Genomic DNA, 230686 nt, shown 5'->3' with positions numbered 1-230686 from the left:
GTAATAGGCGTGCTCCCACACGTCGAGCATGAGAACTGGAACCGTACCGGCAGCGAAGTTGGACTGCTGGTCGAAAAACTGCTGGATGATCAGACGCTGACCGATGGAGTCCCACGCGAGCACGGCCCAGCCGGAGCCCTGCACACCGAGCGCGGCAGCGGTGAAGTGCGCCTGGAACTTGTCGAATGATCCAAAGTTGTCATCGATTGCGGCCGCGAGCTCGCCAACGGGCTTGTCGCCGCCGTTCGGGGACAGGTTGGTCCAAAAAATGGAATGGTTGACGTGACCGCCGAGGTTGAAGGCGAGGTCTTTCTGGAGCTTGTTCACGTTGGCGAGGCTTCCGCTGTCTCGGGCCTCCGCGAGCTGGGCAAGTGCCGTGTTGGCGCCGGTGACGTAAGCCTGGTGGTGCTTGCCATGGTGAAGTTCCATGATGGTGCCGCTGATGCTGGGCTCGAGAGCCGCGTAATCATAATCAAGGGTGGGCAGGGTGTATTCAGCCATTACTTTTCTCCTTGTGAGTTATGCCACCGTACCGGGTGCGGCGGCGTTGAAAGCGACAATTCAGTCTAACCGCGCGCGTTCGAAGTCACAGAATTCATGACCTCGCGCACCGTCACGGTTCGATTCAGACGGGCGCTACGTCATCGGGATGAATCGGATAGCCGACGTCGGTGCCTTCGACGCCGAGTTCGACCGCTTTTTTGTCTGCCATAGCGAGCAGGCGTCGAATTCGGCCGGCGACGGCGTCCTTGGTCATGGGCGGATCGGCGTGGTGGCCGAGCTCGTCGAGGCTGGAGTCACGAAAGTTCAGACGCAGGTCTCCCGCGTAGCGCAGGTGCTCGGGGATATCCTCGCCGAGGATATCCATCGCTCGCTGCACCCGGGTGCAGGCCGCAACCGCTGCTTCGGCGGAACGACGCAGGTTGGCGTCATCAAAGTTGACTAATCGGTTTGCTGTGGCCCGCACTTCGCGGCGTTGGCGCAAGGTTTCCCAGTTGAGCACCGTGTTGGTGGCACCCATGTGAACGAGCATCGCCCCTATGGCGTCGCCATCGCGGATGACGACGCGGTGCACCCCCCGGACTTCGCGCGCCTTGGCCGCGACGCCGAGGCGTCCGGCCGCTCCGACGAGTGCCATGGCTGCCTCGTTGCCGGGACAGACGACCTCAAGCGCCGCCGATCGGCCCGGATCGGTCAGGGTGCCATGGGCGAGGAAAGCGCCGCGCCAGACGGCGGCGATTTCTTCCTTCGAGCCCGTGGTCAGACGGTTGGGCAGACCGCGAATCGGGCGGCGGCGGGCATCCAGCAGGCCGGTTTGTCGCGCCAGTGTCTCGCCTCCCTCGATCACCTGGACGAGGTAATGGCTGGACTGACGGATGCCGGTGGCCGCGATGACCTGCAGAGCGCTGCGTACCCCATAGAGTTCAGCGAGATCTTTGCGCACCCTTCGAGCCAAGATGGCAGTGTCGAGTTCGGACTCGATCGCGATGCGGCTGCTGATCATGTGTAATCCGCCGGAGAACCGGAGAATCGTGGCCAGTTCGGCCGCGCGCACGGTGGTCTTGGAGACCTCCACGCGCGAAAGTTCATCTTTAACGTCGGCGGTGAGTGCCAATCGCTTTTCCATTCTGTTGATCAGTTGCGTTACGTCTGAGTGGTGAAAGCCTGGGGAGCTGGATGCTGCGCCCGGGATCGCTTATTCGCGTCCGAGGTCGCGGTCCTTGATATTGACCGCGACACCGGGAAGTTTTTCAAGCCGCGAGGCCAGTTCCCTGGCCATGGCGACAGAGCGGTGCTTGCCTCCGGTGCAGCCGATGCCGATGGTGGCGTGGTGTTTATTTTCCCGCTGATACCCGGCCAGCACCGTCGCCATGGCGGCGGCGTAGTGGTCGATAAAATCAAGAGCACCCGTTTGGGCAAGTACAAAGTCTCTCACCTCCGGCTCGACACCGGTGTGTGCGCGCAACTCGGGAATCCAGAACGGGTTCGGTAAAAAGCGAACATCCGCGATCAGATCGACATCCGTCGGCAGACCGTACTTGAAGCCGAAGCTCATAATGGTCAGCTGAACCCCCGCTCGCCCCTCGGCCGCGAACCGCTCGGTGATCGTCGTCGCGAGCTGGTGCACGTTGAGGTCAGAGGTGTCAACGACGAGATCACTCGATTCCCGAACGGCGAGCAACCGAGAACGTTCCGCCGAAATGCCGTCGAGAAGGGTACCGTCGCCCTGCAGCGGATGCGGCCGACGTACGGATTCAAACCTGCGCACGAGCGCGTCGTCCCGGGCTTCAAGAAAGATAACCTGCACCTGGGTGTTGCTGCGAAGTTGCTGCACGGTTTCGAGAAAATCACCGAACAGATCGCGGCCACGAATGTCCACGACAGCCGCGATCTTGGGCAAATTCGTGCCGGCCCGTTCGACCAGATCGACCAGGGGCCGCAGCATTTGCGGCGGAAGATTGTCGACGACGTACCAGTCCAGGTCTTCCAATGCGTTGGCTACGGTGGAGCGTCCCGCCCCGGACATTCCCGTGACGATCAGCACTTCCTGCTTGTCGGGGTCCGTAGTCATTCTTGGAAATCGCCTTAATGAGAAGTTGATGGACTAGCAAGCCTACCGAGCGCTGGCCGGTTTCGGGTGTCGTTCAGGCGCGCAGGTGGGCGTAGATAGACTCCGCCAGCACCGAGCCGATGCCACGGACATCCGCAATTTCCGCCACCGAAGCCACCTTGAGGCGCGCCACCGAACCGAAATGTTGCAACAAAACTTTCACCCGAGCCGGCCCGAGCCCCGCGACTTCACCCAGAATCGAGGAGATGTCCTTTTTACGGCGAATGCGCTGATGCGTGATGGCGAACCGATGAGCTTCGTCGCGGATGCGCTGGATCAGAAACAACGCGTCGCTGTTGCGGGGCAGAATAACCGGGTAGTCGGAGTCGGGCAGCCAGATTTCCTCGAGCCGCTTGGCGATCCCGCACAACTGGATTCCGGTCACGCCCGATTCGGCCAGGGCGCGTTTGGCGGCGGCGACCTGCGGCTGGCCGCCGTCGACGATAAGCAGGTTGGGCAGGTACTTGAATTTGGCGCGCTTCTGCTCCACCTGGGCGATGTCGCTTAAATCAACAGCGCCCGGCGCGGGAGGTGATGCATCCGCAGCACCGGCCTCTGGCTTCAGGTAAGCAAGGCGTCGAGTGAGAATCTGATAAATCGAGTCGGTGTCGTCGGTTGATTCGGGAATGTTGAAGCGGCGGTATTCATCTTTGCGGGGTAACCCGTCTTCGAAGACGACCATGGACGCGACGATGTTCGTGCCACTCAGGTGCGACACGTCGTAGCACTCCATGCGCAGAGGAGCGTCCGGCATCTCGAGGGCATCCTGAATGTCTTCCAGGGCCTTGGAGCGTGCGACGAAGTCCGAGCTGCGACGGGTTTTGTAGAGCATCAGCGCCTGCTTGGCGTTGTTGCTCGCTGTCACGAGCAGAGCAGCCTTCTCTCCGCGTTGGGCGGCAACGAGCCGCACCTTGCGACCGGCCAGCTCAGCCAGCGACGCCTCGAGAGCCTCCGCGTCGTCTGGCAGCTCGGGGAGCACGATTTCGCGCGGCGGCACTGCGTCGTGGTTGTACGCCGTCTGCATCATGGAGTCGATGAGTTCGCTCATGGTGACGTCGAGTTCCTTGTCGACCATCCACCCGCGCACGCCGCGGATACGCCCACCGCGCACGATGAACAACTGCACGGCCGCCGCCAACTCGTCTTGTTCGATGGCGAACAGATCAATATCGACGTTGTCGCGCAGCACAACGGCGCTTTTCTCGAGTACAGCATTGAGTGCACGCACCTGGTCACGGCGTTTGCCGGCGATTTCATATTGCTGCGCGGCCGCGGCGTCTTTCATCTCCTGGGTGAGGAGGTTGATGAGTTTCTTGTCGTGACTGCCCATGAAGCTCACGAACTCGTTGACGATCTTTCGGTGGTCTTCCATCGAAACCAGACCGGAACAGGGACCGAAGCAGCGTCCGATCTGGCCGGCGAAACAGGGCTTGCCGCTCTGCATCGCCCGCTTGTAGTTGGCATTGTTGCAGGTGCGGATGGGGAAGGCCTTGAGCATGAGCTCAATGGTTTCGTGCACCGCCCACACCTTGGGGTATGGACCGAAATAGCGAGCACCCTTGATGCCTTCGGTGCGGGTGACCAGGGCGCGCGGCGCCTCGTCACCCAGCGTGACGGCGAGATACGGGTAAGACTTATCGTCTTTGAACTGCACGTTGAAGGGCGGATCGAACTCGTTGATCCACATCCACTCGAGCTGCAGGGCCTCGACCTCGGTGCCGACGACCGTCCACTCGACCCCGGCCGCAGACGTCACCATGCGCCGGGTACGTTCGTGCAGGCTATGCAGCGGCGCGAAATAATTGCTCAGCCGCGCACGCAGGTTTTTAGCTTTGCCGACATAGAGGATGCGCCCGGTCGCGTCGCGGAACCGGTACACCCCGGGGGTCGTAGGAATCTCGCCCGTTTTTGGGCGATAGCTCAGGGCATCAGACATGGATATTTGCCGCCTAGTCGGCAGCCAGGACCTCTTTCAGGAAGGTACCAGTGAAGCTCTTCTTGACCGTGGCGAGATGTTCGGGCGTGCCGGTCGCGAGCACTTTGCCGCCGCCGGAGCCGCCTTCTGGTCCGAGGTCGATCACCCAGTCAGCGGACTTGATGACGTCAAGGTTGTGCTCGATGACAATGACGGTGTTGCCCTTGTCGACAAGGCTGTTGAGCACGAGCAGCAGTTTGCGCACGTCTTCGAAGTGCAGGCCCGTCGTGGGCTCGTCGAGCACGTACACGCTGCGACCGTTGGAGCGTCGCTGCAATTCGGTGGCGAGCTTCACCCGCTGCGCCTCGCCGCCGGAGAGGGTGGTGGCGCTTTGGCCGAGCCGAACATAGCCGAGGCCGACCTCGACCAGCGTCTTGAGAAAACGGTGGATCGACGAGATCGGTTCGAAGAAATCGGCCGCCTCGCTGATCGGCATGTCGAGCACCTCGGCGATGTTCTTGCCCTTGTAGTGCACGGTCAGGGTGTCGCGGTTGTACCGGTCTCCCCCACACACCTCACAAGCGACATACACGTCGGGCAGGAAGTTCATTTCGATCTTGATCGTGCCGTCGCCCGAGCAGGCTTCGCAGCGCCCGCCCTTGACGTTGAAGCTGAACCGGCCGGGCAGGTAGCCGCGAGTCTTGGATTCGATGGTTTCCGAGAACAAAGTGCGGATCTTGTCGAATACGCCGGTGTAGGTGGCCGGGTTGGAGCGCGGCGTGCGGCCGATCGGTGCCTGGTCGACATGGATTACCTTGTCCAGCTGCTCCAGCCCGGTAACCCTGGTGTGCTTACCTGGCAGCTTGCGGGCACCGTTGAGCCGGTTGGCGAGCACCCGGTAGAGGATGTCGTTGACGAGCGAGGACTTGCCGGAGCCGCTCACCCCGGTGACAGCGGTGAATGTGCCGAGGGGGAAAGTCACCGAGACCTTCTGCAGGTTGTTCGCCTCCGCACCGGTGACGCCGATGAGTCGTTCCGGGTCGATCGGGCGGCGAGTTTTCGGCGTGGCGATGGACTTGCGCCCGGACAGGTAGTCTCCGGTGAGCGATTTGGTATTGGCCAGCAGACCCTCATAAGACCCGGAGTGCACGACGTGCCCGCCGTTGATCCCGGCGCCCGGCCCGATGTCAACGACCCAGTCGGCGGTTTTGATGGTGTCTTCGTCGTGCTCGACCACGATGAGCGTATTACCGAGGTCACGCAGGGTGACGAGCGTCTCGATCAGGCGGCGATTGTCACGCTGGTGCAGGCCGATGCTCGGCTCATCGAGCACATAGAGCACCCCGGTGAGGCCGGAGCCGATCTGCGTCGCCAAGCGGATGCGCTGCGCCTCGCCACCGGAGAGGGTCGCCGCAGCACGAGCAAGGTTGAGATAGTTCAGCCCGACTCGAATAAGAAAGTCGAGGCGTGCCCGGATCTCGCGCAAGACCTGGGCGGCAATGGCCGCCTCGCGGTCGGTGAGCGTGAGCCGGTCCATGAATTCGCGTGCATCGCTCAAGCTGAGCGCGCAGACATCCGCAATGCTCGCCTCGTGCACGAGTACGGCGAGCACTTCGGGCTTGAGCCGGGTGCCTTTGCAGACGTGGCAGTCAACCTCGCGCAGGTACTCGGACCAGCGCTGACGCTGGGTGTCGCTCTCGGCCTGCAGGTACTGGCGTTCGATGTAGGGAACGACGCCCTCAAAGCCCGAGGTGTAGCTCATCTCCCGGCCATAGCGGTTCTTCCACTTGACGCGCACCTCGAAGTTGTCACCGCGCATGACGGCGTTCTGTACCTCACTGGTCAGTTCACCCCAGGGGGTGTCGAGGGAGAAGTCGAGGTCACGGGCGAGGCCGTCGAGCAGTTTCTCGTAGTACTGGAACAGTCCCTTGCCCTGGGTGGTCCACGGCAGCACAACACCCTCGGCGATACTCAAGTCGGGATCGCCGAGCAGCAGGTCTTCGTCGACCGACATGCGGGTGCCGAGACCGGAGCACTCGGGGCAGGCACCGAACGGAGCATTGAACGAGAAAGTGCGCGGCTCGATTTCGGTCAGCTGCACCGGGTGGTTGTTCGGGCAGGAGAGCTTTTCGGAATAGTTCTGCCAGGCCTTATCGCCTTCCTCGTCGAGGAAGTTGATCTGTACGAGTCCGTCGGTGAGCTTGAGCGCTGTTTCGAGCGAGTCGGTGAGGCGGGAAAGAAGCTCAGGGCCGGCGACGAGGCGGTCGACGATGACCGCGATATCGTGCTTCTGCTGTTTCTTGAGCGTGGGCGGTTCACTCAGCTGAATCTGCGTACCGTCGACGATCGCGCGGGAATATCCACCGCCGGCGAGTTCCTGGAACAGGTCGACGAACTCGCCCTTCTTTTGCGAGATGATCGGGCTGACCACTTGATAGCGGATGCCCGACTTCAGCTCCATGAGCTGGTCGGCGATCTGCTGTACGGTCTGGGACCGGATGATCTCACCACAAACGGCGCAGTGCGGCACACCGATGCGGGCCCAGAGCAGGCGCATGTAGTCGTAGATTTCCGTGATGGTCCCCACCGTGGAACGCGGGTTGCGGTTAGTCGATTTCTGATCGATCGAGACCGCCGGGCTCAGGCCCTCGATGAAGTCCACATCGGGACGGTCAACCTGCCCGAGGAACTGCCGGGCATACGCTGAAAGCGACTCGACGTAGCGGCGCTGACCCTCGGCGAAAATGGTGTCAAAGGCCAGCGATGACTTGCCCGAACCCGAAAGCCCGGTGAAAACTACGAGCGAATCGCGCGGAATCTCCAGATCAACGTTGTGGAGGTTGTGTACGCGGGCTCCGCGCACACTGAGTTTCGGACCTGTTTCTACCTTGGTAATCGACACTTATCGATTCTATGCAACGCCGCTGACAGTGACGTCCAACGACCGCCGCCGAGAGCGAACACGCGGCCGCCTATATATTGATACGGTGTATGTATATACACGGTAATAATTAGCAGACCGATCCATCGGAGGTTGTATGTCTGTTCGCCAAAGCCTGCTCGCCATCCTGAACCAAGGGCCGTGCTACGGCTACCAGTTGCGGGCCGAATTCGACCGTCGCACCGGATCGACCTGGCCGCTCAACGTGGGTCAAATCTACAACACCCTCGACCGCCTCGAGCGGGACGGCCTGGTGCAGAAGGCAGACATCGACGCCGATGGCCAGAACTACGTCGAGATAACGGATGCCGGCAGCGCGGAAGTCGCTGACTGGCTCGGCTCCCCCGTGGTGCGCACCATGGCCACCCGCGACGAGCTCGCCATCAAGCTCGCGATCGCCGTGACGCTACCGGGCGTCGACATCGCCCAGGTGATTCAGGTGCAGCGCACCGCCACCATGCGCACCTTGCAGGAGCTGACTCGCACCAAGAACGCGACCGCCGACCCGGAATCCTCCGAGCAGTTGGCCTGGCTGCTCGTAATCGACTCGCTCATCTTCGCGGCTGAGGCCGAAGCACGCTGGCTGGACCACTCGGAGCACCGGCTGGCCAGGGCGCGGGCCGCCGGCCTGGCTGAACCGTTGCCGCTGAACACCGAGGTACCCAAGCGTGGCCGCCCGGCCAAGACGGCGGCGGCCAGCGCATGACCGGCTCCGATCTACTCTTGCAACTCGACGGCGTCTCGATGCAGTACGGCCGCGGCGAGACCGCGATCACGGCGCTTGCTGGGGTCGACTTGTCGGTGAGCCGCGGCGAACTCGTGGCGGTGATGGGGGCATCCGGTTCGGGGAAATCGACCCTGCTCACCGTGGCCGGTGGGCTGACCCCGCCGACGGCCGGCGAGGTCATCGTTGAAGGGCACTGGCTCAGTCAGCTTCCGGCCCGGCAACTCGCGACCCTGCGCCGGCGCAGCCTCGGCTTCGTCTTTCAAGACTTTAACCTGATCCCCTCACTGACCGCGCTCGAAAACGTGAGCCTGCCGCTCGAACTCGAATCGCGTTTCGAATCGCCCGGCGGATGGCCGGACAGTCCCCGGGTCGCAGCGCACTGATCGCCCTGCTCGTTGCGATTCCCGTGCTCGGGATGGTGGGGATCACGACCGTGACCGCGAGCAATGTCGCGACACCCGCTGAGCGCGTTGAACTGGAACTCGGGTCGACTGAGGCGCGGGTACAGATTGTCGCCGCGCCACACCCGAAACTCACGCAGGACCCGCTGAACCAGGGGAACTGGGGTTACAGCGACGAGGCGGGCCGTGTCGACGCCGTGCAGTCGATCGAACCGATGCCGGTCGCCGCCGCGTCGCTGTTTGCCGACGGTACACGTTTGCTCTCCATCCGGTCAACGCCTGTCGTGGTGGAGACGAAAGACGGGCTCGCGTCGTTTCCGGCGGTGCAGGGACAGCCGTGGGACCCGGCATTCGCCGGAAAGTACGACGTGACGGCGGGATCGGCCCCGACCAGTGACGACGAGATCATGGTGACCGCTGCCGCCCTCGATCGTCTGGGAGCCCAGATCGGGTCGACGGCTGCCTTCACCGCGCCACAAGCGCGCTCGTTCACCATAGTTGGCACAATTCAAAGCGCAACCCTCGACGACTCCGCGGTCGGGTTCTACGGGCTGCCAGGAGTCTTTGACGGCGTACTGCCCGACGACACCGACCTGATGACCGAGTGGTACCTGCCCGACACCCCGCTCACCTGGAGCCAGATCGGGGACCTCAACCCGCGCGGTGCGACCGTGCTGTCGCGCACCGTGCTGCTGGACCCGCCGCCGGTGGGCAGCTACACCTTTGACGGTGGGTTTTCCCGCAGTACGACCAATCTGTTCGTCGCCCTGCTCGGCGGATTCGCCCTGTTCGAGGTCGCGCTGCTCGCGGGCGCCGCATTCACAGTTGGCGCGCGCACCCAGCAGCGCACCCTAGCGACACTGGCGAGCGTCGGCGGCGACAAACGGATGCTGTTTCGCGTCATGTCGTTCGGCGGAGTCATTCTCGGCGCGGTCGGTGCCGCCCTGGGATCCGTGCTCGGCCTCGCCGGCGCCTGGATCTTCATGCAGATTTCGGCGAACGGAAGCGCCGCCCGGTATCCGGGATTTCACCTCGACGTGGTGTCCCTCAGCGTCATCGCCGCCTTCGCCGTGCTCGCCGGCTGGTGCGCAGCCGCGGTTCCAGCCCGAGCGGCCGGCCGCATCGATGTCTTGGCTGAGCTGCGCGGTGCCCAGCGTCCGCCGCGAGTGACACGCCGCCGCCCGGTGGCCGGGATCGTTCTGTTGGCAATCGGCGCGGTCATCGCCCTCACCGGTGGCGTGGTCGAACTCGCCGCATACGCACCGGTGTATCAGGTGGGTCTGGCCAATTTCGGCATCGCCCTTATTGTCGCCGGTCCGGTGATCATGCAGATCGGGGCGGTTTTCGTCGCTCCCCTGATTCTGCGGTGGGCTGCCCGCGTCGCCTCCCGGTTCGGACCCGGCGCGAGGCTCGCAGCCCGCGATGTAGCGCGAAACCCCGGGCGCAGCGTTCCAGCCCTCGCGGCTATTATGAGCTGCGTTTTCGTGGCGACCGTCGCGATGAGTCTCATTTCAACCATGCAGCTGAATTCGACCAAGGGCTACACCTACGGTGCCCCGCTGGACACGGCATCGGTGAGTCTGACGACCTCTCTCAATGAGCCGCCGTACGGCCAGGTGTTGCAAACCACCGGGCCCGAAGTCGTTGCCGCCGTCGACAGCAGCTTTCCGAGCGCACGGGCCAGGCTGCTGAGCAGTGCAGAGGATCCGCCGACAGGATTCGGAGAAGCGGATACCGACGGCACCACCGCGGATGCACCCACCTTCGCCCTCCCCCGGATCGATGCCGACACGGTATGCCCGAGTGATGTCACTCGAATGGACGCCGATCATGAGGACACACCCACCGACATCCGCTGCCCCACTCCGCACTATCTCGACACGATGATGAACTCGAGTATGAACGACCACATCTGGGTGGGCGATCTGGCGGATTTCGCCGCGATTCTCGGCGAACCCGTCTCCGAGAAGTCTCAGAAGATGCTCGCCGTCGGCGGGGCCGTGGCGACTTACCCGCAGTACGTCGTCAACGGAGAGATACGCATTGACTGGATCACGGAGCTCAACTCCGTGCTTGAACCCGCGCGTAGCGTGTCGCTGGCCGGGAGCGTGCAGGAGCCCGAGCATCCGCTGCCGTACGCCGTGTTCATGCTGACTTCCACAGCCGACAATGCTGGCCTCGACTACCGGCCGTCGGTGGTCGTCAGCAGTATCGGCAAAGACCCGACCCAGGCAGAATATGACCATGCGCAGGGTGCACTCGCCGCCATCTCGCCGGGGATCTACCTGCAAACCGAGACGGGCCCACAGACTTATGGAGCGTCGTGGACCTGGGCCCTGCTCGGTCTCACGGCGATCATCGCCCTGGTCACGGCGTCGATCACCATCGGGCTCGCCCGCGCTGACGGGCACCGGGACAACGCCGTGCTCACCTCGCTCGGGGCCTCCCCGCGAGTGCGCCGGGCCTTCGGCTTCTGGCAGGCGGTGGTGATCGTTGGCCTCGGCAGCGTCATCGGGGTGCTGCTCGGGCGGGTTCCCTCGCTCGCGCTGTCGCTGACCCGCGACACCGCTGGGCTCTCTTTGCTACCGTTCACTCCCCCGTGGCTGCAGCTCGCGCTGATCGTGGTGGCGCTCCCGGCGGTCGTCGCGGTCGGTGGTGCCCTCGCTGCTGGGGGAAACCGCACTCGGTTCAGCAATCGGGCCGCGTTCGACTGAATCGGACGACCGAGATCGGGCATCCGCTCTCGCGGCACTCGTTTAGGATCGCCGCACTCGTTGCAACGAAAACCGCGAGACCAAACGAGTGCCACGACGCTCTGGCCCGCGCCGCCTCGGGACGGACACCGGCTCGCGGCACCTGTTCAGGATCGCGGCCCCCCTAAGAACGCGTGCTGCGATCCTCAACAGGTGCCGCGAGAACAGGGCTCGGCGTAGGCACCCCGTTCGGAGGCACGCTTGCACGGTTACTGCAGGTGGCCAGCCTTCTCCATCTGGCGCAGCTCACGCTTGAGCTCGGAGAGCTCGTCACGCAGGCGCGCGGCAAGTTCGAACTTCAGCTCCCCGGCAGCCTCGAGCATCTGCGAGTTGAGGTCGGCGATGATCGATTCGAGGTCGTTGGCGCCGTTCGCGGCGAGGCCGACCCGCCGGTTGGGACTGGAACTCTTGCGCCGGGCATCTCGGCCGGCGAGAAGTTCGGCGGTGTCCGCCTCCTCTCGGGCGAGGGCCTCGGTGATGTCGCCGATGCGTTTGCGCAGCGGCGTCGGGTCGATGCCGTGCAGGGTGTTGTATGCGACCTGCTTCTCCCGGCGGCGGTCGGTCTCGTCGATCGCTTTCGCCATGGATGCCGTCAGTCGGTCGGCGTACATGTGCACTTCGCCGGAAACGTTGCGGGCGGCTCGCCCGATGGTCTGGATAAGGGACGTGGCCGAGCGCAGAAACCCTTCTTTGTCGGCATCGAGGATAGCGACGAGGGATACCTCGGGCAGGTCGAGCCCCTCGCGCAGCAGGTTGATGCCGACCAGCACATCGTAAATGCCCGCACGGAGCTCGGTGAGGAGCTCGACTCGACGCAGGGTGTCGACGTCGGAATGGAGGTAGCGCACGCGCACCCCCGCTTCGGTGAGAAAGTCGGTGAGGTTCTCGGCCATTTTCTTGGTGAGCGTTGTGACCAGCACGCGCTCATTGCGTTCGGTGCGCTTTTTGATTTCTTCAAGCAAGTCGTCGATCTGCCCGGCGCTCGGCTTGACGATGATCTGGGGGTCGATCAAGCCGGTCGGGCGGATGATCTGTTCGACGATGCCATCGGCGATACCCATCTCGTACTTGCCCGGCGTGGCCGACAGGTACACGGTCTGACCTACTCGGTTCTTGAACTCGTTGAACTTGAGCGGTCGATTGTCCAGCGCGCTCGGTAGCCGAAAGCCGTGGTCGACCAGGGTGCGCTTTCGAGAGGAGTCCCCCTCGTACATGGCACCGATCTGCGGCACGGTCACGTGCGACTCATCGATGACCATGAGAAAATCGTCGGGAAAGTAGTCGAGCAGGCAGTGCGGAGCCTCTCCCGGCTCACGCGCATCGATGTGCCGAGAGTAGTTCTCGATGCCGGAGCAGAACCCGATTTGCTCCATCATCTCGAGGTCGAAGGTGGTGCGCATGCGCAGACGCTGGGCTTCGAGTAGCTTGCCCTCACGTTCGAGCACCTCGAGGCGCTCAGCAAGCTCGATCTCGATGGTGCCGATGGCACGGCGCATCACGTCGTCGCTTGCGACATAGTGCGAGCCGGGAAAAACGGATACCGAATCGAGTTTTTTGACGATGTCACCGGTGAGCGGATGCAGGCTGTAGAGCCCCTCAATCTCATCGCCGAACATCTCGATGCGAATAGCGAGCTCTTCGTACATTGGGATGATCTCGATGGTGTCGCCACGCACTCGAAAATTGCCTCGCGAAAAATCGACATCGTTTCGTTTGTATTGCATCGCCACGAATTTGCGTACCAACCAGTCTCGGCTGACTTTCTGGCCTATCTGCAGCGCGATCATGGCGTCGAGATAGCCTTGCGGCGTGCCGAGCCCGTAGATGCACGACACGGTGGACACCACGATGACGTCGCGGCGGCTCAGCAGCGAATTGGTGGTGGAGTGCCGCAGCCGTTCAACCTCCTCATTGATCGAGGAGTCCTTTTCGATAAACGTGTCGGTCTGCGGAACGTAGGCCTCGGGCTGGTAATAGTCGTAGTACGAAACGAAGTACTCGACCGCGTTGTTGGGCATGAGGTCGCGAAATTCATTGACCAGCTGGGCCGCGAGAGTCTTGTTGTGGGCGAGCACGAGCGTCGGGCGTTGCACCTGCTCGATCAGCCAGGCAGTCGTGGCTGACTTGCCGGTACCGGTGGCTCCAAGCAGAACGATGTCGGTTTCTCCGGCATTGATGCGGGCGGTCAGGTCGGCGATGGCGGACGGCTGGTCGCCGCTCGGGGTGTACTCACTGACCACTTCAAACGGGTTCACAGAGCGCGTGGGTTCCATGCCCTCATTGTACAAAGGGGGTCTGACAGTCAACCTCTGCAGGTGGACTCCGGCGTGGGGGCGTCGTCGGTCTCTTCGCCCGCGCCAGCTTCGCCTGCTCCAGCTTCGGCCGCTCCAGCTCCGCCTGCTCCAGCTTCGCCTGCTCCAGCTCCGCCTGCTCCAGCTTCGCCCGCGCCAGCTTCGCCTACTCCAGCTTCGGCCGCTCCAGCTTCGGCCGCCCGTACGCGAGTCCACAGTGCGTCGACCTGGGACAGAGTCGCTTCGACAGTGCCGTTGTTGTCGATGACGACATCAGCCAGGGCGAGGCGGTCCGCATCACTCGCCTGCGCGGCAATGCGGTGGGTAGCTTCCTCACGCGACAGCCCACGTAACGCCACCATGCGCTCGATTCGGGTCTCGGCATCTGCATGCACGACAACGATCAGATCGAACGTGACCAGGCCGCCGGCGATGGCCTCGGCCAGGAGCGGAACGTCGTACACGACGATGACGTGCGGGTCGGCGGCCACCGCGGCGGCGACCCGATCGCGAGTGAGCCGCCGTACCGCCGGATGCGTGATGGCGTTCAGCCGCTCCCTCTGGCGCGCGTCGGTAAAAATGATGGCGCCCAGCGCTGGTCGATTTAGCGTGCCATCGTTCAGCAGGATCGTGTCGCCGAACTCGGCGACGATTGCGGCGAGGCCGGGCGTTCCGGGTTCGACCACTTGACGGGCCAGCTGGTCGGCGTCGATTCCGATGGCACCCCAGGAAGCCAGGCGCTTTGCCACGGTGCTCTTGCCCGACGCGATTCCGCCGGTCAGTCCAATCAGATACATTCCGCCATGCTATCCGCTGCGCCGCCGAGCGGATGCGACCGCCTGCATCAATACCGAACGGCGGGCGTCGCCCTACCCGAGGGCCCGCTGAATCTCCGCCAGGAGTGCCGCACGGTCGATGTCAGGCCCATTCACCTCGACCACAACCTTGTTTGGGGCCGCCGTCCAGCGTGTCCTGGTTGACGGTTTCTTCATCCTCAACGACGAGGATGGTGCGTGTCTGCGGCCGATCCGCACGAAGACCCAGCAGGGCGAGTGAGGTTTGCAGCTCGGCTGGCTGGAGCGGTTTCTCCAGGACGGCAGCAGCCCCCCGGCTCAGCGCCATGCCCATGTCCGTCAGGCCATCGATGATGATGACCGGTGCGGATGCCAGCCCCAGCGAATCTTGCAGTTTCAGCAGGAATTTCCAACCGTCCATTCCAGGAAGGTTCACGTCGAGGGTGATCAGGCTCAGCGGGATGCGCCGAGCGATCTCGAGAGCTTCCTCGCCGCTCGCGACCGTGATCACCCGAAATCCTTCCGTCTCCAGGAGCAGCCGCAGGATCTCGGCCGATTTAGGATCGTTTTCGACGACAAGCGCCGTCGAGTCACTCTGGATGGTGATGCTGCTGCTGACGATGGCTTCAGTGAGGCTGGGCGACGCTGCGTCGAAAGCAGCGGGGCCTCCCGTGCCGCCGTTGTCTGAGGGATGAAAACTATTCATGAAATTCTCCGATGGGGCTGTGGTTCGTGGAACTGGTGTGCACGGGCGAATTCATCCAGAAAACAGGTTCTCGTGGGGAAGTTGGAGGTGCGCGGCAATCCTGAAGATATCGGGACGCGCCAAGGAGGAGAAGATATCCTCACTATCAGGTATAGCACGAAGTTTCAGAGTTCCACGGTCAGCCCGACCGCGACGGATGCCCATCGGCCTATGGCATCCGGCTCAACCACAGGCGTTACGTGAACCGTGGGTATCAGATCCGTCGGTTCCACGACACAGCGGGCCGCATCCCGAAGGATGCAGCCCGCTGTGGGGGTGTAGCTGTGGTGCTAGTTGCCGCCGGAGAGCTTCTCGCGGAGAGCCGCGAGTGCTTCGTCGTCGGCGAGCGTGCCGGCGCCAGCCGACTCGCTCGAGAAGGCCGATCCAGCCGGTGCAACGTCGCTGGGGGCAGCGATCTCGTCGTTCGCGGTCGAAACCTGCTTCTTGTGGGCTTCCCAGCGAGCCTGGGCAGCAGCGTAGTCCTGCTCCCACTTTTCGCGCTGCTCGTCAAAGCCTTCGCGCCACTCGTTGGTCTCGGAGTCGAAGCCTTCGGGGTACTTGTACTGGCCCTTGTCGTCGTACTCGGTGAGCATTCCGTAGAGCGCCGGGTCGAACTCGGTGCCGTCGGGGTCGACGCCATCGTTGGCCTGCTTGAGGCTCAGCGAGATGCGGCGACGCTCGAGGTCGATGTCGATGACCTTGACGAAGACCTCGTCGCCGACCGAGACAACCTGCTCGGCGAGCTCGACGTGCTTGCCGGAGAGCTCGCTGATGTGTACGAGGCCCTCGATGCCCTCGGCCACGCGAACGAACGCGCCGAACGGGACGAGCTTGGTGACCTTACCCGGTGCAACCTGGCCGATGGCGTGGGTGCGGGCGAATACCTGCCACGGGTCTTCCTGCGTTGCCTTGAGGGACAGCGAGACACGCTCGCGCTCGAGGTCAACTTCGAGAATCTCGACGGTGACTTCCTGGCCAACTTCAACGACCTCGCTGGCGTGCTCAATGTGCTTCCAGCTGAGCTCGGAAACGTGAACCAGACCATCGACGCCGCCGAGGTCGACGAACGCACCGAAGTTGACGATCGAGGAGACGACGCCCTTGCGGACCTGTCCCTTCTGGAGGTTGTTGAGGAACGTGGTGCGGCTTTCGCTCTGCGTCTGCTCGAGCAGGGCGCGGCGTGACAGCACAACGTTGTTGCGGTTCTTGTCGAGTTCGAGGATCTTCGCTTCGATCTCCTGGCCCAGGTACGGGGTCAGGTCGCGAACGCGGCGAAGTTCGATGAGCGATGCCGGCAGGAAGCCGCGCAGGCCGATGTCAACGATGAGTCCACCCTTGACGACCTCGATGACCGAACCGGTGACAACACCGTCGGACTCCTTGATCTTCTCGACGTCGCCCCATGCACGCTCGTACTGAGCCCGCTTCTTGGACAGGATGAGGCGGCCTTCTTTGTCTTCTTTCTGAAGAACGAGGGCCTCGACCAGGTCGCCGACCTTGACGACCTCAGACGGGTCGACGTCGTGCTTGATGGAGAGTTCGCGGGAGGGAATGACACCCTCAGTCTTGTACCCAACGTCGAGCAGAACCTCGTCGCGGTCGATCTTCACAACGGTGCCTTCAATGAGGTCTCCATCGTTGAAGAATTTCAGAGTCTTTTCGACCGCGGCAAGAAAGTCTTCAGCAGATCCAATGTCGTTGATGGCGACCTGCTTGGGTGCCCGTTCGGTCGTTGCGATTGTCATGTAGTAGTTGCTCCAGGATGGACAAAATCGGGCCATACGCGAAAAAATCGTACAAGTATTGAGGATGCTCAGCGGCAAAAAAACCCGGGGAACACTCCGCGCATGGCAGCGGGTAGGCGTCACGATTGTGACACTTCAGTTTAGCCACCCTGAGCGGCAAGGAGCAACTCGGTGTCCAACGCGGGTGCCCTGCCGCCAAACGGTGACTACGGGACGACCATGATCTGCCCGGCGGCGCCGCGTTCAGCGTCTGTCAGGGCGTGCGTCACGAACGGATAGGTACCTGCCTGGGAAAAACTCAGCTCCACAAACCCGCCCTGCGCCGGCGCGAGCGCCAGCGTCTGACTGCCGCCGGTGCCGGTGCTGCCGCCGTCACGCAGCAGATATTCACCCTCCGCGTAGACCGTGTCGAACTGGCCCCCGACGATGTGGAAGGAACTCGCCCGGTTGGGTCCGGCGTCGATTACCCAGAAGCGGATGCGCTCGCCCACCTTCGCACGGAGCGGCTGATCCTGATATTGGTCGGCATACCCGTTGAAGACAACGAGATCGGGGGCGGCAGCGGCGATCTTGTCGGAATCGGCCACGCCTCCCTGCGGCCCGAGGTAGAACTCAGACTGGACCAGCAGGTATTCCCGGTCGACCGGGTCGAGTCCGGCGGGATCGATGACGACCGCCCCGAACATGCCGTTGGCGATGTGCAGCGACATCGGCATCGTGGAGCAGTGATACAGCCAGGCACCGGACCGCGTGGCGGTGAAGGAATACTCGAGGGTTTCGCCCGGATCGATCGTGCGCATGGGACCGTCGGGGGCGAGCGCGCCGGCGTGGAAGTCGAGGGAGTGGCCGATCGAGGCCTCGTTGATCAGGGTGATCGTGAAGGTGTCGCCGACTTTTCCGCGCAGGGTCGGACCTGGCGCAGTGCCGTTGAACGGCCACAGTGTCTGGGTCACTCCTGGGGCGACCTCGATCTCGGTGTCGCCGACCCGGAAGGTGTAATCGTGGTGGGTTTCGGCGGATGCGGGCAGCAGGGCGGCATCGCGCGCCACGAATCCCGGCGAGGGCTCAGACTGGGATCCGAGGTCGTCGGCGGCGGATGCTTCGGATACGGCGGATGCTTCGGATGCTTCGGAGCCCGTCGCGCCGAGACCGGCGTGGTCGGCCGCAGCATCCGTCGCTGCGGACCCCGTGACGACGATCTGCAGCACCATGCCCATCTGGCGGTGGCCGGCAATGGAACACCAGCCTTCACTGCTGGCGGCCATGATTCCGGCGTCGACGATGACGGTCTCCTCCGGCGCGACCCGGCCCGAAGTCAACCCATTCACGAGGGTGAGGTCATGCACGGCGGTGTCACCGTTGGTGACGGTGAGTTCGAGCCGGTTGCCGGCGGGTATCGTCAGGATTGACGGTGAGAACCGCATATCCAGCATGGTCACGGTCGCGTCGGTGACCTCGCCCGAGGCGATGCTCGCGTTGGCGCCCTGAGCGGTGAGCGACGCCGTACCGACCCCGGCCGTGACCGGGTCGAGTGCGACACCCGCGGTGGCGGCCAGGACGAGCGCACCGACCGCGGCGGCGGCCATCCCACTGCGCGTGCGGCGCGGGCCCACCGCACCGGCCGGGACCGCTGCAAGCCCGGCGACCGGAGCGGACCCGGCACGGGAGCGGATGCGCCCGCCCGCCGCGACCGCGCGCACCAACAGCACCAGAAAGCTCAGCAGCACCCCGAACACCAACAGGGACAGCACGACCTTGACCAGGCTCGGTACCGGCAGGAGGTACAGCACGATGCCGCCGTTGGCGACGAGCAGGCGAAACAGCGGCGCCCGGTTGAGTTCGAGGGCGGCAGCCTTACCGGCTTGCGGTCCGCCGCCGGAAACCATCGGAACCAGGTAGCTGAGGGCGCCGAGCAGCAGTTGCGCACTGAAGCCGGCCAGCAACGGAATCACCAGCCAGCCGAGGCGGGTGACGGCGTCGGCCGGGGTGGCCGCGGTCACGACCACGACACCGAGCGCCGCAACACTGAACGCGAGCCAGGCCATCGAGGCGGCGAGGCTCCAGCCGGCGAAAGTCATCGGTGGCGCGTGTCGGGCCTGCCGCACTGCCTCCCGCACGACGGGCACGAGTCCGAGCAGGTAGAGCACGCCGCCCGCCCCGACACCGAGCGGCACTCCGGCCAGGCTGGCGCCGGCGACGACCGTTACGCCGGCGGTGAGTAAGGGAAGGGCGGTGCGGGCGGCGGCATCCGTTCCATCACCGAGCCGGGTGCGCAGCACCGTAGGCCAGAGCAACAGCAAGGTCCCGACCGCGGTCAGACCGACCCAGCCGAGCACGTTAAGGGCGATGTGCGCCACATAGAGGCGAGCGTGCAGGTCGTCGCCCGTCCCCGGGTTGGCCATCCAGATGCCGAGGCCTACCCCACCGAAGAGACTCACCGCGGCGACGACGTAGTAACGCACGAGCGAGCCGAAGCGGGTGGGTTTCGCCCGGTGGAGTTCGCCGCCCAGAAGGACCGTATGCAGCACCGCCACCGCGCCGACCAGCACGCCGCCCACGAGCACCACGACGAACAGGTTCAAGATCATGCCGGTCATCACGAGAATGGCCCCAAGCGTATGCCCGACCAGGCGTACGATCAGCGACCGGCGCCCGTCGAGTGCCGGCCGTCGCACCAGGGTGTCGGCGAAATGCTGGCTCCAGATGATGATGGCAGTACTGATTGCACCGAGCAGCAAAAGATGCACCATGAGCCAGTCGGCAACCGGAATGCCCTGATGGGCCAGAACAACGACGCCGAGTACGGCGAGCCAGGCGGCGACGACGGCGTTGGTCTGCAGATACCAGGTGCGGCGGGCATGCACGCGGGCCGTGACGGAACTCATCGTCGGTCTTTCCGAACGGGTCTCGCGGGCTTGCCCTGGTGTAACGGGCCGAGCGCCGCTGAGACCACAGCGATGACGATGAACAGCAGCAGGGCTGTGATGTTGAGTGATCCGCCCAGCTGCAGCAGGTGGGGCAAGCCGCGCGCATCGCCGAACAGCACCCGCAGCACGAGCGAGGCGTGCAGCAGAGCTACGGGTAGGTACATGATCGGCCGGTACGGTAGCGGGCGGCGCAGCACCGCCGGCAGAATGACGGGCGCGTGAGCCATGATCATCGAGAGCGTGAACCCCAGCAGTACCGCATGGATGACTGCGTCGTAGGTTGGGCCGCTCGTCGCGGCGCCTCCGACGAGCCAGATTCCGCCGGCGACGACCAGCCAGGCATACCCGCTGAGCAAGCAGGCTGCCATGTATCTCGGAAGCCCGAACGACCCCAGCGTGCGGCGCGCGACGTCGTGCAGAAACAGCCAGCAGACCACCCAGAGGAGAGCCAGGCCAAACAACGGATAGCCCAATGCGGGCACGCACAGGGCGAGCGAGACGCATCCGGTCAACGACAGCGACGCCCACAGCAGACCTCGTCCGGGATGGGTGCCGCGCAGGGTCAACCGCGCGAGTTCGAGGCGTTCGCCGGCGATGGTGAGAACGAGGAAGGCACTGAACGCCGGGATCAGGTGGGCAACGGGAACGTTGGCGAGCCAGAGAATTGCGGCCACTTGGAGGTTGACGCCGCCGAGGAACTGGATCGCGACGGCTGTCATCGCCTGTCGTCGCCAGATGCTGCGGTAGATCAGCAGCAGGCCGAGCGCCCCGATCGCGATCGCGGTACGTCCGAGCCAGGACGGCAGCGGCGCCAGCACGAGCAGGCTGCCGAGGCCGAGCAAGGCCGGGGCGCTGAAGGCCCACCACCTCTTGATGGCGACGGCCCGTTCGAGCACAATCAGGGTACCCACGAAACCGAAAACCATCAACGCACCGTGGGACGCGGCGACGCGGTCGGCGAGCGGCGGAACGTCGAAGCCGAGCAGGGCCGTCGCCGCGTATAGCCCAAGCAGCAGCGACACCCCGGCTGGAGCCAAAAACAAAAAGCGGATGCCCGTTCGATCAATAACTGCCCGGCGGGACTTCGGCCGAAGCTGCAATGGAGCGGTGACGCCCTCTACTTGTTCCGGCCTAGATACAGAGCAGGTATCGAACGAGGACGACTCGGGGGGACGCACCCGTCTAGTTTACCGAGCCTTATATGCTCACTGAGGACTGCGTCGCTCCTGCCCGTTACGCCAGGGCCGACCGCAGGGTGTCAAGGCCAACGCCGCCGAGGTCCAGGGCACGACGATGAAATTCCTTGACCCTGAAGTTCGCTCCCTCGCGAGCGGCACACTCGTCGCGCAGCTGCTCCCAGATGCGCTGGCCGACCTTGTACGATGGCGCCTGGCCCGGCCAGCCCAGGTAGCGGTTCACCTCGAACTTCACGAAACTCTCATTCATGTTGACGTTCTGACCGAGAAATTGAAAGGCATACTCTGAAGTCCACTTACCCGAACCGTCTGGCAGGGTCTTGCCGAGGTGCACGCCGATGTCAAGAACCACACGAGCGGCGCGCATTCGCTGCCCGTCGAGCATGCCGAAACGGTCTGCCGGGTCGTCGAGGTAGCCGAGCTGTTCCATCAATCGTTCGGCGTAGAGCGCCCAGCCCTCGGCGTGCCCCGACGTGCCGGCCAGTTGGCGGCGCCAGGTATTGAGCTTGGCCCGGTTGTAGACGGCCTGACCGATCTGCAGGTGGTGGCCGGGCACACCCTCGTGATAGACGGTGGTCAGTTCACGCCAGGTGTCGAATTCGGTCACTCCGACGGGTACTGACCACCACATGCGTCCGGGGCGGGAGAAGTCGTCGGTGGGTCCGGTGTAGTAGATGCCGCCCTCCTGGGTCGGCGCGATCATGCACTCGATGGTCTTGATCTCGTCGGGAATGTCGAATTGGGTTTCGGCGAGGTCGGCGACGGCTTTATCGCTGGTTTTCTGCATCCACTCCTGCAAGGCCTGCGTGCCGTGCAGTTTGCGTTTCGGGTCCGTGTCGAGGTAGGCGATGGCTTCGAGTACGCTCGCACCTGGTTTGATCTGGTCGGCGATCTTTTCTTGCTCTTCCACCATGCGAGCGAGTTCTTCGATGCCCCATTCGTAGGTTTCGTCGAGGTCGACAGTCGCGCCCAAAAAGCGACGGGAGGCGAGGGAGTAGAGATCACGACCGATCGCGTCGTTTTCGGTGGCTCTGCCCTCGAGTTCTGTGGTGAAGAAAGTGGCCAGTTTGTCGTAGGCGGTCGCTGAGCGGCGTGCGCCCACACCGAGGTCTGTGACCAGGGACGCCGGCAGTGTGCCATCGTCCACAGCGGCGTTCGCGGTGAACTCGGCGAAGAACCCGTCGCTGGCCGAGTGGCGTTGCGCCTGGGCGAGCACCTCCCGCACCTGCCGAAGAGCCGGCGTCACTCCGCGTTCGATGCCGAGGCGCAGCGTGTCGATGTACCCGTCGATGGCTGCGGGCAGATTGCCGAGCCGGGACGAGATGTTGGCCCAGTCGTCAACGGTCTTGGTTGGCATGAGGTCGAAGATCTCACGAATCTCCTGCGCCGGTGATGCGATGACGTTGAGGTCGCGTAGCTGTAACTCGGCGTCGGAGCTTTCCACGGTGAGGGCCAACTCGCTGCGCAGGTCGGTCTGGGTGACGTCATCGACGCTGTCGACCGGGTGGGCGGCATCCAGCTGGGCAATGGTCTTCTTCGCCTCGGCGATGAATCGTTCGTGGCCGGCCGGGGAATAGTCGCCGTAGCGACCATCCCCCTCGGTGCGGCCGATGTAGGTACCCACCGTTGGGTCGAGGTCGACGAGGGTGTCCACCCACTCTTCAGCGATCTGGTCGATGGCCGTTGGCGTGCGCTGGATGTCGTGTGTCATGCCCCGAGCCTAGGACACCAGAGTTTCGGCCGAACCCCCCAATCGGGGAGAGTGGCCGGTCAACCCGCATGGAACTAGTGGGCGGCTGCGTCCCAGTTGGGTCCGCGACCGACCTGCACCGTCAGCGGAACGAGCAGGTCGGCGGCGGACTCCATGTTGTGGGTGACGACCTGGCGCAGGGCGTCCCACTCCCCCGGTGCGACGTCGAAAATCAACTCGTCGTGAACCTGCAGCAGCATGCTCGACTCCATCGAGGCATCCGCCAGGTCGGCGGCGATACCGTTCATGGCGATCTTCATGATGTCGGCCGCCGAACCTTGGATCGGAGCGTTGAGGGCTGCGCGTTCGGCGTTGTCGCGCAGCACTCGTTTGGGGCTGGCCAGGTCAGGGAACGGCCGGCGACGCCCGTAGATCGTCTCGGTGTAGCCGTCGACCTTGGCTTGCTCAACGACGTTGCGCAGGTAATCGCGCACAGCTCCGAACCGCTCGAAGTAGTCGGTCATGAGCTGCTTGGCTTCTTTGGTGTCGATGCGCAGCTGCTTGGATAAACCGAAGGCGCTGAGGCCGTAGGCGAGCCCGTAGCTCATCGCCTTGACCTTGCTGCGCATCTCACCGGATACGTCAACGGGGTCGACACCGAAAATACGCGAACCGACGAAACGGTGCAGGTCCTCGCCGGCATTGAAAGCTTCGATCAGTCCCGCGTCCTCGGAAAGATGCGCCATGATGCGCATCTCGATCTGTGAGTAGTCTGCCGTGAGCAGGCTCTCGCTTCCCGCACCGGCTTGGAAAGCGGCACGGATGCGCCGACCCTCCTCGGTGCGAACGGGGATGTTCTGCAGGTTTGGGTCGTTCGAGGAGATGCGGCCGGTCGTGGTACCGATCTGCACATACGTAGTGTGGATGCGTCCGGTGCTGTCGATGGCTTTATCGAGGGTCTCAACAATTTGGCGCAGCTTGGTGGCATCACGGTGCTTCAGCAGCAGGTCGAGGAACGGATGCGGATTGCTCGCCTGCAGGTCGGCCAGGGCGCCGGCATCCGTTGAAAAACCGGTCTTGTTGGCCCGGGTCTTGGGCATCTCAAGCTGCTCGAACAACACGTCTTGTAGTTGCTTGGGTGAGCCGAGGTTCACCTCACGGCCGATTTCGGCGTAGGCCGCCGCCGCGAGACTCGCGGTGCTGGCGCCGAGCTCAGCTGAGAGTTCGGCGAGTTGCTCGTGCGAGACGCTGACGCCGGCAAGCTCCATGTCGGCAAGAGCCAGCAGGGTGGGCAGTTCGATCTCCAGCAGCAGCTTGAGAGAGCCGGGGTCGAGCGCGGTCTCGACGGCGGCGAACACCCGCAGGGTGTACCAGGCCTGGGCGGGGGCGCCGGCCTGCTGGGTCTCGTCGGGTACGAGCTGGTTGGGGTCGGCCACCGGCAGTGCTTCGTCGAGGTACCGTGACACGAGGTCAGCCAAAGACTTGTCTGGGCCACCCGGGCGAAAGAGCCAGGCGCCGACCAGCGTGTCGAAGGCGAGGCCGGCGAAGGGCAGACCGCTGCGGCGCAGAGCCTTCACCTGGTGTTTGGCGTCGTTCATGATCTTCAGAGCGTCGCTCGCGAGCCAAGCTTCGAACGGAGCGTAGTCTTTGCGGCCCTGCTGCCACGGCAGGTTGATGGTTTCGGTCGGGCTGGCCAGTCCGAAACCGATGGCCTTGCCGTCTTGCACTTCCACCGTGAGGCCGAGTCCGGCCGGGTGCGCCGCCGTTGCCCGGTCGAGCCAGGACTGCAATTCTTCGTCGAGCAGGTCCTGCGCGATGGGCGACTGCACGGCTGGAACCTCGTCGATGGCGGCGACGAGAGCGGATGCTGCGGCCGCCGGGTCTTCTCCGGCGAGCTTGAGCACCCGGTCGAGCAACGTCTTGAATTCGAGGCGGGTGAAGATGTCACGCACAGCGTCGGTGTTCATGGCCCCGCGTTCGAGGCCGGCAACGGCCACAGGCAGCTCCAGGTCGGTGACCAGACGGTTGAGACGGCGGTTGCGAATCGCGTTCTCCCGCTGCTCGCGCAGGTTGTTGCCGACGACGCCCTTGATCTCGTCGGCGTGTTCAAGGATGCCATCGAGGCTGCCGTAGAGGCCGAGCCATTTGACGGCGGTCTTCTCGCCGACCTTGCTGATGCCGATCAGGTTGTCACTGGTTTCACCGACGAGGGCGGCGACGTCGGGATACTGCTCCGGTTCGACGCCGTAGCGCTCGCGCACCCGGGCCGGGTCGTAGCGAGTGAGGGCGGACACGCCCTGGCTGGATGGGTAGAGCAGCGTGACGGTCTCGTTGACGAGCTGGATCGCATCCCGGTCGCCAGAGACGACGAGTACGTTGTAGCCGGCCACGGTGCCTTGCACCGAGAGGGTCGCCAGAATATCGTCGGCCTCGAAGTCTTCCTTGGTGATGGTCGTGATGTTCATCGCGGCGAGGGCTTCTTGCAGCAGTGGAATCTGGCCGAGGAACTCCGGCGGTGTCGCATTGCGCGTGCCTTTGTACTCCGGGTATTCCCTGGTGCGAAAGGATGCGCGCGAAATATCGAAGGCGACGGCGAGGTGGGTCGGCTTCTCGTTGCGCAGCAGGCTGAGCAGCATCGACAGAAAGCCGTGGATGGCGTTTGTATGCTGACCGGCATGGGTCTGGAAGCTGTCCACCGGCAAGGCGTAGAACGCCCTGAATGCCAGGGAGTGGCCGTCGATGATCATCAGGGTAGGCTTTTCGGTGTCCAACACTCCCCTAGCCTACAAGTGTCTCCCCGGCAAGGCTCCCCGACCAAAGGTGATCATGTTCAATACGACTGACGACGCACTCGCCTGGGTTCAGCAGCGTGGCTGCGGAGATCTCGCCGACAAGATGGGACTGGAGTTCACCGAGTTCACCATTGACCGGGCCGTGGCACGGATGCCCGTGGCGGGCAACACGCAACCGGCCATGCTCATGCACGGCGGCGCCTATGTCGTGCTCGGTGAGTCGCTCGGCTCGATGGCCGCGAATCTGCATGCCGGACCGGGAAAACTCGCAGTCGGTATCGAAATCAACGCCTCGCACAATCGCTCGGCAACGTCCGGCTACGTCACGGGGGTGTGTACCCCGATTCATCTTGGCCGCACGCTCACCACCCACGAGATCATCGTCACCGATGATGCCGGCCGGCGCTGCTCGACGATTCGCATCACGAACATCATCAAGGACTTGCCGCCGCAAGCCTAGATCTCGGCCGGGTCTGGCTCCACCAGGCTGATGAACGCGCTGAGTTCGGCGAGGCCGGCGGGCGTTACCGGCAGGTATGCGGTCAGGGCAGGTGAGTAGACCAGATACGCGGCCCATTTGGCTCGCGAGATGGCGACGTTCAGGCGGTTCTTCATAATGAGGAACGCCAGGCCGCGCGGTACGTCGTCCGCCGAGCTGGCGGCGAGCGTGACGATCGCGACGGCCGCCTCCTGACCCTGGAATTTATCGACCGTGCCCACTCTCACGTTGGAGTAGCCGGCAGCAGCCAGTGCCGCGTGTACGAGGGCCAGCTGGGCATTGTATGGGGTCACGACGATCACGTCGGCTTCGCTGAGTGGATTCTCGCTGCGGCGGTCGGTCGGGTCGGTCCAGAGCCGGCCGAGGACGTTCTGCACGAGTGCCACGACGGCTTCCGCTTCTTCAGCCGATGAAATGGCGTTGCCGGTGTGCACCACCGGAACAACGTGCAGCCCAGGCGTGACACCGGCGAGCAACCGGGTCGAGGTGATCGGATTGGCGCGCAGGAGTCCACCGTAGGAGAGGCGGGAGACCGGGGCTGTCACCGCCGGATGCATGCGGCGACTCTCGGCCAGAAAATAGCCTCGCGTCCCTGACAGCACGTCGTGGCCGGCCGCGACCCAGCCGAGCGCTGACTGGTCGATCGGCTCGGGGTGCATGCCCTGGCTCACCTGCGGCAGTTGCTGCGGGTCACCCAGCAATAACAGGTTCTTCGCGCCGACGCTCGCCGCGATGGTCGAGGCGAGCGAAAACTGCCCCGCCTCGTCGACGACGAGCAGGTCCAGGCTGTGCCGCGGCACACGGGCAGGATTACTGAAGTCCCAGGCAGTGCCGCCGATGACGAATCCGGAGTTGGCGTGGTCGAGTGCAAAGAGCAGCTGGCCGTCTTTGGGCAGCACCGTGTACGCGGCCTGTGCCGGGTCAGCCCCGGTTTTGGCCACCTTTCCGACCAGTGCAGGGTCGAGCCCGGCCGTGACGATGGCGCCGAGCAGATTCTCAACGACGGCGTGGGATTGGGCGACGACGCCAATCTTCCAGCCGTGCTGCTGCACGAGCGCCGTGATGACGTGGGCGCCGAGGTAGGTTTTGCCGGTGCCGGGTGGCCCCTGGATCGCAAGATATGACCTGTCGAGGTCACGCAGACTTGTCAGGACAGCGTCTATGGTCTCTCCATCAACTGTGACGGCCGCTAGGTGTCCGGCATGGGTGCGCGGCGCGGTGCGGCGCAAAATATCGACCATAGGGTCGCGTGGCCAGTCCGGCTGGGCGTCAACGAGCGCTTGAGCCCACTCATCGATGGCGGGCTTCTGCTGCAACGGTCGGGGTGGTGCGGCCGGTGCGAGTGCGCTCGGTCGGTGGTCGTAGCGGGCGACATCTTTCAGCAGGGTCTCTTCGACCAGGATTGCGCCGTCGTCGTCGACCGCGAGCACTTTTACGGCGCGGTGGGTGCGGGCACCCTCCGATGTGTCGGGGTTGGTGAAAGGCCCGGGGTATTCGTAGAGCAGGTATGGCCCGGCCTGGTCACCCGGTTTGATGCTGCTGCCCGGTGCCAGACGCCCCCGAAGCCATAGGTGGCGACGATCGACGCGCTGCTGGCCCTCGCGAAACCAGTCACGGTCCACGTCGACGCGGTCGACTACGAGCACGTCGCGGGTGTCTTGCCAGTCGTCGATGGGGTATTCGAGCCGAGAATAGTGTCCCCACCAGAAACTCTTCTGCTCCCGGCGGTGGTAGTCGATCGCGGCGGCGGCGAAGGCCGCCGCCGCCTGGTCTGCGGTGCGCGACGTGCGGCCAGCCGTGGCCGCGATGGCGAGCAGGCCGTCGCGCACCGGCGACGGCTCGAGCGTGTCGGTATCCGCTCTACGCTGGGTGCCGACGGAGCGGATACCCGCCCCGCGCGCAAGCGCGAGCAGCCAGTCACGCAGCCGCAACGTTGACACACAGTCGTAGCGGTTGTAGTCGGCGATGGATTCCAGCATGCGCTGGGCTTCGGCCGTGTCGCCGTGCGCGTGCAGGTCTCGAGCGCCGGCATATTCGGTGATGGAATCCGCTGCGTTAGTGACCTCGCCGCCGCGCAGTTCGGAGCCCATGTAGAGCGGCTCGAGCTTCTTGATCGAGTAGGAGCGGGACCCGACACGCATGCTCTTGCGCACGAGTGGATAGAGGTCGACCAGCACGTTCTCACGCAGCAACTGGTCGACCTGATCTTCGCCGACGCCGTGCCGGGCAGCGAGGCTGAGCAGATGGGTGCGCTCGTATGCGGCGTAATGGTAGACGTGCATGCCCGGGTATCGAGCGCGACGCTCGACCAGGTACGCCAGAAAGTCCGTGAGTGCCTGCTTCTCCTCGGCCCAGGTGTGCGCCCAGAAGGCGCGAAAGGATTCATCGACGTCGACCAGACCGAACAGGTAGTCCAGGCCCCACTGCGCGGTCGCACCCTCGGTCGCAGTGTCTTCTGTATAAAGCGGGTCACCCTCGAAGTCGAAGAAGATATCGCCGGGATTTGGCTCGGGCAGCACCGCCAGCGCCCCCGGATTGCACAGGTCTACCGGCGGCGCTGTCCCCGCAACCGCCTGAAGCTGGAGCCGCGCCTGTATGCGCAGGGCGGCGAGCGTGGAATCGGCCATGCCGTCGATAGCGCCACCGGATGCAGCGAGTTCATCGATGGTGCAGAGGCCGGCGGCCGCAAGCCGGGCGCGCTGGGTCAGCCGCAGACCGGCTACGAGGAGCAGGTCGCGGTGCTTCTGCGCCTCTAGTTCACACGTGACACAGCGCCCACAGACGGTGTAGCGCGGGTCACCCCACCTGACGAAGGCACTGTCGCCGAGTCGTTCCGTGATGATCTGCACGAGACGCTGTTTGCGCTTGCGGTATACCGGGCGAATATCTGCCAGCTGGTGCACGCTGACGGAGCCATCGCCGAGCAACAGCTCGACGGTCGCAGCCGGGTCAACCCCGATGCGTTCGAGTTGTTCGGCGTACGCGGCCAGCTGCAGCAGGGCGGTAACCCGGGCGTGCCGGGCAAGTTTCGTGTCTTGTACCAGCCAGGTGTGATCACTCTGCCGCACGATGAAGTCGGCGAATCCGAGGAAGACGATGGGGCCGGCTATGTTGGGCGGGCCATAATCGGAATCGAAGAAGGTGGCCTGAAAAATAACGTCGGCGTGCTCCGCGAAGGCCAGCCGCGTGTTCTCGGCTGCTACCTCGAAGGCGGGGCGCGATATCCGCTCTGGCCGGGCGATCTCAACGACTGCATAGTCCTGCCGATAGCGTTCGAGCACCCGATGTTCGTGCTCGTCGCCGAGCCGGGACGTGCGTGCTCGCATGGCGTCGACGGGTTCAGGAACCCCGTCAATGCGGCCGAGTTTCTCGTCGATACGGCGCAGGAACGCAAACTCGCAGACGGATGCGGCGCTCAGGTCACTCGCACTGGTCACCACCTGGCCATCCAGTAAGAACATGCGCCCGCCCTTCGTCGATTTCGAGCGTAGCGGGCACCACTGACACACAGCCCGCCAGGCCCTCGGCTGGACCGCCAGACAGTAAAAACGGCCTGGCAGAAGCTGCCGGGCCGTTCTACTTTTAAACCACGACTACTTCTTGGCGCTGAGCTGTTCGATGATCGCCTGCGACACGTCGTGCATGGTGAGGCGCCGGTCCATCGAGGCTTTCTGGATCCAGCGGAAGGCTTCCGGCTCGGTCAGGCCCATTTTCTCGTTGAGCAGGCCCTTGGCCCGGTCGACGAGCTTACGGGTCTCGAACCGCTCGACCAGGTCGGCGACCTCAGCCTCGAGGGTGATGATCTGGCTGTAGCGCGAGAGGGCGATCTCGATTGCAGGCAGCAGGTCGTTCGGAGTGAAGGGCTTGACAACGTAGGCGAGGGCGCCGGCTTCGGTGGCGCGTTCGACCAGTTCTTTCTGACTGAACGCCGTCAGCAGCACGACCGGTGCAATGTGCTCCTTGGAGAGGCGTTCAGCTGCGCTGATGCCATCCAGTTGGGGCATCTTGACGTCCATGATGACCAGGTCGGGGCGGAGTTCCCGTGCCAAGGCGACCGCAGTTTCTCCGTCACCGGCTTCGCCGACGACTTCAAAGCCGTTGTCGCGCAGAATCTCAACGATGTCGAGGCGGATGAGGGATTCATCCTCAGCGACGACAACGCGGCGCGGAGGGGTGGGGGTGCTGTCTTGGTCGGTCACGTGCAAAAGCCTACGGTATTCTGAACGAGTAGTTGTAAGCCGGTGTGGCGGAATGGCAGACGCGGAGCACTCAAAATGCTTTGTTCGCAAGGACGTGTGGGTTCGAGTCCCACCACCGGTACAATTTTTTACAAGTAAATGACCAGATCACAAGCTTTTTCTGGTGCTGTTTGCCCTCATCTGCACGGATGTGCGAATGAGGTTTTTCACACGGTCACCGAGGTAGGCCAGTTCGTATCGGCGAAAGCGAGTGCGTTGGCGGCGCCGTAAATGAGTCGTCGATATCGACGAAAACCCCGCTCCGTAAAAAATCACGGAGCGGGGCTGTTCGCTCTTTACGCTATTTCTTGACGTACGCCGGCGCGACCCCGTTATGAGCGTCGCCCACGCGGTGCACGCGAATGTCATTGGTCGAACCGACGATTCCGGGAGGGGAACCAGAGATGACGACGACCTTGTCACCGATTTGCGCGAGGCCCTGACCGATGAGGATGTCATCCACCTGACCGAACATTGCGTCGGTGTGAGTGACCGGGTCCACCAGGTAGGTCTGGATGCCCCAGGTGAGGGCCAGACGACGACGGATGCCCGCCTCCGGGGTGAAGGCCAGCATCGGGATTTTCGACCGCAGACGCGACATCCGTCGGGCAGAGTCTCCCGATTCGGTGAAAATACAGAGGAACTTTGCGTCGACGAACTCGGCGACCTCGATGGCGGCCAGGGTGATGGCACCGCCCTGCGTGCGCGGCTTATTGGTCAGCTTGCCGATGCGCTCGAGTCCGTGCACCTCGGTGGACTCCACTATGCGGGCCATGGTCTGTACCGTGACAACGGGGTATTCTCCGACGCTGGTCTCACCGCTGAGCATGACGGCATCCGCGCCGTCGAGCACGGCGTTGGCGACGTCGCTGGTCTCCGCCCGGGTGGGCACCGGACTCAAAATCATGGATTCGAGCATCTGCGTGGCTACGATGACCGGCTTGGCCATGCGGCGTGCGATTTCAACGGCCTGCTTTTGCACAATCGGCACGGCCTCCAGCGGTAGCTCGACGCCGAGGTCGCCACGGGCGACCATGATCGCGTCGAAGGCATGAACAATCTCTTCGAGGTTGTCGACGGCCTGCGGCTTCTCGATCTTGGCGATCACCGGAACGCGGCGACCTTCTTCGGCCATGATCTCGTGTACGCGGGTGATGTCATCGGCGCTGCGCACGAACGACAACGCGATGAGGTCGGCTCCGAGGCGCAGGCCCCAGCGCAGGTCTGCTTCGTCCTTCTCCGACAGGGCGGGAACGTTGACGGCCACGCCGGGCAGGTTGATGCCCTTGTTATTGGAGACCGGGCCGGCGACGATCACCCTGGTCGTGACGACGACGCCATCCGTTTCAACGACCTGCACCTTGACCTTGCCATCGTCGATGAGCAGAAAATCGCCGGGGTGCACGTCGTGCGGCAGTCCTTTGAAGGTCGTGCCGGAGAGTTCTTTAGTGCCGAGTACGTCTTCGGTGGTGATCTTGAAGATGTCGCCGACGGCAAGGTCGTACGGGCCGCCTTCGAATTTACCCAGACGAATCTTCGGACCCTGCAGGTCAACCATGACGGCGATGGCACGGCCGGAATCGTTGGCGGCCTTGCGCACATTGGCATAGACGCTCTCGTGCACTTGGTAGTTGCCGTGGCTCAGGTTCATGCGACATACGTCGACGCCCGCATCGATGAGGGCCCGGATCTGCTCGTAACTGGCAGCTGCCGGCCCAAGGGTGGCGACGATTTTTGCGCGTCTCATTCTGGTGAATCTCCGATTTCCGCGCTCTTCAGGCGCATGTGAACGTGGTGCAGGAAGGCTGGTGAATTAGAGGGCAAACGAGCGGTCTGTGGGCTTGACGGGAGACGGCAGCTGCGTCTGCCCTTCCAGAAACTCATCGACCGCAGCGGCGGCGGCGCGACCCTCGGCGATGGCCCAGACGATCAGCGACTGGCCACGACCGGCGTCACCGGCGACGAAGACACCCTCCTGGCTGGTCTGGTAGTTGCCGTCACGCTCAACGTTGCCGCGCCCATCGAAGGGAACCTTCAGCTGGTGGCTGAGGTCGCCTTGTTCCGGACCGGTGAATCCCATGGCGAGCAACACCAGGTCGGCCGGAATCTCCCGTTCCGAACCGGCCTTGGGAACGCGGCGTCCGTCAAGGTATTCGGTCTCGGCGATGCGAATGGCGCGCACCTCGCCGAATTCGTTGGAGAGAAATTCGACCGTTGACGCGAGGTACTGGCGGGTACCGCCCTCTTCGTGTGCGCTGGACACCTCGAACAGGGTCGGCGATATCGGCCAAGGCTGGCTTTCCGGGCGGGTAGTGCCCGGCTGCTTGCCGATCGCCAGGTTGGTGACGGATGCTGCCAGCTGGCGATGCGCGGTGCCGATGCAGTCGGCACCGGTGTCACCACCGCCGAGCACAACGACGTGCTTACCCTCGGCGGTGATCAACGCTTCGATGCTTCCACCGGCGCCGATCTTGTTCTGCTGAACGAGGAATTCCATGGCGAAGTGCACTCCGGGCAGATCGCGCCCCGGAATGGGCAGATCGCGGGGAACCATCGCGCCGGTCGCCACCACGACAGCGTCATAGCGGGCCCGCAGGTCGTCCCAGGTGATGTCCACACCGATATTGACGTTCGCGCGAAACCGGGTGCCCTCGGCGGTCATCTGGGCGAGGCGCAGTTCGAGGTGCTTCTTCTCCATTTTGAAGTCCGGAATGCCGTAGCGCAGCAGCCCGCCAATGCGATCGTCGCGTTCGAACACGGCGACGGTGTGACCGGCGCGGGTGAGTTGCTGGGCTGCGGCCAGCCCGGCCGGGCCGGAACCGACGACCGCGACGGTCTTACCGGTCAGGCGGCCGGGCGGCTGCGGCTGCACCCAGCCCTTCGCGAAAGCCTGGTCGATAATCGACACCTCGACCTGCTTGATGGTCACGGCCGGCTGGTTGATGCCGAGCACGCACGACGATTCACACGGCGCCGGGCAGAGGCGACCGGTGAATTCGGGAAAGTTGTTCGTCGCGTGCAGGCGTTCGATGGCCGCTCGACCCTCGTCGCGCCAGACCAGGTCGTTCCACTCGGGAATGAGGTTGCCGAGCGGGCAACCCTGGTGGCAGAACGGCACACCGCAGTCCATGCAGCGGCCGGCCTGCCGTTTGAGCACGGCACTATCACCCTGCTCGTAGACCTCTTTCCAGTCCATCAAGCGGATGGCCACCGGCCGACGAGCCGGCAGCTCACGTTCCGTGGTCTTCAGAAATCCCTTCGGATCAGCCATTGGTTACCTCCAGAATTCGATTCCAGACAACGAGTCCGTCGGGATCGAGTCCCTCATCGAGCGCCGTTTGTCTGGTCTCCAGTACCGCCGCATAGTCGCGCGGCAGCACCTTGACAAATGTGTCCATGGTTTCTTCCAGGTTGTCGAGCATTCGCTTGGCCAGCGCGGAGTCGGTTTGGTCCCGATGCTGTTCGAGCAGGTCGCGCACGATCTCACGGTCGACACTTTCGAGTGCCAGCAGGCGCAATTCCCCCGAGGTCAACGCATCACGGTTGACCCGTTCGGCGGTGAGCCCGTAGACGTAGGCCGTGCCGCCGCTCATCCCGGCTCCGAGGTTGCGTCCGGTCTCGCCGAGGATGACCGCGAGACCCCCGGTCATGTACTCCAGGGCGTGGTCGCCCACACCCTCCACGACGGCGATCGCGCCGGAGTTACGCACCAGGAATCGTTCGCCGACGATGCCGCGAATGAACATGCTGCCCTGGGTAGCCCCGTAACCGATGACGTTCCCGGCGATGACGTTGTCTTCGGCGGGAAATTGGCTGGCCCGGTCGGGGCGCACGACGATCTGCCCGCCCGACAGTCCCTTGCCGACATAGTCGTTGGAATCGCCTTCGAGCCGCAGGGTGATGCCGCTCGGCAGGAACGCTCCGAATGATTGCCCGGCGGACCCGGTGAGAGTGACCTCGATGGACCCGGCCGGCAGGCCGTTTTCGCCATGCCGCAGGGTGACCTGGTTACCGAGCATGGTTCCGACGGCGCGCTCGGTGTTGCGGATCGGCAGGTCGATGCTGATCGTGCCGCCGTGCTCGAGCACGTTCTGGCTCCGGCGAATCAGCTCGTTGTCAAAGTGCTTGTCGAGTTCGTGTTCCTGGGAGCGGGCCCACTTGCGCGGTTCGCTCTCGGAGAAGTCCGGGCCGCTCAGAATGGGTGAGAGGTCCAGCCCCTGCGCCTTCCAGTGGGTCAGGGCACGGTTGACGTTCAGCACCTCACGGTGACCGATGGCTTCGTCCAGACTGCGGAATCCGAGCTCGGCGAGGTACTCACGAACCTCTTGGGCGATGAACTCGAAGAAGTTCACGACGTGGTCAGCCTGACCGTTGAAGCGTTTGCGCAACTCCGGGTTCTGCGTGGCGACGCCGACCGGGCAGGTGTCGAGGTGACAGACGCGCATCATGATGCAGCCCGAGACGACGAGCGGCGCGGTGGCGAAACCAAATTCCTCGGCGCCGAGCAGGGCACCGACGAGCACGTCACGCCCGGTCTTCAGCTGGCCGTCTACCTGCACGACCACGCGGTCACGCATGCCGTTGAGCATGAGGGTCTGCTGGGTCTCGGCGAGGCCGAGTTCCCACGGTGTGCCGGCGTGCTTGAGCGAGTTGACCGGGCTGGCGCCCGTTCCGCCGTCGTGCCCGCTGATCAGGATCACGTCGGAGAGTGCCTTGGCGACACCGGCCGCTACGGCTCCGATACCCGACTGGCTGACCAGTTTGGTGTGAATGCGAGCCTTCGGGTTGGCCCGTTTCAGGTCGAAGATGAGCTGCTTGAGGTCTTCGATCGAGTAGATATCGTGGTGCGGTGGCGGCGAGATGAGGCCGACGCCGGCCGTGGCGTGCCTGGTGCGAGCGATCCACGGGTACACCTTGGTGGGCGGCAGCTGGCCGCCCTCGCCGGGCTTGGCACCCTGGGCAAGTTTGATCTGGATGTCGTCGGCGTGGGTCAGGTACATGCTCGTGACACCGAATCGACCGGACGCAACCTGCTTCACCGCGCTACGCCGGGTCGGGTCAAGTAGACGGTCGAGGTCTTCGCCGCCTTCGCCGGTGTTGGACTTACCGCCCAGGCGGTTCATGGCAATCGCGAGGGTCTCGTGCGCTTCCTGCGAAATGGAGCCGTAGCTCATCGCGCCGGTAGAGAACCGTTTGACGATCTGGGAGACCGATTCGACCTCGTCAAGGGGTACCGGGGGGCGCTGGCCGGGGTTGAGCGTGAACATGCCACGCAGCGTCATCAGCGATTCGGCCTGGTCGTCGACCATCTTCGTGTATTCGCGGAAGATGTCGTAGCGCCGGGTGCGGGTGGCGTGCTGCAGTCGGAAAATGGTCTCCGGGTTGAACAGGTGCGGGGCGCCGTCCCGACGCCACTGGTATTCGCCGCCGGTTGCGAGGCGTTCGTGGGCGGTCACGGCGGCATCCATCGGATAGGCGGATGCGTGCCGCGCCAGGTTTTCCACGCCGATCACGTCGATGTCGACGCCGCCGAGCTTGCTCGTCGTTCCAGTGAAGTACTGGTCGACGAAGGACTGGGCGAGGCCAACGGCTTCAAAGGTTTGCGCGCCGGCGTAGGACGACACGGTGGAGATGCCCATCTTGGACATGATTTTGAGCACGCCCTTACCGAGGGCTTTGATGACGTTGCGCACCGCCTTTTCGGGCGTGACGTTGGTGATAATTCCGCTGCGCACGAGGTCTTCGCAGGTTTCCATTGCCAGGTACGGGTTGACGGCGGACGCACCGTAGCCGATCAGCAGCGCCACGTGGTGCACCTCGCGCACGTCGCCGGCCTCGACGACGATGCCGACCTTCATACGGTGTTCGGTGCGAATCAGGTGGTGGTGCACGGCCGCGATCATGAGCAGCGATGGGATGGGTGCGAGGTCTTTGTTGGAGTCGCGGTCACTCAGCACGATGAACAGCGCGCCGGCCTCTATGGCCTCGTCGACCTCAACGCAGATGGCAGCGAGGCGCTTTGACAGCGCGTCGGTGCCTTCTTCGACACGGTAGAGGCCACGAATGGTCGTGGTGGTGCGGCTGCCGACGACCGGGTCGATGTGCTGGATCTTGGCCAGTTCGTCGTTATCGATGACCGGGAAATCCAAAATGACCTGGCGGGCGTGCTCCGGACCGGCGGAGAGCAGGTTGCGTTCCGGCCCGAGAGCGAGCTTGAGGCTCGTGACGACCTCTTCGCGAATCGAGTCGAGCGGGGGGTTGGTGACCTGCGCGAACTGTTGGGTGAAGTAGTCGAACATAAGGCGTGGGCGGTCGCTGAGTACGGCAATAGGGGTGTCGCTACCCATGGCGCCCAGCGGTTCAGCGCCGGTTTTGGCCATCGGGGCGAGCAGAATGCGCACCTCTTCTTCGGTGTAGCCGAAGGTGCGCTGACGACGCACAACGGATGCCGGTGGGTGCACGATGTGCTCTCGCTCCGGGAGGTCCTTGAGGTTGATGCGCCCCTTCTCGAGCCAGTCTCCCCACGGTTCGCTCGCGGAGAGTTCTGCTTTGATCTCCCGATCGTCGATGATGCGGCCGGCCTTGGTGTCGACCAGGAACATCTGTCCGGGGCGCAAGCGGCCCTTACGCACGACCCGGGCCGGGTCGATGCCGAGCACGCCGATTTCGCTCGCGAGCACGACGAGGCCGTCGTCGGTGACGAGGTAGCGTCCGGGGCGCAGGCCGTTGCGGTCGAGCGTTGCCCCTACCAGGGAACCATCGGTGAAAACGATCGCGGCTGGGCCGTCCCACGGCTCCATGAGCATGGAATGATATTCGTAGAAGTCACGACGTTCGTCGTCGAGGTCGGTCTGGTTCTCCCACGCCTCCGGCACCATCATCATGATGGCGTGTGGCAGCGAACGACCGGACAGGCTGAGCAGTTCGACGACCTCATCGAAGGAGGCCGAGTCGCTTGCGCCCGGGGTGACGATCGGCAGCAGTGGCGCGACGTCGCCGAGCATCTCGGATTCGAGTTGGGACTGGCGCGCACGCATCCAGTTGCGGTTGCCCTGCACCGTGTTGATCTCGCCGTTGTGGGCGATCATGCGGAACGGCTGGGCCAGGGGCCAGGACGGGAACGTGTTTGTGGAGTAGCGGGAGTGTACGAGGGCGAGTGTCGAGACGAAGCGTTCGTCGGACAGGTCGGGGTAGAACGGTTCGAGCTGCAGGGTGGTGACCATGCCCTTGTAGACCAGGGTGCGACTGGACAGCGAGACGAAGTAGATCTCAAGTTCGCGTTCGGCACGCTTGCGCAGCCGAAACGTCTGCCGATCCAGCGCGATATCCGAAAACGGGTCGCCAAATTCGGTGGTGCGGGTGCTCTGCACGAACAGCTGCTGAATGGCGGGCATATTGGCGCGGGCCTGGATGCCGAGGTCTTCCGGGTGCACCGGAACCTCGCGCCAGCCGAGGATGGTGAGGCTTTCCTCCTCAGCGATCAGGCTGATCGCGCGCTTGATCCTGGTGCGCGCGGTCGGGTCGGTCGGGAGGAACACGTTGCCAACGGCGTACTGACCCATCGGGGGGAGCGCGAAATCGGTCACGGCGCGCAGGAACGCATCCGGTACCTGCGTGATGATGCCGGCGCCGTCGCCGGTTCCGGCGTCGGAGCCGACCGCGCCGCGGTGCTCGAGGTTGCGCAGGGCATCGAGGGCCTGGGTGATGATGTCGTGTCCGGCGGTTCCCCGCAGGGTCGCCACCATGGCCAGGCCACACGCGTCGCGCTCGGCCGACGGGTCGTACAGACCGGATGCTTCGGGCATGCTGCTGAAGCGGGAATAGAGAGGTTTCTGCGCCATGGAGACCGTCCTCACGAAATGATTGGCTGTAAGGGACGACGTTGGCCCGATGGTGAAGTGTGCAGGAGACCGTAGCGGCGCCCTGTTCGGGACGGGCCCGTAACCGGACGCCACTACGGGTATGTCAGCTGGGATTGCGCAGACGTGAGACTACAGACGCGGAGCGCTCGTGCTTGTGGCTGCGGTCGCGGGTGATTCGGGGTGATCGGCATCATCGCTCTGATCCGCGGTGGTGTTGTCTTCTGGTTCCGAATCGCTGTCCTCGAATTCTACCCCAGCGTCAGGGGCAATCCATTCCCGCCCGGAAACATACGGACTGGACTCAAGGCCCGGGTGGCGGTGACGCTGCACGAGAATGATGACCAGACCGAGCGCGATGGCAGCCAGGGCAGCCCAGACGTTGGTTCGGATACCGAAGTAGATCTCGCTCGGGTCGATGCGAATCGACTCAAAAAAGCTGCGTCCCAGTCCGTACCAGATGAGGTAGGCACCCAGGGTCTGACCGAACCGCAGACGGAATTTGCGTTCGAGGTAGAGGATGACGGCCACACCGAGCAGGTTCCAGATGATTTCATAGAGAAAAGTCGGGTGGAACAGCGTGCCGGACGGCAGCCCGACCGGGAAGGCAACATTGCTCGGTTCGATTTCGAGGCCCCAGGGCAGGGTCGTCGGCAGACCGAACAGTTCGTGGTTGAACCAGTTGCCGAGCCGGCCGGTGGCCTGCGCGACGAGCAGCGCTGGCGCGACGGCATCGGCGAACGTCCAAAAGCGGATGCCCGTCAGCCGGCAGCCGATATAGGCGCCGACGGCGCCACCGATCAATGATCCGAAGATGGCGTTGCCGCCCTCCCAGATGTACAGGGTGCGCAGCAGGTCGGCGCCCTCAAAGAAGTAGTCCCCCGGGTGGGTGAGTACGTGGTAGATGCGCGCCCCGACGATGCCGAGCGGGACCGCCCAAAGAATGATGTCCAGTACGACACCCGGCTCTGCCCCGCGCTTGGTGAGGCGGCGTGAGGTGATAACCGTCGCAAGAATGATTCCAGCGAGGATGCATAACGCGTACGCGTGGATGCGGAACGGACCGAGGTCGAAGAAGCTCCACTCAGGGCTCGGGATACTCGCGCTCAGAAGATTCAAAGACACCGGGGTACTACCTTTCATCGTGACTTACGTCACCTGGGGCGAATTGATCGCCGCGAACAATTGAGTGTGGAGCGCGCCTGGATTTACTGGGGGGTTGCAGCCGGGCGAATATTGTTAGCGCCGGCGGCCAGGTCGAGAGCCAGACGGGCGGCGGCTGGCACTCCCCCGTCGGTGAGCGCCTTCACGAGGGCTGACCCGACAATGGCGCCGTCGGCGTAGCCGAGAATTTCCCGCACTTGCTCGGGGGTGGAAATGCCGAGGCCGACGCAGGCGCTCGTGCAGCCGACCGCGCGCAAGCGCTCCACCAGAATACGAGCGGCCGCGTCCACGCCGGCGCGAGCGCCGGTGGTTCCCATCGTCGAGACGGTGTACACGAAGCCGCGGCTCGCCTCGATCGCCTGCACCAGGCGTGCGTCAGACGACGACGGTGCGGCCAAAAAGACGCGGTCGAGGTCGCTGCGTTCGCTTGCAGCCATCCAGTCGTCGGCTTCGTCGGGAATGAGATCTGGTGTGATCAAACCGGCACCGCCAGCGGCGCGCAGGTCGTCGGCGAATCGATCAACACCGTACTGCAGGACGGGGTTCCAGTAGGTCATGACCAGAACGGGGGCATCAACCTGCGCAGTGATGGCCCGGATCGCCTCGAACCCGTGGCGCAGCTTGAATCCGTTGGCCAGTGCCTGTTGGGTGGCCGCCTGGATGACGGGGCCGTCCATCACCGGGTCGGAGTAGGGCAGGCCCAGTTCGATAATGTCGACGCCGTTGGCCACGAGCGCCACCGCAGCGTCGATGCTGTCGGTCAGCGTGGGGAAACCAACCGGAAGGTAGCCGATGAGGGCTCCCCCGCCCTCGGAGCGCCTCCGGGCGATGGTGTGTTCGACCGTGCTCACAGCGCCGCTGGTGATGGGGGTCGTCATGACTGTTCCGCGCCTTCGTCAAGCAGGTCGAAGTACCGACCGGCTGTTTCCATGTCCTTGTCGCCGCGACCGCTGAGGTTGACTAGGATGGTTGCCTCCGGACCGAGTGCGCGACCAAGCTCGAGGGTGCCGGCGAGGGCATGGGACGACTCGATCGCCGGAATGATGCCCTCGGTGCGACTCAGCAGCCGCAGGGCGCTCATTGCCTCGTCGTCGGTGATCGGTAGATAGGTGGCCCGGCCGATGCTGGCAAGCCAGGCGTGCTCCGGCCCGACGCCCGGGTAATCGAGGCCCGCCGAAATGGAGTGCGAATCAACGGTTTGACCGTCTTCGTCCTGCAGCAGCATGCTGCGGGCGCCGTGCAGCACACCGGGGCGGCCCTTCGTGATGGTCGCCGCATGCCTGGGCGTTTCGACGCCGTCGCCAGCCGCTTCATAGCCGAACAGGGCGACATCGGGGTCGTCGAGGAAGGCGTCGAAGATCCCCATGGCGTTGGAGCCGCCGCCAACACAGGCGGTGACCGCGTCCGGCAGGCCCCCGGTCAGATCGAGAACCTGCTTCCGGGCCTCCTCACCGATGATTTTCTGAAAGTCACGCACCATGGCCGGGAACGGATGCGGTCCGGCCACGGTCCCGAAAATGTAGTTGGTGGTGTCGACGTTGCTGACCCAGTCGCGCATGGCGTCGTTGATGGCGTCCTTCAGGGTGCGCGAGCCAGTTTTCACCGGGACGACCTCGGCGCCGAGCAGGCGCATTCGGGCGACGTTGAGCGCTTGACGTTCGGTGTCGACCTCGCCCATGTAGACGACGCACTCCAGCCCGAACAGGGCCGCGACGGTGGCCGTGGCCACACCGTGCTGGCCCGCCCCGGTTTCAGCGATCACACGGGTCTTGCCGATGCGCTGGGTGAGCAGGGCCTGGCCGAGGGCATTGTTGATCTTGTGCGAACCGGTGTGGTTGAGGTCTTCACGCTTGAGGATGATACGGGCGCCACCGGCATACTCGGCGAAGCGCGGCACCTCGGTGATGATGGAGGGACGACCGCTGTAGTTCATGTGCAACTTCGTCAAGGCCGCAGCGAAAGCCGGATCATTCTTGGCGAGTTCATATTCCGCCGTCAGTTCATCGAGCGCCGCCACGAGGGATTCGGGCACGAACCTGCCGCCGAAGTCACCGAAATAGGGGCCGGGCTGGGTACGTAGAGACATTTAAACCGCCAAAAACTCAGAGAGGGTTCGGATGGGATCGCTCGTGACGAGCGCTTCGCCGACCAGGACGACATCGGCGCCGGCACCACGGTAGTGCGCGACGTCGGCGGCAGTCTTGACGGCGGATTCGGCGACACGGATGACGCCGGACGGAATTGTACCTGCAAGAGTGCCGAAGAGGTTCGGATCGAGCTCAAAGGTGGACAAGTCGCGCGCGTTGACCCCGATCAGGCTCGCTCCGATATCGAGAGCGCGACTGACTTCGTCGCCACTGTGCGTTTCTACCAAGGCGGTCATGCCAAGCTCGTGGATGAGCTCATGCAACGAGAGCAGCGTGGCTTGATCGAGGGCGGCGACGATGAGCAACACCAGATCGGCGCCCGCAGCGCGGGCCTCGAACACCTGGTACGGCGTGCCGATGAAGTCCTTGCGCAGGATGGGAATGCCCACCGCAGCCCGCACCTGCTCGAGGTCGGTCATCGAACCGTGAAAACGGCGACCCTCGGTGAGTACGCTGATAGCACTGGCGCCCCCGGTCTCATAGGAGACTGCCAGGGCTGCCGGATCGGTGATGGACGCCAGGGCGCCACGGCTCGGGCTGGCCCGCTTGATTTCTGCGAGAATCTTGACCCGGTCAGTGGGGGCCAGGGCCACCAAGGCATCGAGGGCGGGCGCGTGGGCGCGCGCCGCAGCCTCCACGCCCGCCAGCGGGCGAGTGAGGAGGCGCTGTTCGGCGTCAAAGAGCGCGCCAGCGAGAAGTTCTTGGAGCACCAGGTCTCAGCGCCGACGGCTAGTGGCCGGTCGACGTGGCGCTGACGCCGTAGCCGACTTTGCCGAGTACGTAGCCGACGATGAGTCCGGCAATGAGCAATCCGAATGAGGCCCAGACGAGCCAGACCAGGTTGAAGAAGAATGCTGTGGTGCCGATGGTGAAGGCAGCCAGCATAATGATGACCGCGATCCAAGCCGCCGGGGAGTGGCCGTGTCCGGGATCTGACAGATCGATGCTCATGGTTCTCCTCGTGAATGCGTAAGCCTGTGTGCGTTGACAAGCAGTTCAAGTCTAGCGGAGCGGCAACGCGTCCCTAGCGAGCGGTCGGGTCCTCGCCGCGACTGAGATCGTCCCAGTCGCCGACGGAGTCCGCCGGTGTGGGCTCGGTCGACGCATCTACGGTCGCGGGCGAAGCTGGCAGGGAACCGTCGGGAGCTGCTACCGGTTCAAAACGCACGCCCTGGTATTTGCGGGTCGGCCCGGGCCACCGTGCGCTCGTCAGGATGACGGTCACACCGGTCGCCGCCATAATGACTGCGGCGCCCATTGCGACGAACGGCCACGCGGTGACCACCGTGCCGAGGACGCTCAGCTGAATGGACTCATGCCCGGCAACTCCGGTCGCAGCGGTGACCGCAGCGGCACTGGCTTGGGAGGGGTCCTCGACCGCGAGGTATGCGGCGAGAAACACCGAGAATCCGAGAAGAACTTCGAGCGCACCGAGCACGACTCGAATGAGCCGACCCGCGATGGTGAGGGCCGCGGCGAGGGCGAACCCGGAGAGCGCCAGCGCCGTCAGTGCCGGCGCGGCGATGGCGCCGTCGATTTGGAGCACCTGGGTACCGGCGTCGGGCAGCCCCACTTCAGCGTGCACCCAGACCTGCGTCCAGGCCAGCATTGCCAGGGCACTCGCGCCCAAAATGGCGAGAATGAGCACGAGTTTGAGGCGACGCGGAGACATCCGTTCCCTCATTAGAACACTCGCCGCATCGCGTTGGCGATAGCGACGGCGCGCAGGGGTGCTGCCGCTTTGTTCTGCGACTCCTGATACTCGGAGGCCGGATCGGAATCGGTGACGACGCCGCCGCCGGCCTGCACCCGGGCGACGCCGTCCTTGATAGTGGCGGTACGGATGGCGATAGCCAGGTCGGCGTCGCCGGCGAAGCCGAAGTAGCCCACCACTCCCCCGTACACGCCACGCTGGGCTGGTTCGAGGGCGTCGATGATCTCGAGCGCCCGCGGTTTCGGCGCGCCCGACAGGGTGCCTGCCGGGAACGTGGCACGGAAGACGTCGATCGCGGTCTTGCCGGGAACCAGGTTGCCCTCGACCGAGGACACCAGGTGCATGATGTGACTGAACCGTTCGATGCGCATGAATTCGGTCACTTCGACCGACCCGGCCGCGCAGACCTTGAGCAGGTCGTTGCGGGCGAGATCGACGAGCATGAGGTGCTCGGCACGTTCCTTGGGGTCTTCGGCGAGCTCGATCGCGTAGTCGGCGTCGGCATCCGGTGTGGTGCCACGGGGTTTCGAGCCGGCGATCGGGTGGGTGAAGACGCGTTGGTCTTGCACCTTGACGAGCGCTTCGGGCGAGGACCCGACAATCCAGTACGGGTCGCCCCCCGGCGTTTCCAGGCTGAGCAGGTACATGTATGGGCTCGGGTTGAGGCTGCGCAGCACCCGGTAGACGTCGATGGGGTGTGCGGTGCAGACCTGGTCGAAACGCTGGGAGATGACGACCTGAAACACGTCGCCGTCGACGATGTGCTGTTTGCCGATATTGACAGCGGCGAGAAAATCGTCTCGCGTGGTGCGGTGGAGCGGCGCGCTCGGCGCCTCGAGGTCAACCTCGGCCAGCCAGGCTTCTCCGGGCGCGGCGAGACGGGTTTGCAGTGAATCCAGTCGTGTGCTCGCGTCAGCCCAGAGCTTTTCAGGGGTGTCGGCACCGTCGTTGAGCACGTTGGCGATGAGCTGCACGGTTCCGTACTTGTGGTCGAGGACAACGAGGTCGGCGACGAAGCTGAAGGACTGGCCTGGCACGTCGTAGTCGGCTGGCGGCTGGTGCGGCAAGCGTTCGATCTGGCGAATTGCCTCCCAGCCGATGAAGCCGACCAGTCCGCCCGTGAGTGGAGGGTGCTCGGGCAGCCTGGGCGTCTGCCAGCGTTCGAACAAGTAGGCCAGAGCGTCGAGCGGTCCGAGATCGGCTGCGGAACCGAGCGCGCGCTCGGCGGAGAGCCCGTAGTCGATCCAGCGGGTGTCGTCGCCCTGTTGGGTGAGCACACCGAACGAGGAGACACCGACAAACGAGAACCGAGACCAGATGCCGCCCTGTTCGGCGGACTCCAGCAAAAAGCTGCCCGGCAGCCCCTCGGCGAGCTTGCGATAGATACCGACCGGGGTCTCACCGTCGGCGAATAGTTCACGAATCACCGGGATTACCCGGTGCTCCCCGGTCAACGCGTCAAACTGATTGCGCGTCGTCGAACCGGCGGTACGGGACCCGGTTGCGACTGGGATACCGTCACTCATTCCATCGGCCTATTCATGGTAATCGCGCCCAGGTTGCGGCCGTCGAAGCAGGTATGCGTGCCGGTGTGACACGCCGCTCCAACCTGGTCGACCTGCACGAGCAGGGTGTCGCTATCGCAGTCGAAGGCGGCGGACTGCACATACTGGGCGTGACCGGAGGTGTCGCCCTTACGCCAGAATTCCTGCCGGCTGCGCGACCAGAACGTGACGCGTCCCTCGGTGAGGGTGCGGCGCAGCGCTTCCCGGTTCATCCACCCGAGCATGAGCACTTCGTGGGTGTCCCACTGCTGGATGACGGCGGGCAGCAGCCCGTTGTCACTGAATACAGCGGCGTCCAGCTGATCGGTCAGTTCGTTGGTCATCAGCGCACCAGCATTCCGGCGTCGGCGAGCTCACGCTTGACGTCGCCTATGGTCAATAATTGATTGTGAAAAACAGATGCCGCGAGAACGGCATCCGCGCCGGCTCGGATCGCCGGAGGAAAGTCCTCTACCCGCCCGGCGCCACCGGAGGCGATCACCGGAACCCGACTATTCGTGCGCATGAGCGCGATCAGGTCGGTATCGAAACCGGCCTTGGTACCGTCGGCGTCGATCGAGTTGACCAGGAGTTCTCCGGCACCGAGCTCGATCGCTCGCCGGGCCCAGGCCACGGCATCCAGGTCGGTCTCGGTACGACCACCGTGCGTGGTGACAACGAAACCGCTCTCGGTGCGTTCGGACCGTTTCACGTCGAGGCTCAACACGAGAACCTGAGCGCCGAACCGGTCGGCGATTTCAGCGATGAGGGCGGGCCGGGCGATGGCCGCGCTGTTGACGCCGACCTTGTCGGCACCGCTCGCCTGCAGCCGGGAGACGTCTTCGACGCTGCGGATGCCGCCGCCGACCGTCAACGGAATGAACACTTGCTCAGCGGTGGCGCGCACCACGTCATAGGTCGTTGAGCGGTTGTCCACCGTGGCCGTGACGTCGAGAAAGGTCAGTTCGTCGGCACCCTGCTCGTAGTAGCGCCGCGCCAGTTCGACCGGATCGCCGGCGTCGCGCAGATTCTGAAAGTTGACGCCCTTGACGACACGACCGTTGGCCACGTCAAGGCAGGGAATGACGCGCACACTCAAACTCATGCGAGTTCTCCTCTCACCGGGTTATAAACGGGCCGGGTTATAAACGGGCGTTGTGGATGGTGGTGACGAGAATGGCCCGGGCCCCGAGGGCGTAGAGGGCATCCATCACGTTGTTCATGTCGACACGGCCGATCATGACCCGCACGGCGGCCCACTCCGGGTCGTGCAGGGAGGAAACCGTCGGCGATTCGATGCCAGGCGCAAGCGCTGCGGCCGCATCGAGCAGGGCAACGGGGATGTCGTAGTCAAGGAGCACGTACTGGCGGGCCACGAGCACGCCCTGGAGACGGCGGAGCAGGGTATCTATTCCGGCCTTGTCGTTGGTGGAGCTGATCAGAACGGCGGTGGACTCGAGGATGACCGGTCCGAAGATTTCGAGGCCGGCTTTGCGCAGGGTCGTCCCGGTGGAGACGACGTCGGCGACAGCATCCGCTACGCCGAGCTGGACCGCCGATTCGACGGCGCCATCGAGTTCAACCAGATCGACGGTCACCGAGTGCGTGGCGAGGAAGCGTTCGACCAGACCCGGGTAGCTCGTGGCGACGCGCAGGCCGTCGAGGTCTGTCAGCTCGGTGAAGCGACCGGCCGGCCCGGCGAAGCGAAAGGTCGAGTCTCCAAAGTCGAGGCTGGCGATCTCCACGGCTTTCGAGTGCGAGTCGAGCAGCAGGTCGCGTCCGGTGATGCCGACGTCGAGGGCGCCGGAACCGACGTAGGTGGCGATGTCGCGGGGACGAAGGTAGAAAAATTCGACACCATTGCGCGGGTCGGCGGTGACAAGGTCGCGTGGGTCGCGGCGGCCGGTATAGCCGGCTTCAGCAAGCATCTGCGCGGCGGTTTCAGACAACGAGCCCTTGTTGGGCACGGCAATTCTCAGCATGAGGCTTCTCTCTTGGTTTTTTTCACACGACTATTCAATGAATTCGAGCCAGCGGTGGGCGCTGGTGTGGATCACAAATGTCGGTAGATGTCGGCCGGAGAGAGGCCCTTGGCGATCATCATGACCTGCAGGTGGTAGAGCAACTGGGAGATTTCGGCGGAGGTTTCGTCGTCGCTTTGAAACTCGGCAGCCATCCAGACTTCGGCGGCTTCCTCGACAATTTTCTTGCCAATGGCGTGCACGCCGGCGTCGAGTTCACGCACGGTGCCGGAGCCCTCGGGGCGGTTGCGGGCCTTGTCGCTCAGTTCTACGAAAAGGTCATCGAAAGTTTTCACGACTCTAGGTTACCCGCCCCGTGACGGTGACTGGCCGCGCGCTCCCGCAGCAGGCTGATCTGGGCGGCTGGATTCTCGGCCCCGAACACGCTGGACCCCGCCACGAAGGTGTCCGCGCCAGCCGCAGCGGCGATTTCGATCGTCTGCTCGGTGATGCCGCCGTCGACCTGCAGCCAGACGTCGAGGCCGGTTTTTTGTACTGCTGTGCGCAACTGAACCAGCTTCGGCATGGTCGATTCCATGAAGCTCTGGCCGCCGAATCCGGGTTCTACAGTCATCACCAGCACCTGGTCGAATTCGGGGAGCAGTTCGAGATACGGCGCGACATCGGTGCCCGGTTTCAGGGCGATGCCGGCGCGCGCGCCGATTTGCCGCAGGCGACGGGCCAGCGCGACGGGCTCGGTCGTGGCCTCGGCGTGGAAGGTGACCGAGTAGGCACCGGCCTCGGCGTAGCCGGGCGCCCAGCGCTCGGGATCCTCGATCATCAAGTGGATGTCCAGCGGCAACGGCGATACCTGCTGCAGACGTTCGACCATTCCCAGCCCGAAGGTGAGGTTTGGAACGAAGTGATTGTCCATGATGTCGACGTGCACGAGGTCGGCGGAGCGGATGCGACCCAGCTCGCTCTCAATATTGACGAAATCGGCGGCGAGAATGCTCGGATTGATGCGGTTAGCCATCCGCTCAGTTTATCGAGCCCCGCGCGGCGCGCGGTTGCCCCAGGACCGTGCCGCGGGACGGTCCCCTATCCTCAAGGGATGGAACGCTCGGAATCCCCGTATTTGCGTGGGACGAGACCCGCGTCGAGGAGCAGACGGAGCCTCCTGGCTTCCGGCGCTGTCATCACGGGCATGGGGTTGACGGTTCATTTCACCAACAATGGACCGGTCGGTGATTTCGCTGCCGACGCTCTGTACGCGGTGCTGACCTACCTGGCCGTTTCGTTCATCGCTCCACGCTTTCGACCTCAGGTCAGTGCAACGGTCGCCTACTTGGTTTGCGTGACGATCGAGGCAGCCCAACTATCCCCAGGGCCGGCTGCCCTGGCCGATGTCTTTCCGCCGGCCAGACTCATTCTCGGCACGACGTTTGCGTCCGTGGATCTCCTCGCCTATGCCGTGGGGGTGTCAGCCGTCCTGGTCTGCGACAGGCTCATTCCACGACACCGCACGCGATCGATCCGGCCAACCGCCAGGTAGCAGCTACGGAATGCGCTCGTGCAAGCGGCACTCACCGTGGTCGAGGCGCCACAATCTACATCCGCGCTAGTCGATTTTGCCGAGACCTCCACGTGCACGACGTGGCGCGGTCTCGGCGTCGTACACGTGGGGCGGGCGCCTACTTTTCACCGTTGGGTTTTTCCGCAGGGGTGGCGGCGCGGTTTTGGCCGGCGGGGCGCCATGTTTGGGTGGGGTCGAACACGAGGGGCCGCAGACCCCGGGCCGGCCGTCTCGCATGGTGATGTCCGAACCGGAGGTCTCGATACTCACACGCCCGGCGTTGCAGAGCAGCACAGCATTGTCGATATCGGCGGGTCCGCCCGTGCGCCGGGGCCTCACCGGGCGTAGACCCGTCCGGTGCATTATGAAAAAACCTGAAATTGAGTGCAAACTTGCTCAAAGAAAGAACCTCCCCGACCCGGCCTTAGTGCGAGTTATCGAACAAATTCTCGAAAGTACCAGAAGCTACGCACAAGGCAGAAACAAGGAGACGGCGAGCATAGAGTTTCTCGCGCTGCCGCGCGGCGCTGAAATGACATGCTGATGGCGGCTCTAACCTGGTGGACTGCTCTCCTCGTCTTACTCGTGCTCGGCACCATAGCGATCGTCGTGGTAATCGAACGTCGATCGGGATCTCGACCGGGCACCGATGTCGGCCACACCAAGGCGGTGCGGGTCACCAGAATCATCGCGATCCTCTATGCGGTGGTGACGGTGTTCAGAACTGTAGCCGATGCCCTGCAACGGCTACTCAGCGACGCTGTGAGTGTGCGGCTGCCCGTCAAGCCATTCTGGCCCAGTCTGCCGAACACGGTTGAGGTCACGGGGACGACCGCCGACGTTGTGGGTGGAGGGTTCGACCACGCTGTGGTGACCGTGGCAGGGCTGGACACTGCCACCCGCGTCTGGCTGGCAGCCGGCGACGCGCTTCAGGGAGCGACGAACGTTGTGATCGCTGTCGTTGTTGTTCTGCTCTGCACGAGCATCATCAGGCTGGATCCGTTCCGTCCCGCGCTGACCCGCGGCATCAACCTGACCGCGACCTCGATCATCGTCGGCGGCCTTGGCTGGCAGGTGTGTGATGCTGTCGCGGGCGGCCTCGCCTCCTCTCAGGTACTCAGGGCAACCGGGTGGAGTCTGGACACAGCCGAGATCGACTGGACTGACATTCGTCAGGTCATCGGGCTGCCGATGGCAGGCCACGAATGGACTCTGGATTTCTGGCCGATCTGGGTGGGCCTGGCCCTGTTCGCCGTAGCCGCGGTATTTCGATACGGGCAGAAGTTGCAAAGAGACTCCGACGGGCTCGTCTGATGCCCGCGGTTCCCGATGAGGACTCCGGCATTCATTGCCGGCTCGACGAGCTCCTCGAGCAGCGTGGCATGACCCTGACGCGGCTCAGCTCCCTCGTGGGCGTCAGCATCGTCAACCTGTCGGTGCTGAAGAACGACCGAGCCAGAGCCATCCGGTATTCAACCCTGCGGGCGATCTGTGATGCGCTCGACTGCGATGTAGGAGATCTGCTGGTGGTGGGACCCAGCGCCTGATCTCGGTAGCCGCTACGGTAACGGGCGTAACGCGCACCCGTTTCGGGAGCGCGCATCCGCTGGTCTGGGCGGCGGTGCGCCTACTCGTTGGAGCGCTGCAGCAGGGTGATGAACATGGCGTCGGTACCGTGGCGGTGCGGCCAGAGCTGAACGCTCCCGGTGTCGGCGGGCAGGTCGAGATTCGCCGCGCTGAAGGACTGCACGACGCCCGCAGTGTCGAGCACCGCGACGGCGCCGCCGGCCTTGCGCACGGCGAGGGCGACGATCGCCCGCGTCTCGGCGGTGTGCGGTGAGCAGGTGACATAGGCGAGGATGCCGCCGGGCTTGAGCGCGAGCAAGGCCGCCTCGATGAGTCCCGACTGCAGGCCAGCGAGGTCGGCGACGTCCTTGGGCTGTTTGCGCCAACGAGCCTCGGGTCGGCGCCGAAGAGCGCCGAGGCCGGTGCAGGGGGCGTCGAGCAAAATACGGTCGAAGGTTTCCGGGTGCGTTCGGCCGATGGTCGTGCCGTCGATTTCCCACACCGGAACTGGCTCGGGGAGCGCCTCGAGGGCGGTGCGCACGAGGGTCGCCCGGGCGGGAACAAGCTCGTTGGCCACAAGTTCGGCCCCCCCGGCGCGTGCCTCGGAGGCGAGCAGGGCAGCCTTGCCACCGGGTCCGGCGCAAAGGTCGAGCCACCGCTCCCCCGCAACGATCGGCCGGGCCCGACTGAGTGCCAGAGCGGCGATCTGCGATCCCTCATCCTGCACTCGAATGCGACCCGCCGTCGCCGTCACGAGGTGGTAGGGGTCTCCGGAGTCCAACACAAAACCCACCGGTGAGAATTCATCGGCGAGGCCCAGCCGTTCGCGGTCTTCGTCGGTGGCGAGGCCGGGCAACGCGACCATATTGACCTTCGCCGCCATGTTGTCAGCTGCGAGCAGATCAGCCAACTCGTCTTCGTGACCTTCCGCACGCAGCGCCTGCCGAAAGGCCCGCACGATCCAGGCGGGATGCGAATATTCGGCGGCGAGCCGGTCATCGACGTTGACCGCACCTTCGAGCACCCGGTCGCGCCATTCCTCGGCGCTCGATCGGGAGATGGTGCGCAGCACGCCGTTGGTGAAACCGGTCGCGGAGCGTGAACCGACCTGCTTGGCGAGTGAGACGGATTCGTTGACCGCGGCGTGGGTCGCGATGCGGGTGGCCAGCAGCTGATGGGCGCCAAGGCGGAGCACATCGAGAATGGCCGGATCGATGGCGCTGACCGGTCTGTTGGCGGCGAGGGCGATCACACGGTCATAGAACCCCTGCATGCGCAGGGTGCCGTAGGTGAGCTCGGTCGCGAGGGCGGCATCCGCCGTATTCAGGGCTGCGCGTTGAATGCGGGTCGGCAGCAGCAGGTTTGCGTACGCGTCGGATTCGCGCACCGCCGCAATCACCTCATAGGCGATGCGTCGGGCCGGCTGCACGAAGTCGGCCGGGGCCGGGCGAGACCGGGCATTGCCCGACGGTGCCGAGTCGGCCGCACGGGCCGAGTGAGCACGGTCCGAGCCTCCGCGGGTCGAGCCGGAACGGTCGTCACTCATGACGCCGTCACCGATTCTGCTGCCACTCCGCGCCACCAGTCGTTCGCTGTCATCGCTGTCTTTCCGGCCGGTTGCACGCGTAGCAGAACCAGGGGTTCGGTCTGCGTGCCAACCAGCACTATCTTTTCGCGCTGCACAATAGTTCCGGCAGGCAGGTTGGGTTGGTCGACGCTGGGAGCGACCTCGAGAAGTTTCAATTCGGCGCCGTTCACGGTCGTGAATGCACCCGGCTCCGGGGTCACTCCGCGAATATGGTTGTAAACGGATGCCGCCGGTCGGCTGAACACGATCCGCGCGTCGTCCCGCACCAGTTTGGGTGCGAGGGTCGCCTCGCCGGTCTGCGCCACGGCCAGGGCGGTGCCGGCGGCAAGCTCAGAGACGACCCGCAGGAGCAGATCGGCGCCGCTGTGGCTGAGCTCATCGAGAAGTATTCCTGATGTGGAATGTGCGCCGAGGGGCTGGGAAAAACTCCCGAAAACGGCACCGGCGTCGAGTTCGGGTACCAGCTGGAACACTGCGACGCCGGTAAGTTCATCACCGGCGATGACGGCGCGCTGCACCGGGGAGGCCCCCCGCCACCGCGGCAGGAGGGAGAAATGCAGGTTGATCCAACCGAGGCGGGGAACGGAGAGCAGGGGCTCACGCACGATGCCGCCGTAGGCGACGATGACACCGAGGTCAGGTTGCCGGGCACGGATGGTCTCGGTCGCCTCAGCGTCGAGTCGGTTGGTCTTCAGTACCGGGTAGCCATAGGCCACCGCGGCCTGCGCGACCGGCGACGGAGTGAGGGTGCGCTTGCGGCCGAGCGGAGCATCCGCTCGAGTGATCACAGAGACAATCTCGTGATCGGAGCTGGCCAGGGCCGTGAGGCTGGGCAGCGCGACCTCGGGCGTGCCGGCAAAGACGAGTTTCATTTAAAGCAGCTCCGGGTCGTCGAATCGAACTTTAAGTGTAGGTGGCGGTTGGAACGAACCCGACTTCGACTTGCGGCGTGTGGCGGCGTTTCGCACGACCGCCGCCTTGAGCGCGTGGGCCACTTCATCACCGCGGGCGTAGCCGAACCGAACGACCGCCCGCACCAAGGGGGCCTCGGTGTCGACCGGGCCCAGTATGTCAAGGCCTACCACCGCAACAAGATCAGCGAGGGCAGCGTCGACGTCTGGAGCGGTGCCGGTGACCGAAGCCACGCGCACGGCCGGCGGAAACCGCAGCTGGCGACGGTCGGCGAGCTCGCCCGCGGCGAAGCTGTCTGGCCGCCAGGAATTGAGTGCCCGAGCGAGGGCGCCCCCGACCCCGGCGAGCAACACGGGAGCGCCGGGTGCAGCGAGAGCGGCCGCGTTGGCCCACCAGCGCAGGCAGTCCTCAGCGACGCGCAGCGATTCGCGGGCAAGCATCCGCTCGCCGTCGAGGATGAGGATGGCCCGGTAACCGCCGGTCGGCACCGGTTCGGCGCCCCGGGTGGCGATCACGAGAGCGGGCTGGGCGCCGAGGGTCTGAATCGTGTGTTCGCCGTCGGCGACGATGACGCGCGCGCCGGGAAAGGCGCGGCCGAGTTCTTCGGCGGTGCGCCCGGTGCCGAGCGTCACCACACGCAATTTGGTGCCTTCGCAGTGCGCGCAGGTCCAACCGGCGGCGAGGGCGCCGCACCATCGACAGGACGGCACGGCCGAGGCTGACTTCAGCCCGAGCGGACCCTGGCAGTGAGTGCACCGGGCGGCTTTCTTGCAGCTTTGGCAGGCGAGCATCGGGGCATACCCCGGGCTCGCGACCTGCACCAGTACCGGCCCGTGCACGAGCGCTTCCCGGGCAGCCTGCCACGCTGCCGAAGGGATCCGCGCTGCGCGAGCCTGTTGGTCGGGCTCGGATTGAAAATCAGTGGGGATGATGCGCGGGTGTCGGTCGGCGGCCGGATTCACCTCGGTCAGGTACCCCAGCTCCACCAGCCGCTGGGTTTCGACGCTGCGCGAGTGGCCGAGGAACACGAGGGCGCAGTCACTGTCCTGCTGGCGCACCAGGGCCGCGTCGCGGGTATTGACGTAGGGGCTGAGCGGTTCGGAGTAGAGCGGGTCGCCGTCGTCCCAGACGGCGATGAGGCCGAGGTCGTGCGCGGGCGCGTAGACGGCCGAGCGGTTGCCGAGGATGATGCGTGGCGCGGGTTCGAGGCAGGCCAGAAAGGCGCGGTACCGGTCAGGGTTCGGCTGGCGGGCATCGACCCGGCAGAGCGGCAGTGTCGGGGCGAGCTGGGCCAGGGCGGCCTGTACCTGATCCTGATCACGAAAGTCGGGCACGCAGAGAATGGCGCTCTGACCTGCGCTGACGGTGGCGACGGCGAGTTCGGCCAGGGTTTGGGCCCAACGGCCGATCGTGCTGCCGTCGATCAGCTGCGTGAGTTCGGGGATAGCGGCGACGGCGACGCGGTGGTGCTCCATGATCACACTGTCGAGCCGTCCGGTCGGGTAGCCGACGAAAGCGGGAGCGGCCAGGCCCATCGTTACGGGTGACGGACCAGGATCAGCCGGCTCGGTACCCGTGCTCAAAGCGGCAGCAACGGCCTGCGCCGCCAACCAGGCCTTTTCAACGCGCACCTGCCGCGGCGGCACCGCGAGTCGGATGATGTCACTCGCGTTCCCGGCAGCCCGATCCGCCAGCCGGCGCGCCAGTTTCCACACCTCGGGCGTGAGCACGACGGCCGAGGATACGACCGACTCGAGCGGACTCAAGGCGCCGCGGAAAGCGACATCCGTTTCAGACTCGGACCGGGGCCGAGCGGATCGCGGATCCAGCACCTCGATCACATACGCGTCCACGACACGGCCGCCGGAGCGAAAGGGCACCTTGACGCGCATTCCCGCCGCAACCTGACCGACCAGTTCGGTGGGGACGCCGTAGTCGAACAGGTGGTCCAGTTGCGGCAGGGGGGACTCGATCAGCACCCGTGCGACGAGGCCGGAGTGCGTCATGACTGCGCCGACTTCAGAGGCCGGCGGCGCGGATCAGGTCGTCGACCTTGTCGAGACGCTCCCAGGTGAAGTCGGGAAGCTCCCGGCCGAAGTGGCCATAAGTGGCCGTCTGCGCGTAGATGGGACGCAGCAGGTCGAGCGAGTGGATGATGGCTGCCGGTCGCAGGTCGAATACGGCGCGGATGGCCGCGGTGATCTCCTTATCGGGCAGCACACCGGTGCCGAAAGTTTCGACATACAGGCCAACCGGGGACGCCTTTCCGATCGCATAGGCAACCTGCACTTCGAGGCGCTCAGCCAGCCCGGCAGCCACGGCATTCTTCGCAACCCAGCGCATGGCATAGGCGGCAGACCGGTCGACCTTGGACGGGTCCTTGCCGCTGAACGCACCGCCGCCGTGGCGGCTCGATCCGCCGTAGGTATCGATGATGATCTTGCGACCGGTGAGGCCGGCATCGCCCTGCGGGCCACCGATTTCAAAGCGCCCCGTCGGGTTGATCAGGGTTGTGAGCGCAGATGAATCAAGATCGATCAGGTCGAGCACCGGACGAATCACGAGCTCTTCCACCTCGAGGCGCAACTGCTCGGTGGAAACCGAGGGCGCGTGCTGGGTTGACACCACGACGGTCTCGACGGTGCGCGGAACGATTCCGTCATAGCCGATGGTGACCTGGGTCTTGCCGTCGGGGCGCAGGTAATCGAGTTCGCCGCTCTTACGGACGAAGGCGAGGCGTTCCGCCAGGCGGTGCGCGATCCAGATAGGGATCGGCATGAGTTCGGGAGTCTCCCGCGTGGCGTAGCCGAACATGATGCCCTGGTCGCCGGCGCCCTGGCGGTCGAAGTCGTCGAGGCTGGACTGCTCGCGCGTTTCGAAGGCGTTGTCGACGCCCTGGGCGATGTCGGGCGACTGGCCGCCGATAGAGATTTCCACGCCGCAGGAGCGGCCGTCGAACCAGACGTCGGAAGAGTCGTAGCCGATGTCCGTGATGCACTTGCGCACGATCGAGGGAATCTCGACATACGCATCGGTAGTGACCTCGCCCGCCACATGCACGAGCCCCGTTGTGACCAGGGTCTCAACTGCGACCCGGCTGTGCGGATCGTCGGCGAGCAGGGCATCGAGGATGCTGTCGGAGATCTGGTCGCAGATCTTGTCGGGGTGACCCTCGGTCACTGATTCCGAGGTGAAGAGGCGAAGATCGCTCATCTGGCCCGTCTCTGTTTACTAAAAAACGTAGTTTTGAATGAAAACGTAGGAGTTGTTGCCTGTCGCAGCGGACGCTAGCCGATCAGGTCAAGTATGCAATTGGCCACCGACACTTTGCTGCCAGAGGCCTCATTCACTATAACTCCGTCGCGATCGAGCACTGTCACGGTGTTACGTTCCGTGCCGAAACCGACGCCCGGGCCCACCCGGTTCACGACCAGGTAATCACAACCCTTGCGGGAGATTTTGGCGCGGCCGAGGGTGAGCAGCCGATCGGCATCCGTTTCCGTCTCGGCGGCGAAGCCGATGATCAGCTGGCCCCGCCGGCGCGCAGCAGACAGGCTGGCCAGGATGTCGGGATTTTTGACAAGTTCCAGGGTGAGGGTATCCCCCACGTCTTCCTTCTTGATTTTACCGACCTGCACGGTCTTGGGCCGATAGTCGGCCACCGCGGCGGCCATGATGATGACCTCGGCCGATTCGGCGGCGAGCGTCATAGCCTCGTGCATCTCCAGGGCGCTGGTGACCCTGACGGTGGTGACGCTGGTGGGAACGGGCACCTCGAGATTGGCGGCGACCAGGGTGACCTGAGCTCCCCGGGCCAGCGCAGCCTGAGCGAGTGCGACGCCCTGCTTTCCACTCGACCGATTGCCGAGGAACCGCACCGGATCGAGAGGTTCCCTGGTGCCGCCGGCGCTGATCAGCACCCGGCGACCGGTCAGATCGTGCCCAGCGGATGCCGCGGACTCACCACGAGCCAGCGCCCGGTCGAGCACAGCCAAAGCCATCGCCACGATGGTCTCGGGGTCCTCCATGCGCCCGGCGCCGGTGTCGGTGCCGGTGAGGCGGCCGACGCCGGGGCCGACGATGGTGACGCCGCGCGACCTCAGTGTGGCGACGTTGGCGACCGTGGCCGCGTTATTCCACATCTCGGTGTGCATGGCCGGGGCGATCACGAGCGGCGCGGTGCTGGCCAGAATCGTGTTGCCGAGCAGATCATCGGCGAGGCCAACGGCGAGTTTGGCAATGCTGTTAGCCGTAGCCGGGGCCACGACGATGAGGTCCGCGCTCTGACCGATGGCTACGTGACGCACCTCGGCGACGCCCTCATAGAGGTCGGTGTGCACCGGGTTACGCGAGATCGCTTCGAGGGTCGGCTTGCCAACGAAACGTAGGGCCGCCGCGGTGGCGACGACGTGCACCGAGTCGCCGTTCAACACGAAAGCGCGCACGATGTTGACTGCCTTGTACGCTGCGATGCCGCCGGTGATGCCGACGACGATCGTGCGAGGTGTCTTCATCCTGCGCGCTTGGGGTGTGGTGTTCTAGGCCTCGACGATCGGGCGTGAAACGAGCTTGTCGTCGTTGATCTCGCGCAGTGCAACCGAAAGCGGCTTGTCTTCAACGGTTGAATCGACGAGCGGTCCGACGTTGTCGAACAGGCTGCCTTCGTGGAGGTCGGCGTAGTAGTCGTTGATCTGGCGCGCACGCTTCGACGCGAAAATCACGAGAGCATACTTCGAATCGACCTTGGACAGCAGGTCGTCGATGGGCGGGTCAATGATGCCAGTGGGCTTGTTCGCCATTGGTGTCACACTCCTAATAGAGCACGGCCGGTGGCCTGTGCGAATCTGTTGTTGAACGAGAACATACGAGGGGAAAGCGCGCCCGAGGACACGCAAGAATTCATCAGAAACGGGCGCTACGACATGCTGGATGCAGCGCGGATCTCCATCAAGTCTACGACCTCACGGGCGGCGTCGCCGACATCATGGTTGATCACGCGATAATCGAACTCGCCCTGGGCCGCTAATTCCAGCTTTGCGGTCTCCAGACGGCGGGCCTGTTCTGCCGCGTCTTCGGTGCCGCGACCGATCAGGCGGCGTACCAGTTCCTCCCAGCTCGGCGGCAGCAGGAACACGAGGCGGGCTTCCGGCATGGCGCGCCGAACGGCGCGGGCGCCCTGCAGATCGATTTCGAGAAGCACGCTGTTGCCTGCAGCGATGGCGTCATCGACCGGTCCGCGTGGCGTGCCGTAGCGGTAAGCGTTGTGTACTTTGGCCCACTCGAGCAATTCGCCGGCCTCGATCATGTTATCGAACTCGTCATCAGAGACAAAGAAATAGCTCACTCCCTCAACCTCTCCCGGGCGCGGTGCCCGGGTCGTCGCTGAAACGGAGAGCAACACGTGCGGGTAGTTCTCGCGAATGTACCCGGCAACAGTGCCCTTGCCGACGGCAGTCGGGCCAGCAAGAATGATGAGCTTGGAGTCGACAGCACTATGGCGCAGGGTGGGTCGTTCAGAGAGAAAATCGCGCAGTCGATCGCGCTGGTGCCGGCCGAGCCCACCGAGGCGTTTAGACGGTGAAATCTCCAAGCGGTGGATGATGCGCTGCATCTTGGTCACGCCGATGGCCGGAATACTCACGAGCAGCTCGGTCACTCGCAGCCGACCCTCGGTTCCGATCGGGTTCGCAATCGCTGTGGCGAGCACCTCGAGCGCGGTCTGTTCGCCGGAGGCGACCTCCGCCTTGACCCGGGCGCGGGCGCGGCGTGCCGCGACAGCGGCACGCGAGGCAGCCACCCGGTCGACTTCGGGCGGGGTTGGACGATTTTCAGCCACGAACGGCACCTACCTCGGCTACTCGGCGCTCAATGGCTTCTTCGATTCGGTGGGGTCCGGCCGAGAGCACACTGCGCGATTCACTCACGATAACCCCATCGGCGTATCCGCCATATATCGAGATCAGATCCATAATATTCCCACCTTGGTGTCCGAAGCCCGGTGCGAGCACGGGTGTTCGAAATTCGCTCGGCGCCCGGTGCACGTCAATGCCAAAGAGGGCCAGGTCGACAGTGGCTCCCAGCACGACGCCGATCGACCCGAGACCGGTCACTGCCCGAACGGATGCCGCCATTTCGGCAGCCCTGCCAGCACGCGCATTGCGCTCTCCGACATCATCGAGAATGGCGCGGGCGACACTCGAACCGGCGTAGCTCCCGTCGGCTACGATCGCTCGCTGAATGTTTCCGGCCTCGGGGTTGGACGTCGCTGCAAGCAGGAAGGCACCCTTGCCGTGTGCGGCCGCGAGGCTCAGTGACGAGTCGAGCGAACCGACACCCATGTACGCGGCCAGGGTGAGGGCATCCACTTCGAGCGGGGAACCGGGTGAGAACCAGGCCTCGGCATACGCCAGGGCGCTCGTGCCGAGGTCGCCGCGTTTGGCGTCGCCGATTACGAGCAGACCAGCCTGCCGGGCGTCGGCCAGCACCCGTTCGAGCGCGACGAACCCGGCCGAACCGAAACGTTCGTAGAAAGCGACCTGAGGTTTGACCAAGCCGACCCGGCCGGCCGCAGCGGCGACAACCGTGCGGCCGAAGGATTCGGCGCCGTTGGCTGTATCGGGTAGGTTCCAGTCGCCCAACAGCCAGGAGTGCGGGTCGATGCCCACGCACAGCTGGCCGCGCTCGGCGAACACTCCAGCGAGACGATCACCGAAGGAGAGGACCGATCCGGTCACGCCCGGTTCAGGCGACCTCGTCACAACAGGGCCGTTCGCGCGGTGGCGTATTCCTGGAGCGAGGTCACCTCGAACCCGTCGCGAATAGAGTCGATTGAGGCGACCGCGGCGCTGAGCTCCGCAATCGTAGTGAACAACGGCAGGTCGCCGGCAACGGCGGCCGCGCGAATCTCATAGCCGTCGGCCCTGGCCGTGCTGCCGCCGGGGGTGTTGATGACGATCTGAATCTCTTCGCGGCGAATGAGCTCGACGATGGACACGTCGTCTTCCCCCGTTTTCTCACTGAACTTGGTCACGACGCGGGCACGGATACCGTTGCGCTGCAGCACCTCGGCGGTACCGATGGTCGCGGTGATCTCGTAGCCGAGCTGCTGCAGCCGCAGCATGGGCAGGATGATCGCACGCTTGTCGCGGTCGGAGACCGACACGAAGACGGTACCGGACAGCGGAATTCCACCGTAGGCGGCGAGCTGGCTCTTGGCGAAGGCCCGCGGAAAGTCGCGGTCGATACCCATGACCTCGCCGGTGGAGCGCATCTCCGGGCCGAGGATGGAGTCGACGACGAGGCCCTCGGGGGTGCGGAACCGGTTGAACGGCAACACGGCTTCCTTCACCGCGACCGGCGATTCGATCGAAACGCGAGAGCCGTCGATCAGCGGCAGCTTGCCCTCGGCCTTGAGCTCGGCGATGGTCGTACCGACCATGATCAGCGCGGCGGCCTTGGCGAGCGTGATGCCCAGCGCTTTCGCGACGAACGGCACGGTGCGCGAGGCGCGCGGGTTGGCCTCGAGCACGTAGAGCACACCGGCGCCGATCGCGAACTGCACGTTGAGCAGGCCCTTCACTCCGATGCCGCGGGCGATGCCGAGGGTGGCTTCGCGTACCCGGTCGATTTCGGCGCGTCCGAGGGTGACCGGTGGCAGGGTGCAGCTTGAGTCGCCGGAGTGGATTCCGGCTTCTTCGATGTGCTCCATGACGCCGCCAATGTAGAGCTCGTGACCGTCGTAAATGGCATCGACGTCGATCTCGATCGCGTCGTCGAGAAAACGGTCGACGAGAAGCGGATGCCCCGCGCCGATGATTCCCTGCCCGGCCATGCGGGTGAAGTAATCGGCGAGCGACGGGGAATCGTAGACGATCTCCATGCCGCGGCCGCCGAGGACGTAGCTCGGGCGCACGAGCACCGGGTAACCGATCTCTTCGGCGACCACGACGGCTCCGGCGAAGTCGATCGCTGTTCCGTTGCGGGGGGCGAGCAAGCCGGCATCGTCCAGAATCTTCGAGAACAGTCCGCGTTCCTCAGCGAGGTCGATCGCGTCGGGGGTGGTGCCGAGAATGGGGATACCCGCCGCTTCCAGGCCTCGGGCGAGGCTCAATGCGGTTTGGCCGCCGAGCTGTACGACGACGCCGACGAGTTCGCCGCTCTGGCTTTCGGCGTAGATGACCTCGAGCACGTCTTCAAGGGTGAGCGGTTCGAAGTAGAGCCGGTCGCTCGTGTCGTAGTCGGTGGAGACCGTCTCGGGGTTGCAGTTGATCATGATGGTCTCGTAGCCGGCCTCCGACAGTGCGAAAGAGGCGTGCACACAGGAGTAGTCGAATTCGACACCCTGCCCGATGCGGTTCGGGCCGGAGCCCAGGATGACGACTTTCTGGCGGTCGCTGGCAACGACCTCGGTCTCGTTGTCGTAGCTGGAGTAGTGGTACGGCGTGAGAGCGGGAAACTCCCCCGCGCAGGTGTCGACGGTCTTGAACACGGGACGCACGCCGAGAATGTGGCGCACGGTGCGCACATCCGCTTCGCCGAAACCGCGCAACTCGCCGATCTGGGCGTCGGAGAAGCCGTGGTCCTTGGCGAGGATCATAACGTCGCGGTCGAGCCGGTCGGCGGCCTTGACCGAGTCGGCGATCTCGTTGATCAGAACGATCTGATCGAGAAACCACGGGTCGATCTTGGTAGCGGCGAAGACCTGATCGATGGTCGCGCCACGGCGGAGGGCTTGCTGCACGGTGACGATGCGGCCGTCGGTCGGAATCTCGGCGGCGATGAGCAGTTCGTCGACCGTGCGGGATTCCTCACCCCAGTGAAAGCTTGAGCCGCGCTTCTCGAGCGAGCGCAGCGCCTTCTGCAAAGCGGATGCGAAGCTGCGACCGATCGCCATGGCTTCACCGACCGACTTCATGGTCGTGGTGAGGCGCTGGTCGGCGGCCGGGAACTTCTCGAACGCGAAGCGCGGTACCTTGACCACGACGTAGTCGAGGGTGGGTTCGAAGCTCGCCGGGGTGACACCGGTGATGTCATTGGGGATTTCGTCGAGACGGTAACCGATGGCGAGCTTGGCGGCAATCTTGGCGATCGGAAAGCCGGTGGCCTTGCTGGCCAGGGCAGAGGAACGCGAGACCCGCGGGTTCATCTCGATCACGATGACGCGGCCGTCGGCCGGGTTGATCGCGAACTGGATGTTGCAGCCGCCGGTGTCGACGCCGACGGCGCGGATGATGTCGATAGAGATGTCGCGCAGGTGCTGGAATTCACGGTCCGTCAGGGTGAGGGCCGGGGCGACGGTGATCGAGTCGCCGGTGTGGACACCGACCGGGTCGACGTTTTCGATGGAGCAGACGACGACGGTGTTGTCGGCCGTGTCGCGCATCATCTCGAGCTCGTACTCTTTCCAACCGAGAATCGACTCCTCGAGCAGCACCTCGGTCGTCGGGCTGTGGTGCAGGCCGTCGGTGACGATGCGGCGCAGTTCTACCTCGGTGTAGGCGAAGCCCGAGCCGAGTCCGCCCATGGTGAACGAGGGACGCACGACCAGCGGGTAGCCGAGGTCGGCGGCGTAGCCGACGGCTTCCTCGACCGTGCGGGCGATGAACGACCGGGCCACGCCGGCGCCCGCGTCGAGAACGAGCTGCTTGAAGATCATGCGGTCTTCGCCCTTGTTGATGGCGTCGAAGCTCGCGCCGATCAGCTCGACGTCATACTTCTGCAGGATTCCGCGCTCGTGCAGCTGGATCGCCGCGTTGAGGGCGGTCTGCCCACCCAGGGTCGGCAGAATCGCATCCGGCCGTTCCTTGGCGATGATCGTCTCGAGAATCTCGGCCGTGATGGGTTCGATGTAGGTCGCATCGGCAAAGTCGGGGTCGGTCATGATGGTGGCCGGGTTCGAGTTGACCAGGATGACGCGAACGCCTTCCTCGCGCAGCACCCGGCAGGCCTGGGTGCCGGAGTAGTCGAACTCGCACGCCTGGCCGATGACGATCGGGCCGCTGCCGATGACAAGAACGCTGTTGATATCGTCGCGCTTGGGCATTATTTGGTTTCTCCTGCAATGCCGCGCTGCGAAGCCAGCACAACGTCTCTGAATCGATCGAACAAGTGGTTGGCGTCGTGCGGGCCGGAGGCTGCCTCCGGGTGATACTGCACCGAGAAAGCGTTGATGTCGAGGCAGCGGATGCCTTCGACTACCTGGTCGTTGAGGCTGTAGTGGCTGACTTCCACGCGGCCGAACCCGGCGCGCGAGTCGTGGACGCCCTCGATGGGCATGTCGACGGCGAATCCATGGTTTTGCGAGGTGATCTCCACCCGTCCGGTGGTCTTGTCGAGCACGGGCTGGTTGATGCCCCGGTGCCCGAAGGGCAGCTTGTAGGTGCGAAAACCGAGCGCCCGGCCGAGCAGCTGGTTGCCGAAGCAGATACCGAAGTAGGGAATGCCGGCGCGGAGCACCTCCTGCAGCAGTGTGACGTGGGCGTCGGAGGCGGCCGGGTCACCGGGTCCGTTGGAGAAGAACAGGGCAGAGGGCTTCAGCGAGAGAACGTGTTCGGCGGTGACCGACTGCGGCAAGACGAGCACCTCGAACCCGCGCTCGGCGAGGTAGGTGAGCGTGCTGGTCTTCACACCGAGGTCGAGCACCGCGACGGAGCCGATGCGTTCGCCCTGGGCGGGAATCGAGAAGGGTTCGACCGTCGAGACCTCCAGCGAGAGATTGCGACCGCGCATGGGCGCGCCCGAGAGCACCCGTTCGAGCTGTTCACTGTCGGACAAGCCGAACAGGTCGCCCGAGAAGATGCCGCTTTTCATCGCGCCCTTCGAGCGGATGTGGCGGGTGATCGCACGGGTGTCGATGCCGCTGATCCCGACGACGCCCTGGGCTTCGAGGTCGTCATCGAGGGTGCGGGTGGCACGATGATTCGAGGCGATCCGGGCCGGTTCCCGCACGATGAAGCCGGCGACCCAGATTTTCTTGGACTCCATGTCCTGGTCGTTCATTCCGGTGTTGCCGATGTGCGGGGCAGTCATGAGTACGATCTGCCCGGCGTAGGACGGGTCGGTCAGGGTTTCCTGATAGCCGGTCATGCCGGTAGCGAAGACGATTTCGCCGAGCGTCTGGCCTTCGCTGCCGTAGCGGCGGCCCACGAAGCGGCGGCCGTCTTCGAGAACGAGTACGGCCGGGCCCGGCCGGTCGGTCGCCGAGAAAGTGCTACTCAATGCGGGCAATACGGCGGCAGCGGCTGCGACGGCGTCGCTTGGTGCGGCATCCGTTGGTACAGCCTGGATTGCTTCTGCCTGGTTTGGAGCGGTCGAGTCGGGCACGTCAGGCCTCGCTTTCATCTTGATGAGCCGTAGCGGCAATGGTTCGGATCGAGTCGACGAGGCGAGCACGATCATTGGGATCGATGATGCGAAAGAAGCTGTCAACGGCGCGGCGGTCGTCGGGCCCGGCAGTGGCGCCCGGAGCGAGACGCCAGCCCAGGCAGACCAGACCGTCGGTTTCGACCACCCGGTCGATGGCCACCTGGGCCGCACCAACCGCGTCGATGGCGCTGGCAGCAATGAACACCGGCTGGTTACCATCGAGGTCGAGCGTCACGCCGGCCTCGGTCACGGTGACGGCGGCGCGAGCCCGAAAGCCCAGCCCGCGAATAGCCAGCCGCTCGAGCGGCGCATCGCGGGGGGTGGTCGCCACATAGTAGGTCGCGGCACCGGCCAGTGCAGCTCCGGTGTCCTCCGGCATCGGGTAGCCCGCGGCAAAGGCGCCATCTCGTCGACTGCGCTTTCGCCAACTGCGCCACATGAGCACGAGAACGCCGAGCAGAACAAGGCCTGTGATGATGGCGGGAATGGACCTATCCATGGGTGACTACTCCTCGGGCGTGGCCGGCTATCTCGAGGCTGCTGCGAACCGCGCCGTCGAGCATCGTGGCATAGCCACGGTGGAACGTCGCTCGCACGTCGCCGGGCAGCGTCATGGACAGGTAGGGCGAGTTCGAGCTGGTACCAGCCAGGTCGGCGCGGCCGAAAACTCGGGTCGCTGCCGGGTCGTAGAGCGCCAGCTCGGCCGGTGAACCGACCGCGATCGGGTTGCCCTGACCGGCCAGGCCACCGATACGGGCCGGGGTGCGCGACAGAACGCGTTCGATGTCGGCCCAGTCGAGCAGCCCGGTGGCGACAACGGCGGCATGCACCACCGAGAGAGCCGATTCCAGCCCCACCATGCCATTGGCGGCGGCATCCCACTCGCAGTCCTTGCTTTCGGCTGGATGCGGTGCGTGGTCGGTCGCGACGATGTCGATCGTGCCGTCGGCGAGTCCGGCGCGCAGCGCCTCGACGTCTTCGCGGCTGCGCAGCGGCGGATTCACCTTGAACCGGGCATCGTAGCCGCGCACGAGGTCTTCGGTCAGCAGCAGGTGGTGCGGGGTGACCTCGGCCGTCACGTTGATGCCGCGAGCCTTGGCCCAGCGGATCACGTCGACCGAACCGGCCGTGGAGACGTGGCAGACGTGCAGGCGGGAACCGACGTGTTCGGCCAACAGGACATCGCGGGCGATGATCGACTCTTCGGCGACGGCCGGCCAGCCGATGAGGCCGAGCTCACCGGAGAGGGCGCCCTCATTCATTTGGGCTTTTTCGGTGAGGCGTGGTTCCTGAGAGTGCTGGGCGATGACGCCGTCGAAGGCCTTGACGTACTCGAGGGCACGGCGCATGAGGAGCGGGTCCGAGACGCAGAATCCGTCGTCCGAGAACACCCGCACACGAGCCCTGCTCGATGCCATGGCTCCGAGTTCGGCGAGCTGTTTGCCGGCCAGGCCAACGGTGACGGCGCCGATCGGCTGAACGTCGACGTAGCCGGCGCTCTCGCCGAGGGCGAGTACTTGCTCGACCACCCCGGCAGTGTCCTGGGCCGGCAGGGTGTTGGCCATGGCGAACACACTCGTGAACCCACCCCGGGCAGCGGCGCGGCTGCCGCTCAGCACGGTTTCGCTGTGCTCGTAGCCGGGTTCGCGCAGGTGGGCGTGCAGGTCGACCAGGCCGGGCAACGCGATGAGGCCGTCGGCGTCGAGCACGCGCGCGCCGCTCGGGGACAGGCCGGTCCCGAGCTCGTCGATACGTCCGCCAGCCAGACGGATGTCGGTGCGCGTGCCGTCCGGCAAGGTCGCGCCGCGAATGAGCCAGGGTTCGTGCACGTCGTGTTGCTGTAATCCGTCAATCGACATTCTTCGATTCCTTCCGATCACCGGATAAGAGCAGGTAGAGCGCGGCCATCCGCACGGAGACACCGTTCGTGACCTGTTCCAGTACGGTCGAATTCGCGGAGTCGGCCGCCGCCGAGGAAATCTCCAGACCACGATTCATCGGGCCGGGGTGCATAACAATGCTAGCCGGACCGAGTCGGCCAAATCGCGCGTCGTCGAGTCCCCAGACCCGGGAGTACTCGCGGCTGCTCGGAAAAAACGCTGCGTTCATCCGTTCGGTCTGGATGCGCAGCATCATGACCACGTCGGGGCCGGCGTCGATCGCATCATCGAGGTCAAAGCTGAAGCGAGCCGGCCACAGTGCGGTGTTACTCGGCAACAGGGTGGGCGGGGCGACGAACGTGACCTCCGCGCCGAGCGTGGTGAGCAGCCAGAGGTTGGAGCGAGCCACCCGGGAGTGCAGTACGTCGCCGACGATGGTGACCGTGACCCCGTCGAGTCCCCGGCTACGGGAGGCCTGGCCGTGGATGCGACGGCGGATGGTGAACGCGTCGAGCAGGGCCTGGGTGGGATGCTCGTGGGTGCCGTCGCCGGCGTTGATGATGCCGGCGTCGATCCACCCGCTCGCGGCGAGCACGGCGGGGGCGCCTGAGGCGGGGTGGCGAATGACGACGCCGTCCGCACCGATTGCGGCGAGGGTCTGAGCGGTGTCTTTCAAGCTTTCCCCCTTCGACACGCTCGATCCCTTGGCGCTGAAGTTGATCACGTCGGCGCTGAGTCGCTTCGCAGCCGCCTCAAAGGAAATGCGGGTGCGGGTGGAGTCTTCGAAAAAAAGGTTCACCACGGTCTTGCCACGCAGGGTCGGGAGCTTTTTGACCTCGCGCTGTGCGACATCCGCCATGTCTTCGGCAATGTCGAGCAGGTTGATGGCCTCGTCGCGGGAGAGGTCTTTGGTGGAGAGAAGGTGCCTCATCGGTCACTCCGTCCATCGATCGAGACGGATTCGTCACCATCGATCTCTTCGAGGTGCACGTTGATGCGTTCGTCAGCAGCCGTCGGCAGGTTTCGACCGACGAAGTCGGCGCGAATCGGCAGCTCACGATGGCCACGATCAACGAGCACGGCCAGGCGCACGATGTTCGGGCGGCCGTGGTCGCCGAGCGCGTCGAGGGCGCTGCGGATGGTGCGCCCCGAGTACAGCACGTCATCGACGAGCACGACGGTCGCGTCGTCGATGCGGCCAGGCACCTCGGTGCGCGACGGCGTGCGGGTACGTCCGTGGGCGAGATCGTCACGATAGAGCGTCACGTCGAGCGATCCGACCCGAAGGGCGGTTGCCGCTGGTTCGATCCGCTGGATGATCTCGGCGATGCGGCGGGCGAGGATCACGCCCCGTGTCGGGATGCCGAGAATGACGAGGTTGTCCGGCCCCCGATTGGACTCCAGGATTTCGTGGGAAATTCGAGTCAACGCGCGGGTGATGTCAGCTTGGGTGAGCACAATGTGCGCCAAATGCCGACCTCCTTCCCCGTCTCACAGGACGGATCATTAAAGGATGTCTGATTACCAGTAGCTTACCGTTGGCGCCGTTGTCCGCGCACCAACCGCTTCGGGAAAAGCGAATTACGAAAAAGCAGCGGCAACGAAAGCCTGAAATTCGGCCCGGTCAAGATTGCTGCCGGTGTAGAGCGCCCCGTCAACGAGCACGGTTGGGGTGCCCTGAATAGAGACGACCTCAGCTCCCGCGATCGGCCCGGTCATGGCTGTTTCGGTGTTCTGCTGCGACCAAGTCTGGTATTCACCAGCTTCAACGCAGTCGGCGATGCTGACCGCGCCGGAAGCGAGGTCTACGAGTTGGCTATTACTGAGCCCGGTCGTCTGTTCGAGTGGTTGCTTGGCGAACAACGCTGACAGATAGTCGAGGGTCTGATCGGGGTTCAGGGTGGCCTGGCAGGTCAGCGCTGCGGATGCGCGGCTGGAGTAGTTCGTGCCCTGAGAGACTCGGTCGAGAAAGGTGAGCGAGTGCACCCGAAGGGTGATGACGCCGCTTTCCACACCCGCGGCCAGCAGTTCACCGTTGGTCTCCTCGAACTGGGCGCAGAACGGGCACATCAAATCCACGTACTCGTCGACGATGACGGCGCCGGTACCGAATTCGAGATATCCGCCATCGAAGTTGGCGGCGCCCAGCTGACCGGTCGGTAGCGGTGCCGGAGATTCCGTCGGCGTCGAGGAGGCCAGGCCTGCATTCAGCGCGACGAAGAAGGCTCCGGCAGCGGAGGCGAACACGATCAGTAACACAACCAGAAGAGCCGTCACAGCAACGTGGACGTATCCGATGATGAGACCGGCCAGCGCAAAACCGCGGCCGAGTTCGCCGCGTGCGCGAATCTGCCCCAGCGCGATGTGCCCCGTGATGACTGCGACGAGACCAACGAAGAACGACGACGCGAGGGACACAATCGCCAGGGTGTTGGTCTTCGGTACGGTCGCAAACGGAATAACCGGCCCCGGCAGCGGCGGCGCATATGAGTTGGGCTGCATCGGCTCGTCGCGGGAGCCGTTCGGTCCGAAGCTATCCATGTTCGTGTCCTTCGGTGACGTCGAGGCGCGCCCGGCGACAGCCGAGCCTGCCGGCCGGGTCGTTAGGCAGACGGCGCGGTTTGGGCGATCTTGCCGAGCAGTCCGTTGACAAAACCGGCCGAGTCATCCGTTGAGAAAATCTTGGCGGCTTCGACGGCTTCATCGATGGCGACGGCGTGCGGTACTGCGTCGTTGTACAGGATCTCCCAGATACCGATCCGCAAAATGGCGCGATCGATGTTGGGCATGCGAGCGAGCGACCAGCCTTGCGAGTAGGTCTCGATGAGTTCGTCGATCTCTTCGCGGTGGTCGACGACCCCGTCGACGAGCTCCCGGGCGTACAGCCAGGACACCAGTCGGGCTGGCTCGCTTGCTGCGCGCTCAGCCTCGATCGCGAGCGACTCCGGAATGCTGATCTGGCGCACATCCGCGATGTACAGGATGTCAATGGCGCGCTTGCGAGCCTTGGTACGTGCACTCATTCGTTGACGCGGCCGAGGTAGTCGCCGGTGCGGGTGTCGACCTTGACCTTGGTGCCCTGCTCGAGAAACAGCGGAACCTGAATTTGGTAGCCGGTCTCCACGGTGGCCGGCTTGGTGCCGCCGGTGGAGCGATCGCCCTGCAGGCCTGGCTCGGTGTAGGTGATTTCCAGGGTGACGGATGCCGGCAGCTCGACGTACAGCGGGTTGCCGTTGTGCAGGGCCACGGTCACGGCCTGGTTTTCGAGCATGAAGTTGCTCGCGTCACCTACGACCGCAGCGGAGACGGTGATCTGGTCATAATCGGCCACGTCCATGAAGACGTAGGCGTCACCGTCGTTGTAGAGGTACTGAAAGTCGCGACGATCAACGTTCTCGGTCTCGATCTTGGCGCCGGCGTTGAACGTGCGGTCGACGGTCTTACCCGAGACGACGTTCTTCATCTTGGTACGAACGAAGGCGCCGCCCTTGCCCGGCTTGACGTGCTGAAACTCGACGACGGCCCAGAGCTGGCCATCCATGTTGAGTACGACGCCGTTTCTGATATCAGCGGTAGAAGCCATGGGAGGGGTGTTCCGTTCAATTGATAAGGTGCGCGGGTGCAAATGGCACCGTGTGAAGTCTAGGTGCCGAAGCCACAAGCGCCAAAGGCACCGTTTCGACCCTGCGTCACGAAGCGGTGACGAAGTCCAGTGCCAACCGGTAGGAGTCGAAGCCAAGACCGGCAATGACACCGGTCGCGATGGCGCTCACCACACTCGTGTGGCGAAACGTCTCACGAGCGTGCGGGTTCGAGATGTGCACCTCGATCAACGGCAGGCCAGCCTTGGTGACGAGGGCAGCGGCATCCCTCAGCGCGTAGCTGTAGTGCGTGAACGCTGCCGGATTCAGGATGACCGGCATCCGCTCGTCAACGGCCTCGTACAGCCAGTGGATCAGCTCTGCCTCGTCGTCGGTCTGCCGCAGGTCGATCAAGACCCCGTCACGAGCGGATGTGACGAGCAGCTCGCGCAGGTCCTCCAGGTTCGCCGACCCGTACACGTCCGGCTCGCGACTACCCAGGCGCCCGAGGTTCGGACCGTTCAGAACCAGCACTGTACTCATCCTCTCAGCCTAGGCCGTCCCCGTGCAGCTGCCGTGTCGGCAGTCTCCGTCAGGGAGTGAGTACGGCCACGCCGTCATCGTGGGCGATGAACAGGCCGGTAATGCGCATGAGTTTGCCAAAGGACTCGGTCAACTCCACTGCCCAGGCCTGGTCTGGGGCGGTGCGGGCCGCTGACCCTGGTCGTTCCAGGGTCACAATGAGGCTGCCTCCCGGGGCGTCCCTGGCCAGGATTTCGTTGATCCTCACGGCGAACGCTCGCACCGAACCAGGTTCCGGCCGGAGCGGAATGCCGTCGAGGGGAATCATCAGCGGGAGCTGTTGCCCGTGGGCGTCGAGAACCATGAGCCAGAGCTGGCGGCGGATAGCGTGGCCGATCAGGTCGAAAACCCGTGCCTTGGCCTGCACCACAGTACTCACGGGCGGAGCGTCCTCGATGTTGAGTGTCATGTGCCCAGCATGAGCCGGTCTCGCAGTCGCGAAGGATTATCCACAGGAATTTCCTGAATCCGCTCGGCTGTGGGTATCTTCCGGCGGGCGTCCGGTCGTCCGGGTGTCGGCGACGTTGCGGTTCAATTTGGGCGGCGGCGATGGCACGGATTCGGGTAATTCGATGGTCCGCACGCCCCGGAGCGGCAGTGCCCGTAGAATGACATTGAAACGGCGGCCGCGGCAGCTGCGCCCGCTACTGCTAATGGAGGCAGACGCTGATGGGACACGGCTTGAAGAGTACCTCGTCGGTTCCGTCCGGGTCGGCGTACGAAAGTCTGCTCGCTCTGGAACGGGCCCACGAATCCGCCGTCACAGGCCGAGTCTTCCAGTCCGGCGTGCGCCAGCTCGTGCAGGATTCCTGGCAGCGGTCGCTCTCTCTCAGCCTCGACCCCGGCAGTGTGTCACCCGAGCGGGCACTGACCGATATCGAACTGCGGGACCTGCGCAACCAGCATCCGCTCGCCACGGTCTTACCCGTCGTGCAGAACCTGCTTATTCGCCACGCCTTTGATGCTGAGTTACTCGTGGCCATCGGCGACGAATCCGGCCGGTTGCTCTGGATCGACGGCGACCGGGCGCTGCGCCGCCAGGTCGAGGAAATGCTGTTCGTCGAGGGAGCGGACTGGTCAGAAAAACGGGTCGGAACCAGCGCCCCCGGTACCGCACTGGCCCTGGACCGCGGGATTCAGATTCGGCGGGCCGAACACTTCAACGCTCTCGCGCACCCCTGGAGCTGCACGGCCGTACCCATCCACGATCCAGACACCGGCAAAATCCTCGGCGTGATCGACATCACCGGTGGCGATCAGGCAGTCGCACCGCAAACACTCCCCCTCGTTGAAGCAGCTGTCGCCGCGATAGAGGCAGAATTGCGCATCCAGCGCCTCGGCCAGCCGAATTCTTCGCCGCCCGCCCGCCGGTCGCATACATCGCTACCGACGACCGTGCGGCGACTGGCGCCGGCCGGTCTGAGTGTGCTCGGCACCGATCACGGCCAGCTATGTTGCGGCGGCAGCACCGTGGATGTCTCGCCCCGCCACACCGAGATTCTCACACTTCTCGCCTGGCACCGCGAAGGACTTTCCGCCGATCGTCTGGCCAGCTATCTCTTTGATCTGGACACAGCAGTGGAAACGTTGCGCGCCGAAATGGTGCGGGTACGCAAGGTACTCGCCCTCCTCGATCCCTCGATCACGATCACGTCCCGACCGTATCGGCTGGAATCACGGCTCGAACTGGATGCCCAACAGGTGTTGGCCTTTCTGGATCGCGGCGCTCACCGGGTGGCTCTCGGCGCCTACCGCGGCGCTGTACTCCCGGGATCGTCCGCTCCCGGGATCATCGACATCCGTTCAGAAGTCAGCAGCCGACTGCGCGAGGCAATGCTGGCGGATGCTTCGGTCGACCTGCTGCTCACCTACGCGCGTACCGAAGAAGCCAACTGGGACACCGAAGTCTGGCGGGCCTGCCTCGAGCTGCTTCCGGCCCGATCGCCCAAACGTGCAACGGTCGTGGCGCATCTTGCGCGCATCGAAGTCGAAATCGGTGGCCATCGCAACATTTCGCAACGTCCCCCCTCCTAGAGTAGAAGTAGGCCGCAGGTTTGCGAGCCCGACACCGTCGTCGAAATAGGAGTGACATGACCGTCTATTCAGTCCCAGGAACACCCGGCTCCAAAATTACCTTCAAGTCCCGCTACGAGAACTGGATCGGCGGCGAATGGGTCGCCCCCGTCAAAGGCCAGTACTTCGAAGACATCACCCCGGTCACCGGCAAGGCATTCGCCGAGGTGGCTCGGGGCACCGCCGAAGACATCGAACTGGCGCTCGACGCCGCGCACAAGGCTGCTCCCGCCTGGGGCAAGACCAGCCCCGCCGAGCGCGCCGCGGTACTAGGCAAGATCGCCGACCTCATCGACGCCAATGTCGAAATGCTCGCCGTCGCCGAAACCTGGGACAACGGCAAGGCCATTCGCGAGACGATCAATGCCGACATTCCCCTCGCCGCCGACCACTTCCGCTACTTCGCTTCGGCGATCCGCGCCCAAGACGGCGACCACGCCCAGCTTGACGGCGACACGGTCTCGTATCAGTTCCACGAGCCGCTCGGCGTTGTCGGCCAGATCATTCCGTGGAACTTTCCCATTTTGATGGCCGTCTGGAAGCTTGCCCCTGCCCTCGCCGCCGGCAATGCGGTCGTCCTCAAGCCAGCCGAGCAGACCCCGGTCTCGATTCTCGTGCTGATGGAGCTCATCGGCGACATCCTCCCCCCGGGAGTAGTCAACATCGTCAACGGTTTCGGCCTCGAGGCCGGCAAGCCGCTCGCCTCGAGCAACCGCATCCGCAAGATCGCCTTCACCGGGGAAACCACCACCGGCCGCCTGATTCTTCAGTACGCCTCGGCCAATATCATCCCGTCGACCGTCGAGCTCGGCGGTAAGAGCCCGAATATCTTCTTCAGCGACGTTGCAGAGGCGAAGGATGCTTTCTACGACAAGGCCCAGGAAGGCTTCGTGCTGTTCGCCTTCAACCAGGGAGAGGTCTGCACGGCCCCCAGCCGGGCGCTGCTGCAGAAGCCGATCTACGACAGCTTCCTCGGGGACGCGGTCACCCGCGCCAGAAAGATCATCCAGGGCAACCCGCTCGACACGGACACCCAGATGGGCGCACAGGCCAGCAACGACCAGCTCGAGAAGATCCTGTCGTACATCGACATTGGCACCAAGGAGGGCGCGAAACTGGCGCTCGGCGGCGAACGTGCCGATCTTGGCGGTGACCTCACCGACGGCTACTATGTGCAGCCGACCATCTTCGAGGGCCACAACAAGATGCGCCTGTTCCAGGAGGAGATCTTCGGACCGGTACTGGCCGTGACGAGCTTCACCGACTATGACGACGCTATTTCCATCGCCAACGACACCATCTATGGCCTCGGAGCGGGTGTCTGGTCGCGCAACGGCAACGTCGCCTACCGGGCTGGCCGCGACATCCAGGCCGGTCGTGTTTGGGTCAACAACTATCACGCCTACCCGGCCGGCGCCGCGTTCGGCGGCTATAAGAGCTCCGGCATCGGCCGCGAGAACAACAAGCTCGCGCTCGGTCACTACCAGCAAACCAAGAACCTGCTGGTTTCCTACTCAGAAAATAAGCTCGGCTTCTTCTAAACCGATCAATCTGGTCGCCGAGTAGCCCTATCGGTGGGAGTTCGCTGGAGGTCTGGCCGGGGGGCTGCCAACGACGTAACGTCGTAGGCAGCCCTTTTTATCATCATCCGTCTATCAGGAGGTCAGTCAATGTCGACACCCACGATCACCGCATCGGTCACGATCGCCGATGAAACCGTTCCCCGCGTGCAACTCGCCCCGGTCGCGGTCGACCTGCTCCGCAGCCTGTGGGAGGAGCACGGACCCCTCATGTTCCACCAGTCCGGCGGATGCTGCGACGGTAGTTCCCCGATGCTGTTCATGGCCGGCGAGTTCATCACCTCCGACCAGGACGTGCGCCTCGGCCAGTTCGATATCGCTCCGGCCAATGAGCCCAGCCAGCCCCTTGACTTCTGGATGTCGGCCGAACAGTTCACCTACTGGAGCCACACCTTCCTCACCGTCGACGTCGTACCGGGTCGCGGCAGCGGCTTCAGCGCCGAAGCCCCGCGCGGTGTGCGCTTCCTCATCCGCTCCGAGCTCATGACCACGATGACCCCGTTTGCCGACTCGGACGAAACCGACACCGCCGGAGAAGATGCCGTGGCCAGTGCCACGAAGGCTGTTCCAGCCTGAGGCTACTGGCCGATGGCCTGGTACGCGCTGAACAACAAGGACGCGTCCGGGCCTTCGAGGATGGTGGGCTTGCCCACATCGTCGAGCACGACAAAGCGCAGCATGCCGCTGCGCGTCTTCTTATCGCGCTGCATCGTGGCGAGCAGGGTAGGCCAGCGACCCACCGGATAGCCGGTGGGCAGGGTCAGCGATTCGAGAATGCTGCGGTGCCGGTCGACGACCTCGACCGGGAGCCGGCCACTCAGGGCGGCGAGCTCGGCCGCGAACATCATGCCGACGGCAACGGCAGCGCCGTGGCGCCAGCCGTACCGTTCGGCGTGCTCGACCGCGTGGCCGAGGGTATGGCCGTAGTTGAGGATCTCACGGAGGCCGACCTCCTTGAAGTCCTCCCCCACGATGCGGGCTTTCATCGCGATGGACAGTTCGATCAGCCGGCGAAATTCGACGGTTGTCGGGTCGGTGGCGCGGTCGACATCCGCTTCGATGATGTCGAGAATTTCGGGAACCTGGATGAAGCCGGCCTTCACGATTTCAGCGAAACCGGCCAGGATCTCATTTTTCGGCAGCGCGTCGAGCAGGTCCAGGTCGCAGAGCACGGCGGCGGGCGCGTAGAAGGTGCCGACGAGGTTCTTACCCTCGGCGGTGTTGATGCCGTTCTTGCCGCCAACGGCGGCGTCGACCATGCCGAGTACACTCGTGGGAATCTGCACGAGCTTCACGCCGCGCAGCCAGGTAGCCGCAACGAAACCGGCGAGGTCGGTGACCGCGCCGCCACCGAGTCCGATCACGGCGTCGGTGCGGCTGAAGTCCGATTGACCCATCACGCCCCAGCAGAACGCAGCTACCTCGACGCGCTTGGCGGCCTCGGCGTCGGGAACTTCAGCGAGCAATACTTCGGAATAGGTTTCGAGCAGGCTATCCCGCAGTGCAACGGCGCGGGCACCGACGGTGGAGGTGTGCACGATAAGTACCTTGTTGACGCCGCTGCCCAGCTGCTCGGCGACGGTGGTGACGAGGCCACGCCCCACGTGGACCTGATAGCTATCGACCCCCGTCACGGTGATCACGGTAGTTGCGGGCTGCTCGGTCATCTCGGTCATCCTGAAAATCTCACTCATCATTTCTTTCTTGTACCCAATTCACGATTTCATCGGCGATGCCGCTGATGGGTCGGTTGGAAGTATCCAGGTGAATCGTCGCGAGGGCCTCATAGATGGAGCGACGAACGTTGTAAATGCGTTCCCAGTCGGTGATTCCCCCCGCCAAAAGCGGCCTTTTGCCGCCCCCCAGGCGCGCCTGCACTGCCGCCGTCGTGACGCTCAGGTAGACGACCGTCGCGTTTTCGAGATCAGACTGGGTGTCGGCATTCAGCACCGCTCCCCCACCGAGCGACACGATGGCGGGCTCGCCGAGAGCCCAATCGACGGCTTCGCGCTCGATGATGCGAAAGTACTCTTCGCCCTCCCGAGCGAAGATCTCGCCAATCGGACCGTAGCGTTCAACGATGCGTTTATCGGTGTCGATGAAGGGCACGTCCAGGCCGCGCGCCACTCGGCGACCGATCTTGGTCTTACCGGAGGCCATCGGCCCGATGAAGACGATCGGCAGCAACGAGTTACGCAGACTCAGCATCGCTCAGGCCGAAAACTCGTCACAGTGTCGCGTCGCTGGACGCCCCCGTGCGCAGGTTGGCGGGAATTTCGGCCAGATAAGACTGAAGGTTACGGCGGGTCTCTTTGATCGAGTCGCCGCCGAACTTCTCGAGCACCGAATTCGCGAGCACGAGCGCCACCATGGCCTCGGCGACGACACCGGCCGCCGGAACCGCACAGACGTCGGAGCGTTGGTGGTGCGCCGCTGCCGGCTCGCTCGTTGCCACGTCGACCGTGCGCAATGCCCGGGGAATCGTGGCGATCGGCTTCATGCCGGCGCGAACGCGCAGCACCGTGCCGGTGCTCATACCGCCCTCTGTGCCGCCGGCCTTGTCGCTGACCCGCACAATCACGCCATCCGCTTGCACGAGTTCGTCGTGCGCGTCGGACCCGCGACGACGGGTCGTCTCGAAACCGTCGCCAACCTCGACGCCCTTGATCGCCTGTATGCCCATGAGGGCAGCGGCGAGCTGCGAATCCAGACGGCGGTCCCAGTGCACGAATGATCCGAGGCCTGGGGGGAGATTGTAGGCGAGCACTTCGACCACGCCGCCGAGGGTGTCACCATCATCGTGCGCGGCATCCACTTCAGCGACCATCAAAGCGGATGTCGCGGCGTCGAAGCAGCGCAGCAAGTCAGCGTCCAGGGCGTCGACGTCTCCAGGCAACGGCAACGGCGCGCCGTCTGGCACGCGCACCGGTCCGATGGCGATCGTGTGGCTGACCAGGTGAATCCCCAGCTCGTTCAGAAAGGACCTGGCGACGGCGCCCAGCGCGACCCGTGCGGCGGTTTCCCGAGCGCTGGCGCGTTCCAGCACCGGGCGGGCTTCGTCGAAGTCGTACTTCTGCATGCCGACCAGGTCGGCGTGACCGGGCCGCGGCCGGGTCAGCGGCGCCCCACGACCGCGGCTGATCGTGCCTGGGTCCACCGGCGCTGCACTCATCACGTCGACCCATTTGGGCCACTCCGAGTTGCCAATACGCAGTGCGACCGGGCCGCCAAGGGTGAGCCCGTGCCGCACACCACCGGAGAGCGTGAGCTCGTCCTCCTCAAATTTCATGCGCGCGCCTCGGCCGTAGCCGAGCTTGCGGCGCGCCAGATCGAGGCGGATCGATTCAAGGGTGACCGGGATTCCAGCGGGCAAACCCTCGACAATGGCGATGAGTTCGGGGCCGTGAGATTCTCCGGCGGTAAGCCAACGAAGCATGGTTCCTATCTTTCCACAGCATCGTCGAAGCCAGTGTCACGGGTGAGCGCACCGCGCATGGCCGCGAGCACGGACGGCTCGTCGGGCAATGGTTCAAACGGGTCAGCGGTAACGAAGACCCGCACTTGGATCAGTGCCTGATGCAGCAGCATTCCGAGTCCGTTCACCACCGTGCCCCCCGCCGCCTGCCACGACGTGGCGACCCCACTCGGCCACGGTGAGTACGCGACGTCGAACAAGACGGCACGTTCGCGCAGTTCCAGCGGAAGCGGTGACGGCAGCACGGTTCCTCCCGGCAGTGTGCTGATCACGACATCGCTGTCGACCCGGCTCACCCCGCTGAAATCCTGCAGGTCAACGACCATGCCCAACGTCCGGCCGAGCTCCACCAGTGGCTGCGCTTTCCGTGCGTCCCGCATGAGCACCGTGACGAACTCGGCGCCGAGTTCTGCTGCCGCCATCAAAGCGGATGACGCCGTCGCGCCCGCTCCGAGCAGAGTCACGTGCGTCGCCTGGGTGACTCCACTTTCGGCGAGGGCGCGCACCAGACCCGCAACATCCGTGTTGAAGCCGCTCAGTGTGCCGCGCCCCTTGACCCGGCGCAGCAGCACCGTGTTGACCGAACCGGTCAGCTGGGCAACCCGGTCGCAGTCGTCGATGAACGGCAGAACCTCTTGCTTGAGCGGCATCGTGAGTGACAAACCCCGCCATTCTGGCCTGAGCTTGCTCAGGAACATGGCGAGGGACCCCGATTTGACCTCGACGGCATCGTAGGACCAGTCGAGTCCCAGCTGCCGGTAGGCGGCTCGGTGCACCAGCGGCGAACGAGAATGCTTGATCGGCGAGCCGAGCACCGCAAGCCGATTCGAGGTGAGGCTATCCATATTCGGGGTGCTCCCTCATCCAGTTCTGCCAGACGACGACCGCGGCGTCGTGTTCTGCCACGGTCGTGGAGAAGACCGTCTCGCCGGTATCGAGGTTGACGGTCACGAAGAACAGCCACGGGCCGTCCAGCGGATTCAGGGCGGCGTCAATAGCCAGGTCACCCGGGTTCGAGATGGGGCCGACGACCATGCCGGGGTGCACGTAGGTGTTGTACGCGTTGCCGGCATCGCCGCGTTCGGCGTCGGTCGTGGTCACGAGGTGGGTGTTTCCCGTACCGTAAGCGACGGTCGCATCGGACTGCAGCAAACCGCTCTGCCACCGCGCTGGCTCCAGCCTGTTCAGAAAGACCCGGGATACCTTGTAGTAATCGGCGGCGAGACCAGCTTCTCGCTGAATGAGTGAGGCGAACACGACAGTCGACCAGCGGTCGGCAACAGCGACCCCCGCCGCGTCGAGGGCCTCGAACTGCCGATCAACCATGGCCTGCAGGACGACCTGGGCGGTGTCCCCCGGTGAGAATGTGTAGGTGGCAGGAAAGAGAAAACCTTCGAGCGTGGTCGCTTCGGGCGGTAAACCGAACGAGCCCACGTTGGCCGCAGCAGCCTGCACATCGGTGAGAGGAATGTCAGTGCCCTCGGATATCGACTGCAACACGTCGACGGCCGCGGTTCCTTCCGGAACGACGACGGTCTGGCGTAGTCGCGTACCGTCAACGAGCAGCGCATCCAGGGCTGTGCTCGCGACCATTTTAGTCTTCAGCTGGTAGGCACCGGGCTGGAACACCGGCTCCGGGGTAGCCTCTAAGAGGAGCGTGTAAAACGCATCGAAGCTCTTCACCACGCCCCGGTCTACCAGGGTGGTGGCGATGTCCGAGCCGCCGTCACCACCGTGAATCATGACGACCACGTCTTCACCGGAGGCCGCTTCTTCTGTCGTGAAATCGGCGGGGCCCTGTGTGGCCGCGATGATTTGCGAGATGGGACCTTGGAGAAAGAAGTAGGCGCCGGCCACGAGCGCAGCCAGCACGGCAATGACGATGAGGCAGCCCCAGGCACCCTTACGGCTGCGCTTTTCTCGCGGCGGTTCGTCGGCCAGGAGTGAGCGCCGGTTTGCACGGCCGTGGCCGGAGCCGCCGCTCTCGTGCGCTATCCGAAAGTCGGTGGCGTCGGTAGGGGGCACGGCTGCTTCGCTGGCCAATCGAGGCAACAGCGGTCCGTCTCCGGCGACGGTGACGGGAGGCGGCGCAGCCTGGCTCTCTCCCGCGGCCGCTTGTTCCGCTGCGGCCTGCTGCGCGCGCAACTGCCGACGGCTCGGCAACGGCTCTTCCGGGTTGGAACTCGACACGGTTACGGCCTCTCTGTCGGTTCGACGGGCGACCCTGGCGGCCGCCCTGAGGCACGCTCACTGTCGAGCGCGTGTTGCAGAATGATAGTCGCGGCCACCTGATCAATCACTGGCCGGTGCGTTTTCGTGGACCGACCGGACGCCCGCAACGCCGACTGCGCAGACACGGTCGAGAGCCGTTCATCGACCAAGCGCACCGGCACGTCGAGAATTCGATTGAGCCGCGCCGCGAAATCGATCGCGTCGTCGGTCGACGCGGTCACGTTTCCCGACAAAGCCAGGGGCAAACCGACGATGACCTCGACCGCGTCAAGCTCGAGCACTACAGCTCGAATGCGCACGAGGTCGGTCAGCCCGGCCAGGTCGCGGGCAACGGTTTCGACCGGTGTGGCAAGCATCCCGTGGTTGTCACTGCGGGAGACGCCAATGCGCACCTTGCCGACGTCGACGCCGACACGCACCCCTGACCGCATCGTTAGCGGCTGATCGCTGCTATGACGGCCTGCAGCGCGGCCGGGATGGCGTCGCCGTTGGGGCCGCCCCCCTGCGCGACGTCGTCCTTGCCGCCACCGCCTCCGCCGAGAATTCCCGCAACGGTCTTGGCGAGGCTTCCGGCCTTGTGACCGGCAGCTCGCGCGGCCGTGTTGGTGGCGACGATCACGACGGGCTTGCCCGCGGCAATGGCGGAGAGCGCCACAACGACCGCGTCGGTGCCAAGGCGATCTCGGGTTGCCAGAGCCAGCACGCGCAGGTCGTCGGGCGAACCGAGCACGCCGAGGTCTTCGGCGACAACGGTCACGGCGCCGACCCGGCGCGCCGTGGTCAGCAGGGCGGGAACACGGTCGGTCAGGGCGCGGGCCTCGAAGGAAGCGATCTTCTTCTCCGCCGCCCTGAGGCTCGTCACGAGGTCGCTGATGCGTTCTGGCAGCTGTTCGCGCGGCGTTTTCAGGCTCGACGTGAGCTGCGAGACGAGGGCCCGTTCAGCGGCGAGATCGCGGAAGGCTTCAAGGCCGACCAGAGACTCGACGCGGCGGTTGGTCGATCCGACCGAGGCTTCGCTGATGAGGTTGATCATGCCGATCTCAGCGCTGCTGGACACGTGCGTTCCGGCGCAGAGTTCACGCGACCAGGGGCCGCCAATGTCGACGACGCGCACGACATCGCCGTACTTCTCGCCGAACAGCGCCATAGCGCCAAGCGCCTTCGCTTCAGCGAGAGGCAGCTCCCGCGTGGTGACTGGCAGGTTGTCACGAATGGCGTTGTTGGAGATCTCTTCGATCTCGGTGCGGGTCGCCGGCGATAGTGCCTGGTTCCAGGAGAAATCGAGTCGGAAGAACCCAGCCTTGTTGTAGGAGCCGGACTGATGGGCGTTGGGGCCGAGAACCTGCCGTAAGGCGGCGTGCAGCACGTGCGTTCCGGAGTGCGCCTGGCGGGCGCCGCGGCGCCAACTTTCGTCGACGACGCTCGTGGCGCGCTCTCCCACGCCTACCTCGCCGGAGAGCACGAGTACTTTGTGGCTGATGAGGCCCCTGACCGGCTTCTGCACGTCGACCACCTTGAGCTCGTAACCGGCGCCGACGATGAGGCCGGCGTCCGCCTCTTGCCCACCGGATTCGGCCCAGAGCGCGGTCTCGGCGAGGATAACCTCGGCTGTTTGACCGGCAACCGCGCTCGTGACGGTCTCTCCGTCGACGATGAGGCCGAGCACGGTTGACTCGTTCCGCAGGTTGTCATACCCGGTGAAGACGGTCTCACCAAGGGCTCGGAACGGGCTGTAGACGCCGAGGTCGGCGAGGGTCGTCTTCTTGGATTTCGCGTCGGCCTTAGCCAGGCTGCGCTGCTTGGTCATGAGCACGTCGAAGGCGTCACGGTTGACGCTCAGGCCGGCTTCTTCGGCAATCTCGAGGGTGATCTCGATGGGAAAGCCGTAGGTATCGTGCAACAGGAAGGCCGTCGGGCCGGCCAGTTCGGTCTTGTTGGCCTTTTTCGTCTTCGCCACGGCAAGGTCGAGAACGGTGCTGCCGCTCGCGAGGGTGCGCAGGAAGGTTTCTTCCTCGGCGAACGCCGCCTGACTGATGCGTCCGAAGTCGCTGTTGACCTCGGGGTAGGCGGCGCTCATGGCGTCACGCGAGGCGGGCAGCAATTCGGGCAGGCTGACGGTGTCGACGCCGAGCAGGCGCATAGCGCGCACGCTGCGGCGCAGGAGGCGCCGCAGGATATAGCCGCGGCCTTCGTTGGACGGCATGACGCCGTCGCTCATCAGCATGAGGGAGGAGCGCACATGGTCGGCGACGATGCGCATGCGCACGTCGTCGTCGTGGTCGGCTCCGTAGCGGCGGCCAGCGAGTGCGGCGGCACGGTCGAGGACCGGGCGCACCTGGTCGATTTCGTACATGTTCTCGACGCCCTGCTTGAGGAAGGCGACGCGTTCGAGGCCCATGCCGGTGTCGATGTTCTTCTTGGGCAGGTCGCCAAGAATTTGAAAGTCGTTTTTACCGGTACTTTCGCCGCGCAGGTACTGCATGAAGACGAGGTTCCAGATTTCGACGTAACGGTCATCGTCCGTGGCCGGGCCGCCATCGGCTCCATACGCTGGGCCGCGATCGACGAAGATCTCTGAGCAGGGGCCAGCCGGGCCGGGCTGGCCGGTGGACCAGTAGTTGGATTCCATGCCGAGGCGCTGAATGCGGTTGTCCGGCACGCCGATGGCACGCCAGTAACGGTAGGCCTCGTCGTCATCGAGGTAGATGGTGACCCACAGTTCGCTTTCGCGAAAGCCGTAGCCGCCCTGGTTCTCCGGGGTGGTGAGCAGCTCCCAGGCGAAGCCGATGGCTTCTTCCTTGAAGTAGTCACCGAAGCTGAAGTTGCCGTTCATCTGAAAGAAGGTGCCGTGCCGGGGTGTTTTACCGACCTCTTCGATGTCGTTAGTGCGAATACACTTCTGCACGCTCGTGGCGCGCGGATATGGCGCTGGAACGAGCCCGGTGAGGTATGGCACGAACGGCACCATGCCGGCCACGGTGAAAAGAAGGGTGGGATCGTCGCTCACCAATGACGCGGACGGCACAACGGTGTGTCCACGATCGGCGAAGAAGTCGAGCCAGCGCCCGCGAATGTCAGCAGTCTGCATGGTGTCCGTAGCTTTGATGGTGCGTGAGTGTGGTGATGCGAAAGACTGTGGTTCTGTGTGACCGGACGCCTACGGCGCGGTGGGCGTCGGCGCGTCGCCGACCGCGGCGTGCAGTTCGGCCTCGCGCTGGCGGTAGCCCTCGGAGATGGCCTCGCCGAACTCGCGGGCCTTGGTGTCGAGTTCGGTGAAGAACTGTTTACCTTGCTGGGTCTTGTTGACCTCGTGGGCCACCACGAAGCCCGCGGCTACGCCGATGACCAACCAGATGACGTTCTTCATTGCACTTCTCCCTGAATCTGCGCTAGCCGTAGCCATCGATAAGTCGGGCGCGAGAATATCAGCGCCGAGTCCAGAGTAGCCGGTCAACCCCGATCACGCCGAGGCCGCGGCCGCCCGGCGCGAAACGCCGCCCGCACGCCGGCAGAGAACCCGGCGAGCTTGATCAGCGGTCCGCCAACCGTCGCGGCGAACAACGCGACGAGCGCGGAAACGTTACCGGTGACATCCGCCACGTTGCTCGTGATGGTGTCCACTCGAGCCAGTTGTTGGTTGGCCCCGCGAATAGCATCGGTCGTTTCGGTCAGCATCGGAGTGATGCCCTCGCTGAGTTCATGGATGGCCGCGGTGGTTTCATCAAACACCCGACCCAATTTGACCAGCGGAATAGCGATGACCGCGACCAGAATCGCGAACACGCCGGCTGCGATAAGACCGGCAATATCTCCACCTGACACGGTGACTCCACTCAGTTTGATCGGCTCCTGCGGAGCGCGGGTATACAAAAAAGCGGATCACCCTGGGGTGATCCGCTTTTCAGCGTACCGTTTCACACAGCCGGGGGCTGCCCTCAATCGGTCAGGTACTTAGCGAGCTGCGTAGTACTCCACGACGAGCTGAACTTCACACGTCACGGGAATCTCGATGCGCTTCGGGGCGCGCACGAGGCGGGCCTGAAGCTTGTCGAGCTCAGCCTCGAGGTACGGCGGGAGCTTGGGGAGCAGGTCGACGTGTCCGCCGGCTGCTGCAACCTGGAAGGGCTCCATGCCCTCGCTGCGAGCCTTGACGTGCATGAGCTGGCCCGGCTTCACGCGGAAGGAGGGCCGGTCGACGAGCTCTCCGTCAACGAGGATGTGACGGTGCACGATCATCTGACGCGCCTGGGCCGTGGTGCGCGCAATCGCGGAACGAACGAGAAGAGCATCGAGACGGGTCTCGAGGATCTCGACGAGGTTCTCACCGGTCAGTCCCTGACGACGACGAGCCTGCTCGAAAGCAATTTTGAGCTGGGCTTCGCGGATGCCGTACTGGGCGCGTAAGCGCTGCTTTTCGCGAAGGCGCACGGCGTAGTCCGAATCGGTCTTGCGCTTGGTGCGGCCGTGCTCACCGGGTGCATAGGGGCGCTTCTCGAGGAAGCGGGCTGCCTTCGGCGTGAGGGCAATGCCCAGGGCGCGCGAGAGGCGAGTTTTACTGCGGGTACGTGACTTGGTAGACACGGTTTCCTTTCGATCGGACTCAATAACAGGGATACCAGGGCGAGTGCGGACGTAACCGACACAGGTCATGGGAGATCAGAGGATTGGGTGCCACGGGACGTTCGGCTACAGAACGATTCCCCTCCAAACTGGAAACGGACGCAGCCGCATGCCGAAACCAGTTGTAGGCAGGGATAAGGCTAGCACACGGGGGCACTGTTACTGATTGCGCACTATCCTACGAATTTTGAGCAGGCGTGCGGAAATGTCGCGTTCGTGGCCATGCTCGGTGGGCTCGTAGTAACGCGTGTTTTTCAATTCGGTCGGCGGATACTGTTGAGTGACCACGCCGAGCGCATCATCGTGCGGGTACACGTACCCCTTGCCATGACCGAGTCGTTTGGCACCAGGGTAATGCGCGTCGCGCATGCCCTTGGGTACTCGGCCCATCTTGCCGGCCCGCACGTCGGCGATCGCCGCGTCGAGCGCCATGTAGGAGGCATTGGACTTGGGGGCCGTTGCGAGGTGCACGACGGCCTGAGCCAGCGGTATACGGCCCTCAGGCATGCCGATCAGTTGCACGGCGTCGGCGGCGGCTACAGCGATCAGGAGCGATTGCGGGTCCGCCATTCCGATGTCCTCCGAGGCGAGAACGATAATGCGCCGGCAGATGTAGCGCGGATCTTCGCCGGCCTCGATCATGCGCGCCAGGTAGTGCAGCGCAGCGTCGACGTCGCTGCCGCGCACCGATTTAATGAACGCGCTGATCACGTCGTAGTGCTCGTCACCGTTGCGGTCGTAGCGCAGTAAGGCACGATCAACGGCGAGGGCGACAACATCGGTCGTGATGACGGGCTTGCCGGTAGCTCCCGCTTCGAGCGTCGATTCGGCCGAAACGGATGCTGCCTCCAGCGCGGTCAGTGCCCGCCGCGCATCACCGGAGGCGAGTCGGATGATCGCGCCTCGGGCTTCGGGTTCGAGTTCGAACCGGTCGGCCAAGCCGCGCGCATCGGTGACGGCACGATCGACGACGATGCCGAGGTCGTCGTCGCTGAGAACTTCGAGGGTGAGCAACAGCGAACGAGACAGCAAAGGGGAAATGATCGAGAACGACGGGTTCTCGGTCGTCGCGGCGACCAGGATGACGACGCCGTTCTCGACCCCGGGCAGCAGGGTATCTTGTTGGGCCTTGGAGAAGCGGTGGATCTCGTCGAGAAACAGCACCGTCGCGAGGCCGTACAAATCGCGATTGGTACGGGCATCTTCCATCACTTGCCGCACGTCACGTACGCCGGCCGTCACGGCGGACAGCTCGACGAATCGTCGCCCTGAGCTGTGCGCGATAGCTTGCGCGAGCGTGGTTTTTCCGGTGCCGGGCGGTCCCCACAAGATGACCGACACGCTGCCGCGCTCCCCGGTCTTGTCGCTCGCGAGACTCACCAATGGCGAACCCGGCGTCAGCAGGTGGCGCTGGCCGGCGACCTCGTCAAGAGTTTTTGGGCGCATTCGTACGGCGAGGGGGGTCGCACCACTACGCAGACCCGGTTGAGCATCCGACATTCTTCCAGCGTAGTTTGTGCGTAGAGTTCTACGAGATCGGGAGCACGACGCGTCCGATTGCTTTGTGTTCGGTCGTCGCCAACCCCGACGGCCCTGGAGGGGTTCTAGTGGCTTCGAATTACAAGCTCGAGCGTGCGGCACGTGAAGAGCGCGGACGCGTTCGTTCCTACCAAGCCAGACGGGCCGTGCACGAGCACCAGAAGAAGCGTCGTGTGCGCGACAACGTGATCGCCGGCGGCGGTCTGCTCGTGGTGCTGACCCTGATCGTAATCGCTCAGGTCTTCTATTTCGACGGCGGCCCCGGTACCCCTGCACCCACAGCAGCGGCGACTACCACTCCGACAGCCCCCGGCACAGCAGCGGGTGAGAACACCGGAGACGTCCCCGCGAGCACCCTCGCCGAAGGCCGCACCTGGACTGGAACCCTCACCCTCAACGATGTCAACCTCGGCATCGAGCTTGACGGTGCGCTCGCACCTCAGGCGGTCTCTTCCACCATCAGCCTCGCCCAGAGCGGTTTCTACACCGGCGTCACATGCCATCGCCTCACCACGGGTGGGTTCTTCGTGCTGCAGTGCGGCGATCCTGACGCCGAAAAAACGGGCGCAGAGGCTACGCACGGCCCGGGTTACAGTTACGGGCCTGTGGAGAACGCCCCGGCCGAGGATATCTACCCCGCCGGAACACTCGCGATGGCCCGTCAAGGTGGAAATGGGTACAGCATGGGTAGTCAGTTCTTCGTGGTCTATGACGACACGACCATCCCATCAGACGCGGGCGGTGGCTATACCGTGCTCGGCCACGTCACGAGTGGCCTGGACGAGCTCAAGGCCCAGATCACGGATGCCGGAACCGCGGATGGTGCCGGTGACGGTGCCCCGAAGGTGCCAACGACGATCACGGGCATAACAGTTCAGTAGGATCAATCGACCCGCCTGCGCTATTGCAATAGGCTTATCAGGGTATTTCCTGGATCCGCACTCGTCCCTCCCGCGGATCCACACACAACAACTCAGCAAAGGTGAGGCTCTTGACTACGACAGATCAGCAACCATGGGGTCGCGTAGACGAAACCGGCACGGTCTACGTGCGCGAGGCCGCCGGTGAACGCGCCGTCGGCCAGTACCCGGATGCCACTCCGGAAGAGGCCTTGGCCTACTTCGAACGCAAGTACGTTGAGCTCAACGGGCAAGTCACCCTGCTCGAACAGCGCGCGAAAGGTGGCGCTCCGGCAGTGGATATCGCCAAATCGGTCGCCAACCTGACCGTCGCCGTTGCCAACGCCAACGCCGTTGGCAATCTCGCCGCACTGGCCGAACGTCTCGGAGCCCTCGGCGGGGCCGTCAGTGAGCTCACCGAGCAGCAGAGCATCGAGACCAAGGCCGCGTCCGCTGCCGCCGTCGCTGAGCGGGCCGAGATCGTGACCGAGGCCGAGCGTCTCGCCGCCGAAGATCCGGCGAAGACGCAGTGGAAGCAGACCAGCGCCGCACTGGACGCCCTGTTCGCCAAATGGCAGGCACACCAGCACGATGCCCCGCGCATTCCCAAGGGGGAAGCCAACGACCTGTGGAAGCGCTTCCGTGCCGCACGCACGACGATCGAGCAAAACCGCAAGGCCTTCTTCGCCGAGCTCGACAGCGCTCACAAAGACGTGCGCACCAAGAAGCAGCACTTGATCGAACAGGCGGAGGCCCTGGCCCCGCAGGGTGCCGATGGCGTCTCGACGTACCGAAACCTGCTCGACGAGTGGAAGAAGGCCGGTCGCAGCGGCAAGAAGCAGGACGACGCTATGTGGGCGAAGTTCAAGGCCGCCGGCGATGTGCTCTACGCGGTCAAGAGCGAGGTCGAAGCCCAGGACAACGAAGAGTTCTCCGCGAACCTCGTCCTCAAGCTTGAACTGCTGACCGAGGCCGAAACACTGCTCACCACGAGCGACCGCAACGCCGGCCGCGACACGCTCACCGTGATCCAGCGCAAGTGGGATGAAATCGGCAAGGTCCCCCGCGACCAGGTCAAGCCGATCGAAGATCGTCTTCGCAAGGTGGAAGCCGTCGTCCGCAAACTCGATGACGACCACTGGAAGCGCAACAACCCGGAGACGAAGGCCCGCACGGAGGGCCTCGCCGGCCAGCTGAACGACGCGATTGCCAAGCTCGAGGCTGAGCTGGTCGCGGCGGAGAAGGGGCAAAACGCGCGCGCCATCAAGGACGCCACCGAAGCGCTCGAGGCCCGCAAGGCCTGGCTGAAGGCGATCGGCCAGTAGCCAGAGCAGCAGCGGACTCCCCGCGGAGTTATGCACACTCCACGGGGGTCCGCACATTGTCCACAGATGCGGCCCCTCGAGGGATCTGAATGGGTAAGACCGTCACTCTGGGAACATGACGAATCTACCGGGACGACCGCTCACCATAAACGATCTCCCGCTCACCGAGCTCTACAGCGCCCGCCTCGATGGCCAGGTCTTTCAAGTCGCAGACTCCTGGTGCGTGATCGATGAGATAGACGGATGCGACACCCGGGCTATCGCCGCCAGCCAGTTGGTCCCGCCCCGCGCCATCGCTGAACAACTCACCGCCGCGTGGATCTATGGCCTCGCACCGGAGCCGCGTCGCCACCAGTTCTGCGTGCTGATCAGCGCGCGCACCACCGCTGTGTGGTCTCCCCGGGCACAGGTACGTGAAATCGTGCGTTCTCCCGATGACGTCCGCACCATCTCGGGAGTGCGGGTCACCACGCCCCTGCGTACCGCGGTCGACCTCGCCCGCTACACGCCCGGCACGACGTCGACCGCCGGAATCACCGCCCTGCTGGCCCGCCTCCTGCACTACGGCGAGTACCCCGATGTCTCGGCCGCCATTCGCCTCTGCAAACGCGGCAGCCCCGCTCACAGCACGCTCGCCGTGGAGCGATTGGCAGCCGTCCGGGCACCCCTGCAAGCCCTGCGGCTGCAGAGCCCGCAGCGTGCTGCAACCATCACCGCAGGTTAGCCGTCGCTGACCCGGTAGACGTCATAAACGGCATCGATGCGACGCACCGCGTTCAATACGCGGTCGAGATGAGTGGTGTCACCCATTTCGAACACAAAACGGCTCAGCGCCAGCCGGTCACTCGAGGTGTTGACGGTAGCCGAGAGAATGTTCACGTGGTGTTCTGACAGCACCCGGGTGACGTCGGAGAGCAGCCCGGCACGGTCGAGAGCTTCAATTTGTATATGCACGAGGAACAGGCTCTTGGAGGTGGGTGCCCAATCGACCTCGATCATGCGCTCCGGTTCTTTGAGCAGCGACTGCACATTGTGGCAGGAAGCCTGATGCACCGAAACGCCGGCGCCACGAGTGACGAAACCGACGATCTTGTCACCGGGCACGGGAGTACAACAACGCGCGAGTTTGACCAGAATGTCGGGCGCACCGCGCACGAGCACTCCCGAATCCGTATTGCGGGTGGACTGGGTGCGACCCCGTGCGGCGACCGGAAAATCGTTGTTGTCGTTGTCTTCGATGCTTTGCACCGACGAGACAACCTTTTCGAGCACCGACTGGGTTGAAACGTGACCTTCACCCACAGCGGCATAAAGCGCCGAAACGTCTTCGTACTTGAGCTGGGCCGCTACCTCCGCGAAGGAATCCTGGTTCATCAGCTTCTGCAGAGGCAGGTTCTGCTTGCGCATCGCACGCGCGATGGCGTCGCGACCCTGTTCAATGGCTTCGTCGCGGCGTTCTTTCGTGAACCATTGCCGGATCTTGTTGCGCGCCCGGGGGCTCTTGACGAAGTTCAGCCAATCCTTGCTCGGGCCGGAGTCAGGGTTCTTGGAAGTGAACACCTCGACGACGTCGCCGGTGATCAGTTCGTTCTCCAGCGGCACCAGTCGGCCGTTGACTTTGGCACCCATGGTGCGGTGGCCAACCTCGGTGTGCACCGCATAGGCGAAGTCGACCGGGGTGGCGCCGGAGGGCAGGCCGATGACCCGGCCCTTCGGCGTGAAAACGTAAACCTCCTTGGCGCCGATCTCATAACGCAGGGAGTCAAGGAACTCGCCCGGGTCGGCCGTTTCGGCCTGCCAGTCAGAGATGTGCGCGAGCCACGCCATATCGGTATCGCTCTGGAGACCTGGCCCGCCGGTGCTCTTACCGTTGACCTGTTCCTTGTACTTCCAATGCGCGGCAACGCCAAACTCAGCACGCTGGTGCATCTCGGTGGTGCGAATCTGGATTTCCACCGCGCGACCGCTCGGGCCGAGAACGGTCGTGTGCAGGGACTGGTACAGGTTGAACTTCGGGGTGGCGATGTAGTCCTTGAACCGGCCGGGCAGTGGTGTCCATCTGGCGTGGATGGAACCCAGCACGGCGTAGCAGTCCCGCAGAGAGTTCACGAGAACGCGAATACCGACGAGGTCGTAGATCTCATCGAACTCCCGGCCGCGCACGACCATCTTCTGGTAGATCGAGTAATACTGTTTGGGTCGACCGGCAACTTTGCCGCGAATGCGTGCTGATTTGAGGTCGTCGTTGATGGTGTCGATGACCTGCTGAACGAACTCTTCGCGCTGCGGCGTGCGCTGCTTGACCAGACTTTCGATCTCGGCGTACAACTTGGGGTACAGCACCGCAAAAGACAGGTCTTCGAGTTCCCATTTGATGGTCTGGATTCCCAGCCGATGCGCCAGGGGCGCGTAGATCTCCAAGGTCTCTGTTGCTTTTCGCACGGCGGATTCGTTGGGCACGAAGCCCCAGGTGCGCGCATTGTGCAGCCGGTCGGCCAGTTTGATGATGAGCACCCGAATGTCTTTGGACATTGCGACGATCATCTTGCGCACGGTCTCAGCCTGGGTCGAATCGCCGTACTTCACCTTGTCGAGCTTGGTGACCCCATCCACCAGCATCGCGATTTCATCGCCGAAGTCGGCCCGCAGTGCGTCGAGGGTGTAGTCGGTGTCTTCCACGGTGTCGTGCAGCAGCGCTGCGGCGATGGTCTTGGTACCGATGCCCAGGTCGGCCAGAATCTGAGCTACCGCAACCGGGTGCGTGATATACGGCTCCCCACTGTGCCGAAACTGCCCGTCGTGTGCTCGCTCGGCAGCGGTATACGCGCGTTCGATGATCGACAGATCAACCTTGGGATGATTCGACCGGACCGTCTTGATCAAGCGATCAACGGCACCGGCAGGCTGCGCGCGGGAGAAGATGCGCGGCACAAGTCGGCGCAGCGAGGCCGGGGATGGTGTCGTCGTGTCGGTCATAGTCTCACCTCGTACTTCACGCTCTGCAGGGGCGGGTGTGCGTACTGTCAATTATGCCGGTTCTCTGAGGCTCGCCCTTACGCCCCCAGCGATCACGTCTCGATCACACGCAGAAGCGGCCGACCCAAAAGGGCCGGCCGCTTCTCGCCGTGCACATTCCTGCGACTACACCGTGATGCTCTCCGCGGTTGGACCTGACGCCTTGGCGCGAGCGGCGAGGGCTTTCTTGTCGTGTTTACGAATGACATCCTCACCATTTCGCAGCTGGGCATACATCGGTGACGCAATGAAGATGGTCGAGTAGGTGCCGACCAGGATTCCGATAAGCAGAGCGAGAGAGATGTCGCGCAGGGTACCGGCGCCCAGAACGAACGCACCGATGAACAAAATGGATGCCACGGGCAGGGCCGCCACGACGGAGGTGTTGATGGATCGCACGAGTGTCTGGTTGACCGCCAGATTGACCGACTCAGAGAACGTTCGGCTTGAACCTGACCCGTCGAAATTCGTGTTCTCGCGAATCTTGTCGAAGACAACGACGGTGTCGTAGAGCGAGTACCCGAGGATCGTGAGAAACCCGATCACCGCCGCTGGAGTGATTTCAAAACCGGTTATTCCATAGAAGCCCGCGGTGATCACGAGGTCGTGCAGTAGGGCGACCATCGCCGCCACGGACATCTTCCAGGTACGGAAGTAGATCGCCATGATAATTCCGGCCAGTACGAGGAACACAACCAGGGCACGAAGAGCCTGCCCGGTGATGTCCTGCCCCCAGGTCGCACCGATGAACGAAGTGGCCACTTCAGCGACGGGAACATCGTAGGCGGTTGCGAGAGCGTCTCGCACGCTCGTCGTCTCAGCTTCCGACAGCTGGTCGGTCTGCACCCGGACGCCGTCGTTGCCGATCGTGGAGACCTTCGGGATGGCATTTGGAACGACGCTTGCGACGGCATCCGTTGCCGTGGTCTCGGACTGGCTGGTCGTCTGCGAGACAACGAACTCGCTGCCCCCGGTGAATTCGATACCAAAGACAAAGCCGCCACGCAACAGGAACGGACCGACCAAGGCGATGAGGACCATTCCTCCGGCGATCAAGTACCAGAGCTTTCGACGCCCGACGATATCGAGCGAACGAGCGCCCGTGTAGAGGTCGTTTCCAAATTTCGAGAAGCTAGCCATCAGGAATCCTTCTCGTTAGTCGATCGTTCAGTGCTGGTGCTTACGAGGTCGGAAGCTTTACGCTCGGCGATGGTTTGTCGCTTCGCTGCCTCTTTGCTCGAGGATGAGACCTTGGAAGCGGACACCGACGCCGATGGCGCAAATCGGGCCCGTCCCCGGTAGACGGCGCCGAGTGCTCGCGGATCAAGCCCGCTGAGTTTGTGGCCCTCATTGAAGAACTTCGTCTGGGCGACCAGCTGCAGCATCGGGTGCGTGAACACGCTGACCACGAGGAGATCGACGATCGTCGTGAGGCCAAGCGTCAATGCGAAACCGCGCACGTTGCCGACGGCGAGCACGAACAACACGGCAGCGGCAAGAAAATTGACGACGTCAGAGGCGACGATGGTCCGGAAAGCCCGCTTCCAGCCGGCCTCGACCGAGGACTCCAACCCGCGACCGTCACGCAGCTCATCACGGACACGTTCGAAGTACACGATGAACGAGTCGGCAGTGATACCAATAGCCACGATCAAACCAGCCACACCGGCCAGAGACAGGCGATAGCCTTCGCGCCAGGACAGGATGGTGATGAGCAGGTAGGTGATCACCGCTGCCACGCCAAGCGATGCAACCGTGATCAGGCCGAGGAGACGGTACTGCGCAAGCGAGTACAAGACCACGAGGATCAGGCCGATCAGGCCGGCGATCAGCCCGTTGACGAGCTGGGTCGACCCGAGCGTCGCCGAAATGGTGTCCTGGCTCTGCACGGTGAAGCTGATCGGAAGGGCACCGAACTTGAGCTGGTCGGCCAGGGCCTTGGAACTGTCTTGGTCGAATGACCCGGTGATCTGCGGCTTGCCATCGAGGATGGCGCCCTGGGTGGCTGGTGCAGAGATGACACGGCCATCGAGCACAATCGCGAACTGGTTCTGCACACCGGTGAGGTCGAATAGCCGGGTCGTGACGTCAGCGAACTTCGCGGTTCCATCATTGTTGAAAACGATATTGACAGCCCACTCGCCGGTGGTTGCACCGTTTTGCGTCGTGACCTGGCCGTTGGTCGCGTTGGCGATCGTGGAACCGTCTACTTCGACCGGACCCAGGATGTACTTGACGGAGCCATCTGTTTCGCAGGTGATCAGGGGCTGGTCGGCCGGCGCCACGTTGGTGGTATTAATTTTACTGCAGTCGAAGGCGTCGTACTCGGCCTGGAGCGCTGGGGTGACGTAGTTCAAGTCGCTTGCGTTGGTCGGCGCCACGGCGGGAGTGGTCGACAGGCTCGGATCGACAGGAGCTTGCGGTACCGGTGTTGCCGTTCCGTCAGCACCGACGGTCTGGCCGGACGGCTGACCGGCCACGAGCACCGCCCGAAACTCGAGCTTCGCTGACGACTTGATGCGTTCCAGGGTGGCGTCATCGGGGGTGCCGGGGATCGACACGACGATGTTTCGTCCGCCCTGAGTGTTGACCTCCGCCTCGGATACCCCCGAGGAGTTGACACGCTGGCGAATGATACCCACGGCTTCAGTGAGCTGCTCCGAAGTCACTGAGGCGCCGCTCTCAACCCGGGGGGCGAGGATGATCTGTGTTCCACCCTCAAGGTCAAGCGCCAGTTTCGGCGTCCATGATCCGTTCTGGGTGAACACCCCAAAAGCGTTGAGGGCGATCAGGCCGACGATAATCACGCCTAGCCAGGTCAGGGAACGCCAGGCCTTCTTGACCGGAGACGACTTAGCCACCTATGAACTCAGCTTTCTGTTGGCGCCCACGCCAACATGCGTGGGCGCGCCGCGTGATGCAGTACGTGCGTTGTGTGAACTATGGTGCCAAGCGAGTATGCCCTAAAAGTTGAAAACTACGCGTCACCTTTTTTGGGCTGTTCGGTGGTGTCGGTGTCGACGTCGGCAACGCGCTGACCAAATTCCGGCTCGGTGAGCGAGTCGATGCTATCAACACTAGAGCCCTCGGAAACGTCGACGACAACCGGCTCCACCACGCGGGCGATGGTCTGACGGTGAATTTCGACGACGACGCCGGGGGCAATCTGCAGCTCGACTTTGTTGGCCTCTTCATCAATAGCGATGATCGTGCCGTACATGCCGAAGTTAGTCATAACGTCTGCGCCGGGAACCATGGTGGCCTGCAGCGCTTCCTGGTCTTTCTTGCGCTTGCGGCCGTTTCGGAACATGAAGAAGACGAGAACGGCCAAAACGGCCAACATGACGAGAGTCAATGAATCCATAAAACTGTACTACCTTTCGATTGCGGCACGAGTGGCCGAAGCTTGTGATGGGGGCCCGATTTGCGGGGACGCGCCTACTGAATTAGAGCTATAGGCAGACGGGCCAAATTGAATTATAGGTCAAGAAGGGTCGCACTACCCTGAGGAGAGGTCAGACCGAAGTGTTGCCACGCCGCGCTGGTGGCAACTCGACCTCGCGGGGTGCGCGTGAGAAATCCTATCCGCACCAGAAACGGCTCTACCACCGCCTCCACCGTTTCGGACTCTTCACCAACAGACACGGCCAGGGTGTTGAGCCCTACCGGCCCTCCCGCGAACCGGGTCAGGATGATCTTCATCACCTCGCGATCGAGGCGGTCGAGGCCGATCGCATCGACGTCATAGAGTTCGAGAGCTGCATGCACCGCGGCAATGTCGGCCGCTCCCCCGTGCACGAGCGCATAGTCACGTACCCGACGCAGCAGGCGATTTGCGATGCGTGGCGTGCCGCGGCATCGCCCAGCGATTTCGGCGAGAGCATCCTTTTTGATCGGCAGGCCGATTAAAAGTGCTGCCCGAGCGAGAACTTGTTCGAGCTCGCTCTGGGCGTAGAACTCGAGATGGGCGGTGAAACCGAATCGGTCGCGCAAGGGGTTCGGCAGCAGCCCGGACCGGGTAGTAGCGCCGACCAGGGTGAACGGGGCCAGTTCGAGCGGGACCGAGGTAGCACCGGCGCCCTTGCCGACCATGATGTCGATGCGAAAGTCCTCCATGGCGAGGTAGAGCATCTCTTCGGCGGAGCGAGCCATGCGGTGGATCTCGTCGATGAAGAGTACCTCGCCGGGCACCAGGGACGACAGCACGGCCGCGAGATCGCCGGCGTGTTGAATGGCTGGACCGCTCGACATGCGCAACGGACGGTTGCCCTCGTAGGCGACGATCATGGCCAGGGTGGTCTTGCCGAGGCCGGGAGGGCCGGCCAGAAGGATGTGGTCGGGTGTGCGATTCTGCATCGTCGCAGCGGTCAGCAGCAGCTGCAACTGCCCACGCACCTTCTTCTGGCCAACGAATTCACCCAGACTCGCCGGGCGCAGGGCGCCCTCGAACGCCAGCTCTGACTCGCTTTCCAGCGAGGGGTTGACCAGCTGGACGGCCGGGTTCTCGATAGATGGATCGGTTGTCACGAGCGAGCCGTTCCGGTGCTCGCGGCGGCCGCCGCGCCGGTAACGTGGTGCGCTGCCGGTCCAAGCCGGCCGAGGGCCAACCGGAGCACAGCGGCAACCGCCGGCGGCGCGGACTCTGTACCGGCGGCATCTGCCAGCTCGGACAGGGTCTCGTCGACCGCCTCCGCCGCGACCCGTTCCGACCAGCCGAGGCCGATCAGTGCAGCCAGCACGCTGGCCGCGACCGAGGAGGCCCCGGCTGTTCGGGTTGGAGAAGTTGCCGCCGTCACAGCGAGTTTGCCGGCCAGGGAGAGCACGATGAGTTTTGCCGTTTTCGGTCCGATGCCACTGACCTTGCGGAACACGCCGTCGTCATCACCGGCCACAGCCTGCGCGATCTGGTTGGGGGTGAGCACCGCGAGCACTCCGAGAGCGGACTTGGGGCCCACACCGGTCACACCGACGAGCAGTTCGAAGACGGCGAGCTCATCGCCGCTCGGAAAGCCATAGAGCGTGAGCGAATCCTCGCGCACGATGAGTACGGTCACCAGCCGGGCTTCCTCGTCGATGCGCAGGCCGAGGGCGGTGGCCGGCGTCACCTGCATGGCGAGACCGACACCGCCGACCTCGATCACGACGGTTGAGCCGACAGCTGAGCGAACAGGGCCACGTACGGAGGAGATCACCGCTTAAGACTACGGGGCACCACCGACACTGCTGGCACCGATTTACGTTCGGCGTCGCGCCACGCTTTCTGGGCGGGGGTGAGCGCTCCGGGCATGACGGCGGCCGCTTTCACCGAGGTGATGGTCGGCAGAGTGCCACCGGATGCCCCGGTACGCCAGGCGTGGCAGATCGCGAGGGCGAGGGCATCCGCTGCGTCGGCTGGTTGGGGAATTTCGGTGAGCCCCAGGATGCGGGCGACCATCGTGCCGACTTGTTTCTTGTCGGCAGCACCGTAGCCGGTGATGGCCGCCTTCACTTCACTCGGGGTGTGCAGGGTCACCGGCAGGCCCCGCTTCGCGGCGAGCAGCAGGGCGACACCGCTGATCTGCGCGGTGCCCATGACGGTGCGCACGTTGTGCTGGGCGAAGACGCGTTCAATGGCAATGAATTGAGGCCGGTGGCGGTCGAGCATGTCTTCCAAGCCCTGGGCCAGCAGCAGCAGACGCTGCTCCAGGGGCAGATCGGGTGCGCTGCGCAGCACCGTCACATCCACCAGGCGAGCCGAGCGGTTACCCTCGACGTCGACCACGCCCACACCGCAACGGGTGAGGCCCGGATCGATGCCGAGAACCCGTACCGCCATCGGACTACTCGGACTCGCTCGCGAGTGCGGCCTGCACCTCGGCCGACAGATCGTAATTGGAGTACACGTTCTGCACGTCGTCAAGATCTTCCATGGCGTCGATCAGGTGGAACACCTTACGGGCCGTTTCGGCGTCGACTTCGATCTTGAGCGAGGGAATGAAAGCGATATCCGCTGACTCATAGTCGATTCCAGCGGCCTGCAGCGCGGTACGGGTAGCGACGAGGTCGCTCACATTGGAATGGATCTCGAAGGTCTCACCCTCGTCAATGACCTCTTCGGCGCCGGCATCGAGAACGGCAAGCATGATGTCGTCTTCGGTGAGCGTCGGCAGGTGCTTGACCACAACGACGCCCTTGCGGTGAAAGTTGTAGGCGACGCTGCCCGGATCGGCCATGGCCCCGCCGTTGCGGGCCATCGCGGTGCGCACCTCGGCCGCTGCGCGGTTTTTATTGTCGGTGAGGCACTCGATCATAATCGCGACACCGTGGGTGGCGTAGCCCTCGTACATGATGGTCGTGTAGTCGACCTGCTCGCCCGATAGGCCTGCACCGCGCTTGACCGCGCGGTCGATGTTGTCGTTGGGTACCGAGGTCTTCTTGGCCTTCTGAATGGCATCGACCAGCGTCGGGTTACCCGAGAGGTCAGCGCCGCCCAATCGAGCCGCAACCTCGATGTTCTTGATGAGCTTGGCGAACGCCTTGGCCCGCCTGGAGTCGGTGACCGCCTTCTGGTGCTTGGTGGTGGCCCATTTGGAATGCCCGGACATACATCTCCCGTTGTTGTGCTCGATCGTTTGGACGTGGTGCAGCAGGCGCCGGCGGCCCGTGGCCATTTGGCCGTTACGCTGCGGGCGGCGGCAGTGCGTGGTTTTTGCACACGTAAGTGCTAAATCAGTCTATCCCGGTGTGAGTTCCAGCAGCTTGTGCAGAGTGTGCAGGTTGCGGGTGGTCGTCGTGTTGCGGTACTTGAGCTTGGCACTCTTCTTGCTGAAAGCACTCTTGATGCCGACCGACTTGCGAACCTCCCAATAGAGCACACCATGGCCGAGTTCGATGCGTTCCTCGGCGGCCTCGAGTTCTTTGCGGTGTCCGGCGAGTTCGCTGAGATGTCCCGGGTCGGAGGAGAACATCACATACGGATGCCAGCCGTCGCGGTCCGCGTCGAAGGGGTACGCGCGAACGATCCGATCGAGGGATTCGGCGTCGACGAGCACGATCCACGCCTCATAGTCAAACCGAGCGGCCAAGGCCTTCTCGATGCGGGCCTTGAGCGCGGCAGCATCCGTTTTATCAACGAGCGGACTGTCGATACTGAAGATCACATTGCCACTTGCCAACACGGTTTTGACGTCGGTATAACCGAGTTCGTGAAATGTTTCAGCAAGATCCGTCATGGCTATGGTGATGCCGTTGACGTTGATGCCACGGAGCAGTGCTACATATCGGGTCATCGTTGACCACCGGTTGTCTGAGTCATGTCTGAACCCTAGCCACACTCGCGCACCCGGCACAATTAAGCCGACTTCTCACCGTGCGGCGGAAATCACTTTCTGCAGGAAATACTGGTGAAAACGATATTCTCCGGTGATTTCCGGGTGAAAGGAGGTTCCGAGCAGGTTTCCTTGCTCGACAGCGACGCAGCGCCCATCATCGAGGGTGGCCAGCGCGGTCGCCCGCGCACCGATGGTCTCCACGACCGGCGCTCGAATGAACACGGCATGCACCGGCTGCTGACCGAGCACCGGAATGTCGAGGTCGGTCTCAAAGGAGGCCGTCTGCGACCCGAAGGCGTTGCGGCGCACCACGATGTCGAGTCCGCCGAGACTCTGTTGACCGTTCATACCGTCGATAATCGTGTCGGCAAGCATGATGAGGCCGGCGCACGTACCGTAGACCGGCAATCCGCCCCGAATGGCGGCCGTCAGCGGCTCGGCAAGACCGAACGTGCGGGCGAGTTTGTCCATGACGCTCGATTCACCGCCCGGGATGACCAGACCGTCGATTCGGTCGAGTTCTTCCGGGCGGCGTATCGGGTCGACGTGTGCGCCGAGTTCGCGCAACACGTGCGCGTGTTCGCGAAAATCGCCCTGCAGGGCGAGCACCCCGACCCGCAGACCTGCCGGTACAGCGGTTTCTGCCGATCGGGTGCGCATGGAGAGGATCGTCACGAACCGCTCAGTTACCAGCCGCGGGTCGAGAGGAGGTGCGGCGCGGGAATGTCCGACACGTTGATGCCGACCATGGCTTCGCCGAGGCCACGCGAGACATCTGCGATGACCTTGGCGTCGTCGTAGAACGTGACGGCCTTGACGATAGCTGCTGCGCGCTGCTCGGGGTTGCCCGACTTGAAGATGCCGGAGCCGACGAAAACGCCGTCAGCGCCGAGTTGCATCATCATGGCAGCGTCAGCCGGGGTGGCCACGCCTCCGGCGGTGAACAGCACGACGGGTAGCTTACCGGTGGAGGCGATTTCGGCGACGAGCTCGTAGGGTGCCTGCAGCTCCTTGGCGGCGACGTACAGTTCGTCGCGACTGAGTGAGGTGAGACGCTTGATCTCGCCGTTGATGGTGCGGATGTGCTTGGTGGCTTCGGAGACGTCGCCGGTGCCGGCTTCTCCCTTGGAACGGATCATGGCCGCGCCCTCATTGATACGGCGAAGCGCCTCCCCGAGGTTGGTAGCACCGCAGACGAAGGGAATGGTGAAATTCCATTTGTCGATGTGGTTCATGTAGTCGGCCGGGCTGAGCACCTCGGACTCATCGATGTAGTCAACGCCGAGCACTTCAAGAATCTGCGCCTCGACGAAGTGGCCGATACGAGCCTTGGCCATGACCGGAATGTTGACCTCCGCGATGATGCTGTCGATGAGGTCAGGGTCGCTCATCCGGGCTACGCCACCCTGTGAGCGAATGTCGGCGGGAACGCGTTCAAGAGCCATGACGGCGACAGCGCCGGCGTCTTCAGCAATACGAGCCTGGGCAGCGGTGACGACGTCCATGATGACGCCGCCCTTGAGCATTTCGGCGAGTCCACGCTTGACGCGGCTCGAGCCGAACTGCTCGGCGGAGGTTGATTTAGTCATAATACGATTATATTCCTTGCACGGTGGTGGTCTGGTCGGCGGCTGGTGCACTGACAGGGTAGGACCGGGCGCGCACCAACACGTGTCCAGTGTGAATCGAGTTAGCGGGTCGCCGCAGCGGGCTTTACGATGCTGGGCCAGCCGTCAGCGATTTCGCGCCGCACGTCGCCGAGCAGGCGCGGAATGGCCTTGGTGCCGGCGATGATCGGAAAGAAATTCGAGTCGAGGGCCCAGCGCGGCACGATGTGCTGGTGCAGGTGCTCGGCGATGCCCGCCCCGGCGATGCGCCCCTGATTCATGCCGATGTTGAATCCGTCACAATTGGACACCTGCGTCAGAACCCGCATGGCGATCTGCGTGAGTTCGCCGATCTCGGCGACCTCCTCCGGTGTGGCCTGGTCGTAGGTGGCGACGTGCCGATACGGGCAGACCAGCAGGTGACCGCTGTTGTACGGAAATAGGTTGAGCAGCACGTAAGCATGGGTACCGCGCGCCACGATCAGCGCCTTCTCATCGTCCAGACCCGGAGCGATGCAGAACGGGCAGTCATCCGGGTGCGGCTGCTGCCCATCCTGGATATAGACCATCCGATGCGGTGTCCAGAGCCGTTGGAAGGCATCCGGAACCGCCGCGAACTCGGCAGCGGTTTCGCTCGCACCCGCGTCGCCAGTGTCCGAGCCGCGCAGCCGATCGTCCGGAATTTCCGTCATGCTACGCCTGTACTTCGGCCGGGATCGGGGCAACCGGGCTCGTGGTGACCTGGGCGCGGTTCTCGATCGATTCCACGATGAGGCGCACGGCCTCGGCGACCGGCACGCCATTTTGCTGTGTACCGTCACGAAAACGAAAACTCAGCGCTCCGTTGGCCTGGTCGTCTTCGCCCACAATGAGCTGGTAGGGCACCTTGGCTTTGGTGTGGGTGCGAATCTTCTTCTGCATGCGGTCGTCGGAATGGTCGACCTCAGCGCGCACGCCAGCCTTCTTCAGGGTGGCGATCACGTCGTCGAGGTACGGGCCGTACTGCTCGGAGACGGGGATGCCGACGACCTGCACCGGCGCCAGCCAGACCGGGAACGCTCCGGCGTAGTGCTCGGTGAGCACGGCGAAGAAGCGTTCGATCGAGCCGAATAGGGCGCGGTGGATCATGACCGGGCGCTGGCGGCTGCCGTCGTTCGCCGTGTATTCGAGGTCGAACCGTTCGGGCAGGTTGAAGTCGAGCTGGATGGTCGACATCTGCCAGGTGCGGCCGATGGCATCTCGGGCCTGCACCGAGATCTTGGGGCCGTAGAACGCCGCCCCGCCCGGGTCGGCGACGAGATCGAGACCGGATGCCTCCGCGACTTCCCGCAGTGTCTCGGTCGCTTCATTCCAGGCGTCGTCGCTGCCGACGAACTTTTTCGGGTCTTTCGTGGACAGTTCGAGGTAGTAGTCCTCGAGGCCATAGTCGGCGAGCAGCTGCAGCACGAAGTTAAGCGTGCTGGTGAGCTCTTCTTTCATGCCTTCTTTGGTCGTGTAGATGTGGGCGTCGTCCTGGGTCATGCCGCGCACGCGGGTGAGCCCGTTGAGCACGCCGGACTTCTCGTAGCGGTAGACCGACCCGAATTCGAACAGGCGCATCGGCAGCTCGCGGTAGCTGCGGCCGCTGGACTTGAAGATGAGGTTGTGGAACGGGCAGTTCATGGGCTTGAGGTAGTAGTCGACGCCCTGGCGGGTGACATGGCCGGTCTCGTCACGTTCCTCGTCGAGGTGCATCGGCGGGAACATGCCTTCGCGGTACCAGTCGAGGTGGCCCGAGGTCTCGAACAGGGTCGACTTGGTGATGTGCGGCGAGTAGACGAAGTCGTAGCCGGCTTCAACGTGGCGCTTGCGGGAGTAGCTTTCCATCTCCTGACGGATGATGCCGCCCTTGGGATGGAATACGGCCAGGCCCGAGCCGATCTCCTCAGGAAAGCTGAACAGGTCGAGTTCGGCGCCGAGCTTGCGATGATCGCGCTTGGCGGCCTCTTCCTGGCGGGTTTGGTAGGCGCGCAGTTCGTCCTTGGTGGGCCAGGCTGTGCCGTAGATGCGCTGCAGCTGCGGGTTCTTCTCGGAGCCACGCCAGTAGGCGGCGGCCAGCCGGGTGAGCGAGTAGCCGTTGCCGATCATGCGGGTATTGGGCAGGTGCGGACCGCGGCAGAGGTCTTTCCAGACCGTCTCCCCCGTCTTCGGGTCGACGTTGTCGTAGATGGTGAGTTCGGCGCCGCCGACCTCGACCGACTCATTGTCTTCGGTGGTGGAGCCGCCCTTCAGCCCGATGAGTTCGAGCTTGTACGGTTCGGCAGCGAGTTCGGCTCGGGCTTCGTCATCGGTCACGACTCGGCGCACGAAGCGCTGCCCCTGGCGAATAATGCGATCCATCGCTTTTTCCAGTGACTTCACGTCGTCCGGGGTGAACGGAACCTCGACGTCGAAGTCGTAGTAGAACCCGTCGGTGATGGGCGGGCCGATACCGAGCTTGGCGGTCGGGTTCACCGTTTGCACTGCCTGGGCGAGCACGTGAGCGGCGGAGTGGCGCAGGATGCTGAGGCCGTCGGGAGAATTTATGCTGACCGGTTCGACGGTATCCGTTGGCAACACCGTGGCGGCCAGGTCTTTCAACTCGCCGTTGACGCGCATGGCGACAATGGATCGATCGGTGAAAAGCGCAAAGCCGTCAGCCACGTGTATAACTCCCTGTTGTTTGCCTACCCGTCAACTTTAGCGGCGTGCGCGGGTGCGCTCGTCGGTTGCGAGATCACGCCGCCGCGAAAACGCACGCCCGCACTTCTAGCCCCGCCGATATCGGAGTATCTTGACCGTAATTTGGGGGACCGATCACTACCGACCGCAAAGAAGCGAGAAATGATACTTGCACCGCACCCATCCCATTCCAGCCATGCGGGCGCGAGGCGCTCGTGGCGCTTTCCCGCGCTGTTATTACCGGCCGCCGTGATGCTCGGCGCCCTCATCGCCGCGCCGGCAGCATCGGCGGTAACGGATGCCCCGGCCCTTTCCACGGGGCGGGCCACGGTGAGTATCGTGGCCGGCACGTTCGACATCTATTTCGCCGGGCAGGCCGCGTCCGTTTATGGCGAGATCACGCCCACCACCCCCGCCACACGCGTCCCGACGGGGACTGTTCGGGTCGTCTCCCTCGAGCCGGGCAACCCCACCGAAACGCCGCCGCTCCTGCCGAGCGACACGGCCGGTGTGTTCTACTCCGACGCTCATCCCAGCGTGGCCGGGACGCGCCAGTTTCGAGTGGACTACCTCGGGGATAAGAACTTTGCCCCGGCCTCGAAAACCTTCAACTACTTCGTGCCGACCGGTCCCGATACGAAAACGACGCTGACCGCGACGCCGTCAGGCACCATAACGGCCGGGCAGCGCATCACCTTCACGGCGAACGTCACGGACAGTCAGGGGCGCGCCCTAAACGGTGACCGATCAGGCGAAGAGATCACTTTCTACGACAACGGCCAGCCACTCGTTGGCAACCAGGTGTTCGGCGAATGGCATTCCACCGTGACCACGACGAGTCTGTCCGTGGGGGTGCACCGCATCACCGCCGAAAGTTTCGCCGTGTTCTACGAGTCGTCGACGTCGCCAGCGGTGACGGTCACGGTTCTGCCCAAGACCGCCAGGGCCAGCAAGGTCGCTGGAACGCTGACCGTGTCGCCGAGAGGTTCGGTTATTGTCGGCACCGCCGTCACGGCTGTGGCGAAATTCGCTCCGCGCTCCGGCACCGCCGTGGTGACCGGTTTCGTGCAGTTCTACGACGTGACAACGAAGGTCGGCACCCCGGTGGCGCTCAAGAACGGTTCAGCCACGTTCAGGTACGCGTCGCTCAAGGTCGGCGCTCACGTGCTGGTAGCCCGCTACCTGGGCACGCCGAAGTTCGCTCAGGCGTTGACCGTGCCGAAAATCGTACGGGTAGTTCGGTAGCAGGAGGTGTGAGATCGGAGCCCGGTCATGTCCGGGCTCCGACCTCACACCGATACCGTCGAGAGTTCAATGACGAAATCGGCGCCGAGGACCCCGCTGCTCCCCTGCCGCTCGTCGTGCGACGAGGCTTCGGGCAGAAAAAAACCCCGGATGACCGGGGTTCTCGTTCAGCAGGAAATGCTCTGTGGGCGATACTGGGATCGAACCAGTGACCTCTTCCGTGTCAGGGAAGCGCGCTACCGCTGCGCCAATCGCCCAAGATTCTGGGAACTATCTATTCTTCAGGACGTGCACAAAGAATGGAGGTGGATACGGGATTCGAACCCGTGTTAACGGCTTTGCAGGCCGCTGCCTCGCCTCTCGGCCAATCCACCATGTGGGTTTACACCATATGGGTTCATACCAAACGAATTGGAACCGGCCTTTCGACCGATTCCAGTTCATTCGAGCGGATGACGAGATTCGAACTCGCGACCCTCACCTTGGCAAGGTGATGCGCTACCACTGCGCCACATCCGCAACTGTCCGCATTTCTGCGTACTTGGAGACTCTAGCCGAATAGCAAGACGGAAACCAAACCGAGCCGTTTACGGCGTGTTGCGTCGGTCGGCGCGACGGCATGCCGTGACCTATCTGGTGGCCGCGCACGGCACGCGCGCCACTCCCGGTTCGGTCTCGATGTGCGGCGGCGCGCCAGTCTGGGCTAGTATCAAAAGTCGCAAGACAAGCCTTGGCTGTCGTGCGAAAAGCAAATGGGCGATTGGCGCAGCTGGTAGCGCGCTTCCTTCACACGGAAGAGGTCGTGGGTTCAAGTCCCGCATCGCCCACCAAGAAAACCCCCGTTCACCCGGGGGTTTTTTCTTGTTGACCGCCTCTCGCGGTCGGGCCAACTTAGTCTGAGGGACATGGACGTACTTCTCGACATCTGGCAACGCATAACGACACCACATGCCATGCTGGAACCGCTCATTGCCTGGCTAACCGTGGCAGCAGCTGCTGTGATCGTGGTCTTTCCTCCGATGTGGCGCCTCGCGCGACACGTCATCACGATTGTGCACGAGGGCGGGCACGGTATCGTCGCTGTGCTGAGCGGGCGACGATTGGGCGGCATCCGCTTGCATTCGGACACTTCCGGGCTCACCGTGAGTCGAGGACGCCCGACCGGCCCCGGAATGATCTTCACGCTGCTGGCCGGCTACCCGGCCGCAGCGCTGCTCGGCCTCGGCGCGGCCTGGTTACTCAGTTTGGGCTACGACGTGGGCCTCTTATGGGCACTTCTCGTGCTGCTGGCATTGCTGCTCATACAGATCCGCAACTGGTTTGGGCTCTGGTCGGTTGCCGTCACAGGCGCCGTCGTGTTCAGTGTCTCCTGGTTTGGGTCGCCCCAGGTGCGGGGTGTGTTCGCGCTGTTGGTCACCCTGGTTCTCCTTTTCGGCTCCCTGCGCACGTCTTTCGAACTGCAGCAATCCCGGTCGCGTCGAGGCGGCTCCTCGTCGGACGCCGACCAATTAACGAGACTCACCCACCTTCCGGGTATTTTCTGGGTGGCCGTTTTCATCGTCGCTCAACTGTTCTGCGTTGCCCTGAGCGCCCGGTTGCTCGGCTTTGTTCACATCTAAGACTCGCTTTCAGTCAATCGTGGGAGGCTGAATGCATGACAAAAATTGCGATAATCGGCGGACACGGAAAAGTTGCCCTCCACCTGGCTCGTTTGCTCACGACGGCGGGACATGACGTCTCCTCGCTCATCCGTAACCCCGAACACGTCGACGACGTCACGGCGACCGGTGCAACGCCGCTCGTAGCGGATGTCGAGCACCTGTCGGCGGATGAGATGGCCAAAGCACTCGCGGGGCATGATGCGGTGGTCTGGTCCGCCGGCGCCGGCGGAGGAAGCGCAGAGCGCACGTACGCGGTGGACCGGGACGCGGCCATCCGCTCGATGGATGCCGCCGCTCAAGCCGGCATCAACCGTTACGTGATGGTGTCGTATCTGGGATCACGTGCCGATCACGGTGCCTCACCCGACAACGGCATGTTTGCCTACTATGAGGCCAAGGCTGCCGCCGATGACTATCTGCGCGCCACCTCGTTGAACTGGACCATTCTCGGACCGAGCACGTTGACCCTGGCCGCCGCGACGGGCTCCATCAATGTGGGCTCGAAAGCGACTGGTGACACCTCACGCGAGAACGTGGCGCTCGTTGCCGCGGCCGTGCTGGCCGACGACAATACCGTGGGCGCGTTCATTGAATTCACCGACGGCGACGTGCCGATCGGCGAGGCCATCGCCGCTATTCACTAACAGGCCCAGAAGCGTACAGGCCCAGAAGCGTACAGGCCCAGAATTTAACAGGCTCAGAAGCCGAAGTCGCCGCCACCAAAATCGCCACCGAAATCTCCGCCGGAGTCGCCGCCCGCATCGCTCGCGGGGTCCGCGTTGGTTTCGGTGTTGGCGTCGGCGCCGGCATCCGTACCGCCAGCATCCGTACCGCCGCCATCCATCGGCATAAAGGCGCTGACCAGTGCCGAACCAATGACGAATCCGGCAACGGTGCCAAGCAGCGAGCTGCCCATCATGCCGCCAAAGCCCATTCCGTTCTGGTTTCCAAACGAGCGCGTCAGCGTGCCGGGCTGACGCAGTTCAGCCCGGGTCGCGGCTTGGGCGAGCGTGGCCGGTGCGGCGTCCACCGGGCGTTCGCTCGGTTCGACGTTCTCGGTGAGTTGGCGAAAGAGAATGTCGCGCTGCTCGTCGGTCAACTTTGAGAACGCCTCGCTGTGCACCTGTTCGATGGTTTCGGGTGGGGCCGTGCGCAGCAGGTACTGGTAGCGCTCGACCGCGATCTCATCCTCGCTGCGCGTGGGGGCGCCGGTCGAACGGTTTGACCGGTTGTCCGTGGGTGATTGCTCCTTGCGGCCCAGCAGAAAGTCAAGAAATCCCATGGTGTGCTCCTCTTGTGGATTTGTCTGTGACGATCATTTTTCCAGATCTTTCTGAGTGCTGGCGTCGTCACTTTCCCCGGCCGAACCAGGTCGTAACGCCGGGTGAATAAAGCACAGAATCAGGCGCGCGATCGGTGAGGCCGGTAAATCCAGCCGCGGCCAACAGCGTGTCATCGAGACTGACCAGCTCGGCCCCGAACAAGGGCCACGGCTCGTGGTGGTTGCGTAAATACACGGTCCGCCCACGGATGCTCGTGAACAACGCCCATCGTGCGGTGAGAAAATCTGCCAACGGATCATCAACGACAGCACCTGCACCCGGTCGCGCCACGATCTCTGAGCGCTTGGCATGGTCCCCGTGTCGCGTTGAGTTGTACCGGTACTGGCCGGAATCAATCGTGAGTCGGGTGCGCGACCAGATGTAGGGCAATGAGAACAGGGCGCGGGCAGCCAGCACGGCCGCGAGGCGACCGGCCTCCAGTGATACAAACACGACACCGCGACGGCCCTCGGAGTCGACTGCATAGAGTCGAACATTCACTTCGACGAAGGTGCCGAAGTACGGAATCGGCGGGCTCCCGAGAATGGTGGCGCGATCGAGCACAAAGGGAATCAGGCCGACCCAGCTCGACCCGTCGTGTTCGTCGGGGACGAGGCCTTTCGGCAACAACGGCGCGACCAGAGCAGCATCCACTCGCCAGTGCAGAAACACCACATGCGACCAGCGCTGGCTCGCCGCGGCCCTTCCGGCCAGGGGCGGTGCTATCGCGGAAATGGGATGTGCCTCAGCGTTCGCCATACGAATCCTTTCTCGATCTGCCTCACGGTACTCGCTGGGCACCCCCTGCGCATGTTGATCACCCGGGAATGCATGCAGGGAGGCGGTTCCGCTCAGCAATCGCGGAGGCGGCCTGTGTAAACATAAGGAAGACAAAATCGTCGCGCTGCACCACACGAACCACAGATGAGGAGACGAATGCCGGGTTCGACCGTTCTCGACCTCTTTCTCGTTCTCATCCTGTTCGTAGCCCTCGTGAATGGTTACCGCAGCGGACTGTTGCAAAGCCTCACCGGCATCGTCGGAGCCGTGCTCGGCGGGATAGCCGCCTTCTTTGTCGTGCCCCTCGTGGGTGCCTGGGTGCCGGCGGCCGAATGGCGCACTCCGGCCACGATCGCCGTGGCGATTCTGCTCGTACTCATCGGCCATTCGATCGGTGTGTCGGTGGGTGGCATGTTCGGTAGCCGGAAACGGCGTTCCCCGCTCGGCACCCTCAACCGCGTGTTGGGATCAGCGTTTGCCGCTGTCGCCTCGGCCCTCGTCGCGTCGATGGTCGCGTTCAGCATCGGCGCCCTGGGCATCCCTTTCCTGTCCCCCGCCATCGCCTCCTCCACCGTCGTCTCAGGAATTGACTCTCTCACCCCCGACCCGGTCAAGGCGCTCATGGCCGAGCTGCGCTCATTGGCCGTGCAGCAGGGTCTGCCGCGCATCGTCGACGCATTCGCGGGACCGGCACCGGATGCCGCCGAAGCCGACACGAGCAGCCCGGCACTGGCCGTGGCGGCGAAGTCGGTCGTACGCATCACCGGAACGGCATACGCCTGCGGGCAGAGCCAGTCCGGCAGCGGCTTCGTCGTCTCTGACGGCCGCGTCGTCACAAACGCGCACGTCGTCGCTGGCGTGAGCCAGCCCGTCGTGCAAACGCCGGCCGGTGAAACGATGGCCGGCGAAATCGTGTACTTCGACCCGGTCGATGACCTCGCCATCATTTCGGTGCCCGGCCTTGATGCTGCACCCTTGACCGTCGGCGCAAATCTCCCGGCGGGCAGCGGCGCAGCCGCCGACGGGTATCCCTTCGGAGGGCCGTATGTCTCCGATCCGGCGCAGGTCATCTCGATCGGCACCATCAGCGTCGCCGACATTTATGGACAGGACCCGACGCCCCGCCAGGTGTATACCGTGGCTTCGGACGTGCAGCAGGGCGAATCGGGCGGACCTCTCCTGAGCGAATCCGGCCTGGTGGTCGGCGTTATCTTTGCCAAGGCGTCCAACACCGAGAACGTCGGCTATGCCCTCGCGCTCGAAGAAGTGCAGCCGGTTATCAGCCAGGCACCCGGTCTGAGCTCCCCGGTATCATCGGGAACCTGCGTTCGCGGCTGAACCACCGGTATCCGCTCGCTCGCAGAAACACAGCCGCACCAACACTGCCCCGCACGAACTCTGCCCCGCACCAATGTGCTTCGCACGAACAGCGCGCGGTGCCAACGAAGCGCGCAACGCACGAAGGGCGGCACGGAAGCGGGTCAACCCGTATTCCGTGCCGCCCCATGCCAGGCAGACAGTTCACACTGACGACGTCAGAAGCTAGACCCGCTCGAGGGCGTAACCCTCTTCGCCGTGCACACTCGTGTCGATTCCGGCCAGTTCGTCTTCGTTCTTGATGCGGAAGCCGATGGTCTTCTCGATCGCGAGGCCAAGCAGGTACGCGACGATGAAGGAGTAGACGAGAACCGAAAAGCCTGCAATGGCCTGCACCGCGAGCTGACCGAGGTCGCCGCCGGTGAAGAGTCCGGTGTTGATGGCGAAAAAGCCGAGGTACAGGGTGCCGATGATGCCACCGACGAGGTGGATGCCGACGACGTCGAGCGAGTCGTCGAAGCCGAGCTTGAACTTGAGTTCAACGGCGAGGGCGCAAACGGCACCGGAGAGCCCGCCGAGCAGGAGCGCCCACCCCGGCTCCAGGTTGGCGCACGCCGGGGTGATGGCGACGAGGCCGGCAACAGCGCCCGATGCGGCGCCCACCGAGGTGGCTTTGCCATCCTTGAATTTCTCCACGAGCATCCAGGCGAGGATGGCCGCTGCCGTGGCGCCCAGGGTGTTGATAACGATGATGCCGACATTGGCGAGGCCATTGAGCCATTCAGCACCGGCGTTGAAACCGAACCAGCCGAACCAGAGAATCGAGGCGCCGATGAGCACGAGCGGTACGTTGTGCGGTTTGGTGATGCCCTTCTGGAACCCGACGCGCTTGCCGAGGACCAGGGCAAGCGCGAGAGCTGCGGCACCGGCATTGATGTGCACCGCGGTACCACCGGCATAATCGATGACGCTCGGCAGGCCCAACGTTCCACCGAGCTTCATGATCCAGCCGCCGCCCCAGACCCAGGCTGCGACCGGAAAGTAGACGAGGGTCGCCCAGATACCCGCGAAGATCATCCAGGATCCGAACTTCGCCCGGTCGGCAACGGCCCCGCTGATGAGCGCGACGGTGATGATGGCGAATGTGGCACCGTACGTGGCACCGAGCAGGTCGATGCTCCCCGTCTCTCCCATGGCGAGATTGCCCAGGCCGAAGTCGGAGAACGGATTGCCGGCGAATTCGGTGGGACCGTTCACGGCGCTCATATTGTAGCCGTACAGAATCCACAGGACGCTGATGAGGCCCAGTGCACCAAAGCTCATCATCATCATGCTGATGACGCTTTTAGCCTTGACCAGCCCGCCATAGAAGAAGGCGACACCCGGTGTCATTAACAACACGAGCGCGGTGGCGGTCAGCCCCCAGGCAATGCTTCCGGTTTCCATAGAATTGTCCTCACGCGTCTCAAATGTGCAGGGCGTAGCGCGAGGCGATCCACCTCGGATACGACTCCAGTATCTGAGGTGACTGTTACAACAAACGTTCCGACGTGTTTCGTTGCGGTTACGGACGTTGGCGAATTGTTAACGCCAGATTTCAGGGTCAGTCGGTGTGCGGCGGCAACTCTCCCGTAGTGAGGGCGACCATGCGCGACTGCGACCGCTGGTATTTCTTGCGATACCCGCCCGCCATCATCTCGTCGTCGAACACCTCATTGAGCGGACGCCCACTGGCCACGATCGGAATCTCAGCGTCATAGACGCGGTCAATGAACGCGACCAGACGCAGGGCGTCCGACTGATCGGTCAGGAGAAAAACGCCCCGCAGAGCAATAACCTCGACGTCACGGATGACCTTGATGTATTTGGACGGATGCACGGTGCCCAGGTGACGAATCAGGGAACCGAAGTCATCCTCGGTGACCTTCGAACCACGATCAAGCAGAGTGTTGACGAGGTGTTCACGTGCCTCGGGCTCAACCGTCACGGCCTGACCGGTGACGTTGCGGCGACGGTAGTCGAGACCGTCGATGCGGAGGGTCTCGAAGTTGGCGCTCATCGCCGAGATCTCGCGGAGAAAGTCCTGCGCGGCAAATCTGCCCTCGCCGAGCGAGTTGGGCGGGGTGTTCGACGTGGCGGCGACGCGGGTGCCGGTGGCGACGAGTTCGCCGAGCATCCGGGTCATCACCATGGTGTCACCCGGATCGTCGAGCTCGAACTCGTCGATGCAGATGAGTTTCGCGCTGCGCAGCTCCTTGATGGTTTCCTGATAGCCGAGGGCGCCCACGAGGGCGGTGTACTCGATGAAGGTGCCAAAGTATTTCGGGCCGGTCGCGGCATGCCAGAGCGCTGCGAGCAGGTGCGTCTTGCCGACACCGAACCCACCATCGAGGTAGATGCCCGGCAGGTCGTCCTTCGCCTGTCGGCGGCGGGAAAAGAATCCGGCCGGCCGGGGGTTCACGAATTCCTGCAGCTTTTCAACGGCCGCGACCTGGGACGGGTAGTCGTGATCCGGCCGGTAGTTCTCGAACGAGGCGTGTTCAAACTGGGGAGGCGGCACCAGTTCGGCCACTATTTCCCGGCCCGTGATGCTCGGAGTTCGGTCGGCCAGTTGCGGAACCGTGTGGTGCGCCTTCTCGTGGGCCTCTGGTGCCATGCTGAATCGCCCGTTCTCGTTCATCGTGCTGCGAATGCGCAGTGTGTGCAAATGCGCTGTGTGCCGGCAACGCGTAGATTTATGGGGTGGACCAGATAAGCCTAATCCGCGGTCAACCCAAATCCGTATGCATCCGCTGCCCACTGGAGGTTACATGTCTGCCCCGTTCGATCCCACCGAGAAGTTTGCCACCTATGCCCACCCTTCCAAGCTGGTTTCCACCGACTGGCTGGCCGAACACCGCGATGACGCCGGACTGGTCGTGGTCGAATCCGACGAAGACGTCTTGCTGTACGAAGTGGGACACATCCCCGGCTCAGTGAAAATCGATTGGCACACAGACCTCAACGACAAGGTCAACCGCGACTACATCGAGGGCGCCGCATTCGCCGCCCTTATGAGCAGCAAGGGCATCACCCGCGACAGCACTGTGGTCATCTACGGCGACAAGAGCAACTGGTGGGCCGCCTACGCCCTCTGGGTGTTCACCCTGTTCGGTCACGACGACGTTCGCCTGCTCGACGGTGGACGCACGAAATGGCTCGCCGAGGCGCGCGAGATGACAACGGATGCGACCTCCGTCACCCCCACGGAATACCCGGTGGTCTCGCGCAACGACGCCCCGATTCGCGCCTTCAAGAACGACGTGCTCGCCCATTTCGGTAACCCGCTCATTGATGTGCGCTCCGACGAGGAGTACAGCGGCGTACGCACGACGATGCCCGCCTACCCTGAGGAGGGAGCCCTGCGCGGCGGCCACATTCCTACGGCAGCGTCTGTTCCGTGGGCCCTCGCCGCAGACGCCGATTCCACTTTTCGCACCCGCACCGAGCTGGACGACATCTACCGCGGGAAAGCAGGCCTGTCCGACGGCGACGACGTGATCGCCTATTGCCGCATCGGTGAGCGGTCGAGTCACACCTGGTTTGTGCTGACCTACCTGCTCGGCTTCGAGAATGTGCGCAACTACGACGGTTCCTGGACCGAGTGGGGCAACGCCGTCGCCGTGCCGATCGCGGTCGGTACGGCGCCGGGTACCGCGCCGGCACCGCGCCCATGAGCGCAGACCTGCTGGCGGAGATTCGGGAGGACTTTCTGGCACTCGAGCAGAAGGACCGTCTGCTCTTGCTGCTCGAGTTCGCCAATGACCTGCCGGAACTTCCGAAAAATTTTCAGGACCATCCCGACCTGCTCGAGCGCGTCGTCGAATGCCAATCGCCGGTTTTTATTTTCGTCGACCTGGACGCCGACGGTGCCTTCCACCTGCATGCCACTGCTCCGCGCGAGTCGCCGACCACGCGGGGGTTCGCGTCAATCCTCGCCCAGGGGCTCGACGGCCTGAGCGCCCAGCAGGTGCTCGCCGTTCCCGATGACTATCCCCAGTCCATCGGCTTGAGCGAAGCTGTCTCTCCGCTGCGCCTGCGCGGTATGAGCGCCATGCTTGGCCGGGCCAAACGTCAGCTCCGAGAGCGACTCGCTGCTTGAGGCGTTGGCAACTGCGCCAGCCAGGCTGTGATCTGTTCGTTCCACCGATCGGGGTCGTAGTTCCATAGCTTCGTGTGTCTGGCTTCGCTAAAAGCAACGAAGGTCACCATGTCGGGCCGTCGGTCGGCGAGTCGACGCGACCCGGTCGGGGGCACGAAACCATCGTCATCGCTGTGCAACAGGAGAACGGGACGGTGCACGTCGCCGGCGCGTTCTACAAAGTCGAGCCTGGCAAAATCAATGGGGGCGTCTTGCCCGGTCAGGCGCCGGGCCCAGCGCGCCCCCAGCACAACGACGGCGCCGCGGGCAATCAGCCTCGGCAACTTACGATCAGTGGCCTGCGCGTCAACAACGTCTCGCCAGTCGATGACCGGCGATTCCAGCACGACACCGACGATCAGGTCCGCGCGTCGACCGCGGGTCATCGTCTGCAACACCACGGCACCGCCCATCGACCAACCCATCAGCACGATGCTCGTCGCCCCGTGCGCGGCGGCGTAGTCGATGGCGGCGTCCACGTCGGGCCATTCGGTGTCTCCGAGGCCGTAACGGCGATCAGTGCTGGCGGGAGCGTCGCCGTCGTTTCGGTAGGAGACGAGCAACGAGGTGTATCCGGCCGCGTGAAACACCGGCACGGCCCGTAAAGCCTCCTCGCGGCGCACGGCCCGGCCGTGCACCTGGATCACCCACCCTGTCGAACGGATGGCGGCATCCGCTGGAACGAGCCAGGCGGGCGCCGGCCCCACGGGCGTTCGAATGATGACCTCAGCCCAGGCGAAACCAAGGTCGGCGGGGCTGGTGTACAGCCAACCGCTGAACCGCCCTCGGCGGGCAGCGGCGAGGTCGCCGTAGTCCACCGTGAGGATGCGCCGGGTGACGGTCACGGCCGAGCGCGCGGTAATCTCACCGATGCGCGCATGCCCGGTGCCCGCGCTGAAGAAGAAGCTGTAGTCACCCGCAAGGACGGAATCGCGATGGCGTTGCAGTGTGATCGTGCCGCTCAGCAGGTCGACCGCAACAACCCGGGTGTCATCGATACGGGCTACGGGCGGTGTGACAATGGTCTTCGCCATGACCCCCGCAAGTACGCCGGCGGCACCGACGATGGCCACGGCAGAGCCGGCGATGACGATGCCGGTGACGCCGAGAATCGCACGCAGAACGTGATCATGACGCCTGTTTGGGGGCTGTGGGTCGTGCACGTGCACCTCCGACTGATCGGCGTGCCTCACGGACAACACCCAGAAAAAACTCTAGTCTGCAGACGTGCCCGAAACAGATCAATCGCTCCCCGCGGAGTTTGCTGCGGCGTTGACAGCGATTCGTCGTGCCACGAGCCGGGCCGAACTGGTCGTCACCGAAATTGCCGCTCCCGCACAACTCGCCCCGTATTCGATCGCCTTGGCCGCCAATATCAGGCCGGTGCGGCACGGCAGCGACTCCGAACTGGGAACCGGCCGATTCATTCTGCTGTACGACCCGGAGGAACCAGAAAGCTGGAATGGCGCCTTCCGCGTCGTCTGTTTCGCGCACGCTCCGCTTGAGGTCGAGATCGGGCTCGACCCGTTCTTGGCCGAGGTCACCTGGACGTGGCTCGTCGATGCCCTCGACTCGCGCAAGGCCAAGTACACCGCGGCCTCCGGAACGGCGACTAAAATAATTTCATCAGGCTTTGGCGCACTCGCCAAACAGGGAGATGGTGCGCAGATTGAGCTGCGTGCGTCATGGACGCCCCTGAATCACAATCTCACCGCCCACGTCGAGGGGTGGGGCGAGCTGCTGTGCATGCTCGCCGGACTCCCTCCCGCTGGGGAAGGAGTCAGCATGTTATCAGCACGCCGAGCAGCCCGTGGCTGAATCGCACCACCATGTCATTGACACTCGCGAGGCCTACTTCGCCGCGACGGCCGCTCTGGCCGCCGGGAACGGGCCGGTTGGGGTCGACGCGGAACGGGCATCCGGTTTCACCTACTCGCAACGCGCGTACCTGATTCAAATTTACCGTCGCGGCGCCGGCACGTTTCTGTTCGACCCGCCGCCGATCGGCAACTTCAGCGAGTTGAACGATGCGCTCGCCGACGCCGAGTGGGTTTTGCATGCCGCGAGCCAGGATCTCGCCTGCCTGCGCGAGGTCGGACTCGACCCGGCCCACATCTTCGATACCGAGCTCGCCGCCCGGCTGCTCGGTATCCCACGGGTCGGGCTCGGCACAGTGGTGGAAGAGTTGCTCGGAATCCACCTCGCCAAGGAGCATTCTGCCGCGAACTGGTCGACCCGGCCACTGCCCGAATCGTGGCTGGTGTATGCCGCTCTCGACGTCGAGCTACTGCCGGACCTCCGCGACCGTATGGTCGACCTGCTCGTCGAGTCCGATAAGACCGACATTGCCGACCAGGAGTTCGCCGCGACCCTGGCCAAAGAGGCCAAGGCTGCGCGCATTGATCCCTGGCGGCGACTGGCGGGCATCCACTCCCTGCACGGGCAGCGCAATCTGGCCGTTGCCCGCGAATTGTGGCTTGCCCGTGATGATTTCGCCCGTGACGTCGATGTCTCCCCCGGGCGCCTCGTTCCCGATGCTTCCTTGCTCGCCGCCGCACGCGTGCTGCCGGCGACGAGACAGGCCCTGGCCGATCTGCGCGAGTTCAGCGGTCGTGCCAGTCGCACGGAACTCGAACGCTGGTGGGCCGCCATTGAGCGCGGTCGGACGGCGACCGACCTGCCAGCGCTCAAGGCGATCAGCGACACCCTGCCGCCGCCGCGCGCCTGGGCCGACCGCAATCCGGAGGCCGATGTGCGCTATCGGGCGGCGCGCGCTGCGCTGCAGACTGTCACGGATGAACTCGAGATTCCCCTCGAGAATCTGCTCACTCCGGACTACCTGCGTCGGGTGTCGTGGTCGCCGCCAGAACCGGCTGACACGGCATCCGTCGGACAGGCACTCAGTGTTTTAGGAGCCCGGCGCTGGCAAATTGACGTGACCGCACAATTAATAGCGGATGCTTTTGTGGAGATTCCACAAACAGCCGATCCCATCTCGGATCTGAAGTCGTAGAAACCTGCAAACGATTCGAGACGCCCATTTGAGTCACCCTAGGATCGGTTCAGAGCTAACAGGCCGCTTCGGATCTGTTCGACGTACGGGAGGCATTGTGGCCGAGAGAGCAGAAGTCGTTTTTGTGGATGGAGTTCGAACCCCGTTCGGACGCGCCGGCGACAAGGGTATGTACTGGAACACCCGAGCGGACGACCTCGTCGTCAAGGCGATTATCGGGCTGATGGAACGAAACCCCGGTGTACCGCCCGACCGCATCGATGATGTCGCTATCGCAGCCACGACCCAGACCGGCGACCAGGGTTTGACCCTCGGGCGTACCGCCTCTCTACTGGCCGGTCTTCCGAAATCGGTCCCCGGTTTCGCGATTGACCGCATGTGCGCCGGAGCGATGACCGCCGTCACCATGATGGGGTCCTCCATCGGTTTCGGCGCTTACGACCTCGCCATCGCCGGCGGTGTCGAGCACATGGGCCGCCATCCGATGGGGTTCGGGGCAGACCCGAACCCGCGATTCCTTTCCGAGCGGCTGGTCAGCGAAGACGCCCTGAACATGGGCGCGACCGCCGAACGCATTCACGACCGGTTCCCCGAGTACACCAAGGAACGCTCCGATCGGTTCGCGCTGCGCAGCCAGCAGAAGGTCGCCGCCGCCTACGAGGCCGGAAACATTCAGCCCGACCTGATTCCCGTTGCCACGCGCAGCGAATCCGGCTGGGGCCTCGCGACCCGCGACGAAGCACCGCGCCCGGACACCACACTCGAGGGCCTCGCAACCCTCCGCACGCCGTTCCGGTCGCATGGCCGCGTCACGGCGGGCAACGCGTCCGGGCTGAACGACGGCGCATCCGCTTGCCTGATGGCGAGCGGTGCCACGGCCAGGGAACTCGGCCTCGGCGTGAAGATGACCATGATGAGCTTCGCCTTCGCCGGCGTGGAACCGGAGGTCATGGGCCTGGGGCCGGTGCCCTCCACCGAGAAAGCACTGCGCAAAGCCGGCCTGTCGATCACCGACATCGGTTTGTTCGAACTCAACGAAGCCTTTGCCGTACAGGTCATCTCCTTTCTCGACCACTTCGGCATCGACGACGAAGATCCCCGCGTGAACGAGTACGGCGGGGCGATCGCGCTGGGGCATCCGCTCGCATCTTCCGGCGTTCGACTGATGAACCAGCTCGCCCACCAGTTCGAATCGCACCCCGAGGTGCGCTATGGCCTGACCGCAATGTGCGTCGGCCTCGGCCAGGGCGGCTCCGTGATTTGGGAAAACCCGCACTTCAACAAGAAGGCAGCCAAACGATGACGACCACTGATTACAATTCCCTCGACTTCAGTTCGCTCGTCGCGATCTCCGGTGACGAGGTCGTGACGCACTCCTTTGTGCGCGATGTGCCGCTCACCGCTGGCCGTACGCTCGCGCTGGTCACCCTTGACAATGGGCGCGACCACACCCGGCCGAATACGCTCGGCCCGGTCACCCTGCTGGAGTTCGCCGCCACCATGGACGAACTCACCGCTCGTGCTGGGCGCGGCGAGATTCACGGTGTCGCCGTCACGGGCAAGCCGTTCATTCTCGCCGCCGGCGCCGACCTCAGCAAGGTCGCGAAAATTCCCTCGCTCGAGACCGGCAAGCTACTCAGCCAGCTCGGCCACCACGCCCTCGGCAAGCTCGACACGCTCGGCGTACCGTCGTTCGTGTTCATCAATGGGCTCGCGCTCGGCGGTGGGCTCGAAATCGGGCTGAATGCCGGATACCGCACCGTGGACGCGTCCGTACCCGCGATTGCGCTCCCCGAGGTTTTTCTCGGTCTGATCCCCGGCTGGGGCGGCTCGTATCTGCTGCCCAACCTGATCGGCATCGAGAATGCCTTGAAGGTCGTCATCGAGAACCCCCTCAAGAACAACCGCACCCTCAGTGGAGCGGATGCCCTCGCGCTCGGTATCGCGGACGTCATGTTCACGTCGGCGCGGTTCCTCGAAGACTCCATCAATTGGGCCGACGGCGTCATCGCGGGCAGCGAGAAGGTGTCGCGGCCCAATGCGCCCGGCAAGATCGAGCGCCTCGTCAAGTGGGACGTGGCCGTCGGCATCGCCCGCAAGATGCTCGTCAACCGCATCGGCGAGGTCGCCCAGTCACCGTATGTGGCACTCGACCTGCTGCAGGCGGCTAAGAGCGGCAGCCGCGCCGAGGGTTTTCAGCGCGAGGATGACGCACTGGCCGGCCTCATCGCCGGCGATCAGCTGCAGGCGAGTATCTACGCCTTCAACCTCGTTCAGAAGCGCGCCAAGCGGCCGGCCGGAGCACCGGACAAGAAACTGGCCCGACCGATCACCAAGGTCGGCGTGATCGGCGCTGGCCTTATGGCCAGCCAGTTCGCGCTGCTGTTCGTGCGGCGCCTCAAGGTGCCCGTTATCATCACCGACCTTGACCAGGCCCGCGTCGATAAGGGGGTGGCGTACATCCACGACGAAATCGCCGCGCTCCAGGCCAAGAACCGCATCTCCCCCGACGAGGCAAATCGCCTGCGCGCGCTCGTTACCGGCACGACCGACAAATCGTCGTTCTCCGACGCCGACTGGGTGATCGAGGCTGTCTTCGAAGAACTGGGTGTCAAGCAGTCGGTGTTCGCCGAGATCGAAAAGGTCATCTCGCCCGACGCGATTCTGGCCACTAATACCTCGTCGCTCTCGGTCGAACAGATCGGGGCGAAGCTCGCGCACCCGGAGCGCCTGGTCGGGTTCCACTTCTTCAATCCGGTTGCCGTGATGCCACTCATCGAGGTGGTGAACACGCCGCAGACCAACGAAGTGACGCTCGCCACCGCGATGGTCATCGCCGGCAAGCTGCGAAAAAACGCCGTGATCACCCGGGACACCCCCGGTTTCGTGGTCAACCGCGTACTCGCCAAGCTGCTCGGCGAAGCCATGCACGCCGTGGATACCGGTACGCCGTTCGAGGTCGTGGAAGCCGCTGTAGCGCCATTCGGACTGCCGATGACCCCGTTCGAGTTGCTCGAGCTCGTCGGTCTCACCGTGGGCGCTCACGTGCTCGACACGCACCACGCGGCGTTCCCCGATCGCTTCTTCGAGAGTGACAACCTGCACAGGCTCGCCGAGCACGGCAAGATTCTCGAACGCGACGGCAAGGGACGTCGCACGGGCTTCGACAAGGGCGCACTGAAGATCGTCGCCGGCGGCGCCACACCGATGACGGCCGAGCAGATTCTGCAGCGGGTTGAAGACGGCCTGGTCGACGAGATCAAGCGAATGCTGGACACAGACGTCGTGCACGCGGCCGAGGACATCGACCTGTGCATGATCCTCGGAGCCGGCTGGCCGTTCCAGATGGGCGGCATCACCCCGTACCTCGATCGCGTCGGCGCGAGTGAGCGAGTGTTCGGCGGTACTTTCCACACGCCGCCGATCCGCGGTATCGCTGCATCCGTGCCCGCGGTCACCCTCGGCTAACCGGGCCTCCGGGCGGCCTGGTAACCGGGCCCACCTTGTGAACGCGGGCCCAGTTTCTAAACTGGGCCCGCGGACGGGGCCCGGGCCCCGTTCGTATTCGGGACAGGACCGAAGGGGAGAGTGCGGGACAGCGGAGGGGGCTAGTCGCGGCGGGTTACCTGGATGGCACCGGTGTCGGTGTAATCGGCAGGCAGCGGCCGCGCGTTGGGAATCTTGCTGCCGAGCACCATCGCGACCACGTCCCGGGCGATCACCTGCGGGGTCAACCCGACCCGCTCGAGAATCTGGGCACGGGTACCGTGATCGAGGAACTGATCGGGCAAGCCGAGTTCGGTCACCGCCGTGTCGACGCCCGCCTCCCGGAGGTCCTGACGGATCCGCGTGCCGATGCCACCCACGCGAATGCCGTCTTCGATCGTGACGACGATACGGTGCGCGGCCGCGAGGCCGATGATGCTTCGCGGCACGGGCACGACCCAGCGTGGGTCGACGACGGTTGCACCGATGCCCTGGGCGGCGAGGCGGTCAGCTACGTCGAGCCCCATCGCCGCCATGGGGCCGACCGTCACAATGAGGACGTCAAGCTGGGTGGATTCCTGGAGCACGTCAACACCGTCGTAGAGGCGGCGAATGGCATCGAACTCGACCCCGACGGTGCCCTTGGGATAGCGCAGGACCGTCGGTCCGTCGTCGACGACAACGGCCTCAGCCAGTTCTTCGCGCAGCCGAACAGAATCGCGCGGCGCCGCCAGGCGAATATTGGGAACGACTTGCAAAATAGCAAGGTCCCACATGCCGTGGTGGCTGGGGCCGTCCGGCCCGGTTACCCCGGCGCGGTCGAGAACGAAGGTGACCCCGGCTTTATGCAGGGCAACGTCCATCAGTACCTGGTCGAAGGCGCGGTTGATGAACGTTGCATAGAGCGCGACGACGGGGTGCAGACCACCGTAGGCCAGGCCGGCCGCGCTGGTCACCGCGTGTTGTTCGGCGATTCCCACGTCGTGCACGCGGGAAGGGAAACGCTCGGCCATCTTGTGCAGGCCGATCGGACGCAGCATGGCAGCGGTGATGCCCACGATGCGCTCGTTGCCGATCGCTAATTGCAATAGTTCGTCGGCGAAGACCGAGGTCCAGGATGCTGCACCGGATTCTTCGACGGATTCGCCGGTTTCCGGGTCGATCTGCCCGACCGCGTGGAACTGGTCGGCGATGTCCTTGACGGCCGGGTCGTAGCCCCTGCCTTTTTGCGTGATGGCGTGCACGATGACCGGTGCCCCGTAACCCTTGGCCTGGGTGAGGGCCTCTTCCATCGCGTGAACGTCGTGCCCGTCGATGGGACCGATGTATTTGATGTCGAGGTTGGAGTACAGGGCTTCATTGTTGGTGACCCGGGCGAGGAAACCGTGCATGCCACCGCGCACGCCGCGCCAGACGGCGCGTCCGGGAGCGCCCAGGCGATCGAACACGTCTTTGCTGGTGAGGTAGGCATCCCGATAGCTGGCCCGCGTGCGGATGGTGTTGAGGAAACGCGCCATGCCGCCGATGGTCGGTGCGTAGGATCGCCCGTTGTCGTTGACCACGATGATGAGCTTGCGGGTATTGTCGTCGCTGATGTTATTGAGCGCTTCCCAGGTCATTCCCCCGGTCAGTGCCCCGTCGCCGACGACGGCGACGACGTGTCGGTCAGTCTGGCCAGTGATTTCAAAGGCGCGAGAGATGCCGTCGGCCCAGGACAGTGAGCTCGACGCGTGTGAACTCTCGACGATGTCGTGCTCGGACTCGGATCGCTGTGGGTAGCCGGCAAGCCCGTCGAGCCGGCGCAGCTTGCTGAAGTCCTGGCGCCCGGTAAGCAGCTTGTGCACGTAGGACTGGTGACCGGTGTCGAAGACAATGGGGTCGATCGGCGAATGGAAGACCCGGTGAATGGCAATGGTCAGCTCAACGACGCCGAGGTTGGGACCCAGATGCCCACCGGTCTTGGAAACCTCCCGCACGAGAAAGGAACGGATCTCACTGGCCAGCTGGGGCAGCTGCTCTTTCGAGAGACCATCGAGGTCCCGGGGACCATGAATTGTCTCCAGAAGGATCATCCGTCACACCTTTCACGTCGTTTGTTCACGAATCTGTTGAATTGGTTGAACCGGCACTGACACAAACCGGCGCCCAGACCCGAATGAATCGAGTCTACGCGCCGGTGTCGTGTTGGTAGAGCGAGGCGCTTCCACCCCGCTTACTGGCTTAGACGAGCGAGCGCAGCACGTACTGCAGGATGCCGCCGTTACGGTAATATTCGGCCTCGCCCGGCGTATCGATGCGCACGATGGCGTCGAACTCGACCGGAGCCTTGCCTGCTGCCGAGAATTCACTCGGAGCGCAGGTCACGTGCACGGTCTTCGGGGTCGTGCCGTTGTTCAGCTCGGTGATACCCGCGACGGAGACGATCTCGGTACCATCGAGGCCGAGCGAATCGGCGCTCTGACCCGCCGGGAACTGCAGCGGCACAACACCCATGCCGATGAGGTTCGAGCGGTGAATGCGCTCGAAGCTCTCCACGATGACGGCCTTGACGCCGAGAAGGCTCGTGCCCTTGGCTGCCCAGTCGCGGCTGGAACCCGAGCCGTACTCCTTGCCGCCGAAGATGACGAGCGGGGTTTTAGCGGCCTGGTAGTTCTGGCTGGCATCGTAGATGTCGGCCTTCGGTCCTCCGGCGACAGTGAAGTCGCGGGTGAAGCCACCCTCGACGTTGTCGAGGAGCTGGTTGCGCAGGCGAATGTTCGCGAACGTTCCACGAATCATGACCTCGTGGTTACCCCGGCGCGAGCCGTAGGAGTTGTAGTCGCCACGTTCGATGCCGTGCTCGGCCAGGTAGCGGCCGGCGGGGCCGTCTGCCTTGATGGAACCGGCGGGGCTGATGTGATCGGTGGTGACGGAGTCGCCGAGCTTGGCGAGTACGCGAGCACCGGAGATGTCGACGACCGGGCTGGTTTCCAGGGTCATTCCGTCGAAGTACGGAGGCTTCCGCACGTAGGTGGACTCAGCGTCCCAGGCGAAGGTGTCGCCGACGGGAGTTTCGAGCGACTGCCAGCGCTCGTCGCCGTCAAAGACCCCGGCATACTGGGTCTCGAACATGTTCGAGTCGATCGACTCGTCGATGGTCTTCTGCACCTCGTCGGCATCAGGCCAGATGTCCTTGAGGAACACGTTGTTGCCCTCTTGGTCAGTGCCGAGCGAGTCGGTGTCGAAGTTGAAGTTCATCGTTCCAGCCAGAGCGTAGGCAATGACGAGCGGCGGGCTGGCCAGGTAGTTCATCTTCACGTCGGGGTTGATGCGTCCCTCGAAGTTGCGGTTACCCGAGAGCACGGCGGTAACGGCGAGGTCGTTCTCCTGCACTGCGGTGGAGATTTCATCTTCGAGCGGGCCGGAGTTACCGATGCAGGTGGTGCAGCCATAGCCGACGAGATAGAAGCCGAGGTCTTCGAGGTAGCCGTTCAAGCCGGCCTTCGCGTAGTACTCGGTGACGACCTTGGAGCCGGGAGCGAGCGTGGTCTTGACCCACGGCTTGCTCTTGAGGCCCTTGAGGCTCGCGTTGCGGGCCAGCAGGCCGGCCGCAAGCATAACGCTCGGGTTCGACGTGTTGGTACAGGAAGTGATGGCCGCGATCGCAACGGAACCGTTGTCGATCGTGAACTCACGGCCGTCGGCGAGGGTGACGTCGGTCGGCTGTGGGTGCGACTGCGTCGGGTGGCTGGTGTGGCGGGCCAGGCCGCTCTCGAACGCGTGGTTGTGCGCGGTCTCTTCGTCTTGCGGAGTGAGGCCGATCGGGTCTGAGGCCGGAAAAGTGCCCTCTATTGCCGCGTCCACGAGGGATACGGGCGCATTGGCGTAGTTGTCCAGGTCGCGCTCGAACTGGGTCTTGGCCTCGGAGAGGACGATGCGGTCCTGCGGGCGCTTCGGTCCGGCGATCGAGGGAACGACCGTGGAGAGGTCGAGCTCGAGGTACTCGCTGAAGACCGGCTCCTGGTCGGGGTTGTGCCAGAGTCCTTGCAGCTTGGAGTAGGCCTCGACCAGCGCGACCTGCTCCTCGCTGCGGCCGGTGAGGCGCAGGTAGCCGAGCGTGACGTCGTCGATCGGGAACATGGCGGCCGTCGAGCCGAACTCGGGGCTCATGTTGCCGATGGTGGCGCGGTTGGCGAGCGGGACAGAGGCCACGCCCGATCCGTAGAACTCGACGAATTTGCCGACGACGCCGTGCTTCCGCAGCATCTGGGTGATGGTGAGCACGACATCCGTTGCGGTGACGCCGGCCGGGATGATTCCGGAGAGCTTGAAGCCGACAACCTTCGGAATGAGCATGGAGACCGACTGGCCGAGCATGGCTGCTTCGGCTTCGATTCCGCCGACGCCCCAGCCGAGCACGCCGAGGCCGTTGACCATGGTCGTGTGCGAGTCGGTGCCGACACACGTGTCGGGATAGGCCTGCAGAACGCCGTTGACCTCTCGCGTCATGGTGACGCGCGCGAGATATTCGATGTTGACCTGGTGCACGATGCCGGTTCCCGGCGGAACGACCTTGAAGTCGTCAAACGCGGTCTGGCCCCAGCGGAGGAACTGGTAGCGCTCACCATTACGTTCGTACTCGATTTCCACGTTGCGTTCGAACGAGTCGGTCGTGCCGAACAGGTCGGCCACGACGGAGTGGTCAATGACCATTTCGGTCGGGGCGAGCGGGTTGATCTTTTTGGCGTCGCCGCCGAGTTCGACGAGGGCTTCGCGCATGGTGGCGAGGTCGACGATGCAGGGAACACCGGTGAAGTCCTGCATCACGACGCGAGCCGGCGTGTACTGGATCTCGGTGTCGGGCTCAGCGGTTGGTACCCACGCGCCGAGAGCGCGAATGTGCTCGGCGGTGATGTTGGCGCCATCCTCGGTGCGGAGGAGGTTCTCGAGCAGCACCTTCAGGCTGTATGGCAGCTTCTCGTAGCCGTCGACCGCGTCCAGACGAAAGACTTCATATTCCGTCGATCCGACGCGCAGGGTGTCTTTGGCTCCGAAGCTGTTTACCGCGGTATTTGTTGATTCCGACACAATGCCCTCTCCGTTGTGGGAGCCGACGGGAGACCGGCGGCAATCCTCAATTCTTCTGGCAGGCACAGCCTCGTGCCAGCAAGGCAAGCCTAACCAGCGGATGCCGGGGGCTGCCTTTTTCCATCGAGTTACCCGGCGACTCCTCGCCGAACAACTATCTTGACGTCGAGATAACTCTAGCAGGGAGAGCGGGTCTCCGAGTCGTCATTCACACCGCGTCAGCGGCATCCGCTTTGCGATAGACCGAGCGCACCATGAGCCACGAAACGATCAGGAGCGGCGCATACAGCGGGATGCCCATGAGGAGTTTCATCGTGGCGAGCAATTCGACGTTGTCAGCCAGGTAGAGCGGCAGCTGCACGGCCAGACGTGCCAGAAAGAGACCGGTCCAACACAGGGTGAGGATGGTCAGCACCCGGCGCTTCGACGCGTCGAGGCGCCAAGCCACACCGTCGCCCATGAGAAAACCGACGGCCACGCCGATGAGCGGCCAGCGCACGAGTACGGAGACCAGCAGGGCAGCTCCGTAACCGGCGTTGGTCCACAGGCCGACCAGAAAGAAGTCGGACGGTTTGCCTGAGAACAGTGCCAGCGCGACGCTGATCGCCGTTCCGACCAGGCCGCCGAGTGCGGGCGTCGTGGTCTGCCTGGTGATCGCCCGCAGGGCGACGAAGATCACGCCGATCACGAGCGGCGCCACGAGCGAGGGCAGCAGGGTTCCGATCGGGTCGCTCGTCACATCAGTGGAGGGATCGATGGTGAGCGAGTAGGTGATCAGGAAGACCAGGCCCGGCAGGACAGCTTCAATCAGGCCGCGAATGCCGCCCATGGCCGCCAGCAGCGCCTGGCCACTGATCGGCTTTCCCTCGGTTGCCGCGCCGAACCCGGCGCGCCGCGCTGCGCCGGCCATCGACTCAGCAAACAGTCCGGAGGTTGTCGGAGGCAATGCGTCTTTCGGCTCGCCGCGCGGTTCACCGAACTGCTCGGGCTGACCGGGCTGCTCGGGCTGCTCTTTGGGGGTGTCGCTCATCGCCTGTTTAGACTGCGGTGGTTTCGGACGCGCCGGCGGGGGTGGCCGGCATACGCAGCGGAATCAGATCGCGCGGCGGCATCGGTGTGGACCCGCGCACGACGACGATGCTGCGGAACAGGTCTTCGATCTGCGTGGCAGCATCGGGGTCTATTGCGCCCTCGCCCGCGATGACGCCCCGCAGGAACCAGCGCGGACCGTCGACACCGATGAAGCGCGCGAGGCGGGTGACACCGCCGGCTTGCTGTCCGGCCGCAACGGGGATCTCGGCGACGAGTTCGGGGCCGAAGGGGCCCTCTCGCGGAGTCGTGGTTCCACCCTGCTTGCCGATCTGGTCGGCGATCTGCTCTCGAATTTCATGCCATAGGCCGCTCGAGCGCGGTGCGGCGAACGGCTGTACCTGCAAAGTCGACCCGGCGAAGTCAAGACCGATGGCTACCACTCGCTTACTGCCCTCTTCGATTTCGAGGCGCAGGTGCAGACCCTCCCGCGGAAGGATTTTGATCCCGCCGAGGTCCACGTACGGACGCACCGGGTTGGCCTCTGATTCGTCGAGCGGGCCCTCGGTTTCGCGGTCTTCGGGTGCCGACTTCGGCATCGATTCGGGGATCTCCCCAGAGTTCGTGAGGTCACTCACCGGTTGTCTCCTGACTGCGGGACCGTGGGGCCCGATACTGGCGCGCTGTTGGAAGTGCTGGTTGCCGCGCGGGGCAAAACTCCGGTCGAGCCAAAACCGCTCTCGCCACGCTGGCTGCCGGGCAGTTTGTCGACGGCCATGAATGTGGCACGAACGACAGGCATCACGATGATTTGGGCGATGCGATCGCCGATCGCGATCGTGAACGACTCATTCGGATCGGTGTTCAGCAACGCCACCTTGATTTCACCGCGGTAGCCGGCATCGACTGTTCCGGGCGAGTTCACGATCGTGATGCCATGTTTGACCGCAAGGCCGCTGCGAGGAACGACGAAAGCCGCAAAGCCATCGGGAAGGGCGATCGACACGCCGGTACCGACAAGTGCACGGGTTCCCGGGCCGAGCACGACAGCCTCGGCAGCATGCAGGTCAGCCCCGGCATCACCGGGGTGTGCGTAGATTGGGAGGTTGGATGCCTGGATCAGTACTTCGACGCTTTCTGCCACGTGTCGAGGGTAGTGCAGATATCTGATCGAATAGAGCCATGCCTGAATACCGCGAAAAACTGTGGCCCAACGCCTGGGCCTTCCTTGTCACCGCACTGGTGATACCGGCGAGCATTCTCGTGCTCGTGCCGATTTCCCTGTTTGCGGGTATCGTCACAGCTGCTGTTTTGTACGGCGGATGCGTGCTGCTGCTCGTGCTGGCCGCGCCGGTCGTACGCGTTCAGAACGGCGTACTGACCGCCGGACCCGCCACGATCTCCACCGGGCTGCTCGGCGAAGCAACGGCATATGAAAAGACCGAAGCGACCCAGGAGCGCGGAACCCGACTGGACGCCCGAGCCTGGCTGCTCATTCGCGGCTGGATCGACCCGGTTGTGCGCGTGCCCATCGTCGATGCGACCGACCCAGCACCGTATTGGATCATCTCCAGCCGCCACCCAACACAATTGGCCGCCGCGATCAATGAATCGCGAACGGCCAACGTGGAATAAAGCGAAGGTTTAAGAGTCGCACTCCAAGCAGACGGTGCCGAGCTTGGTCTCGTGGCCCATCTGCGAGCGGTGCTTCACAAGGAAACAATTCACGCAGGTGAACTCGTCGGCCTGCGCGGGCAGAACGACGACATCGAGGTCCAGGTCGGACAGGTCAGCGCCCGGAAGGTCAAACCCCCCAGGGTTGTCGGAGTCGTCGACATCAACGCTGCCGGACATCTTGTCTGGCACACGTTCCTTGAGAGCCTCGATCGACTCAGAGTCGTCTTCAGTCTTTCGGGGTGCGTCGTAATCGGTTGCCATGCCCATCCATTTCAGTTACGCCGAAAAACGAAATCGGCGGCCACAGTTTCCAACAATCCAGACGGAATAGCAAACCGTCCGCCAACCTTTTTATTCGGACACGAAGAAACAACTTGCGGCACGCCCGGCGTATTCCCGCGAAAAGGCACCAACTCGTGGCAGTCTTGCAGCCAACGGTAATCGCGAGAGGGCTTGTCTTCATGCAGGAATTGAAGGTTATTGGAGTTGAGAACGGTGCGCTGCTCGCAGCGTCCGAGGATGGCGACCGATATCGCATCGCCATCGACGAAGTTCTTCAATCCCGGCTTCGCCAAACCCAGACGGAGCGCGTCAACGCTCCCAAGCTGTCCCCGCGGGAAGTTCAGGCGCACATTCGCTCTGGAATGTCCGCCGAGGACGTCGCTGCGGTCACGGGGGCATCACTCGACTACGTACGCCGCTTCGAGGGCCCGGTCGTCGCCGAGCGGGAGTACATCGTCTCGTCGGCGTTGAGCGTTCCGGTGCATACCGCCATCGACCCGGATCCGATCGACGAGAACGTCAACTTCGGCAGTGTCATTCGCGAACGGCTCGCCTCCCTCGGGGCCACCGGTGAGCGCTGGGCGAGCTGGAAAGAACCCGGTGGCGGCTGGATCGTCAAATTATCGTTCACCGCCGACGAGATCGACCATGACGCTCGGTGGGCTTTCGAACCGAAGAAGAATGCTTTGTCTCCGGTTGGTAGCGAAGCCATCGCGCTGTCCCAGCAGGGGGAGCTCAAGGGTTTGTTGATCCCGCGCCTGCGTGCCGTCGGCTCCGAGACGAGCGCCGCCGACGTATCGCGTTTCGACAGTAACGCCTTCAACTTCAAGGAATCCCTCGCCGACGAGATTCTGAACGACACCAGCCCCAACCTCGAAGCCGTCCCGTACTCGCGCTCGCTGAGCCGGGACGATGCGGTGTCGAAGGCGGCGATCAAGCGTGCTGCAGAGCCGGCCTCGAACATGAGCGAAACCGCCGACCTCTTGGAATCTTTGCGTCGACGACGCGGTGAACGCGAAGCGGCGTCGAGCGGGGATGCGTCTGCAGCCAAGCCGGTGGCATCCGCTTCGGTGCCGGTTTCCACCGAACGGCCCCGGCCCCGGCCGGCGACTCCGACCGCCGCCACGGTCACCGATGAGGCCGCTGCGGCGCCATCCACCACTCCTGAGCCGACCGGCAATGCCTGGGCCAACCAGGCTGCCCGCGCCCAGGAACGCACGAACCACACTCGTACGACACCTAAACGCGGCCGGGCATCCATGCCGAGCTGGGACGAGATCGTGTTCGGCGCTCGCACCGATGACGACTTGGGCTAACCAGCTGGAGAGTTAGCCGACCAGCCAGGCGTAGCGCCGCTGCGGACGGCCGGTCTGGCCGTAGCGCAGGCTGACAACCGCCTGCCCCGTCGATACGAGGTATTCCAGATATTTGCGTGCCACCACCCGAGACAAGCCGAGCAGTTCGGCGCACTCCGACGCGGCCAGGTCTGGTTTGCTGTTAGCCAGGGCCGCAGTGGTCAGCGCAGTCGTCTCCTTGCTCAGTCCTTTCGGTAGCGTGGAGATTGCTCCCGTGGATGGCACAGCGCACGCGGGTGCGATCACCCGGTCGAGCTCGCTCTGGTTGAGGTCTCCCGCGCGGTCGAGCAGTCGTCGTCTTTCGGCGTATCCCGCCAGCCGCGACTGCAGTTCGATGATCTTGAATGGTTTGAGCAGGTAGCTCACAATGCCGCCCTGCAGCGCCGCGGTGACCATTTCGGCCTCGCGGGCGGCACTGAGCACGAGAAAGTCCACGGCCCACCCCGCCTCTCGCGCGCGACGGATCACGTCGAGACCAGTCATATCGGGCAGGAACATGTCGAGGAGGACGAGGTGCGGGGCCTTGTCGACAATCTGGGCGAGCGCGTCCGCCCCGGACGCGGCGACGCCGACCACGGTGAAACCGACCTGCTGCGCCACAATGCGTTCATGCGCGCGCGCCACCATGAAATCGTCGTCGACGATGAGGACGTCACACAAGGGTCAGTTCCTTCTCTTGAACTGACCGAGCCGCATCAATCGGGAGCACAGCCTCGAACACGGCACCGTTCTCGGCTCGGTAGCCGACCGATCCGCCGCGACGCGTCGAAACGAGTCGCACAATAGCCAGTCCGTAGCCGTGTGCATCGGCATCGCCGAGCGCCGATTTGCTGGTCACGCCAGTTTCGAACACCCGGTCGATCAGTGCGATATCGATGCCCGGCCCGGAATCACTCACCGTCACCCGCACGGCACCGGCACCGGTACCTGAAACTGGTTGCACGTCGAGCCGCACACTGCGTTCCCGGGCTCCGGTGACGGCGTCGAGGGCGTTGTCGACCAGGTTTCCGATCACAGTGATGAGGTCGGCGGAGAGGTCAGCGTCGACCCTGGCCAGAGTCGATTCGGCCGAGAGCACGAGCGTGGCGCCGCGTTCGCGGGCGAGCGAGGTCTTGGCGCTCACGAGCGCGGCAACCGCCGGCTCTTGCAGGCGGGTGATGACTGAACTGTCGAGGTCGGTGCGCTCGCGCGTGACGGCGTCGACGTATTCCACCGCCGCATCGGTGTCGCCGAGCTGCATGAGCATTGAAATGGTGTGCAGCCGGTTCGCGAACTCATGGGTTTGGGCGCGCAACGTATCGGTAGCCTGCCGGCTGCTGCCGAGATCGTGCTGCAGAGTGACCAGTTCGGTGCGGTCGCGCAGGGTGGTGACAACCTCGGGCCGCGACCTGGGCGGGTGAATGAGCGTCTGGTTGAGCACCAGCAGCACCCCTCTGTTCACGAACACTGTGTCGATGTCGCCGATTTCCTGTTGGCGGAGCGCGCGCACCGCCTCGTCATCGAGGCCGACCGCATCGATCGCCCGGCCTTCCGCGTCAGCGGGCAAACCGAGCAGGGTGCGCGCGCTGTCATTGGCGAGCGTGATGAGTCCGTCGGTGTCGACGGAGATCACCCCTTCCCGGATGCCGTGGATCATGGCGTCGCGATGCTCGACCAGCCGACCGATCTGTTCCGGCTCCAGGCCGAGGGTCTGCCGTTTCACCCGAGCCGCCAGCAGCAGCGATCCCGCGACGCCGAGCACCCCGGCCACGCCGAGATACGTGAGCAGGTTCGGCGCCGCGGCCTTGAGCAGTTCGGCCACGGCCGGAAACTGGCGGGCAGCGACCATCGAACCCACGACCGTGCCGGAGTTCGACAGCACCGGTACCTGCGCGACAACGTAGTCACTAGTGCCCATCGGGGCAGTTCCGGCCCACGCACCATCAGACTCGTCCGGCGTGGGATCGATGGCGAGGTCGGTCGTGAGCAGACGCGGATCGGCCGGTGAGGCGATGATTCGGCCCGTCGCATCCGTCACGATCAAGTGGTCGACCCCGGTTGTAGTGCGGAGCGCCTCGACCGGAACGGAGTATTGCTGGGGCACCGCCTCGGTGTCGAGCAGGCTGCGCACGAGCGGGTTGGCAGCCGTGTATTCGGCGACCGTCAGCATGCGTCGCTGGGCGCCGCTTTCAAAGCTGCTGCGGGTCTGCTCGATCGAAATGGCCGTGACAGCGACGAGAACGAGAGCGATCAGGCTCAACTGCACGAGCAACAGCTGGCGGGTCAGGCTCAGGCGGCTCGAACGGATGCCCGACCCGCGTGGGCGCCTCGCCGGCAGCGGTGACGGCGCCTCGCTTTTTCGCATCGGGTTCCTCCGGTCGACTCTGGCCATAAGAGATACTCCCTCATCGTGGAGCCAAACCGAAATTGTCCGAATCACCCCGCGCGCAACCGCAAGCTACACAACGTTCACTAGAGTCACAAGTTGTGTCTGGCCGGGCACACCCGGCAGGCTGAATTCGGCCAGCAAAGAGGCTCGCCAGAAATCGAAGAGGATTTGAGCATGCCAATCACAGCACGCACCACGCGCTCGCACCGCACGGCGGGCACCGTCTTTCTCGCCGGCGCCGTCGCACTCGCCCTCAGTGCCTGCGGGGTCACCAGCGCCACGAACACCGAGGGCACCGATAGCGGGCCGATCCAAAACCTGCAGGTCATGATTCCCAACGCCCCGGGCAGCGGCTACGACGTCACCGCTCGCGCCGCGGTCAAGGTGATGGATGACTTGAAATTGGCCAGCGGAACCGAGGTCACCAACCTGGCCGGCGCCGGCGGAACTGTGGGCCTGGCCCGCACCCTCACCGAGACCGGAAACGCCAACTTCATGCTCATGATGGGGCTCGGCGTCGTCGGTGCTGCCTACACGAACGAGGGCGACGCCAAGGTTGCCGACGCAACCCCGATCGCCGGACTCATCGAAGAAGCCGGCGCAATCTTCGTCGCGGCTGACTCCCCCTACAAGACCATTGACGATCTCGTCACCGCGTGGAAGGCCGACCCGGCTTCCTTCGCCGTCGGCGGCGGCTCTTCCCCGGGGGGTCCGGACCACCTGCTGCCGATGCAGCTTGCCGATGCCGTCGGCATCGACCCCACAGCCGTCAACTACGTCGCCTACGACGGCGGCGGAGAGCTGCTGCCGGCCATTCTCGGCGGCAAGCTGCAGTTCGGGGCCTCCGGCTACGGCGAGTTCCTCGAACAGGTGAAGTCGGGCGACCTGCGCGTGCTCGCCGTCACAAGCGAAGAGCGCGTTCCGGTGATCGACGCCCCCACCCTCACCGAAGAGGGTATCGATCTCGTCTTCACCAACTGGCGCGGCCTTCTGGCCGCTCCAGGGCTGTCGGATGTGGAAATCGCTCGCCTCGTCGACGCCGTCACGGCCATGCACGACAGCGCAGAGTGGAAGCAGGTTCTGACCGACAACAGCTGGACCGATGCCTTCATCACCGGCGACGACTTCAGCGCCTTCCTTACCGAGCAGGACACCCGCGTCGCCGACGTGCTGAAGACCTTGGGCCTGGTCTAACCATGACCGCCCCCAGCACAGCAGCAGCTCCCGGGCTGCGCGCTCGACTCCAGGGTCGCTCCGAGCTCGGCGTCGCCGCCCTGCTCGCCGTGATCGCGATCGTGATCGCGGTCGATACCGCGAACATCCGTCACACCGCCATCAATGCCGGTGTGATGGGACCGCAGGTGGTTCCGACGATCATCGCGATCGGCCTGGGCCTGTGTGCGATCGCCCTGGCGATCTCTGTGCTGCGGGGCGGCCATGCCGAGGCCGAAGACGGTGAGGACATCGACCTCTCCCAAAAGGCCCACTGGCCGACCGTCTTCGGCCTCGGCGGGCTGATTCTTGTCTTCGCCCTGTCGATGGACTTTCTCGGATTCGTGATCGGCAGCGCGCTGCTGTTCTACGGATCCGCCCTGCTGCTCGGCTCCCGCCGCTTCATCTGGGCGCTCGTGATCGGCATTCTTCTCGCCGTCAGCACGTTCTACGGCTTTGTACTGGGCCTCGGCATCAACCTGCCGGCCGGCCTGTTGACGGGAATTCTCTGATGGACAACCTGACCCTTCTGATGGAGGGATTCAGCAACGCGCTGACCCTGCAGAATCTGCTGTTCGCCCTCATCGGCGTGCTGCTCGGCACCGCCGTGGGGGTGCTGCCCGGGATCGGCCCGGCCATGACCGTGGCCCTGCTGCTGCCACTCACCTATGCACTCGACGTGACCGGGTCGCTCATCATGTTCGCCGGCATCTACTACGGCGGCATGTACGGCGGGTCAACGACCTCTATTCTGCTCAATACCCCGGGAGAGTCGTCGTCGGTCGTCACGGCCCTTGAGGGTAACAAGATGGCCAAGGCCGGCCGCGGCGCGCAAGCACTCGCGACCGCTGCGATCGGCTCTTTCGTCGCCGGCACCATCGCCACCGGCGCCCTCGTCTTCGTCGCCCCGTTCGTCGTGGCGATCGCGATCGGGCTCGGCGCTCCTTCGTACTTCGCGATGATGGTCTTCGCTTTTGTCGCGGTGAGCACCGTGCTCGGTTCGAGCCGCATTCGCGGGCTCGCGTCGCTGTTCATCGGACTCACCATCGGGCTCGTCGGCCTCGACGCCACCACCGGGCAGCCGCGGCTGACGTTCGGCCAGCCGCTGCTCTCCGGCGGCATCGACGTCGTCGTCATCGCCGTCGCCCTGTTCGCGGTCGGTGAAGCGCTCTGGATCGCCGCGCACCTGCGGCACGGCACCCCCGCGACCATCCCGGTCGGGGTGCCGTGGATGCGCAAGGACGATTGGAAACGCTCTTGGAAGCCGTGGCTGCGCGGCACGGTCATCGGCTTCCCGTTCGGGGCTATCCCGGCCGGCGGCGCCGAGATCCCGACCTTCCTCTCCTATGTGACGGAAAAGAAGCTGTCCAAGCATCCCGAGCAGTTCGGCCACGGCGCCATCGAGGGCGTCGCCGGGCCGGAAGCAGCCAACAACGCTTCTGCCGCGGGAACGCTCGTGCCGCTGCTGACCCTCGGCCTGCCCACCACGGCGACCGCTGCCGTGATGATCGCCGCGTTCAACCAGTACGGAATCCACCCCGGTCCGCTACTATTCCAGACCGAACCCGTTCTGGTGTGGACCCTGATCGCGAGCCTGTTCATCGGGAACACGCTGCTTCTCGCGCTCAACCTGCCGCTGGCACCGCTCTGGGCGAAGCTGCTGCGCATTCCACGCCCCTACCTCTACGCCGGGATCCTGTTCTTCGCAACCCTCGGCGCCTATGCGGCGGGAATGCAAACCTTCAACATCGGCATTCTGCTCCTACTCGGCGCCCTGGGCTACATGGCCAGGCGCTTCGGCTTTCCGGTGCTGCCGATCATCGTCGGCGCCATCCTCGGCCCGGAGATGGAACGTCAGCTGCGCCGCGCGCTGCAGATCAGCGCTGGCGACCCAGCTGCGCTTGTGAGCGAACCGGTTGCCGTCGTGGTCTACACCGTGATCGTGCTGTTCCTGATCGGCCCGCCGCTGGTCAAGGCCCTACGCCGTCGCTTCGGACGCGGCGGACCTACCGACGGCCCCCTGGCAGGCGGCGGCACGGATGACACCGATGGCTACGGCGCCGAGGTCGATGAGACCGTGGAGATCGATGCCTTCGGAACCCAGACGTCGGACGGAAGCGCCCGGGTGATTCGCGTGGTTCGATCCAAAGTCGGGCGGCGCGGAAGATAGCACATCGGTTGATGTGAGCTACGCTCGGCGCGGGAGTCGGCATACTGGTGTCATGCCAGCTGCCGCCTCCCGCGCCGATGTCGTGCGCCTGCGCCTCCAGGCCCAGGGGCTGGCCGGGGTTCCGCTCCCCGGTGCGGTCGCCGTCGCCGAGCGGATGCTCGCGGTGCAAGCCCAGGACTACCCTGCGGCGCAGTGGGCCCTGGGGGTGCGCTCCCCCGGCACTACGCTCCATGACGTGCAGGCCCTGATTTCGGCCGGCGAGATCGTGCGGTCGTGGCCGATGCGGGGCACGCTGCATTTCGTTCCGGCCCGTGAACTGGGCTGGATGCAGAGCCTCACGACACCGCGACTGCTCGCGAAAACTCGAACGATCAACGAGCGACTCGGCCTCGACCCGGCCGTGCTGGAGCGGGCCCGCGAAGCTGCGATCGCCGCCCTGACCGGCCAGAAACAGCTCAGCCGCGCCGACTTCATGGCCATGCTGCGAGCGGTGGGTATATCAACAGAGGGCCAGCGCGGCTATCACATGATCGCGCATCTCGCCCTGACCGGAACCCTGTGCTGGGGGCGGCAGGTCGGTACGCAGCAGGGACTCGTGTTGCTCGACGAATGGGTGCCGTACCCACGCCGGCTCGAGCACGACGAAGCGCTTGGCGAGTTCGTTTACCGTTACTTTCTCGGCCACGGGCCCGCGACACTGGTCGACTTCGCCTGGTGGTCCCAGCTCACCGTGGCCGACGCCAAAACAGGCTTGACCGTGGCGCGGAACCGTCTGACCGAGATGCAGGTCGACGGAGCTGCCTACTTCATGGCCGACGAAACAGCGGATGCGCTCCCTCAGCGCACGCGGGTGCTCGCGCTGCCCGGGTTCGATGAGTACCTGCTCGGGTACCGCGATCGCAGCCATGTAATCTCCTCCGACGAACTGGTTCGGGTCGTGCCCGGTCTAAACGGCATTTTCCTGCCGCTCGTGGTGACCAATGGCCGCATCGTCGGCACGTGGCGCAAGAAGGTCGCGGCGAACGGCCTGACCACCGAGGCCGCACTGTTCGAGGACCCGGCCACGGCCGCCGCCCGCACTCGGGCGGCGAAAACGCAGCGGGGCTTGGGCCCGGCCGTACAGGACTACGCCCGGTTTCTTGGCGTGCCCATGCGGCAGACCATGACAGCGGATGCCCCGGCATCCGCTTGACTGACCCGGCCCGGGTTACCCTTGACCAGTGAAACTAACCTCGGCCCTGCGCATCTCCAAACGACTCCCGCTGCTGCAGGTCGTCAAGGTGGCCGTCGCCGTCGCCCTGGCCTGGGTCGTCTCCCAGCTGTTGTTACCGAGCGACCTGCCGATCTTCGCTGCGATCGCTGCCCTGCTCGTCGTACAGCCGAGCGTCAACCAGACCCTCGGGCGAGCGATCGAACGCACCGCGGGCGTCATCGGCGGCGTTGTCATCGCTTCCACGATCGGTTTCTTCCTCGGCGAGTCCAGCTGGGTCGTTCTCGGCACGATTATGGTCAGCCTGCTCGTTGCCTGGGCACTGCGCCTGTCCCCGTCGTCGGCGAGCCAGATTCCCATCAGCGCCATGCTCGTACTCGCCCTCGGCGCCACGACCCCCGGTTACGCCCTCGATCGAATCTTCGAGACGTTCATCGGAGCAGGAATCGCCCTCGTCATCAATGCCCTCATCGTTCCCCCGGTACTGATTGCGCCTGCCCGCGACGCCGTCGGCCTGCTGGCTCGCGAGCTGGCCGACACCTTCGACCGCATTGCCCAGGCGCTGCGCACCCCACAGAGCCCGATCGACCTGATGGAATTGATGATCAAGGCCCGGCTGCTGCGCCCCATGCTCGTGTCGGCGGAGAAGGCCATCGCGCAGGCCGAGGAGAGCCTCATGCTCAACCCTCGCAAAGCCAAGCTGCGAGTGGCCCTCGACGCCGACCACGACATGATCGAGCGACTGCCGACTCTCGTAACCCGCGCAATCGGCATGACTCGAGCACTGCACGACCACTACGACCCATCACTGCAGTTCGAGCCCACCGTTCAGGCCTTCTCTCGGGAGCTAGCCCGGGCGGCGCACGACCTGGGCCTACTCGCCCGCGCCGACGGTGACCGTGCGTCTGTACCAGAGCCGGCCGCGCCCGACGTGCTCGCCCTGACCGCGCCGCTGCAGATCGTGACGCCGCACCCTGACCACTGGATTCTGATCGGATCGCTCATGGAAGACCTGCGCCGGGTACGCGAAGAAATCGTCGGCGACCGCGCCTGAGCTTTTCTGCGCAGTAACGGATGCTGCGCGCACCGTGGATGCAGGACCCATCGATAAGGTGCGCCCCACTTCGGTGCGCGCTCCAGGGGTTACCGCAGCGGCCACCGCAATGGGGCGCGGTGAAGCTACAGCACCATGGAGAGGAAGTCCTGCGTGCGTTCCTGTTGCGGGTTGCCGAACAGCTCGGCCGGGGTACCCTCTTCGACGATGACCCCCTCGGCCATGAAGATGACCCGGTCGGCGACTTCGCGGGCGAAACCCATTTCGTGGGTGACCACGACCATGGTCATGCCCTCGGCGGCGAGATCACGGATGACCTGCAGCACTTCGCCGACCATCTCCGGGTCGAGGGCGCTCGTGGCCTCGTCGAAGAGCATGATGTCGGGGTTCACAGCGAGGGATCGGGCGATGGCGACACGCTGCTTCTGACCGCCGGAAAGCTGGCCGGGGCGGGCGTCTGCTTTGTCGGCGAGGCCCACCCGGTCGAGCAGTTTGAGGGCGGTGGCGCGGGCATCCGTCTTGGATTCCTTCTTCAACTCAACCGGGGCCAGCATGATGTTCTGCAACACCGTCATGTGCGGAAACAGGTTGAAGTGCTGAAAAACCATGCCGATGTGCTGCCGCACCTCGTTGAGGTCGACCGTCTTATCGCCGAGGTTGAATCCGTCGACGATGACCGTGCCGGCGCTGAGCTCGTCGAGCTTGTTCAGGCAGCGCAGAAACGTGGACTTGCCCGAGCCCGACGGACCGATGACACAGACGACCTCGCCCTCGTTGATCTCGACGTCGAGGCCCTTGAGCACCTCGTTGGAGCCAAACGACTTGCGCAGTCCCCTGACGCTGATTTTACTGCCGGCGGGAATTGTGCTGCCGGCGCTGTTCTTGCTCATTTGTTGAACCTCTTGTCGAGCGTGTTGGAGAGCATGGTGAGCAAATTGATGACGATGAAGTACAGCGCGGCCACGATCAGCAGGGTCTCACCGGTGCGAAAGTTCGCGGCGTAAATCTGCTGGCCCTGGTAGGTGAGCTCGGCGAAGCCGATCACCGCCAGGAGAGAGGTGTCTTTCAGCGTCATCACGAACTGGTTGATGAACGACGGCGTCATGATCTTCACGGCCTGCGGCAGCACGACGCGTCGCATCGTCGTGACGTAGCCGAGGCCGAGACTGCGGCCGGCCTCGGTCTGGCCCGGGTCGACCGACTGGATACCGCCGCGCACGATCTCGGTCATGTAGGCGCCGGCATTGAGGCTCAGGGTCAGTACACCGGCCGTGAGTACGTCGATTGACTGCCCGGTGAGCTGCGGCAGGCCGAAGTAGAAGAAGAAGGCCTGCACGAGCAGCGGGGTGCCCCGAAAGATACTCACGTAGATGCTCGCCAAGCCGCGCAGCACGCGACTCTCGGAGACCTTGAAGAACCCGAACAGTACGCCGAGCACGAGGGCGACCACAATCGACAGCCCGGTCGCGAGCAGCGTCAGGCCGAGGCCCTTCATAAGGGCTGGCAGGCTGTCGGACAACAGCCCGAAGAAACCGGATGCCGCGTCGGGCGCCGGCTGCTCCAGATACGTATCGAGAATGGACTGGTAATCACCGTTGCTCTTCAGCTCGGCCAGACCGGTGTTGAAGGCAGCAAGCAGCTCGGGGTTCTCGCCCTTGTTGACAGCGAAGCCGTAGGAACTGCCCTGTTCCTTCTCGGTGACCGACTTGAGCCCGTTGTTCTGGTTGATGCCGTAGGCGAGCACCGGGTAATCATCGAAGACGGCGACAGAGTTGCCAGCCTTGACGTCGTCGTACATCGTGGCCGAGTCGGCCAGTGCCTTGACGGTGAAGCCGTACTCGTCTTTGATCGAGTTGGCGAAGGTCTCGCCCTCGCTGCCGCGTTTGGCAACGACGGTTTCACCGGCCAGGTCGGCGTAACCGGTGATTTCAGTGTTGTCCTCGGCGACAGCCATCTGCACACCGGAGTCGAAGTACGGGTCGGAGAAATCGAACACCAGCTTGCGCTCGTCGGTGATCGACATTCCGGCGATGACGCCGTCCACCTGATTGGACTGTAACGCCTGCAGCGCGGCGTCGAAACCGAGCGACTTGATCTCAACGGTGAAGCCTTGGTTAGCAGCGATGTCACGAATCAAGTCCATGTCGATGCCGGTCAGTTCACCGTCTTCGCGGTACTCAAACGGTGCGAAGGTCGTGTCGGTACCGATAACGTAGTTTTCGCCGGCGACCGTTGTCCGGGGCTGCACGTGGCTGCTCGGCTGGCTCGCGGCCACGGCGCTGACGCCCGCGAACCCGCTGGCGAGGGCCAGCAGCGCCGTGACGGCAACCGAGAGCTTTCTTGCCCGGGACATATTCATTTTGCGCAAAGGAAAACCATTTCTTGTCGTGCGATCTGCTTGGACTGGCGGCCAGAGAGTTGTTTCGCGCCGATCGACGCTGATCTACCCCAGGGCGGTTGCTGCACACCCTGTCGAAACGAGCCTACCTTGGGGTGCACGCCCCACTGATTACCAACGTGAAAGAAGAGCCTATGCGTTTTCGCCAGCTCGAATATTTTGTCGCTGTCGCCCGGGAACGGCACTTCGCTCGTGCGGCCGCCGCATGCCACGTTTCCCAGCCTGCCCTCTCCGCGGCAATCAACAGATTGGAACAGGAGCTCAATGTTTCTCTGATCAATCGTGGTCATACCTTTGAGGGGCTGACGCCGGAGGGCGAACGCTTGGTGATTTGGGCCAAACGAATCCTCGCCGAGCACGACGCTTTCAAGGCGGAGGTGCAGGCCGTGCAGTCCGGAGTGACCGGCGTGTTACGGCTGGGTGTTGTACCGAGTGCCTCGACGACGGTCGCACTGGTGGTTGCCGCGTTCTGTGCTGCGCATCCGTTGGCCAGGGTCCAAATCAAGTCGGGCCTGTCCGCGGTCGAGATTGGCCGGCGATTGCGGAATTTCGAGCTGGATGCCGGCGTCACCTATCTCGATGACGGGGAAGACCCGCGACTCTTCTTCGTGCCGTTGTACGAGGAACGCTATGTTCTCATCGCCTCCGACGAACTCCTTCCAGAGATTCCACCGACGATGACCTGGCGTCAGGCGTCCGCGCTCCCCCTTGCTGTCTTGACAACGGAAATGCGCAGCAGACAAGTGATCGACGATGCCTTCAGCCAGAACCAGATTCGGATGGAGCCGCAGGTAGAAACGGACTCGATCGCCTCCCTGCACGCGCACATGAAGACGGGCCAGTGGGCCAGCATCGTGCCACATTCGTGGGTGCAAACCATCACACCGTCATCGCGGACCCGCATTGTGCCACTCGTCGATCCCGTCGCCACCGCGCGCGTCGCTGCGGCGATAAAACCCGCGTCGCCTGGTTCGGTGACCGCACGGGCGTTCGCGGCCGTTGCAGCGCGGCTTTCCCTGGGTGAGCTGTTCGATCGGGGGCTTTCGTCGATCGCGCCCGAAGCGCCCGCGACGCCACGGGCTGATTGATAATGTCTGGTTATCGACTGGTTGCATTCAAGTCTTGGACCGGCGAGGCAAAGCGGTACAGACTGGGCTGAGCGCAGCAGTCGGGCGTGAAACCAGCCAACCGGGTTCTGCTGTTCACGCCGCGTCGCCATCGTTCTGTTCGAAAGGCCGTGAGACCCTGTGCGCCCGGTCCTGTTCTACCTGCGCGCACTCGTCAGTGTCCCACCCGCGGTCAATGATCACTGGCCGGCGCTTCGCGTCGGCCTGGGGGTCACCGTCCCAGTGTTGCTCCTGCTGATTTTTGGCCACCCCGAGCTGACCATCTATGCCGTTTTCGGTGCTTTCACGGGCATGTACGGCCGTGGTGAAACCCATCAGCTGCGGTTGGTGCACCAGGCCCAGGCTGCGGCGTTACTGCTGACCGGGGTGACTGTCGGTGTGGCTCTGTCCATCACCCACGTTCAGGCCTGGGGGCTGGTCTTTATCGAGGCACTCCTGGCCGGACTTGGTTCACTCGTAGCCGACAAAATAAAGCTCAGACCCGCCGGGCCATTCTTCGGCATTTTTGCTTTGGGAGCCTGCGCGTCGATCCCCACGGTCATCCCACTGTGGACGGCCGCGCTCATCTGCGGCGCGTCCGCACTCTTTTCCCTGCTGGTCGGGTTCACCGGCTGGTTTGGAAACCGCACCTGGGATTCCACGGCGAGACGCCCTACCGAACCTCGCTCCGGACCATGGCTCCCGAAGGCGGGCGTGCACGCCACTCGTTATATCGTCGCCGTTGCAGCCGCCGGTGCTCTCGGCCTCCTCCTGGGAATCGGCCACGCCTATTGGGCTATGGCCGCTGCGGCCGTTCCCCTCGCCGGCGCCGATCTTTCCAGCCGGGTGCAGCGAGGCATCCATCGCGTACTCGGGACCTATGCCGGCCTGGGCGTGACGGCTGGTGTGCTGCTGCTGCATCCCGGCACGACCGTGCTGGTTATCCTCGTCATGGCCCTGCAGTTCCCGGCGGAACTATTCATGGTGCGCCATTACGGTGTCGCCCTCATTTTTTTCACGCCCGTGATACTGCTGATGACTCAACTCGCCAGCCCGGTCGACCCGGTGTCCCTGCTCGCAGACCGCGGTTTGGAAACCCTTATCGGTGCCGTGGTCGGGATCACCGTCGTTCTGCTGATCCGCGACCGTCTCCCCCGAAGCACCATGGCTCCGGTGGAAAACCCCGCCGCCTGACCAGTCGACGCAGCGCAACCTGCGTGCCGCTCACGACCCCGAAGCGGAGGGTCAGCCCCGTGCCGCCACAACTCAGCCGCTGAACTGGCGCCCGGCTAACGGCGAGCGGTCGCCGCCGTCGCCTCCACCCAGAGGGCCTCAAGAACAGACTGGACAGAACCCGCGGTCGCAGCGCGATACCCGGTGCCGGCCCAGAGGGCGAGTCCGTCGGCGTCACCCCGGCGGGCAGCATCCGCTCGAAGGCCCTTGGTGACGTGATGCACCTGGGGGTACTCGCTCGGTGCGGTATTGCCGTGCTTGATGATGAAAGCGTTCAGCAGGGCGCGCGCCGGACGGCCCGAGAAAGCACGGGTGATCACTGTCTCGGTGAATCGCGACTCGACCAGCGCGTCTTTGTGGGCCTGGGTCGCGCCCGATTCGTCGGTGCGCAGAACCGCCGTGCCCACCTGAACAGCCTCGGCACCGGTCGCGAGCAACGCAGCGACCTGCTCCCCCGAGTGGATGCCGCCCGCCGCGATCAGGGGCAGTGTCGCCTCCGCACGAATCGCCATCAACAGCGCGCCCAATGCGAGGGTGCTCGGTTCGTCGTGCGTCTGGAAGGTCGCTCGGTGTCCGCCGGCTTCCGGCCCCTGCACGCAGAGTGCGTCGACTCCACGCTCGACCGCTTGCAGAGCTTCCGGGACCGAGGTGACCGTGGCGATCAGGTACGACCCGGCCGCGTGCATCCGTGTCACCACACCTGCGGGAGGCAGTCCGAAGGTGAAGGAGACCACCGGAACCTTCTGATCGATGACCACGGCCACCTTCTCGACGAAATAATCGTCGTCCTCGGCGACAATCTCGGAAAACGTGGTTGTGTACTCGTCTGCCAGTGCGTCACGATAGGCCAGGACGGCGGTCCGGTCGGTCAGGGGCGGCTGCGGTACGAACAGGTTGACGCCGAAGGCATTCTGGGTGCGCTGCTGCACCTCGATGATCTGCTCGGCCAGCGCCTGCGGGGTTTTGTAGCCGCCCGCCAGAAAGCCGAGACTGCCAGTGTCGCTCACGGCGACCACGAGGTTGGGCGTTGAAGCGCCGCCGGCCATGGGGGCCGCGAGAATCGGAATCTTCAGGTCGTTCAGGGTGAACACGGGAATCTCCTCGTTCGATTAGACCATTGTTCTAATGATTGGACCGGCAATCTAATTTTCGTGTCGCCTGCTCTTATGCACGCGACGCACCGGGATTAATGCACGGGCATCATTTCACCCTAGCCCCGCAGTACTGTCTCGCGCATACTAACGAGAGCGCGCCTCGACGTCAGGAGACCTCATGTCATTTCAGGCTTATCTCACCGCGATCGAAGAGAAGACCGGGTTCACGCCGCGCGCGCTGGTCGCCCTCGCGCACGAACGCGGTCTCGACGAACCAACCACGAAGGCCGGTGCCATCGTCGACTGGCTCAAGGCCGACTACGGACTGGGTCGCGGCCACGCCATGGCCTTGGTCTATGTCATCAAGAATGGTGCCACGATCAACGAAAAACATGTTGGCAGAGATGGCGTACACCGCGACGAGACTGTCGAGCTGTGGCTTGATGGCAAGGACACCCGCCCGGTCTGAGCCTCGGCAAGCGCAGCGCGGCGCAATTCGCGGCCAGCGCGTAACTTTGGGAATGACATTCGGTTCTGTCTCACCCAGGAGTCGTGGCCCCTTCACGACACAAGGCCCCACCGAAGTGGGGCCCTGACCGACAACGTAACGGTTACGCGTTGAGCGCAGCCTGCAGTTCGAGCGTGATGGTGACCTTGTCGCCGAGCAGCATGCCGCCGGTTTCGAGGGCGGCGTTGTAGGTGAGGCCGAAGTCTTCGCGGTTGACTTCGGTCTTGGCTGTGGCACCGAACTTGTAGTTTCCGTAGGGGTCGCCGCCGAAGCCGCCGAACTCGAGCTCGAAGGTGGCCGGCTTGGTGACGCCCTTGATGGTGATGTTGCCGTCGACGAGATAGTCGCCCTTGACTTCGCGCATTCCGGTCGACACAAAGTCGATGGTCGGGTACGTCTCGGCGTCGAAGAAGTCCCCGGTGCGCAGGTGACCGTCGCGGCTGGGCTCGTTGGTGTTGATGGAGACGACCTTGGCAGAAGCGGTGACGCTCGTCTCGAGCGGGTTTTCGCCGGTCACGAAGGTGGCGTCGAAGTCTTCGAAGGTGCCCTTGACCTTGCTGATGACGATGTGGCGAATGCTGAAGCTCACCGAGCTGTGGGTCTTGTCGATGGTCCAGGTTCCGGCCTTGAAGCCGGGGATGCTCGTTGCGGTGCTCTCGCTCATAGAATTTCTCCTCCAATGTGTGGGCCCAGGAATTGTCGCCCTCGGATACATGCAAGTGCATAGAACTCGGTCGTATTCCCGGGAAGGCAAGAATTTATCTTCCCCTCATCGGGCATGAGGACGAAGCCTGTATGCAGGCCGACCGAATACACTCAGCGTGTCACGGGGTTCTGCGTGTTTATCGGGAGGTAGCTGTGCGCATAGGTCGTTCCCGCAGGATAGCCCCGAGTCTGATGGGGGTCGCTGGTGAGGGCATCCTGATTGCCGCCGGAGGCCGCGCCATTTTGCTACAGCTGGCCAATCCGGCCATCGGCCACGGCGTCGCCGATCACAGTCATTTCGCCGATCGTCCCCTCGATCGACTCAACGGCACGCTCAGCTACGTCTACGCCATCGTCTTCGGCGATGCGGAGCTGGCCGCCACTATGGCGGCGCGGGTCAACCACGCGCACGGTCCCGTGCATTCAACCGGCACGACACCCGGGTACAACGCGTTCACGCCCGAGCTGCAGCTCTGGGTCGCCGCGACGCTGTACGAATCGGCCACTCACCTGCACGGCCAGCTCTTCGGTGCGCTCGACGACCAGGCGGCCGATGAGGTCTACCGCGAATACTCTCGCCTCGGCACAGCGCTGCAGGTACCGCCAGGCCTGTGGCCGACCGACCGTGCGGCATTTCGTCAGTATTGGAACGAGCAGCTCGCCCTGTTGACAACGGATGCCGCCACCCGCGCCGTCGCGCACGAACTGTTGCACTCGCGCACCGCACCCCTGTGGTATCGCGCTGCCTTGCCCGTGGCCCGCCTGCTGACCGCAGGCCTGCTGCCTCCGCACGTTCGGGTTCTCTTCGACCTGCCGTGGTCGACGCGGCACCGGCGATGCTTTGACCTGGTGCTGGGCGGCATCCGCCTGGTCTATCCGCGGCTGCCGCGCCGGGTGCGACATTGGCCGAAGAATCACTACCTGCGCGTGCTGCGCAAATCCGCGCTGCGCGGATCCACGACGCCCGCGTCGGTGAAGCCAACATCGGCGCCGCCCACATCGACGCCGCCCACATCGACGGCGCCAGCATCGGCGCCGCCCACATCGACGGCGCCAGCATCGGTGCCGCCCACATCGACGCCGGTAGCATGAGGGTCCAATGACGCAGCCGCAGACACCCCACCCCGGACTCGACGGCGTTGATCGCCAGATCATCGCCGAACTCAGCCGGGACTCCAGACTCTCCATTCGCCAGCTGGCCCTGCAGGTGCACATCTCCCGCACTGCCGCACACACTCGGGTGCAGAAGCTCATCAGCCATAGTGTGATCACCGGTTTCGGCGCCCAGACCAACCGCAAGGCCCTCGGCCTCAATGTGTCGGCTCTCGTCATCGTGAAGATCGCTGACGTAGCCTGGGGTGATATCGCCGCGCAGCTGGCCGAACTCCCCTTCGTCGAGAAGGCGCAGGCAGTGAGCGGGGACATCGACATTATTCTCACCGTGAGCGCTCCCGACCACGAACAGCTCAGCCAGGCCATTCTTCGCGACATCCACAGCATGCCCGGGGTGATCTCGACCCGGTCGCACCTAATCCTCGACGAGATCGTCGGGCACGCGCCCGGTACCACTCCGGACGCTTGGCACTGAGACACGCTTCAGTAATGCCGTTTGGTCGATGTCTGGCATGTGCACGGCCAATCGTTCACAACTGCAAAAAAGCTGGGTGCGGACTGGCGTAAAGGCGCACCATTGCCTCATGAGCCTCAATGTCGAGAACCCGAGCATGACCACCGTGCTGCCAGCCCCACCCCTGCGTTTGATCGACGACCTCGGCCGTATGGTCCCGCAAAACGAGAGCGGCGGCTTCACCCTTCCGGTCGTGGACATCCTGCTCAGTCTGTATCGGCAGATGGTCATCGCCCGCCGTTTCGACGCACAGGTCACCGCCCTCACCCGGCAGGGTCGCCTTGCCACGTACCCCTCCGCGCTCGGCCAGGAAGCCTGTGAGATCGCCGCGGTTGCCGCGCTCGACCCGCAGGACTGGCTGTTTCCGACCTACCGCGACAGTATCGCGCTGCTCACCCGGGGCGTCGAGCCGAAAGACATCCTCGCCTCATTCCGCGGTGACTGGCACAGCGGCTACGACTATCACACGCACCGCATCGCCCCGCAAGCTACCCCGCTGGCCACTCAGGCGCTCCACGCCGTCGGTCTGGCCACCGCAGCGAAGCTCAAACGCGACGACACCGTGGCGCTGACCCTGCTCGGTGACGGCGCCACGAGCGAGGGTGATGCCCACGAGGCGTTCAATTTCGCGGCCGTCTGGCAGGCTCCCGTCGTCTTCGTCGTGCAGAACAACCAGTTCGCCATCAGCGTTCCCCTCGACAAGCAGATGGCCTGCCGCACCATCGCCGACAAAGCGATCGGCTACGGTATGCCCGGCTATTACGTCGACGGCAACGACGTTGCGGCCATGTACGCCGTCATCTCGGCGGCCATCGACCGCGCTCGCAGCGGCGGTGGCCCGACCCTGATCGAGGGCCTCACCTACCGCATTGAAGCACACACCAACTCGGATGACCCCACGCGCTACCGAAAGGCGGCCGACGTCGACCTGTGGCGCCACCGAGACCCGATCGAACGTCTGGAAAAATACCTCGTCGCGCAGGGCGCCCTGACCGATGAGGTGCGTGCTTCGATTCTGGCGGCCGCTGAGGAGCTCGCCACCACCACCCGGGACTGCATGACCGAGCAGGCGGTCGTCGACCCGCTGGAACTGTTCGAGCACGTCTACTCCACCCCGCGCACCGCCCTGATGGAGCAACGCGCCTTTCTGGCGGCCGAACTCGACGGCGACGCTGTGGCATCCGTTGTTGCTCGTGAAAAGAGCACCCGATGAGCCCAAAACAGCCCCTGCAGATCGGCACCGCGGTGCGCGCGCCAGAAAACCTCACCATGGCCGCCGCGCTCAACGCCGCCATTCACGATGCCATGGTCGATGATCCGACGGTCGTTCTGTTCGGCGAAGACGTCGGCCCGCTTGGCGGCGTCTTTCGAGTCACCGACGGGCTCTACGCCGAATTCGGCGAAACCCGCGTGAGCGACTCCCCACTGGCCGAAGCCGGCATCGTCGGAACCGCGATCGGCATGGCCATGTACGGCCTGCGCCCCGTCGTGGAGATGCAGTTCGACGCGTTCAGCTACCCGGCTTTTCAACAGATCGTGTCGCACGTGGCCAAGATGCGCAACCGCACGCGCGGCAAAATTCAGCTGCCAATCGTCATCCGCATTCCCTACGCCGGCGACATCGGCGGGGTCGAACACCACTCCGATTCTTCCGAGGCCTACTGGACGGCTACGCCCGGACTCACCGTGGTGAGCCCGTCAAACCCGGCCGACGCCTATTCCATGCTCCGGGGCGCCATAGCAAGCGACGACCCGGTTATTTTCATGGAACCGAAGAGCCGGTACTGGAGCAAGGCTTCCGTGGCCTTGCCGGTGCAGACCGAGCCTTTGAACCGGGCGGTCGTGCTGCGCGCCGGCACCGACGTCACGCTCATCGCCTACGGGCCGACCGTGAAGACCGCACTCGCTACGGCCGAACAGGGCGCGGCTGAGGGGCTCTCGATCGAGGTCATCGACCTGCGTTCGCTCTCGCCTTTCGACGACGAGACGGTGGGGGCATCCGTTCGCAAGACCGGCCGCGCTGCCATCGTGCACGAAGCCGCCCAGTTCGGCGGCTACGGCGCCGAGGTCGCCGCTCGCCTGACCGAACGCAACTTCTTCTATCTGGCCGCACCCATTCTGCGCGTCACCGGTTTCGACATTCCCTACCCGTCACCCAAACTCGAGGAGTACTACTTGCCGACCCCCGACCGCATTCTTGCCGCACTATCGACCTGGGAGTGGTCCTGATGGGCCGCGAATTTCTGCTGCCCGACCTCGGCGAGGGCCTCACCGAGGCCGAGATCGTGGCGTGGCTGGTCGCTCCCGGCGACACGATTGTCATCGACCAGGCCGTGGTCGAGGTCGAATCGGCGAAATCGATCGTGGAACTGCCATCACCATACGGCGGCGTCGTGGCCAGCCTGTTCGGTGAGCCAGGGCAGATCATCCACGCCGGGCAGGTGTTACTGACCGTGGCTGACGCCGCCGAGGCTGTGGACGTTCCAGACGTTCCAGACGTTCCAGACGTTCCAGACGTTCCAGACGCTCCAGACGCTCCAGACGCTCCAGACGCTCCAGACGCTCCAGACGCTCCGGTTGCCGCAGCGACCGCCGCCACCGCATCCGAAGGCTCCGGCGCCGTACTGGTCGGCTACGGTACGACGGAGAGTACCCGGCCGGCGCGCACGGTGCCCGCCGGACGTTTCGGCGGCATAAGTACGTCCCGCGATACCCGCGTATTTCCAGCGGATGCCGCGGCTTTGCCCGCGCCGACCCTCCCGGTGGCCGCGGCGCGGACTACGCCCACGGCATCCGTTATGACCGGCGTGCTGCACCCGGCCCGCCGCTCCCCCGTCGTCTCGCCGATCGTGCGTCGACTCGCCCGCGACAACGGCTTCGATGCGAGCATGCTCGCCGGCACCGGGCAGAACAACCTGGTGCTGCGTACAGACGTCGACGACTATATTCGCGACCTGACTGCCCGCCCGACGCCTGCCCGCGCGACGCCTGCCCGCAACGCCGCCCAACCGGCCGATGTGAGTGCCGACATCCGCATTCCCATCACCGGCCTGCGCAAGGCCGTCTCCGCGCGGTTGACGACGTCGCGGCGGGAGATTCCCGAGGCGACGATCTGGCTCGACGTCGACGCAACGGCATTGTTCACCGCCCGCGATCAGTTGCTGATGGCGACCGGCGAGCGGTTCAGCGTGACGGCGCTCATCGCGCGTTTCGTGGTCGCCGGGTTGCGACAGTTTCCGCTGCTCAACTCCTCGGTCGACACCGCAAGCCAGGAGATTTTGCAACACGGAGCGGTGAACCTCGGCATTGCGGCGCAAACCTCGCGCGGGCTGATGGTTCCGGTGATCCACGGCGCGCACGCGATGACGACACGGCAGTTGCGCGATTCCCTCGCCGAGCTCGTGGCGCACTCGCCAGACGGCACGTTCCCGCCGAGCGCGCTCACCGGCGGAACGTTCACCCTGAACAACTTCGGGTCGCTCGGTGTCGACGGTTCGGCGGCGATCATCAACCACCCGGAGGCGGCGATCCTCGGCATCGGTCGCATGATCGAGCGATCGTGGGTGGTCGACCACGCACTCGCGGTGCGTACCGTCGTTGAACTGTCGATGGTGTTCGATCACCGCGTCTGCGACGGCAAAACCGCGGCCGGGTTTCTCACCTATGTGGCTCGCTGCATCGAAAACCCGGTCAGTCTGCTGACCGACCTGTAGTTCCGCAGGAAGAAACGCGGTAATTTTTCGGAACCGTCAGCCGCCAGCGGTGTTCGTGGTGGCCAGCTGGCCGCGAACCGGGGTGGCACGCACACTGGTGTGGTCGCATCCGGAACACGTGAAGATGTAGACGGGAAGAGAATTGCGCTCGGCGTGGGCCGGATTCGGGCTGAGTCGGGCCCGGGAATGGCAGAAGGGGCAAGTGAGTGTCATGCGATCTCCGAGTGCGCCGTTGTTTGGGGCACGCTCTCAGTGTGCCGCCCGCATCGTCGGTCATCTAGGGCCATAGGTCCCGTACCGCTACAGGATCAGCCGGGGGCTGCGTTAGCGTGGTCGGATGAGGGGAATGGGCGGCGGTCGGCGACTGCCTGAATTGCAGCGGGCGCTCGGACCGTTCGTGCTTCCGGTGGGTGTCGGGATCGTGACGACCGCGCTGTACACCGTGTTCTCGAATCTGCAGTGGCGCAGTTTCGCGGCACCATCCTGGGACCTCGGAATCTTCACGCAGCTGGCCCGGCAGTACGCGGCACTTGAGGCGCCCATTGTCACGATCAAGGGCGAGAGTTTCAACCTGCTCGGTGACCACTTTCATCCGTTTCTGGTGGTGCTCGGCCCGATTTTCGCGATCTTTCCGCACGCTTTCACCCTGCTGGTGGTGCAAAATGCGATGTTGGGGATCGCCGCGGCAGCCTTGACTTACGCCGCCATCCGGCTGCTGGGGTCGCGCACCGGCACTCTGTTCGGGTTGGCGTTTGCGTTCAGCTTTGGTCTGCAAGCCGCGGTCGAGGCGCAGTTCCACGAGATCGCCTTCGCCGTTCCGTTGCTGGCGCTGTCTCTGACGGCCTTTCTTGGGCAAAAGTGGGTAACCTGCCTGCTCTGGGCGATGCCGCTCGTGTTCGTGAAAGAAGACCTCGGACTGACCGTGGCCGCGCTGGGCATCGTACTGGCCGTGCGCAGCCGGAATCCGCTCGGAGTGTGGTTGGCGGTCTGGGGCGTGGGCTGGTTTGCCCTGGCCAGCCTGGTCATCCTGCCGCTGCTCAACCCGAATGGGGCCTGGGCATATTCGAGCAGCATCGACCTACTCAAAATTATGGGTGACCCGGCGTCGCTGTTCCAGCCGCAGAAGGGCGTGACTCTCGCGCTGCTCCTCGTGGCCGGCGGCGTTATCGCGGTGCGTTCACCGCTCGCGCTCGTGCTGTTGCCGACCCTCGCCTGGCGGTTTCTATCCGATAATTCGGGCTATTGGGGGCCGACCTGGCAGTACAGCGCCGTGCTCATGCCGATCGTGTTCGCCGCCGCCCTCGACGGCATCGCGCTCGCGCGCGGCAGCCGGCGCCGTTGGCTGCGCGGGTACGGGCGGCAGGCAGCATCCGTTTCGATTGTCGCCGCCCTCGTGCTCACCACGACGCTGCCGCTGTTCACACTGACGGAGGTGGCGGGCAATATTTCAACGGATCGCACCATCGCTGCGACCGCTGCTCTGCAGGTCGTGCCAGACGGCGCCTTGGTCGAATCAGATATTGGGCTGATGAACTATCTCGTGGAACGAACGGATGTCTTCTGGCTCGGCAACAAGAACCCCCTGCCGGACTATCTCGTGATCGACCTTGCGGCCGGAGGTCTGCCGGCCGAGTGGACGTCGGCGCAGGTCGTGGGCGAAGCGCTGCACCCCGGGGTGGCATTCACGACGATCTATTCCGCCGGAGGTTACGAGGTGGCCCGCCTGGCCGGCCCGACGCCCTAGCTCCCGAGCGCCCGCGACCTTCCGGGCCCGGGCTCAGCTGAGAAACTGGGCTTGCCTTCCCATAGTGGACCCAGAAGCTAAGTGCGCCGACGGGTTCTCGGCGCCCAGGGCGGTCAGCAGGGCAGCGCCGGTGTGCGGGTCGTCGACCGTGACAGCGAATTGGTTGCCGCGACGCAGGTTCACCACGAGTGCAGGCCCGCCGCGCATGACCACTGCCGTACGCCCGCCCGTCATGCGGTACCCCCAGCCACCGGATCCCAGCGGGCTCACCGTGTCGGCGAACGCCGACTCCACCTGGTCGAGCGACACCTGCTTCAAACGGATGCCCAGCAGCCGGGACACGACGCGGAGCCCCCGCCGATCCACGCTCACCCGAACCTGCGCAAAGACGAGAGTCATCACCAGGATCAGCCCGACGATCACCATGGTCATGACACCGGCGCCCACCGAAGAAGTCTGACCGTCCTCGCCGAACACCGCGATCACACCGATGATTCCGCCGAGCACGATGAGTCCGCCGATGACGGCCATGACCGGACTTGTCACGAGCTGGGTCCAGGTGGCGGTGAGGTCGACTGAGGTCGTCTCTGCCGTCGCATCGACGGGTTCCACCACGGCCGCCGGAACAACCCACTTATGGGCGATCAGGAACGGCAGCGCACCATAGCCGCAGGCGGTAAAAGTGAACAGCACCCAAGCGCCCCATTCTGGTTCCGCGCCGCCGGCGGCAATCGTGACACCGGCCGTGGTCAGCCACAGGCACGACGACAACCCGGCGGCGAGCCCGAGTCCGAGGTACGCCTGACGCCGATTCGGCGCACCGCGCTCGCGTAGCCAGTAGGTGGCCAGAATCGCCGCGCCCAGGCTCACCACGAGGGCTACCACGGCCATCGCCCACGTAGGCATCGTTGAACTGACCGCACCATCGCGCCCCCACTGCCGTGGCAGCACGTCGGGCAAGCCATCGACCCAGAGCAACCAGGTGACGATAACCGCCAGAACCGGCAGCCACAGGGTCAGGGCTGCAGCGACATCCCTCGGGCGGGTTGGCGCCGCACTATTCACCAGTGTCATAAGGTCCCCCGATGAGTGTGGGCGGGTAAGTCCGCCATCGCACCGAATCCATCCAATCACGAACCGGCCCTGGCGTATTCAGGAAACTTCTTCCCAAAGCGCGTAATGGCTTGCGTCATGGCTGCCAAAGCAACCCTTTAGGCGCTTTCGCGGAAGGGCTAGCGCTTTCGACGGGCGAGGAACGCATCCATTCTGTTGAATTTTGCCTCGGACTCGAACAGGATCGACTGGGCGACGTTATCGACGAGCGGATGCGCGGCCCGCGGAGCGTGGAAGACCTCCTTGGCAAGCCTGGTCGCCAGCGGGTCCTGGGCGGCGATCCGGTCGGCCAGTGCGTGAGCGGCAACGAGCAGGTCATCGGGGTCGTGTACCTCGGTGACCAGGTGTACCGCGAGGCATTCGGAGGCGCTCAGGATGCGCCCGGCCAATATGATCTCCTTGGCCACCGGTTCGCCGACGAGCTCGGCCAGGCGCCAGAGCGCACCGGCGGCGGGCAGGATGCCGAGCGCTGTCTCCGGGTTGCCGAGCCGGGCACTCGTTGAGGCGATGCGAAAGTCGGCCGCGTAGGCGAGTTCGGCTCCGCCGCCGAGCGCCCAGCCGTCGATCGCGGCGATCACGGGCATCGGCAGCTGTGCGATGCGCGAGAACAGGGCAGAGTTGATTCCACGCAGCGCATCGTCGCGACGACGTTCGCGCAGCTCGGAGATGTCAGCACCGGAGGCAAAAACCCCATTCGCACCGCTGATAATGAGGATCCGCGGCTGCTGCTCGAGTTCGGCGCAGACGGCGTGCAGCTCGTCGATCATGGTCTGGTCGATGGCATTGCGCACGTCGGGCCGGTCGAGCTGAACGTGCACCCGGTCGACGCGGCGGTCAATCGTGAGGGTGGTGGTCATTGTGGGACATCTCCCTTGAGGTCGACACTTCGGTCGTGGCTGGAATCGGGGTCAGTCGTGCCGGCGGGGAACACCCGCTTGTAGCTGCGGCCGTCTGGCAGGGTCACCGTGCGGCTGACCAGGGTGCCGCGACGCACCTGCAGGTAGATAGCCTGGGCACTCACCCCACGTTCAGCTGCCGCCTCAGCGACGGACAGACCGGGGAGGTCGGTGGGCACACTGCTCGGTCGCGCGGAGCGTTTGCGGCCAGCTTCAAGGCGGGCGCTGATCTCATCGTCGGTGCCGCCCCAACGCCATCTGGCCGCCGGCGGTTTGAGCCCGGTGGCATCGGCGACCTGCTCCCACGACGTGTCGGCGGCGAGCGCAGCGCGCACCGCGACGAGCGTTGCCGGGTCTTGATCGAGGGAGGCCTGCAGCGAGCGGATGGCGCGCAGCCGGTCCAGGGGCGAGCTGCCGGCATCCGTGTGCAGCGCCAGAAGCCGCTCGAGCGCGGCTGCTGTCGTCGGTGCCAAAAACGATCCCATGCCTGGTCCTCATCACATCTGCTGCAACCGGTGTCAGCAGACCCATCTTGCCAGACCAGATCCGTCACCAGCCCAGCCCAGCCCAGCCCAGCCCAGCTCAGCACAGCCCAGCTCAGACCAACACGACGACGGAGTGCGGAGCGAGCTGCAGGGCATCGGGCAGCCGATCCTGCACAGCATCGGGACCGGTCGCGAAAGACAACACCACCTCTCCCCCACTGGCCGGCACGTGTACCGACCGCTCACCGAAGTTGATCAAAATTTGTGTGCCGCCACGGCGCAGCCGCAACCACCCGTCGACGGCATCGAACTCCACGGCAATCTGGTCGAACCGTGGATCCGTGATGTCGGGATGCGAACGGCGAAGCACCGCGAGGTCACGATAAAACCCGAGCAGCCGACCATGCTCGGTCTCGCTCGACTCACTCCAGTTGAGTTTGGAACGCTCGAACGTGGCCGGGTTCTGCGGGTCGGGAACGATCTGCGGATCCCAGCCCATCCGGGCGAACTCGTTGATACGCCCGGTGGCCGTTGCTGTGCCGAGCTCGGGCTCGGGATGCGACGTAAAGAACTGCCACGGCGTTGTCGCGCCCCATTCCTCCCCCATGAACAGCATCGGCGTATACGGCCCGAGCAGGGTCAGCGCCGCCGCAATGGCGAGTTGACCCACATCCAGCTGGGCGCTGAGACGGTCGCCGATGGCCCGATTGCCGATCTGGTCGTGATTCTGGGACGCGACGACCAGTCGCCAGGTGGGCATCCGTTCACGATCGATGCGGCGGCCGTGGGTGCGTTCGCGAAAACTCGAGTACGTGCCGTCGTGAAAGAATCCGTGGGTGATCACCTTGGCGAGGGCATCAAGCGGCTCGAAGTCGGCGTAATACCCGGCGGTTTCCCCGGTGAGGGCCACGTGCACGGCGTGGTGGAAGTCGTCACTCCACTGGGCGTCCAGGCCGTAACCGTTCGCCGCTTTGGGCGTGATGAGGCGTGGATCGTTGAGGTCGGATTCGGCGATCAGGGTGAGCGGACGCCCGATTGCGGCGCTGAGCGCGCCGACCTCGGTGGCGAGTTGCTCGAGCAGGTGGGTGGCGCTCGTGTCGCGCAGCGCGTGGACAGCGTCGAGTCGCAGGCCGTCGACGTGGTAATCGCTGAGCCACATCAGGGCATTATCCAGAATATAGCGGCGCACCGGGTCGGAATTTGGCCCGTCGAGGTTGAGCGAGGAACCCCAGGTGTTTTCTGCAGCCTCGCTCAGATATGGACCGTACCGGGGCAGATAGTTGCCGCTCGGACCGAGGTGGTTGTACACGACATCCTGGATCACGCCGATGCCATGCCGGTGGCAGGCGTCAACGAAATTCTGATAGGCGGCTGGGCCGCCGTAGCCCTCGTGCACGGCGTACCAGAGCACACCGTCGTAACCCCAGTTGTGCGTTCCGTTGAACGCGTTCACCGGCAACAGTTCAACGAAGTCGACACCGATCGATTTCAGGTGATCGAGCCGGCTCGCTGCCGCTTCGAACGTGCCCTCGGGTGTGAAGGTTCCCACGTGCAGCTCGTAGATGATGGCGCCGGCGAGTTGGCGACCGGTCCAGGCGGTGTCCTGCCAGATATGTTCGGCGGAGTCGAAGGTGCGCGACAGGGCGTGAACCCCACCGGGCTGACGCCGCGCGCGCGGGTCTGCGAACGGCCCACTCCCGTCGACAATGAACCCATAGTCGATTCCGCCGGCACCGGCAGGGGGAACGGATGCCGGCAGCTCCCACCAGCCGTCATCGCGCGCCGTCAGCTCGAGCCTGCGCGGCCCGAGCTGCACCTGCACGGCGTGCGCGTCGGGCGCCCAGACCTCAAATTTCTGATCGTTCATGCGTGTCGTCCTGTGCGGTTGTGGAGGGTGGGGTCGAACGGGGAACCTCGGTCATCGTCATCCGCGACCAGCAGAGCAGCGGGGTAGCGTGCGAGAACGTCAGCGACGCGCAAGCTCGGACCATCGAACCTCTCCTGGGTGAGCACGTCGATGTAGCTGCGGCCGGCCACCAGAACGGTCGTGTCGCCCCAGCCCCCGGCGCGGCGCAGTCCGACCGGCAGCCGGGTGGCCACCGTGATCGCGCCCCCGCGATCGAATGCCACGATGTGCCCGGCGGCCGCGCCGAAGGCGGGTATCGAGACGTAGCGAGTGAACAAGTCCGCCCGGTCGCGGCGCAGCCTCAGGGCGCGTGAGGTGATCAGCAGCTTCGCGGCCGCGCCCTCGTCGATGGGAGGGAGCCATCCGTCGTCGATGCGGGTCAGCAGTTCGCGGCGCAGCTCATAGTCGACCGGGCGGCGGTTGTCCGGGTCGACCAGTGACGTCTCCCACAGCTCACTGCCCTGATACACGTCGGGGACTCCCGGCATGGTCAGTTGCAACAGTTTGAGCGAGAGCGAATTACTCCAGCCTGCCTGCTGCAGTTCAGAGACCAGTCCGATGATGAGGTCACGGGTCGGCCCGGGACTGACGACGGCGGTGATAAGCCCATCGAGTTTCGCCTCAAAATCAGCGTTCTGCTCGGTCCAGGTGGTCGAGGTACCGGCCTCGCGCGCCGCCTTGAGTGCGTAGGCGAAGAGACGCTCCCTGCTGGCTGGCCAGGCGCCGACGATCGCCTGCCAGAGCAGGTTCTCGAACGGCGCGTCATCAAGCGGATGGCGCGCCCGTAGTTGCTCGAGCACGGCCCCCCACCGGGCGGGGATCTCAGCGAGCACCGAGATGCGCGCCCGCACGTCTTCGCCACGTTTCGTATCGTGGGTCGACAGGGTTGTCATCGACAGCGGGAACCCGGCCTGGCGCGCTCGCTGCCGATCGTGGAACTCCGTTACCGTAACCGCAAACTCATCGGGGTCAGCGCCGACTTCATTGAGCGAGGTAAGCCGGCTGAATCGATAGTAGGCGCGATCTTCGACACCCTTGGCCATGACCATGCCCGACGTTTGTTGAAAGCGCACGGCAGCCGGATGCTCCTGATCGCCCAGCAGCGGCAGCAGCCGGTGGATTTCAGCCTCGAATTCGGGTCTGTGGGCGATCGATCGATTCGCCGCCGCCTGCAGGTTGCCCTGGCCCAGGGGCAGGTAGGAACGATAGACCGGGAACCAGGCCAGAAGTTCGGCGAGAGCGTCGGCGGTGTGGTCGTTACTCTGCTCGTCGCTTGGCACCAGGCGAGCGATGCGCAGCACCTCCGAGCGCAGAATGCCGTCGGCCACCGCGCGCTTGTTGTGATACACCAGCTTCCCCCACCCGGCCGTATTCTCCCCCTGCAGCCGCAACTCCAGGGCGTCAAGATCCGCCTGACCGGCCGGATCAACCAGAACCCGATCGACGTCGGTGAGGGCGTCATACCCGGTAGTACCGGCCGTAGCCCAGCTCGTGGGCAGTTGCTCTGGCCCCTCGAGAATTTTCTCGACCAGAACGTAAGCGCCGTGTGTTGCACGACGCAGCGCCTCGAGATAACGCGCCGGGTCGGCCAGGCCATCCGGGTGGTCGACCCGCAGTCCCTGCACGAGACCCTCACGCACCCAACGCACGATCTCACGGTGCGACTCCTCGAACACCCACGGTATTTCGACGCGAATACCGGCCAGACTGTTCACAGCGAAGAATCGACGGTAGTTCAATTCGTCGTCGGCCCGCCGCCAGTTCACCAGCTCATAGTTCTGCCGATCGTGCACATCGGCTGGGCTGGCACCGTTGTCGGCCGATCCGGCGGCAATCGGAAAGTGATTATCGAAATAGTGCAGTTCGCCGTCGACGATCTTCAACTGGTCGAGCTGGCCAGGCCCGTCGCCCAGCACCGGAATGCGAATTCGACCCTGGCCGAACGCCCAGTCCACGTCGAACGCCTCGGCGTAACGCGACTGTTGACCATTTTGGAGCAGGTCCCACCACCACGAATTCTGCCGCGGCGTCGCTACCCCCATGTGGTTCGGCACGATGTCCACGAGTAAGCCCTGCCCCGACAGGTGGGCCGCTGTCGCGAACCGGTCCAGGGCATCCGCCCCGCCTCTGGCCGGATCGACGAGGGAATGATCGACGACGTCATACCCGTGATCCGATCCGGCCTCGGCCTGCAGCAGCGGTGAGAGGTAGACCCAGTCGGCACCGAGATCGCGAATGTAGTCGACCGTTGCCGCGGCGGCATCCAGGTCAAAGGTTGCGGTGATCTGCAGTCGATAGGTCGAGCGCGGTACGGCTACCGGCTCCGCTGCTGCACTACCTGGTTCGTCGGTCATCGACCCGGCCCTCAGCTGTGGCTTACCGGGGTCATCAGACCGGTGGCACCGGCCAGTGACGCTGCGACGGAGTGGTCCGGCACGACTTCGGGTTCGTAATAGGCGCGCAGCACCGCGAGGGAACGACCGGCCACGATCTGAATTGCTCCGGCCGGACGGGGGGTGGAATCGGCGCCGTCGCCGGCGGTGTCGACCACGATCTCCCAGGCCGGAGCATACTCATCGGGCGGGAGCGTGAATTCCTCGTCTTCGGCGTCGGCGTTGAACAATAGGAGAAAGTTGTCGTCGGTGACGTCCTGACCTCGCGCGTCACGCTCGCGGATTCCGTTGCCGTTGAGAAATTTGGCCACTGTGCGGGCCAGGCTTTCATCCCAGTCTTTAGGCACCATCGGTTCACCATCGGTGTTGAGCCAGACGATATCGGGCAGCGATTCGCCCGCCACCCGCTTACCGGGTCGACCGTCGAAGAATCTGCTGCGCCGGAAAGTTGGATGCTCACGGCGCAGGCGGGATACGGCCGCCGTGAATTCGATCAGCGGCACATCGGCCTCGTCCCAGTGAATCCAAGTCAGCTCGGAATCCTGCGCGTAGGTGTTGTTGTTGCCGAGCTGCGTACGGCCCAGCTCGTCGCCGTGCAGCAGCATCGGTACTCCCTGCGACAAAAGCAGCGTCGCAATGAAGTTGCGTGCCTGCCGGGCGCGCAGCCCGCGAATCGAGGGATCATCACTGGGGCCCTCAACACCGGAGTTCCACGAGCGGTTGTGCGACTCGCCATCTTTGTTGTCTTCGCCGTTGGCATCGTTGTGCTTCTCGTTGTATGAGACGAGGTCGGCGATGGTGAAACCGTCGTGCGCGGTCACGAAGTTGATCGAGGCCATCGGGCGGCGCCCGGAGTGTTCGTAGAGGTCGGCGGATCCGGCCACGCGGGAGGCGAATTCGCCCAGAGTAGACGACTCACCACGCCAAAAATCGCGCACGGTGTCGCGGTACTGACCGTTCCATTCTGACCACTGGGAAGGAAAGTTTCCCACCTGGTAGCCGCCGGGACCGACATCCCACGGCTCGGCGATGAGCTTGACCTGCGAGACGATCGGGTCTTGTTGCACGAGCTCGAAGAAGGTGGAGAGCTTGTCGACGTCGTAGAGGTCTCGGGCTAGGGCCGACGCCAGATCGAACCGAAATCCGTCGACGTGCATCTCGAGCACCCAGTAACGCAGCGAGTCCATGATGAGCTGCAGCACGTGCGGGTGGCGCACATTGAGGGTGTTTCCGGTGCCGGTGTAGTCCATGTAGTAGCGTTTGTCGTCGCTCATCAGGCGATAGTAGGCCTCATTGTCGATGCCCTTGAACGACAGGGTCGGTCCCATATGGTTGCCCTCGGCGGTGTGATTGTAGACCACGTCGAGAATGACCTCGATGCCGGCGGCGTGCAGGCTGCGCACCATGCCCTTGAATTCCTGCACCTGCTGCCCGAGGTCGCCGGTCGAGGAATAGGCGCTGTGCGGCGCGAAGAATCCGATCGTGTTGTAGCCCCAGTAGTTGTTGAGGCCCTGGTCAACGAGGGTTCCGTCGTCGACGAACTGGTGCACCGGCATCAGCTCGATGGCGGTCACGCCGAGCTTTTGCAGGTGGTCGATGACCGACGGATGCGCCAACCCGGCGTAGGTGCCGCGTTGCGTTTCGGGCACCGATTGTTGCAGCTTGGTGAGGCCTTTGACGTGTGCTTCGTAGATGAAGGACTCACTGTATGGTGTGCGCAGAGACCGGTCACCGGTCCAGTCGAAGAACGGGTTGACGACGACGCCGAGCATCATGTGCGAGGCGGAATCTTCGTCATTCGGTGCATCGGGGTCATCGAAATCGTAGGAGAACAACGAGGGATCCCAGTCGATGGCCTTAGTAGTGGCCTTGGCGTATGGATCGAGCAGCAGCTTGCTCGGGTTGGCCCGATTACCGGCCGCCGGGTCATAAGTGCCGTGCACCCGATACCCGTAACGCTGGCCCGGCTGTACGAGTGGCAGGTAACAGTGCCAAATAAAAGCGGATGACTCGCGCACCTCCACCCGCGTCTCACCCCCGTCCTCATCGATGAGACACAGCTCGACGCGTTGGGCGGCTTCGCTGAACAGGGCGAAATTGGTGCCGCTCCCGTCAAACGTCGCGCCGAGGGGGTAGGCGGTTCCGGGCCAGGTTTCCATGAGACTCCTCGGGATGAAGATAAGACACGGTCAAATGCGAAAGCAGCGACGAGGGCGCGCGCAGCCAGGTGATCGGATCGCGCTTGCAGAATACGCTACAGGCATGCGCCGACATATCCGCCTTCCCGGCGCCCGGCGCCCGGCGACGGTGACGGTGACGGTACGGTACGGCGACTCCGAAAGCACCAGTCCCGGTTCCCGTTTGCACATCACGCGATTACGGCTTTTCACGAGACACGAATATTTCCCGGCACATGCATCTGCCTGTGCAACGAGGTCCTGACAGAATTTCGTTCATCATTTTCGATTTGCACTGCCAGAGCGACCAAAATGGAACCACGTGCTCTCTGCACCCGACGACTGGAGACCCCCATGACCGAAATCGACCTCATCAGTTTGTGGGTCAAGGCGCGAGCACACATCATCGCGTCCCAGGCCGCCCCAACTTTTCTGTTGACCGCCACCGTGGGCTTTCTCGCACTCGGACTCGGCACCGCCGACCTGGCCGTGCGCATTGCCGCGGCAGGTATTTTGCTCGCGTCGGGTATTTTTGGGGCGCTCGCGCAAATAGCCGCCGCCAACGAGGGACTGGCCGTCATCGCCGACCTGCGTTCCGTGACGGCGCCCAGCTCGGTTACCCGGTGCATCGTCGCCATGGCAGCGTGGGTCAATGTCGTGCGCTACGTGACCCCGGCAATCTTCGTGATCGTCTACGTCGCCGTCTTGATCTCACTTTTCATCACCGTTCCCGCACCGTCGCTGGGCCGCTGACCAATCGCATCCGCCGCCAGCAGATGCCCATTGCACTCAGGAAGAACTGGACACCCGGCGATCACGTCGCACGCGCCACCACGCCCAGACCCGAGTGACAATGCGCTTGAGGAATGCTCCAAACCGACGCGCCCACGCGAATTCCGTTCCGAGCACGGCGAGGCCCAAAAAGACGATAAGCCACCCCGGTCCCGGCAAAGGAATCAGAAGGATGCCGATCGCGATAATCATCGTGCCGAGCAGCGCGACGCCGAGGCGATAGGCGAAGAGCAGATGCGGGTGCCCGTCGACCCACGTGCGAGCACGCCGCAGTGCCCGCCGCACCGGATGCCGCGGGTCGCTGCCGCTGGCTATATCGTGGGAGAGGTGCTCTGACATTTACCAAACTTAGGTTACGTGTCTGGGAAATGGCCGCCGGATATTCCCGACGGTGACACCTGTGTTGGAATTTGACCCACGCCATTGCCGGGCCGGGCTATTCCCACGCCAGACCCTCTGGCGCAGCGTCGAGATAGTACCATTGGCGGTCGACCTTGAGAAAGCGACTGATTTCATTTTGTTGTCTTGCCATGCCGTCTTCACGATAGTGCGCTGCGAATTCCACGATGCCTTCTTTATCGAGTAACCCGCCGCGTTCTGTGCGCACGATATCGAGCCGCCGCCACGTTATCTCCGGGTCCAGTTCGAATGATTCAGGTCTGGTCAGCTGATGCCAGGTCTTGAGTAAGTACTGGGCGTCGCCGAGGTAAAAAGCGCTATACCGCGAACGCATGAGCCATTCAGCCGTTGGTGGTGAAGCAGCACCACTGTGAAAGCGGCCGCAGCAGACAGAATAAGTGTCGCCGCTCAGGCACGGACAACGCTGATCCACAGTGATGGGCTGTGTGAGAGTCTGCTACGCCTGTGCTTTGGCGTAAGCCTCGCGCACGGTGCCGGAGATGCGCCCACGGTCGGACACGTGCGTGCCGTTGGCGGCGGCCCAGGCACGGATGGCCTGCAGCTCGGCCCGGTCTGAACCGGCCGAACTGGCACCGCGCGGCTTGGCGGGCACATAGCCAACGCGCCGTGAAACATTTATGTAGGGCTTGACTGCAGATCGGAATTCAGCGAGATTTCCTGCGGACAGATCGATCTCGTAAGAGTCACCCTCAAAAGTAAAAGAAACGGTCGCTCCGGAGCCATTCTCGATAACGGTGCCGTCAAGGTCGTCCAGCAGCTGAACCGTGGTCTTCTTCATTCTGAGATTCTCCAATACGATGTCGAATACATTCGGGATGGATGCATTCGTTGTGGCAATAACCACTAAGAAATTATGGCTGCCCCACCCGCATTCCGATACCCGCCACGCGGTATTTCTTTTGCATTCACAACTTCTACACTGCCGATACAAAAAAATAGCCCCGACAATGTCGGAGCTATTTCATACTCGGTGGATCCGAGGGGATTCGAACCCCTGACCCCCTGCATGCCATGCAGGTGCGCTACCAGCTGCGCCACGGACCCAGATTGTTGTTTCGAATTGCTCCGAAACAACTTTGTTAGCTTACAACACAGATTGGGATCTGCGAAACCGAAGCTACTCCGCGACCTCTTCAGCGGCGTCTTCTACCGACAATTTGGCGGGAATCCCGGTTGGAATCACCGGGCAATCTTTCCACAGTCGCTCGAGGGAGTAATACTGCCGCTCTTCCTCGTGGAAGACATGCACGACCAGGTCACCGAAGTCAACCAGCACCCAGCGACCGGCAGCCCGTCCCTCACGACGAAGCGGCTTGTAGCCGGCCTCGATCAGTTTGTCTTCGATCTCACCGGCAATCGCAACCACGTTGCGCTCGGATCGGCCAGTGACGATGAAGAAGATATCGGCCAGAGGAAGCGGATTCGAGACATCGAGGGCGACAAGATCTTCTCCTCCCTTGGAGTCGGCGGCGGCGACGGCGATTGCAAGCAGCTCGAGGGCGTGAGGTGAAGTGGTCATGAATGAATCCTTGAGATTGTAAAGCGAGGCGGTATTGCCATTGTGGCGATGATAAAGGGAACGAAAGAAGGCGAACAGCAGGGGCTCATAGAGCGGGCGGGACGAGGTTGAATGATTTGAGCCACTAGAAATTGCCCAGCAGATAGCCGGTCACGAAAAGCGCTAGAACGCTCACAGCCAAAACTGCCGTCGCGATGACGAGAATCATCGGAAGCGAGGCACGACGTTTCTTGGGCGGGGCCAGCATGCCCCGCGTCGAGGCATGCGTACTCACAGCGCGACTCGCACTAACCGGGGCCGAGTCCCCCCCGAGTTGATCGGCGTCGAGCTGGTCCATCATGTGGTCTATTTCCGACGAATCGAACAGATTCGGATGCGCGCCAGTCGAGCCAAGGCTACGCGGCAGGTCGAATGAACCGGTGATCATGATCTCACCGGTGTTGGAGATGGGACTCACGCTGCTGCCCTGATGCGGAATCGACGGCAATATGAGCGCGTTCGTGGTGGTGGGAATCCCACCGGCCCCGATACCGCGGTTGATCAGTTCGTCGAGGGACTGGTCGCGCTGCGGCGCCGCGACGCGCAGGGCATCCTCATCGACCGACCAGTGCCCGATCGGCGGTATCCAACCGGCGATCGAGCTGGCAGCCGAGTCTGGTGCCTCGATCGGCGCCGTGACGATAGGTTCGGCCACGGTCGGTTCGGCGTACATTTGCTCGCGTTCGACCCGGTCGACGACGACCGGAGTGGCCGGCTCGGGCTCGACTGGCTCGGGCTCGACCGGCTCGGCCTCGATCAGCTCGGGCTCGGCCGGCGCAGCATCGACCGGCGCAGCGTCGCCCGGCGCAGCATCAGTAACTTTCGCCTCGACCGGCTCACCAGCGGAAATCGGAAAGTCGCCGGTAGCGAGGGCCTGCTCTTGCTCGCGCGCGTGCAATGCACGTAATTCCCGGCGACTGGGCGTGTATGGTGCCGACACCGGAACAGACGACGCGGACTCGGCTGCGAGTGGGCTTGCGCCAGAAAGTAGTGCCTCCTGGGCCTCGTCTATTTCGGAACTCGTGTGGTGCCGGCTCGTTCGGCGAGATGTCGCAGGCGGTGTTGAGGCGGCGAAGGATGCGGGGCGGAGCGCGGCCGGCGCCAGGACCGGAACGTCGAGAGTCGGGATTGCGTCGTGTGACGCGGCCGTTTCATCACCCTGGTCGCGGGCAAGTTCGCGCGCCTGACGTCGGCTGAGGGGCTGAGGCTCTCCCAACGTCATGCCACACTCCGATACAGATGATGCTTTGAGATGTACTGGACAACCCCGTCGGGGACCAGATACCAGACCGGGAATCCCCGATTGACCCGTGCCCGGCAGTCAGTGGACGAAATGGCCAGTGCCGGGACTTCCAATAAGCTTACGTCTTGGTTCGGTAATCCTGAAACGCTCAGCTCATGCCCCGGGCGACTCACAGCGACGAAGTGCGCCAGCTCCCAGAGTTCGCGAACGTCTTTCCAGCCGAGAATCTGGGTGATGGCATCCGCTCCGGTAATGAAGAACAATTCGGCGTCCGGACGCTCTTCATGCAGGTCACGCAGCGTGTCTATTGTGTAGGTCGGCCCGACCCGGTCGATATCGACCCGGCTTACCGTGAACCGTGGATTGGAGGCAGTTGCGATCACGGTCATCAGGTACCGGTGTTCGCTTTGGGTTACGCCGCTTTTCTGCCACGGCTGCCCGGTCGGCACGAAGACCACCTCGTCGAGGTCGAAACTCTGTGCCACCTCGCTGGCGGCGACGAGGTGCCCATGGTGGATGGGGTCGAACGTTCCGCCCATCACGCCGATGCGTGGACGACGAACTGTCACTGTGAAATCAGGCTTCTAATGGCCACCGGTGTCGGAGGTGCCACCATGTCCGCCGTGCGCGGCCGCGTAAGCATTGGCTTTGCCGCTGTGACGGTTCGCTACATCACGAAAGCTCCACAGCACGACGCCGAGCGCCAGGAACAACACGGCCGCGACCATCGGGTAGACGACGAGCGGCAACGGCAGGGCGATGTGCTCGACCTCGGTCAGCACGGCAGTCAGAAAAGACATCGGTTCTCCATTCACGGGCCGCACCGGTTAAGCGCGGCTTGAGATGACAGCGACGGGTCGCAGGCTTGACGACTCACGCCGTCGTCCCATTCTAGCCGGACCCCGCCATCGGACCTAAGCACGCACCTGTCCGGTGCCGCGCACGATCCATTTTGTGCTGGTTAGTTCTGGTAAACCCATCGGCCCGCGAGCGTGCAGCTTCTGGGTAGAGATTCCCACCTCGGCGCCGAACCCAAACTCGCCGCCGTCGGTGAACCGGGTCGAGGTGTTGACCATGACCGCTGCCGAATCGACCTCGTTCAGAAAACGTTCCGCGTTCTGCAGGTCATTGGTGATGATCGACTCGGTGTGCCCCGTGGAATAGCGGCGAATGTGGGCGATGGCCTCGTCGAGTGAGTCGACGATTGCGACGGAGATGTCGAGACTCATGTACTCGGTGCCCCAGTCTTCGTCGGTCGCCGGGACCGCGGACGGATAGATCGACCGAGTGCGGGCATCCGCATGGATGGTGACACCGGATGCCGCAAGCTTGGCCAACACTGCGGGAAGCAGCCGTTCGGCGGCGCTTCGGTGCACGAGAAGGGTTTCGAGGGCATTGCATACGCTCGGGCGGTGCGTCTTGGAATTGTGCACGATCTCGATCGCCCACTCCTTGGTGGCCGACTCATCAAGGAAGACGTGCACGACACCTGCTCCGGTCTCAATGACTGGCACTTGGGACTCGGCCACCACGGTCTGAATGAGGGTGGCGCTGCCACGGGGAATAAGCACGTCGACGTAGCCGCGGGCCTTCATAAGCTCGGTGGCACCGGCCCTACCAAAGGGATCGATGGTCTGCACTGAATCGGGGTTGAGTCCGGCGTCGATGATCGCCGCCTGCACCAGGCCGATGAGCACCCGGTTACTATTCTCGGCAGCGGAACCGCCGCGGAGTACAACAGCATTTCCGCTCTTCAGCGCGAGGGCCGCGAGGTCGACCGTGACATTGGGCCGAGCTTCGTAAATGACCCCGATCACGCCGAAGGGAACGCGCACCTGGCTGATTTTGATGCCGTTGGGCAGGCTGCTGCCGCGCACGATCTGCCCGACCGGATCAGTGAGCAGCGCGATCTGGTCGACGGAATCCGCCAAGGCAAATATTCGGGGCTCGTCGAGCTTCAGCCGGTCCAGCAGTCCGTCACGGAGACCGTTGGTGACGCCGGCGGCGAGGTCGGCCTGGTTGGCAGTGACGACCTCTGCGACATGGTCACGCAGAGCCTGGGCGATCAGCTTGAGGGCTTTGTTTTTTAGCTCCGTCGGCGCCGACGCGAGTGACACGGAGGCGGTGCGCGCGGCCTCGAGGGTGGGTGTGAGTTGGGCTACATCGTTCGGAGACTGCAACATACTCCTTAGTTTACGGGAGGCATCCAGGAGAGCATTCTCAGTTCTCAGGAAATCCGCAATGCCGATGGCGCCGTCGAGGGTTCGAACCAGGTTCCCACCGGGTCTCCGCGCAGAGCATCGGCCACCAGCCCGGTAGCGGTGACCAGCACTGCGGTTCCGGCTTGGGCGGCGATGCGAGCCGCCGTCACCTTGGTGCTGGCTCCCCCGGTACCGACTCCATTGACGGTTGTGGCGCCAAATTTCATGCCGAGTAAGGGGTCACCGAACGCAACATGACTGATCCGCTCTGCCCCGGGCATGTCTGGTGGGCAGGTATAGAGGGCGTCCACGTCGCTGAGGAGCACCAGCAGGTCGGCGCCGATGAGAGTGGCAACGAGCGCGGCCAGCCGGTCATTGTCGCCGAATCGAATTTCGTGGGTGGCGACCGTGTCATTCTCATTGACGATCGGAAGTATACGCAGTGCCATCAGGCGTTCCATGGCGCGCTGGGCGTTGCCGCGGTGAGTAGCGTTGTCGAGGTCACTCGCCGTGAGCAACACCTGGCCGGCCACGATGTCGTAGCGGTCGAGGCGGTCCTGGTATCGAAAGATCAGCAGATTCTGCCCAACGGATGCCGCCGCCTGCTGGGTCGCCAGGTCGGTGGGGCGTTCCTGCAGTTGGAGATAGGGCATTCCGATCGCGATAGCACCGGATGACACCAGAACCACCTCGGTACCCCGACCATGAGCTTCGGCCAAAGCATCAACGAGTAGCGCAATTTGACCGGAGTTCTCACCGCTGATCGACGAGGATCCCACCTTGACTACGACACGCGACGCCGATCGAACGACGTGCTGCGAGTGCGCCCTCATAGCCTCGCGAGCCCCACGATTTCACCACTCACGACGTGCAACCCCACGGACTCGACCTTCGGCGAAAAAACAACCACGCCAAGCGCAGTTAGTGGCAGCTTACCGAATGCAGCGAACGTTTTTTCACCGCCGCAAGTCGCCTGGTGGCGTCTGAAGAGCATCCATCTGCTGGGGGAAGAGAATCGTCACGCGTGAGGCGAGTCAGGTTGACGCCCCTGATCAGGGTACTCACGTTCAGACACAGTGCGCCTGCCCCGACTTCACTAGAGCAGCGCGTGGCGCTCTTCAGTCGCTTTCGGTTCGAACCAGGTGCCGACGTGCTCGCCACGGAGGGCGGCGGCGGCCAACTCGGTTGACGTCACCAGAACAGCGGTGCCGGCCTCGGTCGCCAAACGGGCGGCGACGACCTTGGTACTCGCTCCCCCGGTGCCGACTCCGGTCGCTCCGCTCGAGCTGAACTCGAATGCGTCGAGTGGATCATCCGCGCCAATGAAGTCGAGCTTTACCGCCCCCGGCAGGTGCGGAGGCTTGGTGTAGAGCGCATCGACATCGCTGAGCATGATCAACAGGTCCGCACGGATGAGTGTTGCCACCAGCGCAGCGAGGCGGTCGTTGCTTCCGAACCGCAAACCGTACACGGCCACGGTGTCGTTCTCGTTGACGACCGGCAGAATGCGCAGGTCGAGCAGGCGTTCGAGCGCGCGCCGGGTATTGCTGCGGTGCGGTTCATTGAGCGCGTCGCCCTCGGTCAATAGCACCGTGCCCGCCGCGATGCCGTAGCGGTCCAGGCTTTCCTGGTAGCGAAAGATCAATACGTTCTGCCCGACGGCGGCGGCTGCCTGCTGCGTGGCGACATCGCTGGGTCGCTCCTCGAGGTTGAGGAACGGCATTCCGGTGGCGACGGCACCCGAAGAAATCAGTACGACCTCGATCCCACGACCGTACGCCTCGGCCAGGGCGTCAACGAGGGGGGTGATCTGGTCGGAGTTCTCGCCGCTGATCGACGACGACCCCACCTTCACAACGACGCGTTTCGCGCCCGCTACGTTTTCTCTGGCTAAGCCACTCACTTCTGAATTTCCTCCACAGTGTCACTGTCGACGTCGTTGCTACGGTCGAACTCGGCTTCAATCTCGGCTTCGGTCGCGGCTTCGATCGCGGCTTCGGTCGCGGCTTCAGTCTCGGCTTCGTCCGCGGCTTTGTCCGCCGCCGACGAGGTGTCGGCGGCAGCGACTCCGCCATCGGTGGTCACCTCCACGTCGGCGAGGCGCACGTCTTCGTTGTATTCCTCTTCGCCGGTCTGCCACATGCCGGCTTCGCGCTCGCGAATGAGCTCGGCGCGGGCCGAGGACTTGGCGTCCATGCGACCGAAGTATTCCTCGCGGCGTTCGTTGCTCGTGCGGCGCTTGGGCTCGTCGAGGCGGGAATCGGTGCCGCGCGGAGCGGTGATCAGCTCGGCGGTCGAGGTCAGCGTCGGCTCCCAGTCGAAGACGACACCGTGGCCAGGGCCGATGATGACGGTCGAACCGGCAATGGCCCCCGACTTGTACAGCTGGTTCTCGATGCCGAGTTTGGCGAGCCGGTCGGCGAGGAAGCCGACGGCTTCGTCGTTGGTGAAATCGGTCTGCTGAATCCAGCGTTCCGGCTTGGTACCGAGGATGCGGTAGATGTTGCCGAAGGTGCCACCCTCGACCTTGATGACGAAACCACCCTCGTCGACGGCCTTGGGACGGATGATGATGCGTGGCTTCTTCGCTTCGGCTGCGGCCGCCTCGGCGCGGCCCTGTTCCACGACCTCGGCAAGGGCGTAGTTGAGTTGCTTGAGACCCTCGTGGGTGACGCTGGAGATCTCGAACACACGGTAGCCACGGGCTTCGAGGTCTGCCTTGACGAAGGAGGCCAGCTCGCGGCCTTCCGGCACGTCGATCTTGTTCAAGGCAACGAGCTGAGAACGCTGCAGCAGCGGCTTCTGACCCTCGGGTACCGGGTAGGCGTCAAGTTCGCCAAGGATGACGTCGAGGTCGCTGATCGGGTCGCGGCCAGGCTCAAGTGTGGCGCAATCCAACACGTGCAGCAGGGCGGTGCACCGCTCGACGTGCCGCAAAAACTCGAGGCCGAGGCCCTTGCCTTCGCTTGCTCCTTCAATGAGGCCGGGCACGTCGGCGATGGTGTAACGCGACTCACCGGACTCGACGACGCCGAGGTTGGGGTGCAGCGTGGTGAAGGGGTAGTCGGCGATTTTGGGCCGAGCCGCGCTCATGGCGGCGATAAGGCTGGACTTGCCTGCGGAAGGATATCCGACGAGCGCGACATCCGCTACGGTCTTGAGCTCGAGATAGACGTCGCCTTCCCAGCCGAGCGTGCCGAGCAGGGCGAAGCCTGGGGCCTTGCGCTTGGTCGAGGCGAGGGCAGCGTTACCGAGCCCGCCCTGGCCGCCGGGTGCGACGATGAGGCGCAGGCCGGGTTCGTTCATATCGAGGAGCTGGTTGCCCTCGACGTCTTTGACGACCGTGCCGATCGGCACCATGAGCTCGCGCAGGTCACCATTATGACCATTGCGGTGGTCGCCCATACCTGGTCCACCGTTGTCCGAGCTGCGGTGGGGCGAACGATGGTAACCGAGCAGGGTCGTCGTGCTCGGGTCGGCGACGAGTACGAGGTCTCCGCCGCCCCCGCCGTTACCGCCATCGGGGCCGGCCAGGGGTTTGAACTTTTCGCGCTTGACCGAAACGCATCCGTTTCCTCCATTGCCCGCTCGTAAATGCAGCGTCACGTGGTCAACGAATGTGGCCATGGAGTGCCCCTTTCAGGTGGCGCAAGAAGTGCTTCAAAACACGGTGCTATGAAACTAGGTGCGGTAATCGAATCTGTCACGGACAAACACGTCAGGGCGGACCGAAGCCCGCCCTGACGCTGTGCTAAAAATTACTGTGCTGTGGAAACCTACGCGGCTGCGACCACAATGTTGATGACCTTGCGGCCACCCTTGGCGCCGAACTGCACGGAGCCGGCCTCGAGGGCGAAGAGCGTGTCGTCTCCGCCACGACCGACGTTGATGCCGGGGTGGAAGTGCGTGCCGCGCTGACGAACGATGATCTCGCCCGCGCCGACAACCTGACCTCCGAAACGCTTTACGCCGAGGCGCTGGGCGTTCGAGTCGCGACCGTTGCGAGTGGAACTCGCACCTTTTTTGTGTGCCATCTGTCTATCTCCTCAGGCCTAGGCGATGCCGGTAACCTGAACGCGAGTGAGCTCCTGACGGTGCCCCTGACGCTTCTTGTACCCGGTCTTGTTCTTGAACTTCTGGATGACGATCTTCGGACCGCGAAGGTTGTTCAAAACCTCGGCTGTGACCTTGATCTTGGCCAGCGACGTAGAGTCAGAGGTGATCTTGTCGCCGTCGACGAGAAGCACGGCGGCCAGCTCGACGTTGCCGTCCTTGTCAGCCTTGATTCGGTCCATCGTCACGATGGTACCGACCTCTACCTTCTCCTGCCGCCCTCCGGCGCGCACAACTGCGTAAACCACTTTACGTACCAATCGTTGGGGAGCCCCAAAAGACTCCGAATCTGGAAATTTGCTGCATGGCCGGGCCGGTTGGCCCAGAGCACTCAGAAAATCATGGTGTTTGCGTTGATATTGCCTAACGCACACCAAGGGTTGACTTTACCTGATCCGCTACCCGTGGTCAAACCAATGGCGCGGCGTGTCTGAACCACGGTGTCTGAACCAGTGCGGCTCATAGACTTCGATCATGGCAATACTTATCGACCAGCCTAGCTGGCCGGCGCACGGAACAGTGTGGGCACACCTCGTGAGTGACGCGAACCTTGACGAATTGCACGCTTTCGCGGCCGCAGCCGGCGTTCCGCGACGTGGTTTCGACCGTGACCACTACGACGTCCCTGAGGCTCGCTACGCCGACCTGGTCGCCGCCGGGGCACTCCCGGTGAGCTTTCGCGAGATGATCGTGCGGTTACGCTCCAGCGGGCTGCGTGTGACGGCTCGAGAACGGCGTCTCGGATAGCAAACTGCTTCCCCCGTACTCTCACGTAGCGTCGAACCCGAGCACGCCGCGGCGCCGCGAACCGGCCGCAGGTTCACGACCACGATCGTCGTACTCGCCGCCTCGGCGTTGACCGGGAACCGCCGAAAAAGTTTGGTGTCACGGTTCAACGATCGGCAACCTGTTCAGAAGGCAGAGCATCGTTCGCCTGATCCACCGGCAGAATTTCGACCGGGGTGAACGCGACCGGGTCGCTCGCCGCGCTCAGGCCCGCATCGAACCGGCGGGCGTGCCACGAGGATGTGGCAGCCCCAGCCGGCCGCCCGCTGCGGAGTGACGATGGTGAACAAGTCCCCTGGGGCAAGGCCGACAGGGCATCGCCGCAGGAGACCTGCGCACCGATTGCGTTATCGCCTGACCTGGCGCCGCGGCCTAGTCACCCGGCGGCAACTGGCTCGGTGCCGACGCAGACGTCGCCGTACCCGTCTTGCTCAGAATGGCTTGCCCACCAGAACCTCCGGCGGTCGTGACGCGGCGGCTGCGCGCGCGTCCCTGACCGGGAAGTTTCGGCTCGGGCAGCGAATCCAACACCGAGTCCAGCAGCTGGTCAGTGACCTGCTTGCTGGGGCGCCGCGCGGTACGCGTCGCCTTCTTCACCGGAATGTCGAGGATATCGACGGACTCCGATATATCGGCGACGAGCGACTGCACGGCGACGGGCGACTGCACGGCCGGCGCCCCAGCCGGCAGGGCGCTGCGACCACCGCGGGTGCGGGGCGCCCCTGCCATGGCGACGGTGCCGACGAGTGGCTCGGTGACCGGCGTAGCCAATACGGCTGCATCGGTCTGTTCCGTGTTGGTCTGACCGATGTTCCCCGGCTCGGCGCCCGTCTGTTCCGTTGCAGCCGGCTCCGTGCCGGCCTGCTCCGTGCCGGCCTGCTCCGTGCTGGCCTGACGGGCACGAGCTTGTTCGGACCGCGACTGCTGGCCGCGCCCGCCCTGACCGCGCGAACGAGACTGACGGCCTCGTGAACGCTCGGCGGTCGTCGGTTCGACCGCTTCGGTGCTGGCGGGTCCAGCGCCAGCCAGCTCGGTGCTGGTCAGTTCCGTGCTCGCCTGCACAATGCCAGCCAACTCGGTGCCAGCCAGCTCGATACTGGCAGCCTCGGTGCTGGCAGCACCGGTGCTGGCCGGTGCGACCTTCGCTGCACCAGCATCAGCATCCGCTGCCCGCGTATCCGAAGCTGGGATGATCGCGATGGAGCCGGTGCGGGTGATGGTACGAGCGGCGATCAGCGCGAGGGCCTGCTTGGCGTCCTCCGTGATGCCGTGGGTGCCCTGCCCGCTTTTCGGCGCGTCGAACCCGGCGCTGCTGCCGGAATGCGCGTCACGGTTGAAACCGTCGCGCTGGCCCGAATTGTCGCGGCCGTTTCCCGAACCGTTGTTTCCTCCACCGTTGGTGCCCGCCGCATTGCTGCTGCCCTTGGCGCGCGGACGGCGTTCCTGCGGCGGCTGCGCGGTCTGGCGGTGTTTGGTGACCGGGTCGTGGTGCACGATGATGCCGCGGCCGGCGCAGGACTCACAGTCTTCGCTGAACGATTCCAACAGTCCGAGGCCGAGCTTTTTGCGCGTCATCTGAACGAGCCCGAGCGAGGTGACCTCGGCCACCTGGTGCTTGGTGCGATCTCGACTGAGGCATTCGATCAGCCGGCGCGACACGAGGTCGCGGTTGGACTCGAGCACCATGTCGATGAAGTCGACCACGATAATGCCCCCGATATCGCGCAGGCGCAGTTGGCGCACGATCTCTTCAGCCGCTTCGAGGTTGTTCTTGGTGACGGTCTCTTCGAGGTTTCCCCCACTGCCGACAAACTTGCCGGTGTTGACGTCGACGACGGTCATGGCCTCGGTGCGGTCGATCACAAGGGATCCGCCGGACGGCAACCAGACCTTGCGGTCGAGGGCCTTTTCGATCTGCTCCGAGATGCGGAACGCATCGAAGGAATCAATCTCGCCCTCGTAGGTTTCAACGCGCTCGAGCAGATCGGGAGCGACCTGGCTGAGGTACGTCTCAATCGTGGACCGCACGTCGGGGCCGGCCACGACCATGCGCTGGAAGTCTTCGTTGAAGACGTCCCGCACGATTTTGATCAGCAGGTCGGGCTCGCTGTGCAGCTCGGCGGGCGCCTGCGCGGACTCGACCTGCTCAGCGATGTTCGCCCACTGCTCACGAAGCCGGTTGACATCGACGGTGAGCTGCTCATCGGTTGCGCCCTCAGCAGCGGTGCGTACGATCACGCCAACGTTGTCGGGGAGTACCTCTTTGAGAATCTTCTTCAGGCGGGCGCGTTCGGTGTCGGGAAGCTTGCGGCTGATGCCGTTCATCGAACCGTTGGGTACATAGACCAGGTAGCGGCCAGGCAGGGAGACCTGGCTGGTGAGGCGGGCGCCCTTGTGCCCGATCGGGTCTTTAGTGACCTGCACGAGCACCTGGTCGCCGGGCTTGAGCGCGAGCTCGATGCGGCGGGCCTGATTGTTGCTGCCGGAGTTCTCGGCGGCAGCATCCCAGTCAACTTCACCGGAGTAGAGCACAGCGTTGCGACCACGCCCGATGTCGACGAAGGCGGCTTCCATGCTTGGGAGCACGTTCTGCACGCGCCCGAGGTAGACGTTGCCGATGAGGGAGGCGTCCTGGTTCTTGGCGACGTAGTGCTCGACCAGCACGCCGTCTTCAAGCACACCGATCTGGATTTTATTATGCTTGGCGCGCACGACCATGAGGCGGTCGACGGACTCACGACGGGCGAGGAACTCTGCCTCCGTGATAACCGGGCGGCGACGACCGGCGTCACGGCCGTCGCGGCGACGCTGCTTCTTTGCTTCGAGCCGGGTCGATCCCTTGATCCGCTGAGGTTCGGTGATGAGTTCGGGTTCGCGCGGGGCGCGCACCTTGACCACCGTGTTGGCGGGGTCGTCGGTGCCTGATCTGTTCTCATCGCCGGTGCGCCGACGGGCTCGACGACGAACCGTCGTCGCCTCTTCTTCCTCGTCGTCATCCAGATCGCGCTCTTGCTGGTGCGACTCCTGCGCCGAGCGGATACCCGTGCGTGCCATCATCGGCAGAATTTCCGGTGCCTGGAACAACAGGGACAACGACGGGCGTGCGGGTGCCGCTGCCTGCGCGACTGGTCCGTCGCTCGCCGTATCGTTTGCCGACGTAGCACCGGTCATCTGCTGCGCTCCGGTGACGTTGTTGTACTCCGCGATGGTTGTCTTGGCGGGTACAGGTTCAGCGGTTGCAGGCTCAGCGGTGAATGACGCTGCCGGGGCCTCGATCGCTGGTTCTGTCGAACGGGTGACCGGCGCCTTCCGAGTTGATTTGCGAGGGCCGAACAGGCTCTTGCGTTTCTTGTTTTCGTTGTCTTCCACCATCACTGGTGCGCTCCTTGACCGCTGTGGATGACCGCGCCATCCACCGGTTACTCTCTCGTGCGGGATTGTCACCTTCGTGACGATTCCGCGAACTTTTTTTACTTCGGCAACCGGCGTTGCCCCCTGTTGCTGATCGGGGACTGTGCTCTGGCTGCAAATACTTCGGATCGTGGGACCCTAATTCTGGGCGACTATTGCCCAGGCAAGCTTCTTTGGCGTCTGCTTGAGCGCGGCTCAACGACTACCAGTGATTATCGCATGTAATCGCACAAACCCACGCAGCACGCGTGGCATAATCGCAAGCGTGCCTCAGACAGAGCGTTCTCAGCGTCCAACCGGCCTGGCTATTTTCCTGATCATCGCCGGATTAATCGCACTCGCAGCGGCATTCGCCCTCACACTCGACAAGATCCACCTGCTGGAGGATCCGAACGCTCAATTGAGTTGCAGCTTCAGTGTTCTCATCGGATGCGCGACCAACCTCGCCTCGCCCCAGGGCGCAGTGCTCGGCTTTCCGAACCCGCTGATCGGGCTCATCGCCTGGAGCGTGGTTATCACGATCGGCGTCGCCATTCTGGCCGGGGCCAAATTTGCCCGCTGGTTCTGGATCGGACTGAACGTTGGTATGCTCGCCGCGATTATTTTCGTGATCTGGCTGATCGCCCAGAGTATTTTCGTGCTTGACGTACTGTGTCCGTGGTGCATGGTGACCTGGGCGGTGACCATTCCGGCCTTTTTGGCTGTGACGCTGTATAACTTCACGGTGGGCAATCTGCCCGGTAGGGCATCCGTTCGCCGCGTGGCCGACGCCGCGTATTCCTGGATATTCGTCATAACCATCGTCTGCTACATCGTGTTCTTCATCGTCGCGCAGGTCAACATGGACGTGTTGAATCGGCTGTGACGCACTGGTGCAGACAGAAGTGGCCCGCCTCACTGATGAGACGGGCCACTCCTGGCCTACCGGATGCTGTTCGGTCAGTCGAACCAGAGCGCGAGCTCACGCGCGGCCGACTCGGGCGAGTCCGAGCCGTGCACGAGGTTCTGCTGGACTTTGGAGCCCCAGTCACGGCCGAGGTCACCGCGGATCGTGCCGGGCGCGGCGCTCGTGGGATCGGTCGTGCCGGCCAGGGCGCGAAACCCCTCGATGACCCGGTTGCCTGCGACGCGGAACGCCACGATGGGCCCACTTTCCATAAATTCGACGAGGGGCTCGAAGAATGGTTTGCCCTCGTGCTCGGCATAGTGTGCCGCGAGAAGCGAGCGGTCAGGCTCAACCAGCTTCACGTCAACCAGGGAGTATCCCTTGGCCTCGATGCGACGCAGGATCTCGCCGGTCAGGTTGCGGGCAACGCCGTCGGGTTTGACCAAAACGAGGGTTTCTTCGACCGTGGTGTTCATTCAATCTCCTTCTGATGATCTATTCGTGAGCCGGTGACCATGCAGTACGTCCACATGGCAGCAAAGAGTGCGCCAACAAAAAACATGGCCGGGGTGATGAACCCGGTAGCGATGATGACCGCCTGCAACAGCCAGCCGATCGGGTAGGACCAGCGAAAACGGAGCAGTGCGATCAGGACGACCATGGCCAGGCACAGCAGCACACCGCCAATGATGACAGTCAGCGGTGAGACCGGACCCGGCTCGGTCGCCACCGATACCAGCCCGAGGGTGACCACCGCACCGAGAAATACGACGATGGTTTCGAAGCCGAGCACGATGGTAGCGAGCGTGCGTTTTACCGAGCGCGGGCCGGGCGACCGGCGAAACCGACCTGCACCCGAGTCAGCGTCTGCATCGTCGGCGCCCACGGAGCTCATTTCTCCATCCATTCGCCGGCGACCGCCAGGGTGATCGCTTCGCCGACGAGCACGATCGACCCGGTGACGAGCACGGCACGCTTGGGGGCCTCGGCGGCCCACTCCCGCGCGCTCTCCAGCGCGCCGGCCAGGTCGTCGAAGCGAAACGTGACCTCATCGCTCGTCCACGCGGCGATGTTGTCAGCGAGGTCGTCCATGCGCGCGGCGCGCTCGGAGTGCGGCTCCGTGACGTAGAACCGGTCGACCTGGGGAGCGAGGGCGGCAATGATCCCTTGGGCGTCCTTGTCGGCGAGAATCCCGACAACCACGGCGATTTCATCGAAGTCGAAGTAGTCCTCGAGGGCGGCGGCGAGAGCGGCGGCGCCGTGCGGGTTGTGCGCGGCGTCTACGAGCACGGTCGGTTCGATGCCGACGAGCTGCAAGCGACCGGGCGAAGTCGCCGTGCCGAGCCCTTCGGCGAGCAGGTCGCCGACCAGTGCCTGGCTGCCCGCGCCGAGGAACGACTCGACGGCTGCGATGGCCAGCGCCGCATTGTGGGCCTGATGGGTGCCGTACAGCGGCAGGAACAGGTCCGTATAGGTGCCGGCGAGACCCCGAACCGAGATGACCTGCCCGCCGACAGCGACGGTACTGGAAATCAGTTCGAAGCCCTCGTTCTCACGCGCGAGTGTCGCCTCGCTCAGCTCGGCGGCACGGTTGAGTTCGGCCTGCACGTCGGCGCTCTGCGCTGCGGAGACAACGGCGGCTGCCGGCTTGATGATGCCGCTCTTGGTGCGGGCGATCTCGGCGACGGTCGTGCCGAGTCGCAGGGTGTGGTCCAGCGCGATGGGCGTGAACACCGCGACCTGCCCGTCGGCGACGTTGGTGGAGTCCCACTCGCCGCCCATCCCGACCTCGATCACGGCCACGTCCACCGGCGCGTCAGCGAAGCAGGCGTACGCGAGCACGGTGAGCGCCTCGAAGAAGGTCAGCGGCACTTCACCGGCGGCATCGAGTTCGGCGTCGACGAGCTGCAGGTAGGGCTGGATGTCGGCCCAGTTAGCGGCGAGGATCTGGTCGCTGATCGGCTCGCCGTCAATGACGATGCGCTCGTTCAGCCGCACCAGGTGCGGGCTGGTGAGCAGACCAGTGCGCAGCCCGTAGGCCCGAACAATGCTCTCGACCAAGCGGCTCGTGCTGGTCTTGCCGTTCGTGCCGGCCACGTGGATGATCGGGTACGACCCCTGCGGGTCGCCGAGAAAATCGAGGGCGCGCCGGGTCGGGGCCAGGCGCGGCTGCGGCTGCGATTCCCCCACCCGCTGCAATAATTCAGCGAAAACAGCGTCGCCTGCTTCGCGAAAAGCGTCAAGCGGAGCCGGCTGGTTCATCGGCTCCTCGTCGTCGCCGCGCCCGGTGATGTTCTTCCAGTCAGTGCTGTCGTCGGCGGGTGCGCCGTCGGCGGGTGCGCCGTCGGTGGGGGTGTCGTCGGTGGGGGTGTCGTTCTCAGACAAGGATGGCTCCGTTCACGCGCGCGACGGCCACGAGGACGGCGCCCTGGTTGACATAGTGGTGTGCTTCAAACCGAACGTAGTGTTCGACGGGAGCGCCGACGCGAGCCTCGAGCCACTCCGACGGCAACTCCGCAAGAATTTCCCCGGTTGACAGACGATGAGTGGTGAAAGTCGTGGCGAGTGTCTCGGCCGCCACATCGACCCCGAGGGCGAGGTCGAAGGATTCGGCATCCGTTTCGCTCTGAAAGACCAGATCGAGACGGATGCGGTCGCTCACCGAAAAACCGGCCGCCTTGCGGGTGTCCTGCACGGCGCGAATCAGGTCGCGGGCGAAACCCTCAGCCTCAAGTTCGGGCGTGGTGTTCGTCGCGAGAAGCGCAAAACCGCCGCCGGGCAACAACGCCAAGGCCGTACCGCCGTCAGTACCGACGTTGTTCGCTTCGAGGGTCAACTCGAATTCGCTCGCTTCGAGCGCGATGCCACCGGCCGTGACGACGCCGTCGGACTCGCTCCAGTCACCGGCACGCGCGGCCTTGATAACGTGCTGCACCTGCTTACCGAGGCGAGGACCTGCAGCCCGGGCGTTGACGACGAGCTTGCTCGTGACACCGTAGGCGGCGGCACTGTCATCTTCGAGCTCGATCAGTGTGACCATTTTCACGTTGAGCTCATCGCGGAGGATTCCGACGAACGCCGAAAGTGCGGCGGTATTGCCGGTGACGACGGTGAGGTTGGTCAACGGCAGGCGCACGCGCAGGCCGGCCTGCTTGCGAAGCGATAACACGGTGCTGCTGATCAGGCGCACCTGGTCCATCGCGCCGACCAGGTTCTCGTCGGCGGGGAACAGGGTGGCGTCCGGCCAGTCCTCGAGGTGCACGCTGCGACCGCCGGTCAGGCCCTGCCAGATGCGCTCGGTGACCAGCGGCAGCAGCGGCGCGGTGACCCGGCAGACGGTTTCGAGAACGGTGTAGAGGGTGTCGAAGGCTTCGTGGGCGGTAGCACCTTCGGCCGCTCCACCCCAGAATCGGTCGCGTGACCGGCGCACGTACCAGTTGGTGAGAACGTCGGCGAAGTCGCGCAGGCGAGCAGCCGCGACCGTACTGTCGAGCGCTTCGAGATCGGTCGTGACACCAACAATCAGGTCGCGGGTCTTGGCGAGCAGGTAGCGGTCGAGAACGTCGGTGGAGTCGGTGCGCCACTGTCCTTCATAGCCCCGTGCGTCGGAGCCGGTGGCACCGTCGGTTCCTGAGGCGTTGGCGTAGAGCGAAAAGAAGTACCAGGTGCTCCACAAAGGCAGCATGACCTGGCGGGCAGCCTCGCGAATGCCCTCCTCGGTGACGACGAGGTTGCCGCCGCGCAGCACCGGCGAGCTCATCAGGAACCAGCGCATGGCATCGGCGCCGTCGCGGTCGAAGACCTCATTGACGTCGGGGTAATTGCGCAGCGACTTGCTCATCTTCTGGCCGTCGTTGCCGAGCACGATGCCGTGGCTGACCACGTTTTTAAACGCGGGCCGGTCGAACAGTGCAGTAGAGAGCACGTGCAACAGGTAGAACCAGCCGCGGGTCTGCCCAATGTACTCGACGATGAAGTCGGCCGGGTTGTGCGCCTCGAACCAGTCCTTGTTCTCGAACGGGTAGTGCACCTGGGCGAACGGCATCGAGCCGGAGTCGAACCAGACGTCGAGCACGTCGGTAATGCGACGCATCGTGGACTGGCCGGTGGGGTCGTCGGGATTCGGGCGGGTGAGTTCGTCGATGTAGGGGCGGTGCAGGTCGGTTGGGCGTACGCCGAAGTCGGCGGCCAGTTCGTCGAGCGAGCCGTAGACATCCGTTCGGGGGTAATCGGGGTTGTCGCTTTTCCAGACCGGGATGGGCGAGCCCCAGTACCGATTGCGGCTGATGGACCAGTCGCGGGCGTTGCCGATCCACTTGCCGAACTGGCCGTCTTTCACGTTCTCCGGAACCCAGTTCACTTCCTGGTTGAGCTCGACCATGCGCGGGCGAAAGTCGGTGACGCGCACGAACCAGCTCGACACCGCCTTATAGATAAGGGGGTTGCGGCAGCGCCAGCAGTGCGGGTAGGAGTGTTCATAGCTGGCCTGGCGCAGCAGCCGGCCGTTGGCTTTGAGCAGCGCGGTGAGCGGCTTGTTGGCATCGCTCCAGAGCGCTCCGGCAACCTCGGGAACGTCACTGAGAAACTTTCCGCCGTCGTCGAGGGAGAGGATGACCGGGATGCCGGCGGCCTCACCGATCTTCTGGTCCTCCTCGCCGTAGGCGGGCGCCTGGTGCACGATGCCGGTGCCGTCGCTCGTGGTGACATAGTCGGCGACGAGGATGCGCCACGCGTTCTGGGTGCCCCAGATCGATGCGTCGGCGTAGTAGTCGAACAGGCGGTCGTAGGAGACCCCCTCGAGTTCGCTGCCGAGCACGGTGCGCGATACGGCAGCGGATGCCTCCGCTGCACTCTCGTAGCCGAGGTCTTTCGCGTAGTTGCCGACCAGGTCGATCGCGATGAGGTATTCGGCGCCGAGTACTTCTACCGAACCTTGCAGGGCGGTGGAATCGGTACCCTCGCGCAGCACCTCGGCGTCGGGCGTTCCGTTCGGGCCGGCCGGCACCACGGCGTAGACAATTGTGGGGCCCACGGCGAGCGCGAAGTTCGTCGGCAGCGTCCACGGGGTCGTGGTCCAGGCCAGGGCCCGGACCGCTGTGAGGCCGAGCGCTTCGGCTTTGGCGCCGATCAGCGGAAAGGTCACGGTGACCGTCTGGTCCTGGCGCATCTTGTAGACGTCGTCGTCCATGCGCAGTTCGTGGTTGGAGAGCGGGGTCTGGTCGCGCCAGCAGTACGGCAGCACCCGGTAGCCCTCATAGGCGAGACCCTTGGTGTGCAGCTGCTTGAACGCCCAGATCACCGACTCCATGAAGGTGATGTCGAGGGTCTTGTAATCGTTGTCGAAGTCGACCCAGCGGGCCTGGCGAGTGACGTACTCTTCCCAGTCCTTGGTGTACTCGAGCACCGACTCGCGAGCGACGGCGTTGAACGCGGCCAGGCCCATCTCTTCGATTTGGCTCTTGTCGGTGATGCCGAGCTTACGTTCGGCCTCGAGCTCGGCCGGCAGGCCGTGGGTGTCCCAGCCGAAACGGCGGTGCACCTGCTTGCCGCGCATGGTTTGAAACCGTGGGAACAGGTCTTTGGCGTAGCCAGTGAGGAGGTGACCGTAATGGGGCAGTCCGTTGGCGAAGGGCGGTCCGTCGTAGAAGGTCCATTCCTCGGCGCCTTCACGCAGGTCGATCGAGGCCTGGAACGTGTCGTCGCTTTTCCAGAAGGCGAGTATGTCGGCTTCCAGCGCGGGAAAGTTCGGCGACGGAACGATGTTCGCGCCGGGCGTCGGCTCACTGTTCAGGGGGGTGCTGCCACTTGGGGCGTTGCGCTTCTTGGGGTACAAATTGCTTCTCCTACCGGGACGGGTCACAGGGGCCCTGCTCCACGAGGACGAACGATCCTGTAGAAATCGCCGCGGTACCACCTCGCTTGCCGCCCACAATTGCCGGGCGACCGCTTGTTCACAGGCTGTGACGGGCCCGACTCGTTCGGTTCTACTGAGCTGTCCACCCGGAGGTGAGCATCCGTTCTTCCGAAGACTTCCCGGTGATAGCCGGGTCACTGTCATTCGCGTTTGATTCTACCGGAACGCAGGCGGCGTTAGTGTTAAAGGCCGGTTCATTCGCACGAGGGGCCGGTTCAACGTGCTATCAACTCGGCAGCGAATGCCGGGGAAAGAGTTTGTGAATGCCTACCCGGCCCGCCTTCCACAGCCCCGCCCCAACTGGCACTCCGGCGCGAACCACTTCACGGCGCACTACTCGTGCGCTTGGTTCCCTCGCCGGCCTGGTCGCCCTCGGGCTGCTCGTAGCCGGCTGCACCGCGGCCGGTTCGACCAAATCGGTCGGTGAACCCAAAAGTGGCGGCACGCTCACCTACGCCTCGGGCGACGCCGAGCCAAGCTGCCTCGACCCGCACGTCGGCGGAAACTTTCCCCAGGCGCTGGTCAGCGCCCAATACCTCGAGTCGCTCGTCTCCCGCAACAGCACTGGCCAGATCATCCCCTGGCTGGCCGAGTCCTGGGTTCCGAGCGCCGACGGCCTGACCTGGGAATTCACCCTGCGCGACGACGTGACCTTCACCGACGGCACGGCTTTCGACGCGAGCGCGGTGCAGGCCAACATCGCTCATCTGCAAGACCCGACGACGCTGTCCTCCACCGGATATCTTGCCCTCGGCAAGGTCACCGGCACCGAGGCGGTCTCCCCCACCGTCGTGCGCTTCACCCTCAGCGAACCCGACAGTGCCCTGCTGGAATCGCTGTCCCAGCCGTGGCTCGCCATCGAATCGCCGGCGGCGCTCGAACGCAGCCAGGACGACAACTGCGCCGCCCCGGTCGGCACCGGCCCGTTTATCGTGGAGAGCTGGGTGAAGCAGAACGCCATCACCCTGGTGCGCAACGATGACTACGTTTCCCCGCCAGCGGATGCCAGCCATTCCGGTCCCGCCTACCTCGACACGGTTATCTGGCGGTTCATTCCCGATTCCGCTTCGCGGTACGCGGCCCTGCAGTCCGGCGAGGTCGACGTGATCGACAACGCCCAGCCCGACACGATCGTGCAGGCCGAGCAAAGTGATTCAATCGAAGAGCTCGATTCCCCGCGTCCCGGCTCTTCCAACCGCATCGAACTGAACTCGGGTCAAGCTCCCTTCGACGATGTACGCGTTCGAGAGGCGTTCATCCGGTCGGCGAACGTCGACGACGCCGTGTCGAGCCTGTTCCAGGGCACGGCGACCCGCTCGTACTCGGCACTGTCGAGCGTCGAGCCGACCGCCGTCTCAAACGCCGCCCTGTTCGCCTATGACCCGGCCGCTGCCGGCACCCTGCTCGATGAAGCCGGCTGGGACGAGACTGATGCCGACGGTTACCGCATCAAAGACAGCGTTCGCTTGACGGTGGAGTTTCCGGTGAGCACCAACCAGTCCATTCCCGCCGAACAGAGCATATTCGAGCAGATCCAGGCCACGGCGAAGGCCACCGGTTTCGAGGTAAAACTGCGCCCAATGGACCTTTCCAGCTGGTATGCCGCCCTTGCCAGTAACGACTACGACGCGGTCAGCGCGCCGTACACCAAGGTCGGCCCCGACGTCCTGCGCATCCTGTACCACTCCGACAGCATCGTGCCGGCACCGAGCGGCTACTTCGCCAATCTCGCCCAGGTCAATGACCCCGCGATCGACGAGCTGCTCACGACTGCTGCGACCACGGCGGATGCCGCAGAACGCGCGTCCCTTTATTCCGATGCCCAGGACCGCATTCTGGAGGGCTTCTACATTCTGCCGCTGTACGACCAGCAGAACCACTTTCTGCTGCGCAGCGACGTGATAGGTCTGCGTACCCTGCCGACCGTGGCCGTTCCCACGCTGTACGACGCGTGGCTGAACCGGTAGCGCCGGCCGGTCGCCCCGGGCCGGGCCGGGCTCTCCCCGACCGGGACAGCGCCAGCGCGCACGCGCGATTCCTCGCCGCGCTCGAGATGTTGGCCCTTGTGCTCCCCCGACTCGCAGCCCGACTGGCCGGAGCGGTCTTCGTGCTGTGGATGGTAGCCACCATTACGTTTTTTGCGGTGCGCCTCATTCCGGGTGACCCTGCCCAAGCCGTTCTGGGGGGCCCGGGATCGCAAGCCTCGCCGGAGGCGCTTGCTGCCGTGAGCGCCGAATATGGCTTCGACCAACCGGTGATCGTGCAGTATTTCGCCCAGCTGGGCCGGCTCATAACCGGCGACCTCGGGCGGTCGTATGCACTCAACATGGATGTCGGACCGCTCGTGCTCAGCCAGCTCGGCGGCACCCTGCTGCTGGCCGTTCTCGCCCTCGTCCTCGCCTGGCTGCTCGCCCTCGCCCTCGCCACCTGGTCGACCCGCGGTGGCAAAGTCGCCGCCCGGGTAGGGTCGAGCCTTGAAATCGTCGCGGCCGCGCTGCCACACTTCTGGCTCGCGACCTCGTTGATCGTCGTGTTCAGCATCGGGCTCGGCGTGCTGCCGCCAATCAGCACCGGCGACATCGCCGGGCTTGTATTGCCGGTTCTCACCCTGGCCGTTCCGCTGGCCGGATTTCTCGGGCAGATCATGCGCGAATCGCTCCTCGGCGCGCTGGAGAGCCCCTTCGTACTCTCGGCTCGCGCCCGCGGTGAGAGCGAGCGTGGTGTGCGCTGGGTGCACGCGCTGCGCCACGCCTCGCTGCCAGCGATCAGCCTCTCCGGATGGGCGTTCGGTTCCCTGATCAGCGGCGCGGTCGTCGTCGAGACCATTTTCGCCCGCCCCGGCCTCGGCCGCACCCTGCTCAATGCCGTCACCCTTCGGGACGTTCCGGTGGTGATCGGCGTGGTCATGATCGTCGCGGTCACTTATATCCTGATGACACTGCTCACGGATGCTGCCAGTCGCCTCGTTGATCCGCGATTGCGTCTGACATGAGCGACCTCGAAGTGCAGGCCGGCCTCGCGGCCCAATCCCGCCAGTCCGGCCCGTCGCGGCGTCTCGGGGTTGCCGAGGCAACGGCCGGCGTTCTCGCCCTGCTGCTGGTGGCATCAGCGGTGGTGCCACAGTTGTTGGCACCGGGCGACCCCCTCGCGATCGACCCGCTCTCGGCGTTCCAGCCGCCGAACTTCGCCCACGGGTTCGGCACCGACGAATCGGGCCGCGACATCTACACCAGAGTCGTGCACGGCACTCAGTATTCACTCGTGATCGGGGCTGCCGCTACCGCGATCGGACTGGGGCTCGGTATCGTGCTGGGCACCCTGGCTGGGATGCTGGGCCGTGTCATCGATTTCACTGTCAATCGGTTTCTTGAGGTACTTTTCGCTTTTCCGGGGTTGCTGTTGGCGCTTTTGTTCATTGTCATCTTCGGCCCCGGCGTGGTCACCGCGACGATTGCTGTTGGACTGTCGACAGCGCCCGGGTATGCGCGCATCATCAGGGCCCAGCTGATTACCGTGCGATCACAAGCGTTCGTCGAGGCGGCGACCGTGCTCGGCCGCACTCGGTGGCAGATTCTGCTGCGCCACATTCTGCCCAACACCCTCGCCCCCCTGTTCGTTCTCGCAACCCTCGGCATCGGCCAGGCCATTGTCTGGGCGGCAACGCTGAGCTACCTCGGGCTCGGCGCCGAACCGCCGACCGCAGAGTGGGGCGCCATGCTGTCGGCCGGGCGCACCTACATCACCTCGGCCTGGTGGATGAGTTTCTTTCCCGGCCTGTTCATCGTGCTGACCGCCGTGACCGCCACGGTACTCGGCCGCAGCATCGACCGGCGGATGAGGCACGTATGAATGGGCCGGTACTCGAAAGTGACAGTGCTGCCGCATTGACCGTGCGCAATCTGCGGGTTGGTTTCGGCTCGGCCGAACCGGTCGTTCGCGGTGTGTCCTTCGTCGTCGCCCCGGGTGAGTGCCTCGCCATCGTCGGCGAATCCGGCTCGGGCAAGAGTGTGACCGCCCGCAGCCTGCTCGGTCTGGCCGGTACGAATTCCCGGGTCAGTGCCGACCGGCTCGAGCTCGGCGGGCAGAACGTTTTGGGGCTGACCGATCGCGCATGGCAGGCCCGACGAGGCAAGGACGTCGGCCTGGTGTTACAGGATGCCCTGGTCTCGCTCGACCCGCTGAGGCCGATCGGCCGAGAGATCGCTGATTCGCTGCGGCTGCACACCACTCTTGGTGCTGCGGGCCGGGCACGGCGGGTGCTCGAGCTGCTCGACGCGGTCGGACTGCCGCAACCCGAATTGCAGGTGCGCAAGCTCTCGGGGCAGCTATCCGGCGGCGAACGTCAACGCGCTTTGATTGCGGCGGCGATTGCGTTGAACCCGCCGCTGCTGATCGCCGACGAACCGACGACGGCGCTCGACGTCACCGTGCAGGCGCAGATTCTGGCACTGCTTGAACAGATCACCGGTGCCGGCACCGCCGTGCTTCTGATCAGCCATGACCTGGCCGTGGTGAGTCGGGTCGCACACCGGGTCGCCGTCATGCACGACGGACAGCTCGTGGAAACCGGCCGCACAACACAGGTTCTGGGCTCGCCCCAGCACGAGCAGACCCGGCGAATGGTCGCCGCGATACCGGCCGACAAACCACGCGGCACGCGACTGAGTCCGTCCGCCAGGCCGGACACACCGAGCACTCCGGACACACCGAGCTTTCCCGACACACCGAGCTTTCTCAGCACCTCGGGCACTCTCAGCACCCCGACCAATTTCGGCGCTGAGGTTTCGCTCGAGAGCACCGTCGTGCTCGAAGCCATCGGGCTGTCGAAGAGTTTTCGACGCCCCGATGGCACCAGCCAGCTCGCCGTCGACGACGTCTCGTTCACGTTGCACCACGGCAGCACCCTCGGCATCGTCGGCGAATCCGGCTCCGGCAAAACCACGGTAGCGCGTCTGCTGCTCGCGTTGCTGGCGCCAGAGCACGGTGAAGTTCACGTCTTCGGCGAGCCGTGGAGCGCGGCCAGCGAAAAGACCCGGCGCGGACTGCGGGCATCCGTTGGGGCCATATATCAGGACGCCCTCGGCTCGTTCGATCCGCGCTGGAGTGTCGCCGAAATCCTCACCGACGCCCTGAACCTGCGGCACGAGCGCGGCGCACCGCACACGACGACGCGACTCACCAGCCTGCTCGACGAGGTCGGCCTTGCGCCGACCGTGCTGCCCCGACGCCCGCTCGAACTCTCCGGCGGGCAGAGACAGCGGGTTGGTATCGCCCGGGCGCTAGCCGGTCGACCCGAGATTCTCATCTGTGATGAACCCGTCTCCTCACTCGATGTGACCGTTCAGGCCCAAGTGCTCGATCTGCTTGACGACGTGCAGCGAGAGCGCGGGCTCAGCCTCATTTTCATCTCGCACGATCTCGGTGTCGTGCAACACATCAGTGATCAGATCGCGGTCATGCGTGACGGGCGCATCGTAGAAATCGGCCCGGCGGAGCGCGTCTTTGCCGCGCCACAGCATCCATACTCGGCGCAGTTACTCGCCGCAGTGCCCCGCGCACCCGTGTGAAACGAGCACATTCGCTCTGGGGAGGAAGGCCCCCGTTCGGGGAAAAAGAGCCGATCGGGTAGATTGGATGGGCACACTCGGGCACCTCACCATTCACACGGTGCCGAATACACCGAACCGGAGAGTTATGACCCACGCCGACCGCGTCCCCGAAAAGCCTGCGCTCGAAGGGCTCGAAACCAAGTGGGAGTCCCGCTGGGAAACCGACGGCACTTACCGATTTGCACGAGCGAACGCCACCCGCGAGACGATCTACTCGATCGACACTCCCCCGCCGACCGCATCTGGTTCACTGCACATCGGCCACGTTTTCTCGTACACCCACACCGATGTCGTTGCCCGTTTTCAGCGAATGCGCGGCAAGAACGTGTTCTACCCGATGGGCTGGGATGACAACGGTCTGCCCACCGAACGCCGAGTGCAGAACTTCTACGGCGTGCGCTGCGACCCCTCGCTCGGCTACACCGAGAACTTTGTTCCACCGTTCGAAGGTGGAGACGGCAAGAGTTCCAAGGCCGCCGACCAGTTGCCGATCAGCCGCCGCAACTTCATCGAACTGTGCGAAACCCTCACCAAAGAAGATGAGAAGCAGTTTGAAGCCCTCTGGCGTACCCTCGGCCTGAGCGTCGATTGGACCCAGACCTACCGCACCATCGGCCAGGAGGCGCTGTTCACCTCGCAGCTCGCTTTTCTTGGCAATGTCGAACGCGGCGAGGCGTACCAGGCGATGGCGCCGACCCTCTGGGACGTCACTTTTCGCACCGCTGTGGCCCAGGCCGAACTCGAAGACAAAGATATGCCCGCCGCGTATCACCGGGTGTCGTTTCTCAAGCCCGACGGCAGCACGATCGAGATCGAGACAACCCGCCCCGAACTTCTCCCGGCGTGCGTCGCCCTCGTCGCGCATCCCGATGACGAACGCTACAAGCATCTGTTCGGCACTACCGTGACGACGCCGGTGTTCGGTGTCGAGGTTCCCGTGCTCGCGCACCACCTCGCCCAGAAGGACAAGGGTTCAGGAATCGCCATGATCTGCACCTTCGGCGATGTGACCGACGTGGTCTGGTGGCGCGAACTCGACCTGCCCAACCGCGCCATCATGGGTTTCGATGGTCGCATCATCGCTGAAGCACCGGAGGCGATCACCTCCGTCGGCGGCCGCGATGCGTATGCGCAGCTTGCCGGGAAGACCGTGTTCGGCGCGAAGGCCGCCGTGGTTGAGCTTTTGAAAGCCAGCGGTGACCTGATCGGCGAGCCGAAGCCGATCGTGCACGCGGTCAAGTTCTTCGAAAAGGGTGACAAGCCGCTGGAGATCGTTTCGACTCGCCAGTGGTACATCCGCAACGGTGCCCGCGACGAAAAACTACGCGCGCGGTTGCTCGAGCACGGTACCGAGCTGGCCTGGCACCCTGAATTCATGAAGGTGCGCTACGAGAATTGGGTGAATGGTCTCACCGGCGACTGGCTCATCTCCCGCCAGCGCTTCTTCGGCGTGCCTCTGCCCGTCTGGTACCCGCTCGACACCGACGCCAACCCGGTGTTCGACCAGCCGATTGTCGCCACGCGCGACCTGCTGCCGGTTGATCCCTCTTCGGATGCCGCGCCCGGCTATACCGAGAACCAGCGCGGCGAGGCCGGCGGTTTCGTGGGCGAAGTCGACGTCATGGATACCTGGGCCACGTCCTCGCTCACTCCGCAACTTGCCGGTGGCTGGGAGCGAGACCCGGAACTGTTCCAGCTGGTCTTCCCCTATTCGCTGCGCCCGCAGGGCCAGGACATCATTCGCACCTGGTTGTTCTCCACCGTGCTGCGCGCCGAGCAGCAACACGGTGTGTCGCCGTGGCAGCATGCCGCGCTCAGCGGCTTCATCGTCGACCCCGACCGCAAGAAAATGTCGAAGTCGAAGGGCAACGTCGTTACCCCGGCCGACATGCTCGAAAAGCACGGATCCGACGCGGTGCGCTACTGGGCGGCATCCTCGCGCCTGGGCACCGACGCGGCTTTCGACCCACAGAACCCGACGCAGATCAAGATCGGTCGTCGCCTCGCCATCAAGATTCTGAACGCGAGCAAGTTCGTCTCCATGTCGCAGGGCAGTATTACGGCCCCGATCACAGAACCAGTCGACCAGAGCATGCTCGCCGGCCTCACCGCGGTCGTCGCCCAAGCCACGACCGCGTTTGAGAACTACGATCACGCGCGCGCGCTGGAGACCACGGAAAGCTTCTTCTGGACCTTCTGCGACGACTACCTCGAACTGGTGAAGGAACGTGCCTACGGCGAGCCCGGGCCCGGCCAGGCTTCCGCCGTTGCCGCGCTGCGCACTGCACTGGCTACACTGCTGCGCCTGTTCGCGCCGTTCGTTCCGTTCGCGACCGAAGAAGCCTGGTCCTGGTCGAACGACGGCTCGGTGCACACCGCGCCGTGGCCGGTCGCAGCCGATCTGCTCGGCAGTGACGAGGTTGCCACCGGTAATATCGCTCTGCTCGATCTGGCCAGCCGCGCTTTGACGGGAATCCGCCGTGCCAAAACGGATGCGAAAGCGTCGCAAAAGTCCGAGGTGGATTCCGCAGTAATATGCGGTGCTCCCGCCGAGATCGCCCTGCTCACCCTGGCCGCCGCTGATCTCAAAGCTGTTGGTCGCATTCACAATCTGACCTTTGTCGACGGCAGCGAACTCGCTGTGACCGACATCGTGTTCGCCACCGTGTTGGAAAGTTAGGAGACCAGATGTCAGTCACCGTTCGCCCACTGGGCGACAAGGACTTTTTTGCCTGGCTGGGCCTGTTCGAAGGCTACAGCGCGTTCTACGAAAGAGAACTGACCGATCAGAAAGCCCTGCAGGTGTGGAGCTGGATTATCGACACGAACAACGCCCTTGTTGGTGCCGTGGCGGTCAACGACGATGGTGACTTTGTCGGCTTTGCCCACTATCGCACCGTTCCGCGCACCCTTAGCGGCGACTTGGCGCTGTTCCTGGACGATCTCTATGTGGCCGAGGACGCACGCAAGCATGGCGTCGGCTCCCTTTTGATGGAATTCACCAAGACCTATGCCCGGGCGCACAAGCTGGCGCAGATTCAGCTCGTGACCGCCGCCGACAACTCAACCGCGCAAGTGCTCTACGACCAGCTCAGAACGCGTACCGACTGGGTCACCTACGAGATCGACGTCTAGATCATGCAGTTAGGCACCCGATGGGCCCTGGGCGGCACTCTGCCGGCGGGGCTGCCGCAGGTTGTTGAAATCGCCGTACGATCGGTCGAAGATGACGTCACGGCGCTGGCCGTCGACAGCAGCACCTGGCACTGGACCCTGACCTGGCTGGAGTCCAAACCGGTGATCGAACTCGACGATGGCACCATCATCCGGTTCAACCCGGTCGACGACAGCGCAACCATCACGCAGCCGTCCACCAACGTCGACGACGATGACGAGGAATGGATTTAGGGTCTCACGTGTAGCTGCGCGATGATACGCCTGCTAGCCTTTTGTGTATCACCTGAGTGATACACAAAAGGCGGCGTGCATGTTGTTTCTCATCTACTTCCTACTCGTTTTCCTGGTGGTCGGAATTGTTCGGGTGGGCAGCCGAAAAAGCCTGGCCCGTCTCGTCGTGACGGTTCCCGAGATTGGCACGGTGACCGCGCGCAGGTTCGCGCGCTCGATCATGCTTCGCAACGTCGGCACCCTCGCGGCCGGCGGAGTCGCGCTCTGGGCGCTCGACCGGGTCAACCAGGCGCAACCGGGCTGGTACGGTTTGCCGCTGATGCTGGCCCCCGGAGTCGCTGCGGCAATCGGCCTGCTGGTCTTCGCACTGACCCCTACTCGCATCGTGACCGACCGGCCCAAACGCCGCTCGGCCGACCTGGTGCCGCGCCGAGTGTGGACGTACGGACCGGCCTGGGGATTTCTGCTACCGCTTTGCGCTGCAGTCGCCGTGGTCGCCCTCGCGATCATCGCCGGCTTGACCGCAAGCGCGCCGCCTGACGGCGCTTTTCGTTCGATCACCATCGGATCACGCACAGCGGGCCCCTACCCGGGTTGGTATTACGGTGTGCCGTTGATCGGCTTGACCGTGCTGCTCGCCGCGGCGACACTGTTCGCACTCGGTCGACTCGCCTCGGCAGCGCGCTCAGAACAATTCGACGAGCTCGATCGGGCCGTGCGAGTTCTGGCCACGCGCGTAGTCATGCAGCTCAGTTCTGGAGCACTGTTTCTCTACTCCGGCGCTGTGTTGCTTGTCGCCGGCTGGGCCACGAGAAACGCTGCAATCACCTTCCTGCCCGCCGGGACTACCTCCGCTGTACAGCCAGCCGCCGCCTTCGGTCTCACCGAGCTGGTCGCCGGGCTGGTCGTCGCTCTACTCGGAGGGGTTCTGGTCAGCCTCTCGATCCTGGATGCCACCACGCAGCCACTCGGCCGCGTTTATCCGGCACGCGCCTCGACAGCGAATGCGGCATCCACTCAGCACTCATGAGCCGTGGCACATGATCACCATCGACGAAGACCAGGCCACACCGCCGTTTGAGCAGATTCGGTCCCAGTTGGCGGATCAGATCCGGGCCGGATCGCTCGTGGCGGACCAGCGCCTGCCCTCGATGCGCCAGCTCGCGACCGATCTGCGGATAGCGACGGGCACCGTCGCGCGTGCCTATGCCGCGTTGGAGACGGCGGGGCTCATCTCGACCAGTCGGGGCAGCGGCACCAGGGTGCGCGCCGGTCAGGGCATCGACGACGATTCTCGCGCGAGTGCGCGACTCTTCGCGCAGGCCCTACACCGACGGGGAGTCACTCTCGACGATGCGCTCAGCGCCGTGCGCGCCGAGTGGTCGCGCAGCAGTAACTCGTAACGCGGGCGGGTGAGCTGCTCGATGTCCGACATCGGCGTCATTACTTCTTCGCGCCGTCGGCCCCAAGGACCGTGTTGGCTAGTGTGGACGCATGGCTTCCACAGCGAACAACCCTTTTTTCACGCGCAGCACGCTGCCGTACCAGCTGCCGCCCTTCGCGTCTATTACCGACGAACACTATCGGCCGGCCTTTCTGCGGGGCATGACCGAGCAGCTCGCCGAAGTCAGCGCTATCACCGGCACAGCGGATGCGCCCAGTTTCGACAACACGCTCGTCGCCCTCGAGCGCAGCGGACAAATGCTCGCCCGTGTCTCCGCGGTCTTCTTCAACAAGAGTTCGTCCGACTCCAGCGACTTCACGAACGAGCTCGAAGAAGAACTCGCGCCGCTGCTGGCCGCCCACGCCGACGCGATCCGGCTCGATCCCGCCCTCTACGCGCGTCTCAAAGCCGTGCACGAGCAGCGCTCCAGCCTCACACTCGATGGCGAATCGTTGTACCTCATCAACCGCTATTTCACCGAATTCACACTGGCCGGTGCCGGCCTGAGCGATGACGACAAACAGTCACTGCGTGATATCAACTCGCGGCTGTCGACCCTCACCACCCGCTTCGAAAAGAACCTGCTGGCCGACACCAACGAGCTCGCCCTCGTCATTGACGACGTGGCCGAGCTCGACGGACTCACGGATGGCGAGATCTCGGCGGCGGCCGAGGCCGCTCGGGAACGCCAGCTCGACGGCAAATACCTGATCAACCTTGTGCTCCCCACCTCGCACCCCTACCTTGCGAGCCTCACCGACCGGGGGGTGCGCGAACGGTTGCTCGCGGCGAGCCGGGCCCGCGGCATCCGCTCGGATGCGACGGGAGCGGCCAACGACAACCGGCCTCTCGTGATCGAGATTACTCACCTCCGCGCCCAGCGCGCCCGCCTGCTCGGGTTTGACAGTCACGCCGCCTACGTGACCGCCGATGAAACCGCCAAATCACCCGATGCCGTCTGGGACCTGCTCGGGCGCCTCGCGCCAAACGCTGCCCGCAATGCCCGCGTGGAACAGGCCGACCTGCAGGCCGTGGTCGATGCCGAGGGCGGCGGTTTCGAGCTGGCTGCCTGGGACTGGGCGTTCTACACCGAGAAGGTACGGCAGGAAAAGTACGACGTGGACACCGCGGCCATGCGCCCCTACTTCGAACTCGAAAACGTACTGACCAATGGGGTCTTCTACGCGGCCAACCAGCTCTACGGGCTGACCTTCACGGCGAAGCCCGAATTGGTCGGCTGGCACCCCGAATCGCGCGTCTTCGAGGTCACCACCGAAGAGGGTTCTGCGCTCGGTCTGTACATCGGCGACTTCTACACTCGCGATTCCAAGCGCGGCGGAGCCTGGATGAACGCCCTGGTCTCGCAGTCAGCACTGCTCGGAACCGATACGACCGTGGTGTGCAATAACCTCAACGTGTCGAAACCTGCTGCCGGGCAGCCGACTCTGCTCACTTACGACCAGGTCACCACCCTGTTCCACGAATTCGGTCATGCCCTGCACGGGCTCCTGGCCCGCGCGACCTATCCCAAGTTCTCCGGCACCAATGTCTACCGGGACTTCGTGGAATTCCCCAGTCAGGTCAATGAGATGTGGATGCTCTGGCCCGAAATACTTTCCAACTACGCCCGTCACCACCAGACCGGTGAGGCGATGCCGCAGCAGTTGGTGGACCGCATCCAGGCGTCATCGACTTTCAACGAAGGCTTCCTGACCAGCGAGTATCTCGCCGCAGCACTCCTCGACCAGGCCTGGCACCGCATTGACGCCGACACCACCGTCGCCGACGTCGTCCGGTTCGAAGCGGATGCCCTCGCGTCTGTTGGGCTGGACAATCCGGCTGTTCCTACCCGCTACGCGAGCACGTATTTCGCGCACACATTCTCGGGAGGATACGACGCCGGGTACTACTCCTACATCTGGAGTGAGGTACTCGATGCCGACACCGTGGAATGGTTTAGGGAGAATGGCGGCCTGACTCGCGCCAACGGCGATCGTTTTCGTGATCGCCTGCTCGGAGTCGGCGGCACTCAGGATCCGCTCGAGGCCTACCGGCATTGGCGCGGCCGCGACGCCGATCTGCAGCCGCTGCTCGACCGACGCGGCCTCAATTAGGACAACCACATAGCGGGATGGGCCGCAGGCGGCGCCGAGCAAATACTTCCCAGGACCCTCAGTATTTGGGATGTGTTAAGGGCGCCTGCACCGTAAGCTACGGGCCCATGGACATTCCGACAGTTCGTTCTCACGGCCCTGGGGAACGCTGGTTTCTCTGGGTCGTCGCCATCGTTTTCGCACTCATGCTGCTGGGTGGGGTTGTCTCACACTACCTACGCGAAAACATCGACATCACGACCCCGGGCTGGCGCATTCTCAGCGCCCTGGCGAGCCTGCTCTACGCCGACGGTGAAGGGAACCTCTGGGCGTGGGCGTCCGGGCTGCTCCTCTCCGGCATCGCGTTATGCTTGGTCGCCGTCGGGTTCGCCGTTCGCAATGAAGCAAAACGGGGTGCACCGTACTTCATACTCGCCGCCGTCGCCCTCGAGCTGTCGGCCGACGAAATCGCCCAACTGCACGAACAATTGGCTCGATTCGATCTCGGCACCGGATTCACGTTTGCCTGGCTCACAATCGGTGTGCCATTGGCCATTGTCGCCGGCCTGCTCATGCTCTGGGTCGCCCGTTCGATCGACCGACAGCTTCGCCGCCGACTCATCGTCGCGGGAGCCATCTACCTGTTCGGTGCCGTTGGCTTTGAAACCATGGGCGGCATCGTCGTGGGAGGCCGCCTCGATGACCTATCGCGCGGCAGCTTGCCGTATCACCTGCTCGTCGGCATCGAAGAAGGGCTTGAAGTGACCGGCGCCCTCCTCGCCCTGAGCGCCGCGCTGTCGGCGCTGACCATCCAACGCACGGTCGCCGGGATCCTCGTGCGGACACGTTTGACCCAAACGGGTGACACCGCCGCCAAGCGTTCGTCGGTGTCATGAGCGCAGGCCCCCGCACGATGAGCCCGACCTAGGCCGACTTCACCTGGTGGGTCTTGTGCAGCACCATCTCAGCGGGCGCGTTGTTCAACACCGTGTCGCGCGTGATGATGACGCGGTCCACGTCGGTGCTCGACGGCACCTCGAACATGACCGGGCCGAGTACCTCTTCGAGGATGGCTCGCAGGCCTCGGGCCCCGGTCTTTCGGAGCACGGCGAGGTCGGCAATGGCTTCGAGTGCCGGCTGTTCGAATTCGAGCTCGACCCCGTCGAGCTCGAACATGCGCTGGTACTGTCGCACGAGCGCGTTCTTGGGCACGGTCAGAATTTGCATGAGGGCCACTTGATCAAGCTGCGTGACCGTCGTGACGACGGGCAGACGCCCGATGAATTCGGGAATCAGTCCGAACTTGTGCAGGTCTTCGGGCAAAACCTCACTGAACAGGTTGATGTCGTCGCCCTTGACGTGCAGGGGAGCTCCGAAACCGATGCCCTTCTTGCCGGCGCGGGACGAGATGATGTCTTCAAGCCCGGCGAAAGCGCCGGCCACGATGAACAGCACGTTCGTGGTGTCGATCTGAATGAATTCCTGATGCGGATGCTTGCGCCCACCCTGCGGGGGAACCGAGGCGATCGTGCCCTCAAGAATTTTCAAGAGCGCCTGCTGCACGCCCTCGCCCGACACATCGCGGGTGATCGACGGGTTTTCGGCCTTGCGGGCGATCTTGTCGATCTCATCGATGTAGATAATGCCCGTCTCGGCGCGTTTGACGTCGTAGTCTGCCGCTTGGATGAGCTTGAGCAAAATATTCTCGACGTCTTCACCGACGTACCCGGCCTCGGTGAGGGCCGTCGCATCCGCTACCGCGAAGGGAACGTTGAGGCGCTTGGCAAGGGTTTGGGCGAGATAGGTCTTGCCGCAACCGGTCGGGCCGATGAGCAGAATGTTGGATTTGGCGATCTCGACGTCGTCGTGGATAGCCTCGGCGGCGGTGAGTGTAGCCCGTGACCGAACACGCTTGTAGTGGTTGTAAACGGCAACGGCGAGGGCACGCTTGGCAGGTTCCTGGCCAATGACGTATTCCTCAAGGAAGCCGAAGATTTCTTTGGGCTTGGGGAGGTCGAACTCGCCGGTCGTGTCTTCAGAGCCGGCTTCAGCCAGGCGCTCTTCGATGATCTCGTTGCACAACTCGACGCATTCATCGCAGATATACACGCCGGGGCCGGCGATGAGCTGTTGCACCTGCTTCTGGCTCTTTCCGCAGAAGGAACACTTGAGCAGGTCGGCACTTTCACCGATTCGGGCCATGTCAGCCTCCTCCATTGGTCTCGCTGCAATTTAGCCTAGTCCGTGCATCCGACAGTTAGGTGCAGCACGCAATAAACCGAAACGGCGCGCCGCCCGAAGGCGACGCGCCGGTCAGGCCGGTTCAGGCCACAGGCTATTTGACGAGCATTGGAAGGTTCTTCCGGCTGGTCAGAACCTGGTCGATGAGGCCGTATTCGAGGGCCTCTGCTGCGCTCATGATCTTGTCGCGGTCGATGTCCTTGTTGACCTGCGACACGCTCCGGTTGGAGTGGTGGGCGAGGGTCTCTTCGAGCCAGACGCGCATGCGCAAAATCTCAGCCGCCTGAATCTCGATATCCGAGGCCTGGCCGCCGCCCTGGCCGCCAACCGAGGGCTGGTGAATGAGGATGCGCGCGTTCGGCAGGGCGAGACGCTTGCCCGCGGTACCGCCGGCCAGAAGCACGGCCGCAGCGGATGCCGCCTGTCCGAGGCAGACCGTCATCACGTGCGGTCGAATGTACTGCATGGTGTCGTAAATCGCCGTCATGGCGGTGAACGATCCACCGGGCGAGTTGATGTACATGGTGATGTCGCGGTCCGGGTCCTGGCTCTCCAGCACGAGGAGCTGGGCCATCACGTCATCGGCCGAAGCGTCGTCAACCTGCACACCGAGAAAGATGATGCGGTCTTCGAACAGCTTCGCGTAGGGGTCCTGGCGCTTGTACCCGTAGGCGGTGCGCTCTTCGAAGGTGGGAAGGATATAGCGGGATTCGGGCGAGTTCTTGGTCGAGCCGCCCATCGAGCTGTAGGCCGTTCCACCGAATGTGGGGATAGTCATGATTTCTTCCTGTTCAGTTTCGGCGGACTACTTGGTGGCGTCGGCGTCGGGATCGGTGCCGCCGCCGCCGATGACATCCGAAGCGGATGCGCGGAGGTGGTCGACGAAACCGTACTCGAGGGCTTCCTGAGCGCTGAACCAGTTGTCGCGGTCACCGTCAGCGTTGATCTGCTCGGGGGTCTTGCCGGTCTGCGCGGCTGTGATCTCCGACAGTCGCTGCTTCATATCGAGGATGAGGCGTGCCTGTGTCTGGATATCGGCCGCCGTGCCACCGAATCCGCCGGACGGCTGGTGCAAAAGCACACGAGCGTTCGGAGTGATGTACCGCTTACCCTTCGTGCCCGAGGTGAGCAGGAACTGGCCCATCGAGGCCGCCATTCCGATGCCGACCGTGACGATGTCATTGGGTACGAACTGCATCGTGTCGTAGATCGCCATTCCGGCGGTGATCGAACCACCGGGAGAATTGATGTAGAGATAGATGTCGCGCTTTGAGTCCTCGGCTGCCAGAAGCAGAATCTTGGCGCAGATCTCGTTGGCGTTTTCATCACGGACCTCTGAGCCGAGCCAGATGATGCGGTCCTTCAGCAGTCGGTCAAATACACCGTTAGTGGGTGTCGGGTCGGCCATGTCGTGCTCCGTTTCAGTTGTCGCTTCTCAATGAATCTATCGGAGCGCGCGGCGGAAAACGGCTGTGTTCGCCCTCGGCAGATTACCGGGCGCACGCCCAGGCTCCCACAGCATGCAAAAGGCCGACTGGAGTGAATCCGGCCGGCCCATGCACGCGCTTAGGGAGTATTGCTACGCACGCTACTTCTTAGCAGCGGCTTTCTTCTTCTTCGGCTTCTCGTCGACCTCTGCGTCAGCCTCGGCAACGGGTGCAGCGTCAACGGCCGCGTCAGCAGCATCCTCTTCGCCAGCACCCTCATCACCAGCACCCTCATCGTCGACCGGGCCCGTGAACTCGCTCAGGTCGACTGGCTTGCCGTTGGAGTCAACGACCTCAGCCCGACCCAGGGCAATGGCGAGGGCCTTGTTACGGGCAACCTCGGCAACCATCGACGGAATCTGGCCGTTGGTGTTGAGCGTCTGCACGAACTCGCTGGGGTCCATGCCGTACTGGCTTGCACCCTGGATGAGGTACTGCGTGAGCTCGTCCTGGCTGACCTTGACCTGCTCAGTTTCGGCGATCGTGTCGAGCAGGATCTGCTGACGGAACGTCTTCTCGCTGGCTTCGGTGACCTCGGCGCGGTGCGTGTCGTCTTCGAGGCGGCTTTCGCCCTCGAGGTGACGGTTCACCTCGTCGAGGATGATCGCGGCGGGGATCGGAACCTCGACCGAGCCGAGGAGCGTCTCGATGAGACGCTCTCGGGCCTGGCTACCCTGTCCGAAGGCCTTGGACTTCTCGACCTGCACCTTGAGGCTCTCGGTGAGCTCAGCGATCGTGTCGTACTCGCTCGAGATCTGAGCGAAGTCGTCATCGGCGGCGGGAAGCTCACGCTCCTTCACGGCGATCACGGTGATGGTGATCTCAGCCGTCTCACCCTCGTGGTCCCCACCCATGAGGTTGGAGTTGAAAGTGGTGGTCTCGCCGGCGCTGAGCGAGTCGAGCGCTTCGTCGATACCGTCTATGAGGTCGCCGGAGCCGACCTCGTAGGAGATGCCACTGGCGGTGTCGACCTCTTCGCCGTCGATTGCGGCGTTCAGGTCGATCTGAGCGAAGTCACCGGTCTTGGCGGGACGATCGACGGTGATGAGCGTACCGAACCGGCTACGCAGCTTGTCGAGTTCTTCGGCAACTTCTTCGTCGGATACCGCGACGGCATCAACGGTGAGCTTGAGGCCGGCGTAGCTGGGCAGGTCGATCTCGGGGCGTACATCAACCTCGATAGCGAGGAGCAGGTCACCGGAGAAGTCGGTGTTGCTCGGCCATTCGACGATGTCGGCCTCTGGACGACCCAGGGGGCGCAGCTTGTTCTCTTCGACTGCCGCACGGTAGAAACCGTCGAGACCCTCGTTGACGGCGTGTTCCAGTACCGCGGCCTTGCCGACGCGCTGGTCGATGATGGCCGGCGGGATCTTTCCCTTACGAAAACCGGGGATGTTGATGTCCTCGGCGATGTGGCCGTAGGCGTGGGTGATGGCTGGCTTCAGCTCGTCGGGGCTCACCGTGATGGTGAGCTTGGCGCGCGTGGGGCTCAGTTTTTCGACCGTGGACTTCACTCGAGACTCTCCTGTGTATTGAAACGGTGTGCTGCGGATAATGTCGGGGCGACAGGAATTGAACCTGCGACTTCTCGCCCCCAAAACGAGCGCTCTACCAAGCTGAGCTACGCCCCGGATCTACTTCGACCCATCGATACTGCTTTGTTGGGGAACCAATCTGTTGGCGCAAGCGAAAGCTCACGACAGGCGGATTGACCTCGTCCAGTCTAATGCACGCCGTTCGAACGGATGCGCCCGCACTGGCAAACGTCCCCCGGTTTCCTGTACTAGGATACTCGAGTGCTCAAGTATTGAGCCTGGGGACGTAGCTCAATGGTAGAGCCTGAGTTTTCCAAACTTATGACGCGGGTTCGATTCCCGTCGTCCCCTCCACAGAGTGAATATGCACACACCGAAAGCCGTCAGCGCGTAGCTGGCGGCTTTCGCCGTTTAGGCGGCTGTCCGCCTCTAGTGGCCGTGGACCGGCGAGATCACGCGCGGTCCGCTGCCAACGGCCTGGTTTACCTTCGGCACGCTCGCGTCCTGAGCGGTCGGCGGTGTACCGGCCTGCTCACCGGGTTCCACCACGACGAACTGGCCCATCATTCCGGCATCTTCATGGGCAAGCATGTGGCAGTGGAACATATACGGAAAGTCCGGATCGGTGTATTCCGCGAACTGCATGATGAGTTCGTAGCGCACACCCGGCTCGAGGTAGATCGTGTCCTTCCAGCCGGAAAGTTCGGGTGGCGGCGATTTCGTCCCCACGCGCAGTACCTGAAACTGCACGGCGTGCACGTGAAAGTTGTGCGGCAACGGCATGGCATTATCAACGGTCCACACCTCGGTGGCACCGGCCTCGACGGTCTCGTCGATGCGTGTCATGTCCATGAGCCGGTTGTTGATCGTGTAGCCGTTGAGTGTGAACGAGCGGTCGACGGAGGCATCCGCTTTCTGGAGTGGCTCGATGTTCGCCAAGGTCGTCGATACGGCGCCGATGCTGCCGAGAGTGTCGGCCGCGCGCAACTCCAGCACGTCGAGTGTGTCATCACCGGCGTTGCGGGTCGCCGCTCGGGCCGAGGTGCCGAGGTTGGGCGGGGTGGACTGCAGCTGCACAGTCTCACCCGGGATCACTTTCACGAGGATCTCGGCGCGCTCCCCCGGTGACAAGCGGATGCCGTCCAGCGGTGCCGCCGCAGTGAGCAGTCCCCCATCGGTTCCGATCAGGTCGAAGGACCGGCCATCGCTGAACCCGAAGTCGTACACGCGCGCCGACGACCCGTTGACCAGGCGCAAGCGCACCACCTCGGACGTCACATCGAAGTACGGCGCGAGGGTGCCGTTGACCAACAGCTCATCGCCGATCGGACCGATGTAACCGCGCACGTTGCTGATGAATTGGCCCTTCGCGTCGAAGCGGCGATCCTGCACCACAACGGGTATGTCATCGACCCCGTAGCTGCGGGGCAGGTTGAGTGCGGCCTCCTCGTCGTCCTGGATCAGGAACAGGCCGGCCAGGCCCATTTCTACCTGGTGCTCGGTTGTGCCGGCGGGATGCGGGTGGTACCAGAGGGTTGCGGCGGGCTGGTCGATCGTGAAGTTCGGGCTCCACTGTGCGCCCGGCTCGACCATCTGGTGCGGGCCGCCGTCCATCTTTGCGGGCAGGTTCATGCCGTGCCAGTGCACGCTCGTAGCTTCCTGGAGGTTATTGGAGACATTGATGCGCACGTTTTCGCCGCGCCCGGCGACGAGGGTGGGGCCGAGGTAGCTGCCGTTGTAGCCCCAGGTGGCGGTGCTGACGCCCGGCACGAACTCGCTCGTTCCCTCTTGGGCGGCGAGGTCGAAGACTCGCTCACCCGCGGCATTCACGGTCGATTCGGCCAGCGGCGGGATCGCGAGCGGATTGACGAAGTCGATGCTGCCGACGGTGTCGATGACGCCGGCGCCGTTGTCGCTCGAGCAGGCGGTCAGTGCGACGGTAATGACGACCGCTCCGACGATGGCACCGCTGACGATGATTGCAACACGCCGGAGTGGCCGGGCAAATCGACGATGGATCATGACTTTATTTTCGCAGCATGCCCGACACCCGAGTACCACGCGTGCTGGCCCCCTCACCGTGCAGCAGGAGCGGTTACGCCTGACATCGCGGGCACCAGTACAGTTTGCGGGCCGCCATAGCTTCGAGCACGATGTGCGTACCGCAGACTCGGCAGGGTAGGCCTTCGCGTTTGTAGACCCAGTGCCGATGGGCCCGACTCCTCATGGCGCGCCGGTACCCGGCGCCCTCGAGCTTGTCCATGGTCATCATCTGGCCAGTGGCAACACCTATATGCAAGAGGTGGGCCCAGTCCTGCCACAGCGCGCGCACGGTTTCGTCACTGAGTGACTTGGCGGGAGTGTGCGGGTTGAGACCGGCACGAAAGAGTATTTCGGCACGATAGACGTTGCCGATTCCGCTGACCACGCTCTGGTCCATCAACAGCCGGCCGATCGGCGTGGGTTTTTTTCGCACGACAGAAACGAAGCGTTCCTCGGCCGCGGGGGTGTTCTCCAGTTCCGGATCGGGTCCGAGCCTGGCGATCACAGCGTCGACCTGAGCCGGGTCGAGCACCTCACACGCCGTCGGTCCACGCAGGTCGGCGCACACCGTGTCGGTGAGCAGCCGCACCCGTACCTGGCCGACCGGTTCGGGGGGAAAGATATCGACGGGCTCGATCTCTTTTTCCTGCTCGGACATGCGCACCCGCGTGCGCCGCGGCGCCCCGATACTGAAGATCGAATTTTCACCATCGGCGTCAAAGGTCGCGGCCTCGGCCCCCGCCGCGACCTTGGTGCCGTGCTGATTGGTCTGGCCCATCCGGCCGTTGGCCGACGCCATCGTGGCATCCATGAGAACCTCGCCGCTGAAATCCCAGGCGCCGTACAATCCCAAGTGGATGCGTAACCACAATCCGTGATCAAACTCCAGAAACATCTGTTTGCCCACGGCGCGAGCATCTGTCACCGAATGTCCGCTGAGCTGGGTGGCGCCAGTCGCGAACCGGCCCTGCGGCGAGCTGACCGTCACGCGGTGGCCGATGAAATTGCGCTGAAACTGGCGGGTGATGCGATGAACGGAGTGACCCTCTGGCACCTCAGTTCACCTGCCGTCGACGTTTTTCCCGGCGATGGTTCCGGTTCGCTCATACTCGCCGAGCTGACGGATGCGCCGCGTGTGCCGCTCCTCGTCGCTGAACGGCTCGGCAACAAAGGCATCGATAAAGCTCGCGGCCTCCGCGATCGTGTGTTCCCTGGCCCCGATTGAAATGACGTTGGCGTCGTTGTGCTCACGAGCGAGCCGGGCCGTGCTGAGATTCCAGACGAGGGCTGCTCGGGCTCCGGATACCTTGTTGGCGGCGATCTGTTCGCCATTGCCGGAACCGCCGAATACGACGCCGAGCGCTTCGATGCCGGACTCGCGGTCGTCGACGGTTGCCTGCGCGGCGTTGATGCAGAACGCCGGGTAGTCGTCGAGGGCGTCATAGGCCTGGGGCCCGTGGTCGATGACCTCGTGACCGGCCGCACTCAGATGCGTGATCAGGTGGTGGCTGAGGTCGAGACCGGCATGGTCCGTGGCGATGTGGATGCGCATGTGATCAGTCTATTTAGTGCTGGCCACTGGGGTGAAAATTGGTTCGCGGGTACGGCTGCGCTTGAGCTCGAAGAACCCGTCGTAACTCGCGAGCGCCACGACGCCGTCCCACAGGGCCAGTGCGGCGTCCCCCATGGGTGCCGGTGAGATGACTGGGCCGAAGAACGCCACACCGTTGACCGCAATAACCGGGGTTCCGACGTCCTGGCCGACCCGATTGATGCCGTCGAAGTGGCTCGCGCGCATTTGGGGGTCATACTCCTCACTGTCGGCGAAGGCCGCGAAGCTGGCGGGCAGGCCCACCTCGGCGAGCGCTGCGGGAATGACCTCGTCGGGATTGTTGCTACCGCCCGGGTGAATCTGGGTGCCGAGCGCGTCGTACAGCGCCTTGACCATCGGCTGCCCGTGCAGTTCGGCAGCGGCGGCGACGAGTCGGGTGTACTTGAGCGCCCGCGGAAAGAATGCCGCATAGTCCGCGCTCACGTCCTGGTCTTCGTTGAGTACGGCGAGGCTCATCACATGCCAGGTCACGTCGAGATTGCGCAGGCGCGCAACCTCGTCCACCCAGCGCGAAGTCATCCAGGCCCAGGGGCACGAGGGGTCAAACCAGAAATCTACGGAATCAGTCATATCTCCAGCCTAGGCAGAACTCGCTGGGTCCTCCCCGAAACCGGGCCTTGCTATTTAGGCAATGCCCCCCTTCGGGGGTATTCTTATGCAACTGAAAAAATCTGCACCACGCAGCACAGCCTCGACTTCGCAGCTTAATATCTCCACGGGAGAAATCTCATGCCCACTGACCGAAGTACATCCAGCCCGCATTTCGACGCCACGAACGCCTCGACCGGGAGGAAAAAGCCCGCGAAAACTCTGCGCCGCCGACGGATCGCCGTGTCCGACGTGAATGTCGTCGACAAACCGATCATGAAGCGTGCCCTCGGTGGCACCATCGTGGGAAACACCATGGAGTGGTACGACGTCGGTATCTTCGGTTACCTCATCACCACGATGGGTCCGGTCTTTTTGCCGGAGGCGGACGCATCCGTTCAAACCCTGTTCCTGCTCGGAACCTTCGCCGCGACCTTTTTCGCCCGCCCGCTCGGCGGCGTGTTCTTCGGCTGGCTGGGTGACCGCATCGGCCGGCAGAAGGTGCTCGCCACCACGCTGATGCTGATGGCCGCCTCGACCTTTGCCGTCGGCATCCTTCCCGGTTACGCCCAGATCGGCGTCTGGGCAGCGGTTCTGCTGGTATTCGTCAAGCTCGTACAGGGGTTCTCAACCGGAGGCGAGTATGCGGGGGCGACAACGTTCGTCAGTGAGCACGCGCCCGACACACAACGCGGTTACTTCGCGAGTTTTCTCGATATGGGCAGTTACCTCGGTTTCGCCGTCGGTGCCTCGCTCGTCTCGGTGTTACAGCTCACGCTCGGGCAGTCGGTCATGGAGGAGTGGGGCTGGCGGGTTCCGTTTCTCGTCGCCGGGCCGCTCGGTCTGGTCGCAATCTACTTCCGATTGAAGATCGACGAGTCGCCCGCCTTCCAGGCCACTCTCGACGCCCAGGAGGAAGCGCAGAAGAATCCCATCGGCGCCACGGCGGACACCCCGAAGAGCCCGATCGCCATTTTCAAGGCGTACTGGCGCAATATCATCATCGCGATGATCCTCGTCGCCGCCGCGAACACGGTCGGCTACGCCCTCACCTCGTATATGCCCACCTATCTAACCGAGAACAAGGGCTACGACGAACTGCACGGCACGGCGCTGACGATTCCTATTCTCGTCGTCATGGCCCTGTGCATCCCGCTGGCCGGTCGCCTGTCCGACCGCATCGGGCGCCGACCGGTGCTGTGGATCGGAGCAATCAGCACGGTCGTACTGGCCTACCCGGCGTTTTTGCTGATCGGTATCGGCGACGTCTGGTCGACCTTGCTCGGCCTGGCGTTCATCGCTTTCCCGGTCACGTTCTATGTCTCCAACCTCGCCTCCGCCCTGCCCGCATTGTTTCCCACGGCTAGCAGGTACGGTGCCATGGGTATCTCGTACAACTTCGCCGTGGCCATATTCGGCGGGACCACACCGTTCATCATTGCGGCGCTCATTGTGGGCACCGGCAATGATCTGATGCCGGCGTTCTACCTGATGGGCACGTCGTTCATCGGTGCGATCGCCATCTTCTTCCTGCGGGAATCGGCCAATCGCCATCTTCCCGGCTCCATGCCGAGCGTGAACAGCGAAGAAGAAGCGCATGAACTCGTCAAAACGCAAGATGACAATCCCCTGCTCGATACCGACCAGATGCCGTTTGACCACACCTTCGAGCCGCCGACCAGCGCCATTCCGGCTCAGGAATCGACGAAGGTGTAGTGCTTCCCGGTATCTGTTCGCCGGGCCCAGACGATGATCAGGTGGAGGTGGAATGGGCTTTCCGGATGGGCGCGGTCGTTTTCGCTGACACAGATGCTCCCAGTCGGTCCACGTAGAATCCTCTAATGACTTCTGCGCCCACTACCGCCGCCGAGTCGGCAGCACCGGCCGCCGAGTTCGCCGGAATCGATCCACAGGATCTCGCCGTCACCCTCCGCGTGCTCGCCTCCCTGGCCGACATCGACCCGGACAGCCCCGACTTCGTCACCGTGCGCCAGGCCACTGCCAAGATGTTCAAGTCGGTCAAGATGGTGCGTCGCATCGAGAAACGCGCGGTCATCGCCGACGCCGATCGCAGCGTCATCGCGGCCACCGCCACCGGCGCGCCCACCCGCATCGACGACGAGACCCGAGGCGCCCAGCTTTCCCTCGGTACCAACGCGGCGACCGCCGGTGAGCTGCTTGTTCCGCGCGCCTGCTATATCTGCAAGCAGAAGTACACCGTGGTCGACGCGTTCTACCACCAGCTCTGCCCGAGCTGCGCCCTCTCCAGCCACGCCAAGCGTGACGCCCGCACCGACCTCACCGGCAAACGCGCACTGCTCACCGGCGGCCGTGCCAAGATCGGCATGTACATCGCACTCCGCCTGCTGCGCGACGGTGCCCACACCACCGTCACGACCCGGTTTCCGCGCGACGCCGTTCGCCGCTTCGCCGCCATGCCCGACTCCAAGGACTGGCTGCATCGCCTGCGCATCGTCGGAATCGATCTGCGCGACCCGGCCCAGGTGATCGCCCTGGCTGATTCCGTCGCTGCCCAGGGTCCGCTCGATATTCTCATCAACAATGCAGCGCAGACCGTGCGACGCTCGCGCGGCTCGTACTCCCCCCTGGTCGAGGCCGAGGATGCTCCGCTGCCCGACGGTCCCCTGCCCGAGATTGTGTCGTTTGGACACACCAATGATGCGCATCCGCTCGCCCTGGCTGCGTCGGTCTCCGGGCATCCGCTGCTCGCGGCCGCGTCCGGTGCCGGCGCGCTCACAGCGGATGACCTTACCCGGCTGGCTCTCGCCGCCGGGTCTTCGTCACTGGAGCGTCTTGCCGCCGGCACCGCCATTGACGCCGGCGGGCTTGTTCCCGACCTGCACGACGTGAACAGTTGGACGGCCAACGTCGAAGACGTCGATCCGCTCGAGATGCTCGAAGTTCAGCTGTGCAACACGACCGCACCATTTTTGCTGGTGAGCCGTCTGCGCGGCTCGCTCACGGCATCCGCTGCGCGTCGTACCTACATCGTGAACGTGTCGGCGATGGAGGGCGTCTTCGGTCGCGGTTATAAGGGCCCTGGCCACCCGCACACCAATATGGCCAAGGCAGCGCTGAACATGCTCACGCGTACGAGCGCCAAGGAGATGCTCGATGATGGCATTCTCATGACGAGCGTCGACACCGGTTGGATCACCGACGAACGGCCACACCCGACCAAGGTGCGCCTGGCCGAGGAGGGCTTTCACGCGCCGCTCGACCTGGTTGACGGCGCCGCCCGGGTCTACGACCCGATCGTGCGCGGCGAGGCCGGCGAAGACCTCTACGGCGTCTTCCTCAAGGACTACCAGCCCGGCGCCTGGTAGCACAGGACCGTCGACTACTGGAGTGTGCCTCAGGCTGCCACATAGTTGCACCAATCCTTCCCTGACCGGATCGAGCCCGTGTCGAGTACTCAAAAATATCGAGTAAACCACAGGTCATGCGGCAAAAATTGCTCCTGTTGGGCTGATCGCATGCTACGCCGCAGTCTGATCACGCCGACCGGTTTTCTCGCTTTCGTATGCAGATCTGCACCGACACCTCGTCGTACTGCACCGTGATCTTCTCGCTCGGGCAGTCGGCGTATCAGGTCGACTCACGTACCGACGCTGACGCTGACGCTGCCGCTGCCGCTGCCGCTGACGCTGACGCTGTCGCTGTCGCTGTCGCTGTCGCTGTCGCTGTCGCCGAGGCAATCATCGCCCAGGCCCGCTAGGTTCGACAGGGCTGCCACGAGAACAGGAGAACGACATGACCGAGGACACTTTCGACCAAGACGTTGTGCGCGCCTTCAAACACTTCATGGAACGGGTCGTATCTGCGGCGGATGACCGGGCCGGGTCGTGCCTGACACCACTCGGCGACCGCGTCAGCGCCTTTCTCGGCGCCAACGCGTCGACGCTGCCGGTCGTGTCGGAGACCCTGGCCGATCATCGCCTCGTCGACGCGGACATCGCCCTGAGCACGTTGGCCGGCGCGCATCCGGCCGCGCTTCTGGGCGTATCGGGCGGGCAGCAGCGGTTTCACTCGACGCTGTCGGAGCTCGTGGCCAGCCCGTTCCGGGGTTTCGGGCCCGGACCGGTGGACTACTCGGCCCGGGCGACCGGACCGACGTCGACTCGCCAGGTCGTTTCGTTCGGTCTCCGGCTCATCCGCTTCGACGGGCAGCCGATTGCCGTGCTGCAACGCGCAGCGAACCCGCAATTCGGGCGCAACACGGCCGAGCTCGAAATCATGGCCGAGTCGCCGCGTACGGTCACCGGTTTTCTCGAGCACCTGCGCGCACTCATGATCGAGCACAGCGTGCTGCGCGGACAGGTGCTGTCATTCGTGCAAACCGAATACGGAGCCGGAGCCGGAATCACCTTTCTGGAACGACCCGTCGTACCGACGGCCGCCATCGTGCTGCCGGAGGGCATCCTCGGCACCATCACCGACCACGTCATCGGAATCGGCGAGCAGCGCCGGGTCTTGCTCGCCGCCGGGCAACATTTGAAGCGCGGCGTGCTGCTCTACGGTGCTCCCGGCACCGGTAAAACCCTCACCGTGCGCCACCTGCTCAGCGAAACACCGGGCATCACCGCCGTGCTGCTCACCGGGAGCAGCATCGTGCACATCGCTGCGGCTGCCGAGATCGCGCGCACCTTTGCGCCGTCCATCGTCGTTATGGAAGATATCGACCTGGTCGCGATGCAACGCAATGCCACTCCGCAGCCGCTGTTGTTCGAGGTGCTCGACGCTCTCGACGGACTCGACGGCGACATGGATGTGGCCTTCGTCATGACCACCAACCGGGTCGAGGTGCTCGAGCGCGCGCTGGCCGAACGGCCAGGGCGGGTCGACCTCGCCGTCGAAGTACCCTTGCCCGCCCTGGCCGAACGTGAGCGCCTGTTCCGACGCTATGCGGGCGGGCTGCCGTTCAGCCCGGCTGCCCTCGACGCCGCTGCCCACCGTGCAGAAGGCGTGACGGGCTCCTTCGCGAAGGAGCTGATTCGCCGGGCCGTGCTTCACGCTGCCCTCCGCGCCGACACCGTCGATGACAACGACCTGCAGGTCGCCCTCGACGATCTGTTGTCGGCGGGCGAATCCCTCACCCGACGGCTCCTCGGTACCCGCAGTAGCGAAACCCCACGTTGGCAGCCCGATGAGGAACCAAACGATGGGCCGAACGGCGGCAGTTTCGTTTCGATGCACGACGCGGCGGTGATGACGCACCCGTCCGCCTCCTTCGGCTCCTTCGGCTGGGCGACCGATAGCGCTGCGCCGTTGCCAGCGGAGCCGTCGGCCGAGCCCCCCTCCGAGTCACCCGAGCCAGTGTAATGACCGACCATGCGGCTGGGCCAAGGCGATCGGCTCGCCGTCCAGGGCCAGAATAAAAGCGGATGCCGGAATTGGATGTGACGGTGCCGGCGCCTCCCCAAGCCGATCCAACACCCTGGGCACCACACTCTGCCCCTCGTTCGATAGCCAGCTCACCGGCAGTCGGGTCATCTGCGCGGCGAACCGATTGCGGTCCTGCTCGTTCAGGTAGGCGAGCACGGCGGTGTGGAACACGACAACGGTTGCCCCGGCCGGTGCCCGGGCAACGAGCGCCTCGATCTCGTCGCCCAGGTCCCCCGGCACGATCTCGACCGTCTCCTGACGGGCCACGGCAACCGCGGCGCGCAGCCGGGAGCGACGGTCGTCGTGCTCCGGCCAAATCAGCGCCTCTAGCCAGGCCACGTCCCCGTCGCTGTGCACGTCGAGGGGATGAAGGTCGATTCCGGCCCGCCACACGATCTCGGGCATCCGCTCGGGCAATGGCACCGGGCCGGTGACGTCGCAGTCGAGCACCACCGGGCTGGGGCCGTCGGTCGGGTGCAGCATCCACTCGCCGCCATCAGCAGACCGATACCGGTAGCTATACCGATCGGGATGTAGGCAGAGACCGGCGGATGCCCCCACTTCGATTATCGCGAGCGGCCCGGCGAGCGCCGCCAGGGCCGGTAACAACACAGCGCACCGACCGGGCTCATTTGTCTGGGTCGCATGGGTCAGGCAGGTAGCGGCGACGAGCGCCCAGTGCTCGCGCAGCCAGGCCGCGAAAGCCGGGTACTCCCCCGCAACAGCCCCGTGCAACCGGGCCGCGCTGAACACCAGGTTTGGTTGCCGCTTGACTGGCGGCAGCAGATCGATCAGCGTCACGATCTCAGGATCAGCCGCAACCCCAGCGGCCCAGCGTTCGTAGCAGGCGCTCATTCCGCGGGCTTCAACCTCGGCGAAGGCCCGGTAACGTTCAGCGGTCGCGACGCCGGGATCGGTGCTCGCTCTCATGCCCACATCCTAATCATGGCTAGGCTTGCGGGGTGCGTTGGCGCCACGAGCGCCGAAGCTGCACCGTTCCAAATGGAATCCGTCGCGAATCGAATCGTGAATCGAATTGGAGAACTAAGTTGCCTGGAGAGAACCTCACCCGCCTTGAAGCGTCCGAGCGCGCCGCGCTCGTCACGGTAGCGAGCTACAACGTCGTACTCGACCTCACTACCGGCCCTACCACATTCGGCAGCACCACCACGGTGCGCTTCAACGCCACCCCCGGCGGCTCGACCTTCATCGACGCAATCACAGCACAGGTGCATTCGGTGACCCTCAACGGTGCCGTGCTCGACCCGGCCGTCGTGAGCGACGGCATCCGCATTCAGCTCGACGGCCTGCAGACCGAGAACGAGCTCGTCGTCGTCGCCGACGCGCTCTATACCAACACCGGTGAGGGCCTCCACCGCTTCGTCGACCCGGTCGACAACGAGGTTTACCTGTACAGCCAGTTCGAGGTACCCGACTCCCGCCGCGTGTTCGCGGTGTTCGAGCAGCCTGACTTGAAGGCAAAATTCTCCTTCACCGTCACGGCGCCGAGCGAGTGGCAGGTCGTCTCCAACTCCACCACGCCCGAACCCATCGATGCCGGCAACGGCGCCAGCACCTGGGCGTTTGCGCCCACCCACACCATCTCAAGCTACATCACCGCGCTCATCGCCGGCCCGTACGCCGTCGTGCGCGGCGAACTCGTCTCGAGCGACGGACGCACCATCCCACTCGGCGTGTTCAGTCGCAAAAGCCTCTCGGAATACCTCGACGCCGACTACATCCTCGAGAAGACCCGCCAGGGCTTCGCCTACTACGAGGAGAAGTTCGGCTACGCATACCCCTTCGACAAGTACGACCAGCTGTTCGTTCCGGAGTTCAATGCCGGCGCCATGGAGAACGCGGGCGCCGTCACCTTCACCGAGACCTATATCTTTCGCTCCAAGGTGACCGACGCCGTCAAGGAACGCCGGGTTGTGACGATTCTGCACGAGCTCGCCCACATGTGGTTCGGCGATCTCGTCACGATGACCTGGTGGAACGACCTCTGGCTCAACGAGAGCTTCGCCGAGTGGGCCTCGACCATCGCCACCGCCGAAGCCACCGAGTGGCACGAAGCCTGGACCACCTTCGCCGTGATGGAGAAGAGCTGGGCCTACAAGCAAGATCAACTTCCCTCGACCCACCCGGTCGTCGCCACCATCCGCGACCTCGACGATGTGCTCGTCAACTTCGACGGCATCACCTACGCCAAGGGCGGCTCCGTGCTCAAGCAGCTCGCCGCCTGGGTGGGTATCGAGGCGTTCTTCACCGGAGTCGGCTCCTACTTTCAGAAGCACCAGTGGGGCAACACCGAGCTGCGCGACCTGCTCGTCGAACTCGAAGCGGCGAGCGGCCGGGACCTTCGCGACTGGGCGAAGCTGTGGCTCGAGACCGCCGGCGTCAACACCCTGCGCCCCGAGATCACCGTCGACGAGGCGGGAGTCATCACCGGCTTCGCGGTGCTGCAGAGCGCCGCGGCCGATTACCCCACCATTCGCCCGCACCGCCTGGCCATCGGCTTCTACACCTTCAACGACGCCCACAAGCTCGTGCGCACGCACCGGGTCGAACTCGACGTCGACGGCTCGCGAACGGACGTCCCCGCCCTCGTCGGTCGCCAGCGTTCCGACCTGATCCTGCTCAACGACGACGACCTCAGCTACGCCAAGGTTCGCCTGGACCCCGCCTCAGAGGCGGTGGCTCTGGAACATCTCTCTGCCATTGAGAGCCCGCTCGCCCGCGCTCTGGTCTGGGGTTCGGTCTGGGACGCCACCCGCGACGCTGAGACCACAGCGCGCGACTTCGTGCGCCTGGTGCTGAACAACGTGGCCACCGAAACCGAGTCGACCACGCTGCGCACCGTACTCGGCCAGGTCGTACTCACAGCGAACTACTACGTCGGCCAGCCACACCGCGCTGCCGTCACGACCGAGGTCGCCGCGGCACTGTGGATGCTGGCCCAGAATGCTGTGGCCGGCAGCGACGCCCAGTTCCAGTTCGTGAAGTTCTTCGCCGCCGTTGCGACCAACCCCGCCGAGCTCGATAACGTGGTGGCCCTGCGGTCGGGTAGCACCGTGCTGGAGGGCCTCACGGTCGATACCGACCTGGCCTGGGAGTTGCTCACCGCCCTTGTGGCCGGTGGACGCGCCGACGCCACCGAGATCGACGCGGCGCTCACGGCCGACAACACGGCCACCGGCGCCCAGTCGGCCGCCCTGGCCCGGGCCGCTCTTCCCACGACCGAGGGCAAGCTCGCCGCTTGGTCGTCACTCATCGACGTTGACACGGCACCGACGACCATTGTGCGCACGACGGCCGCCGGGTTCCTGCGGGTCAACGACGCGGCCCTGCTCGAGCCGTTTGTCGCGACCTACTTCGAGATGCTGCAGCGCGTGTGGGAGGCGCGTAGCTTCTCGATCGGCGAGAAGCTCGTCATCGGTCTCTACCCGGCACCGCTGAACAACCAGGCCCTCGCCGACGCGACCCGGGCCTGGCTCGATGCGAACCCGGGGCCGGCAGCACTTCGCCGCCTCGTGGTCGAGAACCTGGCCGGAGTCGAGCGATCGCTGAAGGTACAGGCGCGCGACGCCGAGTAGCCGTCGGCAGGTAGCACCATGAAGCCCGCAGCCAGCCGACCACTGGCCGCGGGCTTCACGCATCCTGTGAGGTTCACAGCAAACTCCACGATTACCGAGAGGATGCCACTGCCTGCGGTGCCGAGACCGGTCTGCTGCGGCTGCGTGTCGCGGGCGTCGATACCGTGACCGGGGTCACTTCCCGGGTTCCACAAACGGCCTCTCGGTAGACTGGTTTGGATATGAACTGGGAAACTTTCTGGGCCGATCTCGGTACCTACTTTGCTAAAATTCAGTGGACCGACTTTCTGGAAAAGGCCTTCGCCGTCGCGATGATCATCCTCATCGCTTTCGCCCTGCGCTGGGTTCTGCAATTCGTCATTCGGCGCGTGGTGCAGCAGATCGTCTCCGGCGTCAAGAAGAATCAGAAGGTCGACGACACCCAGGCACTCAATGTGTCACCGCTCGCGGCGGTGCGCGTTGTACAGCGCTCACGCACCCTCGGGGCCGTGCTCGCGAACATCGTGAACGTGTTCATCCTGATCACCGCCCTGTTGCTCATCGTCACGACCCTGAACAAGGACATTCTCGGTTCCTTCGCTCTGCTCACCGCCGCGCTCGGCGCCGGCCTTGGTTTCGGCGCACAAAACATCGTCAAGGATATTCTCAACGGCCTGTTCATGGTCGTGGAAGACCAGATCGGCGTGGGCGACATCGTCGACGTGGGATTCGCCTCCGGTGTCGTCGAAACGGTCGGAATTCGCATCACTCAGGTACGCGACATCGATGGCACGCTCTGGTTCGTGCGCAACGGCGAGATTCTGCGGGTCGGCAACATGTCGCAGGGCTGGGCGCGCGTCATCATCGACCTCGCCATCCCCTACAGTTCCGACGTGGAGGCCGTGCAAGACGAGCTGCTGCGCGTGGCCACTGCCCTCGCTTCAAGTCGCAAGTGGCGCGCGTTCATTCTCGAAAAGCCCGAGATCTGGGGCCTCGAGTCGATCAGCGCTGAAGCCCTCGTGACCCGGCTCGTGGTCAAGACCCGGGTCTCGGCCAAGTGGGACTTCGCCCGTGACCTGCGCCTGCACATGAAGAAGGCACTCGACGGTATGGGAGTGCCACTCACGCCGCTCAACAGCGTGGTCATGACCACCGGCGACGGTACCCTTGAGGGATCGACCAGTGAACCGGCCGAAGGCGCGCTCGACGCGGCCGAACAGGCCGCTGCGGCCGTACCCGACGTCGTCGATGGCGTGCGCACCGGCCCGGTCGCAGTACGCAAGCCACGCGGGCCGCGCAAGCCCAAAAATGTTCCGGCTCCGATGAAGACGCCCGACCCTGAAGTTCGTGGGGATGGCATTGACTGACAGTGAACTAACCCAAGAGAAGAAAGCCGCACCACGTGACCACTGAACGACACCCCACCGATCAGCCTGCAGCCCTTGCCAACGTGTACCTGCGCGAAGGTGAGAACGGTCCCGCCGCAGTGCCCACATTCTTCGACGAGGTCGGCGGAACCCCGTTCTTTGAAAAGCTCGTGCACGACTTCTACGTCGGGGTGGCCACCGACCCGGTGCTGAAGCCCATGTATCCCGAAGAAGATCTCGGACCGGCCGAACACCGCCTGGTTATGTTCCTCGAGCAGTTCTGGGGCGGTCCAGGCACCTACAGTGAGCAGCGCGGCCACCCGCGTCTGCGTCAGCGTCACATTCCATTCAAGGTCAACCCGGATGCCCGCGACCGCTGGCTGGGCCATATGAAAGTCGCCGTGGACGCCGCCAATCTGCCGCCGTTGCAGCGGGGAATTCTCTGGGATTATATGGAACGTGCCGCCTTCGCGATGGTGAACAGCTTCGAAGACTAGGGCGCGGCGGTACCGACAGACATCCGCGTGAGCAGATGATGGCTGCCGCAAAAGACAGGCTGCGCACCAACGGTGTCGTAAAGGTTCAGCTCACCGTGCGCTCGGGCAACGACTTCGTTCTGGGATTCTACGAGCACCTCCGCTATGAGGATGCCACGGTGCGGGTACGCTCCAAATGGCTGACTCAGCCCGGGTCAGAGAACAGCTCGGCAGCTGATGCCCGCTAGTGCACTTCAATCCGCACACTGTGCCCGCTACTTCGGGCCAATCGTGCGTCGCGGGTGAGCAGCGGGCAACGCAGCGCTTCGGCCAAAGCAATGTAGGCAGCGTCGTAGGCCGAAACAGTGTCGCGCAACTGGAACGCGCGCCGGCGCAGCGGTTCAGCCGCGGGCCACCGTCGGATCGGCAAATCTTCGAAGTCGACTAACAAGTCCTGCGCCCGAGCCGCGCTCAGGTGCCCGCCCAGCGTGAGGCCGCGTAAGGCGGAGACGATTTCATAATCGAGCAGGCTCGGCGCATGCAGCTCTTCAGCTGCCAGGCGGGAACGTAGACCATCGGTACCAGCGACCGCGGTCAACGCATCAATCACAGCGGCGGCGTCGACAACGATCACGCGCCGGACCGGTCCTGCACCTCGCCAGTGCGCTCCGTTCGTGCGACCGCGAGCGCCTCAAGCGCGGACGCCTGCGCGTGTTCCGTTCGACGGGCTGCGCGTTCGAGTACCTCACTGACCGTCGGACGAGCGACCTCTCGGGAAACGAGATCGAGCAGATACGTGTTGAGGGACTCGCCTTGAGCTGCGGCCCTGGCCTTCAGCGCCCGGCGTGCTTCATCGGGCACGTTCCGAATTTGTAAAAGTGAACCCATGCCCGCATAATACTACTCTTTCAATACATTTTGTATATACTTTGGGTGTACCCGTCCGGTCTCGCGAAAGAGCCAGTTAACATCGCTACTGCGTGTCATCGTCACGGACACGAGAACGAGAGCCCGCACACGCTCCGGGCGACGCGCGCATCCTTTCCACAGGGCTGCGCGAATTGGCAACAGAGGCGCGAAACTAGCTACGGCGACTCGCGCACGACGCGTAAGGTCGTCGGAGGATTTCTGCACCAGAAGGCGCGCCTGTTCCCGGACGCCGCCTCACTATCCCGTACACAATGGAGAACACCATGGAGATCGGCGCCTACAGCTTCGGCGACACTCAGCTCAACCCCGACGGCAGCTCACGCTCCACCGCGGAAGCGATCAGGAACCTGTTCGACGCCATCGTGCTGGCCGATAAGGCCGGGCTCGACTACTTCGGTGTCGGTGAGCACCACACCGTGTCGATGCCAGCCTCCTCGCCCGGTGCGATCATCGCAGCGGCCGCCGCCGCGACGAGTCAGATCAAACTGGGCAGCGCGGCGAGCATCATCGGAACGGATGATCCGGTGCGGGTCTTCCAGCAGTTCGCCATCGCTGATGCGATCTCGGGCGGTGGCCGAATCGAGATCACCGCCGGCCGCGGCTCCTCGGTCGAGACTTTTCCGCTGTTCGGCTACGGCTTGAACGACTATGACGAGCTCTACGCCCAGAAGCTCGACCTGCTGCTCACGCTCAACACCAGCGCCACCGAAAACGTGACCTGGTCGGGCACCGCACGTCCGTCGATCCCCCAGCTCGACGTCGTGCCGCGCCCGGTGCAGGGCTCACTCCCCATCTGGATCGCGACCGGCGGCAGCGCGCCGTCGTCGGCTCGTGCTGGGCGCCTCGGTCTCCCCCTCGCCTATGCCATCATCGGCGGAGAGCCGCACCGGTTCGCGCCCCTCGCCAACCTCTACCGGCAGTCAGCTGCGCAGGCCGGCCACACCGGCGACAACATCAAGGTCTCGGTGGCGACCTTCGGCCTGGTGGCCCCGACCAAGAAGGAAGCCGTCGAGCGGATGTATCCGGGGTGGGTGAACTTGAACGTGGAGATGGGTCGGTTGCGGGGCTGGCCGGTGCCGCAGCGCAGTTCCTATCTGGCTCAGGTCGATGCACCCAGCGCCTACTTCGTGGGCGACCCCGACGACGTCGCGGAACGCATTGTCGCGCTGCACAGGCACCTCGGCCACATGCGTCATTTTCTGCAGGGCGACCACGGTGGGCTCCCCCAGGAACACCTGCTCGAGTCCATCACCCTGCTCGCCACCGAGGTCAAGCCCCGCGTTGCGCGCCTGCTCGCCGCCAAGTAAGCGCGCTGGGCGACGCAGGTGGGTAGGCCTGCCAGGCCGCAATCGTCGCCATGCAACGCATCAACGTGAGCGGTGTCGGCCAGCAGCATCCTGACCAGGATCAGTTCAGCGTGCGCTGCAGACGCTCTTCGAATTCGGCCGGGCGGGTGAGGATCCAGCTGCCGACCGCGATGATCACGGGTAGCCCCAGAACGAGCAGGGCTACCTGGGGCCACGGCGGTGCGAAAGGCAACAGACCGACCAATGCGAGCATAGTAGGCCCGAGCAGGCCGAGGATTCCGCCCAGCACCGCGCCGGTGCCGGTCAACAGCACGGCCTGCCAGAAGGCAACGTTGCGGCGCAGCGCCGGATGCGCGCCGACCGCACTCAGCGTCACGTCGTCGCGGCGCCCGTCAGCCCGCGCGAGCCCCAACGCGACCGCGGCCGCGCCGAAGGCGACGAGTGCCGCGACCGCGACCAGGGCCCAGCCGGAGGTGTCAATCGTGCTGCCCGGCCCTGCCTCGTATCGGGCCAGGAGGTCTGTGCCGCCCGTGAGAGAGCGGAGGGATCCCCACATTTTGTCGTAGTCGGCGTCATCTAACGGTGCGGCCAAGGAGGCGAGCACTCGAAAGGTGACTGGCTCCAGGCCGTGCGATATGGCCGTCGATTCCAGCATGAAGACACCGAAATGAATCGGATGCGCCGGCTGCTGCACCACAGCATCGATCGTCGTGGTCGACAGGGGCGCCACCTTTTGGTTCTGACCGTCGCCAACCAGAGTGGATGCCGGCATCCACTCGATCTGGATGGTCCCGTCATCCTGCACGTACTGGGGGTAGAGGGCGACCGCTCCCCCAGCTCGCAGCGCACGCTGGGCGTCTGCGGAGACTTCCTCGTCGAGAATCAGGGCGAGGTCGTCGACTGTTCCTGTCCAGATCTGGGGCGCAGTTCCCTTCGAGAACAACCAGAACGGCGCGTCGCAGGCACCGGCCGGGTTCGGACCGCTCACGAGATCGCACCGAACCTCGGGACGCAGTGCGACCAGGGGTTGGGGCGAGCTGTCCGTCGTTCCGGGTGACGCCGGATGCACCCCCGACAGGACGCTTACTTTCTTCGCGCCGAACTGATCACGGAGCATCGTCGAGACTTCGGGTGCAATCGGGTACATGACCTGAGTGCTCTCGTCCGTCCAACCGTTCAGGTCCACCATAATCTGGCCTTCGGCGTTCCACCGTTCGTAGGATGCCCGGCTGGCTTGGTCGGATCCGCCGAAGAACGCCAGCAGAATGGTGCCGAGAAACACCGTGGTCATGATCGCCGCGAGCACGGGAAGCGAGCGGGACCGGTTGCGAACGACATCGCGCGCGGCCAGCCGCGCGCCAGTGCCGAGCCGGGAAACGAGGGCAGCCAGAGCAGAAAGCACGACCGGTGCAACGAGCAGAGCTCCGACCTGCGCTAGCACCGGTCCGGCGAGCACGAGCATGATGGACAGCTGGTAGAGCGAGCTGTTATCGATCATGCCCGGCGCCGAGAAACTCGCGGTCCCCGCAAGCGCGCCGCCCGCCGTCATGGCGACCCCGGCCACGATGATCGAGATTCCGATCCAGCGACGGCCAGCGCGACGCACGGCCTGGGGGCGCCGTGCACCGCGCAGCGCCGCCAGCACGTCGAGGCGCGACGCCGTCCATGCCGGGACAAGGGCGGCGATCCAGCCGATCAGCATGGCGAACAGGACGATGCCGACAAGAATGGGTATCGACAGGTGGTAGCCCCAGTACTGCACGGCGCTGCCGTCCCGGCTGAGAGCCATGAACATAGATCCTGCGGTGACGCCGAGCGCGACGCCGACCAGACCACCGGCGAATCCCAGCACCAGACCGCTCGCGGTCACGATCTGAAAGAGGGTGCGCCGATACCCACCGACGCTCGCGACGGTCGCCAGCGTGCGCTGCTGTTGCCTTGCACCGACGGTGAACGCTGCGCCGGCCAGTAGGGCGACCTCCAGAACGGCGAAGGCGACGCCCGCTGCCGTCAGCGTCACGACCGTCGTCGCCACGCCCTGCAATTCAGCGGATGCCTGCAGCTGGTAGCTGCCTGCGGGCGGCGGATTCAGCAGCACCGACTTCGAAAGAACGACGGCCCCCGACTGGTTCAGCTGCTCCACGGCCGGCCAGTCCAGGCCATGGCCGAACAGGTAGAAATCGTCCTGACCAACTCGTTGCTCGGTGTCGCTCGTGAACGCGCCGAGGCGTCCGAAGATGGCCAGTTTCGAGTCGGGGTATTCCGCGGCGTCCAGCACGCCGACCACGGTGACCGACCGCTCAGGGTCAAGCACAGTGACCTCGCTACCGACCCGCACGCCCAGTCGATCGAGCGCAGCTTTGGTGACCAGTATTTCGTCATTGGCCTCGGGAGCGCGCCCGTCGCGCAGAACATATTTGGGCTGGAAACCGGCATTCCAGGTCTCGCCCTCGACCGCGGGCATCCCGGTGATGCCGGTGGCGGTCGCGATGGTCACGTCGGCCGAACGCAGGGCGATGAGAGTCGAATCGGCTGGAACAAGGGTGACCGGATCGACCAGTTGGGCATCCACTCGCGTGTTGACGGGAACACCAGCGGAATCTAGCTCGACCTGATGCCAGTCGGGCCGCGTTGGGCTCTGAATCATCGACGGATCGGGGCTGCTGATCATGTTGATGCGGGCGTCGGCCTGCCCCAGTTCGACGGCGACCGTTTCATCAACGGTGGGCACCATACTCAGCCCAACCAGGGCAACGCCGCTGAGCCCGGCCACCGGGATGGCGACCATGGCGATGATCAGGGCGCTGCGTCCCTTGGCGGCCCAGGCGTCACGCCGGGCAAACCTCAGCGCGGCGCGGAACGGGGCGATGCGGCTGCGACGACGGCTGCGACCGGTCATTCCCGACCAGCTTCAAGGAGTTCTTCAGGTGATCCGGTCGACGTTTGACCGATGATGCGACCGTCTTCGAGATACACGATGCGGTCAGCCCAGGCTGCGTGCCGGGCATCGTGGGTGACCAGAATCGCGCTGGCACCGGCGTCGACACGGTGCCGCAGCATCCGCAGCACGACTTCACCGGTATGGCTGTCCAAGGCACCGGTGGGCTCATCGGCGAGGATCAATTTGCGTGTGCCGACAATGGCGCGGGCGATCGCGACGCGCTGTTGCTGACCACCCGACAAGTCGTCAGGGTAGTTGCTTGCCCGGTCCATTAGGCCGACCGACGCGAGAGCGTCGAGGCCCGCGCGTCGCGAGTCGCGGCTGCGCCAACTATCCAATTCCAGGGGCAGCGTGACATTTTCGAGGACGGTCAGTGCGGGAATCAAATTGAAATCCTGAAATCCTGAAACACGAAGCCGAGGGTGCGACGGCGCAGAACCGCTAGTTGTTTGGCAGTCATGGAACTGATCCATTGGCCATCGATGACGACCTCGCCCGAGGTCCGCGTGGTCAGGCCGCCCGCGATGGTGAGCAGGGTCGACTTGCCTGAGCCCGATGCGCCCATCACCGCGACCATCTCGCCGGCCACAATAGTCAAATCGATGCCGGTCAGAGCAGTACGGGCGGTTTCGCCCTGTCCGTATTGGCGCGACACACCATCGAGGCGCAGCAATTGCGTGCTCATCGCACAACTGCCGGGTCAGTGACGGGCCGGTCAGAACTGGACGTTTCCGGTCGAGCTGGCCGTCCGCGTCGGCGCGGCTCAACGAGCGGTTCGCTCGCAGCCAGTCCCCGGGCTTTCGCCCGGGCCAGCCGGGAGTTGGAGTGGTCCAGCCAGCGGATTTCGGCCTCCGCCTGAAAGATCAACGAGTCGATCACGAGCAGCCAGGCGAGTTCGTCGGTGGATTCGGGGTCGTCCCCACTGTTTTTGGCCCGCGTGAGCTGCTGCAGGGTCGTCATCGTGGACATCCGCTGCACGCGCACGATTTCAGCAATATCGACACCGGGCAGGGTGACGGCGAGAGCCAGCTTGATTGCCAGTTCGCACACTCGACATGTAGGCAGCGATCTGCAAGCCGGGCCGTCGCGGCCGTCGCTCGGCCGCCGTCGTCGCCTGACCGCCCTGCCGGGCAGGAACTCACACCCGGGCCTCTGGTGACCGATCCTCTGCAGCAGAGCACTGCGCGCCGCGGCGGCCTACCTCGTGGTTGAATAACGCGACGCCTACTCCAACACGGCGTCGGTGAGCTGACCTTGAGGTGAGCTGACCTTGAGGTGAGCTGACCTAAACGGCGCCGTCAGCCCAGACGGCGGGCGGCCCGGGCAGCGGACTCGTGCGCCGCGGCCAGCTCTTCGTGTTGCGTGTCGACCTCGTCGGCGGGCGCACCGAACCGTTCGCTGAGAGTGCGGGTGGCCACGATCGTCTCGACGGTCATTCCCAAGGCGTTCGCCAAAATCAGGGTCAGTGCCGGTAGCGCGTGATCGTCGAACTCCGTGGAGGTTCCCGGGTCGTAGACCGCGCCGCGAGTGGAAACGAGTACGGCCGGGCGACCAGCGAGGGGCTGCTGACTGGTCGGGTCGTCGAACGGAGCGGTCACCGTCGGCAGGTGAATGTAATCGATCCACGCCTTCAGGGTCGACGGCATCGAATAGTTGTACAGCGGAACACCGATCAACAGCACGTCGGCCGCGACAAGTTCCGCAATGAGGAGCTGCTGCAGCGTTTCCTGCTCCGCGCTGGGGCTCGCGCCCTCCGGGCGGAGCCGTGCTGGAAAGTGCAGCGCGGCATCGGTCAGGTGGGGCAACGGTTCCCGGTGCAGATCACGGTGAACGACGGTGTGTTCACTGCTCAGACCGCGCCAGGTATCCGCGAAAGTCGCCGTAATCGCGCGCGAGCGCGAGGTCACGAGGTCGGCGGACGAATCGAGCTGCAACAGTATGGGCATGCCCCACAGCCTAGAGGCATCCAGCGCGCCAGCCCGTGTCGCTGCTGTGGTGACTGCGGATGCAAGCGGGTTACGGCGTAGGTACCACCAAGGCCGCCGGCCGGTGGAGAATCGATGGTGGCGGCCGTCCGGTGACGGCCGACAGCGGCAGTCAACCACCATCGAGTCCTCGCGACCGACAGCGCAACCTCTAACCGGTCAGGCCTTGAGAGTCCACGGCTTGCGTCGCACCAAAACGTGGCCGCGACTCGTGCTGAGGCGGGTCCACAGGCCCGACTCGAACAGGTGCACCGGTTCGTCGTCGGCGAGAAAGCCCAGGCTGAAGGCTGCGAAACCGGCCCCGGTCGGTACGAATTCGAGCCCATCGACCTGACGGCCCCAGACCTCAGAGCGCACGCGTTCGACGATCAACTCTCCGGTGCCCTCCGGCACGGCGGCGGCAACCTCGTCGATGCCCTCCCGAGCGGCCGCTTCGAGGTGAGATGCCGGCGTCTGGCCGTGTGGTTCCCAGCCGCCCTTCGGCGGGGAGATGCCGGTCCAGGTCACGGTATTCACCTCCAGCGGAACGGTCACGATCACCGGCACGGTGAGGTCACGCACGGTGGATTCGAGGCGTTTGAGGCGTTCTAGCAGGGACCGCACCGGCACGACCTTGTCGAGGTCGACCGGCTCCGTCAGGGCGAAGGTGCGCAGCCCCAGCACAGTCGGGCTCGCGTCGAGCAGACCGCGCGGATAGAAAATGGCGGTGTAGACCGCGAGAACGCCCTCGGACGCCATGAGACGCACGGAACCATCGAGGACGCGGCCGGATCGTGAGAGAAACACGATCAAATCGCTGAGGGACTGGGAATCGGTAAGAGTGAATGACTGGCTCATCACCTCCTAAACTACCAAGATACGAAACATCCGCGTGCCGCGGTCGCGAACTTGCCCGAGGAGACAGCATGCACAAGCCGATGGAAGGCCTTCTGGCCGTTCTCGATCTGACCGACACCGGTGCCCGCACCAGCGAGGATATCTTCACCGGTCCGTCCCAGTGGATGCCGCTTGGCCGCGTGTTCGGCGGGCAGGTCCTAGCCCAATCGCTGGTCGCCGCGATGCGCACCGTTCCCGACGAACGCCACGTGCACTCCATGCACGGCTATTTTCTGCGTCCCGGCGATGTCAAAGCGCCGATCACCTTCTCGGTCGAGCGCATTCACGATGGTCGCTCGTTCTCCACCCGCCGCACGCAGTGCTACCAGGAGGGCGTGCCCATCCTGTCGATGATCGCCTCGTTCCAGGACGCCGATGAGGGCCTGGAGCACCACATCGAGATGCCGACGGATATCCCCGACCCGGAGAGCCTGCCAACGGCATCCGATGCGCTTGCACACATCGATCATTCGGTGGCCCGTTACTGGGCGAGCGAGCGCCCCTTCGATATGCGGCATGTCCCCTCACCGATCTACCTCAAGGTGAACGGTGAGCACACCTCTCGCCAAGCCGTGTGGATGAAGACTTTTTCTCCTTTGCCCGACGACCCCGATCTACACCGCGCCGCCCTGGCCTATGCCAGCGATTATTCAATCATGGAGCCGATCATGCGTCGGCACGGCATCGCCTGGTCCTCCCCCGGCCTCAAGGTCGCGAGCCTTGACCATGCCATGTGGTGGCACCGTTTCGGACGGGTTGATGAATGGCTGCTCTATGTGCAGGATTCACCGAGCGCTCAGGGCGGCCGCGGCCTGGCCACGGGCAGTATCTTCAGCCGCGACGGCGTGCTCCTGGCCACCGTTGCGCAGGAGGGCATGCTGCGCGTCCCCATCATCCTCGAGTAACTCGAGCACCTACCAGGTCGGTGTGGATTCCAACAGCACCCGCTCGTCGGGCATCCACCGAATATCCACACTGGCAATATCGTTCTCCGCCACACTCGTGGTGCCGATAGCGTTGATCGTGCTTCCGGGGCCAGCGATCCAGCTGGCGACGAGGGTCTCATGCCCGTCCCGGTCGGTCACGAACAGGGCGTAGGCCTGCGGACCGAAATCGTTACCGCTCGTGGCATAGCTGCAGTTCGCGTCGATCCGGGTACCCCAGTCTTCGCCGGCCAGGCGAAAGGATGCGGTGAGCGGGCTGGGAACCACCGCGGCCATGGCGACGGCCGGTTCGGTAACGCTCGCGCCCGACTGTTCGAGCCACCCCGGTACGACGAGGGCAGCGGATGCCGCGATCGCAGCGGCCGCGACCACGGCCCCGGCGGCGAGCAGACGGGCGCGCCGGACACTGGCCCGCGCCGCCTGCACCAGGCGGGGCAACAGGGTGGCGGAGTGCGCGGCATCCGCTCTGGTCTCGGTGGACGTCTCGGTGGACGGGCCGAGCTGCAATGCCTGATCGAGTGGGACTTGGGCCAGCAGCCCGGGCAAGCCGACGAGGTGCGCGACCGCCTGGCTGCAGGCGACGCAGTCGTTGAGATGCCGTTCGTAGTCCCGGCGGTCGCCCGGTGACAGGGCGCCGAGCATATACGCGCCGTCCCAGTCGGCATATAGATCTGCTGGAGTGTTCATCGCTCCGTCACTCCACGTTCTTGCAGTGCGAGTCGCAGGGCTCGCAGTCCGTAGTGCAGCCGCGATTTCACGGTGCCTTCGGGAATGATGAGGTCGCGCGCTGTCTCGGCCACGGATTGGCCTCGATAATATGCGCAGACAATGACCGCCCGGTGGTCGGGAGAGAGATCGTGCAGTGCGTCCGCGACCAGCCAGGCATCGAGCAAGGCATCGGTTTGATCGTCGGTGGGTACCTCGGGCAGTTGGTCGGTGGGAATCTCATGGCGGGCACGGGCCGAGCGCCGGTCATCGATCACCAGGTTTCGGGCCACCGTGAACAGCCACGCGCGAGCAGACACCTCGGTCTGGTCGAGCAGGCGAGGGCGCTGCCACGCTCGAAGCAGCGTCTCCTGCACTACGTCATCGGCAAAGGCCGGATCCTGCGTCAACCGTACGACATAGCGCCACAAAAGCGGTGCGTGCTCATCGTGCAGGGCCTGCAAGAGTTCGGCGCGCTCATCGGCCATAAGTACCTCCCCTGCTTAACACGCGGTGAACGTGTGTGTGGTTCAGTAGTACCGGTATTACGGGAACTCTAGCCGCAGCGTGCGGCGATTATCAGCGCCGCGCGAACTCGATCGGTGCGTCGAGGTACGGCGTCCAAGCCGCACGCTCCGTGTCGTTGATGCGGCGCGGGCGTTCGCTCGTCGCGTCAACGAGCACAATGGTGGTGTTCGCCCGGGCGTACAGAACCTCGGGTGTGACGCCCTCCGGGCTGAATACCTCGTAACAGACATCGAGGCTGGCACCGCCGAGTTTGCCGAGCCAGAGTCTCACGTCGAGGGGCTGGCGCAGGTAGGGCACCGGCGCGAGGTATTCGATCTCCTGGCGCGCGATCAGCGTCAGGGTCGACGCCCCGGGGCGACCGTCGAGCACGGCCGTACTCGCTCCGATCGCTCCGTCGTCTTCGGTCACCCAGAACGCGAGGATGCGCGCCTCCTCGAGCAGGCGCAGCATCTCAGAATTGTTCACGTGGCCGTAAGCATCGAGGTCGGACCAACGCAGGCGAATCGGTACGTGCAGCTTCACCAGATTTCCCTGTTCTGTTTAGTCGCGGGTGAGCTTGCGATACGCAGAGCGGTGCGGCTTGGCTGCATCCGGGCCGAGCCGCTCGATCTTGTTCTGCTCGTACGACTCGAAGTTTCCCTCGAACCAGTACCAGTTGGCCGGGTTGTCATCCGTTCCTTCATAGGAAAGGATGTGCGTGGCCACCCGGTCGAGGAACCACCGGTCGTGAGTGATCACCACGGCGCAACCGGGAAACTCGAGCAGCGCGTTTTCGAGCGAGCCGAGAGTTTCAACGTCCAGGTCGTTAGTGGGCTCGTCGAGGAGCAGCAGGTTGCCGCCCTGCTTCAGGGTGAGCGCCAGATTCAGGCGGTTCCGTTCACCGCCGGAAAGCACACCGGCCTTCTTCTGCTGGTCTGGACCCTTGAACCCGAAGGTCGAAACGTAGGCGCGCGACGGAATCTCGGTCTTGCCGACCTGGATATAGTCCTGGCCGTCCGAGACGACCTCCCACAGGGTTTTGTTCGGGTCGATGCCTCCGCGATCCTGGTCGACGTAGGAAATGTCGACCGTTTCGCCGATCTTCAGATCGCCGCCGTCGAGGGGCTCCTGGCCGACGATGGTCTTGAACAGCGTGGTCTTTCCCACACCGTTCGGGCCGATGATGCCCACGATGCCGTTGCGCGGCAGGGTGAAGCTGAGGTTGTCGATGAGTACGCGCCCGTCGAAGCCCTTCTCAAGCTTGGTCGCGTCGATCACCTGGGCGCCGAGTCGCGGGCCGACCGGAATCACGATTTCTTCGAAGTCGAGCTTGCGGGTGCTTTCGGCGGCGGTGACCATCTCCTCGTAGCGAGCCAGTCGCGCCTTCGACTTCACCTGGCGGCCCTTGGCGTTGGAACGTACCCACTCCAGTTCGTCGGCGAGACGACGCGACAGCTTCGCGTCTTTCTTGCCCTGCACGAGCAGGCGCTCCTGCTTCTTCTCGAGGTAGGTGGAGTAGTTGCCCTCGTACGGGTACAGGTGTCCGCGGTCGATCTCGGCGATCCACTCAGCCACGTGGTCGAGGAAGTACCGGTCGTGAGTGACGGCGAGCACAGCGCCCGGGTACTTGGCGAGGTGCTGCTCGAGCCAAAGCACGCTCTCGGCATCGAGGTGGTTGGTGGGCTCGTCGAGAAGCAGTAGATCAGGCTTCTGCAGCAGCAGTTTGGTCAAGGCCACCCGGCGCTTCTCACCACCGGACAGGTTGGAGACTTCGGAGTCTCCCGGCGGGGTGCGGAGGGCGTCCATGGCCTGTTCCAGCTGCGAGTCGAGGTCCCAGGCATCCGCTGCATCGATGGCTTCCTGCAGCACGCCCATTTCGGCGAGCAGCGTATCGAAATCTGCGTCAGGCTCGCCGAGGGCGAGGCTGATCTCGTTGAAGCGGTCGACCTTGGCTTTAATCGGTCCGACGCCTTCTTGCACGTTCTCCAGCACGGTCTTGCTCTCGTCAAGCTGCGGCTCCTGCATCAGGATACCGACGGTGTAGCCCGGGGAGAGTCTCGCTTCGCCGTTACTGGGGGTGTCCAGGCCCGCCATGATCTTGAGAATGGTGGACTTTCCGGCACCGTTCGGGCCGACCACACCGATCTTGGCGCCGGGAAAAAAGGACATGGTGACGTCGTCAAGAATCAGCTTTTCGCCGATCGCCTTGCGAGCGCGGACCATTGAGTAAATAAATTCGGCCATAGTATTTACCAGTCTATTTGCCGGGTGGACCCAACAAGACACAAACCGGTCGACAAAATTGGCGCGACCACGCTGTGGAAGCCGTTGCTGGCCGGACCGATCTGGCCGATCAGGCATTCCCCGGCGAAGCGCACGGAGAACTGGATGGAGTCGGCGGCCAGGTCCGCCTGGGTTCGATCAAAGGTCACTTCTATTGCGGCGCGGTCGAACCCGCCGGCCACGAGCGCATCGATGTAGGCGCGTCCGTCAGCTGCGGGGCTGGCTTTGGTGACGGCTGCGGCGAGAAAGTTGAAGTACACCAGGTTCTCGGCCGCGGTTCCGTCGGGCAAGAGCCTTGCATCAGGCGCCGGTGTGGCCGACGGCTCGGGCGCACCGGAGTTGGACGGCGCCGTGTCGTTAGCGGGGGGGTCTGCTGGGACGCCGGTGCACGCAGTCAGGCCGGCCCCGAGGAGCAGCCCAGCGCTGACCATACCCAGCACGAACCGCAGGCGGCGTACACGTCGCCGCGCTGTTTTCGCGCCCACACTCTGCCATGCTGCTTTCGCCACGCCCACGATTCGCCTCCCCCAGTCCACGCACGTGAACGATGCTACGAGTCTAAACGGGCATACGCATCCTGATCAGCAACGGTGTCGATCGGAATAAAGCCGTCGTCGGAACGGTCGATCTGCCTACTTTCCGCCTCGTACGCGGTGGCTGATTCGGCGGACTCTGCAGGCTCCACCGGTTCTGGCCGGGTCTGCTGGGCAGGGGTTTTGGAAGAACTATCGCTGCGCACCGGCGTCGTGGTGTACCAAGTGAGGTCGTGGCCGAGAGCGTCGGCCAGGATATCGACGTCAATTCCGGATTTTTCGGCATTGGACCATTTGCGAATAACCAAGCGGCCACTCACGATGACGTGCTGGCCCTTACTGAGCGACGCCGCCGCATTTGTGGCCAACTGGCGAAATGTCGTGACGGAGTACCAGCTGCTCTCGTCCTCAACCCACTCATCTTTCGTGCGGTCCAGATGACTCTGGCGGGAGGCCAGTCGAAAGGACGTGATCGGGGCGCCGTTGTTGCCCACACTGCGGCGAGGGACGGTGCCGATGATTCCGGATACGGTGATGTGGTCGCTCATAGTTTCTCCCGGCACGGTCAGCGCGTGAAGACGCGCACGTCAGCCGCCGAGCGAACACCCGGCGCACGCGACCCGGAAACGGCAACTCGTGCCATTCTTTGCCGTTCCCGGATCGCACACTGTGAGTGTGCCGCGCGAAACGACGCCGCCGCGCACGCTGTGCGCGATCAGTGGAGAACGGGGCAGCGAAACGACTGTGGAGGAGGAACTAGCTGATCAGGTACTCCGAGTACGACTTGCGAATCTTGTTGACCTTGGGCACGGCGACCGCCATGCAGTAGCCCTGTCCGGGATTCTTGGTGAAGAAATCCTGGTGGTAATCCTCGGCCTCGTGGTACTCGCCAAGCGGCTCGATCGTGGTCGTGATGCCGGCACCCCACCATTCAGTCGCACGATCGCGGGCCGTTTCAAACAGCTGCTTCTGCGCGTCGTCGGTGTAGAACATTGCCGACCGGTACTGGGTACCCACATCGTTACCCTGCCGATTGAGCTGGGTGGGGTCGTGCAGGGTGAAAAATACATCAAGAATCACGCTGGCCGGAATGACTTCGGGATCGAAGGTCACCGCGACGGCTTCGGCGTGGCCGGTATGACCGGTGCAGACCGCTTCATAGCTCGGATGGGTTGTCGTACCGCCGGTGTATCCCGACACGACGTCACTTACTCCGCGTAGGACCCTATACACAGCGTCGAGACACCAAAAACATCCACCTGCGACCACAAAAGTTTGCATCGTATCAGTATAACTCTTCGCTTGCTGCAGCCACCGGTCGAACCGGCATTCACGCCGCCTGTTCGCCTAAAGCGGATGTCGGTGGTCGCCCGTACGCTCGAAAAACACCCAGGGCGGCTGGGATACTGCGGCATTATTACGGAGGCGCACAAATGACCACTCTCATCGCACCGATTCTTCGCTCAGCAATTTCCATCACAGCACGCCCCGCAACGGCACTTCCCACAACGGCACTTCCCACGGTGCGTGGCCGCAACTTCATCCTCGTGCGCGATGGGCTGTGGCGCATTGTCGATCCGGCCGGCGCTGTCATCGGGTATATCGAACACCACGTCGACGTCGACGGCGACCGATATAGCGCCCGAAGAATCGTCTTCGCGACCCGCACCCGAGACCTCGGCGAGTTCTGTCGCATCGACGATGCGGTGGACTGCTTTCGCTAGTAACGCACTAAGAAGTACACCCTCGTGAGGGGAAGGGGTGCACTTGCCTGAGGGCACGCCGCGTCTGATCCCAGAGAACAGGGTTCGGCACGGATAAAATCCTGCACATGGAATGGTGGAATAACTTCGTAGCCTGGTTTACCGACGTCAACACCCAACCGATGATTTTCACTGCGGTCGTGTTCATCGGCGCGATCGTCATTGCCAGCGTGCTGGCCGCGTTGATCTCGCGCGGAGCCATCAAACGGCTCATTACCCAGCGCGATCGCGAGATCAAGGTGGCTGCTATCGCGACCCTCGTCGATGCCGCCACCGAGGCATCCGTGTGGAATTCGCTCACACCGCAGGAACAGGTCATGAGCGACCGAGCGGTCGCCCAGGCCGATATTCAGGTACGGCTGCTGCCAATTCGCGGATCGGGAATCGCCGCGAACTGGGCTGCCCACGAACTCTACGAACTCAAGCGCACCTCCGCCACGTTCGGATACCAGCTGGAGCCGGCGTTGGTGGAGTTTCGTGACCGACTGATCGAATGGCAAAACAAGCCCGCCCGCGCACGCAAGATTTTTCAGGGCGATCTCGACCGATGGAAGTTGCAGAACTCCTCCACCGAGAAGAGCCTGCTGGCAGAGCAGGAAGCGTGGGTGGCCCAGCAGCACCACGACCAGTACAACCCAACCGATTCGGCGCCCGCTCCGATGCGGGCCGCGCCGCTCACACCTGCGGTCGTCAACCGAACTGCTTCGTCCGCTTCGACGGCTTCGGACGCTTCGGACGCTTCGACCGAGACCCAGCGCCTTTTGGATGACGTGAACAAGCTCGAGGTGCGCGGCACCGACCCGCTCACGCGCTCCTCGGCGGCCCCCACCCTATAGTCGCTCTTCTCAGACAAACGACGAGCCGGTCGGCGCTTTCTCAGCGCTGACCGGCTCGTGTTTTGTTTACCGCGTCGGCGACGAGTGCCACCACGTGTCGAACAATGACGCAGGTACGCGCCGCTTGTGCTCGGTGCTGAGGTAGCGTGCCTCGATGGCCTCGGCCACTTCATCTTCGACCGACCGGCCCTCGAGGAAGTCGTCGATGTGCTCGTACTGAAGACCGAGGTTGGCCTCATCGGTCTGGCCGGGAGTGTGGTCGAGCAGGTCAGCGGTGGGGTCCTTCAGATAAAGCTGTTCGGGCGCACCCAGCTCCATCAACAGGGCGCGACCCTGGCGTTTGGTCAGCCCGGTCAAGGGCAGAATGTCGGTGCCGCCGTCGCCGTACTTGGTGAAGAATCCGGTCACAGCTTCGGCAGCATGGTCGGTTCCGACCACGAGCAGGCCGAGCTGGCCGGCCACGGCATATTGGGCGATCATGCGTGAGCGAGCCTTGATATTGCCCTTGGTGAAGTCCGTCATAGCCACCTCGAGGCTCGCCAGGAATTCACTTTCAAATCCATCGACGGCGAGTTCAATGTTGAAAGTAGCCTGCGAGGGCGGGCGGATAAATTTCAAAGCAAGTTGAGCATCCACTTCGTCCCGCTGCACTGCGTATGGCAAGCGCACTGCCACAAAGGTGGCCGGATGCCCTTCCTCGGTCAGTTCGTCTGCCGCCAGGGCGCAAAGGCGGCCGGCGAGGGTGGAGTCCTGGCCGCCGCTAATGCCGAGCACGAAGCCCTGTGCGCCGGTGCGTTTCAGGTACTCCTTGAGAAATTTCACCCGACGGCGCACTTCAGCGGCCGGGTCGATAGTGGGTGACACGTTGAGTTCGGCGATGATTCGCGCCTGGAGTTCTCGCATACCTAAATCTAGCAATCCTCGAGAAACGGTGCTCCCGCCCAATTCAAGAAATATGGCTGGTCGCACCCGGCAGATGGGCAGCGAAGGCGACGACATTCTGTCGGCACGGTAAACCAAACGATCCCCTTCCGGCCACTGTTCTCGAGAATGCGAAAGTAGTTGCGTTGGGCCACTAAAACGACGAGTTTTTGCCTTCTTGAAAATGGGAAGAAACTTCTGATCTGACATCACTTTTATGCTGAGATTTACTCGCTTTAGTGGTCGATTCGGGTTATAATTGTGGGTGAAGGAGGCACTGACGCCATGACCCTCACCGCCCCGCCCGCTGCAACCGGCTCCGTGCCGGAACCTGAGGGTTCTC

At 64.1% G+C, this 230686-nt stretch carries 204 protein-coding genes, 8 tRNA genes and 2 pseudogenes (1 of these 214 cut by a window edge); 68 read left to right on the top strand and 146 right to left on the bottom strand.

Going from position 1 to position 230686, the window contains the following annotated elements; genetic code table 11:
- The 5 genes from E3T38_RS10445 to uvrA form a co-directional block, all read right to left on the bottom strand.
- Nucleotides 1–501 carry the 5' portion of a superoxide dismutase gene (locus E3T38_RS10445; RefSeq protein ID WP_104197976.1) on the bottom strand. 126 nt of this gene lie to the left of the window's left edge, so only the first 501 of its 627 coding nucleotides appear in the window; it begins with the start codon at nucleotides 499–501; its stop codon lies off the left edge, out of view.
- 124 nt (nucleotides 502–625) lie between these two features.
- Nucleotides 626–1615, bottom strand: a complete 990-nt coding sequence (gene whiA, locus E3T38_RS10440; RefSeq protein ID WP_134548153.1) for a DNA-binding protein WhiA — start codon at nucleotides 1613–1615, stop codon at nucleotides 626–628.
- 81 nt (nucleotides 1616–1696) lie between these two features.
- The gene (rapZ, locus tag E3T38_RS10435; protein WP_134548152.1) at nucleotides 1697–2572 is read right to left on the bottom strand and encodes an RNase adapter RapZ; all 876 of its coding nucleotides are present in this window, start codon (nucleotides 2570–2572) and stop codon (nucleotides 1697–1699) included.
- 73 nt (nucleotides 2573–2645) lie between these two features.
- On the bottom strand, nucleotides 2646–4547 hold the full coding sequence (gene uvrC, locus E3T38_RS10430) for an excinuclease ABC subunit UvrC (RefSeq protein ID WP_134548151.1): 1902 nt from the start codon (nucleotides 4545–4547) through the stop codon (nucleotides 2646–2648).
- Nucleotides 4548–4560: 13 nt separating this feature from the next.
- The gene (gene uvrA / locus E3T38_RS10425; RefSeq protein ID WP_104200749.1) at nucleotides 4561–7428 is read right to left on the bottom strand and encodes an excinuclease ABC subunit UvrA; all 2868 of its coding nucleotides are present in this window, start codon (nucleotides 7426–7428) and stop codon (nucleotides 4561–4563) included.
- A gap of 136 nt (nucleotides 7429–7564) precedes the next feature.
- Here uvrA and E3T38_RS10420 point away from each other — a divergent pair, with 136 nt between their 5' ends.
- Genes E3T38_RS10420 through E3T38_RS10410 form a run of 3 tightly spaced genes read left to right on the top strand, consistent with a single transcriptional unit; the run spans nucleotide 7565 to nucleotide 11309 of the window.
- Nucleotides 7565–8173: a PadR family transcriptional regulator gene (locus E3T38_RS10420; RefSeq protein WP_134548150.1), complete on the top strand. Its 609-nt coding sequence runs from the start codon at nucleotides 7565–7567 to the stop codon at nucleotides 8171–8173.
- Nucleotides 8170–8577 (top strand): ABC transporter ATP-binding protein, encoded by a 408-nt coding sequence (locus tag E3T38_RS10415; protein WP_134548149.1) that lies wholly within the window; start codon nucleotides 8170–8172, stop codon nucleotides 8575–8577. The genes E3T38_RS10420 and E3T38_RS10415 overlap by 4 nt, the downstream gene beginning before the upstream one ends.
- Entirely contained in the window at nucleotides 8544–11309 is a 2766-nt protein-coding gene (locus E3T38_RS10410; protein WP_134548148.1) for an FtsX-like permease family protein, read from the top strand. Before E3T38_RS10415 ends, E3T38_RS10410 begins: the two co-directional genes overlap by 34 nt.
- 248 nt (nucleotides 11310–11557) lie before the next feature.
- Here E3T38_RS10410 and uvrB read toward each other — a convergent pair whose 3' ends face one another.
- The 9 genes and pseudogenes from uvrB to polA all read right to left on the bottom strand — a co-directional run bounded on the left by uvrB (nucleotide 11558) and on the right by polA (nucleotide 25510).
- Nucleotides 11558–13621, bottom strand: a complete 2064-nt coding sequence (gene uvrB, locus E3T38_RS10405; protein WP_104197968.1) for an excinuclease ABC subunit UvrB — start codon at nucleotides 13619–13621, stop codon at nucleotides 11558–11560.
- 4 nt (nucleotides 13622–13625) lie between these two features.
- A complete protein-coding gene (locus E3T38_RS17515; protein ID WP_370449023.1) occupies nucleotides 13626–13754 on the bottom strand; it encodes a hypothetical protein in 129 nt (42 codons plus the stop codon).
- Nucleotides 13755–13857: 103 nt separating this feature from the next.
- A pseudogene (gene coaE / locus E3T38_RS10400) lies at nucleotides 13858–14436 on the bottom strand (dephospho-CoA kinase); the annotation flags it as partial.
- A gap of 121 nt (nucleotides 14437–14557) precedes the next feature.
- Nucleotides 14558–15139, bottom strand: a complete 582-nt coding sequence (locus tag E3T38_RS10395; RefSeq protein WP_134548146.1) for a PleD family two-component system response regulator — start codon at nucleotides 15137–15139, stop codon at nucleotides 14558–14560.
- 329 nt (nucleotides 15140–15468) lie between these two features.
- Nucleotides 15469–16923 (bottom strand): 30S ribosomal protein S1, encoded by a 1455-nt coding sequence (gene rpsA, locus E3T38_RS10390; protein WP_092448535.1) that lies wholly within the window; start codon nucleotides 16921–16923, stop codon nucleotides 15469–15471.
- Between the two features lie 206 nt (nucleotides 16924–17129).
- A complete protein-coding gene (locus tag E3T38_RS10385; RefSeq protein WP_134548145.1) occupies nucleotides 17130–19808 on the bottom strand; it encodes a multicopper oxidase domain-containing protein in 2679 nt (892 codons plus the stop codon).
- Nucleotides 19805–20872: a hypothetical protein gene (locus tag E3T38_RS10380; RefSeq protein ID WP_198417343.1), complete on the bottom strand. Its 1068-nt coding sequence runs from the start codon at nucleotides 20870–20872 to the stop codon at nucleotides 19805–19807. The genes E3T38_RS10385 and E3T38_RS10380 overlap by 4 nt, the downstream gene beginning before the upstream one ends.
- A gap of 211 nt (nucleotides 20873–21083) precedes the next feature.
- Entirely contained in the window at nucleotides 21084–22757 is a 1674-nt protein-coding gene (locus tag E3T38_RS10375) for a DUF885 domain-containing protein (RefSeq protein ID WP_134548144.1), read from the bottom strand.
- Between the two features lie 74 nt (nucleotides 22758–22831).
- Nucleotides 22832–25510 carry a DNA polymerase I gene (gene polA, locus E3T38_RS10370; RefSeq protein WP_134548143.1) on the bottom strand — a complete coding sequence of 893 codons (2679 nt, stop codon included), beginning with the start codon at nucleotides 25508–25510 and terminating at the stop codon, nucleotides 22832–22834.
- Between the two features lie 52 nt (nucleotides 25511–25562).
- Here polA and E3T38_RS10365 point away from each other — a divergent pair, with 52 nt between their 5' ends.
- Complete coding sequence (locus tag E3T38_RS10365) at nucleotides 25563–25988, top strand: hotdog fold thioesterase (RefSeq protein ID WP_134548142.1); 426 nt, start codon at nucleotides 25563–25565, stop codon at nucleotides 25986–25988.
- Here the strand turns inward: E3T38_RS10365 and E3T38_RS10360 are convergent.
- Both E3T38_RS10360 and E3T38_RS10355 read right to left on the bottom strand, forming a co-directional pair.
- Nucleotides 25985–29488: a bifunctional RecB family nuclease/DEAD/DEAH box helicase gene (locus tag E3T38_RS10360; protein ID WP_134548141.1), complete on the bottom strand. Its 3504-nt coding sequence runs from the start codon at nucleotides 29486–29488 to the stop codon at nucleotides 25985–25987. The two genes, E3T38_RS10365 and E3T38_RS10360, sit on opposite strands and share 4 nt — an antisense overlap.
- Nucleotides 29489–29620: 132 nt before the next feature.
- Entirely contained in the window at nucleotides 29621–30226 is a 606-nt protein-coding gene (locus E3T38_RS10355) for an ANTAR domain-containing response regulator (RefSeq protein ID WP_035879545.1), read from the bottom strand.
- Between the two features lie 38 nt (nucleotides 30227–30264).
- Between E3T38_RS10355 and E3T38_RS10350 the strand changes: the two genes are divergently transcribed.
- Nucleotides 30265–30347: transfer RNA gene (locus E3T38_RS10350), tRNA-Leu, on the top strand.
- A gap of 219 nt (nucleotides 30348–30566) precedes the next feature.
- On the opposite strand, the gene pyk is transcribed toward E3T38_RS10350, so the two are convergent.
- The 15 genes from pyk to rpe all read right to left on the bottom strand — a co-directional run bounded on the left by pyk (nucleotide 30567) and on the right by rpe (nucleotide 47690).
- The gene (gene pyk, locus E3T38_RS10345; RefSeq protein WP_134548140.1) at nucleotides 30567–32012 is read right to left on the bottom strand and encodes a pyruvate kinase; all 1446 of its coding nucleotides are present in this window, start codon (nucleotides 32010–32012) and stop codon (nucleotides 30567–30569) included.
- 66 nt (nucleotides 32013–32078) lie between these two features.
- A complete protein-coding gene (locus E3T38_RS10340) occupies nucleotides 32079–33536 on the bottom strand; it encodes a glutamate synthase subunit beta (RefSeq protein WP_134548139.1) in 1458 nt (485 codons plus the stop codon).
- A complete protein-coding gene (gltB, locus tag E3T38_RS10335; protein ID WP_134548138.1) occupies nucleotides 33529–38106 on the bottom strand; it encodes a glutamate synthase large subunit in 4578 nt (1525 codons plus the stop codon). The genes E3T38_RS10340 and gltB overlap by 8 nt, the downstream gene beginning before the upstream one ends.
- Before the next feature lie 150 nt (nucleotides 38107–38256).
- Nucleotides 38257–39267, bottom strand: coding sequence for a prolipoprotein diacylglyceryl transferase (gene lgt, locus E3T38_RS10330; protein ID WP_134548137.1), 1011 nt, complete (start codon nucleotides 39265–39267; stop codon nucleotides 38257–38259).
- A 65-nt stretch (nucleotides 39268–39332) separates the two neighbouring features.
- On the bottom strand, nucleotides 39333–40166 hold the full coding sequence (gene trpA, locus E3T38_RS10325) for a tryptophan synthase subunit alpha (RefSeq protein WP_134548136.1): 834 nt from the start codon (nucleotides 40164–40166) through the stop codon (nucleotides 39333–39335).
- Nucleotides 40163–41374 carry a tryptophan synthase subunit beta gene (gene trpB, locus E3T38_RS10320; RefSeq protein WP_134548135.1) on the bottom strand — a complete coding sequence of 404 codons (1212 nt, stop codon included), beginning with the start codon at nucleotides 41372–41374 and terminating at the stop codon, nucleotides 40163–40165. Before trpB ends, trpA begins: the two co-directional genes overlap by 4 nt.
- Nucleotides 41375–42145, bottom strand: coding sequence for an indole-3-glycerol phosphate synthase TrpC (gene trpC, locus E3T38_RS10315; protein ID WP_134548134.1), 771 nt, complete (start codon nucleotides 42143–42145; stop codon nucleotides 41375–41377).
- Nucleotides 42146–42164: 19 nt separating this feature from the next.
- A complete protein-coding gene (locus E3T38_RS10310) occupies nucleotides 42165–42386 on the bottom strand; it encodes a DUF6704 family protein (RefSeq protein ID WP_104129063.1) in 222 nt (73 codons plus the stop codon).
- A gap of 73 nt (nucleotides 42387–42459) precedes the next feature.
- Nucleotides 42460–43107 (bottom strand): Trp biosynthesis-associated membrane protein, encoded by a 648-nt coding sequence (locus E3T38_RS10305; protein WP_166805495.1) that lies wholly within the window; start codon nucleotides 43105–43107, stop codon nucleotides 42460–42462.
- 11 nt (nucleotides 43108–43118) lie between these two features.
- Nucleotides 43119–44675, bottom strand: a complete 1557-nt coding sequence (locus E3T38_RS10300) for an anthranilate synthase component I (RefSeq protein WP_134548132.1) — start codon at nucleotides 44673–44675, stop codon at nucleotides 43119–43121.
- Nucleotides 44672–45037, bottom strand: a complete 366-nt coding sequence (hisI, locus tag E3T38_RS10295) for a phosphoribosyl-AMP cyclohydrolase (RefSeq protein ID WP_134548131.1) — start codon at nucleotides 45035–45037, stop codon at nucleotides 44672–44674. The genes E3T38_RS10300 and hisI overlap by 4 nt, the downstream gene beginning before the upstream one ends.
- Nucleotides 45037–45798: an imidazole glycerol phosphate synthase subunit HisF gene (gene hisF / locus E3T38_RS10290; RefSeq protein WP_104200777.1), complete on the bottom strand. Its 762-nt coding sequence runs from the start codon at nucleotides 45796–45798 to the stop codon at nucleotides 45037–45039. Before hisF ends, hisI begins: the two co-directional genes overlap by 1 nt.
- A 37-nt stretch (nucleotides 45799–45835) precedes the next feature.
- Nucleotides 45836–46675 carry an ATP phosphoribosyltransferase gene (gene hisG, locus E3T38_RS10285; protein WP_134548130.1) on the bottom strand — a complete coding sequence of 280 codons (840 nt, stop codon included), beginning with the start codon at nucleotides 46673–46675 and terminating at the stop codon, nucleotides 45836–45838.
- Between the two features lie 71 nt (nucleotides 46676–46746).
- Nucleotides 46747–47010, bottom strand: coding sequence for a phosphoribosyl-ATP diphosphatase (locus tag E3T38_RS10280; RefSeq protein WP_104139287.1), 264 nt, complete (start codon nucleotides 47008–47010; stop codon nucleotides 46747–46749).
- Nucleotides 47007–47690 carry a ribulose-phosphate 3-epimerase gene (gene rpe, locus E3T38_RS10275; RefSeq protein ID WP_134548129.1) on the bottom strand — a complete coding sequence of 228 codons (684 nt, stop codon included), beginning with the start codon at nucleotides 47688–47690 and terminating at the stop codon, nucleotides 47007–47009. Before rpe ends, E3T38_RS10280 begins: the two co-directional genes overlap by 4 nt.
- Nucleotides 47691–47861: 171 nt before the next feature.
- On the opposite strand from rpe, the gene E3T38_RS10270 reads away from it, so the two are divergent.
- The 3 genes from E3T38_RS10270 to E3T38_RS10260 all read left to right on the top strand — a co-directional run bounded on the left by E3T38_RS10270 (nucleotide 47862) and on the right by E3T38_RS10260 (nucleotide 49777).
- A complete protein-coding gene (locus tag E3T38_RS10270) occupies nucleotides 47862–48209 on the top strand; it encodes a DUF2809 domain-containing protein (protein WP_166805494.1) in 348 nt (115 codons plus the stop codon).
- A gap of 564 nt (nucleotides 48210–48773) precedes the next feature.
- Entirely contained in the window at nucleotides 48774–49544 is a 771-nt protein-coding gene (locus tag E3T38_RS10265) for a hypothetical protein (protein WP_134548127.1), read from the top strand.
- Complete coding sequence (locus E3T38_RS10260) at nucleotides 49544–49777, top strand: helix-turn-helix transcriptional regulator (protein ID WP_104129054.1); 234 nt, start codon at nucleotides 49544–49546, stop codon at nucleotides 49775–49777. The genes E3T38_RS10265 and E3T38_RS10260 overlap by 1 nt, the downstream gene beginning before the upstream one ends.
- 80 nt (nucleotides 49778–49857) lie before the next feature.
- Here the strand turns inward: E3T38_RS10260 and E3T38_RS10255 are convergent, their stop codons facing one another.
- The 19 genes from E3T38_RS10255 to E3T38_RS10165 form a co-directional block, all read right to left on the bottom strand.
- Nucleotides 49858–51342, bottom strand: a complete 1485-nt coding sequence (locus E3T38_RS10255; RefSeq protein ID WP_134548126.1) for an RsmB/NOP family class I SAM-dependent RNA methyltransferase — start codon at nucleotides 51340–51342, stop codon at nucleotides 49858–49860.
- Nucleotides 51339–52256 (bottom strand): methionyl-tRNA formyltransferase, encoded by a 918-nt coding sequence (gene fmt / locus E3T38_RS10250; protein WP_134548125.1) that lies wholly within the window; start codon nucleotides 52254–52256, stop codon nucleotides 51339–51341. Before fmt ends, E3T38_RS10255 begins: the two co-directional genes overlap by 4 nt.
- A complete protein-coding gene (locus E3T38_RS10245; RefSeq protein WP_134548124.1) occupies nucleotides 52257–54302 on the bottom strand; it encodes a primosomal protein N' in 2046 nt (681 codons plus the stop codon).
- Nucleotides 54303–54315: 13 nt separating this feature from the next.
- A complete protein-coding gene (gene metK, locus E3T38_RS10240; RefSeq protein WP_134548123.1) occupies nucleotides 54316–55509 on the bottom strand; it encodes a methionine adenosyltransferase in 1194 nt (397 codons plus the stop codon).
- A gap of 74 nt (nucleotides 55510–55583) precedes the next feature.
- Complete coding sequence (gene coaBC / locus E3T38_RS10235; protein ID WP_134548122.1) at nucleotides 55584–56810, bottom strand: bifunctional phosphopantothenoylcysteine decarboxylase/phosphopantothenate--cysteine ligase CoaBC; 1227 nt, start codon at nucleotides 56808–56810, stop codon at nucleotides 55584–55586.
- Between the two features lie 24 nt (nucleotides 56811–56834).
- Complete coding sequence (gene rpoZ, locus E3T38_RS10230; RefSeq protein ID WP_092107764.1) at nucleotides 56835–57095, bottom strand: DNA-directed RNA polymerase subunit omega; 261 nt, start codon at nucleotides 57093–57095, stop codon at nucleotides 56835–56837.
- A gap of 116 nt (nucleotides 57096–57211) precedes the next feature.
- Nucleotides 57212–58132 carry a guanylate kinase gene (gene gmk / locus E3T38_RS10225; RefSeq protein ID WP_134548121.1) on the bottom strand — a complete coding sequence of 307 codons (921 nt, stop codon included), beginning with the start codon at nucleotides 58130–58132 and terminating at the stop codon, nucleotides 57212–57214.
- Nucleotides 58125–59030 carry an orotidine-5'-phosphate decarboxylase gene (gene pyrF / locus E3T38_RS10220; RefSeq protein WP_134548271.1) on the bottom strand — a complete coding sequence of 302 codons (906 nt, stop codon included), beginning with the start codon at nucleotides 59028–59030 and terminating at the stop codon, nucleotides 58125–58127. Before pyrF ends, gmk begins: the two co-directional genes overlap by 8 nt.
- Nucleotides 59031–59050: 20 nt before the next feature.
- Nucleotides 59051–62338, bottom strand: coding sequence for a carbamoyl-phosphate synthase large subunit (gene carB / locus E3T38_RS10215; RefSeq protein WP_134548120.1), 3288 nt, complete (start codon nucleotides 62336–62338; stop codon nucleotides 59051–59053).
- Nucleotides 62338–63522, bottom strand: coding sequence for a glutamine-hydrolyzing carbamoyl-phosphate synthase small subunit (gene carA, locus E3T38_RS10210; RefSeq protein WP_370449022.1), 1185 nt, complete (start codon nucleotides 63520–63522; stop codon nucleotides 62338–62340). The genes carB and carA overlap by 1 nt, the downstream gene beginning before the upstream one ends.
- Nucleotides 63523–63619: 97 nt before the next feature.
- Nucleotides 63620–64159, bottom strand: coding sequence for a hypothetical protein (locus E3T38_RS10205; RefSeq protein ID WP_134548118.1), 540 nt, complete (start codon nucleotides 64157–64159; stop codon nucleotides 63620–63622).
- Nucleotides 64152–65519, bottom strand: coding sequence for a dihydroorotase (locus tag E3T38_RS10200; RefSeq protein WP_174775230.1), 1368 nt, complete (start codon nucleotides 65517–65519; stop codon nucleotides 64152–64154). Before E3T38_RS10200 ends, E3T38_RS10205 begins: the two co-directional genes overlap by 8 nt.
- Nucleotides 65509–66471: an aspartate carbamoyltransferase catalytic subunit gene (locus E3T38_RS10195; RefSeq protein WP_134548117.1), complete on the bottom strand. Its 963-nt coding sequence runs from the start codon at nucleotides 66469–66471 to the stop codon at nucleotides 65509–65511. The genes E3T38_RS10200 and E3T38_RS10195 overlap by 11 nt, the downstream gene beginning before the upstream one ends.
- Complete coding sequence (pyrR, locus tag E3T38_RS10190) at nucleotides 66468–67010, bottom strand: bifunctional pyr operon transcriptional regulator/uracil phosphoribosyltransferase PyrR (protein WP_104197940.1); 543 nt, start codon at nucleotides 67008–67010, stop codon at nucleotides 66468–66470. The genes E3T38_RS10195 and pyrR overlap by 4 nt, the downstream gene beginning before the upstream one ends.
- A gap of 111 nt (nucleotides 67011–67121) precedes the next feature.
- Nucleotides 67122–68081, bottom strand: coding sequence for a thioredoxin domain-containing protein (locus E3T38_RS10185; protein ID WP_134548116.1), 960 nt, complete (start codon nucleotides 68079–68081; stop codon nucleotides 67122–67124).
- 62 nt (nucleotides 68082–68143) lie between these two features.
- Complete coding sequence (gene nusB / locus E3T38_RS10180; RefSeq protein WP_104197938.1) at nucleotides 68144–68563, bottom strand: transcription antitermination factor NusB; 420 nt, start codon at nucleotides 68561–68563, stop codon at nucleotides 68144–68146.
- Complete coding sequence (gene efp, locus E3T38_RS10175; protein WP_092107753.1) at nucleotides 68560–69123, bottom strand: elongation factor P; 564 nt, start codon at nucleotides 69121–69123, stop codon at nucleotides 68560–68562. Before efp ends, nusB begins: the two co-directional genes overlap by 4 nt.
- Nucleotides 69124–69229: 106 nt before the next feature.
- Nucleotides 69230–69664 (bottom strand): type II 3-dehydroquinate dehydratase, encoded by a 435-nt coding sequence (locus E3T38_RS10170; RefSeq protein ID WP_134548115.1) that lies wholly within the window; start codon nucleotides 69662–69664, stop codon nucleotides 69230–69232.
- 49 nt (nucleotides 69665–69713) lie between these two features.
- The gene (locus tag E3T38_RS10165; protein WP_134548114.1) at nucleotides 69714–70112 is read right to left on the bottom strand and encodes a hypothetical protein; all 399 of its coding nucleotides are present in this window, start codon (nucleotides 70110–70112) and stop codon (nucleotides 69714–69716) included.
- 260 nt (nucleotides 70113–70372) lie between these two features.
- On the opposite strand from E3T38_RS10165, the gene E3T38_RS10160 reads away from it, so the two are divergent.
- The 3 genes and pseudogenes from E3T38_RS10160 to E3T38_RS10150 all read left to right on the top strand — a co-directional run.
- The gene (locus E3T38_RS10160) at nucleotides 70373–71737 is read left to right on the top strand and encodes a GAF domain-containing protein (protein WP_134548113.1); all 1365 of its coding nucleotides are present in this window, start codon (nucleotides 70373–70375) and stop codon (nucleotides 71735–71737) included.
- Nucleotides 71738–71793: 56 nt separating this feature from the next.
- The gene (locus E3T38_RS10155) at nucleotides 71794–73317 is read left to right on the top strand and encodes an aldehyde dehydrogenase family protein (protein WP_134548112.1); all 1524 of its coding nucleotides are present in this window, start codon (nucleotides 71794–71796) and stop codon (nucleotides 73315–73317) included.
- Nucleotides 73318–73446: 129 nt separating this feature from the next.
- Nucleotides 73447–73842: pseudogene (locus E3T38_RS10150) on the top strand (DUF779 domain-containing protein); the annotation flags it as partial.
- Between the two features lie 92 nt (nucleotides 73843–73934).
- On the opposite strand, the gene aroB reads toward E3T38_RS10150, so the two are convergent.
- The 11 genes from aroB to E3T38_RS10095 form a co-directional block, all read right to left on the bottom strand.
- Nucleotides 73935–75023 (bottom strand): 3-dehydroquinate synthase, encoded by a 1089-nt coding sequence (gene aroB, locus E3T38_RS10145; RefSeq protein WP_134548269.1) that lies wholly within the window; start codon nucleotides 75021–75023, stop codon nucleotides 73935–73937.
- Between the two features lie 19 nt (nucleotides 75024–75042).
- On the bottom strand, nucleotides 75043–75564 hold the full coding sequence (locus tag E3T38_RS10140) for a shikimate kinase (RefSeq protein ID WP_241984410.1): 522 nt from the start codon (nucleotides 75562–75564) through the stop codon (nucleotides 75043–75045).
- 19 nt (nucleotides 75565–75583) lie between these two features.
- Complete coding sequence (gene aroC / locus E3T38_RS10135) at nucleotides 75584–76792, bottom strand: chorismate synthase (RefSeq protein ID WP_134548110.1); 1209 nt, start codon at nucleotides 76790–76792, stop codon at nucleotides 75584–75586.
- A gap of 5 nt (nucleotides 76793–76797) precedes the next feature.
- A complete protein-coding gene (locus E3T38_RS10130; protein WP_134548109.1) occupies nucleotides 76798–77676 on the bottom strand; it encodes a shikimate dehydrogenase in 879 nt (292 codons plus the stop codon).
- Nucleotides 77669–79021: an endolytic transglycosylase MltG gene (mltG, locus tag E3T38_RS10125; RefSeq protein ID WP_241984409.1), complete on the bottom strand. Its 1353-nt coding sequence runs from the start codon at nucleotides 79019–79021 to the stop codon at nucleotides 77669–77671. Before mltG ends, E3T38_RS10130 begins: the two co-directional genes overlap by 8 nt.
- A 2-nt stretch (nucleotides 79022–79023) precedes the next feature.
- On the bottom strand, nucleotides 79024–79494 hold the full coding sequence (gene ruvX / locus E3T38_RS10120; RefSeq protein ID WP_104197929.1) for a Holliday junction resolvase RuvX: 471 nt from the start codon (nucleotides 79492–79494) through the stop codon (nucleotides 79024–79026).
- Nucleotides 79495–79496: 2 nt separating this feature from the next.
- On the bottom strand, nucleotides 79497–82151 hold the full coding sequence (alaS, locus tag E3T38_RS10115; RefSeq protein WP_134548108.1) for an alanine--tRNA ligase: 2655 nt from the start codon (nucleotides 82149–82151) through the stop codon (nucleotides 79497–79499).
- 69 nt (nucleotides 82152–82220) lie between these two features.
- Entirely contained in the window at nucleotides 82221–82430 is a 210-nt protein-coding gene (locus E3T38_RS10110; RefSeq protein WP_104197927.1) for a hypothetical protein, read from the bottom strand.
- Nucleotides 82431–82513: 83 nt separating this feature from the next.
- Nucleotides 82514–82885, bottom strand: a complete 372-nt coding sequence (locus E3T38_RS10105) for a DUF948 domain-containing protein (protein WP_104198105.1) — start codon at nucleotides 82883–82885, stop codon at nucleotides 82514–82516.
- A gap of 129 nt (nucleotides 82886–83014) precedes the next feature.
- Nucleotides 83015–83644: a 30S ribosomal protein S4 gene (gene rpsD / locus E3T38_RS10100; RefSeq protein ID WP_104200805.1), complete on the bottom strand. Its 630-nt coding sequence runs from the start codon at nucleotides 83642–83644 to the stop codon at nucleotides 83015–83017.
- Nucleotides 83645–83842: 198 nt separating this feature from the next.
- Nucleotides 83843–85183: a replication-associated recombination protein A gene (locus E3T38_RS10095; RefSeq protein WP_134548107.1), complete on the bottom strand. Its 1341-nt coding sequence runs from the start codon at nucleotides 85181–85183 to the stop codon at nucleotides 83843–83845.
- Between the two features lie 107 nt (nucleotides 85184–85290).
- On the opposite strand from E3T38_RS10095, the gene E3T38_RS10090 reads away from it, so the two are divergent.
- From E3T38_RS10090 to E3T38_RS10080, 3 genes are all read left to right on the top strand, one after another.
- Nucleotides 85291–86103, top strand: coding sequence for a peptidylprolyl isomerase (locus E3T38_RS10090; protein ID WP_241984408.1), 813 nt, complete (start codon nucleotides 85291–85293; stop codon nucleotides 86101–86103).
- Nucleotides 86104–86213: 110 nt separating this feature from the next.
- Nucleotides 86214–87446 carry a DUF349 domain-containing protein gene (locus tag E3T38_RS10085; protein WP_134548105.1) on the top strand — a complete coding sequence of 411 codons (1233 nt, stop codon included), beginning with the start codon at nucleotides 86214–86216 and terminating at the stop codon, nucleotides 87444–87446.
- A 115-nt stretch (nucleotides 87447–87561) separates the two neighbouring features.
- Nucleotides 87562–88170 carry a type IV toxin-antitoxin system AbiEi family antitoxin gene (locus E3T38_RS10080; protein WP_134548104.1) on the top strand — a complete coding sequence of 203 codons (609 nt, stop codon included), beginning with the start codon at nucleotides 87562–87564 and terminating at the stop codon, nucleotides 88168–88170.
- Here E3T38_RS10080 and E3T38_RS10075 read toward each other — a convergent pair.
- The 13 genes from E3T38_RS10075 to thrS form a co-directional block, all read right to left on the bottom strand.
- Nucleotides 88167–90422 (bottom strand): bifunctional (p)ppGpp synthetase/guanosine-3',5'-bis(diphosphate) 3'-pyrophosphohydrolase, encoded by a 2256-nt coding sequence (locus E3T38_RS10075; protein ID WP_134548103.1) that lies wholly within the window; start codon nucleotides 90420–90422, stop codon nucleotides 88167–88169. The two genes, E3T38_RS10080 and E3T38_RS10075, sit on opposite strands and share 4 nt — an antisense overlap.
- Before the next feature lie 165 nt (nucleotides 90423–90587).
- On the bottom strand, nucleotides 90588–91601 hold the full coding sequence (secF, locus tag E3T38_RS10070; RefSeq protein WP_134548102.1) for a protein translocase subunit SecF: 1014 nt from the start codon (nucleotides 91599–91601) through the stop codon (nucleotides 90588–90590).
- Entirely contained in the window at nucleotides 91601–93322 is a 1722-nt protein-coding gene (gene secD, locus E3T38_RS10065; RefSeq protein WP_134548101.1) for a protein translocase subunit SecD, read from the bottom strand. Before secD ends, secF begins: the two co-directional genes overlap by 1 nt.
- 116 nt (nucleotides 93323–93438) lie before the next feature.
- On the bottom strand, nucleotides 93439–93825 hold the full coding sequence (gene yajC / locus E3T38_RS10060) for a preprotein translocase subunit YajC (RefSeq protein WP_104129024.1): 387 nt from the start codon (nucleotides 93823–93825) through the stop codon (nucleotides 93439–93441).
- Between the two features lie 113 nt (nucleotides 93826–93938).
- Entirely contained in the window at nucleotides 93939–94949 is a 1011-nt protein-coding gene (gene ruvB / locus E3T38_RS10055; protein WP_134548266.1) for a Holliday junction branch migration DNA helicase RuvB, read from the bottom strand.
- Between the two features lie 35 nt (nucleotides 94950–94984).
- Nucleotides 94985–95653 (bottom strand): Holliday junction branch migration protein RuvA, encoded by a 669-nt coding sequence (gene ruvA, locus E3T38_RS10050; RefSeq protein ID WP_134548100.1) that lies wholly within the window; start codon nucleotides 95651–95653, stop codon nucleotides 94985–94987.
- The gene (gene ruvC, locus E3T38_RS10045) at nucleotides 95650–96276 is read right to left on the bottom strand and encodes a crossover junction endodeoxyribonuclease RuvC (RefSeq protein WP_134548099.1); all 627 of its coding nucleotides are present in this window, start codon (nucleotides 96274–96276) and stop codon (nucleotides 95650–95652) included. The genes ruvA and ruvC overlap by 4 nt, the downstream gene beginning before the upstream one ends.
- A gap of 4 nt (nucleotides 96277–96280) precedes the next feature.
- Nucleotides 96281–97045, bottom strand: a complete 765-nt coding sequence (locus E3T38_RS10040) for a YebC/PmpR family DNA-binding transcriptional regulator (RefSeq protein ID WP_104129021.1) — start codon at nucleotides 97043–97045, stop codon at nucleotides 96281–96283.
- A 129-nt stretch (nucleotides 97046–97174) separates the two neighbouring features.
- Nucleotides 97175–97729, bottom strand: a complete 555-nt coding sequence (locus E3T38_RS10035) for a DUF1697 domain-containing protein (protein WP_104197916.1) — start codon at nucleotides 97727–97729, stop codon at nucleotides 97175–97177.
- Between the two features lie 75 nt (nucleotides 97730–97804).
- On the bottom strand, nucleotides 97805–98431 hold the full coding sequence (gene pdxT, locus E3T38_RS10030) for a pyridoxal 5'-phosphate synthase glutaminase subunit PdxT (protein ID WP_134548265.1): 627 nt from the start codon (nucleotides 98429–98431) through the stop codon (nucleotides 97805–97807).
- Between the two features lie 26 nt (nucleotides 98432–98457).
- Nucleotides 98458–99360, bottom strand: a complete 903-nt coding sequence (gene pdxS / locus E3T38_RS10025; protein ID WP_104197914.1) for a pyridoxal 5'-phosphate synthase lyase subunit PdxS — start codon at nucleotides 99358–99360, stop codon at nucleotides 98458–98460.
- 101 nt (nucleotides 99361–99461) lie between these two features.
- Nucleotides 99462–100070 (bottom strand): HIT domain-containing protein, encoded by a 609-nt coding sequence (locus tag E3T38_RS10020; protein WP_134548098.1) that lies wholly within the window; start codon nucleotides 100068–100070, stop codon nucleotides 99462–99464.
- 1 nt (nucleotide 100071) lies between these two features.
- Complete coding sequence (gene thrS / locus E3T38_RS10015; RefSeq protein ID WP_134548097.1) at nucleotides 100072–102060, bottom strand: threonine--tRNA ligase; 1989 nt, start codon at nucleotides 102058–102060, stop codon at nucleotides 100072–100074.
- A 180-nt stretch (nucleotides 102061–102240) separates the two neighbouring features.
- On the opposite strand from thrS, the gene E3T38_RS10010 reads away from it, so the two are divergent.
- Nucleotides 102241–103323 (top strand): Ig-like domain-containing protein, encoded by a 1083-nt coding sequence (locus E3T38_RS10010; RefSeq protein ID WP_134548096.1) that lies wholly within the window; start codon nucleotides 102241–102243, stop codon nucleotides 103321–103323.
- Between the two features lie 185 nt (nucleotides 103324–103508).
- On the opposite strand, the gene E3T38_RS10005 is transcribed toward E3T38_RS10010, so the two are convergent.
- From E3T38_RS10005 to E3T38_RS09995, 3 genes are all read right to left on the bottom strand, one after another.
- Nucleotides 103509–103580 (bottom strand) — tRNA-Val (locus E3T38_RS10005).
- A gap of 43 nt (nucleotides 103581–103623) precedes the next feature.
- Nucleotides 103624–103697: transfer RNA gene (locus E3T38_RS10000), tRNA-Cys, on the bottom strand.
- 73 nt (nucleotides 103698–103770) lie between these two features.
- A tRNA-Gly gene (locus E3T38_RS09995) sits at nucleotides 103771–103842 on the bottom strand.
- 235 nt (nucleotides 103843–104077) lie between these two features.
- On the opposite strand from E3T38_RS09995, the gene E3T38_RS09990 reads away from it, so the two are divergent.
- The 3 genes from E3T38_RS09990 (at nucleotide 104078) to E3T38_RS09980 (ending at nucleotide 105628) form a co-directional block, all read left to right on the top strand.
- Nucleotides 104078–104153, top strand: a tRNA-Val gene (locus E3T38_RS09990).
- 75 nt (nucleotides 104154–104228) lie between these two features.
- Nucleotides 104229–104942, top strand: a complete 714-nt coding sequence (locus E3T38_RS09985) for a M50 family metallopeptidase (RefSeq protein ID WP_134548095.1) — start codon at nucleotides 104229–104231, stop codon at nucleotides 104940–104942.
- 35 nt (nucleotides 104943–104977) lie between these two features.
- Nucleotides 104978–105628, top strand: a complete 651-nt coding sequence (locus E3T38_RS09980; protein ID WP_134548094.1) for an SDR family oxidoreductase — start codon at nucleotides 104978–104980, stop codon at nucleotides 105626–105628.
- 53 nt (nucleotides 105629–105681) lie between these two features.
- On the opposite strand, the gene E3T38_RS09975 is transcribed toward E3T38_RS09980, so the two are convergent.
- Nucleotides 105682–106266, bottom strand: a complete 585-nt coding sequence (locus tag E3T38_RS09975; protein WP_134548093.1) for a hypothetical protein — start codon at nucleotides 106264–106266, stop codon at nucleotides 105682–105684.
- A gap of 67 nt (nucleotides 106267–106333) precedes the next feature.
- Nucleotides 106334–107065, bottom strand: a complete 732-nt coding sequence (locus E3T38_RS09970; protein WP_134548092.1) for a YqjF family protein — start codon at nucleotides 107063–107065, stop codon at nucleotides 106334–106336.
- A gap of 177 nt (nucleotides 107066–107242) precedes the next feature.
- Here E3T38_RS09970 and E3T38_RS09965 point away from each other — a divergent pair, with 177 nt between their 5' ends.
- On the top strand, nucleotides 107243–108424 hold the full coding sequence (locus tag E3T38_RS09965; RefSeq protein WP_134548091.1) for a MarP family serine protease: 1182 nt from the start codon (nucleotides 107243–107245) through the stop codon (nucleotides 108422–108424).
- A gap of 204 nt (nucleotides 108425–108628) precedes the next feature.
- On the opposite strand, the gene E3T38_RS09960 is transcribed toward E3T38_RS09965, so the two are convergent.
- Together E3T38_RS09960 and zapE are read right to left on the bottom strand one after the other, a co-directional pair.
- Nucleotides 108629–109849 (bottom strand): ammonium transporter, encoded by a 1221-nt coding sequence (locus tag E3T38_RS09960; protein ID WP_134548090.1) that lies wholly within the window; start codon nucleotides 109847–109849, stop codon nucleotides 108629–108631.
- A gap of 157 nt (nucleotides 109850–110006) precedes the next feature.
- Complete coding sequence (gene zapE, locus E3T38_RS09955; protein ID WP_134548264.1) at nucleotides 110007–111059, bottom strand: cell division protein ZapE; 1053 nt, start codon at nucleotides 111057–111059, stop codon at nucleotides 110007–110009.
- A 154-nt stretch (nucleotides 111060–111213) separates the two neighbouring features.
- Between zapE and E3T38_RS09950 the strand changes: the two genes are divergently transcribed.
- Both E3T38_RS09950 and E3T38_RS09945 read left to right on the top strand, forming a co-directional pair.
- A complete protein-coding gene (locus E3T38_RS09950) occupies nucleotides 111214–112119 on the top strand; it encodes a sulfurtransferase (RefSeq protein ID WP_104197894.1) in 906 nt (301 codons plus the stop codon).
- A complete protein-coding gene (locus tag E3T38_RS09945; protein WP_104198102.1) occupies nucleotides 112116–112544 on the top strand; it encodes a SufE family protein in 429 nt (142 codons plus the stop codon). Before E3T38_RS09950 ends, E3T38_RS09945 begins: the two co-directional genes overlap by 4 nt.
- On the opposite strand, the gene E3T38_RS09940 is transcribed toward E3T38_RS09945, so the two are convergent.
- Entirely contained in the window at nucleotides 112517–113776 is a 1260-nt protein-coding gene (locus E3T38_RS09940; RefSeq protein WP_134548089.1) for a S9 family peptidase, read from the bottom strand. The genes E3T38_RS09945 and E3T38_RS09940 overlap by 28 nt on opposite strands.
- A 34-nt stretch (nucleotides 113777–113810) precedes the next feature.
- On the opposite strand from E3T38_RS09940, the gene E3T38_RS09935 reads away from it, so the two are divergent.
- From E3T38_RS09935 to E3T38_RS09920, 4 genes are all read left to right on the top strand, one after another.
- Complete coding sequence (locus E3T38_RS09935; RefSeq protein WP_104197892.1) at nucleotides 113811–114401, top strand: DUF3000 domain-containing protein; 591 nt, start codon at nucleotides 113811–113813, stop codon at nucleotides 114399–114401.
- Nucleotides 114394–115596: an HRDC domain-containing protein gene (locus E3T38_RS09930; RefSeq protein ID WP_174775229.1), complete on the top strand. Its 1203-nt coding sequence runs from the start codon at nucleotides 114394–114396 to the stop codon at nucleotides 115594–115596. Before E3T38_RS09935 ends, E3T38_RS09930 begins: the two co-directional genes overlap by 8 nt.
- Nucleotides 115597–115693: 97 nt before the next feature.
- The gene (locus E3T38_RS09925; protein ID WP_134548087.1) at nucleotides 115694–116899 is read left to right on the top strand and encodes a thiolase family protein; all 1206 of its coding nucleotides are present in this window, start codon (nucleotides 115694–115696) and stop codon (nucleotides 116897–116899) included.
- Nucleotides 116896–119064: a 3-hydroxyacyl-CoA dehydrogenase NAD-binding domain-containing protein gene (locus E3T38_RS09920; RefSeq protein WP_134548086.1), complete on the top strand. Its 2169-nt coding sequence runs from the start codon at nucleotides 116896–116898 to the stop codon at nucleotides 119062–119064. Before E3T38_RS09925 ends, E3T38_RS09920 begins: the two co-directional genes overlap by 4 nt.
- A gap of 140 nt (nucleotides 119065–119204) precedes the next feature.
- Here E3T38_RS09920 and dxs read toward each other — a convergent pair whose 3' ends face one another.
- The 5 genes from dxs to dut form a co-directional block, all read right to left on the bottom strand.
- Nucleotides 119205–121154: a 1-deoxy-D-xylulose-5-phosphate synthase gene (gene dxs / locus E3T38_RS09915; protein ID WP_134548085.1), complete on the bottom strand. Its 1950-nt coding sequence runs from the start codon at nucleotides 121152–121154 to the stop codon at nucleotides 119205–119207.
- A gap of 148 nt (nucleotides 121155–121302) precedes the next feature.
- On the bottom strand, nucleotides 121303–124149 hold the full coding sequence (locus E3T38_RS09910) for an aconitate hydratase (RefSeq protein ID WP_134548084.1): 2847 nt from the start codon (nucleotides 124147–124149) through the stop codon (nucleotides 121303–121305).
- Nucleotides 124150–124357: 208 nt separating this feature from the next.
- On the bottom strand, nucleotides 124358–125179 hold the full coding sequence (locus E3T38_RS09905) for a DUF3159 domain-containing protein (protein WP_134548083.1): 822 nt from the start codon (nucleotides 125177–125179) through the stop codon (nucleotides 124358–124360).
- 7 nt (nucleotides 125180–125186) lie between these two features.
- A complete protein-coding gene (locus E3T38_RS09900; protein ID WP_104129212.1) occupies nucleotides 125187–125777 on the bottom strand; it encodes a DUF3710 domain-containing protein in 591 nt (196 codons plus the stop codon).
- Nucleotides 125778–125812: 35 nt separating this feature from the next.
- Nucleotides 125813–126322 carry a dUTP diphosphatase gene (gene dut / locus E3T38_RS09895; RefSeq protein ID WP_134548082.1) on the bottom strand — a complete coding sequence of 170 codons (510 nt, stop codon included), beginning with the start codon at nucleotides 126320–126322 and terminating at the stop codon, nucleotides 125813–125815.
- Nucleotides 126323–126360: 38 nt separating this feature from the next.
- Here dut and E3T38_RS09890 point away from each other — a divergent pair, with 38 nt between their 5' ends.
- Nucleotides 126361–126813: a DUF3093 domain-containing protein gene (locus E3T38_RS09890; RefSeq protein WP_134548081.1), complete on the top strand. Its 453-nt coding sequence runs from the start codon at nucleotides 126361–126363 to the stop codon at nucleotides 126811–126813.
- A 9-nt stretch (nucleotides 126814–126822) separates the two neighbouring features.
- Here the strand turns inward: E3T38_RS09890 and E3T38_RS09885 are convergent, their stop codons facing one another.
- Nucleotides 126823–127116 carry a DUF4193 domain-containing protein gene (locus E3T38_RS09885; protein ID WP_092112645.1) on the bottom strand — a complete coding sequence of 98 codons (294 nt, stop codon included), beginning with the start codon at nucleotides 127114–127116 and terminating at the stop codon, nucleotides 126823–126825.
- Nucleotides 127117–127316: 200 nt separating this feature from the next.
- Between E3T38_RS09885 and sepH the strand changes: the two genes are divergently transcribed.
- On the top strand, nucleotides 127317–128453 hold the full coding sequence (gene sepH / locus E3T38_RS09880; protein WP_134548080.1) for a septation protein SepH: 1137 nt from the start codon (nucleotides 127317–127319) through the stop codon (nucleotides 128451–128453).
- A gap of 12 nt (nucleotides 128454–128465) precedes the next feature.
- Here the strand turns inward: sepH and E3T38_RS09875 are convergent, their stop codons facing one another.
- Both E3T38_RS09875 and E3T38_RS09870 read right to left on the bottom strand, forming a co-directional pair.
- Entirely contained in the window at nucleotides 128466–129152 is a 687-nt protein-coding gene (locus tag E3T38_RS09875) for a response regulator (RefSeq protein WP_134548079.1), read from the bottom strand.
- On the bottom strand, nucleotides 129145–130836 hold the full coding sequence (locus tag E3T38_RS09870; protein ID WP_166805493.1) for an ATP-binding protein: 1692 nt from the start codon (nucleotides 130834–130836) through the stop codon (nucleotides 129145–129147). Before E3T38_RS09870 ends, E3T38_RS09875 begins: the two co-directional genes overlap by 8 nt.
- A gap of 198 nt (nucleotides 130837–131034) precedes the next feature.
- Here E3T38_RS09870 and E3T38_RS09865 point away from each other — a divergent pair, with 198 nt between their 5' ends.
- Genes E3T38_RS09865 through E3T38_RS09845 form a run of 5 tightly spaced genes read left to right on the top strand, consistent with a single transcriptional unit; the run spans nucleotide 131035 to nucleotide 136506 of the window.
- Complete coding sequence (locus E3T38_RS09865) at nucleotides 131035–132054, top strand: tripartite tricarboxylate transporter substrate binding protein (RefSeq protein WP_134548077.1); 1020 nt, start codon at nucleotides 131035–131037, stop codon at nucleotides 132052–132054.
- 2 nt (nucleotides 132055–132056) lie between these two features.
- A complete protein-coding gene (locus E3T38_RS09860) occupies nucleotides 132057–132584 on the top strand; it encodes a tripartite tricarboxylate transporter TctB family protein (protein ID WP_134548076.1) in 528 nt (175 codons plus the stop codon).
- Nucleotides 132584–134242: a tripartite tricarboxylate transporter permease gene (locus E3T38_RS09855; RefSeq protein ID WP_134548075.1), complete on the top strand. Its 1659-nt coding sequence runs from the start codon at nucleotides 132584–132586 to the stop codon at nucleotides 134240–134242. The genes E3T38_RS09860 and E3T38_RS09855 overlap by 1 nt, the downstream gene beginning before the upstream one ends.
- Nucleotides 134243–134294: 52 nt before the next feature.
- On the top strand, nucleotides 134295–135434 hold the full coding sequence (locus E3T38_RS09850; protein ID WP_134548074.1) for a winged helix DNA-binding domain-containing protein: 1140 nt from the start codon (nucleotides 134295–134297) through the stop codon (nucleotides 135432–135434).
- Nucleotides 135435–135462: 28 nt separating this feature from the next.
- The gene (locus E3T38_RS09845) at nucleotides 135463–136506 is read left to right on the top strand and encodes an aromatic acid exporter family protein (protein ID WP_134548073.1); all 1044 of its coding nucleotides are present in this window, start codon (nucleotides 135463–135465) and stop codon (nucleotides 136504–136506) included.
- A 125-nt stretch (nucleotides 136507–136631) separates the two neighbouring features.
- Here E3T38_RS09845 and E3T38_RS09840 read toward each other — a convergent pair whose 3' ends face one another.
- Both E3T38_RS09840 and E3T38_RS09835 read right to left on the bottom strand, forming a co-directional pair.
- A complete protein-coding gene (locus E3T38_RS09840; protein WP_134548072.1) occupies nucleotides 136632–137396 on the bottom strand; it encodes an amino acid ABC transporter ATP-binding protein in 765 nt (254 codons plus the stop codon).
- Complete coding sequence (locus tag E3T38_RS09835; protein ID WP_134548071.1) at nucleotides 137393–138859, bottom strand: amino acid ABC transporter substrate-binding protein/permease; 1467 nt, start codon at nucleotides 138857–138859, stop codon at nucleotides 137393–137395. Before E3T38_RS09835 ends, E3T38_RS09840 begins: the two co-directional genes overlap by 4 nt.
- A 179-nt stretch (nucleotides 138860–139038) precedes the next feature.
- Here E3T38_RS09835 and E3T38_RS09830 point away from each other — a divergent pair, with 179 nt between their 5' ends.
- Both E3T38_RS09830 and E3T38_RS09825 read left to right on the top strand, forming a co-directional pair.
- Nucleotides 139039–139992, top strand: coding sequence for a LysR family transcriptional regulator (locus E3T38_RS09830; protein WP_134548070.1), 954 nt, complete (start codon nucleotides 139039–139041; stop codon nucleotides 139990–139992).
- Between the two features lie 159 nt (nucleotides 139993–140151).
- Nucleotides 140152–141204 (top strand): FUSC family protein, encoded by a 1053-nt coding sequence (locus E3T38_RS09825; RefSeq protein ID WP_134548069.1) that lies wholly within the window; start codon nucleotides 140152–140154, stop codon nucleotides 141202–141204.
- Nucleotides 141205–141299: 95 nt separating this feature from the next.
- On the opposite strand, the gene E3T38_RS09820 is transcribed toward E3T38_RS09825, so the two are convergent.
- Nucleotides 141300–142334, bottom strand: a complete 1035-nt coding sequence (locus E3T38_RS09820; protein ID WP_134548068.1) for a nitronate monooxygenase family protein — start codon at nucleotides 142332–142334, stop codon at nucleotides 141300–141302.
- Between the two features lie 181 nt (nucleotides 142335–142515).
- On the opposite strand from E3T38_RS09820, the gene E3T38_RS09815 reads away from it, so the two are divergent.
- The gene (locus E3T38_RS09815) at nucleotides 142516–142806 is read left to right on the top strand and encodes a DUF4287 domain-containing protein (protein ID WP_134548067.1); all 291 of its coding nucleotides are present in this window, start codon (nucleotides 142516–142518) and stop codon (nucleotides 142804–142806) included.
- Between the two features lie 142 nt (nucleotides 142807–142948).
- Here the strand turns inward: E3T38_RS09815 and E3T38_RS09810 are convergent, their stop codons facing one another.
- Nucleotides 142949–143509 (bottom strand): YceI family protein, encoded by a 561-nt coding sequence (locus E3T38_RS09810; protein WP_134548066.1) that lies wholly within the window; start codon nucleotides 143507–143509, stop codon nucleotides 142949–142951.
- A gap of 233 nt (nucleotides 143510–143742) precedes the next feature.
- On the opposite strand from E3T38_RS09810, the gene E3T38_RS09805 reads away from it, so the two are divergent.
- The 5 genes from E3T38_RS09805 (at nucleotide 143743) to E3T38_RS09785 (ending at nucleotide 148890) form a co-directional block, all read left to right on the top strand.
- Nucleotides 143743–144642, top strand: coding sequence for an oxygenase MpaB family protein (locus E3T38_RS09805; protein WP_134548065.1), 900 nt, complete (start codon nucleotides 143743–143745; stop codon nucleotides 144640–144642).
- 7 nt (nucleotides 144643–144649) lie between these two features.
- Nucleotides 144650–145138, top strand: a complete 489-nt coding sequence (locus E3T38_RS09800) for an Lrp/AsnC family transcriptional regulator (protein WP_134548064.1) — start codon at nucleotides 144650–144652, stop codon at nucleotides 145136–145138.
- A gap of 109 nt (nucleotides 145139–145247) precedes the next feature.
- The gene (gene pdhA / locus E3T38_RS09795; protein ID WP_241984407.1) at nucleotides 145248–146390 is read left to right on the top strand and encodes a pyruvate dehydrogenase (acetyl-transferring) E1 component subunit alpha; all 1143 of its coding nucleotides are present in this window, start codon (nucleotides 145248–145250) and stop codon (nucleotides 146388–146390) included.
- Entirely contained in the window at nucleotides 146387–147406 is a 1020-nt protein-coding gene (locus tag E3T38_RS09790) for an alpha-ketoacid dehydrogenase subunit beta (protein WP_134548063.1), read from the top strand. Before pdhA ends, E3T38_RS09790 begins: the two co-directional genes overlap by 4 nt.
- Nucleotides 147406–148890: a dihydrolipoamide acetyltransferase family protein gene (locus E3T38_RS09785; RefSeq protein WP_134548062.1), complete on the top strand. Its 1485-nt coding sequence runs from the start codon at nucleotides 147406–147408 to the stop codon at nucleotides 148888–148890. The genes E3T38_RS09790 and E3T38_RS09785 overlap by 1 nt, the downstream gene beginning before the upstream one ends.
- A 36-nt stretch (nucleotides 148891–148926) precedes the next feature.
- Here E3T38_RS09785 and E3T38_RS16750 read toward each other — a convergent pair whose 3' ends face one another.
- Nucleotides 148927–149103, bottom strand: coding sequence for a hypothetical protein (locus E3T38_RS16750; RefSeq protein WP_166805492.1), 177 nt, complete (start codon nucleotides 149101–149103; stop codon nucleotides 148927–148929).
- 124 nt (nucleotides 149104–149227) lie between these two features.
- Between E3T38_RS16750 and E3T38_RS09780 the strand changes: the two genes are divergently transcribed.
- Nucleotides 149228–150634 carry a DUF2079 domain-containing protein gene (locus tag E3T38_RS09780; RefSeq protein WP_134548061.1) on the top strand — a complete coding sequence of 469 codons (1407 nt, stop codon included), beginning with the start codon at nucleotides 149228–149230 and terminating at the stop codon, nucleotides 150632–150634.
- A 33-nt stretch (nucleotides 150635–150667) separates the two neighbouring features.
- On the opposite strand, the gene E3T38_RS09775 is transcribed toward E3T38_RS09780, so the two are convergent.
- The 6 genes from E3T38_RS09775 to glgX form a co-directional block, all read right to left on the bottom strand.
- Entirely contained in the window at nucleotides 150668–151708 is a 1041-nt protein-coding gene (locus E3T38_RS09775; RefSeq protein ID WP_134548060.1) for a hypothetical protein, read from the bottom strand.
- Nucleotides 151709–151866: 158 nt separating this feature from the next.
- Entirely contained in the window at nucleotides 151867–152604 is a 738-nt protein-coding gene (locus tag E3T38_RS09770) for an enoyl-CoA hydratase/isomerase family protein (protein WP_134548059.1), read from the bottom strand.
- Nucleotides 152601–153128 (bottom strand): hypothetical protein, encoded by a 528-nt coding sequence (locus tag E3T38_RS09765; RefSeq protein ID WP_134548058.1) that lies wholly within the window; start codon nucleotides 153126–153128, stop codon nucleotides 152601–152603. The genes E3T38_RS09770 and E3T38_RS09765 overlap by 4 nt, the downstream gene beginning before the upstream one ends.
- A gap of 112 nt (nucleotides 153129–153240) precedes the next feature.
- The gene (gene treZ / locus E3T38_RS09760) at nucleotides 153241–154995 is read right to left on the bottom strand and encodes a malto-oligosyltrehalose trehalohydrolase (RefSeq protein ID WP_134548057.1); all 1755 of its coding nucleotides are present in this window, start codon (nucleotides 154993–154995) and stop codon (nucleotides 153241–153243) included.
- Entirely contained in the window at nucleotides 154992–157388 is a 2397-nt protein-coding gene (gene treY, locus E3T38_RS09755) for a malto-oligosyltrehalose synthase (RefSeq protein WP_134548056.1), read from the bottom strand. The genes treZ and treY overlap by 4 nt, the downstream gene beginning before the upstream one ends.
- Nucleotides 157389–157399: 11 nt before the next feature.
- Nucleotides 157400–159586, bottom strand: a complete 2187-nt coding sequence (gene glgX, locus E3T38_RS09750; RefSeq protein ID WP_134548055.1) for a glycogen debranching protein GlgX — start codon at nucleotides 159584–159586, stop codon at nucleotides 157400–157402.
- Nucleotides 159587–159958: 372 nt separating this feature from the next.
- On the opposite strand from glgX, the gene E3T38_RS09745 reads away from it, so the two are divergent.
- Nucleotides 159959–160357: a hypothetical protein gene (locus tag E3T38_RS09745; RefSeq protein WP_104197859.1), complete on the top strand. Its 399-nt coding sequence runs from the start codon at nucleotides 159959–159961 to the stop codon at nucleotides 160355–160357.
- Between the two features lie 36 nt (nucleotides 160358–160393).
- Here E3T38_RS09745 and E3T38_RS09740 read toward each other — a convergent pair whose 3' ends face one another.
- The 14 genes from E3T38_RS09740 to rplU all read right to left on the bottom strand — a co-directional run bounded on the left by E3T38_RS09740 (nucleotide 160394) and on the right by rplU (nucleotide 170179).
- The gene (locus tag E3T38_RS09740) at nucleotides 160394–160735 is read right to left on the bottom strand and encodes a TIGR02611 family protein (protein ID WP_134548054.1); all 342 of its coding nucleotides are present in this window, start codon (nucleotides 160733–160735) and stop codon (nucleotides 160394–160396) included.
- Between the two features lie 97 nt (nucleotides 160736–160832).
- The gene (locus tag E3T38_RS09735) at nucleotides 160833–161228 is read right to left on the bottom strand and encodes a YchJ family protein (protein ID WP_198417342.1); all 396 of its coding nucleotides are present in this window, start codon (nucleotides 161226–161228) and stop codon (nucleotides 160833–160835) included.
- Between the two features lie 24 nt (nucleotides 161229–161252).
- Complete coding sequence (locus E3T38_RS09730) at nucleotides 161253–161660, bottom strand: Lsr2 family protein (protein WP_370449019.1); 408 nt, start codon at nucleotides 161658–161660, stop codon at nucleotides 161253–161255.
- A 127-nt stretch (nucleotides 161661–161787) separates the two neighbouring features.
- Nucleotides 161788–161860 (bottom strand) — tRNA-Ala (locus tag E3T38_RS09725).
- Between the two features lie 73 nt (nucleotides 161861–161933).
- A complete protein-coding gene (gene rsfS / locus E3T38_RS09720) occupies nucleotides 161934–162335 on the bottom strand; it encodes a ribosome silencing factor (RefSeq protein ID WP_104197855.1) in 402 nt (133 codons plus the stop codon).
- 124 nt (nucleotides 162336–162459) lie between these two features.
- Nucleotides 162460–163596: a hypothetical protein gene (locus E3T38_RS09715; protein ID WP_134548052.1), complete on the bottom strand. Its 1137-nt coding sequence runs from the start codon at nucleotides 163594–163596 to the stop codon at nucleotides 162460–162462.
- On the bottom strand, nucleotides 163593–164186 hold the full coding sequence (gene nadD, locus E3T38_RS09710) for a nicotinate-nucleotide adenylyltransferase (RefSeq protein WP_134548051.1): 594 nt from the start codon (nucleotides 164184–164186) through the stop codon (nucleotides 163593–163595). Before nadD ends, E3T38_RS09715 begins: the two co-directional genes overlap by 4 nt.
- Before the next feature lie 15 nt (nucleotides 164187–164201).
- On the bottom strand, nucleotides 164202–164417 hold the full coding sequence (locus E3T38_RS09705) for a hypothetical protein (protein ID WP_134548050.1): 216 nt from the start codon (nucleotides 164415–164417) through the stop codon (nucleotides 164202–164204).
- 114 nt (nucleotides 164418–164531) lie between these two features.
- Nucleotides 164532–165800 (bottom strand): glutamate-5-semialdehyde dehydrogenase, encoded by a 1269-nt coding sequence (locus E3T38_RS09700; protein ID WP_134548049.1) that lies wholly within the window; start codon nucleotides 165798–165800, stop codon nucleotides 164532–164534.
- A gap of 44 nt (nucleotides 165801–165844) precedes the next feature.
- Complete coding sequence (gene proB / locus E3T38_RS09695) at nucleotides 165845–166651, bottom strand: glutamate 5-kinase (protein WP_134548048.1); 807 nt, start codon at nucleotides 166649–166651, stop codon at nucleotides 165845–165847.
- A 263-nt stretch (nucleotides 166652–166914) separates the two neighbouring features.
- Nucleotides 166915–167721, bottom strand: coding sequence for a glutamate 5-kinase (gene proB, locus E3T38_RS09690; RefSeq protein WP_134548047.1), 807 nt, complete (start codon nucleotides 167719–167721; stop codon nucleotides 166915–166917).
- Complete coding sequence (gene obgE, locus E3T38_RS09685; RefSeq protein ID WP_134548046.1) at nucleotides 167718–169445, bottom strand: GTPase ObgE; 1728 nt, start codon at nucleotides 169443–169445, stop codon at nucleotides 167718–167720. Before obgE ends, proB (E3T38_RS09690) begins: the two co-directional genes overlap by 4 nt.
- A gap of 149 nt (nucleotides 169446–169594) precedes the next feature.
- Nucleotides 169595–169852 carry a 50S ribosomal protein L27 gene (rpmA, locus tag E3T38_RS09680; protein WP_104128962.1) on the bottom strand — a complete coding sequence of 86 codons (258 nt, stop codon included), beginning with the start codon at nucleotides 169850–169852 and terminating at the stop codon, nucleotides 169595–169597.
- A gap of 18 nt (nucleotides 169853–169870) precedes the next feature.
- Nucleotides 169871–170179, bottom strand: coding sequence for a 50S ribosomal protein L21 (rplU, locus tag E3T38_RS09675; protein WP_104081810.1), 309 nt, complete (start codon nucleotides 170177–170179; stop codon nucleotides 169871–169873).
- 226 nt (nucleotides 170180–170405) lie between these two features.
- Here rplU and E3T38_RS09670 point away from each other — a divergent pair, with 226 nt between their 5' ends.
- Nucleotides 170406–170678 (top strand): DUF4031 domain-containing protein, encoded by a 273-nt coding sequence (locus E3T38_RS09670; RefSeq protein WP_104197847.1) that lies wholly within the window; start codon nucleotides 170406–170408, stop codon nucleotides 170676–170678.
- A gap of 411 nt (nucleotides 170679–171089) precedes the next feature.
- On the opposite strand, the gene E3T38_RS09665 is transcribed toward E3T38_RS09670, so the two are convergent.
- Nucleotides 171090–174086, bottom strand: a complete 2997-nt coding sequence (locus E3T38_RS09665) for an Rne/Rng family ribonuclease (protein WP_370449021.1) — start codon at nucleotides 174084–174086, stop codon at nucleotides 171090–171092.
- A gap of 307 nt (nucleotides 174087–174393) precedes the next feature.
- On the opposite strand from E3T38_RS09665, the gene E3T38_RS09660 reads away from it, so the two are divergent.
- Nucleotides 174394–174993 (top strand): vitamin K epoxide reductase family protein, encoded by a 600-nt coding sequence (locus tag E3T38_RS09660; protein WP_166805491.1) that lies wholly within the window; start codon nucleotides 174394–174396, stop codon nucleotides 174991–174993.
- Nucleotides 174994–175067: 74 nt separating this feature from the next.
- On the opposite strand, the gene ndk is transcribed toward E3T38_RS09660, so the two are convergent.
- From ndk to ileS, 4 genes are all read right to left on the bottom strand, one after another.
- Complete coding sequence (gene ndk / locus E3T38_RS09655) at nucleotides 175068–175490, bottom strand: nucleoside-diphosphate kinase (protein ID WP_134548045.1); 423 nt, start codon at nucleotides 175488–175490, stop codon at nucleotides 175068–175070.
- Nucleotides 175487–175909: a DUF4233 domain-containing protein gene (locus E3T38_RS09650; protein WP_241984406.1), complete on the bottom strand. Its 423-nt coding sequence runs from the start codon at nucleotides 175907–175909 to the stop codon at nucleotides 175487–175489. The genes ndk and E3T38_RS09650 overlap by 4 nt, the downstream gene beginning before the upstream one ends.
- Entirely contained in the window at nucleotides 175906–177276 is a 1371-nt protein-coding gene (locus E3T38_RS09645; protein ID WP_134548260.1) for a folylpolyglutamate synthase/dihydrofolate synthase family protein, read from the bottom strand. Before E3T38_RS09645 ends, E3T38_RS09650 begins: the two co-directional genes overlap by 4 nt.
- 115 nt (nucleotides 177277–177391) lie before the next feature.
- Nucleotides 177392–180847 carry an isoleucine--tRNA ligase gene (ileS, locus tag E3T38_RS09640; protein WP_370449018.1) on the bottom strand — a complete coding sequence of 1152 codons (3456 nt, stop codon included), beginning with the start codon at nucleotides 180845–180847 and terminating at the stop codon, nucleotides 177392–177394.
- Nucleotides 180848–181191: 344 nt separating this feature from the next.
- On the opposite strand from ileS, the gene E3T38_RS09635 reads away from it, so the two are divergent.
- From E3T38_RS09635 to E3T38_RS09585, 11 genes are all read left to right on the top strand, one after another.
- Nucleotides 181192–182895 carry an ABC transporter substrate-binding protein gene (locus E3T38_RS09635; RefSeq protein WP_134548042.1) on the top strand — a complete coding sequence of 568 codons (1704 nt, stop codon included), beginning with the start codon at nucleotides 181192–181194 and terminating at the stop codon, nucleotides 182893–182895.
- An 86-nt stretch (nucleotides 182896–182981) separates the two neighbouring features.
- Nucleotides 182982–183920, top strand: a complete 939-nt coding sequence (locus E3T38_RS09630) for an ABC transporter permease (RefSeq protein ID WP_134548259.1) — start codon at nucleotides 182982–182984, stop codon at nucleotides 183918–183920.
- Entirely contained in the window at nucleotides 183917–184777 is an 861-nt protein-coding gene (locus E3T38_RS09625) for an ABC transporter permease (protein ID WP_104199101.1), read from the top strand. The genes E3T38_RS09630 and E3T38_RS09625 overlap by 4 nt, the downstream gene beginning before the upstream one ends.
- Complete coding sequence (locus E3T38_RS09620; protein WP_134548041.1) at nucleotides 184774–186495, top strand: ABC transporter ATP-binding protein; 1722 nt, start codon at nucleotides 184774–184776, stop codon at nucleotides 186493–186495. Before E3T38_RS09625 ends, E3T38_RS09620 begins: the two co-directional genes overlap by 4 nt.
- 127 nt (nucleotides 186496–186622) lie before the next feature.
- Complete coding sequence (gene valS / locus E3T38_RS09615) at nucleotides 186623–189217, top strand: valine--tRNA ligase (RefSeq protein WP_134548040.1); 2595 nt, start codon at nucleotides 186623–186625, stop codon at nucleotides 189215–189217.
- Between the two features lie 8 nt (nucleotides 189218–189225).
- A complete protein-coding gene (locus tag E3T38_RS09610; protein WP_134548039.1) occupies nucleotides 189226–189672 on the top strand; it encodes a GNAT family N-acetyltransferase in 447 nt (148 codons plus the stop codon).
- A 3-nt stretch (nucleotides 189673–189675) separates the two neighbouring features.
- A complete protein-coding gene (locus tag E3T38_RS09605) occupies nucleotides 189676–189945 on the top strand; it encodes a hypothetical protein (RefSeq protein WP_134548038.1) in 270 nt (89 codons plus the stop codon).
- A 79-nt stretch (nucleotides 189946–190024) separates the two neighbouring features.
- Nucleotides 190025–190975: a hypothetical protein gene (locus E3T38_RS09600; RefSeq protein WP_134548037.1), complete on the top strand. Its 951-nt coding sequence runs from the start codon at nucleotides 190025–190027 to the stop codon at nucleotides 190973–190975.
- A 10-nt stretch (nucleotides 190976–190985) separates the two neighbouring features.
- On the top strand, nucleotides 190986–191348 hold the full coding sequence (locus E3T38_RS09595; RefSeq protein ID WP_134548036.1) for a GntR family transcriptional regulator: 363 nt from the start codon (nucleotides 190986–190988) through the stop codon (nucleotides 191346–191348).
- 91 nt (nucleotides 191349–191439) lie between these two features.
- Nucleotides 191440–193503, top strand: a complete 2064-nt coding sequence (locus E3T38_RS09590) for a M3 family metallopeptidase (protein ID WP_134548035.1) — start codon at nucleotides 191440–191442, stop codon at nucleotides 193501–193503.
- A gap of 107 nt (nucleotides 193504–193610) precedes the next feature.
- On the top strand, nucleotides 193611–194378 hold the full coding sequence (locus tag E3T38_RS09585; protein ID WP_134548034.1) for a hypothetical protein: 768 nt from the start codon (nucleotides 193611–193613) through the stop codon (nucleotides 194376–194378).
- A gap of 28 nt (nucleotides 194379–194406) precedes the next feature.
- Here E3T38_RS09585 and clpX read toward each other — a convergent pair whose 3' ends face one another.
- The 5 genes from clpX to E3T38_RS09560 form a co-directional block, all read right to left on the bottom strand.
- Nucleotides 194407–195684 (bottom strand): ATP-dependent Clp protease ATP-binding subunit ClpX, encoded by a 1278-nt coding sequence (gene clpX / locus E3T38_RS09580; protein WP_104198095.1) that lies wholly within the window; start codon nucleotides 195682–195684, stop codon nucleotides 194407–194409.
- A gap of 133 nt (nucleotides 195685–195817) precedes the next feature.
- Nucleotides 195818–196501 carry an ATP-dependent Clp protease proteolytic subunit gene (locus tag E3T38_RS09575; protein WP_134548033.1) on the bottom strand — a complete coding sequence of 228 codons (684 nt, stop codon included), beginning with the start codon at nucleotides 196499–196501 and terminating at the stop codon, nucleotides 195818–195820.
- Nucleotides 196502–196528: 27 nt separating this feature from the next.
- Complete coding sequence (locus tag E3T38_RS09570; protein WP_104133107.1) at nucleotides 196529–197131, bottom strand: ATP-dependent Clp protease proteolytic subunit; 603 nt, start codon at nucleotides 197129–197131, stop codon at nucleotides 196529–196531.
- 180 nt (nucleotides 197132–197311) lie between these two features.
- Entirely contained in the window at nucleotides 197312–198724 is a 1413-nt protein-coding gene (tig, locus tag E3T38_RS09565) for a trigger factor (RefSeq protein WP_166805490.1), read from the bottom strand.
- Nucleotides 198725–198767: 43 nt separating this feature from the next.
- A tRNA-Pro gene (locus E3T38_RS09560) sits at nucleotides 198768–198841 on the bottom strand.
- Nucleotides 198842–199025: 184 nt separating this feature from the next.
- Between E3T38_RS09560 and E3T38_RS09555 the strand changes: the two genes are divergently transcribed.
- Nucleotides 199026–199099, top strand: a tRNA-Gly gene (locus tag E3T38_RS09555).
- A 75-nt stretch (nucleotides 199100–199174) separates the two neighbouring features.
- Here E3T38_RS09555 and E3T38_RS09550 read toward each other — a convergent pair.
- The 4 genes from E3T38_RS09550 to E3T38_RS09535 form a co-directional block, all read right to left on the bottom strand.
- A complete protein-coding gene (locus tag E3T38_RS09550) occupies nucleotides 199175–200767 on the bottom strand; it encodes a multicopper oxidase family protein (protein ID WP_134548032.1) in 1593 nt (530 codons plus the stop codon).
- 73 nt (nucleotides 200768–200840) lie between these two features.
- Complete coding sequence (locus tag E3T38_RS09545; RefSeq protein ID WP_134548031.1) at nucleotides 200841–201842, bottom strand: Fpg/Nei family DNA glycosylase; 1002 nt, start codon at nucleotides 201840–201842, stop codon at nucleotides 200841–200843.
- A gap of 6 nt (nucleotides 201843–201848) precedes the next feature.
- Nucleotides 201849–202340 carry a ribose-5-phosphate isomerase gene (locus tag E3T38_RS09540; protein WP_134548030.1) on the bottom strand — a complete coding sequence of 164 codons (492 nt, stop codon included), beginning with the start codon at nucleotides 202338–202340 and terminating at the stop codon, nucleotides 201849–201851.
- A 9-nt stretch (nucleotides 202341–202349) separates the two neighbouring features.
- A complete protein-coding gene (locus E3T38_RS09535; RefSeq protein ID WP_134548029.1) occupies nucleotides 202350–202970 on the bottom strand; it encodes a DsbA family protein in 621 nt (206 codons plus the stop codon).
- Between the two features lie 159 nt (nucleotides 202971–203129).
- Between E3T38_RS09535 and E3T38_RS09530 the strand changes: the two genes are divergently transcribed.
- From E3T38_RS09530 to E3T38_RS09515, 4 genes are all read left to right on the top strand, one after another.
- Nucleotides 203130–204704, top strand: coding sequence for an MFS transporter (locus E3T38_RS09530; protein WP_134548028.1), 1575 nt, complete (start codon nucleotides 203130–203132; stop codon nucleotides 204702–204704).
- Nucleotides 204705–204829: 125 nt separating this feature from the next.
- A complete protein-coding gene (locus tag E3T38_RS09525) occupies nucleotides 204830–206335 on the top strand; it encodes an SDR family oxidoreductase (RefSeq protein ID WP_134548027.1) in 1506 nt (501 codons plus the stop codon).
- Nucleotides 206336–206532: 197 nt separating this feature from the next.
- Nucleotides 206533–206727, top strand: a complete 195-nt coding sequence (locus E3T38_RS16745) for a hypothetical protein (protein WP_166805489.1) — start codon at nucleotides 206533–206535, stop codon at nucleotides 206725–206727.
- 35 nt (nucleotides 206728–206762) lie between these two features.
- Nucleotides 206763–208331 (top strand): AAA family ATPase, encoded by a 1569-nt coding sequence (locus E3T38_RS09515; protein ID WP_134548025.1) that lies wholly within the window; start codon nucleotides 206763–206765, stop codon nucleotides 208329–208331.
- On the opposite strand, the gene E3T38_RS09510 is transcribed toward E3T38_RS09515, so the two are convergent.
- Nucleotides 208314–209324 (bottom strand): DUF2332 domain-containing protein, encoded by a 1011-nt coding sequence (locus tag E3T38_RS09510; RefSeq protein ID WP_134548024.1) that lies wholly within the window; start codon nucleotides 209322–209324, stop codon nucleotides 208314–208316. The two genes, E3T38_RS09515 and E3T38_RS09510, sit on opposite strands and share 18 nt — an antisense overlap.
- A 119-nt stretch (nucleotides 209325–209443) precedes the next feature.
- Here E3T38_RS09510 and pepN point away from each other — a divergent pair, with 119 nt between their 5' ends.
- From pepN to E3T38_RS09490, 4 genes are all read left to right on the top strand, one after another.
- Nucleotides 209444–211990: an aminopeptidase N gene (gene pepN / locus E3T38_RS09505; protein WP_134548023.1), complete on the top strand. Its 2547-nt coding sequence runs from the start codon at nucleotides 209444–209446 to the stop codon at nucleotides 211988–211990.
- A gap of 221 nt (nucleotides 211991–212211) precedes the next feature.
- Nucleotides 212212–213336, top strand: coding sequence for a mechanosensitive ion channel family protein (locus E3T38_RS09500; protein WP_134548022.1), 1125 nt, complete (start codon nucleotides 212212–212214; stop codon nucleotides 213334–213336).
- 89 nt (nucleotides 213337–213425) lie between these two features.
- The gene (locus E3T38_RS09495) at nucleotides 213426–213833 is read left to right on the top strand and encodes a globin (protein WP_304466254.1); all 408 of its coding nucleotides are present in this window, start codon (nucleotides 213426–213428) and stop codon (nucleotides 213831–213833) included.
- Between the two features lie 35 nt (nucleotides 213834–213868).
- Nucleotides 213869–214060 carry a hypothetical protein gene (locus E3T38_RS09490; RefSeq protein WP_134548021.1) on the top strand — a complete coding sequence of 64 codons (192 nt, stop codon included), beginning with the start codon at nucleotides 213869–213871 and terminating at the stop codon, nucleotides 214058–214060.
- Here the strand turns inward: E3T38_RS09490 and E3T38_RS09485 are convergent.
- Both E3T38_RS09485 and E3T38_RS09480 read right to left on the bottom strand, forming a co-directional pair.
- Complete coding sequence (locus tag E3T38_RS09485) at nucleotides 214057–214446, bottom strand: type II toxin-antitoxin system VapC family toxin (RefSeq protein ID WP_134548020.1); 390 nt, start codon at nucleotides 214444–214446, stop codon at nucleotides 214057–214059. The genes E3T38_RS09490 and E3T38_RS09485 overlap by 4 nt on opposite strands.
- Nucleotides 214443–214673 carry a hypothetical protein gene (locus E3T38_RS09480; protein ID WP_198417341.1) on the bottom strand — a complete coding sequence of 77 codons (231 nt, stop codon included), beginning with the start codon at nucleotides 214671–214673 and terminating at the stop codon, nucleotides 214443–214445. The genes E3T38_RS09485 and E3T38_RS09480 overlap by 4 nt, the downstream gene beginning before the upstream one ends.
- Nucleotides 214674–214993: 320 nt before the next feature.
- On the opposite strand from E3T38_RS09480, the gene E3T38_RS09475 reads away from it, so the two are divergent.
- Entirely contained in the window at nucleotides 214994–216049 is a 1056-nt protein-coding gene (locus E3T38_RS09475; protein WP_241984405.1) for an LLM class flavin-dependent oxidoreductase, read from the top strand.
- Nucleotides 216050–216149: 100 nt separating this feature from the next.
- Here the strand turns inward: E3T38_RS09475 and E3T38_RS09470 are convergent, their stop codons facing one another.
- The 6 genes from E3T38_RS09470 to E3T38_RS09450 form a co-directional block, all read right to left on the bottom strand.
- Complete coding sequence (locus E3T38_RS09470; protein ID WP_134548018.1) at nucleotides 216150–218948, bottom strand: ABC transporter permease; 2799 nt, start codon at nucleotides 218946–218948, stop codon at nucleotides 216150–216152.
- The gene (locus tag E3T38_RS17510; protein WP_370449017.1) at nucleotides 218945–219376 is read right to left on the bottom strand and encodes an ABC transporter ATP-binding protein; all 432 of its coding nucleotides are present in this window, start codon (nucleotides 219374–219376) and stop codon (nucleotides 218945–218947) included. The genes E3T38_RS09470 and E3T38_RS17510 overlap by 4 nt, the downstream gene beginning before the upstream one ends.
- On the bottom strand, nucleotides 219373–219675 hold the full coding sequence (locus E3T38_RS17505; RefSeq protein WP_370449016.1) for an ATP-binding cassette domain-containing protein: 303 nt from the start codon (nucleotides 219673–219675) through the stop codon (nucleotides 219373–219375). Before E3T38_RS17505 ends, E3T38_RS17510 begins: the two co-directional genes overlap by 4 nt.
- Nucleotides 219672–220040 (bottom strand): hypothetical protein, encoded by a 369-nt coding sequence (locus E3T38_RS09460; RefSeq protein ID WP_241984404.1) that lies wholly within the window; start codon nucleotides 220038–220040, stop codon nucleotides 219672–219674. Before E3T38_RS09460 ends, E3T38_RS17505 begins: the two co-directional genes overlap by 4 nt.
- A gap of 248 nt (nucleotides 220041–220288) precedes the next feature.
- Nucleotides 220289–220936, bottom strand: a complete 648-nt coding sequence (locus tag E3T38_RS09455; RefSeq protein ID WP_134548016.1) for an FMN-dependent NADH-azoreductase — start codon at nucleotides 220934–220936, stop codon at nucleotides 220289–220291.
- 198 nt (nucleotides 220937–221134) lie between these two features.
- Entirely contained in the window at nucleotides 221135–221812 is a 678-nt protein-coding gene (locus tag E3T38_RS09450; protein WP_134548015.1) for a hypothetical protein, read from the bottom strand.
- 68 nt (nucleotides 221813–221880) lie between these two features.
- On the opposite strand from E3T38_RS09450, the gene E3T38_RS09445 reads away from it, so the two are divergent.
- The gene (locus E3T38_RS09445) at nucleotides 221881–222756 is read left to right on the top strand and encodes an acyl-CoA thioesterase II (RefSeq protein WP_241984403.1); all 876 of its coding nucleotides are present in this window, start codon (nucleotides 221881–221883) and stop codon (nucleotides 222754–222756) included.
- A gap of 9 nt (nucleotides 222757–222765) precedes the next feature.
- On the opposite strand, the gene E3T38_RS09440 is transcribed toward E3T38_RS09445, so the two are convergent.
- The 7 genes from E3T38_RS09440 to msrA form a co-directional block, all read right to left on the bottom strand.
- Nucleotides 222766–223482: a zf-HC2 domain-containing protein gene (locus E3T38_RS09440; RefSeq protein WP_134548014.1), complete on the bottom strand. Its 717-nt coding sequence runs from the start codon at nucleotides 223480–223482 to the stop codon at nucleotides 222766–222768.
- Nucleotides 223479–223988: a sigma-70 family RNA polymerase sigma factor gene (locus E3T38_RS09435; RefSeq protein WP_104128928.1), complete on the bottom strand. Its 510-nt coding sequence runs from the start codon at nucleotides 223986–223988 to the stop codon at nucleotides 223479–223481. Before E3T38_RS09435 ends, E3T38_RS09440 begins: the two co-directional genes overlap by 4 nt.
- 91 nt (nucleotides 223989–224079) lie before the next feature.
- On the bottom strand, nucleotides 224080–224550 hold the full coding sequence (locus E3T38_RS09430) for a thioesterase family protein (RefSeq protein ID WP_134548013.1): 471 nt from the start codon (nucleotides 224548–224550) through the stop codon (nucleotides 224080–224082).
- 18 nt (nucleotides 224551–224568) lie between these two features.
- Nucleotides 224569–226251 (bottom strand): energy-dependent translational throttle protein EttA, encoded by a 1683-nt coding sequence (gene ettA / locus E3T38_RS09425; protein WP_134458937.1) that lies wholly within the window; start codon nucleotides 226249–226251, stop codon nucleotides 224569–224571.
- A gap of 5 nt (nucleotides 226252–226256) precedes the next feature.
- Nucleotides 226257–226580 carry a hypothetical protein gene (locus E3T38_RS16740; protein ID WP_166805488.1) on the bottom strand — a complete coding sequence of 108 codons (324 nt, stop codon included), beginning with the start codon at nucleotides 226578–226580 and terminating at the stop codon, nucleotides 226257–226259.
- A 260-nt stretch (nucleotides 226581–226840) separates the two neighbouring features.
- The gene (locus E3T38_RS09415) at nucleotides 226841–227371 is read right to left on the bottom strand and encodes a single-stranded DNA-binding protein (RefSeq protein ID WP_134548011.1); all 531 of its coding nucleotides are present in this window, start codon (nucleotides 227369–227371) and stop codon (nucleotides 226841–226843) included.
- 208 nt (nucleotides 227372–227579) lie between these two features.
- Nucleotides 227580–228104: a peptide-methionine (S)-S-oxide reductase MsrA gene (gene msrA, locus E3T38_RS09410; RefSeq protein ID WP_134548010.1), complete on the bottom strand. Its 525-nt coding sequence runs from the start codon at nucleotides 228102–228104 to the stop codon at nucleotides 227580–227582.
- 152 nt (nucleotides 228105–228256) lie between these two features.
- On the opposite strand from msrA, the gene E3T38_RS09405 reads away from it, so the two are divergent.
- A complete protein-coding gene (locus E3T38_RS09405; protein WP_134548009.1) occupies nucleotides 228257–228547 on the top strand; it encodes a DNA mismatch repair protein in 291 nt (96 codons plus the stop codon).
- Between the two features lie 107 nt (nucleotides 228548–228654).
- Nucleotides 228655–229422 (top strand): hypothetical protein, encoded by a 768-nt coding sequence (locus E3T38_RS09400; RefSeq protein ID WP_134548008.1) that lies wholly within the window; start codon nucleotides 228655–228657, stop codon nucleotides 229420–229422.
- A 66-nt stretch (nucleotides 229423–229488) separates the two neighbouring features.
- Here E3T38_RS09400 and nadE read toward each other — a convergent pair whose 3' ends face one another.
- The gene (gene nadE, locus E3T38_RS09395) at nucleotides 229489–230325 is read right to left on the bottom strand and encodes an ammonia-dependent NAD(+) synthetase (RefSeq protein WP_134548007.1); all 837 of its coding nucleotides are present in this window, start codon (nucleotides 230323–230325) and stop codon (nucleotides 229489–229491) included.
- Nucleotides 230326–230686 lie beyond the last annotated feature (361 nt).

It is taken from the genome of Cryobacterium sp. Hb1 (genome assembly GCF_004403585.1).
In the GTDB taxonomy this organism is placed as follows: Bacteria; Actinomycetota; Actinomycetes; order Actinomycetales; family Microbacteriaceae; genus Cryobacterium; species Cryobacterium lyxosi.
The sequence above is the reverse complement of the archived record's forward strand: the minus strand, read 5'-3'. Positions and strand labels throughout refer to the sequence as shown.

Excerpts from the sequence above, each read along its gene's own strand:
- rapZ (WP_134548152.1), bottom strand. The coding sequence starts at position 2,572 with ATGACTACGGACCCCGACAAGCAGGAAGTGCTGATCGTCACGGGAATG.
- uvrC (WP_134548151.1), bottom strand. The coding sequence starts at position 4,547 with ATGTCTGATGCCCTGAGCTATCGCCCAAAAACGGGCGAGATTCCTACG.
- E3T38_RS10420 (WP_134548150.1), top strand. The coding sequence starts at position 7,565 with ATGTCTGTTCGCCAAAGCCTGCTCGCCATCCTGAACCAAGGGCCGTGC.
- E3T38_RS10415 (WP_134548149.1), top strand. The coding sequence starts at position 8,170 with ATGACCGGCTCCGATCTACTCTTGCAACTCGACGGCGTCTCGATGCAG.
- E3T38_RS10410 (WP_134548148.1), top strand. The coding sequence starts at position 8,544 with ATGGCCGGACAGTCCCCGGGTCGCAGCGCACTGATCGCCCTGCTCGTT.
- uvrB (WP_104197968.1), bottom strand. The coding sequence starts at position 13,621 with ATGGAACCCACGCGCTCTGTGAACCCGTTTGAAGTGGTCAGTGAGTAC.
- E3T38_RS10395 (WP_134548146.1), bottom strand. The coding sequence starts at position 15,139 with ATGAATAGTTTTCATCCCTCAGACAACGGCGGCACGGGAGGCCCCGCT.
- rpsA (WP_092448535.1), bottom strand. The coding sequence starts at position 16,923 with ATGACAATCGCAACGACCGAACGGGCACCCAAGCAGGTCGCCATCAAC.
- E3T38_RS10385 (WP_134548145.1), bottom strand. The coding sequence starts at position 19,808 with ATGAGTTCCGTCACGGCCCGCGTGCATGCCCGCCGCACCTGGTATCTG.
- E3T38_RS10375 (WP_134548144.1), bottom strand. The coding sequence starts at position 22,757 with ATGACACACGACATCCAGCGCACGCCAACGGCCATCGACCAGATCGCT.
- E3T38_RS10365 (WP_134548142.1), top strand. The coding sequence starts at position 25,563 with ATGTTCAATACGACTGACGACGCACTCGCCTGGGTTCAGCAGCGTGGC.
- E3T38_RS10360 (WP_134548141.1), bottom strand. The coding sequence starts at position 29,488 with ATGTTCTTACTGGATGGCCAGGTGGTGACCAGTGCGAGTGACCTGAGC.
- pyk (WP_134548140.1), bottom strand. The coding sequence starts at position 32,012 with ATGAGACGCGCAAAAATCGTCGCCACCCTTGGGCCGGCAGCTGCCAGT.
- E3T38_RS10340 (WP_134548139.1), bottom strand. The coding sequence starts at position 33,536 with ATGGCTGATCCGAAGGGATTTCTGAAGACCACGGAACGTGAGCTGCCG.
- gltB (WP_134548138.1), bottom strand. The coding sequence starts at position 38,106 with ATGGCGCAGAAACCTCTCTATTCCCGCTTCAGCAGCATGCCCGAAGCA.
- lgt (WP_134548137.1), bottom strand. The coding sequence starts at position 39,267 with ATGAAAGGTAGTACCCCGGTGTCTTTGAATCTTCTGAGCGCGAGTATC.
- trpA (WP_134548136.1), bottom strand. The coding sequence starts at position 40,166 with ATGACGACCCCCATCACCAGCGGCGCTGTGAGCACGGTCGAACACACC.
- trpB (WP_134548135.1), bottom strand. The coding sequence starts at position 41,374 with ATGTCTCTACGTACCCAGCCCGGCCCCTATTTCGGTGACTTCGGCGGC.
- E3T38_RS10310 (WP_104129063.1), bottom strand. The coding sequence starts at position 42,386 with ATGAGCATCGATCTGTCAGATCCCGGACACGGCCACTCCCCGGCGGCT.
- E3T38_RS10305 (WP_166805495.1), bottom strand. The coding sequence starts at position 43,107 with ATGTCTCCGCGTCGCCTCAAACTCGTGCTCATTCTCGCCATTTTGGGC.
- E3T38_RS10300 (WP_134548132.1), bottom strand. The coding sequence starts at position 44,675 with ATGAGTGACGGTATCCCAGTCGCAACCGGGTCCCGTACCGCCGGTTCG.
- hisI (WP_134548131.1), bottom strand. The coding sequence starts at position 45,037 with ATGACCAACGAACTGACCGATCAGCTGGACGCCGCTGTATTCAGTGAC.
- hisF (WP_104200777.1), bottom strand. The coding sequence starts at position 45,798 with ATGAGTTTGAGTGTGCGCGTCATTCCCTGCCTTGACGTGGCCAACGGT.
- hisG (WP_134548130.1), bottom strand. The coding sequence starts at position 46,675 with ATGCTGAGAATTGCCGTGCCCAACAAGGGCTCGTTGTCTGAAACCGCC.
- rpe (WP_134548129.1), bottom strand. The coding sequence starts at position 47,690 with ATGGCTAACCGCATCAATCCGAGCATTCTCGCCGCCGATTTCGTCAAT.
- E3T38_RS10270 (WP_166805494.1), top strand. The coding sequence starts at position 47,862 with ATGGGGTTGACGGTTCATTTCACCAACAATGGACCGGTCGGTGATTTC.
- E3T38_RS10265 (WP_134548127.1), top strand. The coding sequence starts at position 48,774 with ATGGCGGCTCTAACCTGGTGGACTGCTCTCCTCGTCTTACTCGTGCTC.
- E3T38_RS10260 (WP_104129054.1), top strand. The coding sequence starts at position 49,544 with ATGCCCGCGGTTCCCGATGAGGACTCCGGCATTCATTGCCGGCTCGAC.
- E3T38_RS10255 (WP_134548126.1), bottom strand. The coding sequence starts at position 51,342 with ATGAGTGACGACCGTTCCGGCTCGACCCGCGGAGGCTCGGACCGTGCT.
- fmt (WP_134548125.1), bottom strand. The coding sequence starts at position 52,256 with ATGAAACTCGTCTTTGCCGGCACGCCCGAGGTCGCGCTGCCCAGCCTC.
- E3T38_RS10245 (WP_134548124.1), bottom strand. The coding sequence starts at position 54,302 with ATGACGCACTCCGGCCTCGTCGCACGGGTGCTGATCGAGTCCCCCCTG.
- metK (WP_134548123.1), bottom strand. The coding sequence starts at position 55,509 with ATGAGCGATCTTCGCCTCTTCACCTCGGAATCAGTGACCGAGGGTCAC.
- coaBC (WP_134548122.1), bottom strand. The coding sequence starts at position 56,810 with ATGAAGACACCTCGCACGATCGTCGTCGGCATCACCGGCGGCATCGCA.
- rpoZ (WP_092107764.1), bottom strand. The coding sequence starts at position 57,095 with ATGGCGAACAAGCCCACTGGCATCATTGACCCGCCCATCGACGACCTG.
- carB (WP_134548120.1), bottom strand. The coding sequence starts at position 62,338 with ATGCCCAAGCGCGACGATATCAACAGCGTTCTTGTCATCGGCAGCGGC.
- E3T38_RS10205 (WP_134548118.1), bottom strand. The coding sequence starts at position 64,159 with ATGGATAGGTCCATTCCCGCCATCATCACAGGCCTTGTTCTGCTCGGC.
- E3T38_RS10200 (WP_174775230.1), bottom strand. The coding sequence starts at position 65,519 with ATGTCGATTGACGGATTACAGCAACACGACGTGCACGAACCCTGGCTC.
- E3T38_RS10195 (WP_134548117.1), bottom strand. The coding sequence starts at position 66,471 with ATGAGGCACCTTCTCTCCACCAAAGACCTCTCCCGCGACGAGGCCATC.
- E3T38_RS10185 (WP_134548116.1), bottom strand. The coding sequence starts at position 68,081 with ATGGATAGCTTCGGACCGAACGGCTCCCGCGACGAGCCGATGCAGCCC.
- nusB (WP_104197938.1), bottom strand. The coding sequence starts at position 68,563 with ATGAGTGCACGTACCAAGGCTCGCAAGCGCGCCATTGACATCCTGTAC.
- efp (WP_092107753.1), bottom strand. The coding sequence starts at position 69,123 with ATGGCTTCTACCGCTGATATCAGAAACGGCGTCGTACTCAACATGGAT.
- E3T38_RS10170 (WP_134548115.1), bottom strand. The coding sequence starts at position 69,664 with ATGAGTACAGTGCTGGTTCTGAACGGTCCGAACCTCGGGCGCCTGGGT.
- E3T38_RS10165 (WP_134548114.1), bottom strand. The coding sequence starts at position 70,112 with ATGACACTCAACATCGAGGACGCTCCGCCCGTGAGTACTGTGGTGCAG.
- E3T38_RS10160 (WP_134548113.1), top strand. The coding sequence starts at position 70,373 with ATGGGACACGGCTTGAAGAGTACCTCGTCGGTTCCGTCCGGGTCGGCG.
- E3T38_RS10155 (WP_134548112.1), top strand. The coding sequence starts at position 71,794 with ATGACCGTCTATTCAGTCCCAGGAACACCCGGCTCCAAAATTACCTTC.
- aroB (WP_134548269.1), bottom strand. The coding sequence starts at position 75,023 with ATGACCGAGCAGCCCGCAACTACCGTGATCACCGTGACGGGGGTCGAT.
- E3T38_RS10140 (WP_241984410.1), bottom strand. The coding sequence starts at position 75,564 with ATGCTGAGTCTGCGTAACTCGTTGCTGCCGATCGTCTTCATCGGGCCG.
- aroC (WP_134548110.1), bottom strand. The coding sequence starts at position 76,792 with ATGCTTCGTTGGCTTACCGCCGGAGAATCTCACGGCCCCGAACTCATC.
- E3T38_RS10130 (WP_134548109.1), bottom strand. The coding sequence starts at position 77,676 with ATGGATAGCCTCACCTCGAATCGGCTTGCGGTGCTCGGCTCGCCGATC.
- ruvX (WP_104197929.1), bottom strand. The coding sequence starts at position 79,494 with ATGCGGTCAGGGGTGCGTGTCGGCGTCGACGTCGGCAAGGTGCGCATT.
- alaS (WP_134548108.1), bottom strand. The coding sequence starts at position 82,151 with ATGCAGACTGCTGACATTCGCGGGCGCTGGCTCGACTTCTTCGCCGAT.
- E3T38_RS10110 (WP_104197927.1), bottom strand. The coding sequence starts at position 82,430 with ATGAAGAACGTCATCTGGTTGGTCATCGGCGTAGCCGCGGGCTTCGTG.
- E3T38_RS10095 (WP_134548107.1), bottom strand. The coding sequence starts at position 85,183 with ATGTCGGATGCTCAACCGGGTCTGCGTAGTGGTGCGACCCCCCTCGCC.
- E3T38_RS10080 (WP_134548104.1), top strand. The coding sequence starts at position 87,562 with ATGACGAATCTACCGGGACGACCGCTCACCATAAACGATCTCCCGCTC.
- E3T38_RS10075 (WP_134548103.1), bottom strand. The coding sequence starts at position 90,422 with ATGACCGACACGACGACACCATCCCCGGCCTCGCTGCGCCGACTTGTG.
- secF (WP_134548102.1), bottom strand. The coding sequence starts at position 91,601 with ATGGCTAGCTTCTCGAAATTTGGAAACGACCTCTACACGGGCGCTCGT.
- yajC (WP_104129024.1), bottom strand. The coding sequence starts at position 93,825 with ATGGATTCATTGACTCTCGTCATGTTGGCCGTTTTGGCCGTTCTCGTC.
- ruvC (WP_134548099.1), bottom strand. The coding sequence starts at position 96,276 with ATGGCGGTACGGGTTCTCGGCATCGATCCGGGCCTCACCCGTTGCGGT.
- E3T38_RS10040 (WP_104129021.1), bottom strand. The coding sequence starts at position 97,045 with ATGTCCGGGCATTCCAAATGGGCCACCACCAAGCACCAGAAGGCGGTC.
- E3T38_RS10035 (WP_104197916.1), bottom strand. The coding sequence starts at position 97,729 with ATGACCCGATATGTAGCACTGCTCCGTGGCATCAACGTCAACGGCATC.
- pdxT (WP_134548265.1), bottom strand. The coding sequence starts at position 98,431 with ATGCGCACCCGATCGGCAGAAACCGCTGTACCGGCAGGTCTGCGGGTC.
- pdxS (WP_104197914.1), bottom strand. The coding sequence starts at position 99,360 with ATGACTAAATCAACCTCCGCCGAGCAGTTCGGCTCGAGCCGCGTCAAG.
- E3T38_RS10020 (WP_134548098.1), bottom strand. The coding sequence starts at position 100,070 with ATGACGGAAATTCCGGACGATCGGCTGCGCGGCTCGGACACTGGCGAC.
- E3T38_RS10010 (WP_134548096.1), top strand. The coding sequence starts at position 102,241 with ATGATACTTGCACCGCACCCATCCCATTCCAGCCATGCGGGCGCGAGG.
- E3T38_RS09985 (WP_134548095.1), top strand. The coding sequence starts at position 104,229 with ATGGACGTACTTCTCGACATCTGGCAACGCATAACGACACCACATGCC.
- E3T38_RS09980 (WP_134548094.1), top strand. The coding sequence starts at position 104,978 with ATGACAAAAATTGCGATAATCGGCGGACACGGAAAAGTTGCCCTCCAC.
- E3T38_RS09975 (WP_134548093.1), bottom strand. The coding sequence starts at position 106,266 with ATGGGATTTCTTGACTTTCTGCTGGGCCGCAAGGAGCAATCACCCACG.
- E3T38_RS09970 (WP_134548092.1), bottom strand. The coding sequence starts at position 107,065 with ATGGCGAACGCTGAGGCACATCCCATTTCCGCGATAGCACCGCCCCTG.
- E3T38_RS09965 (WP_134548091.1), top strand. The coding sequence starts at position 107,243 with ATGCCGGGTTCGACCGTTCTCGACCTCTTTCTCGTTCTCATCCTGTTC.
- E3T38_RS09960 (WP_134548090.1), bottom strand. The coding sequence starts at position 109,849 with ATGGAAACCGGAAGCATTGCCTGGGGGCTGACCGCCACCGCGCTCGTG.
- zapE (WP_134548264.1), bottom strand. The coding sequence starts at position 111,059 with ATGGCACCAGAGGCCCACGAGAAGGCGCACCACACGGTTCCGCAACTG.
- E3T38_RS09950 (WP_104197894.1), top strand. The coding sequence starts at position 111,214 with ATGTCTGCCCCGTTCGATCCCACCGAGAAGTTTGCCACCTATGCCCAC.
- E3T38_RS09945 (WP_104198102.1), top strand. The coding sequence starts at position 112,116 with ATGAGCGCAGACCTGCTGGCGGAGATTCGGGAGGACTTTCTGGCACTC.
- E3T38_RS09920 (WP_134548086.1), top strand. The coding sequence starts at position 116,896 with ATGACGACCACTGATTACAATTCCCTCGACTTCAGTTCGCTCGTCGCG.
- dxs (WP_134548085.1), bottom strand. The coding sequence starts at position 121,154 with ATGATCCTTCTGGAGACAATTCATGGTCCCCGGGACCTCGATGGTCTC.
- E3T38_RS09905 (WP_134548083.1), bottom strand. The coding sequence starts at position 125,179 with ATGAGCGACACCCCCAAAGAGCAGCCCGAGCAGCCCGGTCAGCCCGAG.
- E3T38_RS09900 (WP_104129212.1), bottom strand. The coding sequence starts at position 125,777 with ATGCCGAAGTCGGCACCCGAAGACCGCGAAACCGAGGGCCCGCTCGAC.
- E3T38_RS09890 (WP_134548081.1), top strand. The coding sequence starts at position 126,361 with ATGCCTGAATACCGCGAAAAACTGTGGCCCAACGCCTGGGCCTTCCTT.
- E3T38_RS09885 (WP_092112645.1), bottom strand. The coding sequence starts at position 127,116 with ATGGCAACCGATTACGACGCACCCCGAAAGACTGAAGACGACTCTGAG.
- sepH (WP_134548080.1), top strand. The coding sequence starts at position 127,317 with ATGCAGGAATTGAAGGTTATTGGAGTTGAGAACGGTGCGCTGCTCGCA.
- E3T38_RS09870 (WP_166805493.1), bottom strand. The coding sequence starts at position 130,836 with ATGCGAAAAAGCGAGGCGCCGTCACCGCTGCCGGCGAGGCGCCCACGC.
- E3T38_RS09865 (WP_134548077.1), top strand. The coding sequence starts at position 131,035 with ATGCCAATCACAGCACGCACCACGCGCTCGCACCGCACGGCGGGCACC.
- E3T38_RS09860 (WP_134548076.1), top strand. The coding sequence starts at position 132,057 with ATGACCGCCCCCAGCACAGCAGCAGCTCCCGGGCTGCGCGCTCGACTC.
- E3T38_RS09855 (WP_134548075.1), top strand. The coding sequence starts at position 132,584 with ATGGACAACCTGACCCTTCTGATGGAGGGATTCAGCAACGCGCTGACC.
- E3T38_RS09850 (WP_134548074.1), top strand. The coding sequence starts at position 134,295 with ATGCCAGCTGCCGCCTCCCGCGCCGATGTCGTGCGCCTGCGCCTCCAG.
- E3T38_RS09840 (WP_134548072.1), bottom strand. The coding sequence starts at position 137,396 with ATGAGCAAGAACAGCGCCGGCAGCACAATTCCCGCCGGCAGTAAAATC.
- E3T38_RS09835 (WP_134548071.1), bottom strand. The coding sequence starts at position 138,859 with ATGTCCCGGGCAAGAAAGCTCTCGGTTGCCGTCACGGCGCTGCTGGCC.
- E3T38_RS09830 (WP_134548070.1), top strand. The coding sequence starts at position 139,039 with ATGCGTTTTCGCCAGCTCGAATATTTTGTCGCTGTCGCCCGGGAACGG.
- E3T38_RS09815 (WP_134548067.1), top strand. The coding sequence starts at position 142,516 with ATGTCATTTCAGGCTTATCTCACCGCGATCGAAGAGAAGACCGGGTTC.
- E3T38_RS09810 (WP_134548066.1), bottom strand. The coding sequence starts at position 143,509 with ATGAGCGAGAGCACCGCAACGAGCATCCCCGGCTTCAAGGCCGGAACC.
- E3T38_RS09805 (WP_134548065.1), top strand. The coding sequence starts at position 143,743 with ATGGGGGTCGCTGGTGAGGGCATCCTGATTGCCGCCGGAGGCCGCGCC.
- E3T38_RS09800 (WP_134548064.1), top strand. The coding sequence starts at position 144,650 with ATGACGCAGCCGCAGACACCCCACCCCGGACTCGACGGCGTTGATCGC.
- pdhA (WP_241984407.1), top strand. The coding sequence starts at position 145,248 with ATGAGCCTCAATGTCGAGAACCCGAGCATGACCACCGTGCTGCCAGCC.
- E3T38_RS09790 (WP_134548063.1), top strand. The coding sequence starts at position 146,387 with ATGAGCCCAAAACAGCCCCTGCAGATCGGCACCGCGGTGCGCGCGCCA.
- E3T38_RS09785 (WP_134548062.1), top strand. The coding sequence starts at position 147,406 with ATGGGCCGCGAATTTCTGCTGCCCGACCTCGGCGAGGGCCTCACCGAG.
- E3T38_RS16750 (WP_166805492.1), bottom strand. The coding sequence starts at position 149,103 with ATGACACTCACTTGCCCCTTCTGCCATTCCCGGGCCCGACTCAGCCCG.
- E3T38_RS09780 (WP_134548061.1), top strand. The coding sequence starts at position 149,228 with ATGAGGGGAATGGGCGGCGGTCGGCGACTGCCTGAATTGCAGCGGGCG.
- E3T38_RS09775 (WP_134548060.1), bottom strand. The coding sequence starts at position 151,708 with ATGACACTGGTGAATAGTGCGGCGCCAACCCGCCCGAGGGATGTCGCT.
- E3T38_RS09770 (WP_134548059.1), bottom strand. The coding sequence starts at position 152,604 with ATGACCACCACCCTCACGATTGACCGCCGCGTCGACCGGGTGCACGTT.
- E3T38_RS09765 (WP_134548058.1), bottom strand. The coding sequence starts at position 153,128 with ATGGGATCGTTTTTGGCACCGACGACAGCAGCCGCGCTCGAGCGGCTT.
- treZ (WP_134548057.1), bottom strand. The coding sequence starts at position 154,995 with ATGAACGATCAGAAATTTGAGGTCTGGGCGCCCGACGCGCACGCCGTG.
- treY (WP_134548056.1), bottom strand. The coding sequence starts at position 157,388 with ATGACCGACGAACCAGGTAGTGCAGCAGCGGAGCCGGTAGCCGTACCG.
- glgX (WP_134548055.1), bottom strand. The coding sequence starts at position 159,586 with ATGGAAACCTGGCCCGGAACCGCCTACCCCCTCGGCGCGACGTTTGAC.
- E3T38_RS09745 (WP_104197859.1), top strand. The coding sequence starts at position 159,959 with ATGACCGAAATCGACCTCATCAGTTTGTGGGTCAAGGCGCGAGCACAC.
- E3T38_RS09740 (WP_134548054.1), bottom strand. The coding sequence starts at position 160,735 with ATGTCAGAGCACCTCTCCCACGATATAGCCAGCGGCAGCGACCCGCGG.
- rsfS (WP_104197855.1), bottom strand. The coding sequence starts at position 162,335 with ATGACCACTTCACCTCACGCCCTCGAGCTGCTTGCAATCGCCGTCGCC.
- E3T38_RS09715 (WP_134548052.1), bottom strand. The coding sequence starts at position 163,596 with ATGACGTTGGGAGAGCCTCAGCCCCTCAGCCGACGTCAGGCGCGCGAA.
- E3T38_RS09705 (WP_134548050.1), bottom strand. The coding sequence starts at position 164,417 with ATGTCTTTTCTGACTGCCGTGCTGACCGAGGTCGAGCACATCGCCCTG.
- E3T38_RS09700 (WP_134548049.1), bottom strand. The coding sequence starts at position 165,800 with ATGTTGCAGTCTCCGAACGATGTAGCCCAACTCACACCCACCCTCGAG.
- proB (WP_134548048.1), bottom strand. The coding sequence starts at position 166,651 with ATGAGGGCGCACTCGCAGCACGTCGTTCGATCGGCGTCGCGTGTCGTA.
- obgE (WP_134548046.1), bottom strand. The coding sequence starts at position 169,445 with ATGGCCACATTCGTTGACCACGTGACGCTGCATTTACGAGCGGGCAAT.
- rpmA (WP_104128962.1), bottom strand. The coding sequence starts at position 169,852 with ATGGCACACAAAAAAGGTGCGAGTTCCACTCGCAACGGTCGCGACTCG.
- E3T38_RS09670 (WP_104197847.1), top strand. The coding sequence starts at position 170,406 with ATGGCAATACTTATCGACCAGCCTAGCTGGCCGGCGCACGGAACAGTG.
- ndk (WP_134548045.1), bottom strand. The coding sequence starts at position 175,490 with ATGAACACCACGGTCGAAGAAACCCTCGTTTTGGTCAAACCCGACGGC.
- E3T38_RS09650 (WP_241984406.1), bottom strand. The coding sequence starts at position 175,909 with ATGAGCTCCGTGGGCGCCGACGATGCAGACGCTGACTCGGGTGCAGGT.
- E3T38_RS09645 (WP_134548260.1), bottom strand. The coding sequence starts at position 177,276 with ATGAACCAGCCGGCTCCGCTTGACGCTTTTCGCGAAGCAGGCGACGCT.
- E3T38_RS09635 (WP_134548042.1), top strand. The coding sequence starts at position 181,192 with ATGCCTACCCGGCCCGCCTTCCACAGCCCCGCCCCAACTGGCACTCCG.
- E3T38_RS09630 (WP_134548259.1), top strand. The coding sequence starts at position 182,982 with ATGTTGGCCCTTGTGCTCCCCCGACTCGCAGCCCGACTGGCCGGAGCG.
- E3T38_RS09625 (WP_104199101.1), top strand. The coding sequence starts at position 183,917 with ATGAGCGACCTCGAAGTGCAGGCCGGCCTCGCGGCCCAATCCCGCCAG.
- E3T38_RS09620 (WP_134548041.1), top strand. The coding sequence starts at position 184,774 with ATGAATGGGCCGGTACTCGAAAGTGACAGTGCTGCCGCATTGACCGTG.
- valS (WP_134548040.1), top strand. The coding sequence starts at position 186,623 with ATGACCCACGCCGACCGCGTCCCCGAAAAGCCTGCGCTCGAAGGGCTC.
- E3T38_RS09610 (WP_134548039.1), top strand. The coding sequence starts at position 189,226 with ATGTCAGTCACCGTTCGCCCACTGGGCGACAAGGACTTTTTTGCCTGG.
- E3T38_RS09605 (WP_134548038.1), top strand. The coding sequence starts at position 189,676 with ATGCAGTTAGGCACCCGATGGGCCCTGGGCGGCACTCTGCCGGCGGGG.
- E3T38_RS09600 (WP_134548037.1), top strand. The coding sequence starts at position 190,025 with ATGTTGTTTCTCATCTACTTCCTACTCGTTTTCCTGGTGGTCGGAATT.
- E3T38_RS09595 (WP_134548036.1), top strand. The coding sequence starts at position 190,986 with ATGATCACCATCGACGAAGACCAGGCCACACCGCCGTTTGAGCAGATT.
- E3T38_RS09590 (WP_134548035.1), top strand. The coding sequence starts at position 191,440 with ATGGCTTCCACAGCGAACAACCCTTTTTTCACGCGCAGCACGCTGCCG.
- E3T38_RS09585 (WP_134548034.1), top strand. The coding sequence starts at position 193,611 with ATGGACATTCCGACAGTTCGTTCTCACGGCCCTGGGGAACGCTGGTTT.
- clpX (WP_104198095.1), bottom strand. The coding sequence starts at position 195,684 with ATGGCCCGAATCGGTGAAAGTGCCGACCTGCTCAAGTGTTCCTTCTGC.
- E3T38_RS09575 (WP_134548033.1), bottom strand. The coding sequence starts at position 196,501 with ATGACTATCCCCACATTCGGTGGAACGGCCTACAGCTCGATGGGCGGC.
- E3T38_RS09570 (WP_104133107.1), bottom strand. The coding sequence starts at position 197,131 with ATGGCCGACCCGACACCCACTAACGGTGTATTTGACCGACTGCTGAAG.
- E3T38_RS09550 (WP_134548032.1), bottom strand. The coding sequence starts at position 200,767 with ATGATCCATCGTCGATTTGCCCGGCCACTCCGGCGTGTTGCAATCATC.
- E3T38_RS09540 (WP_134548030.1), bottom strand. The coding sequence starts at position 202,340 with ATGCGCATCCACATCGCCACGGACCATGCCGGTCTCGACCTCAGCCAC.
- E3T38_RS09535 (WP_134548029.1), bottom strand. The coding sequence starts at position 202,970 with ATGACTGATTCCGTAGATTTCTGGTTTGACCCCTCGTGCCCCTGGGCC.
- E3T38_RS09530 (WP_134548028.1), top strand. The coding sequence starts at position 203,130 with ATGCCCACTGACCGAAGTACATCCAGCCCGCATTTCGACGCCACGAAC.
- E3T38_RS09525 (WP_134548027.1), top strand. The coding sequence starts at position 204,830 with ATGACTTCTGCGCCCACTACCGCCGCCGAGTCGGCAGCACCGGCCGCC.
- E3T38_RS16745 (WP_166805489.1), top strand. The coding sequence starts at position 206,533 with ATGCAGATCTGCACCGACACCTCGTCGTACTGCACCGTGATCTTCTCG.
- E3T38_RS09515 (WP_134548025.1), top strand. The coding sequence starts at position 206,763 with ATGACCGAGGACACTTTCGACCAAGACGTTGTGCGCGCCTTCAAACAC.
- E3T38_RS09510 (WP_134548024.1), bottom strand. The coding sequence starts at position 209,324 with ATGAGAGCGAGCACCGATCCCGGCGTCGCGACCGCTGAACGTTACCGG.
- E3T38_RS09500 (WP_134548022.1), top strand. The coding sequence starts at position 212,212 with ATGAACTGGGAAACTTTCTGGGCCGATCTCGGTACCTACTTTGCTAAA.
- E3T38_RS09490 (WP_134548021.1), top strand. The coding sequence starts at position 213,869 with ATGATGGCTGCCGCAAAAGACAGGCTGCGCACCAACGGTGTCGTAAAG.
- E3T38_RS09475 (WP_241984405.1), top strand. The coding sequence starts at position 214,994 with ATGGAGAACACCATGGAGATCGGCGCCTACAGCTTCGGCGACACTCAG.
- E3T38_RS09470 (WP_134548018.1), bottom strand. The coding sequence starts at position 218,948 with ATGACCGGTCGCAGCCGTCGTCGCAGCCGCATCGCCCCGTTCCGCGCC.
- E3T38_RS17505 (WP_370449016.1), bottom strand. The coding sequence starts at position 219,675 with ATGAGCACGCAATTGCTGCGCCTCGATGGTGTGTCGCGCCAATACGGA.
- E3T38_RS09455 (WP_134548016.1), bottom strand. The coding sequence starts at position 220,936 with ATGCCCATACTGTTGCAGCTCGATTCGTCCGCCGACCTCGTGACCTCG.
- E3T38_RS09450 (WP_134548015.1), bottom strand. The coding sequence starts at position 221,812 with ATGAGCCAGTCATTCACTCTTACCGATTCCCAGTCCCTCAGCGATTTG.
- E3T38_RS09445 (WP_241984403.1), top strand. The coding sequence starts at position 221,881 with ATGCACAAGCCGATGGAAGGCCTTCTGGCCGTTCTCGATCTGACCGAC.
- E3T38_RS09440 (WP_134548014.1), bottom strand. The coding sequence starts at position 223,482 with ATGAACACTCCAGCAGATCTATATGCCGACTGGGACGGCGCGTATATG.
- E3T38_RS09435 (WP_104128928.1), bottom strand. The coding sequence starts at position 223,988 with ATGGCCGATGAGCGCGCCGAACTCTTGCAGGCCCTGCACGATGAGCAC.
- ettA (WP_134458937.1), bottom strand. The coding sequence starts at position 226,251 with ATGGCCGAATTTATTTACTCAATGGTCCGCGCTCGCAAGGCGATCGGC.
- E3T38_RS09415 (WP_134548011.1), bottom strand. The coding sequence starts at position 227,371 with ATGAGCGACCACATCACCGTATCCGGAATCATCGGCACCGTCCCTCGC.
- msrA (WP_134548010.1), bottom strand. The coding sequence starts at position 228,104 with ATGCAAACTTTTGTGGTCGCAGGTGGATGTTTTTGGTGTCTCGACGCT.
- E3T38_RS09405 (WP_134548009.1), top strand. The coding sequence starts at position 228,257 with ATGACCACTCTCATCGCACCGATTCTTCGCTCAGCAATTTCCATCACA.
- E3T38_RS09400 (WP_134548008.1), top strand. The coding sequence starts at position 228,655 with ATGGAATGGTGGAATAACTTCGTAGCCTGGTTTACCGACGTCAACACC.
- nadE (WP_134548007.1), bottom strand. The coding sequence starts at position 230,325 with ATGCGAGAACTCCAGGCGCGAATCATCGCCGAACTCAACGTGTCACCC.